Here is a 223,310-nt window from a genome sequence, read left to right as displayed (position 1 = left end):
GCCCAGCGCCGCCATCATCCGCCCGACATGCTTGCCGACCACGACGTCGCCGACGCCCTGCTGGCGAAGCTGCCCGTCCATATCGTCGACGAACAGCTCGGTCAGCCGGGCCGCCGGCTCGCGCCCGGCCTCGCCATCGGCCTCCATGCGGATCAACACCAGCGCCATCACCGCCGCGACCATGTCGAAGCGGCCGTCGAGCGTATCCGGTGCCCCGCCCTCGGCATACCAGAAGGGCCGCCGCGCCTCGGCCACCACCGCGGTATAGAGCGGGATATAGGGCTGGCGCGAGGTGCGGGCGTTGAACAGGCGGGACAGGATGGACAAGCGATGCTCCGGATATGCCGGCCGCCCTTGCCGCGACCGTTCACGCGGCATATTGAGCGACTGGGGCGCTGTTGCAATGGCGCTGGAGTGAGCGGAATGACGATGGTTGGACGTCGCCTGATCATGGCGACGGGTGTGGCGGCGCTGGCAGTGTCGCTCGGCGGATGCGGACAGTTCCGCGCGCATCAGGGCTTCGTGTTCGATCAGGTGCTGGCCGATTCGGTCAGCCCGGGTGTGGACAATAAGGATTCGGTGTCGAAGACGCTCGGCCGCCCAAGCTTTCAGGGCGAGTTCGACGATAATAGCTGGTATTATCTGTCCCGCGAGACGCGCCAGTTCGCGTTCCGCTCGCCGCGGCCGGTACAGCAGACGGTGCTCGCGGTGCGCTTCGACAAGGACGGCAACGTCTCGCGCGTCGACCGCACCGGGCTGGAGACGATCCGCAAGGTCTCGCCCTATGGCGACAAGACGCCCACGCTCGGCCGCAAGAGCAGCCTCCTGAACGACCTGTTCGGCAATATCGGCCGCGTCGGGGCCTCCGGCCAGGGCGCGCCGACAGCCGACAATCCCAACTCGAACTAGGAGCAGGCGCGGCCTCTCCCCTACCCCACCCCCGTCACCCTGAAACAAGTTCAGGGTGACGGGCGTCCCGCTCGTCGTCAGCTCGTCATGCCTGCCGCGCTCAGCACCGCCAGCGTCACCAGCTCGGACGCGGTCGAGGTCATCGACGCGATCTGCACCGGCTTCTCCATGTTGATCAGCATCGGCCCGATCACCGAATCGCCGCCCAGCTCCTTGAGCAGCTTGGCGGACAGGTTGGCCGATTGCAGGCCCGGCATCACCAGCACATTGGCCGGCCCCGACAGACGGCTGAACGGATAGAGCCCGGCCATCTTCGAGTTGAGCGCCACGTCCGGCGCCATCTCGCCCTCATATTCGAAGCTGACCCCGCGCGCGTCGAGGATCGCCACCGCGTCGCGGATATTGCCGAGCCAGTTGCCCGGCGGATTGCCGAAGGTGGAGTAGCTGAGGAAGGCGACGCGCGGCTCATGGCCCATGCGGCGCGCGACGTCGGCCGTCTGGATGGCGATATCGGCGAGCTGCTGGGCGTCCGGCCGCTCGATCACGGTGGTGTCGGCCATGAACACGGTATGGCTCTGGCCGACCAGCACATGGATGCCGAAGGGCGAGCGATCGGCGGCATGATCGATGACCAGCTCGACATCGTTCAGCGTCTGGCGGAAATGGCGGGTGACGCCGGTGATCATCACGTCCGCCTCGCCGAGCGCGAGCAGCAACGCGCCGAAGATGTGGCGATCCTGGTTGACCATCCGCTCGCAGTCGCGGCGCAGATATCCCTGGCGCTGAAGCCGCTCGTACAGATAATCGACCATGCGCGGCACCAGCGGCGAATGGCGGCTGTTGTGGACGGCGATCGTCTCGGGATTGTCGACGCCCAGCGCGCGCAGCTGCTCATGGACCTCGTCGCGGCCGACCAGCACCGGTATGCCATAGCCGCCGTCGCGGAACATCACCGCGGCGCGCTGCACCACCTCCTCCTCGCCCTCGGCGAAGATCACCCGCTTCGGGCTGGCGCGCGCGCCTTCATAGGCCAGCGTCAGCACCGAGGTGGTCGGGTTGAGCCGCGCCTTCAGCGCCTCGCGATAGGCGGCCATGTCGGGGATCGGGCGGCGGGCGACGCCGCTCTCCATCGCCGCCTGGGCGACGGCGGCGGGCACCACCTCCATCAGCCGCGGGTCGAACGGCGCCGGGATGATATAGTCGCGCCCGAAATGCGGCGCCGGGCCGCCATAGGCCACCGCCACCTCTTCCGGCACCGGCTCGCGCGCCAGCTCGGCGAGGGCGCGGGCGGCGGCGATCTTCATCTCGTCATTGATCGCGGTGGCACCGACATCGAGCGCACCGCGGAAGATGAACGGGAAGCCGAGCACATTGTTGACCTGGTTCGGATAATCCGAGCGGCCGGTGGCGATGATCGCGTCGGGTCGCACCGCCCTCGCGGCGGGCGGCGTGATCTCGGGATCGGGATTGGCCATGGCGAAGATGATCGGCTGGTCGGCCATGTGGCGGACATAGTCGGGCTTGAGCGCGTCCTTGGCGGACAGGCCGAGGAACACGTCCGCGCCCTCCAGCGCCTCGGCCAGCGTGCGGCGCTCGGTCCTGGCGGCATGGGCGGATTTCCACTGGTCCATGTCGTTGAGGCGGCCCTGGTAGATCACCCCGGCGCGATCGCACATGATCACCCGGTCGGAAGGCACGCCCATCGCCTTGATCAGGGCGGTGCAGGCGATGGCGGCGGCGCCGGCGCCGTTCACCACCACGTCGATGTCGCGCAGGTCGCGACCGGTGAGGTGGCAGGCGTTGATCAGGCCGGCGGCGGTGATGATCGCGGTGCCGTGCTGGTCGTCATGCATCACCGGAATGTTCATTCGCTCGCGCAGCGTCTGCTCGATGATGAAGCATTCCGGCGCCTTGATGTCCTCCAGGTTGATGCCGCCGAAGCTCGGCTCGAGCAGCGACACGGCGTCGATGAAGCGATCAACATCTTCGGTGTCGAGCTCGAGGTCGATGGCGTCGACATCGGCGAAGCGCTTGAACAGCACCGCCTTGCCTTCCATCACCGGCTTGGAGGCGAGGGCGCCGAGATTGCCGAGGCCGAGGATCGCCGTGCCGTTGGAGATGACGGCGACGAGATTGCCCTTGGCGGTATAATCATAGGCCGCGCCCGGATCCTCGGCGATGGCGCGCACCGGCACCGCGACCCCCGGCGAATAGGCGAGACTGAGGTCGCGCTGGGTAGCCATCGGCTTGGAGGCGACGATCTCGATCTTGCCCGGCCGCCCCGCGGAATGGAACAGCAGAGCCTCTCGATCGGAGAATTGCACCCTGCTCTGTCCGTCGCTCGTCATCGCCATTCCTTCACTGCCTGTTACCGCTCTCCTAAAGCGGCCGGCCGCCGAGGGAAAATGTATACAATAGGCCCGCTTTCCTTGGCCACGCGGCGCCCTTAGAAGCGCCTCATGACCGGAAGCGAGGACGGCGCGGCGACGCCGATGATGGCGCAATATCACGCGCTCAAGGCCGAGGCGCCGGATTGCCTGCTCTTCTACCGGATGGGCGATTTCTTCGAATTATTCTTTGAAGACGCCAGGATAGCCGCCGCCACCCTCGACATCGCGCTGACCGCGCGCGGCCATCACGGCGGCGAACTGGTGCCGATGTGCGGCGTGCCGGCCCACTCCGCCGAGGCCTATCTGGCGCGCCTGATCAAGGCCGGACACCGGGTGGCGATTGCAGACCAGGTGGAAACACCGGCCGAGGCGAAGAAGCGCGGCGGCTCGAAAGCGCTGGTCGGCCGTGCGATTATCCGCATCGTTACCGCCGGCACCCTCACCGAGGAAATGCTGCTGGAGGCGCGCGCCGCCAACTGGCTGGTGGCGATCGCCGAGGCCGGCGGCGAGCTGGGGCTGGCGGCCGCCGACATCTCAACCGGCCGTTTCGAGGTGCAGCCGGTGACGCGGCCGGCGCTGCCCGCCGAGCTTGCCCGCCTCAATCCTGCCGAGACGATCGTCGCCGAAGGCATGGACGGCCTCGTCGCGGATGCGATTCCGGCCGGCCGCTTCGACAGCGGACAGGCCGAACAGCGGCTGAAATCGCGCTTCGGGGTGGCGACGCTCGATGGCTTCGGCGCCTTCACGCGGGCCGAGCTTGCCGCGGCCGGCGGCCTGCTCGCCTATCTCGACCGCGCCGGCCGCGGCGCGCCGGTCCTCCTCCAGCCGCCGGTCAGGCGCGCAACCGCCGATCACATGATGATTGACGCCGCCACCCGCGAGAGCCTGGAAATGACCCAGGCGTCCGGCGGCGGGCGCAAGGGCAGCCTGCTCGATGCCGTCGACCGCACCGTCACCGGCGCCGGTGCGCGCCTGCTCGCCATGGATATCGGCGCGCCTCTCGTCGAACGGGCGGAGATCGAAGGGCGGCTCGACCTGGTCGGCTGGCTGGCCGAGGATGGCGGCCAGCGCGAGCGGCTGCGGGCGGCGCTCCGCGCCCTCCCCGATATCGGCCGCGCGCTCGGCCGGCTGGTCGCGAAGCGCGGCGGTCCGCGCGATCTCGGCCAGCTCCGCGACGGGCTCGACGCCGCCCGTACGCTGCACGAGGCGCTGACGCGCCTCGCCGAGGCGCCGGCCCTGCTCCGCCATCTCCTGCCCGCGCTCGCGGGCCATGGCGCGCTGGTCGAGGAATTGCGCCGCGCCCTCGTCCCCGCGCCGCCGATCGATGCCTCTCAAGGCGGCTATATCGCCGAGGGCTATGATGCCGCGCTGGACGAGCTGCGCGGCGTCGGCGGCGAGGGGCGCCGCGCCATTGCCGCGCTGGAAGCGCGCTATCGCGACACCACCGGCATCTCGGCACTCAAGATCCGCCACAACAATGTCCTCGGCTATCATGTCGAGGTGCCGGCGAGGTCCGCCGACAGGCTGATGACCGATCCCGGCTTCACCCATCGCCAGACCCTCGCCGGGGTCGTGCGCTTCAATGCGCCGGAGCTGCACGAGCAGGCCAGCCGGGTCACCTCGGCCGGCGCGCACGCGCTTGCCGCCGAGGCCGCCCATCTCGAGGAGCTGACCGCGCTCGCGCTCGCGCGTACCGCCGCGATCGTCGCCACCGCCGACGCGCTCGCCCGGCTGGATGTCGCCGCAGGCCTTGCCGAGCGCGCGTGCGAGGACGGCTGGTGTCGCCCGCATTTCGTCGATCACGCCTGTTTCGAGGTCGCCGGCGGCCGCCACCCGGTCGTCGAGCGCGCCGTGGCAGCGACGGGCGAGCGGTTCGTCGCCAATGATTGCGGCCTCTCAGAGGACCGGCGGCTGTGGCTCGTCACCGGCCCGAACATGGGCGGCAAATCCACCTTCCTCCGCCAGAACGCACTGATCGCGGTGCTTGCCCAGGCGGGCAGCTTCGTGCCGGCGTCGAGCTGCACGATGGGGCTGGTCGATCGCCTGTTCAGCCGGGTCGGCGCATCCGACAATCTCGCCCGCGGCCGCTCCACCTTCATGGTCGAGATGGTCGAGACCGCCGCCATCCTCGCCCAGGCAACCGAGCGGAGCTTCGTCATCCTCGACGAGGTCGGCCGCGGCACCTCGACCTATGACGGGCTGGCGATCGCCTGGGCCGTCGTCGAGGCGGTGCATGACCGCAATCGCTGCCGCTGCCTGTTCGCGACCCATTATCACGAGCTGACCCGGCTCGCCGAACGGCTCGACGCGCTGGCGCTCCACCATGTCCGCGCGCGTGAATGGAAGGGCGATCTCGTCCTGCTGCACGAACTGGCGCCCGGCCCTGCCGATCGCAGCTACGGCCTCGCCGTGGCGCGGCTGGCCGGCCTGCCGCCGGCTGTGCTCAGGCGCGCCGGCGCGGTGCTCGCCAAGCTGGAGGAGGGCAAGGCGAAGACCGGCGGCATCGCCGCGGGGCTCGACGAGCTGCCGCTGTTCGCCCACCTCGCCGCGGTCGAACCCGACAAGGCCGACCCGCTGCGCGCCGCGCTCGACGCTATCGACGTCGATGCCCTCTCCCCCCGCGAGGCGCTCGATGCGCTTTACCGGCTCAAGGCGGCGGCAGGGGACGGCTAGAAGCGCGCCTTGGCCGTTACCCCGTAGGTGCGCGGGTCGGCAGGCTGGCCGACGACGAGGCCGGTACTGCCCGACTGGGTCGCCAGCAGCTCGTAATAATTGCGATCGAAGGCGTTGCGCACCCAGCCGAAAATGTCCCACCCGCTCGCGGTGCGGAAGCCCGCCCGGACGTTGGCGAGCGCATAGCCGTCGATATCGGTGTAGATCGAGCGCGACGGATTGGACGAGAATTTCGAGCGATAGCTGCCGTCGAACGCGACATAGGCCTCGCCATCCTCGCCGAACAGCTTCGCCGGCAGATGATATTCCCCGCCATAGGAGAAGGACCATTTGGAGATGCCGGGCAGCCACTGGCCGGAAATGTCGCAATTGGCCGGGCTGAGCCCGCCGGGCACGCCCGGGGCGCCGGGCGTCTGGCCGGCGCCGGCGGTGGCGCCGCCGGCCAGCTCGGGCGGGCAGGGCGCGTCGGTGAACTTCACATATTCATGGTCGGTGAAGGCGCCGCTGGCATAGACGTTGAGGCGGCGCGTCGCCCGCGCCTGGAAATCCGCCTCGATGCCCCGCACCCTGACCTTGTTGGCATTGGCGAGATAGCCGCGCAGCACGCCCACCTGATTGTTGGTGACGTTCGCCTGATAGTCGCTGATCTCGGTCCAGAAGGCGGCGAGGTTCAGGGTCGCGCGGCGATCGAGGAACTGGGTCTTCAGGCCGATCTCGAAATGATTGACGTCCTCGGGCTTGACCGTCGCCGTGCTCAGGATGGGATTGTTGTTATTGTCCAGCGGCAGGCCGTTGAGGTTGATGCCACCCGATTTGAAGCTCTTCGCATAGGTCGCGTAGGCGTGGACGTCGTCGGATACGTCATAGGCGATGGTGAAGTCGCCCGACACGTTCCAGTCGCTGAACCGCGGATCATAGCATTGCGGGGCGAGCACGCCGCGCTGGTCGCTGTTGAGCCCGTTGTTGCTGGTGCAGCTCGCCACCACGCCGGAGCCGGTGATGACGGTGGCGACATAGGAGCCGCTCTTGCGATCGTAATTCACGCGCAGGCCCGGCTGGAGGCTGAGACGATCCGTCACCTTCCAGCTCAGCTGGCCGAAGGCGGCGAGGCTGGTGGTGCGCAGCCAGATGTCGTTTTCGGAGCGCAGCCCGTCCAGCACCGCGGGGTTGCCCGCGTTGGCGCTGGTCGGGTTGAGCAGCCAGCGGCTCGCCGCCGGGCCTTGTTGCTGGGTGCCGGTCGTGTGCTGGCGCTGGTGATAGGCGAACAGGCCGAACACATAGTCGAGCCGGTCGCCGGAAACCGCGTAGCGCAGCTCCTGCGAATATTGATTCTGCTTCGACGGGTTGGCCGAGATGGTGGTGATCGGCAGGCCGATAAAGTCGCGGTCGTTGGATGGGCCCCAGTTCCAGAAGCGCCACGCGCTGACCGAGGTCAGCGTGCCCGCCCCCAGCTGCCATTCGGCGCGCAGCGATACCCCGCCAATTTCCTGGAAGGCGTCGAGCGGGCTGTCGAGATCGGTCAGCCGGTCGAAGGCGTTGATGCTTGGCGGGGCATAGTTGAACGCCGCCGCCAGCGCCGCGAACTGCCGGTTGAGCGGCCTCTGGGTCGATCCGACGCGGGCGTAGATCTGGGCGCAGCACTCCGGATTCTGACGGTTGTAATCGGCCGACAGGGTGAGGTTGAGGGCGTCGGTCGCCTTCCACAGCAGCGAGCCGCGAAAGCCGCGGTTGTTCTGGGCGTTGACCCATTTGTCGCTGGTCACGTTGTAGATGGTGCCGCGCCGCTCGGTCGCCGAGGCAGCGAGGCGGATGGCGAGCTTGTCGTCGATCAGCGGGCCGGACACGGACGCCTTGGCCTGCACATAATCGAGGTTGCCGACGGTCAGCTCCGCGCGCCCTTCGAAGGTGAAGGTCGGCGCGCGGGTGGTGATGTTGATGGCGCCGGCGGTGGTGTTCTTGCCGTAGAGCGTGCCCTGCGGTCCGCGCAGCACCTCGACCTGCTCGACATCGAGGAAGTCGAACGTGGCAGCGGCGATGCGGCTGTTATAAACCTGATCGATATAGACGCCGACGCCCTGCTCGATGCCGTCATTGGTAAGGCCGAACGGCGCGCCAAGGCCGCGGATATTCGCGGCCGAGTTGCGCGGGTTGGTGGAATAGAAGGTCAGCGACGGCTGGATCTGCACCAGCTTGGCGACGTTGAACGTGCCGTTGGCATCAAGCGTGCGCGAATCGACCACGGAGACGGCGATCGGCACGTCCTGCACATTTTCGGCGCGGCGCCGCGCCGTCACCACCACTTCGCCATTGTCGGCGGCCCCGGCCGGGGCGGCGGCGCCATCCGCCTGCGCCAGGCCGGCCTGCGGGGCGACGATCGCCGCCAGCGCCACGCCGGCCGTGAAAAGCGTCCTGATGCCCATGCGAATCTCCCCCTTCGGCGTCTGAGCATCTCCTATTTCTCCAGTAGGGAAATCGTATAACTAGGAAATCTTGGGGCCGGGAAAGGCGCGCGTCGATCATGGTCGACAAGGCCCCCGTGACGAAGGGCGCCGCCTCGCCTATCTCTCGCTGCATGAGCGCTCGCTATGACATGCTGACCAACCGCCGCGCGATCATCGATCGCCGTCGCCTCGCCGACGCGCTGGAAGCGCTGGAGGGCGAGCGCGAGGTGCTGCGCCGCCAGGCGTGCGGCCTGCTCAAGGGCGCGCTGGACAGCGGCCGCGCGGAGATTGCCGCGCGACTGACGGAGCGGCCCGGCCGCGGCGCCGAGATCGCCGCCTCCTATGCCTTTCTCACCGATCAGCTGCTGCGTCTGGTCTTCGACTTCGCCACCACCCGCCTCTATCCGGCCAGCAACCCTACCGCCGCCGAGCGGCTCAGCCTCGTCGCCGTGGGCGGCTATGGCCGGGCGGAGATGGCGCTCCATTCCGACGTCGACATCGCCTTCCTGACCCCGTGGAAGCAGACGCCCTGGGCCGAGCAGGTCATCGAGAGCATGCTCTACCTGCTCTGGGATCTCGGCCTGAAGGTCGGCCATTCCAGTCGCTCAATGGACGACATGGTCCGCATGGCCAAGAGCGACCTCACCATCCGCACCGCCATGCTCGAAGGGCGCTATGTCTGGGGCGACACCGCCCTTTACGACGAGGCCTATGCCCGCTTCGAGCGCGAGGTGATGGCCGGCACCGCCCGCGCCTTCGTGGTCGAAAAGCTTGCCGAGCGCGACCAGCGGCACCAGCGCATGGGTGACAGCCGTTATGTCGTCGAGCCCAATCTGAAGGAGGGCAAGGGTGGCCTGCGTGACCTCCACACCCTGTTCTGGATCGGCAAATATGTGAACAAGGTGCGCGACGTGACGGAGCTGGTCGATGCCGGCCTGCTCACCCGCGCGGAGCTGCGCCAGTTCCAGAAGGCCGAGAATTTCCTGTGGGCGGTGCGCTGCCACCTGCACATCATCACCCGTCGCGCCGAGGAGCGGCTGACCTTCGACGTCCAGCCCGAGATCGCGGCGCGGATGCGCTATGCCGATCGCCCCGGCCGCGCCGCCGTCGAGCGTTTCATGCGCCATTATTTCCTGGTCGCGAAGCAGGTCGGCGATCTCACGGGGGTGTTCCTCGCGCATCTCGACGAGGAGTTCGGGGGCAAGGGCAAGCGCTTCGCACTGCCTATCCGCAGCCGCCGCAAGCCGAGCAATCTGAACGGGTTCATCGTCGATCGCGGGCGCCTGTCCGTACCGGACGAGGCGTTTTTCCATGGCGATCCGGTGCGGTTGGTCGAGCTGTTCGCGCTCGCCGATCGCCACGGCTATGAAATCCACCCGACCGCGATGCGCCTTGCCCAGCGCGACGCCAAGCTGATCGATCGCGCCCGCAACGACCCGCGCGCCAACGCGCTGTTCATGGACGTGCTCACCTCTCCGCGCGCGCCGGGCAAGATGCTGCGCCGGATGAACGAGGCCGACGTGTTCAGCCGCTTCGTGCCGGACTTCGGCCGCGTCGTCGCGCAGATGCAGTTCGACATGTACCACCATTACACGGTGGACGAGCATTCGATCCGGGCCATCGACCTGCTTTCGCGCATCGAGAAGGGGGAGATGGATTCAGATCATCCGCTCTCCGCGACATTGATGCGCCAGATCGTGTCGCGGCGGGCGCTCTATGTGGCGGTGCTGCTGCACGATATCGCCAAAGGCCGGGACGGCGATCATTCGGTGCTCGGCGGCGAGGTGGCGGAGCGGCTCTGCCCGCGCTTCGGCCTGACGCCGGCCGAGACCGAGACGGTGGCGTGGCTGGTGCGGCACCATCTGCTGATGTCGGCCACCGCCTTCAAGCGCGACCTCAGCGACTACAAGACGATCATCGACTTCACCGAGATCGTGCAGAGCCCGGAACGGCTGCGCCTGTTGCTGGTGCTGACGGTGGTCGATATCCGCGCCGTCGGCCCGGGCGTGTGGAACGGCTGGAAGCGCCAGCTGCTCACCGATCTCTACGAGCTGGCCGAGGAGGTGCTGCGCCTCGGCCACAAGCAGAATGGCCGGCGCGAGCGCGTCGCCGCCAAGCAGGCGGCGACCAGGGTGGCGCTCGGCTGGAGCGACGATCGCTTCGCCGCCCTCGTCAAGCGCCTGCCCGAATCCTACTGGGTGGCCGAGCCCGAGGAGGTGCTGATCGCCAATGCCCGGCAGATGGCGACCGCGGACGCCGAAGGCCGCCCGCTCGTCATCGAGACGCGGGTCGACACCGAACGCGCCGCGACCCTCGTCACCGTCTACGCCGCCGACCATCCCGGCATTTTCTACCGCATCGCCGGCGGCATCCATGTCGCCGGCGGCAACATCATCGACGCGCGCATCCACACCACCCGCGACGGCATGGCGCTCGACAATTTCCTCGTCCAGGATCCGCTCGGCGGCACCTTCACCGGGCCGGAACGGCTGAGCCGCCTCGCCCAGGCCATCGAGGACGCGCTCGCCAACCGCCACAAGCTTGCCGACCGGCTCGCCGCCCGGCCATTGCCGCGCACCCGCGCCGAGGCGTTCACCATCGAGCCCAATGTGTTGATCGATAACCGCGCGTCCAACCGCTACACGGTGATCGAGGTCAACGCGCGGGATCGGCCGGCGCTGCTCAACGCGCTGGCCCATGCCCTTTTCCAGTCGAAGGTGACGATCCACTCGGCCCATATCGCCACTTATGGCGAGCGCGCCGTCGACGTGTTCTACGTGACGGACCTGATCGGCGACAAGATCACCGCGCCCGCCCGCCTGCGCTCCCTTGAACGCCGCCTGCTCGACGTGGCCGGCGGCGTGCCGGCGGACAAGGCGGCGGCGTGATGTGAGGAGAGGGCCTTCCTCCTCGCCGCCTCAGAACAAGGTCCGCAGCGTCACCCCATAGGTCCGCGGCTCGCCGAGGAAGGCGCCGAACAGCTGCGTCGCCGTCGTCCCGAAGCGCTGGGTCTGTAAGGCGGAGCTGTTCGAGCCTTGCAGCGGCGCGTTGAACACCACCTGCCGCGTATCGGTGTCGAGCAGGTTCTGGCCCCAGAATTCGAGGCTCCAGCTGCGATCGTCCGGCCCGATCCCGAGCCGCGCATTGACGATCATCGCGCCCTGCTGCCTTTTCTCGTAGAACAGGTCGGAGCCGGTGTTGAATTCCGAGGTGTAGCGGAAATCCGCATAGACGAGGCCGCGCAGCCGCCCCCACAGCGGCGGCGTGAAGCTGCCCGAGCCGGTGACCACGTGCACCGGGGCATTGGACAAATGGCTCCCCGGCAGCAGGAAGGCCGGCGCCACCAGCGAATTGCCGTTGGCCGGCACGAAGAAGTCCGGCGTGCCGGCGAGGTCCTTGGCATAGCGGGTATCGGCATAGGTGTAGCCGAGGTTGAAGCGCAGGTCGCGCGCCGGCTGCAACATCGCCTCGATCTCGACGCCCTTCGAAACCACCCCGGCCTCGAGGTCCGAGCAGTTGGAATTGCCGGTGACGAGGTCCTGGTCGGTCAGCCCGAGGCCGGTCTTGCAGCCGCGAATGTCGGTGACGAGGAAGTTGGTGCCGTTGAAGGTGTTGAGCTGAAAGCTGCGAAACCGCTCATAAAAGGCGGCGACGTTGATGTCGAAGCGGCGCCCGTCATATTTCAGGCCGAGTTCGAAGGAATCGACCGTCTCCGGCTTGAACTTCAGCACGTCGAGATTGGTGGTCGAGGCCGCGGCGACATTGCCGCCATTGGCGCTGAGCGCGGCGGCGCTCAGCAAGGGGGCGCGATCGAGGTTGAAGCCGCCCGCCTTGTAGCCACGCGCGTAGCTCGCATAGCCGAGCAGCCGGTCGGTCGGCTTGTAGCTGAGCACCGCGGTGCCCGACCATTGCTTCTCGACATTGCGGGACGAGCCCGCGAACTGCGCGCCGCCGACCACGCAGGGAATGGCGGTCAATTGCGCGAGCTGGCCGGCAATGCCCGTCGCCAGCCCGGCGATCGCGGCATTGGCGCCGCCATTGCCGCCCGGATTGGCCCCCGCCGATGCCGCCAGGCCGCCCAGCCGGGTGATGTTGGCGAGATAGCCGGCGCAGGCACTGTTGCTGGCGAAATCGGCGTCCAGCCGCTTGCGGTCATGCGTGTAGCGCGCGCCCAGCGTCAGGGAGAGGCGGTCGGTGAGCTTGACGATATTATGGGTGAAGACGGCGATGTTGCGGTCGTCCTGCCGGTAACGATCGAGATAGCCGGTATCGGCGAACAGCAGGTTCTGCACCTGCCCGGCCACGGCATTGGCGACGATCGGACGCGCCGCCGCCGGCAGCCCGGCGAAGCGCGGGTCGCCAGCCAGCGTCTGCATCCCCGCCGCCTGAACGAAGCCCGACAGGTTGCGGAAGCCGAACGAGGGGAAGGCGGCGAGCTGCGGGCTCAACAGGCCGACGCGCCGCGAGGCGAAGCTGTCGAAATCCGCGCCGAAGCGGAGATTGTCGTTCAGCGCCAGCTTCTCCTCGGCGAAATAGCCGCCGACCAGCCAGTCCACCCGATCGCCGAATGCGGAGCCTTGCGCGCGCACTTCCTGGCTGAATGTGCGGAAGCGGGTGAAGCCCGATCCGTCGCCGGGGCGATAGAGGATGTCGAGATTGCCGAAATCGGCATCCTGGCCCTTCAGATAGTTGAAGTCGCGCCAGGCGCTGATCGAGGTGACCTTGACGTCGCCCAGCTCGACATTGGCCTCCGCGGACAGGCCCCAGTCGCGCACCCTGGCCGCGAAGCCGCGCCCCGGCGTCAGCGCCACGCGCCGCGCGAACGGATCACCCAATACCACGCCCTTGCCGTCGCCATTGCCCGGCACCGCGGAACTGGTGGCGCGAATCAGCGCGGCGATCGAGGAGGGCTGGCGGCTCAGCGTGCCGTCGGCATTGCGCACCACGTCGTTCGCCGGGAGATAGGGGCCGGCGCAGCATTCCTCCTTGCGGTTGGCGAAGTCACCGCTGAGGAGGATGGAGGCGCTGTCGGAAGGCTCCAGCAACAGCTTGCCGCGCACCAGATAGCGATCGCGATCATTGATGCGCCGGCCGGAAATGACGTCCTTCACGAAGCCGTCGCGCTTCACATAGACGCCGTCCAGCCGATAGGCGATCTTGCTCCCGATCGGGCCGGTGATTCCGCCGGCCAGCCGGTAGTAATCATAATTGCCGTAGCTCGCCTCGGCATAGCCCTGCTCGTCGAAGCTGGGGCGCGCGGTGACGATGTTGATCAGCCCCGCCGACGCATTGCGGCCGAACAGGGTGCCTTGCGGCCCGCGCAGCACCTCGATCCGCTCGATCGGCCCCAGTTCGGTGAGGCCCACCGCCGCGCGCGACCGATAGACGCCGTCGATGAAGGTCGCGACCGAGCTTTCCAGCCCGACATTGTCGCCGACCGTGCCGATGCCGCGGATGCGCGCGCCGCCGGCGCCCGCCTCGGACGCGCTCGACGAGACGAGCAGCGACGGCGTGATCTGGTTGAGTTGCCGGATATCGGTGGCGCCGCTGTTCTGCAGCGCCTCGCCGGTGACGGCGGAAACGGCCACCGGCACGTCGCTGAGCGGGCTCGCCCGGCGCGTCGCGGTGACGACGACGTCGCCATAGCCGTCCGGCCCGGCGGGCGGCGCCTGGGCCGGGAGCGGCGCTGCCGCCAGCGCCACGGACAGCACTCCCAACGACTTCCGCATCTTGTTTCCCCCTCGACGCCACAGGTCCACAGGCCCCTAGCTTACGTATACGTAAACGCAAATCCGGTTAACGCGGCGCCTTGGACACGGGAATCGGGCGCCACTTCGTCGCAAGGCGCGGCGGCCTCGTCGCGAAGGGGCGAACCTGTCGAGCGGGAGCCGAGGTTGGTCGCCGGGTGATTGTCGGCGGGGCAACGCCTCTTTAAGGGCGCCAATGCATTTTTGTGCAATTGCTCATTACGATTCGGGGGATTTTCGATGACCATCCGCACCGCCGCCAACGCCGGCCTGTTCGGCATGCTTTGCCTCGCCATGGCGACGCCGTCGCTGGCTGCCGACGAGTCCTCGGGCCGCAAGCTCCAGCAGAAGGGGCAGCAGGAAATTCCGATCTGCACCAAGAAGCTCGGCACGCTGATGATCGTCGAGCCCGAAACCAAATGGTGGACCCAGGTCGGGCTTGGCTCGCCGGAAGCGATCATCAAGCTGTTCGTCACCAAGTCCGGCTGCTTCGGCCTCGTCGATCGCGGCCGCGGCCTTGCCAGCCGCGCCGTCGAGCGCGCGCTCGCCGATTCCGGCGAGCTTCAGCAGAACAGCAATATCGGCAAGGGCCAGGTGAAGGCCGCCGATTACGCGATGGTGCCCGACATCATCACCGGCAACAACAATTCGGGCGGCACCAATATCGGCGCGGCGCTGGGCGGCTTCCTCGGCCGCGGCGTGCTCGGCGGCATCGCCGGCGGCCTCAACATCAAGAAGAAGGAAGCGAACGTCACCCTCGCCGTGGTCAACATGCGCACCACCGAGCAGGAGGCGCTGACCGAGGGCTATGCGCGCAAGACCGACATCGGCTTCGGTGGCGGCGCCGGCGGCTGGTTCGGCGGCGGGCTGGCGGCGGCCGGTGCCGGCAGCTACCAGAACACCGATCTCGGCCAGGTGGTCGTGCTCGCTTATCTCGACGCCTATACGAAGCTGGTCACCCAGCTCGGCGGCCTGCCGGCCAATGCCAGCGCGGCGGCGCCGGTGGCCAGCAAGTGACAGGATGGGGGGCGCGCGATCGCCCCCCCAACCGTCATGCGTGGGGCGGCGAGCCGGACAATCGGCCCGCCCCCCGCGCCTTATTTCGGCGCCAGCACCATCAGCATCTGGCGGCCTTCCATGCGTGGGAATTGCTCCACCTTGGCCACTTCCGCGGTGTCGGCCTGGACGCGCTGCAGCACCGCCATGCCCAGCTGGCCATGCGCCAGCTCGCGGCCGCGGAAGCGCAGCGTGCACTTGACCTTGTCGCCCTCCTCGATGAACTCGAAGATCTTCTTCATCTTCACGTCATAGTCGTGGTCGTCGATGTTGGGACGCATCTTGATCTCCTTGATCTCCTGCGTCTTCTGCGACTTCCGGGCGAGATTCGCCTTTTTCTGGTTCTCGTACTTGAACTTGCCGACATCCAGGAACTTGGCGACGGGCGGGTCGGCGTTGGGCGAAACCTCGACCAGATCCAGACCCACCTCGGCCGCCTGCTCCATCGCCTCGCGCGTGTACATCACACCCAGATTCTCGCCATTCTCGTCGATGACGCGAACCTTCGGCGACTGGATGAATTCGTTATAGCGCGGTCCATTCAGCGGCGTCGGTGTCGGGGCGAAACCGCGGCGGGGCATCATCGGGGGTATGGCAACGTCTCCTGAACAGTCAAAAACATCATCCCTTATTTAAGCGATCCGAGCCGCTTCGGAAAGGGATCAACCGAAAAGCTCGTCGAGGAAGTTCATCGCCGCCCTCCACGAGCGCGCCTCCGCCACCGGCGAGTACATGCCCTCGCGGTTCGGATTGGTGAAGGCATGGACGGTGTGGCCATAGGCGTGAAGCTGCCAGTCGACGCGCGCCGCGGTCATTTCCCGGGCAAAGGCCTCGACCTGATCGGGCGTCGCCAGCGGATCGTCCCAGCCGTGCAGCACCAGCAATCTGGCGGAAATCTCCCCATGGCCGGCCGGCGGCGGATCGAGCAGACCGTGGAAGGTGACGACGCCGGTCACCGGCTCGCCGGCCCGCGCCAGATCGAGGACGCACTTGCCGCCGAAGCAATAGCCGAACGCCGCCGTCCTCGCCGGATCGACATTGCCGCGCTGGCGCAGCGCGTCGAAGGCGGCGGCCATGCGCGCGGCGAGCAGCGGCCGGTCGGCGTTCAGCGCGTCCATCAGCGGCCGCGCCTCGTCCATCGTCGCGGGATGGCGGGCCTGCCCGTAGACGTCGGCGACCAGCGCGACATAGCCCCGCTCGGCGAGCCGCGCGGCAATGCCGCGTTCCAGATCGGTGACCCCCATGATCGTCGGCGCGATGAGAATACCCGGCCGCGGCTCGCGCCCGGCTGCGAAGGCGAGATGGCCCTCGAACGGGCCGCCAGGGCCCTCCCACACATGGGCACGCGCTTCGATCGTCATCCGCGATGCTCCTTACCCCGTGACGGCAGGCCCGGCCGCCGATAAGAGGCCGTTGCATTCCATCATTTTGACGGAGCCGTCTATGCCCCGCCTCGTCCTGATCCGCCACGGCCAGTCGGCCTGGAACCTCGAAAACCGCTTCACCGGCTGGTGGGACGTCAACCTCACCGATCTGGGCATCGAGGAAGCGATCGCGGCAGGCAGGCTGATGGCCGAGCGCGGCCTTGACTTCGACATCTGCTACACCAGCGTGCAGACCCGCGCGATCAAGACGCTGAACCTCGCCCTGGAGGCGATGGGCCGGCTGTGGCTGCCGGTGGTCAAGGACTGGCGGCTGAACGAGCGTCATTATGGCGGCCTCACCGGCCTCAACAAGGCCGAGACGGCGGCGAAGCATGGCGACGATCAGGTGAAGATCTGGCGCCGTTCCTTCGACACGCCGCCGCCGCCGCTCGAAGCCGGCAGCGACTGGGATCTGTCGCGCGATCGCCGCTATGCCGGCCTGCCGATCCCGGCGACGGAAAGCCTGAAGGACACCATCGCGCGCGTGCTGCCCTATTGGGAACAGGTGATCGCCCCCGATCTCCGGGCCGGCAAGCGCGTCGTCATCTCGGCCCACGGCAATTCGCTGCGCGCGCTGGTCAAGCATCTGTCCGGCATTTCCGACGAGGAAATCACCGGGCTGGAAATCCCCACCGGCCAGCCGATCGTCTACGAGCTGGACGATGATTTGCGCGCCACCGATCGCTATTATCTCTCCGAAAGGGCGCCCGCGTGACCGGGACGACGCCTCCAGTCGCGCCCCCGGTCGCGATCGTCATGGGCAGCCGATCCGACTGGGCGACGATGAGCCGCGCCGCCGAGACGCTGGAGGCGCTCGGCGTCGCCCATCTCGCCCAGGTCGTCTCGGCACATCGCACGCCGGAGCGGCTCTATGATTTCGCGCGCGGCGCGGCCGATCGCGGCTTCAAGGTGATCATCGCCGGGGCCGGCGGCGCTGCGCATCTGCCCGGCATGGTCGCGGCGATGACGCGGTTGCCGGTGCTCGGCGTGCCGGTCCAGTCGCGCACGCTTTCCGGGCTCGATAGCCTGCTGTCCATCGTCCAGATGCCGGCCGGCGTGCCGGTGGGCACGCTGGCGATCGGCGAGGCGGGCGCCGTCAACGCGGGGCTGATGGCCGCCTCGATCCTTGCCACCAACGACGCCGCGCTCGCCGGACGGCTCGATGCGTGGCGCAAGGCACAGACGGAGGCCGTCCCTGTCGACCCTGCCTGACGTGATCGCCCCCGGTGCCACGATCGGCATCGTCGGCGGCGGCCAGCTCGGCCGCATGCTGGCGGTGGCCGCCGCCCAGCTCGGCTATCGCTGCCACATCTATGCGCCCGAGGAGACCGGCCCGGCCTTCGATGTCGCCGCGCGGTGGACGCGGGGCGATTATGCGGATGCTGCGGCGCTGGCCGCGTTCGCCGCGACGGTCGACGTCGTCACCTATGAGTTCGAGAATCTGCCCGCCGATGCCCTCGCCGCGCTGGACGGCCTGCGCCCGTGCGCCGATGCGCTGGAAGTGGCGCAGGATCGGCTGGCGGAGAAGAGCTTCGTCAACGCGCTCGGCCTTGTCACCGCGCCGTGGCGCCCGGTCGACAGCCGCGCCGACCTCGACGCCGCCATCGCCGATCTCGGCGGCCCGGCGATCCTCAAGACGCGGCGCTTCGGCTATGACGGCAAGGGCCAGGCCCGGCTTGCCGGCGCCGGGGATGCGGCGGCGGCCTGGGCCGCGATCGGCGAGGCGCCCGCCATCCTCGAGGGCTTCGTCAGCTTCGAGGCGGAATATTCGATCATCCTGTGCCGCGGCCCAGGAGGCGAACTGGCATTCTGGGATGCCGTCACCAACGTCCATCAGGACGGCATTCTCGCCACCTCGACGGTGCCGCCCGCCGGCATCGTCGCGGCCCAGGCCCCCCATGCCCGCGCGATCGCCCGGGCGATCGCCGAGCGGCTCGATTATATCGGCGTGCTCGCCTGCGAATTCTTCGCCGGCGCCGATGGCCCGGTGTTCAACGAGATGGCGCCGCGCGTCCACAATAGCGGCCATTGGACGATCGAGGGCGCCATCACCTCGCAGTTCGAGAATCACATCCGCGCCATTTGCGGCCTGCCGCTGGGCGCGACCGGGCTGACGGCGCCGCGCGTGACGATGCGCAACCTGATCGGCGACGAGGCCGGCCAATGGCCAGCAATCCTCGCCGATCCGGAAGCCCGCCTCCACCTCTACGGCAAGGGCGAGGCGCGGCCCGGCCGCAAGATGGGGCACGTCACGAAGCGGGGCTGACCCCCCGTCTCCCCGACCCCGCCGGCGGCGCCCTTGGCTACGCCCGCGTTCCCGTGATGGGCCAGCTGCCGAACGCGCCCGCCGTCACCGTGCCGGTCAGCGTGTCTCCGGACACCGTCGCCTGGCCGTCGAGCGCCATCGGCATCGGCACTTTCAGCTGAAGCTTGAACGTGATCGAGTCGCCATCGACCGCGCCATCCTCCAGATCGAGCGAACCGAGCTGGCCGGAGGCCGTGCCGGTGAAGCTGTCGCCACTGGTCTGGATGGTGAGCGTTAGCTCTTGCGGGCCCATCGGGCTGGACACGGTGCAGTTCCACGCGCCGTCGATATTCGCCATGTCGATCTTCTCCTTTGACCGCGCCTATTTGGCGGGCATCGTCTCCACGGGCAAGCCGAGCCCGTCGAGCTGGGTGCGCACCTTGGCGGCGTCGCCGACGACGATCCACACCAGCTTCGCCGGATCGATCGTCGCCCGCGCCGCCGCGTCGAGGTGGGCCACGGTCTGCGCGCGATAGATGGCGGGCAGACGCGACTGGTAATCGTCCGGCCGGCCGTAGAGATCATTGGCGCGCATCGCCTCCAGCACCGCGCCGCCGGTCTCGAAGGTACCGGGCAGCTCGCGGATCTGGCCCTGGACGGTGCGATCGCGCTCCTCCGGCGTGACGCCGTTGGTGGTAAGGAAGCCGCGCGTATCGTCGAGGATCGCCTTGATCGAATCGCCGGTGCGGTCCGCCTGCACCGGCGCGGTGACGAGGAACGGCATCGCCTCGCCGAGCCGGCGGATGCGCGACGCGACACCATAGGCCCAGCCCTTGCTCTCCCGCAGGTCGCTGTTGAGCCGCGACAGGAAGCTGCCGCCGAGAATGTCGTTGGCGGATTGCAGGTCCTCCACCCCGGCGCCCCCCGCGGGCAGCGGCAACAGGCTGCCGGCGAGGATGTAGGATTGCGGCGAGCCCGGCCGGTCGATCAGGATGATGCGCGGGCGGGGCGGCGTCGGCGCCTTGAACGCCTTGGCCCCGGCAGCGCTGGCGGGCGGCCGCCAGTTGCCGAAGCTCTCCTCCAGCGCCGCCTTGATCTGCGCCAGCGGCAGGTCGCTGACCACGAAGAACCTGGCCTTGTCCGGCCGCAGCCACGCCTGATGGAAGGCGCGCAGCTCCGCCGGCGTCAGCCGCGCCACCACCGCCTTGTCGCCGGTGCCGGACAGCGGCACGCCATAGGGATGGTCAGGCCCGAACAGCACCGGGCCGATGGCGCGCGCCGCGATGCCGCCGGGATCGGACGCCTCGGCGTCGATGCGGGCGAGCTGGGCAGCGCGCAGCCGGTTGACCTCGGCCGGCGCGAACGCCGGGTTGCGCACGATGTCCGCGAACAGATCGAGCGATGGCTTGAGATTGGCCGACAGCGCCGAAAGGCCGATCGAGGTACGATCCATGCTCGGCGCCGCGCCGATATCCGCGCCCAGCCGCTCCTCCGCCTCGGCGATCTGCACCGAGTTGCGGGTCGTCGTGCCCTCGTCGAGGAGGGACAGCATCAGCGATTGCGTGCCGAGAGCGGCGTGCGGATCGGCGGCATTGCCGGCATCGAAGCCGAGCGAGATGCGCGTCAGCGGCACGGCATCGCGATGGGCGTAGACGATCTCGACCCCGTTGGAGAGCCGCGCGCGCTCGACCTTGGGGAAGACGAGGTCGGCGATCTCGCCCGGCACCGGCGCCTTGCGAGCCGGCTCGGCGGGATTTTGCGGGGCGGCGGGCCTCGCCTCGGACGCCGCCGCCGGCTTCGCGGCGGGTGCGGCCGCCCGCGCCTCGTCATAGGCGGAGCGGTCGCCGGGGCTTACCGTGATCGCCAGCACCGGGCGCGACAGCCATTTGCGCGTCGCCGCCGTCACGCTCGCCGGCGTCGCCGCGGCATAGAGGGCAAGCTGCTTCTTGTAGAAATCCGGATCGCCTGAATAGAGCTGCCCCTCGGCCAGCGTCACCGCCTTGCCGCCGAAGCCGCCGACCTGCTCCAGCCCGCCGAGCCGGGCGGCGACCATGCGGGTGGCAACGCGCTGCACCTCGTCGGCGGTCGGGCCTTTCGCGAGGAAGTCGGCGATGATCTGGTCGAGTCTTTTCGACACGATCTGCGGATCGACGCCGGGGCGCACGTCCACCACCACCGAATACAGGCCGACCCGCTCCAGCGGCGCCATGTCGGCAGAGACGGCGACGGCCAGCTTCTCGTCGCGCACCAGGATATTGTCGAGCCGCGAGCTCGCCAGCCCGCCGAGCACGGTGGCGCCGACATCCAGCGGCACGGCGTCGGCGTCGTTCAGCCCCGGCACCGCCCAGCTCCGGTAGAGTCGCGTGGTGGCGACGCGGTCCTGCATCGCCAGTTCCTTGCGCGCCGGCAGCGTCGGCACGCTGGCCGCGGCAGGCGCGACGTCCGGCCCCTTGGGAATGTCGCCGAAATAGCGCTCGACGAGCGGCCGGGCGGTGGCGACATCGATATCGCCGGCCAGCACCAGCACCGCGTTGTTCGGGCCGTAACGCTGCCGGAACCAGTTCTTCACCGTGTCGAGCGAGGCGGCGTCGAGGTCGGCCATCGAGCCGATCGTCGAATGATGATAGGGATGGCCGGCCGGGAACAACGCCTCGAGCTGGGCATAATCGACCAGCCCGAACGGCTCGTTATCCCCCTGCCGCTTCTCGTTCTGGACGACGCCGCGCTGGGCATCGAGCTTCTGCTGCGTCACCGCGCCGAGCAGATGGCCCATGCGGTCGCTTTCCAGGAACAGCGCCAGCGGCAGCACCGGCGTCGGCACCGTCTCGAAATAATTGGTGCGATCGAACGAGGTCGAGCCGTTGGGCTGGGTGGCGCCATAGGGCAGCAGCACATTGTCGAGGCCGCCGGCCGCGTTCTCGGATCCGCCGAACATCAGATGTTCGAACAGATGCGCGAATCCGGTCTCTCCCTTCGGCTCGTCCTTCGAGCCGACATGATACCAGACCGACACCGCGACGATCGGCGCCTTGCGGTCGGTGTGGACGATCACTTTCAGCCCGTTGGGCAGCGTGAAGCTGTCCCACGGGATGTCGACCTGCCTGAGCAAGGTCGCGACCGGGACGGGCGCGCCCGCGCCAATCGGGGCGGCGGGGACGACGACAGGCGCCGCGAGAAAGGCGAGCGCCAGCGCGGCGAAGGGCAAACGGACCATAAGCGGGCACGATAGACGCCTCGCCTGAACAGGCAATGGCCGGGTTGATCGGGCGGGCCGGGCGCGGCATGGGCGCCGACACCGTCTTTAACGGGAGGCTCGCATGAACGGCCCGTCGCACCTCAAGGATCTCGCCCGCCACTATCTCCACAAGGATACCCACGCCCTTGGCGAGGAGGAGCTGAACGTCCTCGAATCGATCGACGCACATACGCCGATCGCCCGCGACGCCACTGACATCGACGACGATCAGGCCTCGTTCGGCGATCGCATGTCGGATCGCGTGGCCGCGGTCGGCGGCAGCTGGGGCTTCATCATCATGTTCACCGTGGTGCTGATCGGCTGGATGCTGCTCAACACCGACGTGCTGGTGCATTGGGGGCTGGAATTCGATCCATATCCCTATGTGTTCCTGAACCTGATGCTGTCGACTTTGGCCGCGATCCAGGCTCCGATCATCATGATGAGCCAGAATCGCCAGGCGGCGAAGGATCGCCTCGCCGCCAGCCATGATTATGAGGTGAACCTGCGCGCCGAGCTGGAGATCATGCGCCTGCACGACAAGCTCGACGCACTGCGCGCCGAGAACAGCCTGCTGACCCGCATGGTATTGGAACGGGAGAGACCCTGACACACTTGTGTGGCATAACAGCAACACCATATCAGCCGGGACCTGAACGGGGAGAGATATGAACCTCGAGAAACTGACCGACCGCGCCCGGGGCTTCCTCCAGTCGGCGCAGACCGTCGCGATTCGCATGAACCATCAGCGGATCGGCCCGGAACATATGTTGAAAGCCCTGCTCGAGGACGAGCAGGGCATGGCCTCCGGCCTCATCGCGCGAGCGGGCGGCGACGCGCGACGCGCCGTCAGCGAGACTGATCTCGCGCTCGGCAAGATCCCCGCCGTATCCGGCTCCGGCGCGCAGGGCACGCCCGGCGTCGACGCCGATCTCGTCCGCGTCCTCGATCAGGCCGAGCAGATCGCGACCAGGGCCGGCGACAGCTTCGTCACCGTCGAGCGGCTGCTGGTGGCGCTGGCGCTGGCGCTCAACACCCCCGCCGGCAAGGCGCTGCAGGCCGCCGGGGTCCGCGCCGACGCGCTCAACACCGCGATCAACGAGCTGCGCGGCGGCCGCACCGCCGATACCGCCACCGCCGAGGATCGCTATGACGCGCTCAAGAAGTTCGCGCGCGACCTCACCGCGACGGCGCGCGAAGGCAAGCTCGATCCGGTGATCGGCCGCGACGAGGAGATCCGCCGCACCATCCAGATCCTCGCGCGCCGCACCAAGAACAACCCGGTGCTGATCGGCGAGCCCGGCGTCGGCAAGACCGCCATCGCCGAGGGCCTTGCGCTGCGGATCGCCAATGGCGACGTGCCCGATACGCTCAAGGATCGCACGCTGATGGCGCTCGACATGGGCTCGCTCATCGCCGGCGCCAAATATCGCGGCGAGTTCGAGGAGCGGCTGAAGGGTGTGCTCGACGAGGTGAAGGGCGCCGAGGGGCAGGTGATCCTGTTCATCGACGAGATGCACACGCTGATCGGCGCCGGCAAATCCGAGGGCGCGATGGACGCCGGCAACCTGCTGAAACCCGCGCTGGCCCGCGGCGAGCTGCATTGCATCGGCGCGACCACGCTCGATGAATATCGCAAATATGTCGAGAAGGACCCCGCGCTCCAGCGCCGCTTCCAGCCCGTCTTCGTCGGCGAGCCGACCGTGCCGGACACCATCTCGATCCTGCGCGGCCTCAAGGAGAAGTACGAGCTGCACCATGGCGTGCGGATCACCGACGGCGCGCTCGTCTCGGCGGCGACGCTGTCCAACCGCTACATCACCGACCGCTTCCTGCCCGACAAGGCGATCGACCTGATGGACGAGGCGGCCAGCCGGCTGCGCATGGAGGTCGAATCCAAGCCCGAGGAGATCGAGGCGCTGGATCGCCGCATCATCCAGCTCAAGATCGAGCGCGAGGCGCTGCGCAAGGAGACCGACGACGCCTCGCGTGATCGGCTGGAGACGCTGGAAGGCGATCTCGCCCAGCTGGAGGAGCAATCCGCCGCCCTCACCCAGCGCTGGCAGGCCGAGAAGGACAAGATCGCCGGCGAGGCGAAGATCAAGGCCCAGCTCGACGAGGCCCGCATCCAGCTCGATCAGGCCCAGCGCGCCGGCGATCTGGCGCGCGCGGGCGAGCTGTCCTACGGCGTCATCCCGGGTCTTGAGAAGCAGCTTGCCGAGGCCGCGGGTGCCGCCGCCGGCGCGATGCTGCGCGAGGAGGTGACGCCCGAGGACATCGCCTCGGTGGTCAGCCGCTGGACCGGCATCCCCGTCGACAAGATGCTGGAGGGCGAGCGGGACAAGCTGCTCAACATGGAAGCGCAGATCGGCCGCCGCGTCATCGGCCAGCAGGATGCGGTGGACGCGGTGTCGCGCGCCGTGCGCCGCTCACGCGCCGGGCTTCAGGACCCGAACCGGCCGCTCGGCTCCTTCCTGTTCCTGGGGCCGACCGGCGTCGGCAAGACCGAGCTGACCAAGGCGCTCGCCGGCTTCCTGTTCGACGACGACGCCGCGATGGTGCGCATCGACATGAGCGAGTTCATGGAAAAGCATTCCGTCGCCCGGCTGATCGGCGCGCCGCCGGGCTATGTCGGCTATGAGGAAGGCGGCGTGCTCACCGAGGCGGTCAGGCGGCGGCCCTATCAGGTGGTGCTGTTCGACGAGGTCGAGAAGGCGCACTCCGACGTCTTCAACATCCTGCTTCAGGTGCTGGACGACGGGCGCCTGACTGATGGGCAGGGCCGCACGGTCGATTTCTCCAACACGCTGATCATCCTGACGTCCAACCTCGGCAGCCAGTATCTGGCCAACCTTGGCGAAGGCGAGCCGGTGTCCAATGTCGAGCCGCAGGTGATGGAGGTGGTCCGTAGCCATTTCCGCCCGGAATTCCTCAACCGGCTGGACGAGATCATCCTGTTCCACCGCCTCGGCCAGGAGCATATGGGCCCGATCGTCGACATCCAGGTCGGCCGCGTCGGCAAGCTGCTCGCCGAGCGCAAGGTGCGGCTGGAGCTGTCGGACGCAGCGCGGGCGTGGCTCGGCCGGGTCGGCTATGACCCGGTCTATGGCGCGCGGCCGCTGAAGCGCGCGGTGCAGAAATATCTGCAGGATCCGCTCGCCGACATGATCCTGCGCGGCCAGGTGAAGGACGGCGCCACCGTCCATATCGACGAAGGCGACGGCGCGCTGAGGCTGGAAGCGGCCTGACACGAAAAAGGGGGCCGGCACGTCGGCGCCGGCCCCCGATTTTCGCGCCGTGAAGCGGCCTAGAGCTTCACCCTCACGCCGACATACATCATGCGGCCGATATTATCGTAGATGGCGTCGCCGTCGGTCAGGCTGCCGGTGCCGAGCACGCCCAGCGGCGGCATCTTGTTGGTGAGGTTGTCGACGCCGCCGTAGAACTGGAAGTGATCGTTCACGTCCAGCGTGGCGCGGATATTGTGGTAGGTGACGCTCGGATAATAGACCCGATCGGCATAATAGGGGTCGAGCGGCGCCACGCCATAGGTGGTGTGCTGGGCCTCCCAGTCGGTGATCGACTGCTTGCCGATATAACGCAGCTGATAGCCGAGCGTGAACTTGTCGTGGGTCCAGTCGATCGAGGCGTTGAACGCGTAGATCGGATCGCCCAGCTCACCCTTGATGCGCTCGGGCTGGTCGGGCGAATCGAGATAGGGATAGTCGGTCCGGGTGCGCACCCAGTTGCCGATAAAGCGCAGCTGCACGCGATCCTTGTCGCCCAGCCGGTGGTTGTAGGCGACGTCGACGTCGAGGCCACGGGTCCGCTGCGCGGCGTAGTTGACCGACGCCTTGAGCAGCGCCGGGGCGCCGAACGTGTGGTCGGCATCACGCGGGTAGATCAGCTTGCAGAAGGTGTTGTCCAGGCTCGGCGCGTCGTAGCAGCCGTCGAGGATCGTCTGCGGCTCGACCGGCTGGATGACGTTGCTGATCTTCACATCATAATAATCGAGGGTCACCGTCAGGCCGGGCACCCAGCGCGGCTGGATGATCGCGCCGAAGGTGATGCTGCGCGATTTCTCGACCGTGAGATTGGAATTGCCGCCGGACAGGATTTCCAGCGTGGCCGCACGCGCCTCGGTGTTCTGGAAGCCGACGGGCACGCCCGCCGCCGCGCAGTTGGCGGGGCGGCTGGCCTTGCCGGCGTTGATGAAGTTGGCGTCGCACGGATCGTTCAGCGAATCATAGTCCTGCGAGGGCGAGCTGTAGAGATCGCCCAGGGTCGGCGCTCGGACCGAGCGCGAGTAATTGGCGCGGAACTTGATGTCGCGGATCGGCGCGTACATCACGCCGTAATTATAGGCCCAGACGGTGCCGGCCGAGCCCTTGTAATCGGCGACGCGCGCCGCGCCGTTCAGCGACAGCTCCTCGACGAACGGCAGGTTGGAAAGGAGCGGCACCTCCAGCTCGCCATAGGCCTCCTTCACCGCGAAGGAGGGCGGGTTGAACGGCTGGATGGCGTTGAGGAAGGTCGCCCCGCTGGTGACGAGATCGTCGTAATGATAGGCCGCCGTCTCGCGGCGATATTCCGCGCCGATCGCGAAGCGCACCGGGCCGCCCGGCAGCTCGAACAGCTGCGAGCTGTCGCCGGCCAGATTGGCGCTGATGTCGAGCTCCGTCGCCTTGCCCCAATAGCGCGACGTGGTGTTGATATAGTCGAGCGCCGCCTGGCTCGCCCGGCCGTTGCCGAGGATGTCGAGCGGCTGGCAGCCCGGATCGGTCACCGTCACCTGGTTGACGCGGCAGACGATCTGGCCGGCACCGTTCCGCACTGCGTCGATGGCGTTGTAGAAATTCTGCTCGATGCGGTTGTTGTAGAACTTGGTGCGCGTCTTGAGGTGGCCGTAGTCGACCGACACGTCGTAATGCCAGTCGTCGTTGAACGTGCCCTCGGCCCCGACCACGACGCGCCAGGTGTCGCGCTGCGGCGCCTCGTCGCGGGTGCCGAGATCGACATTGTTGCGGTTGAGCGCGAAGAAGGTCGAGCCGGCCGGCAGCAGGGACTGGATCGTCGCCCGCGCCTGCGGGTTCAGATAGGCATTGTCCAGCATGATCGGCGTGTAGATCAGATAGTTGAACGGCTCGGCAACGGCGCCGCCGTCCAGACCTTGCGGGCCGCCCTGCGAGAAGGTCGGGCCGCCCTGCGAGTACGCCTTCACCCGCACGAACTTCGCCTCGACGAACGGGCGGAAGGCGTCGGAGAAATCATAATGGCCGACGAGGTTGGCGACGTAACGCTGCACGCGCGGATTGAGCGTGCCGGTGTCGTTCAGGGTCGCGCCGTCGCCGCCCTGATTGTTGCCGGAGCCGACCGGGCGGAAATCCGTGCCGTAATTGCCTTCCTTCAGCGTGCCGTCGGGCTGGAACAGATAGACGCGCGGGAAGCCGTTGGGCAGGCACGCCCCGGCGGCGTCCGAGCAGTTGAAGACGCTGCCCTCGCTGTATGAGATGAAGCTGCCGCCATTCGAATAGCCGTAGCTGTGCACCCCGGTCAGGAACTGGCGGTTGGGGATGGTGTTGTCGGCGGAGGGATCATCGACGAGCTGGAACTGGCGGCGGCCGGCGAAGGCCCCGGTCAGCTTCGGCCGGTCGGCGAAGGTCACCAGGTTCTGCTGGCTATATTCCAGCGACACGGCAATGTTGCCGCGGCCTTCCGAGAAATTGGTGCCGAAGGTGCCGGACAGGCGATAGGTGCCGCGATCGCCATAGCTGGTGATGCCGCCCTGGGCGTTCAGGTTGACGCCCTCGAAGTCCTTCTTGAGCACGAAGTTGACGACGCCGGCCATCGCGTCCGAGCCATAGACGGCCGAGCTGCCGCCGGTGACGATGTCGACCCGCTCCAGCAGGTCGGTCGGGATGGTGTTGGTGTCGATCTGGAACTCGCCCTCGACCGAGGTGATGTGGCGGCGGCCGTTGACCAGCACCAGCGTGCGCGGCACGCCAAGGCCGCGCAGGTCGAGGATATTGAGGCCGGTGGTGCCGATATACTGGGTCGAGTTGGAGCTGCTGTAGCTCGAGCGCAGCGACGGCAGGTTGTTGAGCTGGTCGCCGACGGACACGTCGCCGGTGCGGGTCAGGTCGCCCACCGACACGCTCGTCACCGGGACGGGGGAGGACAATGTCGGGCTGAAGATGCGCGTGCCGGTGACGACGATCGCTTCTTCGGAAGCCGTGTCGGCGGCGGCGACCTGGTCCTGCGCCATCAGTGGCGTAGCCGTGCAGAACGTGCCGACAAGCAGGGTGGACGCCAGCAGGCGCCCGCGCAAATTAGTGGCCATTGAACCTTCCCCTTGTTTCTACGCCCTCCGCGAGACGCGGTGAAAGGCGCATGGAGACCGGCAACTCCCCCCAAGGGCCGGTCGGAATGCCGCCTTTCTATTGGCTGAACGCAAGGGCAGGCAAGCTGGAGCCGCCGGGGCATCGGGTTCGCGGCCGGGTGTAGCCCGGATGCCACATCTTGTGACCGTAAAAAAAGGGCGGGCCCGCAGGCCCGCCCCATGTTTCGTCCGGCGTTCCGGATCAGAAACCGAAGTTCGCGCCGACGCGGAACGTGCGGCCGATGACGCCGGCATAGTGCCAGGTCGGCAGATAGTTGATGCCCGAATAGGAAGACGGGGCGATCGGCGCCTTCGCGTTCGTGAAGTTGCCGACGTTGATGTAGAAGGTGAACTTGTCGTTGACCTGCAGCGACGCATTCAGATCCGAGTAGATGAAGCGGCGGATGTGGCAGAAATCCTCACCCGTGCCATACAGGTTGCCGCCCTCGCACGACAGATCCTCGCCCTCGTCGGCGGCGACGTTCTTGATCTTGGAGACGTAGTAGGTCGTCGCCGTGAGCGAGAACTTGCCGAACTGGAGCGTGTTCTGCCAGTTGCCGCGCCACTTCGGCGTGCCAGCGCCCGACGAAAGCTCGTACGGGCCCATCGTGCCGACATACTTCTGGACGAGGCCGTTCTGGGTGACGTTGTACTTGAACACGTCGGTCACGTCGATGCGGCTGGTCCACTTGATGTTGTCGCCCAGCGGCACGTTCGCCGTCGCCGAGAAATCCAGACCCGTGGAGAGCTGGCTCGCGGCGTTGACATAGGGCGCGCTGATCACGAGCACGCGCGGCAGCGCGGTCGGGAACAGCGGGTCGACGCCGTCGATGGCGGCCACCGTGTAGCCCTCCGGCAGCGGCGTGCCGGCGAAGTAGGCGGCACGCGCCGCGCCGAGGTCCGGACCGGTGACGATGACGTCGGTCTTCTTGACGTTGTAATAGTCGACGGTGAAGCTCAGCCACGGCACCGGCTGGGCGACGATGCCCGCGGTGAAGCTGCGCGACTTCTCCGGCTTCAGGTTCGGGTTGCCGTTGACGCCCTGGCCGGTCGAATAGGCCTGGGCATAGGGGTTGGTGTTACCGGCAGAAAGCAGGCCGCCATGGGCGAGCTGGAAGCTCTCGGGCGGCGTGACCGTCACGAAGCCCGGGAAGTTGGACCGGGGATTGCTCTCCGCGAAGGTCGGCGCGCGGAAGCCCTTCGACCAGGTACCGCGGACGAGCAGCTCGCGCATCGGCTTGAAGGTCGCGCCGATCTTCGGCGAGAACCGGCTAAAGCCCTCCGAATAATGGTCGTAACGGCCCGAAGCGGTCAGCTCGAGCGGGTCGAGCACCGGAGCGGAGATTTCGAAATAGCCCGCCGACACGGTGTGCTTGCCGAACGATGCGGCGGTGTTGGCGAACTTCAGCTTGTCCGGGTTGATGCCGGGGTTGTTCTGCACCTCGTGGCGCACCTGGCCGCCGACGGCGATCTGGAGCGGGCCGCCCGGCAGGTCCATCAGCGACTTGCTGACCGATGCGTCGAGCGAGACCATCGAGGTGTAGGAATGGGTGGTGTAGGTCGGCGAGATCTGGTCGCGCACGGCCTGGGTGTTCAGGGCCGGATTGACGAAGTTGTACGCGCCGGTGTTGATCGCGCTCTTCAGGCCGGCAATGTCGACCACGCCACGGTTGGTGATGTCGAGATTGTCCTTGGCGGCGACGGCATCGACCTGCCAGTTCCAGTCGTCGCCGACCGACCCGCGCAGGCCCGCGGCCGCGCGCAGCACCTCGTTCTGGCGATGCGTGCCGACCGGGATGTCGCCGAAGCGATAGTAGATGCGCGCCGCACCCGCCGCCGGATCATTGGCGAATGCCGCCGCATAGGGGTTGTTCGGGTTCAGGCGGCGATCGGCCGCAGTGACGCAGTTGATGCCCGCCGAGCAGATATAGACCGGCAGCACCACGCCCGGCGCGGTCGACGACATGGCCGGCGACGCGCCATAGGGCTGCTGCTGGCGGATCGGCGCCGGCAGAGCCCGGATGTCGACGATGTTGCGGGAGAAGCTGCCGCTGACATAGCCCTCGATATTGTCGCTGATCCGCACGCTAAGGCGGCCGGTGACCGAGTAGCGCTCCTGGTCGGGCTGGATCTGCGAATAGGTGTTCTGCAGGTCATAGCGGCAGCCGGTGCCGCCGGCCGCGCCGGCGACGGTGAAGGTGCCGTTCGGGCAGTTGCCGAGGCCGAGCGTCGTGTAGGTGCCGGTCGGCACCGAGCCGCCCGAGAACGGATTGTTGAGGTCGCTCTGGCCGGCGAGACGCACCACCGCGCTCGGCGAGCCGTTGCTCGGCGCCAGCGAATTGTCAGTGGGATTGTTGTCGATGCCGCCGATCGAGGTCAGATCATTGGTGTTGTACGGGAAGGCGCGATCCTTGACGGCGACGCGGCCATCCTTCTGATACTCGCCGTTGACGTAGAAATTCCAACCCTTCTCGTCATAATCGCCGAAGCCGGCGGTCAGGTTGGCGCGGTAGCGCGGCGCATCGCCATGGGCGCTGACGCCGGCTTCCACGGTGCCGGCGACACCGTTGAACTGCTTCTTCATGATGATGTTGACGACGCCGCCGATGGCGTCCGCGCCATAGATGGAGGACGCGCCGTCCTTCAGCACCTCGACCCGCTCGACCGCGCTGAACGGAATCGAGTTGAGGTCGACATAGGCGTTGTGGCCGTCATCGTTGATCGGGAAGTTGGTCGAGCGCAGGCCGTCGATCAGGACCAGCGTCGAGGACACGCCGAGGCTGCGCAGCGACACCGCGGCGCCGCCGGCGGAGAAGCCGCTCTGGAAGCCGGTGGAGATCGAGCCGGCGCCGTCCGCGGAGATCGAGCGGATCGCGTCGTTGATGTTGGTGATGCCCGCCTTGGTGAGCGACTCGGTGGTCAGCTGGGTGACCGGCGACGCCGTCTCGGTGTCGATGCGGCGGAGCAGCGAGCCGGTGACGACGATTTCTTCGGCCGGAGCCGCGTTGTCGGAGGCAGGCGCGGTCTGCGCGAAGCTCGGCGAGGCAATGAGAGCGGTACCGAGAGCGAGCGGCGCCGCGCCCGATCGGAGCGCGATGCGCCCGTAATGTTTGAACGACTTGGTCATGAAAAGTCTTCCCCTTATCGCCTGCCTTGCGGGCATGGCGCCGGATTGGACCGCCTCGCGATGCCGGTTCCCCGGCGCGCGCCTTCTGCGGCATGGGGGCTTTGGTGCAACACTGTGATCTCAACTGTCTAGGATGACACCATGCGCGCCCCACTGTTCACGGCCGCGTGTCACCTTTTCGCAACATAATTCACAGGTTGTTGCGCAAAAACGCCGCCCGCTGTTCATTTCTTTCGATGGGTCTGGCCGGGCCCGCCGGCGATGTCGGGCGGCGACACGCGACACCCCCGGAACGACAGGAAGGGGCGAGCCGGTCCGGCCCGCCCCCGAGAATCTGTCGTCCCGATCAGAAGCCGAACTTGGCCCCGACGCGGAAGGTACGGCCGACGACACCCGGCAGATGCCAGGTGGCGATGAAGTTCGAGCCGCCGGCCGCGATCGGCGCCTTCTCGTTCGTGAAGTTTCCGACGTTGATGTAGAAGGTGTATTGATCGTTGACCTTAAACGAGGCGTTCAGGTCGGTGTAGATGAATTTGCCGATATAGCAGAACTTGTCGCCCGTTCCGTACAGATTGTGGGCGCAGGACAGGTCCGTCGATCCCGAATCCGCGGCGACGTTCTTGATCCGCCCGACAAAATAGGTGGTGGTGGACAGCGTCAGATTGTGGATCTGGAGGCTGTTTTGCCAGTTGGCGCGCCATTTCGGCGTGCCGGCGCCGGCGGAAAGGGCCGACGGCCCCTTGGTGCCTTCGAACTTCTGGACGATGCCCTCGGCGGTGGTCGTGCTATATTCCAGCACATAGGTGCCGTTGACGGTGCTGTTCAGCTTGATGCCGTCGGCGATGCCGATCCGCGCGGCCGCCGAAAAGTCGATGCCGGTGGAGATCTCGCTGGCGCTGTTGCCGAATGGCGACGCGATGAGCGTCGCACGCGGGAGCGCGTTGGGGAACAGCGGATCGGGTTCGCCCACCGCCAGCAGCACATAGTTGGGCGGCAGCGCCTGGCCGGTATAATAATTGTTGAACGCCTCGCCGATACGCGGCGCCATGACGATCACGTCGGTCTTCTTGATGTTGTAATAATCGACCGTGAGATCGAAATCGCGCGTCGGCGAGATGACGGTGCCGACCGTGAAGCTCCGCGATTTCTCGGGCTTCAGGTCCGGGTTGCCGGAAAAGCCGCCGCGAGCCGAGCGGCTGGCCGTGACATAGGCCGCGTTGGGGCCGCCATGGGCGGCAATGTACGCCTCGGGCAACGGCACGGTGAAGCTGCCGGAGAAGCCGGAGGTCGGATCACGCTCGGCGAAGCTCGGCGCACGGAAACCACGCGACCAGGTGCCGCGCAGCATCACCTGGCGGATCGGCTTGAACGTCGCGCCGACCTTGGGCGAGAAGGCGCTGAACCCCTCCGAGTAATTGTCGTAGCGGCCCGAACCGGTCAGTTCGAGCGTCGGCAGCACCGGCGCGGAAACCTCGAAGAAGCCCGCCGAGACGGTGTGCTTGCCGAACGCGCCGGCGGTGGTGGCGAACTTGGTCAGGTCCGGGTTCATGCCCGGGCTGTGCTGCACCTCGCGCCGCACCTGGCCGCCAACGGCCACCTGCAACGGGCCGCCGGGCAATTCCATCAGCGACTTCGCCAGCGAGGCGTCGAACGACACCATCGAGGTCCAGTTGCGGGAGGTATAGACCGGCGCGACGATGTCGCGCACCGCCTGGGTGTTCAGGCTCGGATTGACGAAATTGTAGGCGCCGGTGTTGATCACCTGACGCAGGCCGGCAATGTCGAGTGTGCCGTAATTGGTGTTGTTGAGGACATCCTTGGCGGCGACGATGTCCGCCTTCCAGTTCCAGTCCTCGCCGAACGAGCCCTCCAGCCCCGCGTTGGCGCGGTAGACCTCGTTGACGTTGCGGGTGCGCGCCTGGATGTCGCCGAACAGATAGTAGATGCGCGCCGCTCCGTTCGCCGGATCGTTGGCATAGGCCGCGGCATAGGGGTTGTTCGGGTTCAGCCGGCGATCGGCCGCGGTGACGCAGTTGACGCCCGCCGCGCAGACATAGACCGGCAGCGCGATCTGCTGCGAGCTGTCGGTGGTCGGCCCGCGATAGGGCTGCACCTGGGCGATGTTGGTCGGGTTGTTGATATAATCGCCGACGCTGCGCGAATAGGAGCCGACGAGGTGCGCCTCGATAGTGTCGCTCAGCCGCGCGGCGAGATGCGCCGTCACCGAGTAGCGCTCCTGCTTCGGCACGATCTGGCCATATTCGTCGGTGATGTTGTGCTTGCAGCCGGTTCCCCCGGCAGCGCCCGCGACGGTGAACGTGCCGTAGGAGCAATTGGCGAGGTTGGTGAGCGTCGTGTAGGTGCCGGTCGGGGACGGCGCCACCAGCCCGCTGCCGTTGAACGGATCGTTGAGGTTGATCTGGTTGACGCGGCGCACCTTGGCGTCGGGCGTCGCGGTGGACAGCGTGTCGTCGGCGCTGTTGCGGTCGAGGCCGCCGATCGAGCTGATGTCCGCGGTGTTGTAGGGGAAGCCGACGTCATGGTTGGAGACCCGGCCGGTCAGCTGGTATTCGCCGTTGACGTAGAGATTCCAGCCCTGCGATTCATAGTCGCCGAAGCCGACCGTGAGGTTGGCGCGGTAGCTCTGGCCGTCGCCGCGGGTCGTCGCCCCGCCCTCGAGCTGGCCGGCGACGCCGGTGAAACGCTTCTTGAGGATGATGTTGACGACGCCGCCGATCGCGTCGGCGCCGTAGAGCGAGGAGGCGCCATCCTTCAGCACCTGGATTTCCTGCACGGCGCTGAACGGCACCGAATTGAGGTCGACGAAGCTGATATGGCCGTCGTCGTTCATCGGGAAGCCGACCGAGCGCAGCCCGTCGATCAGGGTCAGCGTCGCGCCGGCACCGACGTTGCGCAGCGACACCGTCGAGGCGCCGCCCGAGAAGGAACTGCGCGTCGAGGCGATCGAGCCCGCGCCGTCCGCGGCGATCGAGCGCACCGCCTGGCTGACGTCGGTGACGCCCGCCTTGGCCAGCGTGTCGGTGGTCAGCATCGTCACCGGCGAGGCCGTCTCGGTATCGATCGCGCGGCGGAACAGCGAGCCGGTGACGATGATCTCCTCGGGCCGGCCGGCCGCGTCGGCGGCGGCGGCGGGGGTTTCCTGCGCAAAGCCCGGCGTGGCGATGAGCGCCGCGCCGAGCGCCACCGGAGCCGCGCCGGTGCGGAGCGCGAGGCGCGCATAATGCTTGAACGATCTGGTCATTGATTTCCCCCTGTTTGCCCGCCCGGGCCGCGTGATCGATGGCCCCGCGCTGCCCATGCGCAGGGTTTTTTGTGGCAACAACAGGCTGGGGGCCTTGGCTGTCCAGCAAGACAGTGTCGAAATGACAGTTTTTGCGATCACCTGTTACACTTGCGCAACATACATCGCAGCATACCGTAGAACATTGCCAGCTTATGGCATTTTATGCTGATATGCAGCAATTTTCTTGCTCGGCCGATCAGCCGGCCGGCATCGGCCCGGCGAGCAGCAGCGGATCGATGCGCGCATCCCGCCATTTCAGGCTCCAATGGAGATGCGGCCCAGTGGCGCGGCCCGTCATGCCAACCGCGCCGATGATCTGGCCCTGGCGGACATGGTCGCCGGGCTTCACGTCGATGCGCGACAAATGGAGGAAGCTGGAATTCAGCCCCATGCCATGATCGACCATCAGCAGATTGCCCTCCAGCGTGAAGGGATGATCGGCGGCAAGGATCACGACGCCGTCCGCCGGCGCCGCCACCGGCGTGCCCGCAGGCCGCGCGACATCGGTGCCCGAATGATAGGCGCCCTTCTCGCCGCGATAGACGCGTTGCGATCCGAACAGCCCGCTGATCCGCCCGGTGATCGGCCAATGGAAAGACTGGGTCCAGCCGGCGGCGTCGGTGCCGATGGCGCGGGCGGCGGCGATCTGGCGCAGCTCCTCGCCGCGGATGCGCAGGAACTCGGGGCTGGGCGAGGTGCCCTTGGGGATGGGCAGTTCCTCGATCTCCCAGGCGCGCGGCGCGACGGCGAGGGTCTCGGTCTGTCGCCGCCCGTCCGGCAGAATGGCGATGAGCGTGGCTTGCGGCCCGGCATCGCGGTCGAAGGCGATGATGAAGCGCCCGTCAGGCGCGGTCGGCACCGGCTTTCCGTCGAGGATGATCTGGGTGCCGGCGGGCGCCGTGCCGTGGATCAGCCCGCCCTGGATGCGCTCGCCGGTGAGGACAGGTCCGGGCAAGGGCGCCGGCGGCGGTGTCACCGGCGCGGCAGGCGGGGGCGCCGGCGCTGTCATCGCGGTACGCGGCGGCGCGGACGGCGCCACGCAGCCGGCCAGCGCCACCATCGCGAGGATAGCGGCGCCGCATGTCGTGCCCCCGGTCCGTTCGCTCCCGGCGAAGCCCGAGCCGGCAGTTCTCATGGTGCCGCCCGACCGGCGGGGAAGGTTCGGACGGAGCGGGGCCGTCACTGGCCGAGCGCGGCGCGGGTGGCGATCTCCGGCGTGGCATAGGCTTCCTGTCTGGCCACCGACCAGTAGCGCAGATGGTCGAGCGGAATCGGCGCTCCCGACACGGCGCAAACCACGTGATCGCCGGGCGACAGCAGGCGGAAGCCATTGTCGAGGAAGCGAAGGCGGGCGGGGCGGCCGGCCCCCTGGGACATCAGCATGTGTGTGGACTTTCTCTCTATCCGTCATGCCGAACCTGTTTCGGCATCCACGCCCCCACGAACTCCGGAGCCTGTGGCGGGGCGGACCCCGAAACGCGTTCAGGGTGACGGGTCTAGGTAATGACCCTATATCAGAAAAGCGATTCCTGTCCCGGCGGATGGTCCCCCTGGCGCGGCCGCTCAACCCGGGGGCCGGCCGGGCCGGCCTGTACATCCACCGTGCCGTCGGCGAAATGCAGCGTCAGCGCGCCGGCCGCCCGCGCCTCGCCGGCGCTGGCGACGACCCCGCCAGTGCGCTTCGACACCCACGCATAGCCCTTCTGCAACGGCCGCTCGGGATGGAGGCTCGCCGCCAGCCGCCACAGCGCGTCGAGCTGCGCCCGATCCCGCGCCAGCCGATCCTGCAACAGTCGCGGCCGGAGCGCGCCCGCCGCATGCGCCAGATCGCCGCGCGCCACCGCCAGCCGCCGCCCCAGCGCGCGCGGCAGCCGATCGCCGGCATCGTCGAGCCGCTGGCGCTGGGGGCTGAGGATCGCATCCGGCGCCGGCAGCCGCCGCGCGACATTTGCCAGCCGCTCGCCCGCCCGCTCGTGATAACGGCGCGCGCAGCGGTTCATGCGCCGGCCCTGATCCTCGATCATCGCGATGAGGTCGCCGCGCACCGGCACCGCCATCTCGGCGGCGGCGGTCGGCGTCGGCGCGCGCCGGTCGGCGGCGAAATCGCAGAGCGTGGTGTCCGTCTCATGCCCCACCGCCGAGATCACCGGGATTGGCGAGGCGGCGACGGCGCGCACCACCGCCTCCTCGTTGAACGCCCACAGATCCTCGATCGAGCCGCCCCCCCGTGCGACGATGACGAGGTCCGGCGGGCTCTCCATCGCGCCGAAGCCGCGCACGGCGGCCGCCACCTGTTCGGCCGCGCCCTCGCCCTGCACCGCCACCGGCCACACCAGCACGCGCGTCGGGCAGCGGTCGGCCAGCCGATGGAGGATGTCGCGGATCACCGCGCCGGTCGGCGAGGTGACGACGCCGATGGTCCGCGGCAGGAACGGCAGGGGCCGCTTGCGCGCCTCGTCGAACAATCCCTCGGCGGCGAGCGCGCGGCGGCGCTGGTCGAGCAGCGCCATCAGCGCGCCCTGGCCTGCCAGCTCCAGCCGATCGATGACGATCTGATATTTGGACCGGCCCGGATAGGTCGTCAGCCGGCCGGTGGCGATGACCTCGATGCCGTCCTCGGGACGGAAGCGCAGCAGCGCCGCCTGCCCCTTCCAGATCACCCCGTCGATGCAGGCGCGATCATCCTTCAGCGTCAGATAGCAGTGGCCGGACGAATGGCGCTTGAATCCGGACACTTCGGCGCGCACCCGGACATGGCCGAACGCATCCTCCACCGCCCGCTTGAGGGCGCCCGAAAGCTCGGACACGGTGAGCGCCGGCGCGTTGTCGCCCGGCAACTCCTCGGCTAGGAGGCCGCCGGCAGCGGAGAAAGAGGTGGCCATGAAAATCCTGTTGATCGGATCGGGTGGCCGGGAAGATGCGCTCGCCTGGAAGCTTTCGCAATCGCCCCTGCTGACGACGCTCTACGCCGCGCCCGGCAATGCCGGCATTTGCGGGCGCGCCGAATGCGTCGCGGTGGACGTCACGGATCATGCCGCCGTCCTCGCCTTCGCCCGCGACAAGGCCATCGACCTCGTCGTCATCGGGCCGGAACAGCCGCTGGTCGACGGGCTCGCCGATACGCTGCGCGGGGCCGGCGTGCGCGTGTTCGGTCCGTCGGCGGCGGCGGCCCAGCTGGAAGGCTCGAAGGGTTTCACCAAGGATCTCTGCACCCGCGCCGGCATTCCGACCGCCGCCTATGCGCGCTTCGACGGCGCGGCGGCCGCGCTCGCCGACATGGATCGCTTCGGCCTGCCGCTGGTGGTCAAGGCGGACGGGCTCGCCGCCGGCAAGGGCGTGGTCATCGCCGAGAACCGGGGCGAGGCCGAGGCGGCGATCCGCGCCGTCGACGGCCCGATGGTGCTGGAGGCGTTCCTCACCGGCGAGGAGGCGAGCTTCTTCGCCATCGCGGACGGGACGGACGTCATCGCCTTCGGATCCGCGCAGGATCACAAGCGCGTCGGCGAGGGTGATACCGGCCCGAACACCGGCGGCATGGGCGCCTATTCCCCGGCCCGGGTGCTGACCCCGGCGCTGGAAGCCCGCGTCATGGACGAGATCGTCCGCCCCACCGTGCGCGCCATGGCGGACGCCGGCACGCCGTTTCAGGGCGTGCTGTTCGCCGGGCTGATGCTGACGGCGGACGGCCCGCAGCTGATCGAATATAATGCCCGCTTCGGTGATCCCGAATGCCAGGTGCTGATGAGCCGGCTGGACAGCGATCTGCTGCCGCTGCTGATCGCCGCCGCCGATGGCCGCCTCGGCGAGGTGAGCCCGCGCTGGTCCGACGATGTCGCGCTGACCGTGGTGATGGCGGCAGAAGGCTATCCGGGCACCCCCCGCACCGGCACCGTCATTCGCGGCGTGCCGGCGGAGGGGGAGGCGACGCGCACGTTCATCGCCGGCGCGAAGCGGGATGCCCAGGGCAACCTCGTCGCCAGCGGCGGGCGGGTGCTGTGCGTCACCGCCCGCGCGAAGGACGTGACGGAGGCGCGCGCCCGCGCTTATGCTGTGGTCGACGCGATCGACTGGCCGGAAGGCTTCTGCCGCCGCGATATCGGCTGGCGGGAGGCCGCGCGCGAACACGCATCCGGCCGGTAAGACAGGCGCAAGGGAGAGAGACTCGTGGATACGCAAAGCCTCGTCATCATCCTCGTCGCGCTGGCGGCGATCCTCGCCGTGGTGCTGTTGCTGCGCGGCCGCCGCCAGCGGGTCGCGCTCAGCGAGCAGCCGGTCGCCGAGCCCGAGCGGCGCACCTTCGCGCCGACCCCCAGGGAGGCGAAGCCCGCCGGCCCTGTGATGCCGCGCCCTGAGCCCGAGGTTGCCGCCGCCAAGGCCGGCACGCCGCCCGTGGGCCTCGCCCCGTTGCCGGTGTCATTCTCGCCCGCCGCGCCGGGTACGCCGGTCCCCGGCGACGCGCTGACCATGCTCAAGGGCCTCGGCCCCAAGGCCGCCGCGCAGCTCAACGCGCTCGGCGTCACCCGCTTCACCGATCTCGCCGCGCTGGACGAGGCCGGCGTGGACGCGCTCGACGCGCAGATGGGCAGTTTCAGGGGCCGCATCCGTCGCGACCAGTGGGTGGAGCAGGCGCGCCTCCTCGCCGATGGCGACCGCGCCGCGTTCGAGGCGCGCTACGGCAAGATCAGCTGAAGGGGACGCGCCGCGGTCGGCCGCATGACCAGCCGGCCAGTTGAGTTCGGGCAAGCCGCCACGGATGCTGATGCCTCATGAGTGCATCGGCATAGGGAGCGCGCGTGGGCTGGCTGATTTTCCTCGCCATCGCCGTCTGGCTGTTCTTCGCCTACAACAGGCTCAGGGCGGCGGCGGAGAATGTGAAGCGGCGGCAGGCCAATATCGCCGCCACGGTGAAGAAGCGGCATGATGTCGCCCAGCGGCTGTCGGATATCGCCGCGAGCTATGGCGACCATGAAAAGCTCACCCATTTCACGGTCGTCGAAGGCGACAGCCTGGCGCGCGCCAACATGGCCGCGGCCGATGCGGCGCGGGTCATCGGCAATGTCCAGATGCTGGCGCAGCGCTTTCCGGACCTCAAGGCGAACGGCACCTATCAGCAGCTGATGGCCCAGCTCGAAGGCATAGAGACGACGATCCTCGAGCGGCGCGAAGCCTATAACGCCGCCGCCCAGGGCTATAACGCGCTGCGCGGCAGCCTCCCCCACCTGCTCTATGCGGAAAAGCTGGGCTTTGCCGAGGCGCCCTATTTCGCCGCCGACGAGGCCGCCGAGGAACGGCTGGCCTCATTCACCACCGACGACGGCAGGATCCTGCGCGAAGGCATGGGGCGGATGGCCGCACTGGCGACCAGCCACGCGCAGGGCGCGGCGGAGCGGCTCAAGGCTTCGAACGCGAAACGTGCCGCCGATCCGCAGGAAGCCGACGACGCCGGCGATCCCACCCCCCAATCCTGAACGCCGGGCAACTGAACGGACGGCAACGCATCGTCCAGCATTCTTTCAGCTGCGTAATGGAATTTTCGATGCCGTCGCCTCCCCGGAGGCCCCGAACAGGAAAGGCATCACGCCATGCAGAAGTCCCTCCTCGCCATCGCCGCCACCGCCACGCTGGCGCTCGGCATGCTGCCGTCGACCGCCTCGGCGGCGCCGTGGCAGAACATGAATGCACGCAAGAACCAGATCGAGCGCCAGATCGACCAGGGCGTCCGCACCGGCCGGCTGACCCGCCAGGAAGCGAGCGGTCTGCGCGGGCAGTTCGCCAGCCTCATGCGGCTGGAGCGGGACTATAGCCGCGGGGGCCTGTCGATCCGCGAGCGTAGCGACCTCGATCGCCGCTATGACGCGCTTTCGGCCCGTGTGCGCGCCGAAAGCCGCGACCGCCAGGTTGCCCGCCGCCGCTGAGCGGGTCGCGGCGGATCGGCATTGGCGGCCGCCGCCCCCGCCTAGGCCTCGCCCCTGATCCGGCGGGTGGCGAGCAGCTTGTCGATCTTGCGCCCGTCCATGTCGACCACCTCGAAGCGCCACCCGTCATAGGCGAACAGGTCGCCGGTGACGGGCAGGCGCTTCATCACCGCCAGCACGAAGCCGGCCGCGGTCGCATAATCGCGATCCTCGGGCAGGTCGAAGCCGAGACGCTCGGCCATCGCATCGGCGGCGAGCGATCCGGAAATCAGCCAGCTGCCGTCCGCCCGCTCGACCAGCGCCGGATCATGGCCGTCGCCGGCATCCGACACGAACGTGCCGGCAATGGCCGCGAGCAGGTTGGCGGGGGTCACGATGCCTTCGAAATGGCCATATTCGTCATGGACCAGCGCCATCGGCACGTCGGCGCCGCGCAGCACGACCAGCGCATCCATCGCATCCATCTGGTCCGGCACCACCGGCACCTCGCGCAGCATCGCGGCAAGATCGAGCGCCCGGCCATCGAGCACCGCGATCAGCAGGTCGCGCGCCAGCACCACGCCGCGGATCGATTCCACCGAGCCTTCCGCCACCGGCAGGCGGCTGAACGGCACGTCGCGGACCAGTCCGGCAATCTCCTCGCTGGTGGCGGCGATGTCGAGCCACTCGACCTGGTTGCGCGGCGTCATGATCTCGCGCACCGGCCGGTCGGCGAGCCGCACCACGCCGGAAATAATCTGCCGCTCGCTCTCCTCGATGACTCCCGCCGACGAGGCTTCGGCGACGATCAGGTGCAGCTCCTCGGCCGTCACCTGCGTCTCGCTCTCGCGATTGAGGCCGAGCAGCCGGAACACCAGCGCCGAGGATTGATCGAGCAGCCACACCACCGGCGCCGTGGCCCGTGACAGCCACAGCATCGGCACCGCCATCGTCGCCGCGATCGGCTCGGGCGAGCGCAGCGCGAACTGCTTGGGCACCAGCTCGCCGACGATCAGCGAGGCATAGGTGGTGATGGCGATGACGAGCGCGAAGCCCATCTCGTTGGCGACCGCCACCGGCACGCCGAGCAGCGCCAGCCGCTCGGCCACCGGCGCGCCGAGGCTGGCGCCCGAAAAGGCGCCGGCGACGATGCCGGTGAGGGTGATGCCGATCTGCACGGTGGACAGGAACTTGCCCGGATCCTCGCGCAGCCGCAGCGCGGTTGCGGCGCCGGATCGGCGCGCCCGCGCCATCGCTTCCAGCCGCGGCCCCCGTGCCGAGACGATGGCCAGCTCCGACATGGCGAAGACGCCGTTCATCACCACCAGAGCGAGGATGATCGCGAGATCGATCCACGGGAAGGGATGAAGGGGAGCGGTTGGGGCCATGGCCAGACCGCTCTCATGCCGGGAAAGCGCGCCGCCGACAACCCGTTTGAGGGCAAGCCTTCCTGTCGAAGGGTTCAGCGGGTCGGGGCCGGCCCCGGGGGCGCGATCACCGTCTGTCCCGGAAGAATCCCCGCAGCTGCCCGGCGGCTTCCGCCTCCCCGATCCCGGCATAGATGTCGGGCCGGTGGTGGCAGGTCGGCTGGGCGAACAGCCGCGGACCGTGGTCGACCGCGCCGCCTTTCGGATCGGGCGCCGCGTAATAAAGCCGCGAGAGGCGGGCCAGCGCGATCGCCCCCGCGCACATCGCACAGGGCTCCAGCGTCACCCACAAGGCGCAGCCATCCAGTCGGGGGGTCTCCAGCGCCTTCGCCGCCGCGCGGATCGCGACCATCTCGGCGTGGGCGGTGGGATCATGGCCACCACGCATCGCGTTGGCGGAGGTCGCGACGATGCGCTCGCCAAGCGTCACCACCGCGCCGACCGGTACCTCGCCCGACCGCGCCGCCTCGGCGGCGAGATCAAGGGCGAGCCGCATCGGCGGGGGCAGCGGGAAAGCCATGCCCTCCCATCGCCCCTGCGACGCGCCGCGGCAAGCGCGGCGCCGGTTTATTGCGGCTTGCGGACCTCGACCTTGGGCAGCTCGACGGTGCGGCGCTCGGTCTCGACCTTCGGCACTTCCACCGTCGTGTTGGTGGTGCCGACGTCGACCGAGCCGACATCCGCGTTGACGGCCGGCAGGCGCCCGCCTTCAACCGCGACTCGCGGCATCTCGCCGGCCCTGCCGCTGAGGTTCACGAAGCCCGTGAGGATGGCGACGATGGCGACCAGCACCACGATCGCGATTATGACGGCCAGGGTTCTCATCGACGTCCTCTCCCTCTAACCCAGCCGTCAACGCCGTCCCGGGCCGGCGGTTGCATCCGGATCGGCGGGGGCGCCGGCCGGCCAAAGGTTGACCTCCCGGGCGAATCCCGCTAGGCGGCCGGCCTTTCCGGGATTTAAGCTGCAGGAACGAGAACGATGTCGCGCATTTGCGAGCTGACGGGCAAAGGTCGCCAGGTGGGGCACAACGTCTCCCACGCCAATAACAAGACGAAGCGCACCTTCCTGCCGAATCTGCAGAATGTGACGCTGCTGTCCGATGTACTCGGCCAGTCGGTGCGTCTGCGCGTTTCGACGCACGGGCTGCGCTCGGTGGAGCATGTCGGCGGCCTCGACAACTGGCTGCTCAAGTCCAAGGACGCCGATCTTTCGCTGCGCGCGCGTCGCCTGAAGCGCGAGATCACGAAGAAGACGGCCGCCCAGGCCGCCTGATCCCGGCGATCACGATTTCGAAGGGGCCGGCTGGAGCGATCCAGCCGGCCCCTTCGCGTTTTCGCCGTCAATCTTCCAGTGCGAAACGCAGCAGCAGGGTGCGCTCGATCGGCAGGAAATTGTCGTCCGAGACGAGAGTGATGATCGTCCGTCCGCCGGTGCTGGTGGCGGCGATGCCTTCGAAATTGTCGGTGACCAGCGGCGGCGCGAGCCGCGCGATCTCGGTGCCGGCGACGGTCGCGCCCCGGCGGATGGCGCCGGGATCGACCACGGTCAGCACCGCCGTGAACCCCTCCATCAGCGACACCCGACGATTCAGCACCAGCAACCGCCCGTCCGGCAGCTGGGTGGCGTCGCTCGGATCATAGCCGTCGGGCGGGCGATAGACGAAGGCGAAGGGCGTCGCGCCCGGCAGCGTCGGATCGCCCGGGAACATCAGCGCCCGCCGCCCGCCCGGCCCCGACCGCATCTTCTCGGCGATGACCATGAAGCGCCCGTCGGCGAGCCGCAGCAGCGCCTCCGGCCCGCCGTTGATCTCCCAGTCGCGCATCGCGGCCGGGCGCGTCCGCGCTTCCTCGGCCAGCCCCGGTCCATAGCGGACGATGGCGTTGATCCCCTCATAGCCCGCCCAGAAGCGCCCGCTTGCCGGATCATGGGTAAGCGATTCGCTGTCCCGCTCCCGCTTCGGCGCCTCGGCTTGGCCGGGCGGGCCCAGCGTCGGCAGGATATGGGCGACGGGGCCGGCGGCGGTCATCGTGATGCGGGTCGGCGTCGCGGTGTCCGACAAGGCGAGGAACTGTCCGCCGCCGACATCGACCAGCGCCGAAAGCCCGCCGAACCGCCGGTCGCGCGAGGCAAGCGCCCACCCGCCCAGCCAGCGCAGCTTGCCCACCCTGACCCGCCCCGGATCGCCCGCGTCGAGCTGCACCGAAGTGGCGTGGATGGCGTCGCCGCGCGCGGCGGTGGCGGCGAGCCCCGCGGGCAGGACGGCGAGCAGGGCGGCGGCGAGGGCTGGCAGGCGCATGGCCCGCGCTTCTAGCGCCTGCGCCCTTTTGCGCCATCCCGATCCGCTGAACCTCGGCCGACCGGGTTGTTAAGGATAGGCTCAGGGCAGGCCGGGCATAGGCGCAGGCGAACTTGTCCGGTAGGCGGGGATTGCGGCACCCCGCGAATCGACATCGGACGACTCTGTTGGAGAAGTGAGAAGTTGATGATCCGCCAGGCCCTGACGATCGCCGCCCTGTCGGCCGTCATCCTGACGCCGGTTGCGGTGTCCGCCCAGCCGCGCGGCTATCCGCGCGGCGGCTATGATCGCCCCGATCGCGGCCGCGGGCCGCCGCCGCGCCGCGACTATGACGATCGCCGCTACGATCAGCGGCGCGGCGGCCCCGACGAGCGCGACGGTTATCGCGACCCCCGTCGCGGCCAGCCCCGCTGCGGCGGCGGCGGCTCGAGCGGCATCATCGGCGCGATCGCCGGCGGTCTGCTCGGCAACGGCCCGAACGGCCGCGTCATCGATCGCTCGGACGGGCGTCCCTGCTAAGCTTTTTCCCGCGTTGCGTATCGGGAAGAGAGGCCGGTGCCGCATGGCGCCGGCCTCGTCGGTTCTTTCCGGGTCCGCGCGCGGCCCGGATGCAATCCCCCCTCTAATGCTGCCGCCCGAAGTCGGGCGCCGCGTCGTCCTGCCCTTCCTCGATGATCGAGCGGCGGACGGCGCGGGTGCGGGTGAACAGCTCGAACAGCGTGTCGCCGTCGCCCCAGCGGATCGCGCGCTGGAGCGCGGTCAGATCCTCGGTGAAGCGCTGCAGCATCTCCAGCACCGCCTCCTTGTTGGCGAGGAACACGTCGCGCCACATCGTCGGGTCGGAGGCGGCGATCCGGGTGAAGTCGCGGAAGCCGCCGGCCGAATATTTGATCACCTCGGAACGGGTCACCGTCTCCAGGTCCGAAGCGGTGCCGACGATGGTGTAGGCGATGAGGTGCGGCAAATGGCTGGTCACGGCGAGCACCAGGTCGTGATGCGCCGCGTCCATGATGTCGACCCGCGCGCCCAGCCCTTCCCAGAAAGCGGAGACCCGCATCACCGCCGTGGGATCGGCATCGCCGGCCGGCGTCAGGATGCACCAGCGCCCGTCGAACAGGCTGGCGAAGCCCGCGTCCGGGCCGCTCTTCTCGGTGCCGGCGACGGGATGGGCCGGCACCACCGCCACGCCGGGCAGCGCCACCGCCAGCGCAGCAGCCACCCCCGCCTTGGACGAGCCGACATCGGAGACGATGGCGTCCGCCGGCAGATCGGCGGCAAAGCTCGCCGCCACCTCGCCGATCGCGCCGACCGGCACGCACAGCAGCACCAGATCCGCATCGGTGACGGCGGCCCCGGCCGTGTCGGCGATATCGTCAAGGAAATCGAGCTCGGCGACCCGCTTGCGCACCGCGGGGCTCGCGTCATAGCCGGTCAGCCGCACCGTCGGCATCGAGCGCCGGATGGCGCGCGCGACGGACGAGCCGATCAGCCCCAGGCCGATGATCGTGACGCGCGCAAACGGCAACATCAGGCAGCCCCCTCGGCCATTTCCGCGATCGCGGCGGCGATGGCGCGTGTCTCCTCCTCCGTGCCGATGGTGATGCGCAGGCCATGGGGCAGGCCCTGGCCCGGCAGCCAACGCACGATATAGCCGCGATCCATCAGCCCCCTATACGCCCTCTCGGCGTCCAGCGCCCCCTCGAACAGCACGAAGCTGAAATTCGCCTTGCTGGGCACCGCGCGGATACCGGCATTGCCGAGCCGCGCCATCTCGCCCTCGAACCAGCCGCGCCAGCGGGCGTTGTGCGCCCGGCTCCGCGCCACGAATTCGCTGTCGCCAAGCGCGGCGATCGCCGCCAGCTGGCCGGCGGTGGTGACGTTGAACGGCGCGCGGATACGATGCATGGCGTCGATCGCCTCCGCCGGCCCATAGGCCCAGCCGATGCGCTCGGCGGCGAGGCCGAAGATCTTCGAGAAGGTCCGCGTCACCACCACGTTCGGCAGCGTCCGCGCCATCTCCAGTGCGCCGTCATCATCTTCGGGCGCGAGATATTCGGCATAGGCCTGGTCGATCACCAGCAGGCAGTCGGCGGGCAGGCCGGCATGCAGCCGCGCGAGCTCGCCGCGCGGCGTGAAGGTGCCGGTCGGGTTGTTCGGGTTGGCGACGAACACCACGCGGGTCTTGTCGGTGACGGAAGCGAGCAGGGCGTCGACGTCGGTGGCATAATCGCGATCCGCCGCCTCGACCGGCTCCGCGCCGACGCGCCGCGCCGCGATCGGATAGACCGAGAAGCCGTAGCGCACATAGAGCACCTCGTCGCCCGCGCCGGCATAGGCGCCACAGGCGAGATGGAGCAGCTCGTCCGAGCCGGTGCCATGGATCACCCGCGCCGGATCCAGGCCGTGCGCAGCGGCCAGCGCCTCGCGCAGCGCGGTGGCGCCGGCATCCGGATAGCGATCCAGCGTCGCGGCGGCGGCGGCGAAGGCGGCGCGCGCCTGGGTCGACGTGCCGAGCGGGTTCTCATTGGATGACAGCTTGGCGACCTTGCGGCCGTCATCGGTGGTCGAGCGACCGGGCACATAGGGGCTGATCGCGGTGATCCACGGCTTGGGTAGGGGCCTGTTCATGACTTCGGCCTTAGCGGGGATGCGGGCAGGTGGAAACTGGGCAGCCAAGCGCCTAATTGGCGCCCGACACGCTTGATTCAGCATTTTCCATTATCCTGGAAATTGCTACAGCATAGCGTACACCGCAGCGCGCCTGCCCCGGCGCGAGGCACAAGGGCAGAACAGTGACCGCCGCGATCGTTTCCGCCTCCACTGCCATCGACGACAGCCGCTTCGGCCTCGCCCGCACCGCGCGCCTGTCCGGGCCGCTGGCGCTGGACGGGGGCGGCAGCCTCGCCGCGATCGATATCGCCTATGAGACCTATGGCACGCTCGCCCCCGACAAGAGCAACGCGATCCTCATCTGCCACGCGCTCACCGGCGACCAGCATGTCGCCTCCGCCCACCCGATCACTGGCAAGCCGGGCTGGTGGTCGCGCATGGTCGGGCCGGGCCTGCCGATCGACCCCGATCGCCACTTCATCATCAGCACCAATGTCCTGGGCTCGTGCATGGGCTCGTCGGGGCCGGCCTCGCTCGATCCGGTGACGGGCCTGCCTTATGCGATGCGCTTCCCGGTGATCACCATCCGCGACATGGTGCGCGCCCAGGCGCTTCTGCTGGACCATCTCGGCATCGCGCGGCTGGAGGCGGTGGTCGGCGGCTCGATGGGCGGCATGCAGGCGCTGGAATGGGCGGCGACCTTTCCCGATCGGGTGGAGGCGGTGGTCGGCATCGCCACCACCGCACGTCATTCCGCGCAGAACATCGCCTTCAACGAGGTCGGCCGGCAGGCGATCATGGCCGATCCAAACTGGCGTGGCGGCGATTACTACGCCACTGGCCAGGCGCCCACCGCCGGCCTCGCGGTGGCGCGCATGGCGGCGCACATCACCTATCTCTCGGAAGCGGGGCTGACCGGAAAGTTCGGCCGCCGCCTGCAGGCGCGCGAGGCGAAAAGCTTCGGCTTTGACGCCGATTTCCAGGTGGAGAGCTATCTGCGCCACCAGGGCCTCGCCTTCACCGACCGGTTCGACGCCAATTCCTATCTCTACATCACCCGCGCCATCGACTATTTCGATCTGGCCGAAGCGCATGGCGGGCGGCTGGCGGATGCCTTCCGCGATACGCGCACGCGCTTTTGCATCGTCTCCTTCGACACGGACTGGCTTTATCCCACGCCCGAATCGCGCATCATCGTCCATGCCCTGAATGCGGCCGGGGCCGAGGCGAGCTTCGTCGAAATCTCCTCGCCCTACGGTCACGACGCCTTCCTTCTCGACACGCCGGAGCTGTTCCGCGTCGTCGATGGCTTCCTGCGGGCGGGAGAAAGCCGGTGAGCGTGCGCCTGTCCGGCGATCCCGCCGACATCGACCTTGATGTCGTCCACGGCTACCTCACCCGGAGCTACTGGTCGCCCGGCATCTCGCGCGAGCTGGTGGCGCGCGCCGCCGCCAATTCGCTGTGCGTCAGCGCGCTCGACGAGACGGGCCAGATCGGCTTCGCCCGCGTCATCACCGATCGCGCCACCTTCGCCTGGCTCGCCGACGTGTTCGTGCTGGAGCGGGCGCGCGGCCTCGGCATCGGGCGGGCGATGGTGCGCTGGCTGATGGAGCATCCCGAGCTGCAGAATCTGCGCCGCTGGATGCTCGCCACCTGGGACGCGCACGGCGTCTACGAGGCGCTGGGCTGGAAGCCGGTGGACCGGCCGGATCGCCTGCTCCAGCGCCACGATCCCGAGGCGCACCGGCGGTGAGCGCGCTTCGTCCCGATCTCGCGATCATCGCCGATCATGTCGCGGCCGGCGCCAGCGTGCTCGATGTCGGCTGCGGCGATGGCGGCCTGATGGCGGCGCTGCGCGATACCAAGCAGGCGCGCCCGCGCGGCATCGAGATCGACGGCACCAATGTCGCCGCCGCCGTCGCGCGCGGCCTGTCGGTGGTGCAGGGCGACGCCGACACCGACCTTGCCGACTATCCCACCGACAGCTTCGACTATGCCATCCTTTCCCAGACGCTGCAGACCACGCGCGCGCCCGACCGGGTGCTGGACGAGCTGCTGCGCATCGGCCGCCGAGCGTTCGTCTCCTTCCCGAACTTCGCCCATTGGCGGGTGCGCGCGTCGCTGCTGTGGGGCGGGCGGATGCCGGTGACGAAGAACCTGCCCGAACAATGGTATGACACGCCCAACATCCACCATCTGACCGTGGACGATTTCCGCGCCTTCCTGCGCGCGCGCGGCATCACCACCGAAGGCGCCTGGTTCCTCAACCGCGGCCGCAGGACCAGCGCGGCGGCCGCGAATTTCCGCGCCGAGCACGCGGTGTTCCTGTTGAGGCGGTAAGTGGCTGGACCACCGCTCCTTGATATCGGAGACGTAACGATGCGATGCTCACCACGACGGGGCGGCGCTTCCTGACAGAGGCGCGGCAATCCTCCCGTCAAAAGGAGGTGAGAACAACGACGACGAGCAACGTGGAAGCCATCACCAGCATAGCCATGCTGGCGGTGGCATTTGCTGCCTTGGTGTTGAAAATCATCGAGGTAGCCCGCTCCAAGTAGCGGCGTTCGGGGGCGGAGCTGACATTCCGTCCCCGAATGTGTGAGGCCCCGGCCGCTGACACAGCCGAGGCCCCGGGAAGTTGGTGGTCACAACGACTCGCCAGCAACGTGCCACGAATATGCTCATTGAGCGCATCCAATTCAAGAGCGCCCTACCCCCTCAGGCTCGCCCCCGCCTTCTCCGCGGCGGCGACGATGCGGTCGGAGATGGCCTTCAGCTCGGCGTCGGTGAAGCTCGCCTGCGCCGGCTGGAGCGTGACGCGCAGCGCGAGCGAGCGCTCGCCCGAGGGCAGGCGGAACAGGTCGAAGAAGGTCACGTCCTCCACCAGCTTGTCCGCCTTGCGGATCGCCAGATCGAGCTGCGCGGCGGGCTTGTCCTCCGGCAGCACGAAGGCGAAGTCGCGCTTCACCGGCTGGAGCGGATTGGGCGCATAGGCGGGCTTCTTGCCCGCGCGGCGCAGCGTCAGCGCATCAAGGAAGAGTTCGCCGGCACACGCCGCATGGCGCAGGCCGGCGGCGCGCAGCAGTTCCGGATGCAGCTCGCCGAACTCGGCCACCGGCCTCGCCCCGAGCTTGAGCACGCCCGAGCGCCCTGGATGATACCAGGGGCTGGCCGGCGCCTCGACGCGCAGCCGCTGCGCAAGATCCCGGCCCGAGACCGCCGCGATCAGCGCCAGCGCGTCGGCCTTGGCCGCCGCCCAGCCGCCCGGCTCGCGCCCGCCGAGACCCACCTCGTCCACCGAGCGGACGAAGCCGAGCGTCGGATGCTCGGCGTCGGCGGCATAGCGCCGGCCGATCTCGAACAGCCGCACCGCGTCCTCGCCGCGCGCGCGATTGCGCTGGGCAGCGGCGACAAGGCCCGGCAGCAATGAGGGCCGCATCACCTTCAACGACTCGCTGATCGGATTGGCGAGGGTCCAGGCGCCGCCGCCGAACGGCCGCGCCTCCTCCTCGGAGATAAAGCTCCACGTCACCGCCTCGTGCAGGCCGCGCGCGGCGGCCGCCCGGCGGATGCGCCGCTCGACGAGCTGCGCGTCGGACGCGGTCGGCTTGGCCACCCCCTCGGCGCGGGCCAGCGGCGTAGAGGGCACGCTGTCGAGCCCGGCGATCCTCACCACTTCCTCGACGAGGTCGGCGGTGCCGTCGACGTCGCGGCGCCAGCTCGGCACCGTCACCGTCCAGTCGCCGCCGACGCCGAAGCCCAGCGATTCGAGGATCGCACGCTGCCGGTCGGCGGGCACGTCGATGCCGCCCAGCGCCGGCGTCCGCGCCGGATCGAAGGCGACCGTGCGCGGCGTCACCGGCGGCGCGCCGGCCCGGATCACTTCGGACGGCCGACCGCCGCACAGATCGAGCACCAGCCCGGTGGCGATGGCGAGGCCGTCGTCGAGGAAAGCAGGATCAACACCGCGCTCGAACCGCTGCCGCGCGTCCGAGGTGAGGCCCAGCGCCTGCCCGGTGCGCGCGATCGCCGCGGGATCGAAATAGGCGCACTCGATGACGATGTCGGTCGTCGCGTCGACCACGCCGGAATGCTCGCCGCCCATGATGCCGCCGATATCGTGGACGCCGACATCGTCGGCGATCACCGTCATCGCCGGGGTGAGCGCGTAGGTCTTGCCGTTGAGCGCCTCGACGCTCTCGCCGTCCCGCGCCCGCCGCGCCACCAGCGCGCCGGACAATTTCGCCATATCGTAGACGTGCAGCGGCCGGCCGAGATCGATCATCACATAATTGGTGATGTCGACCAGCGCCGAGATGCTGCGCTGGTCCACCGCTTCCAGCCGCCGCCGCAGCCAATCGGGCGACGGCCCGTTGGCGACGCCGGCCACGGTGCGGCCGTAGAAGGCCGGGCAGCCCTCCGGATCGTCAGTGCGGATCGCCACCGCCGCGGCGCCCTCGCCGGCGATCGACGGGACGGCGAGCGGCTTCAGCGTGCCCAGGCCGGCAGCGGCCAGGTCGCGGGCGATGCCGCGCACGCCCATGCAATCCTGCCGGTTGGGCGTGATCGACACGTCGAATACCGGATCGTCCAGCCCCGCCCATTGCGCATAGGCGACGCCGACCGGCGCATCGCCGGGCAGCTCGACGATGCCGTCATGCCCCTCGCCCAGTTGCAGTTCGCGGGCCGAACACATCATGCCGTTTGATTCGACGCCGCGGATCGCCGCCACCTTCAAGGTCACGTCGAGGCCCGGCACATAGGCTCCCGGCGGGCCGAAGATGCCGACCAGCCCGGCGCGGGCATTGGGCGCGCCGCACACCACCTGCATCGGCCCGTTGCCCGCATCCACCGACAGCACCTGCAGCTTGTCCGCCTGCGGATGGCGCTCGGCGGTGAGCACGCGCGCAATGGTGAACGGGGCGAGCGCATCGGCCGCATTGCTCACGCCTTCCACCTCGAGGCCGACGCGGGTCAGCGCCTCGGCGACGGTCGCGGCGTCGGCCTGCGTGTCGAGATGATCCTTGAGCCAGGAAAGAGAGAATTTCACGCCGAGATACCCCCGGAAAGCGTCGGCACGTCAAGGCTGGCGAACCCGTAGGTGCGCAGCCAGCGCAGGTCCCCGTCGAAGAAGGCACGCAGATCGTCCATGCCATATTTCAGCATGGCCAGCCGATCGATGCCGCAGCCGAAGGCGAAGCCGGACCATTCCTCCGGATCCAGCCCGCACGCGGCCAGCACCTTGGGATGGACCATGCCGGAGCCGAGAATCTCCATCCAGCCATCGGGCTCGCCGCCGCCGATGATCCGCTTGCCGTCCTTGCGGGTATAGCCGACATCGACCTCGGCGGAGGGCTCCGTGAACGGGAAATAGCTCGGCCGCATGCGCAGCACGATGTCGTCCCGCTCGAAGAAGGCGCGCACGAACGTCTCCAGCGTCCATTTGAGATGCCCCATATGGATGCCCCGATCGATGACCAGGCCCTCCACCTGATGGAACATGGGCGTGTGTGTGGCGTCCGAATCCGAACGATAGGTGCGCCCCGGCGCGATGATGCGGATCGGCGGCGGCTGGTTCAGCATGGTGCGGATCTGCACCGGCGAGGTGTGGGTGCGCAGCAGCATCTTCCGCCCTTCCCGCTCGTCCGGGAAATAGAAGGTGTCGTGCATCGCGCGCGCCGGATGCAGCTCCGGGATGTTGAGCGCGGTGAAATTGTGCCAGTCGTCCTCGATCTCCGGGCCGGTGGCGACGGCGAAGCCGAGATCGGCGAAAATCTCCGCCAGCTCGTCCATCACCTGGGAGACGGGGTGCACCGAGCCGGCCGCCGGCAGGCCGTAGGGGAGCGTGACATCCTCGCGCTCGGCGGCGAGCCGCGCGTCGAGCGCGGCGCGATCCAGCGCCGCCTTGCGCTCGGCGATGGCGGCGGTGACCGCCTCGCGCAGGCCGTGGATGCGCGGGCCCTCGGCCTGCCGCTCGTCGGCGGACATCGCTCCAAGCGTCTTCAGCAGGCCGGTGACGACCCCCTGCTTGCCGAGCGCATGGACGCGCTGCGCCTCCAGCGCGTCGGGAGCGGCGGCGGCGGCGATGGCGGCGAGCAGCTCGCCCTGCAATGTCGCGATATCGGTCATGCTTCGTCTTACCTGCGGGTCTGGCCGTGGCGGCACATGACCGGAGTGACGGGGAAAGAAAAGGGGCGCGGAAAGCCCGCTGGCCATCCGCGCCCCGAATGCTTCGGCTGGTGCCCGAAGGTTACGCGCTGACGCGCGCGCCCTCCGGAAGCGCTGCCTTCGCCTGGGCGATGATCGCGCTGAACGCCTCGCCCTCGTGCATGGCGATGTCGGCCAGAACCTTGCGGTCGAGTTCGACACCGGCCAGCTTGAGGCCGTGCATGAACACGCCATAGGTCAGGCCTTCGGCGCGGACCGCGGCGTTGATACGCTGGATCCAGAGCGCCCGGAACGACCGCTTCTTAACCTTGCGGTCGCGATAGGCGTACTGCCCGGCCTTCTCGACGGCCTGGCGGGCGATACGGATCGTGTTCTTGCGACGGCCATAATAGCCCTTCGCCTGTTCCAGGATCCGGTTATGCTTGGCGCGGGTGGTCGTGCCCCGCTTGACGCGTGCCATAGTCTAGCCTCCCTCAGTTCAGGCCGTAGGGAGCCCAGAGCTTCACGGTGCGGGTGTCCGCATCGGAGAGCACGCTGGTGCCGCGGTTCTGGCGGATATACTTCGCGTTGTGCGAGATCAGGCGGTGGCGCTTGCCGGCCACACCGTGCTTGATCTTGCCCGTCGCGGTGAGCTTGAAGCGCTTTTTCACGCCGCTCTTCGTCTTGAGCTTGGGCATTTTCGACTCCGTTGAATGACCAAAATCGGTCGTCGATTGCGAACGCGCCACGGCAGCCCACACTGGCCGGGCCATCCCTCGATCGAGCGCGGGCCTATAGGGGCTGGCCTCGCGAAAGGCAAGCCGGCAGGAACCTGTAGGCGGCGCGTTCCGTTCTGCCCTTTCATGACCAGCGAGCAGCCCATCGACCGCGACGGCGCGGCGGAGGTCCGCGCTCCGGAGCCACCGCACAAGCGGCGCGCCGGCCCGCTGGCCATCGGCTTGCGTATCCTGGGCGCGATCCTGGCGCTGATCGTGCTCGCCTGGGCGATCCTCTACATCACCAAGGGCCGCTTCCTGAAGCACGTGTTCGAGAAATACGCCAGCCGCATGGCCGATCGCCAGATCCGCGTGGCGGGCGACTTCCAGTTCTATTTCAACATCTTCGATACGCAGTTCCTGGCCGAAGGATTGACCATCGCCAATCCCGGCTGGGCGCCGCGCCCGAACTTCTTCTCGGCAAGGCTGATCGACACGCGGATCAAGACCTTCGCCTATCTGTTCCGGGGCGCGCGCCATGCCGAATATCTCGTGCTGGATGGCGCGGCCATCGACGCCGAATGGGATGCGAAGCGCCGCAACACCTGGACGTTCGGCGAAAGCACCGGCAAGCCATTCCAATGGCCGGTGATCGAGCGCGCCTTCGTCACCCGCACCACCGCGCGCTACGTCGATCCGCAGCTCCAGCTCGCCACCGACGTCAAGGTCGATACGGTGCGCTCCACCGATACCCGCATCGCCGACAATCGCGTCGGCTTCACCGGCGACGGCACGTTGCGCGGCCGCCGCTTCGTGATGAACGGCGCGATCCTCTCCCCCAACGAAACGGCGCGGATGGGCCGCACCCGGCTCGTCCTCCACGCCGCGTCCGGCCCGACGCTGATGGATGTGTCCGGCACCCTGCCGGCCGCCACCCAGATCGAGGGCGCCGCCCTCGACATGACGGTGCGCGGGCCGAATCTCAGGCTGCTGTTCGATTTCCTCGGCGTCGCCGTGCCGGATACCCGACGCTACCGCTTCCGCTCCGACCTCACCAAGGCCGGCGAGGAATGGCGTTTCACCCGGCTGCGCGGCGCCTTCGGCGATTCGGATCTGGCCGGGCGGATGACCATCAAGATGCCGGACGATCGCCTGCGCATCGATGCCGACCTCGCCTCGCGCAAGGTCGACATCATCGATATCGGCCCGTTCCTCGGCTATGATCCGCAGAAGCTGGCGACCACCGGCGTCCAGGCCGCCGTCGCCCAAACCGGCACGCCGCGGCTGCTGCCCGACGCGCCGCTGCGCATCGAATCGATCCGCAATTTCGACGCGCATGTGAACTACAAGGTCGCGGACATCCGCCAGCCCTTCGTGCCGCTGTCGAACCTCGCCCTCGTCTTCGATCTCGATCACAGCCTGATGAAGCTGTCGCCGATGACCGCCAAGGTTTCCGGTGGCGAGGTCGCGGCGGACATCGTCATCGATGCCCGCAAGCGCGCGGTGCTGACCGATTACGACATCCGCCTGTCGCCGACGCCGCTCGCCACGCTGTTCCGCCGTACCGGCTTCTTCAATGCCGGCACCACCGGCACGGTGAAGGCGCGGGTCAAGCTGCGCGGCACGGGCGACACGCTGCGCGAATCGCTGGCCAGCTCCGACGGGCGGATCGCCATCATCCTGCCGGCAGGCACCTTCTGGACCCAATATGTCCAGCTCGCCGAGTTCGACGTCGGCCTGTTCCTCCAGAAGCTGCTGCAGGATCAGCTGAAGAAGCCGATCGAGATCAATTGCGGCCTGATCGCCTTCACCGTCCGGAACGGCGTGGCGGCCGCGGACCCGATCCTCATCGATACCGACAAGAACGTGATGGCGGCAAAGGGCGGCTTCAGCTTCCGCGACGAATCGCTCGATCTCGCCTTCCGCGCCGACGGCAAGAAGTTCAGCCTGTTCTCGGGCCAGTCGCCGGTCGGCATCAACGGCTATTTCGCGAGGCCCGGCGTTCAGATCCTGTCGCCGCAGTTGCTCACCCGCGCCGGCGCCGGCGTCGCGCTGGGCGCGGTGGCGAGCCCGCTCGCCGCCGTCCTCGCCTTCATCGACGTCGGCGACGCCAAGGCCGCGTCCTGCGCGCCCGTCCTCGCCGGCGCCACCGCCGCCGCCCAGCGGACCACCAAGGGCGAGCCGCGCAAGGATGTCGGCAAGGTCAGCGAGAATCGGGAGAAGGCGCGCTAGGCGAGCGCCGCCACCGTCTGCTCGATCAGCACCGGATCACCGGCGGCGATCACCCGCCCATCGCTGTCCCGGCCGAGCGGCCGGCCCTGCCAGTCCCGCATCACCCCGCCGGCGCCCTCGACCACCGGCACCAGCGCCGCGAAATCATGCAGCTTCAGCATCGATTCGACGACAAGGTCGAGGTGCCCGCTCGCGACCAGCCCGTAATTGTGACAATCCCCGCCCCAGAGCGTGTCGCGGCATCGGCCGCGCAGTGCCTCGAAGCGCGGCTGGTCCTCGCCGGGGAAGAGATAGGGTCCGGTGGTGGCGAGATGCGCCTGGGCCAGCGCCGCGCAGGCCCGCGTTTTCGCCGGACGTTCGCCGAGCAGGGTCGGGCGGCCCCGCGCCCCGATCCACCGATCCCCGATGATCGGCTGGTCGATCACGCCGAGCACGGGGCTGTCTCCCTCAATCAACGCGATCAGCGTGCCGAACAACGGCCGCCCGGCGATGAAGGCGCGGGTGCCGTCAATCGGATCGAGCACCCAGATCCGCTCCGCCTCCGGGCGGTCGGCGCCATATTCCTCGCCGACGACGCCGTCGTCCGGGCGTTCGGCGGCGAGGATGGCGCGCATCGCGGCTTCCGAGGCGCGGTCGGCCAGCGTCACCGGCGAGGCGTCTCCCTTGGTCTCGAGGCCGAAGGCGCCGCGCCAGTAAGGGCGGATCGCCGCGCCGGCGGCTTCGGCGAGGCGATGGGCCAGGGCAATGTCGGACTCGTTCATGGGCGGTGGACTAGCGGAACTCCCGCCACGCGCAAAGCTTGCGCGCTGCGCCTCTGCTGTGACAGGCTGCGTCCACCGGGGAGGGTGCGGAACGAGGACAAAGGATGCGCAGGCACGAGACCAGCCGGATGAGCGAGAATGACGTGTTGATCGAGCTGCGCCGATTGCGCGGCGAGCTCAGCGACGTGCGCGGCGAAATGGCCCGGCGGCAGGAGGCGCGGCGCTCAAGCTCGTTCCGTTCCGGGTCGGTCTCCGCGCGCCAGATCCGCAACCGCGTCGGCATCGCGATGCTGGCCGGCCTTGCGCTGGTCGTCGGGCTGGTCAGCTGGCTGCTCTACTGGCTGCTCTCGCACACTGTCGGGGTGTTCCTGCAGGATCTGTTGCCCCACCCCGTCCGCATCACCGTGAATGCGTTCGCGGCGGTGCTGGCCCTCCTGCTCCAGCCCTAGGGCCTGAGCCCTAGTCGAACAGCGACGACACCGAGCTTTCGTCGGCGATCCGCTTGATCGCCTCGGCGAGCAAGGGGGCGATCGTCAACAGCCGGATCTTGGAGGCGCCGGAGACGGCAGCCGGCGGCTCGATCGAATCGGTGACGACCAGCTCGGTCAGCGCCGATCCCTCGACGCGCGCCACCGCGCCCCCCGACAGCACGCCGTGGCTGACATAGGCGACGACGTCCTCGGCCCCCGCCTCACGCAGCGCGGCGGCGGCGTTGCAGAGCGTGCCGGCGGAATCGACAATATCGTCGACGAGGATGCAGAAGCGTCCGCGCACGTCGCCGATGATGTTCATCACCTCGGATTCGCCCGGCCGCTCGCGCCGCTTGTCGACGATCGCGAGCGGCGCGTTGTTGAGCCGCTTGGAGAGCGCGCGGGCACGCACCACGCCGCCCACGTCCGGCGACACCACCATCAGGTTGCGCCCGGCGAAGCGCGCGTTGATGTCCGCCGACATCACCGGCGCGGCGTAGAGATTGTCGGTCGGGATATCGAAGAAGCCCTGAATCTGCCCGGCGTGCAGATCGACGGACAGCACGCGATCGGCGCCCGCCACCGTGACCAGGTTGGCGACCAGCTTGGCCGAGATCGGCGTGCGCGGGCCCGGTTTGCGATCCTGCCGGGCATAGCCGAAATAGGGCACCACCGCGGTGATCCGCCGCGCCGACGCGCGCTTGAGCGCATCGATGCAGATCAGCAATTCCATGAGATTGTCGTTGGCCGGATAGGCGGTCGACTGGAGGACGAAGACGTCCTCGCCGCGCACATTCTCATGAATCTCGACGAACACCTCCTCGTCGGCGAAGCGGCGCACCGAGGCGTCCGTCAGCTTCAGGTCGAGATATTCGGAGATGGCGCGTGCCAAAGGCAGGTTGGCGTTGCCCGACATCAGTTTCATGGGTTTCACAAACCTCCCGACAATGCCGGCCCCTTAGGGTCTCAACCCGATCATCGCAACGGTCGTGACGGACAGGCCGGCGCTGGCTATCAGCAGCGCCATGTCCGTCACCACCCGTTTCGCGCCGTCGCCCACCGGCCTGCTCCATGTCGGCAACCTGCGCACCGCCTTGCATAACTGGCTGTTCGCCCGCGCCGCCGGCGGCCGCTTCCTGCTCCGCCTCGACGATACCGACCGCGCCCGCTCCACCGTGGAATTCGCGGATGCGATCCGTGCCGACCTCGGCTGGATGGGCCTGGACTGGGACGGCGAGACCCGCCAGTCGGATCGCGGCGCGCTTTACGAGGCGCGGTTCGAGGAATTGCGCGCCGCCGGCCGCATCTATCCGGCCTATGAGGATGGGCGGGAACTGGACCTCAAGCGCAAGGTGCTGCTCGGGCGCGGCCTGCCGCCGGTCTATGATCGCGCGGCGCTGCGCCTCACCGATGCCGAGCGCGCCGATCTGGAAGCGCGCGGCGTCCGCCCGCACTGGCGCTTCAAGCTCGATCATGACGAGCCGATGGCGTGGGACGATCTCGTGCGCGGGCCCCAGTCCTTCGATCCGCGCACCCAGTCCGACCCCGTCGTCCGCCGCGCCGATGGCAGCTGGCTCTACATGCTGCCCAGCGTCATCGACGATATCGACATGGGCGTCAGCCATGTCGTGCGCGGCGAGGATCATGTCACCAACACCGCCATTCAGCTGCAAATGTTCTCGGCGCTCGGCGGCACGGCGCCGCGCTTCGCGCACGAGGCGCTGCTCACCGGCGCGGAGGGCAAGCTGTCCAAGCGGCTGGGCTCGCTCGGCGTCGCCCATTTCCGCGAGGCGGGCATCGAGCCGGAAGCGATCGCCAGCCTCCTCGCCCGCATCGGCACCAGCGATCCGGTGGTGCCGACGCTCGATCGCGCGGCGCTTGCCGCCGGGCTCGACTTCGCCCGTTTCGGCCGCGCCCCGGCCCGCTTCGACGAGGCGGAGCTGGCCGCCGTCAACGCCCGCATCGTCCACCAGCTGGCCTATGAGGCGGTGGCCCGCCGCCTCCCCCCCGGCATGGACCAGGCGGCGTGGGAGGCGATCCGCCCCAACCTCGCCACCGTCGCCGAGGCGGCCGACTGGTGGCAGGTCGTGCAAGGCCCGGTCCCGTCCGCGGTCGACGAGGCCGACCGTGCCTTCCTCGCCGAGGCGGCGGCGACGGCCGCGGCGATCAACTGGTCCGCCGATCCCTGGCACGCCCTCACGAATGCCCTGAAGGGGGCGACCGATCGAAAGGGCAAGGCGCTGTTCCTGCCGCTCCGTCTCGCCCTGACCGGCCGCGCCCACGGGCCGGACATGGCCGCCCTGCTGCCGCTGATCGGACGGGAGCGCGCCGTCGAGCGACTCGCAAAGGCCGGCGGCAGCCACTAGATTGCCGCTATGGCCGTTCTCCCCCCGATCTCGTCGCCCGCCAATGCCTGGCGCGACCTCAAGGAATTCTTCCGTACGCGCGAGCGCTCGCAGCTGCTCTTCGGCATGCTCGCGCTGGTCATGCCGGCGCTGATCGTGACCGGCTTCTACATCGATTCCGACCCCGGCCCGCAGGCGCCGGTCACTGTCTACGTGCAGAATTACAATGGCGACCGCCCCGATTCGGTGATCATCGCCCAGCAGAAGATCGACAAGGTCGTGAAGGACCGCGAACTCGCCGAGAAGCGCGCCGCCTATCAGCGACTGGCGAAGCAGCTCGGTATGGATTGAGCGGGCGCTCCGCCCCCTGACACCAACCCGCAACCCGGCCGCCCCGCCGGCCGGTCACCGCGGGGGTGGTGCGGGCGATCCGACCACGAACGCCGGAGCGCGGGCGCGAACAAACGCCTTCCCTAACCGGATCGCCTCTGCCACCCACCCCTGATGAGCACCCGTCCCGCCTTGCAGATGATCGCCCCGCCCGGTCAATCAGCGGGCATCGATCGGGTGAATATGGTCAACTTCATCGACTGCGCATGACCGCTTCCGCCGCTGCCGACGCCCGCTGGATGGCCGCTGCCCTCGCTTTGTCCGAGCGCGGACGAGGACGCACCGCGCCCAATCCCAATGTCGGCTGCATCATCGTCCGCGACGGCCGCGTCATCGGGCGCGGCTGGACCCAGCCCGGCGGCCGGCCTCATGCCGAGGCGGTGGCGCTGGCGGCGGCGACGGCGGCCGGTGTCGCCGGCAGCACCGTCTACGTCACTCTTGAGCCGTGCGCGCATTACAGCCCGCGTGGCCCCGCCTGCGCCGACCTGCTGGTCGCGGCGCGACCGGCACGGGTGGTGATCGGGGTGGGCGATCCCGATCCGCGCACCGCCGGCAAGGGCGTCGCCCGGCTCCGCGCCGCCGGCATCGCCGTCAGCGAGGGCATGGCGCCCGCCGCCGCCCGCGCCGCCATGGCCGGCTTCTTCACCCGGCAGGAGCATGGCCGGCCGCACGTCACGCTGAAGCTTGCCACCTCGCTCGACGGCCGCATCGCGCTCGCCTCGGGCGAAAGCCGCTGGATCAGCGGCGCGCAGGCCCGCGCCCACGCCCATCTCGAACGCGCGCGCGCCGACGCCATCCTTGTCGGGCGCGGCACCTTCGCCGCCGACGCGCCCAGCCTCGATGTGCGTCTGCCCGGCCTCGCCGACCGCTCTCCCCGCCGGCTGCTGTTGTCCCGCACCGCCAGGGTGGCCGGCTGGGAAACCCTCGCCGCGCCAGAGGAGATATCCGGCCTCGCCCATGTCGATCAGCTGCTCGTCGAGGGCGGCGCCGACACGGCTGCCGCCTTTCTGCGCGCGCGCCTCGTCGACCGGCTGCTCCTCTATCGCGCGCCGATCCTGATCGGCGCCGGCCGCGCCGCGCTTGGCGATATCGGGCTTGCCAGCCTCGCCGACGCGCACGGCCGCTGGCGGCTGGCCGATGCGCGGATGCTTGGCAGCGACCGGCTGGAGGTCTACGCGGCGGCCTGACATGTTCACCGGAATCATCACCGACATCGGCACCGTCGCGCGCGTCGAACCGCGCGGGGATCGCCGCATCACCATCGCCTGCGGCTATGATCTCGGCGACGTCGAGCTCGGCGCGTCGATCGCCTGCTCGGGCGTCTGCCTGACAGTGGTCGACAAATCCGCCGCCGGCGCCCCCGGCTGGTTCAGCGTCGACGTCTCCGCCGAGACGGTGTCGCGCACCGCCGACCAGTGGCAGGAAGGCCGCCGCCTCAACCTCGAGCGCGCGCTCAAGGTCGGCGACGAGCTGGGCGGCCACATCGTCACCGGCCATGTCGACGGCGTCGCGGAGGTGATCGCGATCGCGGATGTCGGCGATTCGCGGCGCATCGACGTCGCCGTCCCGGCCGCGCTCGGCCCCTATGTCGCCGCCAAGGGCTCGATCGCCGTCGACGGCGTTTCGTTGACCGTGAACCGCGTCGAGGATGTGGCGGCCGGCACCCTGTTTTCCGTCAACATCATCCCGCACACGGCGGGCATGACCACGCTCGGCGCGCTGGCGCCTGGCGATCGCGTCAATATCGAGATCGACGTGCTCGCCCGCTATCTCCGCCGCATGGAAGAGTATCGCAAATGACCGCAGAGCCCTTCTCGCTGGACCGGCTGCGCCACGGCTTCCTCTCCTCTCCGGAGGAGCTGATCGACGAGGCACGCAACGGCCGCATGTTCATCCTCGTCGACGATGAGGATCGGGAGAATGAGGGCGATCTCGTCATCCCCGCGCAGATGGCGACGCCGGACGCGATCAACTTCATGGCCCGCCATGGTCGCGGCCTGATCTGCCTCGCGCTCGCCCGGCCGCGCGTCGAGCAGCTCGGCCTGCAGCTGATGAGCCCGCGGAACGGTACCCGCCACGAGACGGCATTCACCGTCTCGATCGAGGCACGCGACGGCGTCACCACCGGCATCTCGGCCGCCGATCGGGCGCGCACCATCGCGGTGGCGATCGACGCATCCAAGGGCGCGGACGAGATCGTCACGCCGGGCCATGTCTTTCCGCTGATCGCGCGCGACGGCGGCGTGCTGGTCCGCGCCGGCCATACCGAGGCGGCGGTGGACATTGCCCGCCTTGCCGGCCTCAATCCCTCCGGCGTGATCTGCGAGATCATGAAGGATGACGGGACGATGGCGCGGCTCGACGATCTCGTCGCCTTCGCCCAGCTCCACAATCTCAAGATCGGCACGATCCGCGATCTCATCGCCTATCGCCGCCGCTACGATCACAATGTCGAGAAGGTCGCCGAATCGACCTTCGTCAGCCGCCATGGCGGCGAATGGCGGATCATCTCCTATCGCAACAAGGCCGTGGGCACCGAGACGCTGGCGCTGGTCAAGGGCCGCGTCGATCCGGCGGCGCCGACGCTGGTCCGCATGCACCAGCTCAGCCTGTTCGCCGATACCCTGGGTGAGATGGGCGACCGCGCCGGCCTGCTGCAGGGCGCCATGAAGGCGATCGACGCGGAGGGCGCGGGCGTCGTCGTGCTGATCGGGCGGCAGGTGCCCGGCGCTATCGCCCAGGTCATCGCCGCGCGCGGCGGCGGCGGGCAGCATCCGGACATGGAATTGCGCGACTATGGCATCGGCGCGCAGATTCTAGCCGAGCTTGGCATCCACGACATGATCCTGCTCACCAACACCCAGCATACGCCGGTGGCGCTGGCCGGCTATGGCCTCAACATCGTCGGCCAGCGGCCGGTCACGCCCGTGGAGGAGAATTGATGGCCCGCATCCTCATCGTCGAGGCGCGCTTCTACGATCATCTCAACGACCTGCTGCTCGAAGGTGCGCGCGGCGCCATCGACGCCGCCGGCGGCCATGCCCATGAGACGATCACCGTGCCCGGCGCGCTGGAGATCCCGGCGGCGATCGCGATGGCTGCCGAGACGGGCCGCTACGATGCGTTCGTGGCGATCGGCGTGGTGATCCGCGGCGAGACCTACCATTTCGAGATCGTATCCAAGGAAAGCGCGCGCGGCCTGATGGCGCTGACCCTGGACGGGCTCGCGATCGGCAACGGCATCCTGACGGTCGAGGACGAAGGCCAGGCGCTCGCCCGCGCCCGGCCGAGCGAAAAGGACAAGGGCGGCGAGGCGGCACGGGCGGCGCTCGCCATGCTGGCGCTGAAGGCGCGGCTCGGCTGAGCGGGCCGACGCTCCTGACGCCGCGGCTGCTGCTGCGGCTGCCGGAGGCGGGCGATTTCGAGCCCTGGGCGGCGTTCGCCGCGGACGCGGAGACGATGCGCTTCCTCGGCGGGGCGATGAGCCGGACCGAGGCGTGGCGCAACATCTGCACCGTCGCCGGCGCCTGGTCGATCCGTGGCTTCGGCATGTTCTCGGTGATCGAGCGCGCCTCCGGCCGCTGGATCGGCCGCATCGGCCCGTGGCAGCCCGTGGGCTGGCCCGGCACCGAGATCGGCTGGGGCCTGGCACGCGCCTTTTGCGGGCAGGGCTATGCGCTGGAGGCAGCGCGGGCGACGATGGACTATGCCGTCGACGTGCTCGGCTGGCGCCACATCATCCACACCATCGATCCCGACAACGCCGCCTCGATCCGCCTCGCCGAGCGGCTCGGCTCGCGCCACGAGGGGCCGACGCGGATGCCGGCCCCGTTCGCCGATCGCCGCATCGACCTGTGGGGGCAGAGCGCCGCGGCGTGGCGCTCCGCCCGCGCGGCTCAGGCGGCCACCGACTCCAGCGTCGGATAGTCGGTATAGCCTTCTGCGCCCTGGGTGTAGAAGGTCGCCTCGTCCGGCGCATTGAGCGGCGCCCGGTCGCGGATGCGCCGCGGCAGGTCGGGATTGGCGAGGAAGGTGCGGCCGAAGGCGATGGCGTCCGCCTCGCCGGCATCCAGCGCCGCCTGGGCGGTGTCGCCGCGATAGTCGGCGTTGAGCACCAGCGGCCCGCGGAACAGCTTGCGCATGCCGGGATGGACCGGCGGATGATCAGGCGCGCCGCGCGTGCCGTCCGGCCGCGGCTCGCGCAGCTCGAGGAAGGCGATGCCGATCTCGTCGAGCAGGGCGGCGGCCGCCTCGAACAGCGGGGCGGGGTTGCTGTCGTTGACGCCCTGCACCTCGCCATTGGGTGACAGGCGCACCGCCGTCCGCTCGCCGCCAACGGTGTCGACGACGCGCCGGGTCACCTCGCCGAGCAGGCGGATGCGGTTGGGGACGGAGCCGCCATAATCGTCGTCGCGGAAATTCGCGTTGTCGCGCAGGAAGGTATCGATCAGATAGCCGTTGGCGGCGTGGATCTGCACCCCGTCGAAGCCGGCGCGGATCGCGTTGCCGGCGGCGCGCGCATAATCGTCGAGCAGGCCCGGAATCTCGTCGACGCGCAGCGGCCGCGCCTCGGCATAGGGCTTGATGCCGTCATAGGTGCGCACGTGACCCGGCGCGGTGTTGGCCGAAGCCGCCACCGGCTGCTCGCCGCCGAGGAAATCGGGATGGACGAGCCGGCCCATATGCCAGAGCTGGGCGATGATCCGCCCGCCGGCGGCGTGCACCGCCTCCGTCACCGGCCGCCAGCCCTCGACCTGCTCTTCCGTCCACAGGCCCGGCGCATAGGCCCAGCCCAGGCCCTGGCGGCTGATGCCGGTCGCTTCCGAGATGATCAGGCCGGCGGACGCGCGCTGGGCATAATAATCGGCCATCAGCGCCGTCGGCACATGCTCGCGCGTGGCGCGGCCGCGCGTCAGCGGCGACATCAGGATGCGGTTGGGCGCGTGGATGGCGCCGAGCTGGATCGGATCGAACAGGCTGGGCATTTTTTGGGTTTTCCCTTGCAACGCGACTATGGCGCCGCGGCCGTATATGGGATGGCAGGCGACTCCGGCCAGAGAGAAACTCGAGAAGAAATCGTTGACCGACGCCAAGCCCCTGACCGCCCCGATGGAGGCGCCGCCGCGGCGGACGGACGGCGGCGGGCCGGTGCCGTTCGTCGCCATGCTGGCCGGCAATCTCTGCCTCGCCTTCGGACCCTGGATGGTGCGGCTCACCGATGTCGGGCCGGTCGCCGCAGGCTTCTGGCGGCTGGCCATCGCGGCGCCGATCCTCGTTTTCTTCGCGCTGCGCGCGGCGCCGGTGCCGCGGCTGCCGCGGTCGGTCTGGGGCCTGCTGATCGTCGCCGGGGTGCTGTTCGCCGCCGACCTCGCCACCTGGCATGCCGGCATTCACCGCACGCGGCTGGCCAACGCCACGCTGTTCGGCAACATCTCCGCGTTCCTCTTTCCGCTATATGGCTTCATCATCGCCCGGCGGCTGCCCAACCGCGTGCAGGGGCTGGCGCTGGGCCTCGCCTTTGCCGGCATGATGCTGCTGCTCGGCCGCTCCTATGAACTATCGTCCCGCACCCTGGCCGGCGACCTGTTCTGCATGCTCGCCGGGGTCTTCTATGCCGGCTACCTAATCGTCGTCGAACGCGGGAGGACGATGCTCGGCGCCTGGCAGACGCTGGCGGTGGCGACGCTGGCCGGCATCGCGCCGCTGCTGATCGTCGCGATGGCCACCGGAGAGCAGGTGTGGCCGAGCGACTTCACGCCGCTGGTGCTGCTCGCGCTGGGCAGCCAGGTGGCGGGCCAGGGGCTGACGATCTACGCCATCGGCAAGCTCTCGCCGCTGGTCATCGGGCTCGGCGCGCTGCTGCAGCCGGTGGTCGCCGCCGCCGTCGGCGCGGCGCTTTACGGCGAGCGGCTGACCACCGCCGACCTGTTCGGCGCGGCCGCCGTCGCCACGGCGCTGGTGCTCGTGCGGATCGGGCGCTAGTTCATGGCCATGACCTTGCCCGTGGACCCGACGCTGGACGAGATGCGCGATGCCCTCGCCGCGGTGATTCCCGCCCATGCTGCGTTCGACGGCTGGACCGAGGAGGCGCTCGGCCGCGCCGCCGAGGAACTGGGGCTTGCCCCGGCCCAGGCGCGGCTGGCCTTCCCCGGTGGCGCCATCGACATGATCGACGCCTGGTATGGCTGGATCGATGCCGAGATGGCACGCCGTCTGCCGCCGGAGCGGCTGGCCGCGATGCGCTTCCGCGATCGCATCGCCGCGCTGGTGATGACCCGGCTCGACCTGTCGCTGCCCTATCGGGAGGCGGCGCGGCGGGCGCTCAACCTGCTCGCCAATCCCCGCCATCTGCCCCGCGCCGCCCGGCTGGGCTGGCGCGCGGCGGATGCGATGTGGCGGCTTGCCGGCGACACCGCGACCGATTTCAACCACTATACCAAGCGGATGACGCTGTCCGCGGTGTACGCCCAGGCGATCCTCGTCTGGCTCGACGACGAGAGCGAGCATCAGGCCGAGACCCGCGCCTTCCTCGATCGCCGCATCGCTGGCGTGATGCGATTCGAGAAGCTGAAGGCGGGCCTCCGCCGCGATCCCGAACGCCGCTTCAAGGTCGCCCGCTTCCTCGGGCGCCTGCGCTATCCGCCGAAGTGAGGGATTTGCGCGCCGCGGCAGATATTGATAATGACTATCAACTTCTCCCCGATCGGACATTGGCCAAGTGCGTCTCCACCAGCTGCCCCGTAATCGCCTCGCCCGCATCGCCACCGTCGACTGGGCGGCGCTGACCACCAATGAGGCGCGGCGGCTGCGCGAGCTGGGCGTCGACGAGGGCGTCGAGGTGATGACGCTTCATCAGGCGCCGTTCGGCGCGGACCCGATCGCCGCCCGCATCGGCCGCATGACGATCGCCATCCGCCGCGCCACCGCGGCCGCGATCCACACCGAAGAGCACCACGTCTCCGCCGTAGCCGCGGAATGAACCCGATGCCGATGGTCGCGCTGGTCGGCAATCCCAATGCCGGCAAGAGCGCATTGTTCAATGCGCTGACCGGCGCCCGCCAGAAGGTCGGCAATTATCCGGGCGTGACGGTGGAGCGGAAATCCGGGCGGCTGGCGCTGCCCGACGGCCGCCCGATCGAGCTGATCGACCTTCCCGGCACCTACAGCCTCACCCCCTCCAGCCCCGACGAGGCGGTCACTCGCGACGTCGTGCTCGGTCGACAGGAGGGCGAGCGGCTGCCGTCGGCGATCGTGGTGGTGATGGATGCCACCAATCTCGACAATCACCTGCGCTTCGCGTTGCAGCTGCGCGCGCTCGGCCTGCCGATGATCATCGCGCTCAACATGATCGACATGGCCCGCCGGGACGGGCTGACCATCGATGTCGACGCCCTGTCGCGCGAGCTCGGCGTGCCGGTGATCCCGACCGTGGCGGTGCGCAAGCAGGGCGTCCCCGAGCTGGTCACGGCGCTGGCCGAGCTGGTCGGCGACGGATCGGCGATACGGGTGGCCGGCGCCGAGCGGGCGATGGACAGCGACCTGCGCACCCTGCAGCGCCGCGCGCGCCAGATCGCCCATGCCGCCATTTCCGAACATGCGCCAGCAAAGCGCTGGACGGAGCGGCTGGACCGCATCGCGCTGCATCCGGTGATCGGGCCGATCCTGCTCGCCTTGTTGATGTTCGTGATGTTCCAGGCGGTGTTCGCCTGGGCCGAGACGCCGGTCGGCTGGATCGAGGGCCTGTTCGCCGACATGCAGGCGGCGGTCACCACTGCCATGCCGGACAATGTGCTGCGCTCGCTGATCGTCGACGGGGTGATCGCCGGGGTCGGGGCGGTGGTGGTGTTCCTGCCGCAGATCCTGATCCTGTTCTTCTTCATCCTGTTGCTGGAAGCGACCGGCTATATGGTACGCGCGGCGTTCCTGATGGATCGGCTGATGGCGCGGGTCGGCCTGTCGGGGCGGGCGTTCATCCCGCTGCTTTCCTCCTTCGCCTGCGCGGTACCGGGCATCATGGCGACGCGGACGATCGACGATCCGAAGGACCGGCTGACGACGATCCTGATCGCGCCGTTGATGACCTGTTCGGCGCGCCTGCCGGTCTATGCCGTGATCATCGCCGCCTTCATCCCGGAGCGGACGGTGGGCCCGGGCATCGGCCTGCAGGGGCTGGTGCTGTTCTGCCTCTATATCTCGGGCATCCTCGGCGCGCTGGTCGCCGCCCTGGTGCTGCGGCGGACGGTGACCAAGGGGGCCAGCCACGGCTTTCTGATGGAGATGCCCAAATACCAGATGCCGCGCCTCGCCGACGTGGCGCTGGGCCTGTGGCAGCGCGCGCTGATCTTCCTCAAGCGCGCCGGCACGATTATCGCCTTCACCACCATCGTGCTGTGGGCGCTGTTGAGCTTCCCCAAGCCGCCGCCCGGCGATCCGACGCCGCCTGTCGATTATTCAATCGCCGGCCGCATCGCCGACGGCATCGCGCCGCTGGTCCGGCCGATCGGCTTCAACCGCGACATCGCGCTCGCTCTCATCCCGGCGATGGCGGCGCGCGAGGTCGCGGTGTCGGCGCTGGCCACCGTCTATTCGATCCAGGCCTCGGACGACGAGGCGGCGACCGAGCAATCCCTGGTCGAGCGGCTGCGCGGGCGCTGGCCGCTGCCGACCGCGCTTGCCTTCCTCGCCTGGTTCGTGTTCGCGCCGCAATGTCTGTCGACGCTGGCGGTGACGCGGCGCGAGACCAATGGCTGGAAATGGCCGGGCTTCATGCTGGCCTATCTGTTCGTGCTCGCCTACGCCGCGGCCGGTGCAACCTTCTGGACAGCGACCGCGCTGGGACTTTAGGGTGGCCTGAACATTTTCGCAGACACCCCAGGAGAGCCGATTTGGCCGGCAGCGTGAACAAGGTGATCCTCATCGGCAATCTCGGGCGCGATCCCGAGAGCCGCAGCTTCTCCAACGGCGGCAAGGTGGTGAACCTGCGCATCGCCACTTCGGAAACGTGGAAGGATCGCAACAGCGGCGAGCGCCGCGAGAAGACGGAATGGCATAGCGTGGCCATCTTCAACGAGGGCCTGTGCCGCATCGCCGAGCAATATCTGCGCAAGGGCAGCAAGGTCTATATCGAGGGCCAGTTGCAGACCCGGAAGTGGCAGGACCAGTCCGGCGCCGATCGCTATTCGACCGAGGTGGTGTTGCAGGGCTTCAACGCTAACCTGACCCTGCTCGACGGCCGCGAGGGCGGCGGCGGGGGCGGTGGCCGCGGCGGTGACGACTGGGGCGCGGGCGGCGACGACTTCGGCGGCGGTGGGGGCGGCGGCGGTGGCGGCGGCTTCAGCGGCGGCGGCCAGCGCTCGGGTGGCGGTGGCGGCCAGTCCCGCCCGTCGAGTGCCTTCGACAATGATCTCGACGACGACGTGCCCTTCTAAGCCTCGCTCTCCGCGAGGTCGCGGCGCACTTCGGCGAGGAGCCATTCGCGGAAGCGCTTGATCTTCGGCACGTTGCGCCGATGCTCGGGCGCGACCAGCCAATAGGCATAGCCGCGGGTCGAAAGCTGATCGAACGGCCGCACCAGCTTGCCTGCGGCGAGATTGTTGCGCCAGAAAAAGGGCGTCAGCATCGCGATGCCCTGTCCGGCCAGCGCGGCAGTGCCCTCATTGGCCTGCGAATCCATGCGGATGCCCGGCCGGATCGGTCCGTCCGGCACGGCCACGCCCGCCTCGCTCAGCCACCACGGCCACCACGGATCGTGCGGGCTGATCATCGGCAGGCGGAGCAGATCCGCCGGCTCAAGCCGCCCGCCATGGCGCGCAAGGAAATCCGGGCTGCACATCGGCGTGAAGTCGATCGGCACCAACAGGTCCGCGTCGAGGCCCGGCCACGGGCCGAGGCCGGCGCGGATCGCGACGTCGACGTCATCCGTCGCGAAATCGACGAGCGCGTCGTCGACGAGCAGCCTCACCGCCATTTCGGGATGCGCCATCTGGAAGCTGCCCAGCCGCCACACCAGCCAGGTGTTGGCGAAGGTCTGCGAGGTGGACAGGGCCAGCATCCCCTCATCCTCGGCGCGGAGCTGGGCGAAGGCGCCGTCGATGGCGTCGAAGGCGCGGCTGACCGGGCTGGCGGCGCGGCGACCGGCCTCGGTCAGCACCACGCGGCGCTTGTCGCGGCGGAACAGGGCGAGGCCGAGCCGCTCCTCAAGCAGACGGATCTGGTAGCTGACGGCGGCCTGCGTCATGCCGAGCTCGGCGGCCGCGGCAGTGAAATTCTCGTGGCGGGCAGCGGCCTCGAACACGCGGACGGCGGCGAGCGGGGGCAGGCGGCGCATGGCTGATCCATAAGCTGGATTGATAATTGGCGTCGATCGATTCGTTGGTCGCTGAGGGCCGAATCGCCCATCTTCGCAGGGTGGACCGGGACTGGTCCCCGATGCCGACGGAGGGAGAGATGATCGATCATCACGAGGCCCGCATCTGGGCCGATCACCACAAGGCCTATAGTTGCTGGGCGGGAGACGTCCTCCACGCCATGGGCGAGGCGTTTCGCGTGCTGGCGCGCATCCAGTATCAACGACCCTGGGCCTGCACGCCACCGCCGTGTGCGCGGCGATGAAAAAGGCCCGGCGGGTAAGGCTACCCGCCGGGCCCGATCACGCCGGAGCGACCCGGATCAGAACTTACCGCTGAGCGACACGCCGATGATGCGCGGCTCATTGTAGACGGCGGCCATATAATTCTCGATCACGCCCTTGAGATTCTTCTCGTTGGTGATGTTACGGGCGAACACGGCCAGCTCATAAGCGCCGTTGCCGCCGGAATAACCGAGCTTCACGCCGCCCTCGAAATTGCCGTCAGAGTAGAACTCCTTCGTCTTGTAGAGCACGAAGTTCGTATAGCCCTGGATGTTCCAGTCGGTCATCACGAACAGCTTGCCGTCCGGCCCGAGCGGCAGGTCGTAGCGGGCGGTGAAGCTGGCATTATATTTCGGCGCGTTGGGCAGCGGATTGCCGTCGATCTGCGCGAAATAGGTGGTGCCGGTGCCGGTGCCGCGGGTGAAGATCGGATTCTCGACGGTGCAGACCAGCACGCCGTTCAGGCTGCACGCCTGCGCATAGACATTCTTGTCCTTGATCTCGGTATGCAGCAGGCTGAGGCCGGCGGTCAGCGTCAGGTTCGGCACCGGGCGCAGCTCGGCATCCGCCTCCATGCCATAGGCCTTGGCCTTGTCGGCATTGAACAGCACGCCGTTGCCGTTCGAGTCATTGCCGTTCAGCTGGATGTCGTCGACGGTGTAGGCGAAACCGGTGATGTTCAGGCGCAGGCGATTATCCCACAGGCGGCTCTTGATGCCGGCTTCCCAGGAGAGAATCTTCTCGGAATTGGCGGTGGTGAAATCCGCGTTGAACACTGCCGAGCGGCCCTGGATGGTGGGGCCGCGGAAGCCGCGGGCGACGCGGGCATAGACGCTGACGTCGGGATTGATCTGGTACATCGCGCTGACGTCCCAGCTCGGCGTGGTGTCCGACAGGCGGACGGCGCGGCGCCCGGCATAGGTGACGGCGCCGGCCGCGGTGTCTGCGGTCTTGAGCAGGCGCGTCTTCTTGGTGTCCTCCGTCTCGCGCACGCCGCCGGTGACGGTCAGCTGATCGGTGACCTGGTAGCTGAGCTGGCCGAACACCGCCCAGGAGGTGTTGACGTTGCGCAGGCGCACCCAGTTGTTGGGGTTGCGGGCGGCGCCCTGCAGGAACCAGGCACGCTGGTAGAAATCGGTGGTGTCGCGGCCGTCGAAATAGAAGCCGCCAAACTGCCACTTCAGCCGGCTGTCCCCCTCGCTGGCGAGGCGCACTTCCTGGGTGAACTGATCGAGATCGCGAACCTGACCCATCGACTGGCCGAAGCCGTTCGGCGCGCCGTTGAACGGGAAGTTGGCGGCGGCGCCGCCATCCGTGTCGCCGCGGCTATAACCCGAGGTCGTCTCATAGGCGCTGATCGAGGTCAGCGCGGCGGCGCCGAAATCATAATTGATGCGCACCGAGCCGCCATAGGTCTTGTAGGCCTGCGGATTGTTGCCGGCCTCGTCATAGGCGACCTTGTCGCGCGGCACGTCGACATCGTGCGAGCCCTTGGTGATGGCGTTGCGCAGGAACAGCGTCGAGGTGCCGTCATAGTCGCGGGCATGGCCCGAGGCGAGGATCGACAGCTCCTCGGTCGGGGTGAACAGCAGCTGGAGACGGATGTTGCGGTCGTCATAACCGCCCATCGCATCCTTCTTCGGCGTCACCGTGCCGTCGGCGCTGGCGCCCGAGAAGGTGTTGTCCACCCAATTGTCGCGATGCTGGTAGAGGCCGGACAGGCGGAACGCGATCTTGTCCTGGACGAGCGCGCCGCCGACACCGCCGTCGAAGGTGATCGTGTTGTAGCTGCCATAGGATGCCGAGGCGCGGCCCTCGAACGCCTGGGTCGGCTTGATGCTGTCGAACTTGATGATGCCGGCGGTGGTGTTGCGGCCGAACAGCGAGCCCTGGGGCCCTCGCAGCACCTCGACCTGGGCCACGTCGAACACCGGGTTCGACTTCAGCACGACATGCTCCAGCACGACATCGTCCTGGATGATCGACACCGGCTGCGAGGCGCCGAGGTAGAAATCGACATTGCCGAGGCCGCGAATGTAGAAACGCGGGAAGATGCGGCCGGTGGTCGTCTCGGCATAAAGGCTGGGCACCTTGCCGGAGAGCGCGAGCAGCGTGTCGTCGCCGCCGCTGGTGAAGGCGCGCATGTCGGCGCCGTTGACCACGCCGACCGACACCGGCACGCGCTGCAGATCCTCCGAGCGGCGCTCGGCGGTGACGACGATCTCGCCCAGTTCGGCGGCCGGCGCATCCTGCGCCGAGGCGGCGCCGGCGCAAAGCACCGCGCCCAGTGAAACGCCGATCAGGAAAGCGGCTTTGCCGGCATGGAATTTGGACACAACTCACCCCTTGGTTCGAGAAATCGCTTAAATTTGATTGGATTACGTGAGAGCCGGCACAGCCTGCGCCGTTAGCTTTGCTTTATGTACGCCTCATGACAGGGCCGCCCTCGCCTCGGGCGGCCGAATGCTGGCGCGCCCCTGAACCGCGCTTTACTGCATTGCAACAGAGGATGTTTCGCATGCTGCGTCGAAAGCCGCGGATCAGGCGACGGGCAGGCATTGCGGGCGGCGGCTGTGTCCGGCCCGCAACAGTGATCAGGGCCGGCCGACCCGGTCGATCAGCGCCTGGGCAGCGGCGGGATTGCGCACCTTGGCGCCGGAAATGAAGAACAGGAAAGCGTCGCCGCGCTGCGCCATCTCCCGCGCGCGGCCCGCCCAATGATCGAGGCCGGCGGCGTCATAGCCGGTCTCGATCTGCTCCTCGGCGCGCATCAGGCGGGCGTAGGAGAAATCGGCGGTCGACTCGTCGATCACCGGAACTTCGTCGCTGTCGGCGAGCACGATCGCGGCGTTGGCCTTGCGGGCGAGCGCAAAGAAGGCCGGATCGCGGAAGCTTTCGTGGCGCACCTCCAGCACATGGCGGAGCGGAAGCCCTCCCTGCTCCTTGGGCAGCAGAGCCAGGAAGGCGGCGAAATCGTCCGGCTGGAACTGTTTGGTGGCCATGAACTGCCACAGGATCGGCCCGAGCCGGTCGCCCAGTTCGGTGATGCCCTGCGACAGGAATTTGGCGATCGACTCGCCGGCCTCGGCGAGCACGCGGCGATTGGTGCAGTAGCGCGACGCCTTCAGCGAGAAGATGAACCCGTCCGGCACCGCCCTGGCCCAGGCGGCGAAGGTCGCCGGCTTTTGCGAGCCATAATAGGTGCCGTTGATCTCGATCGCGGTCAGCCGGCCGGCGGCATAATCCAGCTCGCGTTTCTGGGGCAGGCCTTCCGGATAGAAAACCCCGCGCCACGGCTCGTAGGTCCAGCCGCCGACTCCGACCCGGATCGCCCCCGTCATCCGCATTCTCCTCACCGTGCCCCTTCCTAGCGGGATTGGCGAACGCGGCCAACAGTGCCACAGGGGCGCCGGACAACCGCGAAGCAGGGGATGGTTTCGGCTTGCCTTTCAGGCGATTTCGGCTAGGATCGGACTTGCTAATTGGATCTGCCGGAAGCCTCCAATCATCCGGTTCCTTCTGCAAACCGAAAAACCCGGCCTCGCGCCGGGTTTTTCATGTCCCGGCCATCTAGGCACGGTTCACGACACACCCTAGAGCCTGCCCATGGCTTTGTTCGCCCTCTGGCGCGAGGATCAGGCAACGGGGTCGGCCGCATCCCTGCGCACGCGGCTGCGCGATACGGCGCATATCGTCCCGCAATGTGAGCATTTCATGCCGGTCGCGACCGGCGGCGGACGCTGGCAAGTCGCCGCGCTGGCGACGGCGACGCGCTTCTATCCGGCGGCGGCCCAGTTCTGGTCGGACGGGCAAGAGGCATGCGTGATTCACGGCCTGATCTGGCGGATCGCCGGGGAGCGCGCGGCGCTGCTCGACGCGGCCGAGGTGGCGGCGCTGCTCGATCGGCCGGGCAAGGCGCTGCCGACCGATGTCGCCGGCGAATTTGCGGTGGCGCGGCTGCATGCGTGCGGCACGCTCACCGCCTTTTCCGACGCAGCCGGCCTGCACCAGCTATTCCGCCGCGCCGACCGTCCGGCGATGATCGCCAATCGCGCCCGCTGGCTCGCCGAACTCGGGCAGGACGGCGTCGCCGACCCCGGCCTGTGGACCTCGACGATCGGCTATCGCGTCGGCACGGCGACCGGATGGCGCGGCGTCAGCCAGCTTCCCCAGGCGCGCATGCTGGTCTCCGGACCGGGCGGGGCGGCGCTGCGTGCGATCGCCGATCCGGCGGCGGCGGTCGGCGGCGAGCGCGGCTTCGACGAAGCGCTGCTCGACGAGGGCATGGCCCAGGGCCGCGCCGCGATCCGGCTGGCGGCCGGCGACGGCCGGCTCGACCTGCCGATCACCGGCGGCAAGGACAGTCGCGCGGTGCTGGCACTCGCGCTGTCCGCCGGGCTCGGTGAGCGGCTGACCCTGTTCACGCGCGGCCATGACGGGCACCCCGATATCGCCGCCGGCCGGACGATCGCCGCCGCGCTCGGCTTGCCCCATCGGCGCGAGCCGCCGCTCGGCAGCGACATCGCCACCGACTGGACAGTCGATCATTTCGCCGCCGAGATGGCGGCACTGGCCTGGCAGAGCGACGGCGGCATCGGCGGCTGGGACCTGATCACCGGCGCGAAGCTGGGGCAGGACACGCTCGTCACCGGCCATATGGGCGAGGTGCTGAAGGCCTATGCCAAACGGGCGCCGACGGCCGACGGCGATCCGATCGCGCTGGTCAGGCTGCAGGCGCCGTTCGACCCGCTCGGCCTGCTGCTGCCGGGCGCGCGGGCGGCGCTTGCCGAAGAGCTGGCGGACGGCTTCGCGGTGATGCGCCGCGCGGGCGCCACCGACGCCGACCTGCCGGACCTGTTCTATTATCGCAACCGCGTGCCCAACTGGCTCGGCGGCATCCGCGCCATCAAATCGTTCGAGCGCCAGCCGGTGATGCCGCTCGGCGCGCCGGCGCTGCAGGCGCTCGCCTTCCGCATGACCGCGGCCGAGCGCAAGGCGGAGCGCGCCCATTACGAGATCGTCCGCCGCGCCGCGCCGGCGCTGCTCGCCCTGCCCTTTGCCCACCAGAGCTGGGACGCCTCGCTCGCTGCGCAGCAGACGGCGCCGCTGGTCGCCGCGGCGGGGACGAAGCTGTTCGGCACCTGGCAATATTCGATCAACCGCAATGCCGGCGTGCGGGCGTTCCTGAGCGACATCCTCGGACGCGCGGAGGGCCGATTGTGGGAGGGGCTGGACCGGGGGGCCCTGCTCACGGCCTTGCGCGAACGCCGCTTCGATTATTTCGACGGCATCCAGCTGCTCGGCCTGACGGTCGCCGCGATGCACGCCGCCGGGCTCGGCCGGCCGACGCGGATGAGCGAGCGCGGGCGGCAGGACGAGCCGCTGCCCGAAGCGCTCGCCCGGCTTGCCGCACGCCCGGCGCCGCGCCTCGCCGGCCATGTCGACACGGTCGAGCGCGACGCGGCAGGAGCGATGCGGCTCGGCGGCTGGCTGTGGGCGCCGGACTGGCCGGGTGCGGCGCCGGCGATCGAGGCGCACGGAGCAGACGGCCGCCTGCTGGCGCGCACCGGCAGCGAGCTGCCGCGACCCGATCTGCCGGACGGCGGCGCGCATGGTTTCGCGCTGGATATCGCGGCGGAGATGGCGCGGCCGGACGAGACGATCACGCTCACCGGCTTTGCCAGCGCCGACGGGCCGGCCGGCGGACGGGTGGAGGCAGTGGCGTGAACATCCTCGTCATCGGCCAGAGCCACGTCGCCGCGATCCGCGACGCCGCGCGCGCCCGGCGCGAGGCCGATCCGGATCGACCACGCACGCGCGTCATCCACACGCTGGAGCCGCGCTACGCCCCGGAGCTGGTCAGCGCCGGTGACGAGGCGCGCTTCACCGACGCGCTCGCCGCCGCCGTCCGCGACCAGATCGACCGCCACCATCCACGCCTCGCCTCGGTGATGGGCGGCAATTACCACAATGCGATCGGCCTGTTGCGCCATCCCCGCCCGTTCGATTTCCTGCTCTCCGACGAGGCCGGGCCGCCGCCCGATCCGGACGCCGAGCCGATCGCCGAGGCGCTGGTGCGGTCGGCGCTGGCGGCCGGCCTTGCCCGCGACTTCGCGCGCCTGACGCTGCTTCGCGCCCTTGGCGGGCCGTTTATCCATGTCGAAAGCCCGCCCCCGGTGCGCGACGGCGACTGGGTGGCGGCCCGCGCCGACGCCTGGTTCCGGGAGCGCGGCGGGCCGGCGATCGCCGTCGCGCCGGCGGCGCTGCGCTGGCGGCTGTGGCGGCTCAATTCCCGGCTGTTTCGGGAGGCGGTGGAAGGGCTGGGTGGCCGGTTCCTGCCGGTGCCGGCGGAAACGCAGGATGCCGACGGCTTCCTCCGCTCCGATTTCGCGGCCGACGCCACTCACGGCAACGCCGCCTATGGCGAGGCGGTGATCCGGGCGCTGGAGTCGCTCTGATCGTCAGGTGACGGCGGGCCGATAAGGGGGCATGATCGCCACCGGGTAGCGACAACCCGGAAAGCATCACGTGGCCAGCCATCCTTATGCTCATTTGCCGGACAGTGCGTTCTGGCGCCGTGCGGTGGCCGGCGCCGGCCCGGCCGTCGATCCGGTGGCGGGGCCGTTCCTGCGCCTGGCACGAGAGGACCGGGTGGCGACCGCGGGCTCCTGCTTCGCCCAGCATATCGCGCGCCACCTCGCCGCCTCCGGCTTCAACTATCTGGTGACGGAGACGGCCCATCCGATCGTCCCGCCCGAGGCGGCGCGCGCCGCCGGCTACGGTCTGTTCACGGCGCGCTACGGCAATATCTACACCACGCTCCAGCTGCTCCAGCTGTTCGACCGCGCCTATGGCCAGTTCGCGCCGGCGGAGGATGTGTGGGAGGGTGCCGACGGGTCGGTGATCGACCCGTTCCGTCCCAATATCCAGCCGGGCGGCTTTGCCTCGGAAGGCGAGATGCGCGCCGACCGCGCCTGGCATCTGGAAAAGGTGCGCGAGGCCTTCGAGACGCTCGACGTGTTCGTATTCACGCTCGGCCTTACCGAGGGCTGGGTGAGCCGGGCGGACGGGGCGGCCTTTCCGCTTTGCCCGGGGGTCGCCGGCGGGCGCTTCGACGAGCAGGCCCACGCCTTCCGCAACCTGCGCACCGGGGAGATTCGCGCGCAGCTCGGCGCCTTCGTCGCGCGGCTGCGCAGCGTCAATCCGAAGGCGCGGCTGGTGCTGACGGTGTCGCCGGTCCCGCTGGCGGCGACGGCGTCCGGCCGGCATGTGCTGCCGGCGACGATCTATTCAAAGGCGGCGCTGAGAGCGGCCGCGCAGGAAGCGGCGGAGGATATTCCCGATACCTGGTATTTCCCCTCCTACGAGATCGTCACCGGCCCGCAGGCGCGCGGGGCGTTCTTTGCGGACGATCTGCGCGAGGTGACCGAGGCCGGCGTTGCCCATGTGATGTCGGTATTCCTTCGCCACGCCGCCGGGATCGAGGCGCCGGCCGCTCCGCCCGCGCCGGCGCCGGCACCGCGCGAGGATGCCCACGTCGCCGCCGCACGGGCCTGGGTGGAAACGATGTGCGATGAGGCGATGCTGGACCAGTCCCGATAGCCGGGCTACCGCTCACAGCCGATGACCAAGGGGTTCGGCAGGATCGCGGCTGAGGAGGCTTACCGCGCCACGCTTTCCACCCGCGCCGCCAAATGGCCGGGGCGCGGCGAGGCGAGGGCCGAGCCGATCTGCCGGCCGGCCTTCACTCCCGGCTTCACGATCGGGCGTGATGCCTCGGTGTTCACCATCGGTTCCTGCTTCGCGCGGCATATCGAGCAGGCCCTGGCCGGCCATGGCCTGACCATCCCGACGCTCGACTTCCGCGTGCCCAAGGCCGAGCTGTGGGCGGGCACCGGCATGATCACCGGCATCCTCAACAAATACACCCCCTTGTCGATGCTCAACGAAGTGGCGGCGCTCGACTGGGCGGAGGGCGAGGAACGGCGCTTCCTCATCCAGGCGGGCGAGGATGCGTGGTGGGACGGGCAGCTCCATACCACCGAGATGGTGACGCTGGAGCGCGCCCTGAAAAGACGCGCGAAGATCCGCGATCTCTACGCCCGCGCCATCGACGGGAGCGCGGTGGTCATCGTCACCCTCGGGCTGGTCGAGGCGTGGTTCGACCGGGAAGCCGGCCTTTACCTGAACGATACCGCGCCGCGCGCGCTGGTGGAGCGCTATCCGGGCCGCTTCCAGTTCGAGACGCTGGCGCCGGACGCGGTGATCGCCGCGGTCGACCGGCTGGTGGCGCGGCTCCACGCACGCAACCCGGCTGCCCATCTGCTGATGACGGTATCGCCCGTGCCGTTCGCGCGGTCCTTTTCCGGCGGCGATGCGATGACCGCCAACGCCTATAGCAAGGCGGTGCTGCGGGTCGCCGCGGAATGCGCGGTGCGCGCCTGGCCGCACGTCGATTATTTCCCCTCCTATGAGAGCGTCACCATGTCGGACCGGGCGCTGGCCTGGGAGGACGACCTCGTCCATGTCCGGGACGAGCTGGTCGCAGCGAACGTGGCGCGGATGGTCGCGGCCTATGTCGAAGGCGAAGCGGAAGGGGCCCGGTGATGGGTCGCGCCGCCATCCTCATCCTCGGCATGCACCGCTCCGGCACCTCGGCGCTGACCTGGGCGGTCGGGCGGCTGGGGGCGGCGCTGCCCGCCGACGGCATTGATCCGCACGCCGACAATGCGCGCGGCTATTTCGAGAGCGCCGGGCTGGTCAAGGCCGACGACCAGCTGCTCCGGGTGTGCCGATCGAGCTGGTTCGATCCGCGGCCGCTCGACTGGTCCCGCCTGCCGCCGGGCGGGCTCAACTCGCGCAAGGAGCGGATCGCCGAGGCGATCGCCGCGGCGTGGGGCGACGCGCCGCTGATCGCCATCAAGGACCCGCGTCAATGCCGGTTCGTGCCGGTCGTCGCCGAGGTGCTGGCCGGTATGGGCATCGCCGCGCGCGCGGTGCTGATGCTGCGCAAGCCCGATGAGATCGCCGGGTCGATCGCGCGGCGTGACGGCACCACCAGCGCCTATGCCCACCTGCTGTGGCTGCGCCACATGATCGACGCCGAACGGGCGACGCGTGGCATGATGCGCGCGGTGGTCGATTATGACGCGCTGCTCGTCGACTGGCGGGGCACGCTCGGCCGGGTGGCGCCGCTCGCCGGAAGGCCGGGCTGGGTCCCGGACGCGGCGGATGCGGAGGCGATCTCTGCTTTCCTCGATCCGGGCCTGCGCCATCATCGCGGCGAACAGACGACCGCGCTGGAGGAGCCGCTGGCGGGCATCGTCGCGGCAGTGAGCGCCGGGCTGGACCGTCTGCAGCTGGCCGACGACAGCGCCGCGCGGGCGACCCTGGATGCGGCTTATGCCCGGCTTGACGCGGTGCCGTGGCTGGAGGGCGATATCGTCCATGACGAACTGCGTCACCGCCGCATGCCGACGCCCGTCCCGGTCGCGCCGCCGGCGTCCGCGCCGGTCGCCGAGCCGGCGCCACCGCCCCCGCCACCCGCTCCCGATCCGGAGCCGGACGAGGCGGCGGAGCTGATTCGCAATTCCGGCCTGTTCGATGCGGACTGGTATCGCGCCGCGTATCCGGACGTCGCCGCCTCGGGGCTCGATCCGGCGACCCATTATCTGCGCATCGGCGCTGCCGAAGGACGCAATCCGAGCCCGCTGTTCGATACCGGCTTCTATGCCCGCCAGATGGCCCGGCGCGACGCCGGCCGGGGAGAGGCGGCATGAAGGCGGCAATCCACCTCCATCTCTTCTACCCGGACGTCGCCATCGAGCTGATAGGGCGCGTCGCCCGGCTGGGACGGCCGGACATTGCCGTGCTGGCCACCCATTGCGGCCCGCTCGATCCGGCGGTCGCGCGCGCGCTGGAAACGCTGCCCGCGGTCCGGACGATCGAGACGCCCAATCTCGGCTGGGATATCGGGCCGCTGCTCCACGTCCTGCCGCAGCTGCGCGATCTCGGCGTCGAGGCGGTGGCGCATCTCCATACCAAGAAGGGGGATTCCGGCTATGCGCCCGAATGGCGGGCGATGGCCTATGAGGGGACGATCGCCGACGCCGCGCTGGTCGAGCGCATCATCGCCGCCTTCGCGGACGATGCGGACCTCGCGCTGGTCGGCGCGCGGGCGCTCTACAAGTCGGCGGCGAGCCACCAGTTCCGCAACGCCGAGCTGCTCGCCGAGCTCGCCCCCCGCCTGCTCGCGCCTTATTACCCGCCGGCGGACTGGGGCTTCTTCGCAGGCACCTTCTTCTGGGCGCGGCTCGGCCTGCTCGAACGGCTGATCCCGTTCGGCGATTTCGGCGAGGGCGGGGAGCGCGACGGCACCCTCGCCCACGCGCTTGAGCGGCTGATCGGCCTGGCGCCGGTGGCCCATGGCGGTCGCATCGGGCTGGTCGGCGAAGATGGCGAGATCGAGACCGTCGCCGCGCCCGGCGCGCCGGATCACGAGCCGATCATCCGCAGCCTCGTAGCGCGCGCCGAGCGCAATGTCGGGCCGCTCGACCCCGAGCTCGCCGCGCTGATCGGCCGGCGCAACCCTCTGATCGACTATATCCGCCACGGCCGCGACCTCGACGCGCTGGATCCCAACCCCTATTTCTCCTCCGCCTGGTACAACCGCATCCACGAGGACGTCTTCCGGGCGGGGATGCATCCGCTCTACCACTATACCCATCATGGCGCGCCGGAAGGGCGATCGACCGGGCCGCTGTTCGACGGCCTCTATTATCGCCGCGCCTATGACGATGTGACCGGCGATCCGTTGCGCCATTTCCTGGAGACGGGCGCGGCGGAAGGGCGGGTGGCGATTCCGATCAGCCAGCCCGATTACCAGGACGCCGAAAGGCCGCGCCGTTTTTACCGGCATTTCGACGTCGCTGCCGAGGCCGCCTTCCTGCGCGAAATGGCACAGCTGCCCGATCGGGTGGCGGCAAAGGCGGGCGCCACGCTCGTCTCGGTGATCATGCCGGCGTGGAATCGCGAGGCGTCGATCGGGGCGGCGATCCGCTCGGTGCTGGCGCAGAGCCACGGCCGTTTCGAGCTGATCGTCGTCGATGACGGCTCGACGGACGCGACGCGCGACATCGTCGCGGGCTTCCTCGGCGACGGGCGCGTGCGGCTGATCGAAGGCGGGCATGGCGGGGTGTCGGCGGCGCGCAATCTCGGGCTGGAACATGCCCGCGGCGACATCATCGCCTATCTCGACAGCGACAATCGCTGGGCGGCGTGGTTCCTTGAGGTGATGGTCCGGTTCATGACCGCGCGCGGGCTCGACGCGGCCTATAGCGGCATCGCGCTGCGCGACGATCTTGGCCAGCTTACCGGCTATCGCGGCGACGATTTCGACTGGGAGGCGTGCCTCGCCCAGAATTATGTCGACCTCAACGCCTTCTGCCACCGCCGTGAGCTGCTCGCCGAGACCGGCGGTTTCGACGCCAACCTGCGCCGCATGGTCGATTGGGATCTGATCCTGCGCATCGGGCGCGCGCGGCCGGTCGGCTACGCCCCGTTCGTCGGCTGCGATTATTTCGACGGCAAGGCGGATATGGCCCGCATCACCGTCGGCGAATCCTCGGCGTTCCAGAAGCTGGTGTGGACGAAGAATCGCTTCGCCCTCGCCACCGGCACGCCGGCGTTCGCCGCGAAGATCGTGCTCAATTTCGCGATCAAGATCGCCGCCCCGGAGGCCGACAAGGCGGCGTGGGGCGACTGGCACTTCGCCGAGGCGCTCGGCGCCGCGATCGAACGGCTCGGCCACAAGGCGCGCGTCGACGTGCGCGAGCGCTGGACCGGCCACGCGCTTGCCGACGAGGATGTCGCCATCGTGCTGCGCGGCCTCATCCCCTACACCCCCCGCCCCGGCCAGATGGCGTTCCTGTGGAATATCAGCCACCCCGATCAGGTGCCGCTGGAGGAATATGATCGCTTCACGCGGGTCTATGTGGCGAGCGAGAGCCATGCGGCCTTGCTCCGCCACATGATCCGTCCGCCTGTCGCCGCGCTGCTGCAGGCGACCGACCCGGCGCGCTTCCACCCTGTCGATGCGCCCGAAAGCGAGCCGCTGGTGTTCGTCGGCAATTCGCGCGGGGTCGACCGCGACATCGTCAATTGGGCGATCGCGGCGGGGCGACCGCCGGTCATCTATGGCGATGGCTGGGAGGGCCGGGTGCCGGCGGAGCTGGTCCGGGCGGCCAACATCGACAATCGCCGGCTTGGTGCGCTCTACGCGACGGCGGGGGCAGTGCTCAACGATCATTGGCCGTCGATGCGTGCGTTCGGCTACCTTTCCAATCGGCTGTTCGACATCGCGGCGAGCGCCGGCCGGGCGATTTCCGATCCGGTGCCGTCAATGGGCCACGTGTTCGGCGACGCGGTGGCGCAGGTGGACGGTCCGGCGGCGTTGCGCGCGGCGCTCGACGCCGCCGCCGGCCGCCCGCGCGACCTCGCCCTGGCGAGGCGGGTGGCGGACGAACACAGCTTTGACGCGCGGGCACGGCGGCTCGTCGGCGATGCCTGCGCCGCCCTCGGCCTCGCCGGGCCACCAGTCGCGCCGGCGATCATCGGCAAGGCGCCGGTCCGCGTCCACATCGTCGCGCCCTTCGGGCCGCACGGGCCGCAAAGCTCGGCCTATATCCGCCTGATCTGCCCGCTCACCGACGAGAGCGTCAGCGGGCGGGCGGTGGTGAGCCTGGGCGCCGAGGGCGATCCCCTGCCCGACGGCACCGACATCTGTGTCGTCCAGCGCACGGCATTGTCCTCGGTGGCGGCGGTTGACAGGCTGGTCGGGCGGCTCGGGGCGATGGGCGCGGCACTCGTCACCGATGTCGACGACGCCTTCATCGCCATCGGGCCGGATCATCCCGAGGCGGCGCGCTACGCTCCGCTCAACGCCGCGCTGGAACGGGCGATCGCCGCCTCGGCCGAGACCTGGTTCTCGACCGCGCCGCTCGCCGCGCTCTACGCCAAGGTGGCCGGGCGGCGGCACGTGCAGCCCAACGCGCTCGATCCCCGGCTATGGCGGGACTGGCGCCATGCCCGTCCCGCGCCCTTCGGCGGTGACCGGCTGCATCTGCTCTACATGGGCACGCACACCCACGACGCCGACCTCGCCATGCTGCGCCCGGCGCTCGACCGGCTGTGGGAAGAGCGGCCCGACCGTTTCGATCTCACCCTGATCGGCGTCGCCGCCGAGGCGGACGGCGCGCCGTGGCTGCGGCGCATCGGCCTGCCGGCGGAGGTGATCGCCTATCCCCGCTTCGTGCGCTGGCTGCGCGCGCAGGGGCCGTTCGACCTGGGGCTGGCACCGCTCGCCGACAACGCCTTCAATCGCGCCAAGTCCGACATCAAGCTGCTCGACTATGCGGCGCTGGGCCTGCTGCCCGTCGTCGCCAGCGGGCCGGCCTACGGCGCCGACCCGTCGCTGGCGGCGCTGGCGCTTGCCACCGACGACTGGCACGGCGCGCTCAGCTGGGCGCTCGACCGGCCGGACGAGGCGCGCGCCCGCGCCGCGGCGGCCCAGGACCGGCTATGGGCGACTCGCACCGTCGGCGCCGTCGCCCCGATGATGCTCGAACGGCTGGAGGCTCTCGTCCGATGATCGCGCTGATGCTCGCCGCCGCCCCGGTGTTGCAACTCCCCATCGCCTGCACGCCGGGGATGGACTGCGCCGTGCAATCGCTGCCCGATCACGATCCCGGCCCCGGCGCCAGGGATTATGCGTGCGGCGATCACACCTATGACAAGCATGACGGCACGGATTTCCGCATCCCCTCGATGGCGCGCCAGCGGGCGGGCGTGAACGTGCTGGCCGCCGCCGCCGGCACGGTGCTGCGGGTGCGCGACGGCATGGCCGACATATCCATGCGCGACGCTGCCTTCGCTGCCGGCCAGGATTGCGGCAACGGCCTGGTCATCGATCATGGCGGCGGCTGGGAAAGCCAATATTGCCACATGGCCAAGGGCAGCGTGGTGGCGAAGCCGGGCCAGCAGGTCGCTGCCGGGGCGGTGCTCGGCAAGGTCGGGCTTTCTGGCAACACCGAGTTTCCGCACGTCCATCTGACCGTGCGCGAGAATGGCAAGGCGGTGGATCCGTTCGCCTATGGCGCGGCGGCGGGCCAGTGCCGCGGCGGGCGCAGCCTGTGGGCGGCGACCCCGGCCTATCGGCGCGGCGAGGTGCTGGTCGCGGGCTTCGCCGCCGGCCCGGTGACGATGGCCCAGGCGCAGGAGCTGGGCGCCGCGCAGCAGCCGGCGCCGGGGCGGACCAGCCCGCTTGTCGCCTTCGTGCAGGCGATCGGGCTGGAGGGCGGCGACGTGCAACGGCTGGTGGTGACCGGGCCGGACGGACAGACGCTGGCCGACAATCGCGCCCAGCCGCTCGACCGCGCCAAGGCCCAGACCATCCTCTTCGCCGGCAAGCGCGCGCCCGCGGCCGGCTGGCCGGGGGGCCGCTATCGCGCCCGCTACAGCGTCATCCGGCAGGGAAAGGAAGCCATCATGCGCGAATTCGAGGTCCGTCTGTGAACATCCTTGTCGTCCATCAGAATTTCCCCGGCCAGTTTCCGCATATCGTCACCGCCCTGCTGGCACGGGGCGACAAGGTCGCCGCGATCGGCGGCGTCACGGCGACGGCCCGGCCGGGCGTCGACCTTCGCCGCTGGACCAACAAGCGCGGCACCACGCCGAACATCGTGCCCGCCGCGATCCGCGCCGAGGCGGACCTGATCCGCGCCGAGGCGGCGGCCGGCGCCGCGCTCCAGCTGAAGCGCGACGGCTTTCATCCCGACGTGATCATCGGCCATCCCGGCTGGGGCGAGACCCTGCATCTCAAGCTGGTCTGGCCGGAGGCGAGGCTGATCCTGTTCGGCGAATATTTCTACCGGCCGTTCGGGGGCGATTCGGATTTCGATCCGGAGTTCGGCATGCCCGACTTTGCCGAGCGGATGCGCATCAACGGCAAGGCCGCCGCCCAGTCCATGGCCTATGTGCTGGCCGATCGCATCATCTGCCCGACCCCGCATCAGGCGGCGACCTTCCCGGATGTGCTGCAGAGCCGGATCAGCGTCATTCACGAGGGCGTCGACCTGTCGCGCGCCCGCCGCGAGCCGGACGCGCAGCTGGTGCTGCCCGGCAATGTCCGTCTGGACGCATCGACGCCGGTGATCACCTTCATCAATCGCACGATGGAGCCATTGCGCGGCTTCCATATCTTCATGCGCGCGCTGCCGGCGTTCCTCGATGCGGTGCCCGACGGCCGCGCGCTGATCATCGGCGAGGATCGGCCGTCTGGCTATGGCAAGGCCTCGCCCGACGGGAAGGGCTGGAAGGCGGCGATGCTCGCCGAGCTGGGCGACCGGCTGGACCTGTCCCGGGTCCATTTCCTCGGCCGCGTGCAGCATGACGCGATGATCGGCGCGCTGTCGATCGGCGCCGCGCATGTCTACTACACCTATCCGTTCGTGCTGAGCTGGTCGCTGGTCGAGGCGATGGCGTGCGAATGCCTGGTGCTGGCGTCCGACACCGCACCGGTGCGCGACGCGATCACCGACGGCGTGGACGGGCGGCTGCTGCCCTTCTTCGACGTGGACGCGCTGTCGCAGGCGATGATCGACGCCGCCCGGGAGCCTGTGCGGTTCGAAGGCTTGCGCAAGGCGGCGCGGAAGAAAGCGCTAGAAGGATTTGATCGTGCGGCAGGGACGGCGGGGTGGCTACGGGCGATCGACACGGTCTGAATGCCTGAGCGACACGCGAGGAAAGTAGCTTCATTCCGCTGTACGAAAAAAGGCCCGGTCTAAGACCGGGCCTTCGTTCGCTTTCCCTAAGCGGGAAAACTCAGTGCACGAAGTCCGAGGCGCCGAAGACGTTCGGAGCAACGCCAACCACCTTCACGGCGTTGTCAGCCGCCGTCGAGACGGTGTCAGCCGACGAGAAGAACAGGTAGGTGTCGGAGCCAACTGCCAGCGCCACAACCTCGCTGCTGTTAGCGTTGGGCGTCGCGTTCAGGAGCTGCGCCGCATAGGTCGCAGCAGCCTGCAATGTCGGAAGCACCGCGTTCTGCGTGTCGACCAGGATGTGGTCGGCGGCAAAAGTCATGCCCAGGTCGATCTTGTCGGTGCCGTCAGCATAATCGGCAATGATGTCGGTGACGTTGACGTTCGTCCCCGTCGTCCCGGCCAGGTACGTCGAGTCGCCAGCGGCAAACACGAACGTGTCCTTGCCGTCGCCGCCGAACAGCACGTCGAGGCCGGTGCCACCGGTCAAACGGTCATCACCGAGGTCGCCGTAAACGATGTCGTTGCCAGCGCCGCCGAGGACGGTGTCAGCACCCTGGCCACCGCGGAGGACGTCATTGCCAAGGTCGCCGTCGATGCGGTCATCACCCTGGTTACCGTTGATGTTGTCGTTGCCGGCCTCACCGTTGATGGAGTCGCCACCCGAACCACCGACCAGACGGTCGTCACCGGTGCCACCCATGATGGTGTCGGCACCAGCGTTACCCTGGATGTAGTCCTTGCCCGCGCCACCCGAAAGGTGATCAGCGCCGTCATCCGCACCCTGGGTCGAGGTCAGAGCATTGCCGTAAATGTGGTCATTGCCGTCGCCGCCAACCACCGAGTCGGCACCGAGACCACCATAGATGTAGTCGCCGTTGTCGCTGCCGGTGATCGTGTCATCGCCAGCGAGGCCATAAATCACGTTCTTCACTTCCGAGCCGGACAGGTCGAGCGTGTCGGCGGCCGTGCTGTTCACACCGATAACGAGCGAGGAACCGTCGTCAAACTGCACCTGACCAAGCTGGCTGGCACCAGCGATCTCGGCGGCGTTGAACGTCAGCGACGTGCCCGCGGCAGTGAGCGTGATGCCCGCGCCGACGCCGGAACCGGCGGTGACGCCGATGTTGGTGGCGGTGACGCTGCTGTTCGCGAACGCGAGGAAGTCATCGGCCGTGAAGGCCGCAGCCTCGCCCGCATCCGTGTTCTCGAAAACGTATACTTTGGAAGAAGTAACAGCCATTTGGAGCCTCCAATTGAACCTTCTTGGGCCTCTAGAACCTTGAACCCCTCCCCCTACACGAGCTGGAGGCGCCTATCGTTCGTTATGTCCCCGGCCCCATAATAGGACGGGAGCACGTCCGAACGAGCCCAGTCGGTTGCTTAGCCAAGCTTTTCGGCCCGTGCAACAGCCAAACCGCATCCCCGACAGTCACAAATCGCATAGGTTACTGCCGGTTACGCGGTTCAGTGACGACTGGCGGCAAAGTTCGCGGTTCGCCGCACCGATGTTTACCCGAAACGTTCCAGACGCTTAGCAGCCGGAGCCATCCCGGTTGCGCGATCCAACGCCTATGGATCAATTAGTTTCCGAAAAGGTCCGGCCCGCCGAGCGAGGCGAAACGATCCATCTCATCTAGATAGATACGTTGCAGGTAGGCCACGTCCTCGGGCTCCAGCCGGGAGGGGTAGGCGATATCGGGCGCCACGCGGACGAGACGCGGCGCAATCCGTCCCGCAGGCCGGGCGATTCCGAGGAAATCCGCGATTCTGGCGAGCACCGCATCGGGATCAGACTTGAGGTCGGCCGAGCGCAGCAACAGCAACTGCCCGCGCGGGAACAGGGACAGCGCGCGGGCCAGCTGGCTGCCATAGAAGCCGCGCTCGACATAGGAGAAGACGCGGTGGTGGCCGGGGAAGGGCAGTGCATCGGCCATGCGTCGCCGCCCGTCGCGGATGCACCAGGCGAAGGGCTCGGTCTCCTTGCGCTTGGCATATTCCATCTGCCACTGCGACCATGCCCGCGCCACCGGGTCGCGGAACAGCAGGATCAGCTTCATCTCCGGATTGTAGCGGGCGATCCGCTCCAGCGCTGGCGGCCAGTAGAGATAGATCGGCGTCGCCTCGCCACGTAGCCGGCCGTCATCCGGGAAGAGCGCGTGATAGGGCGCGTAATCCGGGCTCGCCCAGTCTACGCGCGTCTCATCGTCGAAGAAATGCGCTTCCTTGACGTCGGGCAGCACCAGATCGGGCAGGCCGCGCAGATATTCGAACAGCGCGCTCGTGCCGCCTTTCTGCACCCCGGCGACGAGGAAGGCGACCTTCCCCGCGGTCACCGTTCGCGCATCGCCGTCCGCATCGCCTCGGTCATCGGCCCGAGCAGCCAGTCGAGGATGGTGCGGCTGCCGGTGACGATGTTGACGACCGCCGGCATGCCCGGCGTCATGCGCACGTCCGGCCCGGCCCGGGCAAGCTCGCCCGGATCGACGCTGACGCGGACATTGTAATAGGATTCGTGCGTCGCCTCGTCGCTCGTCGCATCGGGCGCGACGAGGGTGACATGGCCGCGCACCGGCGGCGTGGTGCGCGGATTATAGGCGGTCAGCGTCACGTCCGCCGGCAGGCCGACGCGCACCGAGGCGATGTCGTTCGGGCGGACGCGGGTGTTGATCGTCACCTTGGTGCCCTCGGGCACGATCTGCAGCAGCGTCTCGGTGGGGCCGGCGACGCCGCCCTCGGTGAACTGGGTGAGATTGAAGACGTGGCCGGAGACGGGCGCGCGCACCTCGGTCTGGGCGAGCGATTCCACGGCGGCGCGCACCTTCGGTCCGGCGTCGGTCAGCCGCTCCTGCGCCTGGCGGATGCCGTCGGCGGCGTCGGTCTGGCGCTTGTCGTCGAGCTGGGCGATCTGCAGGCGAATCTCGCCGATCGCCTGCCGCGTACGGCCGATGTCGGAGGTGATCTGGCCGCGCTGGCCCTTGATGCCGGCCGCCGACCGCTCCAGCGCGAGCAGGCGCGTCTTCGGGGCGTAGCCGTCGCGGGCGAGCTCGCGCACGCCCTGCAGCTCGTCGATGATCGTCTCGCCCTGGCTGTCGACCGCGGCGGCCTGCGCCTGCAGGCCCTGGATCTGCGTTTCGAGCTGCTGGGCCTGGCCCGACAGCACCGCCGCCTGGCTGCGATAGAGCGTCATCCGCGACGCGAACAGGGTGCGCTGGCCGGCAAGCAGCATGCCGACATTGGGGTCGGACTGGCGGGCAAGAAGGTCGGCCGGGAAATCGACCTGCGCGGCATTGGCAGCCTCGGCCTGGAAACGGGCGAGGTTGGCCTCGGCGGAATCATAGGCCGACTGGTAGATGTCGCGCGCCGCCTGCGCCTGGACGCGGTCGAACTGGATGAGCAGCTGGCCGGCCTTCACCGCCTGCCCCTCGCGCACCAGGATGCGGCGGATGGTGCCGCCTTCGCGATGCTTGAGCGTCTTGGCGCTGCCCTCGACGCGGACGATGCCGGGCGCCACCACCGCGCCCGAGATCGACGCAATCGCCGCCCACAGCAGCAGCCCGAAGACCAGCACCAGCACGACCAGCGAGCCGGCAACGATCGGGCGGCGCAGCTGCAGCCGCGCGATCTCGCCGTCGGTAATGTCCACTTCGGTGAAGCCGGGGACATGCTGCATTTCGTCAGCCGGCTGGCGGCGGCGGAGCAGGCGGTCGATATCGTGCAGCATATTCATGGCCGGGCCTCCGCCGGAACATTGGGTGCCTCGTCGGCGCCAGGGGGCGCGGCGGGCGGCCTGACGGCCCTGGTCCTGGCGGCCTGCAGCGCTGCCTGACGCCGCTCGGTAAGGGCCTTCACGATCTCCTCGCGGGGGCCGTAGCCGGCCATCTGGCCGTTGTTGAGCAGCAGGATCTTGTCGGCATGCTCGAACGCCGAGGTCTTGTGGGAGATGACGATGACGGTGGCGCCACGCTCCTTCATCCGCGCCATCGCCTGATTGAGCGCGGCCTCGCCGTCATTGTCGAGATTGGCGTTGGGCTCGTCCAGCACCACCACCTTGGGATCGCCGAACACGGTGCGCGCCAGCCCGACGCGCTGGCGCTGGCCGGCGGACAGCGCCTGGCCGCCCTCGCCAAGCTCCGTCTCATAGCCCTTGGGCAGGCGCAGGATCATCTCATGGGCATTGGCGGTCTGCGCGGCCTTGACGACCTCCTCGTCCGTCGCCTCCGGGCGGAAGCGGCAGATATTGTCGCGCACCGTGCCGGTGAACAGTTCGGTATCCTGAGGCAGGTAGGCGACGTGGTGGCCGAAATCCTCGCGATCCCAGGTGTAGACGTCGGCGCCGTCGAGCCGCACCGTGCCCGAATTGGGCTTCCAGATGCCGCACAACAAACGCGCCAGCGTCGACTTGCCGGCGCCCGACGGCCCCGCAATGCCGACGAAATCGCCCGGATTGACGCGGAAATTCAGGTTGATGAGGGTCAGCGCCGCGGCGCCCTGCGGGGCGAAGCTGACATTCTCCACCGTCAGCCCGCCCTGCGGCACCGGCAACTGGGTCACCGGCACCGGCGGCTCATAGCCTTCCAGCGTCGCCTCCAGCCGGCGATAGGACTGCATCGCCTCGAACAGGATCCGCCACGATCCGACGATGCGCTCGATCGGCGCCAGCGCGCGCGAAGCGAGGATCATGTTGGCGAACAACATCCCGGACGGGATCGAGCGCTCCATCACCAGATAGGCGCCGGCGGCCACCGTCAGGATCTGGATCAGCATCCGCACGAAGCGGATCGAGCCGGAATAGAAGCTGGTCCGTTCGCCGGACCTGACCCCCGCCGCCACCGAGATGTGGCGCAGCCGCGCCCATTGCCGGCCGAGCGTCGGCAGCATGCCGAGCGCGCGCACCACCTCGCCATTGCGTAGTGCCGCGTCGGTGAAGACGTAGCTTTGCAAGGCGGCGTTCGTCGCCTCCTTCATCGGCTCCTTGGTGGCGCGCTCCTGCAGGATCGTGAAAACGACGAGGAATATGCCGCCGAAGAAAGTGATCGCGCCGATCAGCGGGTCGATGATGAACAGGATCAGCAGGAAGATCGGGATCCACGGCACGTCGAACAGCGCCCCGATCGCCGGCCCGGACACCGCCTGACGCACGGTGTCGAGATCGCGCAGCGACTGGGAGCGCGTGCCCTGGCGGCGCACCGCGGCGTCGAACAGCGCCGCGAAGGTGCGGCTGGCGAGTTGCGCATCGAACACCACGCCGAAGCCGGTCAGCACCTGCGCGCGATAATGGTCGATCACCGAGGAAACGAGGAACACGAACGCCGCGCCCAGCGTCAGCACCATCAGCGTCGGCAGTGAATGGCTGGTCAGCACCCGGCTGTACACCTGATTGGTGTAGAGCGGCAGCGCCAGGTAGAGCAGGTTCGAGACCAGGCCGAACAGCGCCGCGAAGGCGAACGGCCCATAACCCAGGCGCAGTGCGCGCAGCAGCGGCCCCGGCTCGTTCGGGTTCTTGGCCTTCGGGAGCGGGTTCAGCGCCATGGATGATCTCGGTTCATGATATATGGGCCTAGCGGACCGCGTCCGGCGGCGTAGCGGGTCGATCGGGCAGCGCGCCGGTGCGCGGCAGGCCGCCGGGCAGCTCGGACGCCGGCACGACGCGGCTCTGGTTGATCGGCACCAGGGGCTGTTCCGTCAAGGCGGCGCCGGGCTTTTCGGGCAGCGCCGGCGCCTGATCCGGACGCGGCGCGCCCTCGCCGGTGAGGTTGGCGGACAGCGGGCGGCGCACCGCCGCCGAGCCGATGCGGTCCAGCCCCATCGCGATCGGCTCGAGCGGGGTCATGCCGGCGTGGCGGACCCGGCGGAAATTCTCCTCCGGATCATAGACCTCGACATCACTCGCGATCGTCTTTGCCCGCAGCGTGCCGACCGCCGCGAGCAGCGACCCGCGGGCGACATATTCGCTGTAGCGGCTCTGCAGGAAATTGAGCTGCGCGGCCTGCAATTCCTGCTCGGCGTTGAGCGTGTCGATGGTCGAGCGCAGGCCGTTGCGCTGCTCGCGCTGCATGCCGGCGAAGGCGAGCTGGGCCGATTCCACCTGCCGCTGGCCGGCGACGAGCGCCACGCGGGCGGCCGAAAGCTGGCTCCAGGCCAGCGTCACCGCCTGCATCGCGGCGCGGCGCGCCTGATCGATACCCACCTGATCGGCGGAGTTGCGCGCATCCGCCTCGCGCACCCGGGATTGGATGGCACCGCTGTTGAACAGCGGCTGGGACAGCGTCACCTGCCCGGTGAGCGTCTTGCGCGCGCTGCGCCCGTCGATGTGGAGCAGATCATTGCTATAGGATGCCTGGCCCGCGACGCTGATCGAGAAGCCGCGCTCGCCGCGCACCGATGCGGCCTCCGCGCTCGACACCTGCTCGACGAGCCGGGCAACGGACAGATCGGGGTTGTTGTCCTCGGCCCGGACGAAAGCGTCGTCGATCGAGGTCGGCATCGGCCCGATGTCAGGCAGCGGCGCGAGCGTCCCCGGATTGTGGCCGACCACCTGGAGATACTGGCCGCGGCTGACGGCTAGGCTCGCCTCCAGCGACGCCAGCTGGAGCTCGGCGGCCGCGAGGCGTGAATCCGCCTGCCCGACGTCGGTAAGGGTGACGTCGCCGACCCGGCGGCGGGCGATATTCTCGCGCAGCTGATCCTGCAGCACAGTGACGTTCTCGCGTCCGACCGCCAGCCGCGCCTCGTCGCGCAGCACGGCGGCGTAGACGGAGATGACGTTCTGGACGAGCTGCTGCTCGGTGGCGCGGAGTTGCTCCTGACCGGCGAGCACATTTGCCCGCGCCGCCGCCAGCGAGCCGCGCAGCCGGCCCGAGCTATAGAGCGGCTGATTGAGCGACAGGGTGGCGGTATTGGTCTCCTGATCCTGCACGGCGAGCCCGCCGACGGTGATGCGGCTCTTGCCAGCGCTGATCTGGCCGTTGAGCTGCGGCCCATAGGCGGCGCGGGCCTGCACATAGCCCTCGTCGTTCGCCTTCTGGCGGAAGCGCTGCTCGTTGAGCGCGGGATTGCGGGCATAGGCAGCCGCTACCGCATCGGCCAGCGTCTCGGCCGAGACCGGATGGGCGATGAACGCCAGCCCCGCCGCGAGGACCAGTTTCGACCATGAACGTGCGGATAGGGAGATGGGCTTCACCGTGCCGTCATTTCTGGCCCGCAGGTCCGGTTTATTGGCGGGCGGCGCTGCCATAGCCGGGTTCCTTGGCGAGTCAATGTGTCTGGGGGGTTACAGCCACGACTTCAGACTCTAGAGGGGGCCATGGGGAGAATGGCAATAAGGGCGGACGGGTGATCGGCTGGTTCAGGAAACGCGGGACGCCAAGCGCCCGCGACCGGGGTGACGCCTTTCGGGATGCGCGAGCCTGGGCCGAGGCGGCAGACGAATATCGGCGATGGCTGGCGTCCCGCCCGAACGACGCAGCGATCTGGATCCAGCTCGGCCACATGCTCGGCGAACTCGGCGATCTGGAGGGTGCCGACACTGCCTATCGCCAGGCGGCGGCGCTCACCCCGGACGATGCCGATCTCGCCTTGTGCCGCGGCCGGCTGGCCCAGCGCGCCGGCGATCTCGACGCCGCGCGCCTGCTCTACGAACGCAGCCAGGCGCTGGACGGCAATCCGCACGCCGCCAATGCGCTGGCGCAGCTCGCCCCGCCGGAGAGCGCCCCCATCCCGGAGCCGCGCTACGCCGGCCGGGTCGACGGCTGGCTGCATTATTACCTGTCGGGCCTCGCCTATCCGGGCGATGATGAAGCCGACGCCCATATCGAGCTCAGCCGCGACGGCGCGGTGATCAGCCGGGCGCCGCTCCAGGCGCCGGGCGAGGATGGCGGCCGACGTTTCGAGGCGAAAGCCGATTATCCGGGCGAGTCGGCCGAGATCACCGTGCGATTGATGCCGGCCGGCCTGGAGCTCGATCATTCACCGGTGCTGCTCATCGCGCCGCCGCTCCCGCGCCCGGATTCGCCGCCGGCCTGGGCGGTCGACATCCTCACCCTGAAGCCGCTGCCCGAGGAGGCGCGCGCCGGCGAGGTGGCGCTGTTCGTCACCCATTCGCCAGCCGGGACGATCAAGCCGCACGTGCTGCCTTATGTCGCGGCGCTCGGCGAGGCCGGCATCGCCGTGTTGCTGATCGTCGTCACCGATCGCCCGGTCGAGCTGCCGCAGCCGCTCGTCGATCAGGCGGCGGGCGTCATCGTCCGCGCCAATGCCGGCTGGGATTTCGGCGCCTGGGCGCATGTGCTGCACCTCGATCCGGGCCTGTACGGCGCGCACCGTCTCTATCTCCTCAACGACAGTCTCTACGGCCCCTCCAGCCCGGCCAGCCTCGCTGCGATAATCGCCCGGGTGCGGGATAATCCGGCCGATCTCGTCGGCCTTACCGCCAGCCATGAATGGCATTGGCATATCCAGAGCTATTTCCTGGCGCTCGGCCCGCGCCTCATGTCCTCCTATGCTCTGCACGATTTCATGCGCGACGTGCGCCTGCTCGACGAGAAGGACGCGGTGATCCACGCCTATGAGGCGCGGCTGACCAGCCGGCTCGAGGAGGCCGGCCACTCGGTGGCCGTGCTGTTCGACAGCCCGGCGGCGATCAATCCCACTCTGTTCGACTGGCGCGGCCTGATCGAGCGCGGCTTTCCGTTCGTGAAGCTGCTGCTGCTGCGCGGCGCCTTTGCCGAGGCGGATATCGACGGCTGGCGCGAGACGCTCGCCGAGGCCGGCTTCGACCTCGACCTGCTGAGCTCGGTGCTGCTGCCAGCGCCATCGGGCATTCCCGACAGCGGCGAGCGCCACCTGCTCGCCCGCTGGCCGGCGCTGCCGCCGCTACCGGAACGGCCGTTGCGCGTCGCTTTTTTCGGGCCGTGGAACCACGATAACGGCCTCGGCGCGGCCAGCCGCAACCTGATCGTGGCGCTGCGCCGCACCGGCGCGCGCATCAACCTGTCGCCGGTGCGCAAGCCCTTCCACGTCCACCGCCCGCTCGGCCCCTCGGCCGATATCAGGGAGTTCGAAGGGCCGGCCGACATCGCGCTGGTCCATCTCAATCCGGACAGCTGGCACCTGCTCGACGATACCCAGCGCCACGCCATCCTCCGCGCCGGGCGCCGTATCGGCTATTGGGTCTGGGAGATGGAGACGCTGCCGCCGGCGTGGAATGCCGATCTGTGGAACGTCGACCGCATCTGGGCGCCCAGCCAGTGGTGCGCGGAGGTGTTCGCGCGCGAAACCGACGCCACCGTCGACGTCATCCCCCATCCGCTGCCGCCGGAAGACCGCTCGGGCGATCGCTCCCTCATCGAGCGACTCGGCGTCCGCGATGGCGAGCGCACCATCCTTTATGTGTTCGATGGTTCGAGCTATCTGGTCCGCAAGAACCCGGCGGCGCTGGTCCGCGCCTTCGCCGCCTCCGGCCTGGGCGGGCGCGGCTGGCGGTTGCTGCTCAAGACCAAGCATCTCATGGACCGGCCCGAGGATGGCGCCGCGCTCCGCGAGCTTGCCGAGGGCACACAGGGCGTGCTGCTGATCGACCGGGCGATGGCGGCAGACGAGCTGGCCGGGCTGATGGCGGCCTGCGACATCTATGCCTCGCCCCATTGCGCCGAAGGCTTCGGCCTGACCGTCGCCGAAGCGATGGCGGCGGGGCGCGCGGTCGTCGCCACCGATTATTCGGGCACGCGCGACATGCTCGACCCGGCCACCGGCTGGCCGGTGCGGGCGCGACAATGGGTACTGGACGAGGATCACGGCCATTATCTCGCCGGCTATGGCTGGGCGCGGGTCGACGAGCCGGCGCTGGCCTTCGCGCTGACCGAGGCCGCGGCGGCCGTCGAGGCCGGCGAGCGGACCCGGCAGGAGGCCGCCGCCGCGAGGATCGCCGCGATGCTCGCCCCCGATGCGGTGGCGGCGCGGATGGCGGAGAGCTTTCGCGACACGCTGGCCGCGCCGCCGCGGCGCGCACCGGTGCCGCGTGTCGCCGGCGACATCGCGCGCGGCCTGCCGCTCGACAGCGATCTGTTCGGGCCGCTGGTGGCGGCCTCGATCTTCCCGGGGCCGGTCGCGGACGGCGACAGCCCGTGGGTGGCGCTGCTGCCGCGAGGCACGCTTGCCGCGCCGACGCTGGAGACGGTGATCGCGCGCTGGGCGGCGGCGCGGCCGGATGCGGCGCTGTTCATCGGCGACGATTTCGCCCGCGATGACCCCGACCAGCTCCGCCTGTTCCCGGAGTTCGACCCCGCCCTGCTCGCCGCGCGCGGCTATGACGAGGCGGCGCTGGTCATCCGGCGCGACGCGCTGGCGCGGCTCGGCGAGGCGGAGGGCGCGGACGATCTGCTGCTCCGTGCGGCGGCTGCCGGCCTCTCGATCGTGCGGCTGCCGGAGGTGCTGATGGCGCGACATGCGGCCCGGCCAGCCGCCGATGCCGCCGCCCGGCAGGCGCTGCTCGCGCGGCACCTGCCCGAGCTTGAGGTCACGCCCGGCCAGGCACCCGGCCTGCTCGAGGTGGCGCGGCGCTTCGCGCCCGGGGAGGCGCCGGCGGTGACGCTGATCGTGCCGACGCGGCGCAGCGCGATCCCCGGCACGGATCGGCCCTATGTCGCCCGCCTGCTCGACGCGCTGGGGCAGACGGACTGGCCGATGGAGCGGCTGTCGGTGATCGTCGGCGACGATATCGCCGGCCGGCCGGACTGGGCGGAAGCGCCGCGCCCCTATCGCCTGCGCCATATCGAGACCCCGCGCGCCGAGGGCAGCGCGTTCAACTATGCCGCCAAGATGAACGGCCTGTGGCGGGCGGCAGAGACAGAACAGCTCGTCTTCCTCAACGACGATCTGATCCCGGAGGATGGCGGCTGGCTCAAGGCCCTGCTCACCTTCGCGGTCGAGCGTGATGTCGGCGGCGTCGGCGCCCGGCTCAGCTACGAGGACGGCCGGGTGCAGCATGCCGGGATCATGCCCTACGCCGGCCGCGTCGGACATGCCTGGGCCGGCCGCGCCGATTTCGCTGGGACCTATCAGGATTGGGCGCTGGCCCAGCGGCAATGGTCGATGGTGACGGGGGCGGTGTTCGCGACGCGGGCCTCGGCGATGGCGGCGGTGAACGGCTTCGACGAGGCCTTCACCCTCGAATATAACGACATCGACCTGTGCCTCCGGCTGCGCGCGGCGGGCTATCGCATCGTCTACACGCCGGCGGCGCGGCTGGTGCACGCCGAGAAGGCGTCACGCGGCGAGGTACTGCCGCGCGGAGACGAGATCGCCGCCTTTCTCGCGCGCTGGCAGGAATGGCTCGCCGACGACCCGGCGTGGCACCCGCTGCTCGACGCGCCGGCGCTCGAAGTGACGCCCCGCCACGCGAACCAGCCCTGGTATGGCTGACGTTCAGACGAAGTCGCTGGCCTCGATCATCCCCGGCTGGGTGTTGGCGATGCGGATGGCACTGTCGATCTGGCCGGCGCCGTTATTGCCCCAGAACAGCCAGGTCTCGCCGCCGATGCCGACGATGGCGAGATCGCCTGTCCCCGGCTGGCCGTCGAGCAGCGACTGGGCATAGGCATAGCCCGCGGCAAGGTCGGCCTGGTTGCCGCCGTGCAGCAGGACGTGGCTGCCGAGGCTGAGATGATCGACGCCGTCCTGCCAGTCGGCAATGGCATCGGCGGCGCCGCCGGTCGGCCCGGACATGGTGAAGGCCGCGTCGGTGCCGGTGAACAGGAACAGGTCCGCCCCCGCGCCGCCGAACAGCACGTCGATGCCGCCGCCGCCGCTCAGGCGATCGTCGCCGACATCGCCCATCAGCGTGTCCTGCCCGGCATCGCCGAACAACTCGTCATTGTCCTGGCCGCCGCGCGCCAGATCATTGCCCTCGCCGCCATAGAGGCGATCCTGGCCGCGATTGCCGTTCATCACGTCATTGCCGTCGTCGCCACGCAGGACGTCATTGTCGGCGCCGCCCTGGATGCGATCCGATCCGGCGCCGCCGGACAGCTGGTCATTGCCGGCATTGCCCTGCAGATAGTCGCTGCCATTGCCGCCGGCGAGCACGTCGTCGCCATCGGCGCCAGTCGAGGCGGCGCGGCCGTAGAGATGGTCATTGCCGTCCCCGCCGGACAGCTGGTCATTGCCGGCGCCGCCGAACAGCACGTCGTGGCCGCCCCCGCCCACCACCGTGTCGTTGCCGCTGCCGCCGGTCACCGTGCGGCTGATCGCGTCGGCAAGGGTGATCATGCCGCCGAGCGCGCCGGCGATCTCGACCGTCGGCACCGCGCCGGCGACGCTGACCGGCCCGGCGCCGGTCCACACGCGCAGCGTGTCGCCGTTGACGACATCGAGCTTCATGTTGAGGGTGCCGGACTGGAAGCCGATCGAAACCGTGCCGGCCAGCCCGCCGCCCGACAGCATCGCCGTGCCGCTGCCCGAGACATGATCGATCTGCCAGCCGCCGCTGGCGTAGCTGACGCCGGCGCGGCCGCTGATCGTCACCGCGAGATCGCCGCGACCCTCGCCTGCCGAATAAAAGCCGTCATGGTCCCTGTCGGTATAGGCGACACCGAGCAGATAGCGCCCGGCGCCGGACCGCACCCCGAAATCCTGGGTGACGACGTTGGGCCCGACCGGCGTCGCCGGGTTGCTCTCGATGAGCACGCCGATGCCGACCTCGTTGAAGCGCGCGTTCATGATGTTGTCGCGGTGGCCGGCCGGATTCTGCATGCCGTTGGCGCCGTCGCCCCAGTCGACCATGAAGCCGGCATGGGCGTAGAGCATGTCATCGGCATAGGCGTAGACATTCTCGCCGATCGAGCTCCAGCCGGTATAGCCGGTCGCATAGACCCGGCTGGCGAAATCGGCCTCGCCGCTCGCCTGATGGGTCTGCACCTGCTGGTCGATCATCACCTGATCATGGGTTCGCGCGCCGGCGGCGAGATTGTCGTTCCACGCCACCGCCGCGACCGGCGTCAGCGCCGCATAGGCCGCCTGCAGGGCCTGGCCGTTGACGTGGAAGTAATTGAGCGCGGCACGGATGTCCGCGTCGCCCGAGGTGAGCGGCGCATAGGAGCTGATGTAGCGCGCCGCGCTGCCGAGCGGATCGAGCCGCGTCTCGTTCAGATATTCGAGCAGCAGCTGCTCCTGGTCCGTAGGTCCGGCCATCCTCGTCCTTTCACGGACAGCGGCAGCGCCACCAACGGCGCAACCGGCTGTCCTTCCTTAAAAAACCGATGGCCCTGTTCGCCGATTCACGGTTAACGCCGGCTTCCCCGACATGGTTAACGCGCATCGGACGCGCTGGCTCCGGCCCCGCCCGGCCGATTGGCGTCCCGGGCTGGCGGCGGCGCGCAAGCGGCTCTAGACAGGCGCCGTGCGTGATCCTTCCGATTTCGAGCCGGCGACGAACGACAGCTTCGATGCCGAGCGTTATCTCGCCGCCAATCCCGACGTCGCGCGGCACGTCGCGGCCGGCGGCGATGCCTGGCGCCATTTCGACCGGCATGGCCGTGGCGAAGGGCGCCGCCAGCTCACCGCCGCGGCGATGGGCCTCGCCGGCACGGACAAGGCGCGCAAATATGCCCGCTTCGCCCACCTCCTCGCCGCGGAGAAGGGCGCTGGCGGCCGCTTTGACTTCATCGGCGTCGAGGGCGAATTTCCCGTCGCCTATGGCGGCATGCCCCATGACCTCCACGCCTATGACGCGGAGTCGGCCAATCCCGGCCTCGGCGCCTTTGTCGACACGGTGATCGCCCATCCGGACCGGCTCTATCTCGACGTCGGCTGCGGGAGGCGCAGCCGGCATCTCGCCAATTGCCTCTATCTGGAGGTCTATCCGTCGCTGAGCGCGGACGTGGTGATGGCGCCGGCCTGCCGCTATCCGATCGCCGATGCCAGCCTCGACGGCATCGGCTGCTTCGCGGTGATGGAGCATATGGAGGAGCCCTGGGCGGCGGCGGCGGAATTCCGTCGCATGCTCAAGCCCGGCGGCATGGTGTTCATCGACTACCCGTTCCTGGTGCCGGTGCATGGCTACCCATCGCATTATTACAACGCCACGCGCGAAGGGCTGGCGCGGCTGTTCGCGGACGGATTCGAGACGCTGTCGCTGACCACCGAGCCGAACCAGACGCCCGATCAGGCGATAGGCTGGCAGCTGCGCGGCATCGCCGAGGCGATCGCCGACCCCGCCATCCGCGCCGAGATGGAGGCGATGACGGTCGCCGAGCTGATCGCGGCGCCACCCGGCGGCCCGTTCTGGTCGCGCGCGCTGGCCGCCATGCCGGACGCGGCGCGCGCAACCTATGCGGCCGGCAACACGCTGGTCGCGCGGCGGCTTTAGCCGCTACAAGGCCGCCGCATGAGGACGCCGCCGCCCGCATTCGATCCCGCCACCTATCGCGCCCGCAATCCCGCGCTCGCCGCCCTGTCGGACGAGGCGGCGCGGGCGCATTACGAGGCGGAGGGGCGGGCGGCCGGCCTCGTCGCTTCGCCGTTCGCGGTGCGTGAGGGGTTGCTGGGATGGATCGCGGCGGCGCCCTCGGTACTTGAGATCGGCCCGTTCTGCCGGCCGCTGCTGACCGGCGCGCATGTCGACTATCTCGACGTGCTCGATGCCGACGCGCTGCGCGCCCGGGCACGGAAGCTGGGCATGGACCCGGCCGGATGCCCGGAGGTGATCCAGCATGTCGGCGAACTCGCCCAGGTCGACCGCCGCTATGCCGCGGTGGTGAGCAGCCACGCCATCGAGCATCAGCCCGACCTCGTCGCTCATCTGCGCGAGGTGGAGCGGGTGCTGGAGCCCGATGGCGTCTTCTGCCTGCTGATCCCCGACAAGCGTTATTGCTTCGATCATTTCCTGCCCGAAAGCAGCATCGCCGGGGTGTTGCAGGCCTATCGCGAGGGCCGCCGGCGCCACATATTGGCCAGCGTCATCGAGCATGCCGCGCTCACCGCTCATAATGATCCGGAACGGCATTGGGCCGGCGACCATGGCGCTCCGGCGGAGATGCCCGCCAGGCGTGTCGCCGACGCGATCCGGCGGCATGACGAGGCGGGTGGCGGCTATCTCGATGTCCACGCCTGGCAGTTCACGCCGCAGAGCTTCCGCGCGATCATCGATACGCTGCAGGCGCTCGGCCTGATCGGGCTGGAGGTGGCGGGCGTCTACGACACGGCGCGTGGCCGCAACGAGTTCGTCGCCATCCTCCGCCCCGACCGCCAGGCCGCGCAGCGGCTGCGCGCGGCGGCGGAGCACATCCGGGTGATCGCGCTGCAGACTGCCGACGCCGACCGCTATGCCGCGATGCTGGCCATCACCCAGCCCAATGTCGCCGAATATTGCCGTCGCCATGGCTATGGCTACGAGGCCTATATCGGCATCAAGCGCGGCTTCCATCCGTGGCAGGCCTCCTACAATCGCATCGCCATGCTGAGCGAGCTGGTGGCGCGGGGCTATGACGGCTGGGTGCTGTACATGGATGCCGACGCCTGGGTCGCCGATCTCGATTTCGATCTCGCCGCCTATCTCGCCCGCCATCGCGATCGCGCAGCGATCATCGCCACCGCCGGGGTGACGCCGGCGCGCTGGGACGTCAATGACGGCGTGATGCTGATCAATCTCGGCCACCCGACGGGCCGCGCGCTGGTCGCGCGGTGGCAGGCGCTGTTCGATGAACGCCTGCCCGACGCGCGGCTGCGCGAGGCGGTGGAATGGGTCGGCGAGGATAACGACCAGGACCTGCTGCAGCGGCTGCTGCGCGAGGACTCGACGCTCGCCGACGCCGTGCTGGTGGAGAGCATGGCGGTGCTCAACGGGCCGGCGGCGCGCTTCGTGCGCCAGCATCTGCGTGCCCATACCGCGGATTTCCGGGAGCGGATGCGTGCGCTCGCCGAGGCGGTGGCGGATTCGTTCCGGCTTGGCGAAGCAGCGCCGCCGATCCCGACGACTGCGGCCGACCAGCGCTGGCGCTGGCGCCTCGCGCGCCCGATCGGGCACGAGCCGGCGCTGGCCGAGGCGCCGTTGCCGGCGCCGCGCCCGGCGCTTGCGGAGCGGGCGATCGAGGCGTGGCGGGCCGGCGGCGGCAAGCCCAGAAACAGCCGCCCGCACGAGGCGGCCCTCGCCGAGGCGCTCGATCGCGGCGATGCGGAGGCGGTGGCGGCAATGCTCGCCGGGCTGGGGCGCGACGCGGCCGGGCAAGGCCTGCTCGGTGGCGCGCAGCAGCATGGACGCGCCCGCGATCCGGTGTTCGCGTACCGGCTGGCGCTGATCGCGCAGGACCGGATGGTCTCGCTCGCCGAGGCGGTGGGGGCGCTCCCCCTCGAGGATCCGGAAGACGGGCCGTGGGGCGTCAACGCCGCGCTCGCGCCGCCCGCCTTGTGGGCGATGATCGCCGGGGCAATCGGCGCCGACATCACCCCGCCGGACCAGATCGGCGGCCATCTCGGCCTCGCCACCGGCGGCGCGATCGTCCATCTCCGCATGATCGAAGGGCTCCACGCCGCATGGCGGCTGCGCCAGCTGGGCAGCTCCCGGGTGATCGAGATCGGCGGTGCCGCCGGCCTCGCCGCCGCATATGCCGCCCGGCTCGGCCTCGGCCATGTCACCGTCGATGGGCCGCTGCGCCGCGCGATCCAGGCCTATGTCGCCGGCGGACGCACCGCCGGAACGCTCACCGAGGCGGGGCCCGCCGATACGCTGCTGGTGAACGAGGCAACCGGCGCCCTCACCCAGGCGTTGCTGGCCGACGCGCGCGAGGCCGGCATCGTGCGCGCCCTGATCATCGACGGGGACGCCGGGCTCGCCGGCATCGCCGGCCGGATGACGGACGCGGGCTGGCGCCTGATTTCGCGCAACCGTCATTGGTTGAGGCCAGGCGCGATCGAGTCTGTCTGGGAACCCGGACGCAGGTTATGACGCAGCGCGGCGAACGCTGGACGGCACATTAGGTTCGGGGCACAGATAAGAGATGCAATTCAAGTACAAGAAGTCAGCCGGGATTCCCGTGACCGCGGCGACACACCGGCGCATCGCGCTCGGCAATGCCGCGCGCGCCCGCCGGGAGCATGCGGAGGCCGCCGAGCATTACCGGCAGGCGCTCGCGCTCGACCCCAATCTCGGCCACATCTGGATCCAGCTCGGCCATATGCTCAAGGATGCCGGCGACCGGCACGGCGCCGAAGTCGCCTATCGCCGCGCGGTGGAGATCGGCAGCGGCAGCGGAGAAGGCTGGCTGCATCTCGGCCATCTCGCCAAGCGGAGCGGGTCGATGCATCTCGCCATCCGCAACTACTACCAGGCGCTCCAGGTGGAGCCGACCAACGCCGACGCCATGACCGAGCTGCACCGCGCGCTCGGCCGCGCCGCGGGCCATGAAAGGCACATGATCACCGAATTCCTGTCCAACGCGCTGCAGGCGCCACGCCCGGCACCGATCGCCGCCAATGATTCGACGCCATCGACGCAGGTGCTGGCCAGCAAGGCGCGACGCGCACTGGAAACGCTCGCCGCCGATCTCGGCAGCGGCGAGGGCGCGGCCATCCGCGACGCCGTTTCGGTCGTCGCCACGCTGGAGGAGCGCATCGCCACCCGTGACAAGGGTCCGGCCGAGGGCAAGGCGGCGCTGGTCTTCGACGCCTCCGACCTGATCGGCTATTACGGCCACGCCCGCCTGCCCACCGGCATCCAGCGCGTGCAGATCGAGGCGATCACCTCCGCGATTCGCGAGGAAGCGCGCGCGGTGCATATCTGCTGCTTCATCGACGGGCGGGACGACTGGCTGGAATGGCCGATCGACCAGTTCCTCTCGATCACCGAACTCGCCGTGAAGAGCGGCGAGCGCAACGATCGCGAATGGATCGCCGCGCTCAACAATTTGCAGCTCACCCTGGCTTTGGCCGAGCCGTTCGAATTTCCGGACGGCGCCTATCTGATCAATCTCGGCACCAGCTGGTGGCTGCACAATTATTTCCTGTTCGTGCGCCAGGCCAAGGCCAGGCATGGCATCCGCTACATCCCCTTCGTCCATGATTTCATCCCGATCATCACGCCCGAGCATTGCGTGCGCGGGCTGACCCAGGATTTCATCACCTGGGCGCTGGGCGTGTTCGAACACGCCGATTGCTTCCTGGTGAATTCGGAGGCGACCAAGCGCGACCTGCTCTCCGTAGCGCGCACGCTGGAGAAGAATGTCGATCCCGACGATGTCGCGGTGATCCGGCTCGACGCGGATTTCCGCAAGCCGGGGGTGGCGACGCTCGATCGCTCGTCGCTGGCCCGCTGGGGGCTGGGCGACGAGCCGTTCGTGCTGTTCGTCTCGACCATCGAGAGCCGCAAGGGCCATGTCGTCGCGCTCGACGCCTGGCTGGAGCTGATCCGCCGCCACGGCCGCAAGGCGCCGAAGCTGGTCTGCGTCGGCAAGAATGGCTGGCTGAACGATGCCGTGTTCCAGCGGCTGGAAAGCTCGGACGAGCTGAAGCGGCGGGTGACGATCCTGTCCTATCTGTCCGACGAGGAGCTGTCGCTGCTCTACCGGACCTGTCAGTTCACCATCTATCCCAGCCTTTATGAGGGCTGGGGCCTGCCTGTCACCGAGGCGCTCTGCTACGGCAAGGCGGTGGTCGCGGCCGACAGCTCGTCATTGCCGGAGGCCGGCGGCGAGTTCGCCGTCTATGTCGAGGCCGGCGCCGTCCGCCAGCTCGCCGACGCCGCCGAGCGCATGGCGTTCGACGCCGAGTGGCGCCACGGCTGGGAGGCGAAGATCGCCGCCGGCTTCGCCCCGCGCAACTGGCGCGACATCGCCGCCCAGATCGACCATGAGGCGATCCGCCTGGCCGAGCGCAAGGCGGCGGCCGACGGCAATCGCGGCTTCCGCCCGCCGGAGGCGGTGCTCGGCAGGTGGCACCCGATCAGCACCAATCTCGAGACCCGCATCTGGACCGGCGCCGGCACCGGCGAGATATTCCGCGCCGGGCTGGGCTGGCTGTGGCCGACCGGCGACGGCTGCTGGACACGGCCGCAGGGGGCCGAGCTCGCCATCGGGCTGCCCCGCGGCCACGGCCCGCTGCGCGTCTACATGCTGCTGTGGGGCCTGCCGGAGCAGGAATGCCCGTGGAAGCTTCGCATCAAGGGCCGCCCGCCGCTGTCGGGGACGCTCGCCCCGGAGGAGAAGAAGTGGATCAGCTTCGACTATCCGGCCGCTGACGATGACGGCGTGCTGCGCATGCGGCTGAACGGCCAGACCGCCGAGGCGATCACGATGAACACCAGCGGCTCCGAGAAGGAATATTTTGCGTCACTCGGCGTCGCCGGCTTCTTCATCTGCGACGCCGATGACGGCGCGGCGCGCGCGGCGCTGCTGGAGGCGGCGGCGCTCGGCAATCTGGCGGACATCTCCGCCTATGCAGAGCGACTGCCGGCTCCGGACGCCGAGGCTGGCGACGGCTGGGACGAGGCCTGAAGCCCGCCCGGTCGCCGACAGATGCGGCTGGACCACCATGGCTCCGTCATGCACAGCGGAAACGGGCCTGCGGGGGGAAGACAGAGTGAGCATCATCCTGTTCCAGACTGCGGACCCGGTCCGCTATCGCGAGATGCTGGAGGCGACGTCACGCACGGCGATCGAATTCTGCCGGCGCCACGGCCATGGGTATGAAAGCTATGTCGGCATCAAGCGCGGCGTCCATCCCTGGCAGGCGACGTTCAATCGCATGTTCCAGTATCAGGAGCTGGTGGCGCGCGGCTTTCGAGGCTGGGGCCTCTATCTGGACGCTGACGCCTATGTCCACGACCTCGACTTCAACCTCGCGGGCTATCTCGCCGACAAGCTCGATCGCGCCGCCGTGCTGGTGCCCTCGGGCGACACGCCGGACATGCCGTGGAACATCAATGCCGGCGTGACTCTCGTCAATCTCGGCCATCCACTCGGCCGCGACCTCGTCGCACGCTGGCTGGCGCTTTATCAGGCCAAGTCGGACGGATGGATCGCCGGAACGGCGCAGTGGCCGGAAGACGATAATGATCAGTATATGCTGTTCAGCCTGCTGCGCGACCATGTCGAGCTGCGCGAGGCGGTGCACTATGAATCGCGGGACCTGATCAATTCCGATCATGCCCGCTTCATCCGCCAGAAGCTGCGCGCCTATCTGCCCGATCAGGCGGAGCGGACGCGTGCGCTGAAGCTGATCACCGACGAGGTGCTGGGAGGAAGCACGAGCGAGGGGCCGGCAGCTCAGCTCGGCCCGCTGGTCGCCACCGCCACCTATCGCGCCCTGCTCCACCGCGATCCGGATTCAGAGGGTCTCGCCGGGTTCAGCGCCCATGTCCGCGCGCGGGGGCTGGAGCGCGGCATCGAGGAGATGATCGCCGCTATCGCCGACAGTCCGGAATATCGCGCGCTCCGCGAGCGCAGGGCCTGATCGGGACGGGGGGCAGCGGCCCCCCGGGAGTGATGGTGCGGTCGAGAAGACTCGAACTTCCACGGCCTTTCGGCCACAACGACCTCAACGTTGCGCGTCTACCAGTTCCGCCACGACCGCACATCGAACGTCCGCCGAGGCAACCCGGCATCCGGTAGGCGCGTGCCTCTAGCAGCGGTCCGCCCCCCACGCAACCGCCTCGATGGACAAGATCGCAACATCGCGATCGACCAAGGATTTCAGACCTGCGGCGCCGGCCCGGGCTTCAGATGAATGGTGCGCGCGGCCTGCGGCACGTCGACCTCGGCGGAGTTGAAATCGGCGCTGGCCCCGGGCGCGAGGCGGGTGACGGGCGCGCCGATCGTCCAGTTATAGACGGCGCGGCCCTGAGCATCGCGCAGCTCGGCGCGGATATCCGGGACGCGCACCGGCTTGCTGGTCGGATTGGTGACGCGGCCGGCCACCGACAGCAGCTCGTTGCCGCTGTCCATCGGTCGGCGCTCGGGCGTGCTGGTGAAGCTGATGACCAGCGGCGAGCCGGTCGCGGCCTCGGCCCTGCTCAGCCGGTCGCCGACGCCGCCGACATTGGCGCGCACGGCGAAGAAGGCGGCGGCCCCGAGCACGAGCACCGCGACGAGCAGCCACAGCAGCCATTTCAGCGCCGAACGCGGGCGCGGCTCGAACGGCGGCTGGTAATCGAACGGGCTGGGGCCGGCGTCCGCCGCCTCGGCCTCGGCGACAAGGCCGGCGGGCGGCGGCGGGGGCGGCACGGCGGGCGCCACCGGCAGCGGCGGCGCGGAGGGATGGGCCGGCGGCGGCACCTCGCGGGAGGCGACGGGCGAATGCGGCCGCTCGGCGACAACCGACGGGGCGGCGCCGGCCGGCTCCGGCGGCGCACCGGCCTGATCGGCCGCGGTGATGCCGTCAATGTGCCAGCGATTCCCGCAGGCGGCGCATTTCAGCTTCCGTCCGCTTGCCCCGATGGCCGCCTCGGGCACATCGTAGCGCGTCCCGCACTCCGGACAGGAAATGATCATCGCTGCCGCTCCTTCATCATCCCGTCTTCGACGCATTTACCTTGACGAACGATTCTTAGGCCCACGCGACTCCGGCTGGCAAGCGTTGCCGCGTCGCTCAGGTTGAAAGGCCGGGTGGCGGCATGCGATGGCGGAAGGGATGGCAGCGATCGTCCAGTTCGAAAATGTCGGCCTGCGCTATGGCACGACCGCGGAAACGCTGCGCGACCTGTCGTTCACGCTGGCGCGGGGCGGCTTTTATTTCCTGACCGGCCCCTCCGGCGCGGGCAAGACATCGCTGCTGCGCCTGCTCTATCTCGATCAGCGGCCGAGCCGCGGCACGGTGCGCCTGTTCGACCAGGATGTCGCCGCGATCCCGCGCGATCGGCTGCCGGCGATGCGGCGGCGGATCGGGGTGGTGTTCCAGGATTTCCGTCTCGTCCCGCACCTCAGCACCTATGACAATGTCGCATTGCCGCTGCGCGTGGCGGGGCTGGACGAGGCGGAACTGGCGCGGCCGGTGAACGAGATGCTCGATTGGGTGGGGCTGAGTGATCGCGCCCGCGCACGGCCGGCGACCTTGTCCGGCGGCGAGCAGCAGCGCGTTGCCATTGCCCGCGCGGTGATCACCCGGCCCGAGCTGGTCATCGCCGACGAGCCGACCGGCAATGTCGATCCTGAGATGGCCGGCCGGCTGCTCTACCTGCTCGAGGCGCTGAACGGGCTCGGCACCACCGTCGTCGTCGCCACCCATGACCTCCACCTGCTCGGCCGCGTCGCGCGCGCCCGCACATTGCGCCTGGACCGGGGACGGCTGTCCCAGCCGGCCGGCGCCGGTCGCCATTCTGCGGTGCCGGCATGAGCCGCGATCCGCTGTCGCGCCTGCTTCCCGAAGGCTGGCTGGCCGGGCCGATGCCCTGGGTGATCGCGGCGATGGCCTTCCTCGCCGGCCTGTCGCTGGCGAGCGGCTTCGCGCTCAACACCGCGGCGCGCGGGCTCGGCGAGGATCTCGCCCGCCGCGCGACGGTGCAGATCGTCACCGCCGATGCGCCGGCGCGCGACCGTCAGGCGGCGGCAGCCCTCGTCCGGCTGAAGACGATGCCCAGCGTCGCCGCGGCCCGCGCGCTCGGCAGCGACGAGCTTGACACGCTGCTCGCGCCATGGCTCGGCCCCGGGGCGAGCCGCGAGCTGCCAATGCCGGCGATGATCGACGTGACGCTGCGGGCGGATGCCGCCGCCGACATGGATGCGCTCGCCCGCGCGCTGGCCGCCGTCGCCCCCGACGCGCGGATCGACCGGCATGACGCCGCGCTCGCCCCGCTCGCCGGGCTGGTCAAGGCACTGCGGCTGGTGGCCGGCGTGCTGGCGGCGATCGTCGTCGCGACGATGGGCGGCGTAATCGGACTGGCTACGCGCAGCGCGCTCGACAGTCATCGCGAAACCGTGGCCATCCTCCACCTGCTCGGCGCCACCGACGCGCAGGTGGCGCGGCTGTTCGCCCGACGGCTGGCGATCGACGCGGCGGTCGGCGCGGCAGTCGGCGTGGTGGCGGCGGCGACCGTGCTGTTGTTGCTGGGCCGGGCGCTGGCGGCGCTCGATTCAGGGCTGGCGGCGATGGCGGCGCCGGGCTGGCCGGTGCGCATCGCGCTGATCATGCTGGCCCCGGCCGTGGCGCTGCTCGCCGCCGCGGCGGCGCGCACCACCGTCGTCCGCGCGCTGAGGCGAGTGCCGTGATCGGGCGGCTGCTGTCCATCCTGCTGCTCGGCTGGGTCGCCGGCTTCGTGCTGTTCGTCGTCACGCTACAGCAGCCGCCCGACAAGCTGAACACCGACGCCATCGTCGTGCTCACCGGCGGCAGCGGGCGGATCGAGCGCGGCCTCGCCCTGCTCTCCGCCGGCCGGGCGCGGCGCATGCTGATCTCCGGCGTCGACCGCACCGTCCGCACCCACGAGCTGGCGATGCGCTACCCGGGGCATGCGACCAGCTTCGCCTGCTGCGTCGATCTCGGCCGCGAGGCGGTGGACACGCGCTCCAACGCCGAGGAGACGGCGGCGTGGATGATGGCGCGCCATTATCGCTCCGTCCGGCTCGTCACCACCGACTGGCACATGCCGCGCGGACGCTTTGAGCTGGCGCACGCGCTGCATCAGGCCGGTGCCGTCGTCGAGATCGTACCCGAGCCGGTGCGCAGCGAGCCGGGGCTGAGCGCGCTGGTGCGCGAATATAACAAATATCTGCTGCGACGTGCGGCGGTGCTTGCGGGGAAATGATGGATCGTCTGCGCAGCCTGGTGTTCTCCATCGTCTTCCTGACCGGAACGGCGATGGCCATCGCCATCGGATTCGGCTTCGCCCTGGCGGGGCAGCGGGCGCTATCCCGCTATGTGACGGCGTGGACCCGCTTCCACGCGCTCTGCGCGCGGCTGATCCTCGGCATCCACACCCGCATCGAGGGCCGCTTGCCGGAGGGGCCGGCGCTGATCGCAGCCAAGCATGAGTCGATGTACGAAACGCTGGAGCTGGTCCGCATCCTTCCCTTCCCGGCGGTGGTGGTGAAGCGCGAGCTCACCGATTTTCCCGGCTGGCGGTGGGTGACGGCGCTGTACGGCCTGGTGCCCGTCGACCGCGAGGCTTCGGCCAAGGCGCTGCGGGCGATGCTGAAGGCGGCCGAACGGCTGAACACCGAGCATCGTTCGCTGGTCATCTTTCCCGAGGGCACGCGCGTCCGGCCGGGCGAAGAGCCGCCGCTGCAGGCCGGCTTCGCCGGCCTTTATCGGGCGATGGGCATGCCCGTGGTCCCGGTTGCCATCGACAGCGGCCGGCTGTGGCCGCGCAAGGGGCCGAAGCATCGCGGGATCGTCACCTTCCGGTTCGGCGCGCCTATTCCCCCCGGCCTGCCCCGCGCCGAGATCGAACGCCGGGTGCATGAGGCGATCAACGCCCTCCACCACTGACCGGCGATCACGCGGGGCGGGATCAGCTGTCGAGGTCGAACAGGCCGGCGAGCTGCTCCACCATCGTGCCGCCGAGCTGCTCGGCATCCATGATCGTCACCGCACGCGCATAATAGCGCGTCACGTCATGGCCGATGCCGATCGCCACCAGCTCGACCGGGGACTTGCCCTCGATCCAGCCGATCACCTGGCGGAGATGACGCTCCAGATAGGCGCCGGAATTGACCGACAGCGTCGAATCATCGACCGGCGCGCCATCCGAGATGACCATCAGGATGCGCCGTTCCTCGGGCCGCGCGATCAGCCGGCCATGCGCCCAGAGCAGCGCCTCGCCGTCGATATTCTCCTTGAGCAGACCTTCGCGCATCATCAGGCCGAGATTGCGGCGCGCCCGCCGCCACGGCTCGTCGGCCTGCTTGTAGACGATGTGGCGCAGATCGTTGAGGCGGCCCGGCGCCGGCGGACGGCCGGCCTGCAGCCACGCCTCGCGCGATTGCCCGCCCTTCCAGGCGCGGGTGGTAAAGCCGAGGATCTCGGTCTTCACCCCGCAGCGCTCCAGCGTGCGGGCGAGGATGTCCGCGCTGATCGCAGCGATCGAGATCGGCCGCCCGCGCATCGACCCGGAATTGTCGATGAGCAACGTCACCACCGTGTCGCGGAACTCGGTGTCGCGCTCGATCTTGTAGCTCAGCGAATGGCCGGGGCTGACGACGACGCGGGCGAGCCGGGCGGCATCGAGCAACCCCTCCTCCTGATCGAAATCCCATGAGCGGGACTGCTGCGCCATCAGCCGCCGCTGGAGCCGGTTGGCGAGCTTGGTGACGGCGCCCTGGAGATGGACGAGCTGCTGGTCGAGATAGGCCCGCAGCCGCGCCAGCTCCTCCTCGTCGCACAGGTCGGTGGCGCTGACCACCTCGTCGAAGCGGGTGGTGTAGGGGCGATAGTCGAAGCCGGGGATCATGTCGGCCGGCGGCCGGTTGGGCCGGGCCGGGACCATGCCCTCCTCGCCGTCATCGCCCATGTCGCCGACATCGTCCGACATCTCGTCGCCCGACTGTTCCCCCTCGGCGTCATTCTCCGCCGTCTCGGCACTTTCCGAGCGAACCTCGACCTCGCCGGTCTCGGCGCTGCCGCTATCGTCCTGTTCGGCGCCCTCCTCGCCGCCGCTCTGGTCGTCGCCCTCGCCTTCCTCGCCCTGATCGGTCTGCGCCTCGGGCTGGACCTCGCCCTCGACGAGCTGGAGATCTTCGAGCAGGCGGGTGGCGAGCTGGGCGAAAGCGCGCTGGTCGTCGATGACCAGCCCGAGGGCGTCGAGATCGGCGCCGGCCTTGTCCTCGATCCACTCGCGGACCATGGCGAGCCCCCCCTCCGCGGTCTCCGGCGTCTCCCGCCCGGTCAGCCGCTCACGCACCATCAGGCCCACCGCGCTCGCCAGCGGCACCTCCTCGCGGGTGCGCGCCCGCGCGATCGGGTCGGAACGCAGGCGCAGGCGCAGGGCATGATCGAGATTGTCGGCGACGCCGGCCATGGCCCGCGTGCCGATCGCCTCGACACGCGCCTGCTCGGCGGCATCGAACACGGCGCGGGCGATGGCGTCGCCCGGGCTGTTGCGGGCATGAAGGGCGGCGTCGTGATGGCGCAGGCGCAGCGCGAAACCATCGGCGAAGCCGCGCGCCTCGGCCACCTGATCGGCCGGCAGGCCGCGCCCCGGCAGCGGCACCTTCACCGCCTTGCCGGACGCGAACGGCGCGTCGGCGGTGAAGCTGAGCTCCACCTCCGGCTCGCGCGCCATGGCGCGCGCGGCGCCGCCCAGCACCTGGCGGAAAAGTTCGAGCGGGGTCTGCTCAGCCATAGGCGATCGCGCGCGTCACGCCGTCTTGGCCACGCTCTCCGGCAAGTCCTTGCCGAAGACGCGCTGATAATATTCGGCGACCAGCGGCCGCTCCGCCTCGTCGCACTTGTTGAGGAAGGAGAGGCGGAAGGCGAAGCCGACATCGCCGAAGATCAGCGCGTTCTGCGCCCAGCTGATCACCGTGCGCGGGCTCATCACGGTGGAGATGTCGCCGGCGACGAAGCCCTGGCGGGTGAGGTCGGCGACCTTGACCATGTTGGCGACCAGCTTCTGGCCGTCCGGCTTGTCATATTCGCCGGACTTGGCGAGCACGATGCGCGCCTCCACCTCGGCGGGCAGGTAATTCAGCGTGACGACGATGTTCCAGCGGTCCATCTGGCCCTGGTTGATCTGCTGCGTGCCGTGATAAAGCCCCGTGGTGTCGCCGAGGCCGACGGTGTTGGCGGTGGCGAACAGACGGAAATAGGGATTGGGCCGGATCACGCGGTTCTGGTCGAGCAGCGTCAGCTTGCCCTCGGTCTCCAGCACGCGCTGGATCACGAACATCACGTCGGGACGGCCGGCATCATATTCGTCGAACACGATCGCGGTCGGCGTCTGCAGCGCCCAGGGCAGCAGCCCCTCGCGGAACTCGGTGACCTGCTGGCCGTCGCGCAGCACGATGGCGTCGCGGCCGATCAGGTCGATACGGCTGATATGGGCGTCGAGGTTGATGCGGATGCAGGGCCAGTTGAGGCGCGCCGCGACCTGCTCGATATGGGTCGACTTGCCGGTGCCGTGATAGCCCTGGACCATCACCCGGCGATTATGCGCGAAGCCCGCGCAGATCGCCATCGTCACGTCCGGGTCGAACACATAAGCGGGATCGAGATCCGGTACCCGCTCGTCCGCCTCGGAGAAAGCGGGCACTTCCATGTCCGAGTCGATGCCGAACAGGTCGCGCACCTTCACCATCTTGTCGGGCGCATCCATCACCGTGGAGCCGCGGGCATCGGGCTGGACGTTGGGCAGGTCGACCATGATCTTCTTTCCGTGACTCAGGCGAAGGCGGGTGCGGATTTCAGCTGCGTATAAGCCGCAATCACGTCCTGCAAAGCCTTCTCATGTGAACGATCGCCGCCATTGCGATCGGGGTGATAGCGGCGCACCAGCTCGGCATAACGCTGGCGCAGCGCACGGCGGTCCGCGTCGTGCGGCAGCCCCAGCGTGCGCAGGTTGCGCATGTCGCCTTCGCTCAGCGGGCGGCCGTCGGCGCGCTGCGGCTGTTCGGGGCGGCGGAAGCGGGCGCCGATCGCGTCGAGCGGATCAATGAAGTCGGCCCAGCGCGGCGGCCGGTCGGCGCTGGCGCCGGCAGCGAAGGCGCGAGTCTCGCGCTCCCAGCCGGCATAGGGGCGCTGGGCGGCCTCAATCTCCTCGGTGGAGAGGCCTTCGAAGAAATTATAGCCGGCGTTGAAGGCGCGGACATGATCGAGGCACAGCCATTGCCACGCCCCAGGCCCGTCGAAATTCGAACCGGGGCCGTGGCTGGCCGGCGCGCGGAACTCGCCCGCCTCCGAGCAGCCGGGATAGGCGCAGCCCTGCTCGCCCCCGCCGACCCGCCCGTGAAAGCGCTGCTCCCGCCTGGTGCCGCCCGATCCCGTCAAACCCCGTCCCTTTACGCTCGAAAACGCCTTATATGGGGGCATGACCACAGCACCCCAAGGCCCCGTCGCGGCCGAAATCGAACGGCGGCTCGCCGCCGCCCTGTCTCCGCAACGGCTGGCCGTGATCGACGATTCGGAAAAGCATCGCGGCCATGCCGGCCATGATGCGCGCGGCGAGAGCCACTTCACCGTGGAGATAGTGTCGCAGGGCTTTGCCGGCCAGTCCCGCGTCAACCGGCAACGCGCCGTGAACGCGGCGCTGCGCGATCTGCTGGCGGAACGGGTTCACGCGCTGGCCATTGTCGCCCGGACACCGGAGGAAGACCAGGCGGCACGCACATGACCCCTTATGATCTGTGGTATTGGCCCGGCATTCCCGGCCGGGGCGAATTCGTGCGCCTGGCACTCGAGGCCGGCGGCATCCCCTATCGCGACCGCGCGCGCGAAGACGGCGTCGGCGAGGAGGGGCTGATGGCCGACATGGCCGCACGCCGCCCCAAGCCCTTCGCCCCGCCCTATCTGGTGGCGGGCGAGCTGGTCATCGCCCAGACCGCCAACATCCTGCTGTTCCTCGGGGATGAGCACGGCCTCGCGCCCGAGGACCGGGCGGGCCGCCTGCTCGCCCACCAATATCAGCTGACCGTCGCCGACATCGTCGCCGAGGCGCACGACACCCATCATCCCGTCGCCCTCGATGCCTATTACGAGGACCAGAAGCCCGAAGCGGCGCGGCGCGCGGCGAGCTTCCGCGAGGCGCGCATCCCGAAATTCCTGGGCTGGTTCGAACAGGCGCTGGACGGCCGCGAATGGCTGGTCGGCAACACCTGGAGCTATGCCGATCTCTCGCTGTTCCAGCTCGTCGAGGGGCTCGACTTCGCCTTTCCTAAGCGCATGGCGGCGGTGGCGGACGATATTGCCGGCGTGCGCGCGCTGCACGGCCGGGTGAAGGCGCTGCCGTCGCTTGCCGGGTATCTCGCCAGCGATCGCCGCATCCCGTTCGGCGACGGCATCTTCCGCCATTATCCGGCGCTCGACCGCGCATGAAGCGGCAGCGGCCGGCCGCGCGCATCCTGCTCGTCGATCCGGAGGATCGGGTGCTGATGTTCCGCTTCGTGGTCGAGGGGCGTGCGCCTTTCTGGTGCACGGTCGGCGGCGCCGTCGATCCGGGCGAGGATTTTCCAGCGGCTGCCCGGCGCGAGCTGCGCGAGGAGACCGGGCTCGACCGCGACTGCGGACCTGAGATCGCGCGGCGACAGGTGGCGTTCGTCACCGTCGAGGGCGAGCCCGTCGATGCCGACGAACGCTATTTCCTCGTCCGCACCGAAGCGGCGGCGATCGATACCGCCGGCCACACCGCGCTCGAGCAACGGGTGATGCGCGAATGGCGCTGGTTCGACGCCGCGACGCTCGCCGCCCACCCCGAGGCTTTCTATCCGCTGGACCTTGCCGGGATGCTGGCGGAACAGGGCATCTGGCCCGCGACTTCCTTGCCGCCCGCCGCCTGAAAGCCTAAGTGCCCGGCCGTCATGGCCGATCCGATCATCATCGCGGTGCCCAAGGGGCGCATCCTCGAAGAGGCGCTGCCCCTCCTCGAAAAGGCGGGCATCGTGCCCGAGGCCGCCTTTGCCGATCCCGACAGCCGGGCGCTGCGCTTCGCCACCAATCGGGCGGACATCTCGCTGATCCGCGTGCGCGCCTTCGACGTCGCCACCTTCGTCGCGCATGGCGCCGCCCAACTCGGCCTGGTCGGCTCCGACGTGCTGATGGAGTTCGACTATTCGGAGATTTACGCGCCGGTCGATCTCGACATCGGCCATTGCCGGGTGTCGGTGGCCGAGCCGGTGGCGATGGCCGCGGGCGACGATCCGCGCGAGTGGAGCCATGTCCGCGTCGCCACCAAATATCCCCACCTCACCAAGCGCCATTTCGAGGCGCGCGGCGTGCAGGCCGAATGCGTGAAGCTGAACGGCGCGATGGAGATCGCGCCGGTGCTGGGGCTGGCCGGCCGCATCGTCGACCTCGTCTCCTCCGGCCGCACGCTGAAGGAGAACGGCCTCGTCGAGGTGGAGGTGATCGCGCAGGTGTCGACGCGGCTGATCGTCAACCGCGCCGCGTTCAAGACGCGCGCCGCGATCATCGGCCCGCTGGTCGAGGCGTTCCGCCGGGCGGTGGAGGTGCGCGATGCAGCCTGACGGGCCGCTGCGCCTCGATGCCCGCGATGCCGGTTTCGACGCCGCGTTCGACGCGCTGGTCGATGCCCGACGCGAGGCGGACGGGGACGTCTCGCGCGACGTCGCCCGCATCGTCGCCGATGTGCGCGATCATGGCGAGGCCGCGCTTGCCGACTATACCCGCAAGTTCGATCGGCATGATCCCGTCGCCGCCGGCTGGGAGATCCCCAAGGCGGAGCGGGAGGCCGCGCTCGCTGGTCTCGACCCGGAGCTGCGCGCCGCGCTGGAGCTCGCCGCCGCCCGCATCCGGGCCTACCACGAGAAGCAGAGGCCGGCCGACAGCGACATGACCGACGATGCCGGGGTGCGCATGGGGGCGCGCTGGCGTGGCGTCGACGCTGCCGGTCTCTATGTGCCGGGCGGGCGGGCGGCCTATCCCTCCTCCGTGCTGATGAACGCCATTCCCGCCAAGGTGGCCGGCGTGGCGCGGCTCGCCATGGTCACGCCGACGCCGGGCGGGGTGGTCAACCCGACCGTGCTCGCGGCCGCGGAGATCGCGGGAGTGGACGAGGTGTGGCGGGTCGGCGGCGCGCAGGCGGTGGCGGCGCTGGCCTATGGCGCGGGCCCGATCGCGCCCGTCGACGTGGTGGTCGGCCCGGGCAATGCCTGGGTCGCCGAGGCCAAGCGCCAGCTTTACGGCGTGGTCGGCATCGACATGGTCGCCGGCCCGTCCGAAATCGTCGTGGTGGCGGACGGCGCCAACGACCCGGACTGGATCGCCGCCGACCTGCTCAGCCAGGCCGAGCATGATCCGACCAGCCAGTCGATCCTGTTCACCGATGATGCGGACTTCGCCGACGCCGTCGCCGCGGCGGTGGACCGGCGCCTCGCCACGCTTGCCACCGCCGAGACGGCGCGAACCAGCTGGACCGCGAATGGCGCGATCGTGCTGGTGGCCGCGCTCGACGATGCGCTGCCGCTGGTCGATCGGCTCGCGCCCGAGCACCTCGAGCTGGCGGTGGCCGATCCGGAGCCGTTGTTCGCCAGGGTGCGTCATGCCGGCTCCGTGTTCCTCGGGCGGCACACCCCGGAGGCGGTCGGCGATTATGTCGGCGGGCCGAACCATGTGTTGCCGACGGGGCGGCGGGCGCGTTTCGCCTCCGGCCTGTCGGTGCTCGATTTCATGAAGCGGACCAGCTTCCTCGCGCTCGATCCCGATGCCCTCGCCGCCATCGGCCCGGCGGCGGTGACGCTGGCGCGCGCGGAAGGGCTGCCCGCCCATGCGGCCTCGGTGGCCGTGCGACTGGGAGAATGAGTTTGGGACGTGTCAACGAGCGCGCGCGCAGCCGGTCGGCGGCCCGCCTTGCCGCGGTGCAGGCGCTCTACCAGCAGGAGATGGAGGGAACGCCCTTGCCCACCCTGCTCCATGAGTTCCACAGCCACCGCCTCGGCGCGACGATCGAGGATGTGGAATATGCCGACGCCGAGGTGAGCTTCTTCGACGATCTGGTGACCGGCGTCGACGCCCGCCGGGTCGAGATCGACGGCGCGATCAGCGCGCGGCTCGCCGAAGGCTGGACGCTGGAACGGCTGGACCGGCCGATGCGCCAGATCCTGCGTTGCGGCGCCTATGAGCTGATCGCCCGGGCGGATGTGCCCACCGGCACCGTGATCAACGAATATCTCGACATCGCCGACGCCTTCTACGCCAAGCGGGAAAAGGGCTTCGTCAACGGCCTGCTGGATGCGGTGGCCAAGGCGGCACGGGGGTGAGGGCCTGCGTTCCGGCTCCTTTGCCGTCGCCCTGAACTTGTTTCAGGGTCCACGCCTCCAGATGGCTCCGGCGCGCGCGGCTGGATGGATGCGGCAACAGGTTCAGCAACGCGGCGGAGGTTAGCCGATGGACGAACCCGCCTTCATCGCCGCCCTCCGCGCGCTCGCCAGCCACCCGGCCGCGCGCGGGCTTGCCGACGACGCCGCCGTGCTGGGCGATCTGGTGCTCACCCACGATATGCTGGTCGAAGGCGTCCATTATCTGCCCGGCGATCCGCCGGCCGATGTCGCATGGAAGCTGCTGGCGGTGAACCTCTCTGATCTCGCCGCCAAGGGTGCCGTGCCGCTCGGCGTGCTGGTCGGCTACATGCTTGGCGATGAGGCCTGGGACCGCGCCTTTCTCGACGGACTGGGCGAGGCGCTGGCGGCGTACGCCGTGCCGCTGCTCGGCGGCGACACAGTGAAGGGCCCGGGGGTCCGCGCTCTCGGCCTGACGGCGCTGGGCCGGGCGAGCATCGCCCCGGCCCGGGCCGGCGCCAGGGCCGGAGACGGCCTGTGGGTGGCGGGCACGATCGGCGACGCCGGGCTCGGCCTCGCCATCGCCCAAGCCGGCGAAGGCCCGCCCGAACTGCTCCGCGCCTATCGCCGCCCGCGCCCGCTGCTCGTCGAGGGCCGCGCGCTCGCCCCTCATGTCCACGCGATGATGGACGTATCGGACGGCCTGCTCATCGACGTCGCCCGCATGGCCGAGGCGAGCGGCCTCGCGGTGACGATCGACCTCGCCGCCATGCCCCGCTCGGCGGCCGCCCGCGCCTTCGCTGGAGACGATCGCGCTGCCCGCCTCGCCGCGGCGACGGCGGGTGACGATTATGCGCTGCTCTTCGCCGCGTCCGGCGAGGGCGTGGCGACGAGCGGGGTCGGGGCGATCCGGGTCGGAACCTTCGCCGAGGGACGCGGCGTCTCGCTGCGCGACGGCGCGGCGACGGTGCCGCTGCCCGCCCGGCTAGGTTATCAACACGGCTGACCGCCCCGACAAGGCGGCTTGCCAAGCGGATTTTCGGCCCTAGTCTCCCGTCTTCCAGGCGCGTAACAAAATTGCGCCGGACTAGGGGAAGGAGCCGACATGAACGTTGTGTTCGTGGCGATAGCCTGTGGCCTTATCGCCGTGCTCTACGGAATCCTGACAAGTCGCCAGGTGCTTGCCGCGCCCGCCGGGAACGACCGCATGGTCGAGATTTCCGGCGCGGTGCAGGAGGGCGCCAAGGCTTATCTTGGACGGCAATACCGTACCATCGCGCTGGTTGGCGTGGTGATGGTCGTACTCGTCGCGTATTTCCTCGGGCTCACCTCCGCGATCGGATTCCTGATCGGGGCGCTGCTGTCCGGGTTGACCGGTTTCATCGGCATGAACGTGTCCGTCAGGGCCAATGTCCGTACCGCCGAGGCGGCGCGCACCAGCCTGCAGGGCGGGCTGACCATCGCCTTCCGGTCGGGCGCGATCACCGGCATGCTGGTGGCCGGCCTCGGCCTGCTCGCGATCTCGCTGTTCTTCTGGTACCTGACCGGCCCTGCCGGCCATATCGCCGGAGACCGGACCGACCGCACCATCGTCAACGCGCTGGTCGCCCTCTCCTTCGGCGCGTCGCTCATTTCCATCTTCGCGCGGCTGGGCGGCGGCATCTTCACCAAGGCCGCCGATGTCGGCGCCGATCTGGTCGGCAAGGTCGAGGCCGGCATCCCCGAGGACGATCCTCGCAACCCGGCGACCATCGCCGACAATGTCGGCGACAATGTCGGCGACTGCGCCGGCATGGCCGCCGATCTGTTCGAGACCTATGTCGTGACGCTCGGCGTGACGATGGTCTCGATCGCGCTGACGCTCTCCGGCACGCCCGAGGAGATGATGCGGCTGATGGCGCTGCCGCTGATCGTCGGCGGCGTGTGCATCATCACGTCGATCGTCGGCACCTATATGGTGCGGCTGGGCAGCGGCCAGTCGATCATGGGCGCGCTCTACAAGGGCTTCTGGACGGCGGCGATCCTCGCCGTGCCGGCGATCTGGGTCGCATCGACCTGGACGCTCGGTGATCTCAACGCCGTGATCGGCGGCGGAGACGGCGGCGTCGGAGGCTTCACCGGCATGGACCTGTTCTGGTGCATGATGATCGGCCTGGCGCTGACCGGCGCGCTGGTCTGGATCACCGAATATTACACCGGCACCAATTACCGGCCGGTGCGCAGCATCGCCAAGGCATCGGAGACGGGCCACGGCACCAACGTCATCCAGGGCCTCGCCGTCAGCCTCGAATCGCCGGCGCTACCGACGCTCGTGATCTCGGTCGCGGTGATCGGGGCCTATCAGCTGGCCGGCGTCATCGGCATCGCCTTCGGCGCGACCTCGATGCTGGCGCTCGCGGGCATGGTCGTGGCGCTCGACGCCTATGGCCCGGTCACCGACAATGCCGGCGGCATCGCGGAGATGGCCGGCCTTCCCGACGAGGTGCGCGCGCGCACCGACGCGCTGGACGCGGTGGGCAACACCACCAAGGCGGTGACCAAGGGCTATGCGATCGGATCGGCGGCGCTGGCGGCGCTGGTGCTTTTCGGGGCCTATACGTCGGACCTGCGGGAATATTTCCCGGCGCTCACCGTCGATTTCTCGCTGTCCAACCCATATGTCATCGTCGGCCTGCTGCTGGGAGCGTTGCTGCCGTTCAGCTTCGGCGCGTTCGGCATGACCGCGGTCGGCCGGGCGGCGGGTTCGGTGGTCGAGGATGTCCGCGCCCAGTTCCGCGACAATCCGGGCATCATGGACGGCACCAGCCGCCCCAATTACGCCCGCACCGTTGACCTCGTCACCCGCGCCGCGATCAAGGAGATGATCGTGCCCAGCCTGTTGCCGGTGCTGGCGCCGATCGTCGTCTATTTCGTGATCACGGCGGTCGCCGGCCGCGAGAGCGGCTTCGCGGCACTCGGCGCGCTGCTGCTCGGCGTGATCGTGTCGGGGCTGTTCGTCGCCATCTCGATGACGAGCGGCGGCGGCGCCTGGGACAATGCCAAGAAATATATCGAGGACGGCAATTACGGCGGCAAGGGATCGGAGGCCCACAAGGCAGCCGTGACCGGCGACACCGTCGGCGATCCGTACAAGGACACGGCGGGCCCCGCCGTGAACCCGATGATCAAGATCACCAACATCGTCGCCCTGCTGCTGCTCGCCGCGCTGGCAGCACACGGCGGCTGAGGATAGAACTCCCTCCGTTCCCCCGTTCTCGGCGGGACGGAGGGAGGGCTCCAGCGTGCAGCACATCGATACCTCGCCGCTCCGCCTGCACGATTACTGGCGGTCCTCGGCATCCTTCCGCGTGCGCATCGCGCTCAACCTCAAGGGCGTGCCCTATCAGAGCGTGCCCGTCGACCTGCTGTCCGGCGCCCAGCGCAGACCCGCCTATCGCGGCATCAACCCGCAGGGGCTGGTGCCGGCGCTGGAAGTGGCCGGGGCGACCATCGGCCAGAGCCTCGCCATCATCGACTGGCTGGATCACGCCTATCCGCAGCCGCCCCTGCTGCCGGCCGATCCGCTGGAGCGCGCCCGGGCGATGTCCAGCGCGCTGCTCATCGCCTGCGACATCCATCCGATCAACAATCTGCGCGTGCTGCGCTGGCTGAAGGACGACCTGCGCGTCGGCGAGGCGGAGCGGCTGCGCTGGGTGGCGCACTGGATCGACGCCGGCCTCGCCGTGCTGGAAAGCCAGACGGGCGGCGGTCCCTTTCTGGCCGGCGACCTTCCCGGCCTGCCCGACATCTGCCTCGTCCCCCAGCTCTACAATGCGCGGCGCTGGGACGTATGCCTGGATTTCTACCCGGCGCTGCTCGCCATCGAGGCGCGGTGCCTCGCCATCCCCGCTTTTGCCGAGGCCCATCCCGATCGTCTGCCCGACGCGGCAATCCTCTGATACAGACGGCCCGCTTTATCCCGGCGCCGCCGCGCGATAGAGGGCGGGCGTCAGATAATAACATGAAGAGGGGTAGAGATGGCGGTTCCATTGCCGGCGGCCTTGCCGGCGCCGATCGAGATCGTGGTCACCGGCTATGGCCTCGACGCCGCGCGCGGCGATGCCGCCTATGACGTCGTCTCGATCGATCGCGAGCGGCTGAACGGCACGGCGAGCGGCCGGCTGGAGGACGTGCTGCGCGATGTCGCCGGCTTCGCCCAGTTCCGCCGCTCCGATGCCCGCTCCGCACATCCGACCAGCCAGGGCGCGACGCTGCGCGGCCTCGGCGGCAACGCCTCCAGCCGCGCGCTGCTGGTGCTGGACGGCGTGCCCCAGTCCGATCCGTTCGGCGGCTATGTCACCTATTCGGCCTATGATCCCGAACGGCTCGGCAATGTCCGGGTGACGCGCGGCGGCGGATCGGGCGCGTTCGGTCCGGGCGCGCTGGCCGGCACCATCGAGCTTTCGAGCGCGAACGCCAGCCAGCTCGCCCCGATCTGGGCGAACGCCGGCTATGGCAGCCGCGATTCGCAGGAGGCCAATCTCGGCGTCTCCGGCCGCATGGGCGGCGGCTACGCCTTTCTGTCCGGCAGTTTCGCGCGCGGCGACGGCTTCATCCCAATCGTCGAATCGCAGCGCGGCCCGGTCGACATGCCGGCGCGCTACCAGCAATACAGCGTCTCCGGACGGGTGGTGATCCCGGCGGGCCCGGATACCGAGATCCAGGCGAGCGGCCTGGGCTTCAACGATACGCGCACCCGCGGCGTGCCGTTCACCCCCAATCGCTCGACCGGTGCCGACGCCTCGCTGCGCGTTGTCGGCAAAGGCCGATTCGGCTGGGAAGCGCTCGCCTATGTGCAGACCCGCAGCTTCTCCAGCGGCTTCGCCTCGGTCAACGATACGCGCAGCACGGCGACGGCGACGCTCGACCAGTATGAGGTGCCCGCGACCGGCTTTGGCGGCCGCATCGAACTGCGTCCGCCGGTCAGCGACGCCATCCAGCTCCGCCTCGGCGCCGATACGCGCGTCACCAGCGGCCGTACCCAGGAGCTGTTCCAGTTCGTCACCGGCGCGCCGACCCGCATCCGCAAGGCCGGCGGCCGCAACGAGACGGTCGGCGCCTTCGCCGAAGCCAGCGTCGATCTTGCAGACGCGCTGAGGCTGACGGGCGGCGGCCGCATCGACCGCTGGTGGATCAAGGACGGCTTTCTGCGCGAGACGCAGAACAGCAGCGGCGCCGTGCTCACCAACACCCGTTACGCCGATCGCAGCGGCTGGCGGCCGACGGGGCGCGCCGGGCTCGCCTGGCATCCGGGCGACGCGGTGACGGTGCGCTCGGCCGCCTATCTCGGCTGGCGCCTGCCGACCCTCAACGAGCTCTATCGCCCGTTCCGCGCCGGCGCCGACGCCACCGCCGCGGAGGCCGGACTCAAGCCGGAGCGGCTGCGGGGCGTCGATGCCGGCGTCGATTTCCGGCCGCTGCCAGGCTTCCGGGCGTCCGCCACCGTGTTCCTCAACCGGCTGGAGGATGCGATCGGCAACATCACCGTCGCGCGCGGGCCGGGCACCTTCCCGCAAGTCGGCTTCGTCTCGGCGGCCGGCACTTTCCGCAAGCGGGGCAACATCGACGCGATCGACAGCAAGGGCGTCGAGCTGGACGGCAGCGCGCGGTTCGGCGCGTGGATGCTGTCGGCCTCCTATGCCTATACCGACGCCGAGGTGAAGACGGCCGGGGCCGCCATCGCGCTCGACGGGTTGCAGCCCGCCCAGACCGCCAGACACCAGGGCTCGGCGACGCTGGCCTGGGCGCCGGCGGGCGGCCCCTCGCTGGCGGCGACGATGCGCTATGTCGGCCCGCAATATGAGGATGACCAGAACAGCGTCAGGCTCAAGGACGCGACCACCCTCGATCTCGTCGGCCGCCTGCCGCTCGGCAAGAGCATCACCGTCGAGGCGCGGGCGGAGAATGTCACCAACGCCCTGGTAATGGCCGGCATCAGCGGCGGCTCGCTCGTCGAGCGGGCGACGCCGCGCACGCTGTGGATATCGTTCCGCTACGGCAATTGAGACCAAAAACGGCCCGGCGAAAAAAGGGGGAACGCCGGGCCGCAGTTTGGCAACGCCAGGGAGTCGACGCTTGGCGTTGGCCCGATCATATTTCCCAGCTGAATGCTAGGGAATAGGGCAAAATCTTGGCGGCCGCTAAGCGCCGCTTCGTCCGCTCACTTCGGCCGCTCGCCCGCCTCGGCGAGCAGCTCCATGCTCGCCGCATCGGCCAGGGAGACGCTTTCGAGCAGGCGCACGGCATCGTCGCGCACGCGGCTCATCACCCGCCGAATCGCGCAGGTCGCCTCGTCATGGCAATCGCCGCAGCGGGCGTAGAAGTTGAGGCTGGCGCATGGCACCATCGCGATCGGCCCGTCGGTGGTGCGGATCACCTCGACGAAGCTGATCTCGGTCGCCGGCCGTGCCAGCGCATAGCCGCCGCCCGGCCCGCGCCGGCTGGTGACGAGGCCGGCATGTTTGAGATCGAGCATGATCAGCTCGAGATATTTGCGCGGCACCTGCTGCGTTTCGGCGATTTCGGCGATCTGGACGGGGCGGGCATCGGCGCGTTCGGCGAGGAACAGCAGCGCGCGCAACGCGTAACGGGTCTTTTGCGACAGCATCGCCATCCCTATCTTGCATTCCCCGCCGGGAAGCTAGTGGCCTCAAGGACGCAGCGCCGCCTGCTTTCCTTTTTGCGCGCGTGGCGCTAAGGCGGCGCGATTTTTTTGCACAGAGTCCGCTATTAACGGGGTGCCGATTGGCCAAGGAAGAACTGCTCGAAATGCGCGGACAGGTGGTCGAACTCCTGCCCAACGCCATGTTTCGCGTCCGCCTCGAGAATAATCACGAGATTCTCGGACACACCGCCGGCAAGATGCGGAAGAACCGTATCCGCGTGCTCGTCGGCGACGAAGTGCTCGTCGAGCTGACGCCCTATGATCTGACCAAGGGCCGGATCACCTACCGCTTCAAATGACGGCGGCCTGATGGCCCGCCTGGTCCTCGCCTCCGCCAGCCCGCGACGGCTGGACCTGCTCGCGCGCCTGGGCGTGACGCCGGACGCGATCGATCCCGCCGATATCGACGAGACGCCCGCGCGTGCCGAGGCCCCGCCGGCCTATGCCCGACGCATGGCCGTGGAGAAGGCGGCGGCGGTGGCCGCCCGCCATCCGGGCTCGGTAGTGCTCGCCGCCGACACGGTGGTCGCCGCCGGGCGCCGCATCCTGCCCAAGGCCGAAACGGAGGCGCAGGCGCGCGCCTGCCTGGAGCTTCTGTCCGGACGGCGGCATCGCGTCCTCTCGGCGGTGACGGTGGTGGATGGGGCGGGCGTGGCGCGGCATCGGCTGTCGGCGACGGTCGTCACCTTCAAGCGCCTCTCGCCGGCCGAGATCGACCGCTATCTCGCTGGCGGGGAATGGCATGGCAAGGCGGGCGGCTATGCCGTGCAGGGTCATGCCGAGGCGTTCGTCCGCTTCCTCGCCGGCAGCCATTCCGGCGTCGTCGGCCTTCCCCTGTTCGAGACGCGCGCATTGCTCGCCGCGGCCGGCATCCCGATTGGCTGAGTGGCTCTACGAGGACGGCATTGGCGAGCAGCGCGCGGCGCTGGTCGTGGGCGGCGAGATCGTCGCGACGCGCATTGCCTGGGAGACTGACGGCCCGCGCGCCGGGGCGGTGATCCCCGGCCGGCTGGCGGAACGCCATGCCGGCGGACGGCGCGGCCTCATCCGGCTGGATGGCGGCGGCGAAGCACTGGTCGAGCCGATCCCCTCCGGCATCGCCGAGGGCGCCCGCGTCCACGCCGAGATCGTCCGCGAGGCCATTGCCGAAGCCGGCCGGCCCAAACCCGCCCGCGCCCGCCTGTCCGAGGAGCCCGCCCGCCCCGGCCCGACGCTGGTCGAGCAATTGACGGCGACAGGCATCGCCGTGCGCCCGCTCCTCGCCTACGAGCCCGATGCGCTGGAGGCGGCGGGCTGGTCCGAGTTGCTGGCCGAGGCGGCGACGGGCGAGATCGCCTTTCCCGGCGGCGCGCTGCGCCTCTCGCCGACGCCGGCGATGACCCTGTTCGATGTCGATGGCGGCCTGCCGCCGGTCGAGCTGGCGCGGGCGGGGGCGGCGGCGGCGGCGCGGGCGGTGCTGCGCCTGGACATCGGCGGCTCGATCGGCATCGACCTGCCGACCTTCACCGGCAAGGCGGAACGCCAGTCGGTCGCCGAGATCATCGATGCGATCCTCCCCCAGCCGTTCGAGCGCACCGCAGTCAACGGCTTCGGCTTTCTCCAGATCGTCAGGCGACGGGTGCGCGCTTCGCTGCCGGAGCGGCTGCGCGCCGATCCGGCGGGGGCGGCGGCGCGCGCGCTGTTGCGCCGTGCCGAGCGCACGCCGGGCGCCGGGCAGCGCCTGCTGGTCGCCGCCCCCGCCGTGATCGCGGCGATCGCACCCGGCTGGGTGAGCGCCCTCGCCGCCCGCATCGGCGCGCCGGTCGCCTTGCAGGCGGAGCCCGGCCGGCCCATATCGGCGGGCCATGTCCAGGCCGAACATCCGTGACAACAAGCCCTGTCCGCTCTGCGGCGCGCCGGTAGCGCCGGAGCACGCGCCCTTCTGCAGCCGCGGCTGCAAGGATCGCGACCTGCTGCAATGGCTTGGCGAGGGATATCGCATGCCCGGCCGCGCGCTTGAGGAAGAAGAGTTCGAGGGGCTGGACAGGGACGGCGCCCGGCCTCTATAGGCCCGGCCTCCAACCGTGGACGCACCGCTGAGGTGCTTCATGCGCGGCCTGTGCCCGGGTAGCTCAGTTGGTAGAGCACGTGACTGAAAATCACGGTGTCGGTGGTTCGATCCCGCCCCCGGGCACCATGGCCGCCAAGGCTGTCCCAATCATCACACTTGACACGCTCCCCGTAACAATCGGATCAGCGTGGCCGTTCGGCAAGGGACCCCATCCGTGAAGACCATCGCGATGCTTATGATTTGCGCCGCCGCGCTGACGACGGCGGCGTGCAACACCATCTCCGGCGTCGGCCGGGATGTCTCTTCGGCGGGCAACGCCGTGTCCAAAGCGGCTGATCGCTCGAAATAATCGCACGTCGACTCAGCCCGTCGCACTCCTAATGAATTGATAAGCCTCCGCGCTTAGAGCCGATGCCGGGTGAGGCCGTCGGGCCTGTTGGCTACGGATTGAGTGTGGCAAGTGCGATGATCTTCAGCGCGCCTCGCTGGGCGCCGACGGCATGGCTGTTGCGGACGGGCGACGATGTCCCGGCCGAGATCAGGCGCGCGCTGGTCGGCAGCCTCTACGGCACCTTGCCGATCTATGCCGGCGGCGTGATCAACACCATCGGCGTGGCGTTGCTTGCCACGCTGCGCCATCCGACCCCGGCTTTTCTCTGCTGGCTGATGACGGAGGTGCTGCTCTGCGCCACGCGGCTGTTCGTGCTGCTGCACGACCGGCGGGCGGCCCGCGATGGGCGCCGGACCTTCACCGATCTCTATATCGGGCTCGGCCTGAGCTGGGCGGCGAGCGTCGGCTACGGCGCCTACATCACCATGACCAGCGGGGACTGGGTGTCGGCGACGCTGGCCTGCCTGTCGGCGGCGGCGATGGTCGGCGGCATCTGCTTCCGCAATTTCGCCGCGCCCCGGCTGGTGGCGGCGATGATCCTCCTCAGCCTCGGCCCGTGCGTGGTGGGCGCGATCGTCTCGCGCGAGGCGATGCTGCTGATCGTCGTGGCGCAAATCCCCTTCTATCTGGTGAGCATGACGATCGCCGCGTTCAAGCTGAACCGCATGCTCGTCACCACCATGCAGGCAGAGCGCGACAATGAGCGCCGCGCCCGCCACGATCCGCTGACCGGCCTCGCCAATCGCACCGGCTTGCAGCACGCCTTCGATGCGCGCCGGGCGGATGGCGGGCAGGCGATCTTCTATCTCGACCTCAACGGGTTCAAGGCGGTGAACGATCGCCTCGGCCACGCCGCCGGCGACCAGCTGCTCGTCGCGGTGGCGGACCGGCTGCGCGCGCTGGACTGGCCGGACCTGTTCGTGTCCCGCGTCGGCGGCGACGAGTTCGTGCTCATCGCCCCGATGCTGGAGGAGGCGGTTGCGCGCCGGCTGAGCGAGGCGATCGTCGCCACCATCTCGGACGATCTCTATCCGATCGAAAATGTGCGCGTGCCGATCGGCGTAAGCGTGGGCGTCGCGTTTGCGCGCGCCGGTGATGAGCTGCGCACGATCATGAGCAGCGCCGACAAGGCGCTCTACGCCAGCAAATCGGCCAGCGCCCGGCCGACCCGCGCCGCCTGATCCGCCGTCGCCGCCCTGCTATTGCAGGGGCGGTGCGCCCGCCCCCGACAGCCGATAGAATTGCAGGAACTGGACGAGCAGCTCGGCCCGCTCCGGCAGCCCCGGCGCTTCCAGCAGCGCCTGGCGCGTCACCACGTCGAACGGGGCGATCTGGGCGACCCCGTTGATCAGCGACTCGTCGTCGATCCTGCCGACCTCGTCCCAGTCCACCGCATAGCCGCGCGCGTCGGCGAAGCGGCGCGCCTCGCGCTCCACCTCGGCGCGGACGGCGAACGGCAGCGGAGCCGGCTCATCCTCGCAGAACACCGCCAGCTCCGCCTCCACCTGGCGGAAGGCGGTGGCGGTATCCAGCTCGCGCAGGATGCGGAAGCGCGACAGGCCCTCGAGCACGATATTGTACCGCCCATCCTCCATCGCCTCGACATGGACGATGCGGCCGACGCAGCCGATATCGTAAAGCGCCGGCACGAGATGATCGTCGCGCGGCTGCACCATGCCGATCCGCCGGTCGCGAATCAGCGCGTCGGAGATCATCGCCCGGTAGCGCGGCTCGAAGATGTGGAGCGGCAGCGTGCCCCGCGGGAACAGGATCGCCCCGGCCAGCGGGAAGATCGAGAGGCGCGCGCCGGCCGCCATCAGGTGAACAGGATGGCGGACAGCCGCCGCCGCTGCGCCACCGTCCAGGGATCCTCAAGGCCGACCACCTCGAGGAGCTTGAGCAGCCGGGCCCGCGCCGCGCCCTCATTCCAGCCGCGGTCAAGGCGAATCGATTCGAGCAGCACGTCGGCGGCGCCCTCGCGATCACCGACCGCCATCAACCCGCCGGCAAGGCGATAGCGCGCCTCCTGATCCTCGGGCGTGGACTCGACCTGCGCGGCAAGCGCGGCGAGATCGTCGACCGGCTGCGCCTCGCGGGCGAGCGCGATGGCGGCGCGGGCACGGGCGACGGCGGGATCCTTTGCCGCCTGTTCGGGCAGCACCGCCAGCCGCGCCTCCGCGGCCTCAACCTCGCCGGCGGCGACCAGCGCGCGGGCATGGCCGGCGGCCGCGGGCACATTGTCCGGCACCATCTCGGCGAGCTGATCGAACAGGCCGAGCGCGCGGCCGACATCGCCGGCCGCCAGCACCTCGTCGGCGAGCGCGACATAATGGGCGACGTCCGCCGCCTGGTCGGCGCCGGGCCCGCGAATGGGAAGCTGGGCGAGGATCTGGTCGAGCGTGCGGGTCAGCTGCGCCTCGGTGCGGGCCGGGGTCAGATCGGCGACGAGCTGGCCCTGGAACAGCGCATAGACGGTGGGGATCGACTGGACGCGGAATTGCGCCGCGATCACCTTGTCCTTGTCGACGTCGATCTTGACGAGCTTCACGCCGCGATCGGCATAATCCTTGGCCACCTTGTCGAGAATCGGTCCGAGCTGCTTGCACGGCCCACACCATTCCGCCCAGAAATCGAGGATGACGAGGCTGTCCATAGACGGCTCGACCACATCGCGCCGAAACCCCTCGATCGCCTCGCGTTCGGCCGCCGTCATACCCAGGGTCGCCACCGTTTCCGTCCTCCAGTCTTGTCCGCGTCTTATGTGGGCTTGAAGGCCTTGCTGCCAACCCCGTAAGACTGGGCTTGCGGGCGGCGGATCACGATGCTAGTGGCCGCGCCTCGGCAGACGGCCCCGGCCATCTGCGGACGCCAGAGCGGGCGTAGCTCAGGGGTAGAGCACAACCTTGCCAAGGTTGGGGTCGAGGGTTCGAATCCCTTCGCCCGCTCCAGTTTTCCAGCGACATCGCCGGACCTGTTTGCGCGGCTCCCCTGTCCGGGGTGAGCCGTGATAGGGATGGGCGATGTCCGCATATACGATCCTCACCGATATCGGCGCGCTGATCGCGATGCTGGTCGGGTTCCATCTCGCCTTTCGCCAGCATCTGGTGCGGCGGTGGTGGCGGATCATCCGCTCGCGCCCACCCGAACCGGCCATTTCCGACGAGGATCCGGCACACTACGCCATGATCATCTTCGGCATGATGCTGCTCGCCTTCGGGCTGATCATCTTCTGCTTCATGACCCTGTTCAGCCTGTTCACCGCCGGAAACCCGCCCGGCTGACGATCAGACGAATTGCCCGCGCAGCAGGGTCGGGACAGCGCCGTTCTCGCCCCGCGCTTCGGCCATGAAACGCTCCTTGAGCGCGGGCAGGCGCTCGACCATCGACAGGCCGAAGCGCCGCGCCGCGCGTGGCAGCGCGCCCTTCAGGCCGAACAGCCGGGTGAGGCCGTCCGTCGCCATCGCCACCGCCAGCGTATCGAAGCCGCGCCACCGCTCGTAACGGGCGAGGAGCTGCGCATCGCCCGGGTCGAGGCCGAGCCGGGCGCCCTCGACCAGCACCTCGACCAGCGCCGCGACGTCGCGGAAGCCGACATTGACACCCTGGCCGGCGATCGGATGAATGCCGTGTGCCGCATCACCGACCAGAGCGAGGCGCTCGCCGGTGATGCGCGCGGCGTGATGGAAGCCGAGCGGATAGCTCGAGCGCGGCGCGCCGAGCTTCAGCGTGCCGAAGATGCCGGCCATGCGCTTGTCCGCCTCGGCAAGGAAGGCGCGCTCAGACAGGCCGAGCATCCCTTCCGCGTCGCGGCGGTGCACCGACCAGACAAGCGCCGAGCGGTTGCCCGGCAGCATCGGCAGCAGCGCGAACGGCCCGTCCTGGTAGAAGATCTCGTGGGCGACATTGCCGTGCGGGCGCTCATGCTCGAGCACGGTGACGAGGGCGGTGTGATCATATTGCCAGCGCGCGGCGTTGAGGCCGGCGGCGTCCCGCGTCGGCGAATTGCGCCCCTCCGCGCCGATCAGCAGGCGCCCGCGCAGCACCCGCCCATCGGCGAGCGTGACGCGGACGCCGGAGCCGTCGCGCGCCGACACCACGGGGCGCGACGGCATCAGCAGCGTCACGTTCGTCGCGGCGTTGGCCGTCGCGTGGAGAGCGATGCGCAGCGCCCGATTCTCGACCATGTGCCCGAGCGGCCCCTCGGTCGGATCGGCATCGAAATGAAGCAGGCCGGCGAGCGCGTCGCTGACCGCGATGTGGTCGATCGGACAGGCCTTGTCGGCGAGCGCCGCGCCGACGCCGATCGCTGACAGCAGTCGCCAGGGGGCGCTGGCGATGGCGGAGACGCGGCCGTCAAAGCCGGCCGCCTGCACCGCCTGCGGATCGGCCGGATCGACGACGATATTGGTCAGGCCATGGACGTCGAGCGCGATCGCCAGCGTCAGGCCGACCAGCCCGCCGCCGAGAATGATGACGTCGGCTTCCGCCGGAATCTGGGCGTTGTCATGCATGGGCCGGCTCTATCGCAGCCGGGCGCGGCTTGCCACCTCCTCGCGCCGCGGGCATGATCGAAACGGGAACAAGCGGGACGATTATCGAGATGGCCGACTATGTGACGGCGGGCCCGCCCGCATCCCCGCGCGGCGCGGTGCGGCAGGGCTTGCGGCGCAGCGCAGCGCGCGGCGGCCGGATGGCGGCCGGCGGCGCGCTGGTCGCCGGCACGCTGGCGGTGGTGCTGGCGCTCGGTTCCTATCATCCGAGCGATCCCTCGCTGAACACGGCGGCGGCAGGCCCCGTCGCCAACCTGCTCAACACGCCCGGCGCCTGGGTGGCCGACCTGATGCTGAGCCTGGGCGGCCCGGCAGCGGCGCTGCTGCTGGCGACGCCGATCGTCGCCGGCCTGCGCCTTGCGCGCGGCAACGAGGCGGGGCGCTGGGGGCGATCGCTGCTCGTGCTGCTGTTCGCCGCCGCCTTCGTGGCGACGGCGGCGACGCTGCTCCGCGGCGGCGCCGCGCTGACGCTGCCGGCCGGCTGGGGCGGCCTGATCGGCTTTGCCGCCACGCGCAGCATCGATGCCGGGCTGGCGCTGGTGCCGGATGCCCATGCCGCCGCCATCGCGCGGCTGGCGTTGGCGCCGGCGCTCGGCCTGATCGGGCTGGCGCTGTTCCTGTGGGGCCTCGGCCTCGATGCCGGCGAGCGTGCCTGGCTGCTGCGCCGCCAGCCGGCGGAGCCTGCCCGCCGCCGTACCCGGCGGGTGGTGCGAACCGCCGGCGCGCCGGCCGGGGTCGTCGAGGAGGATGGCGAGGATGAGGACGAGGGAGCGGGCGAGGCGGCGCCGACGCCCGTCCGCACGATCATCGCCGAGCCGCCGCAGCGACCCGGCAAGGTCGCGGCGCCGACCGGCCGGCAGGGCTCGCTCGACCTGCGCGACACCTATGTGCTGCCCGGCCTCGATCTGCTCGCGCCGGTGCCGGAATCGTCGGGCCCGACGATCGACAAGGCGGCGCTGGAGCGCAATGCCCGCCTGCTCGAAACGGTGCTCGAGGATTTCAACGTCAAGGGCCAGATCACCGAGGTTCGCCCCGGGCCGGTGGTGACGATGTACGAGCTGGAGCCGGCGCCCGGCATCAAGGCCAGCCGGGTGGTCGGCCTTGCCGACGATATCGCCCGCAACATGTCGGCGCTGTCCGCCCGCGTCGCGGTGATTCCGGGCCGCACCGTGATCGGCATCGAGCTGCCCAATGCCCGGCGCGAGCCGGTGCTGCTGTCCGAACTGATCGCGTCCAGCGAGTTCGACGGTCAGAGCGGCAATCTGGCGCTGATCCTCGGCAAGAATATCGGCGGAAGCCCGGTGGTCGCCGACCTCGCGCCGATGCCGCATCTGCTCGTCGCGGGCACCACCGGCTCAGGCAAGTCGGTCGGCCTCAACGCGATGATCCTGTCGCTGCTCTACCGGCTGACGCCGGACCAATGCCGCATGATCATGATCGACCCGAAGATGCTGGAGCTCAGCATCTATGACAATATCCCCCATCTGCTCTCGCCGGTGGTGACGGAGCCGGCCAAGGCGATCCGCGCGCTGAAATGGGCGGTGGAGCAGATGGAGGAGCGCTATCGCATGATGGCGTCGGTCGGCGTGCGCGGCCTCGCCTCGTTCAACGAGAAGGTGCGTGCCGCCAAGGCCAAGGGCCAGCCGCTCGGCCGCCGCGTGCAGACGGGCTATGACGCCGACACCGGCCAGCCCATCTACGAAGAAGAGCAGCTCGATTACGAGCCGCTGCCGCAGATCGTGGTGGTGGTCGACGAGCTGGCCGATCTGATGATGACGGCGGGCAAGGAGGTGGAATTCCTCATCCAGCGGCTGGCGCAAAAGGCGCGCGCCGCCGGCATCCACCTGATCATGGCGACGCAGCGCCCGTCGGTCGACGTCATCACCGGGGTCATCAAGGCGAACCTGCCGACGCGCATTTCCTTCGCCGTCACCAGCAAGATCGATTCGCGCACCATCCTGGGCGAGCAGGGTGCCGAGCAGCTGCTCGGCAAGGGCGACATGCTCTACATGGCCGGCGGCAAGCAGCTGATCCGCGTCCACGGCCCCTTCGTCTCGGACGAGGAGGTACGCGCCGTGGCCGATCATTGGCGCACGCAGGGCACGCCCGACTATATCTCCGCCGTCACCGAGGAGCCGGAGGATGGCGGCTATGCGCTCGACGGCGCGCCGCCGGTCGATGATTCGCCGGATGCGGCACTCTATCGCAAGGCCGTGCAGGTCGTCGCCGAGTCGCAGAAGGCCTCGACCAGTTATGTCCAGCGCCAGCTGCGCATCGGCTACAACTCGGCCGCCCGGCTGATCGACCGCATGGAGAAGGAGGGCGTGGTTGGCGCCGCGGACCATGTCGGCCGCCGGGAGGTGCTGGTCGATCGGGACGGCGTGCCGGCCTAAGCCCCACGGAACCCGGCCCCTTCACACCGCATTCAGCGCGTGATCGCCACAGGATAGTCCATGAAAGCCCTTCCCCTTGCCGCCCTCGCGCTCGCCGCGACGCCCGTCCTTGCCGCCCCCATGCCCGAACTGGCGCAGGTCCAGCAGCATCTGCGCGTCGTCGAGACGATGACCGCGGACTTCACCCAGACCGATCGCAACGGCAAATCGCTCAACGGCACGCTCACCCTCAAGCGGCCGGGCCGGATCCGCTTCCAATATCAGCCGGGGGTGCCCCTGCTTGTCGTCGGCGACGGCAAGGCGCTGACGATGATCGACTATCAGGTAAAGCAGGTGTCGCGCTGGCCGGTCGGCGATTCGCCGCTCGGCCTGCTGCTCGATCCCGGCAAGGATATTTCCCGCTTCGCCAAGGTCGTGCAGACTGGCGATGCCAACACGCTGATGATCGAAGGCCGCGACCCCAAGCACCCCGAGTTCGGCACGATCAGCGTCGCCTTTTCGCGCGATCAGGCAGCCCCGGCCGGGCTTTCGCTCCAGGGCTGGAGCGTGCTCGATGCGCAGGGCAACCGGTCCGTCGTCCGGCTATCAGGGCAGAAGTTCAATGTTGCTGTAGACGACAAGCAATTCCGCTGGCGTGATCCTCGCCAAGCCGGTCCGCGCGGCTGAATGACCTAAACAACGCCTGACAGACATGTTCATGCTGAAGACAGGTATCGGGGTCTAGATCGGTATTCGCGGTCACGGGGCGCTTCGAGATTTCCCCCTGTTGCTCGAGGCACTCCTTGACCCGCACGCGTGACGAACGCCGTGTCGGCCCTCGCTCCATTGCCCCCGGAGCGGGGGCCATTCGCTTTTCGGCCAAGCCCGGGCACCGCGCGGGACATCCTGGCCGTGGCGACCACCAGACGAGAAGCGACAGGCCACCGGCCATCCGGGCGAGGGGCCAGCCGCGCCGTCCGGGCGTCATTGCCGTAACAGGGCCGCAGGGACCAGACGCGGGCTGGCGCGGCTCAAGCCCACCTATTATGTCGGCGACCGACATGACCGAACGTCTCAAGATCGCCTCGTGGAACATCAATTCGGTGCGCTACCGGATCGACATCGTCGGACGCTTCCTCAAGGAGGAGGCGCCCGACATATTATGCCTGCAGGAGACCAAGGTCGTCGACGAGCTGTTCCCGCATGAGGCGTTCCACGCGCTCGGCTACAGCCACCGGCTTCTGCACGGCCAGCGCATGCATCACGGCGTGGCAATCGTGTCGCGCGTGCCCCTGATCGAGGATGACCGGCTGGACTGGCAAGCCAATCAGGAGGCGCGTCATATCGGCGTGCGCCTGCCCAACGGACTCAGGCTCGAAAACGTCTATGTCCCGGCCGGCGGCGACGTTCCCGACGCGGAGCTCAATCCCAAATTCGGCCAGAAGCTCGCCTTCGTGGAGCGGATGACGCGCTGGTCCGAGGGGCTCACGACGCCCACCATTCTCGTCGGCGATTTCAACATCGCGCCGCTGGAGTGCGACGTGTGGAGCCACAAGCAGCTGCTCGACGTGGTCAGCCACACGCCGGTCGAGGTGGCGGCCCTGGCGCGCTTGCAGGCAAGCCACCAATGGGTCGATCTCGGCCGCCATTTCGTGCCGCCGCCGGGGCGGCTCTACACCTGGTGGAGCTATCGCGCCAAGGACTGGGCCGCCTCCGATCGCGGGCGGCGGCTGGATCATATGTGGGCGAGCCCGCAGGTCGCGCGGCACGCCGTCGCCCACAAGGTACATGAGGATTGCCGCGCCTGGCTGAAGCCCTCCGATCATGTGCCCCTGGTCACCGAGTTCGCCTTTTGACGAAGCCCCGCCTCGTCGCCCGCGCCATCGACGCGCTCAGGCGCGGCTGGCCGGTGACGATCGACGGACTGGCGCTGCTCGCCATCGAAACGGCGGATGAAGGCCGGCTGGCGGCCTTCGATCCGGAGCGAGGCGCCGACATCCTGCTCTCGGCGCCGCGCGCGGCGACGTTGAAGCTGGGCAATCAGCGCGACGCCGCCGGCAATGATCCGGTGCGCGTCGCGCGGACCGGGTGGCTCGATCTCGATGTGGCGGCGGCGCTGGCCGATCCCGCGCGCGATCTGTCCACCCCCCTCAAGGGCCCGTTTCGCGCCGTTGCGCTGGCCATGCCCGAAGCGGCGCGGGCGGCGATGAAGCTTGCCCGCCTCGCCGGGCTGATGCCGGCCTTCTTCGTCGCCGAGGCGACGGCCGACGAGACGGTGGCGCTCGCCGCCGCTGACATCGCCGGTTATGACGATCCGGCGCGACTGGCGCTCGTCTCACGCGCACGCCTGCCCGTGGCGGTGGCGGAGGATGCCGAGATCGTCGCCTTCCGCTCGGCGGATGAAGCGGTGGAGCATGTCGCGTTGCTCATCGGCCAGCCCAATGGTGCCGCCCCGCTGGTCCGCATCCATAGCGAATGCCTGACGGGCGACGTGCTGGGCAGCCTGAAATGCGATTGCGGGCCGCAACTCGATGCCGCGCTGCGCGCCATTGCCGGGGCTGGCTGGGGGATCCTGCTCTATTTGCGGCAGGAAGGGCGCGGCATCGGCCTGATCAACAAGCTGCGCGCCTATGCGCTGCAGGATCAGGGCTTCGATACCGTTGACGCCAATCTCCGCCTCGGCTTCGCGATCGACGAGCGCGATTTCGGCGTGGCGGCGCGCATGCTGCGCCTGCTGGGGCAGGACCGGGTGCGGCTGCTCACCAACAACCCGGCCAAGGTCGCCGGGCTCGCCGCCGCCGGCATCGAGGTGGTCGAGCGCGTCGCCCACAAGGCCGGCGAAAACACGCATAATCACGGCTATCTCGCCACCAAGCGCGACAAGACCGGACACCTGCTGTGATCCGTGTCGATACGGCGCGGCGTATTCTCTCCGGCCATGGCATCGAGGCGCCGTGCGAGATCGGGCGGGCCGGCGCGCTGCCCGGCGCCGACAAGCGTGAGGGTGACGGCGCGACGCCGCTGGGGGACTGGCCGGTGATGACCGCGCTTCTCCGCGGCGACCGGGTGAGCGCACCCGTGGGCATGCGCATCCCGTGGCGATGGATCGGCCGCGAGGATGGCTGGTCCGACGATCCGGCCGATCCGGCCTATAACCGGCCGGTCTTCCACCCCCACCCTTTTTCCGCCGAACATCTGTGGCGGGCGGATGGGCTCTATGACGTCATCCTCGTCATCGGCCACAATATGCCGCCGGTACCCGGGCTGGGCAGCGCGGTATTCCTGCATTGCCTGGAAGGGCGGCCAACGGCGGGGTGCGTCGCCATCGAGCGGGCGCTTCTCCTCGCCCTGATCGGCCGGATCGACCCCGGAGAGATCGTCAGGATCGGCTGAGCAGCGCCGCCACCGCGTCGAAATCGCACGCAACATGTTGGACGCCGACCGCTCGCAGCCGCTCGGCATGGCCCGGGCCGCAATGACTGCCGGCGCACAGCCCGACCACCGTGGCCCCCGACGCCACCGCCCCCGTCACCCCGACCGGCGAATCCTCAAGGATCAGAGCCTGCGCGATATCCACACCGAGGGCGGCGGCGGCATGGAGATAAAGGTCCGGAGCCGGCTTGCCGCGGGCGACATGCTCCCGCCCGCTATAGACGTGGCGGCCGAATCGCCCGGCCAGGCCGAGGCGGGCAAGATGGGCGTGGAGCCAGCGCGTGCCGCTCGACGAGACGACGGCGACCGGCAGCTCCGGCGGCAGGCCGGAGACGAATTCGATCGCGCCGACGACCGCCTCCAGCCCGTCGGCGATCAGCCTCTCGTCCTCGGCATGGCGCGCCTCGGTGAAGCCCGGCGGCACCGGCCCGCCGATCCAGCGCGACACCGCGCCGAGGAAATCCGCGCCGGCCAGCCCCATGAACATCGCCATCGACTGTTCGGGCGTGGTCGGGTGGCCGATACCGGTGAGATAGGCGGCGATCTGGCGGTTGCTCGCTGCCTCGCTCTCGATCAGCACACCGTCGAAATCGAACAGGATCGCCTCGTAGCGCAGGCCCGTCAGCACGGCGGCGCTCACCTGCGGGCGCCGAACAGGGCGGTGCCGACGCGGACATGGGTCGCGCCCAGCATCACCGCCGTCTCGACATCGCCCGACATGCCCATGCTCAGACCAGCCACGCCATGCTCGCGCGCCAGCTTGGCGAGCAGCGCAAAATAGGGCGCCGGCTCGACCTCGGCCGGCGGCACACACATCAGCCCGGCAAGCGGCAGCCCCGCTGCCCGCACTCTTTCGAGCAGCGCCGGCAATTCGGCGATCGCCACCCCGCCCTTTTGCGGTTCGGCGCCGATATTCACCTGGACGAAGCAATCCGGCCGGCGATCAGACCTCGCCATGGCATTGCCGAGCGCATCGACCAGCGACGGCCGGTCGACCGAATGGATGGCGTCGAACAGCGCGATTGCCGCCGCCGCCTTGTTGGACTGGAGCTGGCCGACGAGATGAAGCGACAGGCCGCGATCAGCGTCGCGCAGCGCCGGCCATTTGTCCTCCGCCTCCTGCACGCGATTCTCGCCGAACACACGCTGCCCGGCGGCAATCAGCGGTGCGATCTCGTCCACCGTGCGCGTCTTGGAGACTGCGATCAGGGTGATTTCGGCGGGATCGCGGCGGGCGATGGCGGCGGCGCGCGCAATGGCGGCACGGACGATGGCAAGCTGTTCGGACATGGCGGCTGCTCTATAGGCAGGCTGATGCCCAAGCGCCACGCCCTCCCCACGCTCTGGCTGATCACCGACGAGCGGCTCGGGCCGGCGCTGTGGCCGGCGCTGGCGGCGCTGCCGCGCGGCAGCGGCGTGGTGTTCCGCCACCTGAGCCTCGACGGGGCGGCGCGGCGCGCGTTGTTCATGGCGGTGCGCGTGGTGGCGCGGCGGCGCCGGCTGGTGCTGCTGGTGGCGGGGCCGCATCCGCTGCGCGGCGCGGACGGGCGGCATGCCGCTGCGACGCGGCGCCTGCCCGGCGTGCGCTCCGCCCCGGTCCATGATGCAGCCGAACTGATCGCGGCACAGCGAGCAGGAGCGGATCTCGTCTTCCTGTCGCCGGTCTATCCGACGCGCTCGCATCCGGGCGCGCCTGCGCTCGGCCGGGTGCGATTCGGGATGCTGGCGCGCGCCGCCCGGGTGCCGGTCATCGCACTCGGCGGTATGACGGCAGGGCGTTTCGCAGGCGTGAAGCCGCTCGGCGCCTATGGGTGGGCGGCGATCGACGGGCTGACGCCGCCGGATCAGAAGCGGAAGGCGGTGCCCAGATAGACGGCCTGGCTGTCGCGGCGCAGATCGGCGAGCGGCGCCACTGTCGCCTGATCACGCTGCACGCGGTAACGCATGCCACCGGTGACGGCGAGGTTGCGGGTCAGCGAATAAGAGCCGCCGAGATCGACCGAATAGCCTTCGTCCGCGCCGACCAGCGAAGCACCGGTGCCGAAGCCGCGCTCGGCGCCCAGCACGACGCGCGTGCTCCAGTTCTTGCCACCATAGGACAAGGCCACATCGGCCGATTCGCGGCTGCCCGGCATCATGCCGGTGTCGACCCGCGCGACATCGCCGGTGATGGCGAAGCGCTTCCAGCCAACCGAGACGCCGAGATTGTAGGCGGTCGGCGTGATCGCCGTGACCACCGGCGTGGTGGCGACGACATCATGCTGGGCCTGGACCTGGGCCAGATCGGTGCGCCGTGCGCGTACCGCGACGGTGACGGCGCGCCGGCTGCCCGGCGCCGTGGCGGGCGTGAAGCGAAAGCCGGCCGCGTCGAGGCCGCCAATGCCCGCCCGCGCGAACGACGCCGCCGCCCGCGGATCGGCCGCAGCCGGCGTGAACGAGCCGAACGGCACGGTGAGCGCCACCGACGCCTTGGTGCTGACGCGCTTCTTTGAAGTCTGCGTCGCGGATTGACCGGCCGACGGCATCAGGGCGAGCGCGAGCATCGCGGCAATTGCCGCTGCGCCCCCCGCCCCTTTGCGTCCCCGGATCATGTACATCTTCTCCCTATCCGGTGCGCTAACACGCGACTCGCCCTCTCGCCACCCAAGTCAGAGCGGATATCGCGATGGAAGACGATAAATTTGAGTCTGTTGCGAACTGTACACAGCTGCAACGGCCTCCGGAGGGCTCGCTTGCCCGCGCCGGACGGGCTCTGTAGAGCGAAACGTCCGATATTTCCTTGAAGGTTCACGCCTATGCACGCCCGTTTCCGTTCCGCCGTCCTGTTGACGGCCGTCCTCGCGCTGGGCGTCACGCTGGAAGGGTGCGCGCGCAACAAGGGCGGCCGGCCCGTCGGGCAGCAGATCGCGCCATCCAGGGTCACCACCATCGGCGTGAACGCCTATCTCTGGCGGGCGACGCTCGACACCTTGTCCTTCATGCCGTTGTTGCAGGCGGATTCGAACGGCGGCGTCATCGTCACCGACTGGTATGCCAATCCCTCCCAGCCGAATGAACGCATGAAGCTGACGGTGTCGATCCTCGATCAGGATCTGCGCGCCGATGCGCTGCGCGTCGCGGCCGCGCGCCAGATCAACCAGGGCGGCAACTGGATCGACGCGCCCGTGCAGGCGGCCACCGTCCAGAAGCTGGAGGAGATCATCCTCGGCAAGGCGCGCGACCTGCGCCGCACCGCAGTCGCCGGCTGAGGGACAGACTGACGGTCATGGCCGAGCGCTTCAATCACGCCAAGGCGGATTCCCATTGGCAGCGCGTCTGGGAAGACGGCGGCACGTTCCACGCCCAGGACGCCAGCAACAAGCCGAAAAGCTATGTGCTGGAGATGTTCCCCTACCCGTCCGGGCGGATCCACATGGGCCATGTCCGCAACTACACGATGGGCGACGTGCTCGCCCGTTTCCGGCGGATGCGCGGCATGGAAGTGCTCCACCCGATGGGCTGGGACGCCTTCGGGATGCCCGCCGAGAATGCGGCGATGGAAAAGGGCGTGCACCCCGGCGACTGGACCCGGGCCAACATCGCCGCGATGCGCGCGCAGCTCAAGACGCTCGGCTTCGCACTCGACTGGAGCCGCGAGCTCGCCACCTGCGAGCCTGATTATTACGGGCAGGAACAGGCGATCTTCCTCGCCTTCCTGGAGGCGGGCCTCGTCTATCGCAAGGAAAGCTACGTCAACTGGGACCCCGTCGACATGACCGTGCTCGCCAATGAGCAGGTCATCGACGGCAAGGGCTGGCGCTCGGGTGCGCAGGTCGAGAAGCGCAAGCTCAACCAGTGGTTCCTCAAGATCACCGACTTCGCCGACGAACTGCTCGACGGGCTGGACGGCCTCGCCCACTGGCCCGACAAGGTGAAGCTGATGCAGGCCAACTGGATCGGCCGCAGCCGGGGCCTGCGCTTCCGGTTCGCGCTGGCCGAGCCGGTCGCCGGCCATGACGGGTTCGAGGTGTTCTCGACGCGGCCCGACACCATCTTCGGCGCCAGCTTCGCCGCGATCGCGCCCGATCACCCGATCAGCGCCGCGCTCGCCGCCAATGATCCGGCCCTCGCCACCTTCATCGAGGAATGCCGCGCCACCGGCACCGCCGCCGCCGAAGTCGAGACGGCGGAGAAGAAGGGCTATGATACCGGCCTGCGCGTCGTCCATCCGCTGCGGCCGGACGTGACGCTCCCGGTGTTCGTCGCCAATTTCGTGCTGATGGAATATGGCACCGGCGCGGTGATGGCGGTGCCGGCGCACGATCAGCGCGATCTCGAATTCGCCCGCAAATATATGCTTCCGGTGCCGCGCGTCGTCGCCGCCGCCGGCGACGAGACGCTGCCGATCGGCGACGAGGCCTATACCGGGCCCGGCCGCATCATCGCCTCGGATTTCCTCACCGGGATGAGCGTGGAGGAGGCCAAGGCCGCCGTCATCGCCCGCGCCGAGGCGGAAGGATGGGGCCAGGGCACCACCGTGTGGCGACTGCGCGACTGGGGCGTATCCCGACAGCGTTACTGGGGCACGCCGATCCCGGTGATCCATTGCGAGGCGTGCGGCGTCGTGCCGGTGCCGCGCGATCAGCTTCCGGTCGTGCTGCCCGACGACGTGACTTTCGACGTGCCCGGCAATCCGCTCGACCGGCATCCGACATGGAAGCATGTCACCTGCCCGTCCTGCGCCGGCCCCGCCGTCCGCGAGACCGACACCCTCGATACCTTCGCCGATTCCTCCTGGTATTTCATCCGCTTCGCCAGCGCGCCGCAGGACAGGCCGTTCGATCGCGCCACTGCCGAGCAGTGGTTGCCGGTGGGCCAGTATATTGGCGGCGTCGAGCACGCGATCCTCCATCTCCTCTATGCGCGGTTCTGGACGCGAGCGCTGGCGCGGGTCGGCATGATCGATCTCGCCGAGCCGTTCGCCGGCCTGTTTACGCAAGGCATGGTCACGCACGAGACCTACAAGGCACCGGACGGCCGCTGGCTGGCGCCCGACGAGGTGCGAGACGGCGTGGTCGTGGCCACCGGCGAGCCGGTGACGCTCGGCCGCGTCGAGAAGATGTCCAAGTCAAAGAAGAACACCGTCGATCCGGGGCCGATCGTCGAGCAATATGGCGCGGACGCGGTGCGCTGGTTCATGCTTTCCGACAGCCCGCCCGAGCGCGACTTGCCGTGGAGCGAATCCGGCATCGAGGGCGCGTGGCGGTTCGTGCAGCGGCTGTGGCGCCTGTCGCAGGGCGAACGCGCCGCAGAGGGCGCGCGCGACGTCGCCCTCGACCGCAAGCTCCACCGCACCGTCGCCGGTGTTGCCGAGGATATCGAGGCGCTGTCGTTCAACAAGGCGGTCGCCAAGGTCTATGAGCTGGCCAACGCGATCGAGAAAGCGCCTCCCGGCCCGTCGCGCACCGAGGCAACGGACACGCTGCTGCTGATCGTGGCGCCGATGGTGCCGCATCTGGCCGAGGAAGCGTGGACGGCATGCGGCGGCCAGGGCCTGATCGCCGATGCCGCCTGGCCCGAGATAGACCCGGCGCTGCTCGTCGATGACGAGGTGACGGTGGCGGTACAGGTGAACGGCAAGCTGCGCGACACGCTGACCACCGCCAAGGGCACGGACCGCGCCGCGCTCGAGGCACTGGCGCTCGCCTCCGACAATGTCGTGCGGGTGCTTGCCGGCGCCGCGCCGAAGAAGGTGATCGTGGTGCCGGACCGGCTGGTGAACATCGTCGCATGACCCGCCGCGCGCCCCTCATCGCGCTTGCGCTGCTGCTGCCGGCGCCGCTGCTTTCCGGCTGCGGGCTCCGGCCGCTCTATGCCGGCGGTGGCGACGGCAAGGTGGCGACGGCGCTGGCCGGCGTGGAGGTCGGGCCGATCGGGGGCCAGAATGGCTGGCTGATGCGCAATGCGCTCAACGACCGGCTGAATCATGGCGGCCCGGCACTCTACCGGCTCGAGGTCGAGCTGGACGATCACATCACCGGCTTCGGCGTGCGCGCCGACAATGCGGTGACCCGCGAGCGGCGGACGCTGCGCGCGCGCTACCGGCTGGTCGCTGCCGATCGCGGCACCGTGTTGCTCGATGCGACCGCCGGCTCTGACGCGGGCATCGACGTGGTCAGCTCGGAATATGCCACGGTCGCCGCCGAGCAGTCCGCGCTGGAGCGGCTGACCGAGGATGTGGCGGACCAGATCGTCGCCCGTCTGGCGCTCTACGCCTCACGGACGAAGTGAAGGCGAATCGCGGCCAGATCGGGCCGGCGTTGCGCCGGCCGGGCAATGTCCGGCTTTTCCTGCTGCACGGGCCCGATGAGGCCGGTTCGCGCGCATTGGCTGATGAACTGGCCGCAGCCATGGGGGCGGGCTCCGAACGCGTCGATCTTGCGCCCGGCCAGCTCAAAGCCGATCCGGCCCGGCTGGCCGACGAGGCGGCGTCGGTGTCGCTGTTCGGTGACGCGCGACACATCCGCGTCGAAGGTGCCGGCGACGAGGTAACCGACGCGGTCGCCGCGCTGCTGGAGGCGAACGCCGCCGGCAATCCCGCGGTGGTGATCGCCGGCACATTGCGCGCCACCTCCAAACTGCTCAAGCTCGCCCTCGCCTCCCCGCTAGCGATGGCCTTCGCCAGCTATCCGCTCAGCGCCCAGGACATGGAACGGCTGGCGGTCGACGAGGGCCGCGCCCAAGGGTTGCGCATCGACAATGACGTCGCCCGGCGACTGGCGACGGCGGCCGGCGGCGACCGCGCCATCCTTGCTTCCGAGATCGGCAAATATGCGCTCTTTCTCGATGCCACGCCGGAAGGCCCGGTCGAGCTGACCCACGAGGTCGTGGACGCGCTCTCCGCCGATGCCGGCGAGGCGGACTTGAACCGGCTGGTCGCTGCCGTGCTTTCCGGCGACCCGCGCGGCGCCGAGGCGGAGCTGGCCCGACTCGCCGCGATCGGAACGAGCGGCGTGCCGCTGGTCCGCGCCGTGCAGCGTCGGCTGCTGCTGCTCGCGGAGCTGAGCGGCCAGGTGGCAGCCGGCAACAGCATCGGCAGCGTGCTCGGCCGACCCGGCAGCGGCGTCTACCCGCGCGAGCAGGAGGCGGTGGCGCAACAGCTTCGCCGCTGGACGCCGGCGCGCGCCGCAACCGCGCTGGAGCGCATCGCCCAGGCCGGCCGCGCGGCGATGTCCGCGCGCGGGCCGGGCGAGCTGGCGATAGAAACGGAACTGGGCGTGATCGCGCGCAACGCCGCCCGCGCGCGCTAGATGCTTCCGCCGCTCAGCCGCTGGCAGATCATGTCGAGCTGATCGAGCGAGGAATAGGCGAGCGTCACATTGCCGCCGCCCTCGCCATGATGGATCGACACCTTGAGGCCGAGCATGTCGCCGAGCTGACGTTCCAGCGCCTCCGTATCGGCGTCGCGCAGGGCGGCGGGCTTGGCCGATCGCGCCGTCCGCCTCGCCGGCGCGCCGCCGCGGGCAAGCGCCTCGGTCTCGCGTACCGACAGGCCCCGCCCGATCACCTCAGCGGCCAGTGCCGCCGGATCGCCGGCGGTGACCAGCGCGCGCGCATGGCCCATCGAGAGCCGCCCATCAGCCACCGCCGTCCGCACGGACTCGGGCAAGGTCAGCAGGCGCAACAGATTGGCGATATGGCTGCGCGACTTGCCGACGAGCTTGCCGATATCCTCCTGGCCATGACCATAATCGTCGACGAGGCGCTGATAGGCCTCCGCCTCTTCGATGGCGTTGAGATCCTGACGCTGGATATTCTCGATCAGCGCCACTTCCAGCGTCTCGGCATCGCCGAACTCGCGGATCAACACTGGCACTTCATGGAGTTGCGCGCGCTGCGCAGCACGCCAGCGGCGTTCGCCGGCGACGATCTGGAACTCGCCGCTGCCATGCGGCCGCACCACGATCGGCTGGATCAGCCCGCGCTGGCCGATCGACTCGGCAAGCTCGGCCAGCGCTGCCTCGTCGAAGTGGCGGCGCGGCTGGCCGGGATGCGGGCGCATATGCGACACCGGCACCATCGTCACCCCGGGGCGCGAGCTCGCACCGGGGGCGATCGATTGCTCTTCGGCGACCTCGCCGAACAGGGCCGACAGGCCCCGCCCGAGCCCGCTCGGGCGGCGACGCGGTTCGGCGGCGCTCATGCCGCGACCTTTGCGGGGCTGCCGGACAGCCGACCGATCAGCTCGCGCGACAAGGCGATATAGGCCTCCGAGCCGGGGCAGCGATGATCATAGACCAATGCCGGCAGGCCATGGCTCGGCGCCTCGGACAGACGCACATTGCGCGGGATCGTCGTCTCGAACACGGTGTCGCCGAGCACGGCGCGCGCATCCTGCGCCACCTGGTCGGACAGGCGATTACGCCGGTCATACATGGTCAGCACCACGCCGATGATGTCCAGCACGGGATTGAGGCCGGCGCGGACACGCTCCACCGTCTTGAGCAGCTGGCTCAGCCCTTCCAACGCGAAGAACTCGCACTGAAGCGGCACCAGCACATGATCCGCCGCGGTCAGCGCGTTGACGGTCAGCAGGCCGAGCGACGGGGGGCAATCCATCAGGCACACGTCCCAGCGGCCGCCGGCCTGTTCCTCGCTCAGCGCCTCGCGCAGGCGGTAGGCGCGGCCCTCAGCGTCGGCGAGCTCAACCTCGGCGCCGGACAGGTCGACGGTGGATGGGATGATATCGACGCGCGGCACGTTGGTCGCCAAGGCTGCTTCGGCGAGCGTCGTCTCACCGCCGAGCAGCTCATAGCTGGTATGGGCACGCTGCCCGCGACGCAGGCCGAGCCCGGTCGAGGCGTTGCCTTGCGGATCAAGATCGAGCAGCAGCACGCGGCGCCCCGCCGCGGCGAGACCGGTGGCGAGATTGATCGCGGTCGTGGTCTTCCCCACCCCGCCTTTTTGATTGGCGATGGCAATACGGATCATCGGCCGGCCTTTCGCCGGACGTCGCGTACCATGATGATCGACGCCTCCGGGTCTGTCAGGCTAGGAATCAGCCTGAAGCTACCCTGCCATGTCCGGCGCGTTATCGCCAGTTCTTCCGCTGCGCTTCGTCCCTTCGGCAGCAGCCAGACCGTATCGGGGCCGGCGTGGCGTTGGCCGATAGCCAGCAATGCATCGAGCCGGGCGACGGCGCGCGCGCTGATTACCGCAGCGGGTGATGGATGCGCCGCCTCCGCCTTTGCCGCGACGACGGAGACATTGGTGAGACCTAAATTTTTCGCGGCCTCTTCCAGAAACGTCGCCCGGCGCGCGCGAGGCTCTATAAGAGTCATGGGCGCGTCAGGTCTCACTATAGCGACGACCAGGCCGGGCAAACCTGCGCCGCTGCCAATGTCGAGCCATGCTCCCGCGCGCGGAGCGAGCGGGGCAAGCTGGAGCCCGTCGACGATGTGACGGACCCAGATGCCGGGGATCGTCGACGCCGCGATGAGATTCTGGCGCTCATTTTCGGCGATCAGCAAGGCGACAAAGGCCTCGAGCCTGTCCCGTGTTTCACGTGAAACAATTGCGTCGAGGAAGGGCGGAGGCGGCGGGCTCATGCGGCGTGGCGACGGCAGGCGAGCAGCAGTGCCGTGACCGCAGCAGGACTAATGCCACGGATTCGTTGGGCGTCGGCGATCGTCGCCGGGCGGGCGGCGTCCAGGCGGGCCCGCATTTCAATCGAGAGGCCACCCACCGCGCCATAGTCGAGTTCGACGGGAATCGGCAGGTGTCCGCCCGCCTGCTCACGTGCAACCTGGGCATGAGCGCGCGCCACATAGGGTGCATAGTGATGCGTCTCAGCCATCTCCTCGTCGACCGCCCCCCCAACGTCGCCCGGCTGCCAGGCGGCGCGCGCCGCCATGCGTTCGCGCCCTTCGGCGAGCCGCCCGGCATCAAGGCATCCTGCTGCCTCTGCGGCGGCGAAGAGCCGCGCCTCGGCATTGTCGGAGCGGAGATGGAGCCGGTGCTCGGCGCGGGCAGTGAGCATTCGATAGGGTTCACTAACGCCCTGCAGGGTGAGGTCATCGATCATGACCCCTAAATAGCTATCCCGTCGATCCAGCAGCACGGGCGCGAGCCCGAGCGCGTGGGCGGCGGCGTTAAGGCCGGCGACCAGCCCTTGCCCAGCCGCCTCTTCATAACCCGTCGTGCCGTTGACCTGTCCAGCCAGAAACAATCCGCCGATCTCGCGACTCTCCAGCGTTGCCCCCAGATGACGCGGGTCGAGGAAATCATACTCCACCGCATAGCCCGGTTGGATGATCTCCGCCCGCTCCAGACCCTCGATCGTCCGCAGGAACGCGAGTTGTGTTACGGGCGGGAGCGATGTCGAAATACCATTGGGATAGACCAAAGGATCGCGCAGCCCTTCCGGTTCGAGGAAGATCTGGTGCCCGTCGCGGTCTCCGAAGCGGCGGACCTTGTCCTCGATCGACGGGCAATAACGCGGCCCTACCCCTTCGATATCACCGGAATATAACGGCGATTCGTCGGCATGATCCTCGATCAGCCGATGCGTCGCCTCGTTGGTGCGGGTAATGGCGCAAGCGACCTGAGGGTGGCGAACGGCCATCGTATAGGGCGCCATCGTCCACGGCTCCACGTCGCTCGGCTGGGTTTGAAGACGAGCCCAGTTGATCGTTCGCCCATCCAGGCGCGGCGGCGTTCCGGTCTTGAGCCGCCCGGTGGGCGCCAGCTCGCGCAACTGCTCGGCAAGGTGCAGGGAGGCGCGCTCACCGACACGGCCGCCGCCCACCTGCTCACGGCCGCAGAACAGCTTGCCGCCGAGAAACGTGCCCGACGCGATCACGACCGAGGGAGCGCGGAGGCAGGTCCCGTCAGCCAGTGCCGCACCTCGGATCTGGTGGCCCTCAAGCATCAGCCGAGCGGCCTCGCCCGCGACAACGGCGACGCCCGCGTTGGACGCGATCGCCTGCTGGATCGCGCTCTTGAACAGACGCCTGTCGGCCTGCACCCTTGGCCCCCACACGGCCCTTCCCCGGCTGCGATTGAGCATGCGATAATGGATTGCCGCCGCGTCGGCGGCGCGAGCGATGAGCCCCCCGAACACCTCGACTTCGCGCACCAGGTGGCCCTTGCCCACCCCGCCGATCGCGGGATTGCAGGACATGGCGCCGACCATCGACGGGTCGAAGGTGACCAGCGCGACACGCGCGCCTCTCCGTGCCGCCGCCGCCGCCGCTTCGCACCCGGCATGGCCCCCGCCGATGATGATGACATCATGTTCCACGTGAAACATTCACTTCCCGACGCAAAAACGACCGAACAATTCGTCCATTACCGCCGCAAGGTCGGCATGTCCCGTCAGACGATCGAGAACAAGCCGCCCTTGCCGCAGAGACTCCGCTATCACCAACAGATCATGCTGCGCCGCGGCATGCGCAAGGTGGCCGGACAGCTCGCGCACCGCCTCCCGCTGCCGCGCGTTCAACACCACGCCCGCCCCGCAATGCTGAACAGCTGCGGCGCGTTCGGCGACCCAGTCGAGCAGAGCGGTTATGCCGGTACCGGACGCGGCCACCGCCAGCCGCCCCGAAGGCTGCTCCCGTCCAGGTGCATCGCATCGTGCGTGGATATGCAGAAGATTGTCGGACATCTCGGGCGGTGGCCCGTCACCCGTCCAGATCACCAGATCGCCCACCGCCGCGGCCCGGCGAGCGCGCGCAATGCCGATCGCCTCGATTTCATCGGCAGTCTCGCGGACGCCGGCAGTGTCGATCAGGCGGATACGCTGGCCGGATACGACCATCGGCAATTCGATGACGTCACGCGTTGTTCCTGCTGTCGCCGTCACGATCGCCGCGTCGCGGCCAACCAGCGCATTGAACAGCGAGGACTTGCCGCTGTTGGGCGGGCCGGCGAGCACCACCGACACGCCCTCACGCAGTTCCTCACTGGTCGGCTGACCGAGCATCGCCGCCAGTTCCCCGCCGAGAGCAGCGAGCTGTGCGCGGAGATGCGCATCGCCCGCGCCCTCCGCGACATCGCCCTCGTCGCTATAATCGAGCAGGGCCTCGGCTTCTGCCGACAGGGCGACGAGCGCCCGCCGCCACCCCTCGATCCGGGAGCCGAGCGCGCCGTCGAACGCGCCGAGCGCCGCGCGCCGCTCCGTCTCGGTGTCGGCGAGCAACAGGTCCGACAGCGCTTCTGCCTGGACCAGTCCGATCCGCCCGTTCAGCAAGGCACGGCGGCTGAACTCCCCCGCCTCGGCAAGCCGCAGCCCAGGCTGCGCGCCGAGTACCGCCAGCAGACGAGCGACGACGGCGCGTCCGCCATGGACATGGAACTCGGCGAGATCCTCGCCGGTGATGCTCCCGGACTGCTCGGGAAACCACAGCAGCAGACCTTGGTCGATCAGCTCCTCCCCCAGGGTGATCCGCCGCAGCACGGCGCGGCGCGGCGCTGGCAGCGGCCCGGCCAGCGCCGTTGCCACCCGTGCCGCGGCGGGACCGCTCACGCGGATAACCGCGATACCCGCCGGCGGCGCGCCGCTCGACAGGGCGAAGATCGTGTCCGGGTTCGAGGCCACTCAGGTCTTCGGCGTATTGCCCATCTGATCGACGAGCTGGCGCCACATCGCCATGCCCGCCTCGCCCATCGGCGCCCAGTTCTTCAGCAGCGATTCGACGGTGCCGCTGCCGATGCCGCTATCGAGCGCGGATTTGAGCTTGTCGAGATAGATATCATGCACCGGCGCCATGTCGGGGAGGCCCATGAAGCGCCGGGCCTCCTCAGGCGTGCAATCAATGTCGACGCTGATCTTCATAAGTCCCCTTGCGTTCCGCTTGAGCCGGCCCGTGCTTGCCGTAGAAGAAGGCGCGCGTCACGGGTTCAGGAGCATAGCCTCATGTTCAATCTCTCGATTCCCACTCTCGATAGCAAGGACAGCTTTGGCGCCTACGCGGCCGGCCCGGAAGATGCCCCGACGATCATCGTCATTCAGGAGATATTCGGCACCAATGCCGGCATCCGCGCCAAATGCGATGCCTTGGCCGCCCAGGGCTGGCGGGCCATCGCCATCGACCTATTCTGGCGGCAAGTGCGCGGGCTTGAGCTTGATCCGGACGTACCCGAGCAATTCCAGCAAGCTATTGATTATATGAACCAATATAACCTGGATGACGGGGTGACCGATATCGAGGCGACGATCCGATTCGCCCGCGGCCAAGGGGCGCCGAAGGTGGGCGTCGTCGGCTATTGCATGGGTGGCGGCCTCGCCTTCCTCGCTGCGACGCGCACCGATACCGACGCCAGCGTCGGCTATTATGGCGGCCCGATCCCGTCCAAGCTCAATGAGGCGCATGCCATCGCCAAGCCGGTGCTGCTGCATTTCGGCGAGAACGACCATTTCATCGACGCCGACAAGCGACGCGCCATCCATGAGGCGCTCGATGCCAACCCGCACGTCACCATCCACGATTATCCGGGCGTCGACCATGGCTTCGCCACCCAGTTCGGCAAGCGCCGGGACGAGGCGGCCGCGACCCTCGCCGACAGCCGCACCGCGGCGTTTTTCTCGGAGCATCTGAAATGAACGACGGTCTGCGCATCATCGTCCGCACGATCGGCGGCCCGGAGGCCCTGGAGACGGAGCGCTTCGATCCCGCCAGTCTCGTGCCCGGCGCCGGAGAAGTGCTGGTGGCCCATCGCGCCATCGGAGTGAACTTCATCGACACCTATCAGCGCTCCGGCCTCTACCCGATGAGCCCGCCCTTCACGCCGGGCAGCGAGGCGGCGGGCGAGATCGTCGCCGTCGGTGCCGAGGTCAGTGGCTTCGCCGCCGGCGATCGGGTGGCGTGGTTCACAGGCGGCCCCGGCGGCTATGCCTCGCATCGGCTCGTCAAGGCGGACACGCTGGTGCCGCTGGCTGACGGCATCAGTTTCGAGACGGCGGCGGCGGCGATGCTCAAGGCCGCCACCGCGGAGATGCTGATCGAGCAGATCGCCCACACCAGGCCGGGTCAGTCGGTGCTCGTCCACGCCGCGGCGGGCGGCGTCGGCGGCATAGCCGTGCAGTGGCTGAAGGCGATCGGCGCGCGGGTCATCGCCCATGCCGGCTCGCCTGAGAAGGCGGCGATCGCGCGCGATCTCGGCGCGGATGAGGCGCTGTCCTGCCCGCTGGACCAGCTCGCCGAAGCGGTGCGCGGCCTGACCGGCGGGGCCGGCGTCGCCACCGTCTTCGACGGGGTCGGCGCGGCGAGCTTCACCGCCTCGCTCGACAGCCTCGCCAAGCGCGGATTGATGATCACCTATGGCAATGCTTCCGGCCCGGTGCCGCCGTTCAGCCCGCTCGAGCTGACCCGCCGCGGCTCACTGTTCCTGACCCGGCCGACGCTCGGCAATTATGTCGATACGCCGGAGTCCATGCGCGCCTCGGCGGCGCGGCTCTTCGAGATGATCGGTTCGGGCAAGGTCACGGTGCCGATCGGCCTCTCCATGCCGCTGGAGGAGGCCGCTGAGGTGCATCGGCGGCTCGAAAGCCGCAGCACCACCGGATCGATCGTCTTGCTGCCCTGAGCGGCCTCGCAGGCGTGGGATCAGGCGAACAGCCGGCCCACGCCCACCTGCGGATCGACAATGCCGTCATAGATCATGCGCCCGGCGACGTAGAGGATCACCACCAGACCGACATAGGCGATCCAGCGATAGCGGCCGATCACGCGCGCCAGCAGGTTCGCGGCGACGCCCATCATCGCCACCGACAGCAGCAAGCCGACGATGAGAATGCCCGGGTGTTCCCGTGCCGCGCCGGCAACGCCGAGCACGTTGTCGAGGCTCATCGACACATCGGCGAGGGCCACCGCCCATGCGGCCTGCGCGAAGCTCTTGGCCGGCCTGACGCCGGAATGCTCGTCTCCCTCGATTTCGGGGGAGCCCGCGCTTTCCGTCTGGTGACGCAGCTCGCGCCACATCTTCCACGCCACCCACAGCAGCAGGATGCCGCCCGCAAAGACGAGGCCGACCACCTGCAGCAGCTGGGTCACCCCCAGGGCGAAGACGATGCGCAGCACCAGAGCGGCGAGGATGCCGATCATGATGACCTTGCGCCGCTGGTCCGCAGGCAGGCCCGCCGCGAGCGCGCCGACGACCACGGCGTTATCGCCGGCGAGCATCACGTCGATCATCAGCACCTGGGTGAACGCCGCCAGCGCGGACGGCGAGCCCAGGTTCGAGAAGTCGGTGACGATCTGGTTCCAGAGCTCGAGCATCGTGTTTCCGTCAGAAGGAGAGCGCGTCACCGCTCATAGCGTTCCGAACGACGCGCGCCAGCAGAGGGTCCGGCGAGACCGCCCCGGCAATGAACCGAAACAGGGGCGGCCGGGGCCGCCGCCCGCTTACTGGTTCATGGATTCGAAGAAATCCTCGTTGGTCTTGGAATCGCGCATCTTGTCGAGCAGGAACTCCATCGCGTCGATGGTGCCCATCTGCATGAGGATACGGCGCAGCACCCACATCTTGGACAGCTTCGCCTTGTCGACGAGCAGCTCTTCCTTGCGCGTGCCGGACTTGCCGACGTCCATCGCCGGGAAGATGCGCTTGTCCGCCACCTTGCGGTCGAGCACGATCTCGGAATTGCCGGTGCCCTTGAATTCCTCGAAGATCACCTCGTCCATGCGGCTGCCGGTGTCGATCAGCGCGGTGGCGATGATCGATAGCGAGCCACCCTCCTCGATGTTGCGGGCGGCGCCGAAGAAGCGCTTCGGCCGCTGCAACGCATTGGCGTCGACGCCGCCGGTCAGCACCTTGCCGGAAGACGGCACCACGGTGTTGTAGGCGCGGCCAAGGCGAGTGATCGAATCCAGCAGGATCACCACGTCCTTCTTGTGCTCGACGAGGCGCTTGGCCTTTTCGATGACCATTTCGGCCACCTGCACGTGGCGCGAGGCCGGCTCGTCGAAGGTGGAGGAGATCACCTCCCCCTTCACCGAGCGCTGCATGTCGGTGACTTCCTCCGGCCGCTCGTCGATGAGCAGCACGATCAGGAACACTTCCGGGTGGTTGTCAGTGATCGCCTTGGCGATGTTCTGGAGCAGCACCGTCTTGCCGACGCGCGGCGGGGCGACGATCAGCGCGCGCTGGCCCTTGCCCTGCGGGGCGATGATGTCGATGACGCGCGCCGACTTGTCCTTGACGGTCGGATCCTGCGGATCGAGCGTGAGCTTCACCTCGGGGTAAAGCGGGGTCAGATTGTCGAAATTGACGCGGTGGCGGACCATCGACGGGTCGTCGAAATTGACTGCGGTGAGGCGCGTCAGCGCGAAATAGCGCTCGCCGTCCTTCGGCTCGCGAATCTCGCCTTCCACCGTGTCGCCGGTGCGCAGGCCGAATTTCCGCACCTGGTTCGGGCTGACATAGATGTCGTCCGGCCCGGCGAGATAGTTCGCCTCGGGACTGCGCAGGAAGCCGAAGCCATCGGGCAGCACCTCGATCGTGCCAAGCCCCATGATCTGCTCGCCATTCTCCGCCTGCACCTTGAGGATGGCGAACATCAGGTCCTGCTTGCGTAATGTCGACGCCCCTTCGACGCCCAGCTCCTCGGCCATGGCGACGAGTTCGGCGGGGGCTTTCGACTTGAGGTCCTTGAGGTGCATGAGACTATGGTCCGGCTGGAAAGGTGAGCACAGCGTTATCGTGAAGATCGCGGTGATGCTGAGGAGGGGCGCTCTGGCGCGAACGGCCGGCGCTTCTTTCCAACGGACCTAAGTGCGCCCGCAGGCCAAGTCAAGCCGGGTCAGAACGGCCGGACGATGACCAGGATGACGATCAGGATCGTGGCCAGGCTCGGTATCTCATTGGCGAGTCGCAGCCCGCGATCGCTGCCCGGGCGAAGGCCGGACGCCATCTTGCGGGCGGTGCCCGTCATCCAGCCATGATAACCCGAGAGCAGGAACACCAGCGCCAGCTTGGCATGGAGCCAGCCCAGCCCCGGCGCGCCGTCGAGGAGGCCGAGATTGACGGCCAGCGCCAGCCCGAGCAGCCACACCGCGACCATCGCCGGCGTGATGATGATGCGGCGGAGGCGGCGTTCGCGCTCGATCCACAGCGCGTCCTCGGCCGATCCCGGAACGGTGGCGCGATGATAGACGAGGAAGCGCGGCAACATGAACAGCCCCGCCATCCAGAAGATGACGAAGATGACGTGCAGCGCCTTCACCCAGGGGTAGGCGTTCCCGAGAAACCCGCTCATGGATCAGCCCCTTAGCAGGCTGATCAGCCGTTCGACATGGGGGATCGGGGCATCCGGCACGATGCCATGGCCGAGATTGAAGACATGGGGACGTTCCACGAAAGCGGCGCGGATGCGCGCTACGGCATCGTCCAGCGCGGCGCCACCGGTCACCAGCGCCAGCGGATCGAGATTGCCCTGCACCGGCAGGCCCTCGGGCAGCGACGCATCCGCCCATCGCGGATCCACCGTCTCGTCCAGCCCGATCGCATCGACGCCGGTCTCGCGGGCATAGGCCGGGAGCTTCCCGCCCGCGCCCTTGGGGAAGCCGATCACCGGCACGTCCGGATGTCGCGCCTTGACGCCGGCGACGATCGCCGCGGTCGGCGCGATCACCCAGCGCTCGAACTCGGTCGGGGCGAGGCTGCCCGACCAGCTGTCGAACAGCTGCACGGCATGGACGCCAGCGGCGATCTGACCGCAGAGATAATCGATCGTCGCCGTCACCAGCGCATCGATCAGCGCCTGCATCCTCGACGGGTCGCCATAGGCCAGCCGTCGCGCCTCGGCCTGCTCCCTGGAGCCGCGGCCGTTGATCATGTAGGTCGCGACCGTCCACGGGCTGCCCGCGAAGCCGAGCAGGGTCACCGCCGGCGGCAGCGCGGCGGCGACCTGGCGTACCGTCTCATAGACCGGGTCGAGCCGCTCCGGTGCCGGCCGAAGTGCCTCCAGCGGCGCGTCTGCAAGACGCGGGGCGAGGCGCGGCCCCTCGCCTTCTGCGAACCACAGGTCCTGGCCCATGGCGTGGGGGATGACGAGGATGTCGGAAAACAGGATCGCACCATCCATGCCGAAGCGGCGTACCGGTTGCAGCGTCACCTCGGCGGCGGCGGCGCTGTCATGGACGAGATCGAGGAATCCCCCCTTCTCGGCACGGAGCGCGCGATATTCGGGCAGGTATCGCCCGGCCTGGCGCATCAGCCAGACGGGCGGCGGATCGCGGCGTTCACCCCGCAGCACGGCGAGCAAGGGCCGGTCGGGCGCGACGCTCATAATCATTCCTTTAAGATTCTTAGAGAGGTTGAAGGAGATAGTAGGACCCCTGACCAGCGGGGTTTATTCACGCCGCCTGATTTTGCCAACAGCTTGACTCTCCGGATGCCCCGACCGTGCACGGAGTCGGCGGCGTCATCCCCGTCATCCACAGGCTGTGGAAACGATCATCCCCTTGTGGACAAGCGCTGGAAACGACTCCGGTTGGCGGGGATCGGTCGCTGCGGCTTGCTCCTCCCCATATCCGTCCGCTAGCTGCTCCCCATGGTTTTCCACAGGGTTGTCCGATGAGCCGGCTGCATCTGCATCTCCTCTCCGATTCCACTGGCGAGACGCTGGAGGTGATCGCCAAGGCCGGCCTCGCCCAGTTCGAGGATGTCGAGCCGATCAAGCATTTCTGGCCGATGGTCCGCTCGTCGGGCCATCTCGACCGGGTGCTGACGGAAATCGCCTCGCGTCCCGGGCTGGTCATCTACACCCTGGTCAACTCGGACGTGCGGCATCGCCTGGAGGCGCGCTGTGCGGCGCTCGGCCTGCCTTGCGTCGCGGCGCTCGATCCGGTGATCGATGCCTTGTCGGACATGCTCGGCGGCCAGAAGACGGTCACCCGGCCGGGCCGCCAGCACGCGCTGGATGCCGCCTATTTCGATCGCGTCGAGGCGATCCAGTACACCATTGCCCATGACGACGGCGTGCTGTCCGAGGATTGGGAGGAGGCGGACGTGGTGCTCGCCGGCGTGTCGCGCTCGTCGAAGACGCCGACCTCCATCTATCTCGCCAATCGCGGCTATCGGGTGGCGAACATCCCGCTGGTCATTGAAAGCCCGCCGCCGGCGCAGCTTTTCCACCTCGAAAAGCCCCTGGTCGTCGGCCTTACCACGTCCGCCGACCGGCTGGTCCAGGTGCGGCGCAACCGGCTGTTGTCGCTAAACCAGGCGCCGGAGACCTCTTATGTCGATCAGGAGCGGGTCGCTGCCGAGCTCGCCTTCGCGCGGCGCATGTTCGCCGACAATGGCTGGCCGGTGATCGACGTCACCCGGCGCTCGATCGAGGAGACGGCGGCCGCGATCATCAACCTCGTCTCGGCGCGCACCGCCGAGGGCAACGGCCAATGAGCCTGATCCTGGCTTCCACCTCTCCGACCCGCCGGCGGATGCTGGCGGACGCCGGCGTGCCGCATGAGGCGATGTCTCCGCAGGTTGACGAGGAATCGGCCAAGGCCGCGCTCGGCCATCTCACCGCGCGCGACCTCGCCGATGCCCTCGCCGAGCTGAAGGCGACCAAGCTTTCGACGCGCCATCCGCAGGCCCTGGTGCTCGGATGCGATTCGACGGTGGAGACGGCGGACGGGCGCCAGCTCGACAAGGCACCCGATCGCGCGAGCCTGCGTGACCAGCTCGCCGGCCTGCGTGGCACCACCCACAAGCTGTGGAGCGCGGCCGTGCTGTGCCGGGGCGGCCGGCCGGTCTGGCGACAGGTCGATGGTGCACGGCTGGCGATGCGCGATTTCTCGGACGCGTTCCTCGACGCCTATCTCGATGCGGAATGGCCGGCGGTGGGCGGCTGCGTCGGCGGCTATCGGCTGGAGGGGCGGGGCGCGCAGCTCTTCGCCCGCATCGACGGCAGCCATTTCACCATTCTCGGCCTGCCCTTGCTGCCGTTGCTGGAGCAGCTTCGCGCCCTCAAGGAAATGCCGGCATGACCATCCCCTATGCCGAGGTGATCGGCGATCCGATCGCCCATTCCAAGTCGCCGCTGATCCACGGATTCTGGCTGGATCGACTGGGCCTTGCCGGCAGCTACAGCAAGACTCACGTCCTTGCCGCCGACCTGCCGGATTTCCTCGCACGGCGCCGCGCCGATCCCGATTGGCGCGGATGCAACGTCACCCTGCCGCACAAGCAGGCGGTGATAGCGCTGCTCGACCGGCTCGACCCGCTCGCCGCCAGGATCGGCGCAGTCAACACCATCGTGCCGGAGGATGGCGCGCTGGTCGGCTACAACACCGACGCCGCCGGATTCCTGGAGCCCCTGGCCGGCCCGCTTGCCGAGCGCCATCTGCTGCGCACGGCGCGGATCTTCGGCACCGGCGGCGCGGCCAGGGCCATCGCCCACGGCCTTGCCGGGCAAGGATTCGCGATCATCCTCATCGGACGCGATACCGCGGCGGCGTCCGCTCTCGCCGCCGAGCTCGATACCGAGACCCACGTCGCGCCTCTCGATCATTTTGCGGAAGCGCTCGAGTTCGACTGGGGCGAGAGCGGCGACCGGCTCGATCTCGTCGTCAACGCCACCTCGCTCGGCATGACCGGCAAGCCGCCCTTGCCCGTCCACCTCTCCCATCTGCCGCCGGGAGCGATCGTCTATGACGCCGTTTATGCGCCGCTGGAAACGCCGCTTCTCGCCGAAGCGCGGGCGGCGGGGCATCCGGTGGTCGACGGCCTCGCCATGCTGATCGGTCAGGCGCGCCTCGCCTTCCGCCATTTCTTCGGCACCGAGGCCCCCGCCGATGCCGGAGCCGACGATGCGCTGCGCCTCATTCTGACGCGATGATCGTTCTCGGCCTTACCGGCTCGATCGGCATGGGCAAGTCGACGGTGGCGGCGATGTTCCGGCGTGCGGGCGTGCCGGTCTGGGATGCCGATGCCGCCGTGCACGCGCTTCAGGGGCCGGGCGGGCGACTGCTCCCGGCGATCGAGGCGCGTTTCCCGGGCACGACCGGCCCGGCCGGCGTCGATCGCGCCGCGCTCGGCGCGCGCGCGCTGGCCGACCGGGCCGAGCTGCGCGCGCTGGAGGCGATCGTCCACCCCGCCGTCGCCGCCGAGCGCCGCGCCTTTCTGCGTCGTTACCGCGCCCGCCGCCTGGTCGTGCTCGACGTGCCGTTGCTGCTCGAGCGCCGGCTGGACCGGCTCGTCGACGCGGTGGTCGTCGTCTCGGCGCCGGCGTGGCGGCAGCGCGCCCGGGTGCTGGCACGGCCGGGCATGAATAGCGCCCGCTTCGCCGCGACCCTGCGCCACCAGATGCCCGACCGCGCCAAGCGCGCCCGTGCGGATTTCGTGATCGATACCGGCCTCTCCCGGCTGGAGACCGCGACGCAGGTCCGTGCCCTCGTCGCTTGCATGGCGGCGCATGGAGTCCGATATTGCCGGGGATGCGCGAGATTGTCTTCGACACCGAAACGACCGGACTGAGTCCCGCCGATGGCCACCGTCTGGTCGAGATCGGTTGTGTCGAGCTGTTCAACCGGGTCGAGACCGGCCGCACCTTCCATGCCTGGTTCAATCCCGATCGCGACATGCCGACCGAGGCGTTCGAGGTGCATGGTCTTTCGGCCATATTCCTGTCCGACAAGCCGCGCTTCCATGAAATGGTGTCCGAGCTGATCGAGTTTCTCGGCGATGCCCCGCTCGTCGCGCACAATGCCGGCTTCGACATGGCCTTTCTCGACTGGGAGCTGAAGGCCTGCGCGCGCGATCCGATCTGCCGCACGCGGATGATCGACACGCTGGCGCTGGCGCGGGCCAAGCATCCCGGGGCCAAGCATTCGCTGGACGCGCTCTGCACCCGCTACGGCATCGATCGCAGCCAGCGTATCAAGCATGGCGCGCTGATCGACGCCCAGCTCCTCGCCCAGCTTTATGTCGAGCTGACCGGCGGCCGCCAGATCGGCCTGATGCTCGCCGCCGAACCTATCGTCGCGGCGGGGGAACCGGAGCTTGTGCCCGCGAATATTAACAGTGAGATCATCGTCGCGACGATGCCGCGCCCGCCGCGCCCGCACGGCCCCAGCGAGGCCGAGCTGGAGCGTCATGCGGCCTTTGTCGCGACGCTGACGAACCCGCTCTGGGCGGGGACGGCCGCATGAGATGGCTGCCTCGCGCCCGGGCCAAGTGAAGGAGAATAGGTGATGGAAATCCGCGTATCCGGTCATCAGGTCGATACGGGCGAGGCTCTGCGAACCCATGTGCGCGAGCGTCTCGAAGGCATCGCCGACAAATATTGCCAGCGCGCGCTGTCGGCGACCGTCACCTTCGGCCGCGGGCCGCACGACGCCGGCTTCGTGTGCGACATCGTCGCCCATGTCATGCAGGGCGTGATCCTCAAGGCATCCGCCCACGCCGTCGGCCAGGAGGCCAACCCCGCCTTCGACCAGGCCGCGGCCAAGATCGAGACGCAGCTGCGCCGCTACATGCGCCGGCTGAAGGCTCGCAATGCGCCTGTCGCCGCCGCCGACGTCCTTAACGGCTTTGAAGCGGATGCCGGTTATACGGTCTTCCAGGAGAACAGGGACGAAGAGGATGCCGCCGACAATCCGTTGATCATCGCCGAGACTCGTGTCGATATCCCGGACAGCAGCGTTTCCGACGCGGTGATGATGCTGGACCTCAGGAACACCAACGCGCTGCTGTTCCGGAATAGTGGGACGGGAGCGTTCAACATGGTCTACAGGCGCGGCGACGGGACGATCGGCTGGGTGGAGCCGCGACGCAGCGGCGAAGCGGTGCAATCCGCCTGAGGCCCGATCTCCGACACGGAATTTACGCCGTCAGTGGGTTATGGGCCCACTGGCGGCCAAGGGATTGCTCGTATTTTCATGGACGATTTCAGCGACATGCTTTCGCCGGACGGCACCGCCATGGGTCTCGTCGTCCAGAACAAGAAGGCGCTCTTCCAGTATCTGGCGGGCCGCGCGGCGGAGCTGACCGGCTGCGATGCGGACCATATCGCCGAGCGAATCAACGAGCGCGAACGGCTCGGATCGACCGGATTCGGCGGCGGCATCGCCATTCCCCATGGCAAGATCGACGGGCTGTCGCGCGTCACCGGCATATTCGTGCGGCTCGGCGCGCCGATCGACTTCCGGGCGATCGACGATCTGCCGGTTGACCTTGTCTTTTTGCTGCTGTCCCCGCCGGGCGGCGGCGTCGATCACCTCAAGGCGCTGGCGCGGGTTAGCCGGCGACTGCGTGACCGCGCCTTCGTCGCCAAGCTGCGCGGGGCTGGCTCTCACGATGCGCTTTACGCGCTGTTCGTCAGCGGGGAATCCCGTCACGCGGCATGAGCGCGCGGCTGCCCGCCAGGCTGATCGTCACCGCGCTGATGCGCCGTGCGCAGGCCGAGGGCGGCAGCGCGGCGGTGCTCGCGCGCGGTGACGACCAGGCCGGCGCCGTCCTGCTGATCGTCGCGCAACGCGGTGAAATCACGCGCATAATCGAGCGAGGCCATGATCTCGACGGTGCTGAGCTGTGGCGTGATGCTGCCCCCCAAGTACTTGAAGGAAAAGCCGATCTTAACGATTATTTAACCCGCCGCCGCCACGCTGACCCGGATCTTTGGGCCGTGGAACTGGATATCGCGGATAGCCAACGATTCATCGCTGAAACGATCGCGAGCAATTGACGCGCGCGTGTGGCCACGGCAACAGAGCCGCAACGTCCACACGTAGGGCGGTCCGCCTCGGCGGAACGCCACGTAGACGGGGGGCAAGTCCCGGCGAGATGGGGTGTTTTTCCTCGCCGGCTGATGCGCCAACCGCAGTCAAGATCAGATCATTGCAGAAATTCCTTCGCACCGTGCTTTCGGTGGTGGCATCGTTTGGCTTGCTCGGCACGCTTGCCATTTCGACCTCCGCTCCCGCCGCTGATACCGGCGCCGCCTCCAATGACGTGGCCAGCCTTCGCCTCGCCGCCGTCACCGCGCCCACGCTGGCGCTGGACGCCGCCGCCCTCGCCGATCGCGAGAATTTCGCCAACGACTCCGCCGATGGCATCCAGCAGGCGCCCGCCACGCTGGAAGCGCTGGTCGATGCGCAGGAGACTGCCGACACTGTCGACGCCGAGCAGAAGTGCCTCGCCGCGTCGGTTTACTTCGAGGCCAAGGGCGAGCCGCTGGGCGGCCAGCTCGCGGTCGCCGAGACTGTCCTCAACCGCGCCCATTCGGGCCGCTTCCCCACCTCGATCTGTGGTGTCGTCCGCCAGAAGGGCCAATTCTCCTTCGTGCGCCGCGGCGGCAAGATCCCCGCGCCGGTGACGACCAGCAAGTCCTGGCGTCAGGCGGTGGCGATCGCCCGCATCGCCCAGGGCGAGCTGTGGGAGGACATCGCTCCCAACGCGCTGTTCTTCCACGCCCGTCGCATCTCGATGAACATGGGCAGCGCGACCCGCGTCGCCCAGGTCGGCAACCACATCTTCTATCGCTGAGCCCCCGCTCGGCCGGTCGATCGCAGGACAGGATCATGGGTGCTTGCCCATGTTCCTGTCCTGTTCTAGTTTCAGGGCGTGGAAGATTCGCTTGAACAGGGGTGTCTGGCGGACATGCCGCTGGCCGCGCGGGATGTCGCGCGCGGCGTCGCCCGGCTGTTTTTCCGTCAGGATCTGATCGCGCTATGCGAGGTGCCGCTCGGCAATGGCCGGCGCGCCGACATCATGGCGTTGGACGGCGCTGGCCGCATCACCATCGTCGAGATCAAGGTGTCGCGCGCGGATCTGCGCGGCGACCTGAAATGGCCGGATTATCTGGATTATTGCGACCGCTTCTACTGGGCGGTGCCGGGTGGCTTCGATCTGTCGCCGTTCGAGGAAGAATGGTTTCGGCCGGGCTGCTGCGGCCTCATCGTCGCCGACCGCTACGACGCCGCGGTGCTGCGCGATCCTGAGCATCGCCCGATGCCGGGGGCGCGGCGCAAGGCGGAGACGCTGCGCTTCGCCCGTCGCGCTGCCCGGCGCCTGCTGGGCGGCCTCGATCCGGGGCTGGAAGGGCTCGACTAGAAGACCGGCCCGGCCACCGCGGGCTTGGGCGCCGCGGGCTTGTTGTCGTCGATCATCTTGAGGATGGGCGCGGCGCGGGGATCGCGCGCGGCATAGTCACGCGCGGTCATGCCGGTGGCGCGGTCGCCCTGTTTGGCATCGGCGCCATTGGCCAGCAACAGGCGCACCATTTCCGTATCGCGCGCCTGCACGGCCAGGATCAGGGGCGTCTCGCCGCGCGAATTGCCGATATTGACGCTGGCGCGGCGCGCGATCAGGGCCTGCGCGCCTTCCACCCAGCCGAGATGCACGGCGACGATCAGCGGTGTCTCGCCGGCGGTGTTGCGGGCATTGGTGTCGGCACCCTTGGCGAGGATATAGTTGGTCCACACCATGTCGCGTCCGCGCACGACGATGTGCAGCGCGGTGTCGCCGCTGTCCGAATCGCGCGCGTTGACGATGGTCGTGCCGGGTTTGTCGAGCAGCGGCTGCACCTTGCTGCCGTCGCGGTCCTTCACGCCTTTCAGAAAGGTGTAGCCGTCCGAATATTGGGCATGCGCGGCCGAGGCGAACATCACCAGCGCGGCGCTGGTCAGCGCGAATGCCGCGAGCGCGATCCACAGCTCGCGCAAGCGCCGCCATGTCAAAGCCATTTAACCCATTTCCCTTGCCAATTGCGGGCTGCGTCCGCACTTGGGGACGTCCCGTAGCAAAGCAAGGCTGGCGGTCAAATGAACAAGTACATCATCCCGCTTCTCGCCGGCCTCGGCGCGCTCTGCGCGTGCTCGCCGCAGGGCGCCGGCGGCAGCGAGGAAGCGCCGCTCGCCGGCGCGCGCATCGGTGGCCCGTTCACGCTGGTCGACCAGGACGGGCGCACCGTCACCGACAAGGATTTCACCGGCAAGTGGCGGGCGATCTATTTCGGCTACAGCTATTGCCCGGACGTCTGCCCCGTCGATCTGCAACGCCTGATGCAGGGCTATCGCCAGTTCGCCCGGGATCACCCCGCCGAGGCGGCGAAGCTGCAGCCGATCTTCATATCGGTCGATCCGGCGCGCGACACGCCGCCGGTGCTGAAGCAATATGTGACGGCGTTCGGCGCCCCGCTGATCGGGCTCACCGGCACGGAGCAGCAGATCGCCGCCATGGCCAAGGCATATGGCGTCTATTACGCCAAGCGGCAGGAGCCCGGATCGAGCGACTATCTGATGGATCACCTGCGCGCGACCATGCTCTTCGACGGTGACGGCAAGCCGATCGTGCTGCTCAAGACCGATGAGAGCGCCGATACCGTGGCAAAGGAGCTTGCCCATTGGGTGAAGTGACCGCCCGCCCCTTCTGGGAAGAAAAGCCGCTCGACAAGATGAGCCGCGCGGAGTGGGAATCGCTCTGCGACGGTTGCGGCAAATGCTGCCTGCACAAGCTGGAGGACGAGGTGACGGGGGAGGTGTTTCCGACCAACGTCGCCTGCCGCCTGCTCGATCGGCGCATGGGCCGCTGCAAGGATTATCGCCATCGCCACGCCTATGTGCCGGAATGCGTAAGACTGACCCCGGCCAAGCTCAAGACGCTAGACTGGCTGCCCTCGACCTGCGCCTATCGCCTGCTCGCCGAGGGGCGGCCGCTCTACGATTGGCACCCGCTCATCTCCGGCGATCCGGAATCGGTGCATCGCGCCGGCGTGTCGACGCGCGGCTGGACGGTATCCGAAGACGAAGCCGGCGACCTCGAGGATCATGTCGTCGAGCGTGAGCTTTGAAGGCGGCGGCCGCGTCCGGCCGCTGACTGTTCACCGCAGCGCCACTGCACGCCGCATGCGCCTTGCCGTCGATCCGCGTGACGGGGCGGTGCGGCTGACGCTGCCGCGCCGCGCCTCGCTCAGCGCGGCCACCGCCTGGGCCGAGACGCACCGTGACTGGATCGAATCGAGCCTCGCCCGGCTGCCCGCGCCGCGCCCCTTCCTGCCCGGCGCGACGCTCCCGCTGGAAGGACGGGAGGTGGCGATCGCCTGGGACGCCGCCCATCCCCGCAGCATACGCCGCGAGGACGACCGGCTGATCGTCGGCGGGCCGGCGGAGCTGATCGCCGCCCGGCTATTGCGCTGGCTGCGCGCCGAGGCACTGGCACGCCTCAGCGAGGACAGCCATTTCTATGCGGAGCGGGCGGGAGTGTCGCTCGGCCGCATCGCTGTCGGCGATCCGCGGACCCGCTGGGGGAGCTGCGCCGCCTCCGGTGACTTGCGCTACAGCTGGCGGCTGATCCTGGCGCCTGCCGAAGTGCGTCGTGCCACCGCTGCGCACGAGGTCGCGCATCGGCTCCACATGCATCATGGCCCGGCCTTTCACGCCGAGCTCGCCCGCCTGTTCGGTCGTGAGCCGGGCGCCGAACGCGCCTGGCTCAAACGCAACGGCGCGGCGCTTTACTGGGTCGGCCGCGCCGGCTGAACGCTGACCGCGGAGCGCGGCGCCGGCGGCGGGGCGCCGCCCGGCAGCGACGCCGGGTTGCGGCGCGGCTGGGGCTGCGGTTGCTGCCGGCCCAGAACGCCGTCCAGCCATTGCTGATCGAGCCGCGGCGGCGCCTCCTCTCCCTGCGCAGGCGCCGGCTGGACCAGCGGCGGTCCGCCCGGGGCCGGCGGCTCGCCGGGATTGATCAGCGGCGGCTCGTCCGGCTGATCGCCCTCGCGGGGCAGGGGCTGGCCATTCTCGTCGACCATCACGCCATTTTCGTCGGGGGCGCCGAAATAGGCTTCCTCGTCCGGTTCGAGCTGCCATTCGGGCAGCTTCACCTCGGTGGCGAATTTCTGCACCGGCCGCTTGGCGACCGCCTCTTTCATGAAATCGGCGAAGGCTTGGGCGGGCGCGCGGCCGCCGGACAGGCCGGGCATGGGCCTGGCGTCGTCACGCCCCATCCACACGCCGGTGGTCAGCCCGGAGGAGAAGCCGAGGAACCAGCCGTCCTTGTTGGACGAGGTGGTGCCGGTCTTGCCAGCCACCGGCCGGCCGATCTGGGCGGCGCGCGCGGTGCCGGTGTTGACCGCGGTCTGCAGCAAGTCCGTCGCCTGCGCTGCCACCCATGGCGCGACCAGCACGCGCGGCTCCGGCAGCTCGTGCTCGTAGAGCGTGCCGCCATTGACCACGGTCACCCTGGTGATGCCGTAGGGCGTCACCGCGACGCCGTTCGCCGCGACCTCGGCGAAAGCGCGGGTCATCTCGATCAGCCGCACTTCGGAGGTGCCGAGCACCATCGACGGGTGGGTGTTGATCGGGCTGGTGATGCCGAAGCGCTTGGCCATGTCGGCGACGGTCTGGAAGCCGACGATCTCGCCGAGCTTCGCCGCCACGGTGTTGATCGAGAAGGCGAAGGCGGTGCGGATGTCGATCTGGCCGGCGAAGTTGCGGTTCGAATTGCGCGGGCTCCAGCCGTCGATCGTCACCGGCTCGTCGACCACCGGCTCGTCCGGGGTATGCCCTGCCTCGAGCGCGGCGAGATAGACGAACAGCTTGAAGGCCGAGCCCGGCTGGCGCACCGCCTGCGTCGCCCGGTTGTAGATTGACGAGACATAGTCCCGGCCGCCGACCATGGCGCGCACTGCCCCGTCCGTCTCCATCGACACCAGGGCGCCCTGCGCACCCGCCGGCGCGTCGGCGCGGATGGCGCGATCGGCGGAACGTTGCATGGCGATGTCGAGCGTCGTCCATACGTCGATCGGCTGGGTCTTCTCGTCGATCAGCGTGTCGAGCTGTGGCAGCGCCCAGTCGGTGAAGTAGCGCACGCTGTTCTGCCGGGCTTCCGGCGCGAACCGCACGGCTGCGGGGTCGGCGGCGTCGGCCTCGGCCTGGGTTACGGCCCCGGTCTCGACCATGGTGTGGAGCACGACGTTGGCGCGTCCGACGGCGGCGGCCTGATCGGCGGTCGGCGCATAATTTGACGGCGCCTTGACGAGCCCGGCGATGATCGCCGCCTCGCCCAGCGAAAGGCTGCTCGCGCCATGGCCGAAGAATTTGCGGCTGGCCGCGTCGATGCCATAGGCGCCGCCGCCGAAATAGACCTTGTTCAGATAGAGTTCGAGGATCTCTGCCTTGGAGAATTTTCGCTCCATCGCCAGCGCCAGGATGATCTCGCGCGCCTTGCGGCCGAGATTATAGCTCTGGTTGAGGAAGATGTTGCGGGTGATCTGCTGGGTGATCGTCGAGGCGCCCTCGATACGCCGGCCCTGCCCGCGACGCTGGAACGCGCGCCACACGCCGCGGCCCATGCCGATCGGATCAACGCCGGGATGCATGTAGAACCGGCGATCCTCGACCGAGACGATCGCCTCCTGCATCACCTTCGGGATCGTCTCCAGCGGAAGCCATTCGCCGTAGGAGGGGCCGAGGGTGACGAGCACCGTGCCGTCGGCCGCGCGAACGCGGATCATCTGGCCGTTGGGCGATGATTTGAGGCCGGCATAATCGGGTAGCGAAGTCATCGCCAGGCCCACCGCGACGGCGATGCCGATCAGGCCGAGCACGGCCAGCCCGATGAGGATCTTCACGACACGTCCGATCACGCCCGATCGCTTGCGGCGTGGCGGCTGCGGGGGCGGCGGGGCAGAGCGGGCGCGGGGAGAAGCCATGGGCGGAATAGTCGCCGATTACCCGCTCCGCCGGCCCGCCACAAGCAAAGGCTGTCCCGTGCTTACCCCTTCCGGTCGAAATCGCCGCCAATCCGGGTCAGGCGCATCGCCGGGCCGAGCAGCCATGGCGCCGCGCCAAGCAGTGCCAGCGCCGGGCCGGCCAGCCCCGGCCGCTCGGCGATGTCGCGGATCATCCCGGCGATGCGCAGCGGCCGTGCCGCCGCCCGCGCGAAGGGCGGCTGGAAAGGCGCCCGCCGTACACAGGCGGCCACGGCATGGGCGGCGCTGGCGAGCGCGATGCCGATGCCTTCGCCGGCGAGCGAAGGGATGACGGCAGCCTGATCGCCGAGCCGGTACAGGCCCGGCGGAGCGGCCTCGGCGCGCCACCCATAAGGAATATTGGCGACGGCCTGCACCGGCCCCGACGCGCCGGCGCCCAGCCGCTCGCCCAGCCGGGGCGATTCCCGGCCGAGGGCATCGATCAGCGCCTCCGGCCGCCCGCCGGCCGCGTCCAGCCGGCTGCGATGGACGGCGAGGCAGAGATTGGCGCTGCCATCCTCCTGCAGGACGAGCCCGGCATAGCCGCGATCGAACAAATGGAGCTCGATCGTCTCCGCCAGCAGCCGCGCGAGCCCCGGCGCGGCGGCGAGGCGGAGGCGCAGGCCGAGCACCGGGTCGCCCCCGGCCCGCGGCCGGGCAAGGCCGCGCAGCTCATGCTTGCCCGTGGCGAGGAACAGCGCATCGCACGTCACCTCGCCGCCGTCGTCGAGCCGGACGCGCCCGGGCTCCGCCTCCCGCGCCGCGACGCCGCGCTCGACGGCATCGACACGGGCGAGGAGGGCGCCATCCAGCGCGCGGCGCGACAGCCCCGCCGCCCTGCCGGGTAGCGCCGCCGCCACCGTCCGCGCGCCGGCGAACAACCGCACCTGCGTCACCGCCCGAGCCCCCAGCGCAAAGGGATCGACGCCGAGCGCGCCGAGTGCCTCCAGGGTCCGCCAGGAAAGGAAGCCGCCGCACAGCGCGTCGGCGGTGGTGCGCTCCCGCTCGATCAGCAACGGGCGATGACCGGCGCGGGCCAGCCGGATCGCGGCGGCGGCGCCGGCCGGCCCGCCGCCGACGATCAGCGCCGTCTCTCGACGCACAGCCGGAAGGGGAAGGCGCGAAACACCCGTGCGCCCGCAATCCCGGCTTCGGCGAGGATCGGCGGCCATTCCGCGGGTCGATAGCTGCGGGCGATGGAAAGGGTGCCGTCCTCGCGGACGATGCGGTGCCAGCCCATCAGCCGGGCGAGCAGCGGATAGCCGAAATGGGCGAAGCCGTGGCGGTGCAGGTCGTTGACGAACCAGCCGAGGGTCGCGTGCCGCTCCATGTGGCGGAGGAACGCGACGAGCTGGGCGTGGCTCATATGATGGGCCACGAAGCTGGAGATGATCAGGTCGAAATCGCCGAGATCGGCATAGTCGCCGGTGCGATAGTCGATCGCCATGCCGGCGGGGGTCGCGGCGCGCGCCACGGCGGCGCTGCGCGGGTTGAGGTCGACGCCGACCAGCTCGGCGGCAATCCCCCGCCGCGCCGCCCAGCGGGCGATGACACGCAGCATGTCGCCGTCGCCAAAGCCCACATCGAGCAGGCGGATGCGATCGCGCCCGCGCGTGGCGCGCGTGAGGAAGGCGAGGGTCGGGCGGGCGCTCATCGTCAGCCGGTTGACGCGGGCGAGGTCGCCGAGCACCGCTGCATAGACGGCCGGATCGAGATCCGGCGCGTCCATCTGCTCCTCGGCAAGGCTGCGTGCGGCGAGGCTCATGCCGCGCTCCGGAAGCGGAAGCCTTCCGCGGCGAGGCCCGGTCCGAAGGCGACGGCAACGCCATCGCCGGCCTGTCCGAGCAGCCTCGCAAGGGTGAACATCAAGGTCGAGGAGGACATGTTGCCATGCTCGCGCAGCACCGCCCGCGAGGCGGCGAGCGCGTCGCCCGGCAGCGCCAGCGCATGTTCGACGGCGTCGAGGATCGAGCGCCCGCCGGCATGGACCGCGATGCGCTCACCCGCCAGCCGCGCGCGCAGGTCGGGCGTCGCCAGCGCCTCGCCGATCCGCTGCGGCACCGCGCCCGACAGGTGCATGGCAAAGCCGTGATCGCCGATCGTCCAGCGGATCAGCCCTTCGGAATCGGGCAGCGTCTCGGAAAAGGGTTGCTCGATGGACAGCCCGCCGGGCTCCGCCGTGACCAGCGCCGCCGCCGCCCCGTCGCCGAACTGGAGCATGGCGAGCAGCGGCTCCAGCCTTTCCTCCGGCTGAAGGTGCAGGGTGGACAGCTCCACCGTCACCACCAGCACCCGCGCGGCCGGCGTCGAGCGGACGATGTGATGCGCCGTGCGCAGCGCCGCGACCGCCGCATAACAGCCCATGAAGCCGATCAGCGTGCGCTCGACATCCCCGGGCAGGCCGAGCCGGGCGGCGAGCAACTGGTCCACCCCCGGCGCCACGAAGCCGGTGCAGCTCGCTACGACGAGGTGGCTGACCGGCCCCGTCTCGCCCAGCGCACGCACGGCACGTTCGGCGAGGGCGGGCGCGGCCTCGGCATAGCGGGCCATGCGCACTCCGGTCGAGGGCATGGCGCCGCCGTCGTAGAAGCCGCCCGGCGCCACCGGAGATCCGCCGTCCGGGGCATGGGGAAGCACCGACCAGCGGTGGACGATGCCCGATCGCTCGGCCATGCGCAGGAACAGGCGTCGCTCGCGCTCCTCCACGGGCTGGGCGACGGCCCAGTCCACGAAGGCGCGGTGGATGTCGTGACCGGGCACGGCGGTGCCGATGCGGTTGATCCAGGGGGTCGTCACTCGCGGAACCAGCGCAGCATCACGAAATAGCCGGTGACGCCGACCGCCACGGCCACGCAGAACCCGGTGACCCACCAGAAGGCGTGGGGATGATGGGCATAGGGGATGCCGTCCACATTCATCCCGAGCAGGCCGGTGATGAACGTCAGCGGCAGGAAGATCAGCGCGACCACCGACACCAGCAGCGCCCGTTGCTCGACCAGCTCGGCGCGCAGATCGGTGAGCTGCTCGTGCATCAGAGCGGCCCGCTCGCGGATCGCTTCCAGCTCTTCCGCCATGCGCGCGAAGCGATCGGCGGCGACGCGGACATGGGAACGGTCGTCATCCTCAAGCCAGTCCACCTCCAGCCCGGCGAGGCGCTCCAGCGCGGCGCGCTGCGGCGCCACGAACCGCCGGTAGAGGATAGCGCGCGAGCGGGCCTTTCCGATCCGTGCCCGCACGCCCAGCCCGCGGCGTGGGCGCAGCATGTCGGATTCGAACTCGTCCAGCGTGTCGCCGAGGGCGGCGACGTCCGGATCCAGCGCCTCGGTGATGGTGACGGCGATGGCGGTGATGAGGTCGCCGGGATCGCGGATCCGGCCCGCCTCCATCGCCGCGCGCACCGGCTGTACCGCCGCCAGCGGGAAGAAGCTGACGGAGATGACGCGCCCCTTTTCAGCCCAAAGCCGGATCGAGACGAGGGCGTCGGGCGCGACCACGCCCTGGGTGGCGAGGCCGCGCAGGTTGAGGATCGCGCCGGCATGGATGACGTCGGCGCGCGGTCGCGTTTCCTCGGCGGTGAGCGCTTCGAGGGCGGCGCGCGGCAGGTCGGTCTTCTCCAGCCATGCGCGCGATTCGGGATCGCGGCCGTCGAGATGCACCCAGACCAGCGCCTTGTCGTCGTTGGAATGCTGAGGCGCGCCGGCGACGCCGCATTCGGCCACCGTGCCATCGGCATGAACGACATAGCCGCAACCGATCATGCGCGCGCATCCTCCAGAGAAAGATCGAGGGAGAGGCCGGGGGGGGGCGTCTCCGGCGGGGTGGGACAGGGGATGAGTTCCGCATCGGCCCGGGCACGGTTCAATATCGCCTGCGGAATATTCGGCCGGTGATAGACGCGGTCGGCGTGCGACAGCAGCCGCGCGATGCGAAGCGTGAGCTCGTCCGGGTCGGCGGAGACGAGGCGGACGGAAATGAGCGCCGCCGGCGTGGGATCGGCAGCGCCGGCGATCCAGCCGGCGACATCGCCCGGCTCGCCGAGCGGATCGAGCGTGCCGCCCGCGCCGAGCGCGGCGTCGATCGCCCGGCGCCGGTCCGCCGCGTCCGGCCAGCGCGCGCGGATGGCGGGCCGCGCCGCGTGAAGAGCGGTGGCGAGGGCGCCCAGCCCGGCCGGCAGCAGCGCCTCGATGCGCTGGCGGAGCGCCTTGGCGAGCCCGGCAGACGCGCCGCCGGTGCCGATCGCCACCATCACCGGCGCGCGATCGACAATCGCCGGGAAACTGAAATCGCACAGGGCTGGGCGGTCGACGACATTGACGATGAGGCCGCGTGCGCGGAGCCGGGCGGCGGCGTCCGCTGCTTCGCCCTCGTCGGCAATGGCCACCACGGCGATGCGGGCGCCCGCGTCCTCCTCCCCGACCAGGCGGGCGCCGGCGCGCAGCAACAGGCGCCGTTTCGCGTCCGCCGCCCCGCCTTCGCCGAGGAGGATCACGGCCCTGCCGCGAAGGTTCAGGAAAACAGCCAGGCTTTCCACAGCGCGCTTTGTGGGGTGCCGGGGGCCGCTTTCCAAGCGCTGATGTCAGATCTCGGCGAGGAACGCCCGGATTTGCGGCGCGAGATCGGGGCGGGACAGGGACAGGGCGATATTGGCCTGGATGAAGCCCGCCTTGTCGCCGCAATCATAGCGCCGGCCGTCGAAGGTGAACCCGTGGAACGGCTGGTTGCCGATCAGCTGGGCCATGGCGTCGGTGAGCTGGATCTCGCCGCCGGCGCCCTTCTCCTGCTTTTCGAGGATGCGCATCACCTCGGGCTGGAGGATGTAGCGGCCGGGGATCATCAGGTTAGACGGCGCCGTGCCGAGCTTGGGCTTTTCGATCAGCGCCTTCACCTCGGTCAGCCGGCCATTGACCGCGCCGGGCGAGATGATGCCATATTTATCGGTCTGGTCCGGCGCCACTTCCAGCGCGCCGATGACGTTGCCGCCGACCGTCTCATAAGCGTCGACCATCTGCTTCATGAATCCGGGCGTGCCGACCATCAGCTCGTCCGGCAGGAATACCGCGAACGGCTCGTCGCCGACGATGTCGCGCGCGCACCACACGGCATGGCCGAGGCCGAGCGGCTCCTGCTGCCGGACATAGACGGGTGACCCCGGCTTCTGGCGGATCGAGGCGATGGCATCGAGGGATTTGCCCCGCGCCTTCATAGTCGCCTCGAGTTCGTAGGAAATATCGAAATGATCCTCGAGCGCGCCCTTGCCGCGCCCGGTGACGAAGATGATCTGTTCGATCCCCGCCTCGATCGCCTCTTCCACCGCATATTGGATCAGCGGCTTGTCGACGACGGTCAGCATCTCCTTCGGCATTGCCTTGGTGGCGGGAAGGAAACGGGTGCCGAGGCCGGCGACCGGGAAGACGGCCTTGCGAACAGCTTTCATGCGGACTCCTCAACAAGCCAGTGCGGCAGATTATCCGCAGCGATCAGCGCCTCGACCGGCTGCCTTTCGCGGACGACCGCCCAGTCGCCCCCGGAGACGAGCACTTCCGGCGTGAGCGCGCGGGAATTGTAGGTGCTGGCCATTGTCGCCCCATAGGCACCGGCCGTCATGAAGGCGACGAGATCGCTTGCCGCGACCCGATCCATCGGGCGTTCCATGGCAAACGTATCCCCCGTCTCACAGACCGGGCCAACGACATTGGCGTCGAAACGTTCCCCGCGCGGGACGACCGCGCGGATGTCGTGCCAGGCGTCGTAGAGCGCCGGGCGCATCAGGTCGTTCATCGCCGCATCGACGATGACGAAGGGGCTGGCGCTGCCGGGCTTGACCCGGATGACGCGGGTGAGGAGCACGCCGGCATTGCCGACGATCAGCCTTCCGGGCTCGAAAATCAGGCGCAGGCCCCAGTCGGCGGTGATCCGCGCCACCATCGCGCCATAATCGGCCGGCGACGGCGGGAGCGGCCGGGCGGGATCATAGGGGATGCCGAGCCCGCCGCCGAGATCGGCGGTGGCCAGCGCATGCCCGTCGCCGCGCAGCGCCGCGATCAGCGTGCCGATGCGGGTGAAGGCGCGCTCGAGCGGCGCGAGATCGGTGAGCTGGCTGCCGATGTGCACGGCCACGCCCTGCACGACGATGCCCGGCCGCGCGGCAGCCCTCGCATAGGCGGCGCGCGCTATGTCGTGCGGGATGCCGAACTTGTTCTCGGATCGGCCGGTGGAGATCTTCGCGTGGGTGCCTGCGTCGACGTCCGGATTGATGCGGAAGGCAACCCGCGCGGTCAGCCCGAGGCTGGCGGCGACCTCGCTCAGCGTCTCCGCCTCCTCCTCGGATTCGAGGTTGAACTGGCCGATGCCGGCGTTGAGCGCCAGCGCCATCTCGTCCGCGGTCTTGCCGACGCCGGAGAACACGATCTTCCCCGGCGCGATGCCCGCGGCGAGCGCGCGCTTCAGCTCGCCGCCGGAGACGACATCGGCGCCCGCCCCGGCGCGGGCCAGCGTCGCCAGCACCGCGGCGTTGGGATTGGCCTTCACCGCATAGGCGATCAGCGGATCGTCGAGCGCCGCCAGCGCCTCGCGGAACACGCGGAAATGCCGCTCGATCGTGGCGGTGGAATAGACATAGACGGGCGTGCCGACGGTTTCGGCGATCTCGGTCAGCGCCACGTCTTCGGCGTGCATCACGCCGTCGCGGTAGAGAAAATGGTCCATGAAATGGCCTTTAGAGGTGCGGCAGCTCGAAACGATCGTCGCGCCGGCGTTCGGATTGGCGCAGCAGCTCGTCCGATCGTTCGGGCCGCGCCTGGGTGGTCGGGGTCAGCAATTCGGCGACGGTCGGCTGGGCCGGCGCCGTGGCCGGTTTCTGCGGCATCGCCTTGCCGGCGACCGGCGCCAGCGTCTCCTGCTTGCCGCAGCCGACCAGCCCCAGCGCGGCGACGACGACGATGACGAGCGCTTGCGCCCTCATTCGCCCAGACCCAGCGTCGTGCGGGCCTCCGCGATGCGGGCGCGCACCTGCTCCGGCGCGGTACCGCCGAAGCTCGCCCGTGCCGCCACCGATGCCTCGACCGGCAGCACCTGATAGACGCGCTCGTCGATCCGCCCGTCGATCGCCTGCAGTGCTTCCAGCGGCAGCTGGGCAAGGCCGCAGCGCTCGCTCTCGGCCAGCCGCACCGCCTTGCCGGTGATCTCGTGCGCCTCGCGGAAGGGGATATCGGCAACGCGGACCAGCCAGTCGGCAAGGTCGGTGGCGGTGGCGAAGCCGGCCTCGGCGGCGGCGCGCATCCGCTCCTGGCGGAAGCTGATCGTCTCGATCATGCCGGTCATCGCCGCGAGGCTGAGGGCGAGCAGGTCGTGCGCCTCGAACACCGGCGGCTTATCGTCCTGCATGTCCTTGGAATAGGCGAGCGGCAGGCCCTTCATCGTCGTCATCAAGGCGACGAGGCAGCCCTGGATGCGGCCGGCATGGCCGCGCACCAGCTCGGCGGCGTCGGGGTTGCGCTTCTGCGGCATGATCGACGAGCCGGTCGAATAGGCATCCGGCAGCGCCACGAAGCCGAATGGTTGCGACGCCCACAGCACGATCTCCTCGGCGAGGCGGGAGAGATGCAGCGCGGCCTGCGCGGCGGCCATCAGATAATCGATGGCGAAGTCGCGATCCGACACGGCGTCGAGCGAATTGGCGGTCGGCCTGTCGAAGCCCAATGCAGCGGCCGTCGCCTGCCGGTCGATCGGAAAGCCGGTGCCGGCCAACGCCGCGGAGCCGAGCGGGCATTCGTTCATGCGCACGCGGGCATCGGCGAAGCGCGAGCGATCGCGCCTGGCCATCTCGTAATAGGCCATGAGGTGATGGCCGAGCGTCACCGGCTGGGCCGACTGGAGATGCGTGAAGCCCGGCATCACCGTGTCGGCATGCTCGGCGGCGCGCGCCACCAGCGCCTTCTGGAACGCCTCCAGCCCCGCTTCCACCGCGTCGATGGCGTCGCGCACCCACAGGCGGAAGTCGGTGGCGACCTGATCGTTGCGGCTGCGCGCGGTGTGCAGGCGGCCGGCCGCGTCGCCGATCACGTCCTTCAGCCGCGCCTCGGTGGCCATGTGGATATCCTCGAGCGCGAGGTCCTCCGGCACGCCGTCCGCCTCATATTCGGCGGCGATGCGATCCAGCCCGGCGCCGATCGCGTCGGCATCGGCGGCGGTGACGATGCCTTGCGCGGCGAGCATGGCGACATGCGCCTTGGACCCGGCTATGTCCTGCCGCCAGAGTCGCTTGTCGAACGGGATGGAGGCGTTGATCTCGCGCATCACCGCCGCCGGCCCTTCGGCGAAGCGGCCGCCCCACATGCTGTTGGAGCCGGAATTGCGCGCAACCATCCTGTTCACCCTGACGACAATGGGCCTGATGCTAGGCGCGTGCGATAGGCAGAAACAGCCCGAGCCGCAACCACAGTCCCAGCCCGAGGCGGCCGGCGTGATCGACACCTCCCATCGCGGGGAGAATGCGCCGGTCGTGCCATTCCTCGCGCCCGACGGCGGGCCGGCGACGCTTTCCGGCTTCCGCGGCAAGCCGCTGCTGGTCAATCTCTGGGCCACCTGGTGCGCACCCTGTGTCAGGGAAATGCCGACGCTGGACCGTCTCGCCCAGGCGCGGGCGAAGGATTTCCAGCTCGTCGTGGTCAGCCAGGACATCAACGGCAAGGCCGCCGTCGACCCCTATTTCGCCAAGAGCAGGTTCGTCGCGCTCAAGCCTTATCTCGACAAGCAGAACGTGCTGATGATGGGCCTCAACGTCGACACCTTGCCGGTGACGATCTTCTACGATGCCAAGGGCAAGGAACAGTGGCGTGTCACCGGCGGCATGGACTGGACCAGCGAGCGCGCCAGGAAGCTGATCGACGATGCGCTGAAGGACCCCGGCAAGGCCTGAGCTAGCGGTCGAGATAGGCGGCGAAGGCCGCGGCGTAATCCGGATGCCAGCGCGACAGCGCCGGCCGGCCGTGGATCACATCCTCCATCGCCCAGCGCATCCTCTTTTCGTCCATCTCGCGGGTGACGTCATTGTCCGGGCAGAGGATGTAGAAGTCGCCGCGATCGAGCGCCGGCATCATGAAATCGACGACCTGCTCGGCGGTCCACGCGCCGGCCGGCTTGTCGGCGATGCCGCGCGCGCGGGTGAAGCCGGTGAAGGTGAAGCCGGGAATCAGCAGATGCGCCGTCACCCGGCCCTCGCTGCGCAGCAGATCATGGGCGAGCGATTCGGTGAGCGCCTTCAGCGCCGCCTTGCTGACATTGTAGGCGGTGTCGCCGGGCGGCAGCGTGATGCCCTGCTTCGACCCGGTGTTGATGACGGCGCAGCGCAGGCCGCCCGCGATCATGTCCGGCACGAACAGCTGGATGCCGTGCAGCGGCCCGAGCAGGTTGACGTCGAGCGTCGCCTCCCAGGTCGCGGCGTCGGCGAAGATGCCGCCGCCGCCCTCACGCGCGGCGTTGTTCATGAGCAGGGTGACGGGGCCGAGATCGTCGGCGATCGCCTTCACCCGGGCCACGTCCTCGCGCCGCGCGACATCGGCGATCACCGGATGGACCGCCAGTCCCTCCCCGCGCAAAGCCTCGCCGGCGGCCGCCAGCGCATCACCGTCGCGGTCGGCGAGCACCAGGCGCATGCCGGCGGCGCCGAAACGGCGCGCGGCGGCAAGGCCGATGCCGCTGGCGGCACCGGTGACGACCGCGACGTGATCCGGGGCGATGGCGGGATGGCCGGGCATGGCGTGTCCTTGTGAAGCGATATCGTCGCCTCTCTAGGGCAGCCAGCCCGGCTTGTCGTCAGTGGCTGCCGTGGATGCGCGAATCGCCGCCCCGTTCCGGGGTCGGCTTGGCGACCGGCTTGGGCATGGCGGCGCCGCCGCCCTGCGGGTCGGAATCATAGTCCTCGGGCCCGCCGCCGCCGCCGGCGCCCGCACCGCTGCCGGCCACCGCGCCGTTCACATCGGTGGCACGGCGGCCGCGATTCTGCGTGCTGCTCCGGCTGTCCGGCGTGCCCGACGCCTTGCGTTCATAGCCGCCCTCGTCCGCCGCATAGAGCGCCGGGTTGCCGCGAACGGCCTTGTCATTGTCTTTGGCCATGTGTTGCTCCTTTCATGCGCGGAACAACGCATGGCCGGCCGATCAGTCGCGCAGCAGCTCGTTGATGCCGGTCTTGGCGCGGGTCTGGGCGTCGACGCGCTTGACGATCACCGCGCAATAGAGCGAGGGTCCGCCCTTCGGATCGGGCAGCGCGCCCGGCACCACCACCGCATAGGGCGGCACCTCGCCGCGGAACACCTCGCCGGTGGCGCGATCGACGATCTTGGTCGATGCGCCGAGATAGACGCCCATCGAGAGCACCGCGCCCTCGCGCACGATGACGCCCTCGGCCACCTCGGCGCGCGCGCCGATGAAGCAGCCGTCCTCGATCACCACCGGGCCCGCCTGCAGCGGCTCCAGCACGCCGCCGATGCCGGCGCCGCCCGACAGGTGGACGTTGCGGCCGATCTGCGCGCAGGAGCCGACCGTCGCCCAGGTGTCGACCATCGTGCCCTCGCCGACATGGGCGCCGATATTGACGAAGCTCGGCATGAGCACGCAAGACCGGCCGATGAAGCTGCCCCGCCGCGCGACGGCGCCGGGCACGGCGCGGAAGCCGGCGGCGCGGAAGCGCGCCTCATCCCAGCCGGCGAACTTGGACGGCACCTTGTCGAAGCCCGGAGCGCCGGCCGCGCCGCCCTCGATCAACGCATTGTCGTTGAGGCGGAACGACAGCAGCACCGCCTTCTTCAGCCACTGGTTGACGCGCCAGCCGCCGGTGCCGTCCGGCTCGGCGACGCGCGCCGCGCCCTGGTCGAGCAGGCCGATCGCCTGATCCACCGCATCCCGCACCGGCCCGATGGTCGTGAAGCCGAGCGTGTCGCGCTCTTCCCAGGCCTGTTCGATGGTCGCGGCGAGATTGGTGTTCATGCGTCAGTCCCCAGTTCGTGCAGCCAGTGGCCGAGATCGGCGATGCGATAATCGATGAAATCGGTCGCGACAGGCCCCTGCCCCTGCTCGGAGCCGTTGTCGAGCCATGCCGTGGTCATGCCGAGCGCCTTGGCCGGGGCGAGGTTGCGCGCCATGTCCTCGACGAACAGCGCGGTTTCCGGGCGCAGGCCGAGCGCGTCGCACATCGATCGATAGGCCTGCGGGTCGGGCTTGGGCCGATAGGCGCAGGCATGGATGTCGTGGATCGCCTCGAAGCTTTCCGACAGGCCGAGCCGGTCGAGCACGCGCCGGGCATAGGGGGCGTCGGCATTGGTGAAGATCAGCTTGCGGCCCGGCAGCCTGCCGATCGCCGCCACCAGCCGGCGGTCCTCGGCCACCACCTCCAGGTCGATGTCATGGACGTCGGCGAGATAATGGTGCGGATCGATGCCGTGGTGCCGCATCAGGCCGGCCAGCGTCGTGCCATGCTCGTGGAACCAGCTTTTCTGCAGCGTCCTCGCCGCCACCGCATCGAGCCCGGTGACCCGCGCGACATAGGCCGTCATGCGCCGGTCCATCTGCCCGAACAGGTCGCAGGCGGCCGGGTAAAGCGTGTTGTCGAGATCGAAGATCCACGTGTCGACATGGGCAAGGGCAGGCAGCATCGCCGGGCCTCCTGTTATCCTGGAACCGTTTCGTGGCCAGTTCATTCCGCAGGCGCGCCGACTGCCCGGCGCTGGGAGACCTGCCATGATCCTGAAGCACCTGATGATCGCCGTGACGCTGGTCAGCGGATTCGCCGCCCTGCCTGCCGCCGCCGATGCCCAGCCGCGCCATGGCTGGAACGGCCACCATCGTCAGGTCCGCGTCTGCAAGCGCGTGCGCGACCGTCATCATCGCTGGGTCCGCCGCTGCACCTGGCGCCGCCGCTAGGCCCCGGACGAACGGCCCTGCGGCTCAGACGGTGAAGCTCTCGCCGCAGCCGCAGGCGCCCTTCGCATTGGGATTGGCGAACACGAAGCCGGCCGAGAAATCATCCTCCACCCAATCCATCGTCGAGCCGATCAGATAGAGGATCGAGCCGGCATCGACGTAGAAATCGCCGCCGGGCGTGGCGATCTTCTCGTCCATCGGATCGGCCGCCGTCACATAATCCACCGAATAGGCGAGGCCCGAGCAGCCGCGCCGCGGCGTGGAGAGCTTCACGCCCACCGCCCCTTCCGGCGCCCGCGCCATCAGCGCTGCGATGCGCGCCTCGGCCGACGGCGTCAGCGTCAGCGCGGCCGGGCGTTCGCGGACCCGCGTCGCCATCACAGCATCCCCAGTTCGAGCTTGGCCTCGTCGGACATTTTCTGCGGATCCCATGGCGGATCCCAGACCAGGTTGACCTCGGCCGAGCCGATGCCCGGCACCGCCCCGACGCGCAGCTCGACCTCGCCCGGCATGCTCTCGGCGACCGGGCAATTGGGGGTGGTGAGCGTCATCGTGACGGTGGCGTGGCTGTCGACGATGTCGACGCCATAGACCAGGCCCAGCTCGTAGATGTTCACCGGGATTTCGGGATCGTAAATCTCCTTGAGCGCGGCGATCACCGCTTCATAGAGATCGCCGCCGGGCGCATCGGCCGGCTGGACCGTCGGCCTGGTCTCGAGGAAGCCGGTCAGATAATCCCGCTCGCGGCCGACCTGCGGCCGCTCCGGCGCCGGGGGAGCCGCGTCGAGTTCCTCGATCCTGATGCTGTTGCTGCCGTCGCTCATCCGAAAATTCTCGCTACCCGTTCGATACCGGCCGCCAGCGCGTCGACATCCGCGGCGCTGCTATAGACCCCGAAACTCGCCCGCGCCGTCGCCGGCACGCCGAGATGCTCCATCAGCGGCTGGGCACAATGATGCCCGGCGCGGATGGCCACCCGGCCTTCGTCCAATATGGTGCCGACGTCATGGGGATGCACCCCCTCGACCGCGAATGAGACGATGCCCGCCGATGTCGCCGGTCCGAACAGGGTGACGCTGTTCATCCGGCCGAGGATGTCGCGGGTGCGGGCGACCAGCGCCGATTCATGGGCATGGATCGCCTCCAGGCCGATCGCCTCGACATAGTCGATCGCCGTCGCCAGCCCGAGCGCGCCGACGATATGCGGCGTCCCCGCCTCGAAGCGCGACGGCGGCGGCGCGTAGGTGGTGCGCGCGAAGCTGACCCGGTCGATCATTGATCCGCCGCCCTGCCATGGCGGCATCGCATCGAGCAGCTCCGGGCGCGCCCACAGCACGCCGATGCCGGTCGGCCCATAGAGCTTGTGGCCGGAAAAGACGTAGAAGTCGCAGCCCAGCGCCGCGACGTCCACCGGCAGGCGCGGCACCGCCTGGCAGCCGTCGACGAGAAGCAGGGCGCCGACGTCATGGGCCAGCGCGGCCGCGCGGGGCACGTCGAGGATCGAGCCGAGCACGTTGGAGACATGGGCCAGCGCCACCAGCTTGTGCGCCGGCCGCAGCATCGCCGCCAGTGCGTCGAGGTCGATGCGGCCGTCGGCGGTCAGCGGGCAGACGTCGATCTCGACGCCGACGCGATCGCGCAGCAACTGCCACGGCACGATGTTGGAATGATGCTCCAGCGTCGACAGGATGATGCGGTCGCCGGCCTTGAGGTGGGCGAGGCCCCAGCTCTGCGCGACGAGATTGATCGCCTCGGTCGCGCCGCGGACATAGACGATCTCCTCGGCCGCGCCGGCGCCGATGAAGCGGGCGACGCGGGTCCGCGCCGCTTCATAGGCCAGGGTCATGTCGGCGGAGCGCTGATAGACGCCGCGATGCACGGTGGCATAGGTCTCGCCATAGGCCCTGGCGATGGCGTCGAGCACCGGCCACGGTTTTTGCGCGGTGGCGGCGGAATCGAGATAGGCCCACCCTTCCGGGATCGCCGGGAAATCGGCCAGCCGATCGAGCGGCGCGGTATCGAGGATCGCGGTCATGCGCCGAGCCACGCCTCGGCATCGGCGAGGAACGCCGCGCGCACCGCTTCGTCGCCGATCCGCGCCAGCGCGTCGGCGACGAAAGCACGGGTGAGCAGCGCCTTCGCCTCGACCGGCGGCACGCCGCGGCTGGCGAGGTAGAAAAGCGCGTTGCGGTCCAGCTCGCCCACCGTGGCGCCATGGGCGCATTTCACGTCGTCGGCGAAAATCTCCAGCTCCGGCTTGGCGTTGATCGTCGCGGTGCGGGCGAGCAGCAGGCCCTTGAGCGACTGTTCGGCGTCGGTCTTCTGCGCGTCGCGGGCCACCTCGACGCGGGCGGCCACCGCGCAGGTCGCGCGATCGTCGGCGACCGAGCGCCACAGCTGCCGGCTGGTGCCGCCGGCCGCCGCGTGGCGCAGCACCGCGTTGGCGTCGTGGCGCTGGGCGCCGCGGGCGAGCAGCGCGCCGCCCGCCTCGCCATAAGCGCCGCCACCCTCCAGCGTCAGCCGCGTGTCGAGCCGGCTGTCGCCGCTGCCGGCAGCGAGGGTGGCGATATCGAGGCTGGCGCCGGCCGCCAGCGAAGCGGTGTCGGTGAGGCTCGCGAAGCCGCCGCCGAGCACGCGCCGGGCGATGCCCAGCCGCGCCGCCCGGCCGAGCGTGATCTTGCGCGCGACATTGTGCCAGCCCTCGCCGGCGAAGGTCTCGACGAGGCTCGCCTGCGCGTCCTCGTCCATCACGATCTCGGCGGCGACATGCGCCGGCCCGCCCGTGGCGACATGGACGATCTCGATCGTCGCCGCCGGCCCGCGGTCCCTGGCCAGCTGCAGCCGCCAGCCCTGATGGCCGGCGAGCCGACCGAGCGGATGATCGCCCGCGCCCGCCTCGGCAGGGCCGACCGTTACCGGGCCGGGATCGCTTTCCTCGGGCCGGTAGGCGCCGTCGATGAACAGCAGGCGCGGGCCGCCACAGCCGATCCACAGCTCGCCGGTCGGGGCGCGGCCGCCGGGGCGCGCGCCGGCCAGCGCCGGGAGGCCCGAAAGGTCGCTCCAGCGCCACGCCTCGTCATGTGTCGAGGGAAGGTCCAGCACGCCGTTCACGCCGCCAGCGCCCCATAGCCTTCGCGCTCCAGCTCCAGCGCCAGTTCGGCGCCGCCGGAGCGGACGATGCGGCCGCCGGCCAGCACATGCACGAAGTCCGGCTTCACATAATCGAGCAGCCGCTGATAATGGGTGATCAGCAGCACCGCCCGGTCAGGCTTGCGCATGATCGTGTTGATGCCGTGGCCGACGACGCGCAGCGCGTCGATGTCGAGCCCCGAATCCGTCTCGTCGAGAATGGCGAGGCGCGGGTCGATGATGCCCATCTGCACCATCTCGTTGCGCTTCTTCTCGCCGCCCGAGAAGCCGACATTGACCGGCCGCTTGAGCATGTCCTGGGCGAGGCCGAGCGCATCCGCCTGGGCCCGCGCGAGGCGCAGGAAATCGCCGCCGGACAGTTCCGCCTGCCCCCGCGCCACGCGCTGGGCATTGAGCGCCGAGCGCAGGAACTGCACGTTCGACACGCCGGGGATCTCGACCGGATACTGGAAGCCGAGGAACAGCCCTGCCGCGGCGCGCTCATGCGGCTCCTTGGCGAGCAGATCCTCGCCCAGGAAGCGGACCGACCCGCCCGTCACCTCGTAACCGGGCCGGCCGCCGAGCGTATAGGCGAGCGTCGACTTGCCGGCGCCGTTCGGACCCATGATGGCGTGGATCTCGCCGGCGTTGATGGACAGCGAAAGCCCGTTGAGGATCGTCTTGCCGCCCACTTCGGCCGAAAGGTTTTCGATGTTGAGCATGGTCATATCTTATCCAACCGATCCTTCGAGGCTGATGCCGAGCAGCTTCTGGGCCTCGACGGCGAATTCCATCGGCAGCTGTTGCAGCACCTCGCGCGCGAAGCCATTGACGATGAGGGCGACGGCCGCTTCCTGGTCCAGCCCGCGCGACATGGCGTAGAACAGCTGGTCGTCCGAGATTTTCGAGGTGGTCGCCTCATGCTCGATCTGGGCGGAGGGATTGCGGACCTCGATATAGGGGACAGTGTGCGCGCCGCACTGGTCGCCGAGCAGCAGCGAATCGCACTGGGTGAAGTTGCGCACGCCCTCGGCCGTCGGGCCGACGCGGACCAGACCGCGATAGGTGTTGTTCGATTTGCCGGCGGAGATGCCCTTGGACACGATCGTCGACCGGGAGCCCTTGCCCAGATGGATCATCTTGGTGCCGGTATCGGCCTGCTGGTGGTTGTTGGTGACCGCCACCGAATAGAATTCGCCGACCGAATTCTCGCCCGCCAGCACGCAGCTCGGATATTTCCAGGTGACCGCCGACCCGGTCTCGACCTGGGTCCAGCTCACCTTCGAGTTCCGCCCCTGGCAGAGCGCGCGCTTGGTGACGAAATTATAGATGCCCCCCCGGCCCTCGGCGTCGCCGGGATACCAGTTCTGCACCGTCGAATATTTGATCTCCGCATCGTCGAGCGCGACCAGCTCGACCACGGCGGCGTGAAGCTGGTTCTCGTCGCGCTGCGGCGCCGTGCAGCCTTCCAGATAGGAGACGTATGCGCCTTTGTCGCAGACGATCAGGGTCCGCTCGAACTGGCCGGTATTGGCGGCGTTGATGCGGAAATAGGTGGAAAGCTCCATCGGGCAGCGCACGCCCTCCGGCACATAGACGAAGGTGCCGTCGGAAAAGACCGCGCTGTTGAGCGTGGCGAAATAATTGTCGTGGATGGGCACGACCTTGCCCAGCCATTTGCGGACCAGCTCGGGATATTCCCGGATCGCCTCGGAGATGGAGAGGAAGATGACGCCGGCCTTCTTCAGCTCCTCGCGGAAGGTGGTGGCGACCGAGACGGAATCGAACACCGCATCCACCGCCACCTTGCGCGCACCCTCGACGCCGGCGAGCACCTTCTGCTCCTCGATCGGGATGCCGAGCTTCTCATAGGTGCGGCGAATTTCCGGATCGAGCTCGTCCAGCGAGGACAGGCTCGGCTTCTGCTTGGGCGCCGCGTAATAATAGGCGTCCTGATAGTCGATCGGCGGCACGTTGAGCTTGGCCCAGTCGGGCGCCGTCATGCCCTGCCACATGCGGAAGGCCTTGAGCCGCCATTCCAGCATCCATGCCGGCTCGTTCTTCTTGGCCGAGATGAAGCGGACGATGTCCTCGTTGAGGCCCTTGGGCGCGAATTCCTGCTCCAGATCGGAGACGAAACCCCATTCGTAGGTCGCGGCCTTGTCCGCCGCGTCGCGCGCCGCCTGGTCGCGCAACTCGGGGGCGTCGTCCTTGCTGAGGGTGGTGCCGTCGCTCATTTCAGGCCGTCACCTTGCCGGCCAGCGTCGCGAGGGTGACGCCGCCCAGCGCGCCCTTCACGGCGGAATTGACGACGCTCCAATGCGGCTTCATCCGGCAATTTCCTTCCAGTTCGCAGTCCCGCCGCCCCTCCACGCAGGAAGTCATGGCAATCGGGCCCTCCACCGCCTCGACGATGTCGGCGATGGAAATCTCGTCCACGGTGCGCGCCAGCATGAAGCCGCCGCCCGCCCCGCGCGCGGAGGTGAGCAGCCCGGCGCCGGCCAGCTTGCCCATCACCTTCTGCGCGGTGGGCAGCGGCACGCCCGTCTCGCTGGCGAGCGACGTCGCCGAAAGGCGCGTGCCGGCACGATGCCGCGCGGCGGCGGACATCATCACCACGGCATAGTCGGCAAGGCTCGACAGGCGCATCGGGATTCCCGTTCAATCGGATCGATTCGATCCGGTTCGCCATCTGGTGTCCACGCCGCTTCTGGTCAACCCTTTATGTGCCGGGCATAGCAGCAGCCATGGACGCTTATCGCCTGCTCCGCCCGCTCCTCTTCCGTATGGATGCGGAGAATGCCCATCGCATGACGATCGGCGCGCTCAAGCTCTTCGGCGGCGAGGCGGCGCCGGACGGCGATCCCATCCTCGCGCGGCAGGTGGCGGGGCTGGATTTCCCCAACCCGGTCGGCCTCGCCGCCGGCTTCGACAAGGACGGCGAGGTGCCGGATGCGATGCTGGGGCTCGGCTTCGGCTTCGTCGAGATCGGCACGGTGACGCCGCTGCCGCAGGACGGCAATGAGCGTCCGCGGCTGTTCCGGCTGGTCGAGGATCGCGCCGTCATCAACCGCATGGGCTTCAACAATCGCGGCCAGGCAGACGCGCTGGCGCGCCTCTCCGCCCGGCCGCGGCGCGGCATCGTCGGCGTCAATATCGGCGCCAACAAGGATGCCGCCGACCGCATTGCGGATTATGCCGCGGGCGTGCGGGCGATGGCGCCGGTGGCGGATTATCTGACGATCAACATCTCGTCTCCGAACACGCCGGGCCTGCGTGCGCTGCAGGGCCGCGCCGCGCTCGACGAGCTGCTCGCCGGCGCGCTGGAGGCACGGCCGGAAGGCGGGCCGCCGATCTTCCTCAAGGTCGCGCCGGATCTGAAGCCCGAGGACATCGACGACATCGCCACCGTGGCGATGGATCGCCGGGTGGATGCGCTGATCATCGCCAACACCACCATCTCGCGCCCCAAGCTGAGATCGCCGCACCGCGCCGAAGGCGGCGGCCTTTCCGGCGAGCCGCTGCGCAACCTGGCGCTGGTCCGGCTGGTCGATTTCCGGCTGGCGACGGGCGGACGCCTGCCGCTGATCGCGGCTGGCGGGATCGCGTCGGCCGAGGATGCGTGGCGTCGGCTGAAGGGCGGCGCCAGCCTCGTCCAGCTCTACACCGCGCTGGCCTATGAAGGGCCGGGGCTGGTCCAGCGCATCACCGCCGGTCTCGCCGAGATGTTCGCGCGGGAGGGTGATCCGCGGGCCATGTAATCATTCTGGCCACCGCCTCGCGGCAAGCCCGATGCGAACGGCACGGGCCGGGGCGAACCGGACGGCCAGCGTTGGTCGCCGCCGTCCGCCGTTCGCTTCCCGCCTGTCGGGAGCCAGCCACCGTCAGGCGGGAGTTGGGGGCGGAAACACTCCGCGACAATCCCCTTGCCGTAGCGTCATCGGCGGCTATCGTCCCTCATCATGTTCCTTCGCCTGTTCACCGCGCTCGCCCTCCTCCTGTCCACTGTCTCCCCGGCGATCGCAGCCGGAGGCGGGATGGTCTCGGCCGCCGATCCGCGCGCGGCGGCGGCGGGGCAGGAAATCCTCCGCAAGGGCGGCAGCGCCGCCGATGCCGAGATGGCGATGATGCTGGCCCTCACCGTGGTCGAGCCGCAATCGTCCGGGATCGGCGGCGGCGGCTTCATGCTCTATCAGGACGCCCGCTCGAACAAGCTCACCAGCTATGACGGGCGCGAGGCGGCGCCGGCGGCGGCCGGCCCGCGCTATTTCTACGCAGACGGCCAGCCGCTCAGCCATTCCGCGGCCGTGCCGGGCGGCAAGAGCGTCGGCGTGCCGGGCAATTTGCGGCTGATGGCGATGGTCCATCGCCAGCATGGCAAGCTGCCCTGGGCAGCGCTGTTCCAGCCGGCCATCCGCCTCGCCCGCGACGGCTTTGCGATCACGCCGCGCATGGAGGATTTCCTCAGCCGCATCGGCAATATCGACAGCGAGTGGGGCAAGTCATACCTGATGGCCGACGGCCGCCCCCGGCCGGTCGGCGCCATCCTGCGCAATCCCGACCTCGCCGCGACCCTTGCCGACATCGCGGCACGCGGCGCGGACAGCTTTTATGTCGGCCCACGCGCGCAGCGCATCGTCCAGACCGTCAATGGCGCGCGCCGCAATCCCTCGCCGATGACGGCGGGCGATCTCGCCGCCTACGACGCCAAGGAGCGGCCGGCGCCGTGCGGCAGCTATCGCGGCTGGCGCATCTGCGGCATGGGCCCGCCCTCCTCAGGCGCGGTGGCGGTGTTCCAGATCCTCAAGCAGCTCGAGCGTTTCGACATGAAGGCGCTGGGCAAGGACAGCCCCACCGCCTGGCACCTCATCGCCGAATCGATGCGCCTCGCTTATGCCGATCGCGACGCCTATCTCGGCGATCCCGATTTTGTGAAGGTGCCGGTGGCCGGGCTGATGGACCCGGCCTATCTCGCCGGGCGCAGCCAGCTCATCGCCACCGACCGCTCGCTCGCCCATGCCGAGCCCGGCTTGCCGCCCGGCGCCGAGCCGCGCGCTGTCGTCGCCGGCAACGAGGTGCCCTCGACGACCCATTTCGTGGCCATCGACGCCGCCGGCAACGTCGCCACGATGACCTCGACGATCGAGGGGCCGTGGGGCTCCGGGCTGACGGTGGACGGTTTCTTCCTGAACAACGAGCTCACCGATTTCGATATCGTGCCCGAGAAGGACGGAAAGCTCGTCGCCAACCATGTCGAGGGGGGCAAAAGGCCGCGCTCGTCGATGGCGCCGACCATCGTCTATGCGCCGGACGGCTCGCTGCGGCTCGCCATCGGCGCGGCCGGCGGCTCGACGATCATCGCCCAGGTGGCCAAGGCGCTGATCGGCATTCTCGACTGGGGTCTCTCCGCGCAGGAAGCGATCGCGCTGCCGCAAATCTATGCGCCGGGCGACACCGTCGTCGTCGAGCAGGGTACCGCGCTGGCGGCGATGGCGCCCCAGCTCACCGCGCTCGGCAACCAGGTGCGGGCCGGCACGTTGCCGCTCAAGGCCAATGCCATCGAACGGGTGAACGGCGCGCTGCGTGGCGCCGCCGACCCGCGCAGCGAAGGGGTGGCGCTGGCCCAGTGATACCCGTCCGCGTGGCGAGGCGGGAAGAGGAGAAGCGCATGGCGCGCGCGCTGGAGGAATTCCCCAATCTGGTGACGATGTTCTTCGCGCGCGCCGCGCAGAAGGGCGACGCGCCCTTCCTGTGGGCGAAGCGCGACGGCGCCTGGGTCGCCATGAGCTGGGCGGAGACGGCGGCGCAGGTGGCGCGGCTCGCCGCCGGCCTTTCCGGACTGGGGCTGAAGGCGGGCGACCGGGTGATGCTCGTCTCGGAGAACCGGCCGGAATGGTGCATCGCCGATCTCGCCATCATGGCCGCGGGCTGCGTCACCGTGCCGGCCTATGTCACCAACACCGAGCGCGATCATCACCACATATTGGAGAATAGCGGCGCGCGGGCGGCGATCGTCTCCGGGCCGAGGCTGGCGCGCAACCTGGTGCCGGCGGTGATGCGCTCGTCGCAATGCCTGTCCGTGATCGGCATGGAGCCGTTGCGCATCGGCCAGTCCGGCGCGATCAGCTTCCATGACTGGGCGGCGCTGGTCGCCGGCCCGGCGACCGCGGCGGAGGTGGCGGCCCGCGCCGATTTCGGGCGGGCGGACCTCGCCTGCATCATCTACACCTCGGGCACCGGCGGAGCGCCGCGTGGCGTCATGCAGCATCACGGCGCGATCCTCGCCAATGTCGCGGCCTGCACCGAAGTCGTCGTCGAGGATTTCGGATGGGGGGACGAGGTGTTCCTCTCCTTCCTGCCGCTCAGCCATGCCTATGAGCATACCGGCGGCCAGCATCTGCCGATCGCGCTCGGCGCCCAGATCTATTATTCCGAGGGGCTGGAGAGGCTCGCCGCCAATATCGAGGAAGTGCAGCCGACCTTCATGATCGTCGTGCCGCGCCTGTTCGAGGTGCTGCGCCAGCGTACCGCCAGGCAGGTGGAGAAACAGGGCGCGGCGGCGGCCTGGCTGCTCGACCAGGCGCTGGCGGTGGGCCGGCGCACCGCCCAGGGGCGACGCCGCATCGTCGATGGCCCGCTGGACCTCCTGCTCAACGCCACCATTCGCCGCAAGGTGGCGGGCAGGTTCGGCGGGCGGCTCAAGGCGCTGGTCTCGGGGGGCGCGCCACTCAACCCCGAGGTCGGCGGCTTCTTCTCGTCGCTCGGCATCATCCTGCTGCAGGGCTATGGCCAGACCGAGGCCGGGCCGGTCATCTCCTGCAACCGGCCGGCGGCCGGGATCAGGCTGGACACGGTCGGTCCGCCGCTCCCCGGCGTCCAGCTGCGCATCGCCGAGGATGGCGAGATCCTCGTCGCGGGCGAGCTCGTCATGCATGGCTATTGGCGCAACCCCGAGGAGACGGCGCGGGTGCTGGTCGACGGCTGGTTGCACACCGGCGATATCGGCCATCTCGACGAAGCCGGCCGGCTGGTCATCACCGATCGCAAGAAGGATCTCATCGTCAACGACAAGGGCGACAATGTCTCGCCCCAGCGGGTCGAGGGCATGATGACGCTACAGCCGGAGATCGTGCAGGCGATGGTCGTCGGCGACCGGCGGCCCTATCTGGTCGGCCTCGTCGTGCCGGATGCGGAGTGGATGGCGGAATGGTCCACCGCCGCCGGCCTGCCGGGCGACCTCGTCCTGCTGCGCGAGCATGCCGCCTTCCAGCGCGCCGTGCAGGCGGCGGTGGACCGGGTGAACGCGGACCTGTCGACGATCGAGAAGGTGCGGCGCGTGCTGATCGCCGACGGGCCGTTCACCATCGAGAATGAACAGATGACGCCGTCGCTCAAGATCAGGCGCCATGTCCTCCGGCGCGTTTACGGCGCCCGGCTGGATGCGCTGTACAAGGCCGACAAGCCGCCGCGCTGAGTGCGGCTATTTCGCCTTGGTATAGGGGATGAAATCGCCGAGCGCGCAGGAGCCGTAGCTCATGCCGCTGACCTGATCGCGAATGGTGACGATATCGCCGCGGCAGGCGCTGCCGGTGGTCGAGCGGCTGATCAGCGCATAGCCGCGCCCGGCGCCGATGCAGCCGCCGGGCGGGTCGTTGCGCCAGATGGTGCGGCCGATATTGCTGTAGATCAGCGTGTTGGTGCCGATCTGGCGGACATTCATGTTGATCGAGTTGGGGATGCACGACTGCGGCTTGCCCGCGGTGCGGCCCTCCAGCGCCTTGGCGAGTTCCGCCTCGTCCTTGGCGCTGGGCGTCGGCGCCTTCAGCGGCGCGGCGCAGGCCGAGCCGGCGATCAGCAACAGGACAGTCGGGACGATCAACGCGCGCATGGCAAATCCTCCGTCATCTGAAACACTTGTCAGACGGAATCGATCCGCCTCAGCCTTGGAACAAATCCTTGGCGGCGCGGCGCGCGGCGAGCTCCGCCGCATCGCGGGCGCGCATGAACGGGTTGGTGGCGCGTTCGGCGGCGATGGTCGTCGGCACCGTCGCCTCGCCGGCCCGACGGAGCGCCGCGACCTCGGCGAGCCGGGCGGCGATGGCCGCGTTGTCCGGCTCGGCGACGGCGGCATAGCGGCCGTTCGATTCGGTATATTCGTGGGCGCAATAGACCCGCGTCTCGGGCGGCAGCGCGGCGAGGCGGGTCATGTTGGCGAACATCTCCGCCGCCGTGCCCTCGAACAGTCGGCCGCAGCCCATCGCGAACAGCGTGTCGCCGACGAAGATCACTGCGTCCTGCGCGAGATGATAGGCGATGTGGCCGGCGGTATGAGCCGGCACCGCCAGCACCTGGGCGACATGGTCTCCGAGGCGGACGCTGTCTCCCTCGCCGACCAGCCGGTCGAGCGTCGGGATGCGCGCGGCTTCGGTGGCCGGGCCGGTGATCAGGCAGCCGGTGGCGGCCTTGATCGCGGCGTTGCCGCCGGTGTGGTCGGAGTGCCAGTGCGTGTTCCACACCTGCCCGATCGACCAGCCTCGCGCGGCGGCGGCGGCGAGCACCGGCTGCGCCTCGGCCGGATCGACGACCACGGTCTCGCCGCTCGCCGGATCATGCACCAGCCACACATAATTGTCGCTGAGCGCGGGTATGCGGACGATGTCGAGCGCGCTCACCGCGCATCGCCGAGCAGGGCCAGCGCGCCGTCGGCGAGCCGGCGGGTCAGCGCCTCGGCGGGCAGCGCCTGGCCGAGCCGCGCCGCCTCGCCCGACCACCACGGGCTGAACCGGCCGTCTCCGGCCGCCTCGGCCGCCTTGCGCAGCTCGGCCAGGGCCGCGGCAGCGTGCGGGAAGGCCGGAGCGAGCGGGCTGACCGCGCCGAAATTGTCGAACAGCGGGCTCGGCAGGCGGCGCGCGATGCCGCCGGTGAAGAGGTTGGTGACCCGGCTATGCTCCGCTGCCTCGCCGGCCAGCAGGTCGCGATGGCCCTGCGCGATGAGGCTTTCCGGGCAGAACAGATAGGCGGTGCCGAGCTGGACGAGGGCCGCGCCCAGCACCAGCGCCGCGGCGACCCCGCGCTCGTCCCCGATGCCGCCGGCCGCGATCACCGGCAGGCCGGTGGCGTCGGCGACCTGCGGGACAAGGGCGATCGTGCCCATATGCTCGGCCGGATCGGCGCCGAGGAAGCGACCGGCATGGCCGCCCGCCTCATGCCCCTGGGCGATGATCGCATCGACGCCGCGCGCCGCCAGCCAGCGCGCCTCGGCCGGGGTGGTGGCGTTGCCGACGATCAGCGCGCCCGTCGCCTTGACACGGGCGAGCAGCGTGTCGTCCGGCAGGCCGAAATGGAAGCTGACGACCTCGGGGAAGACCTGCTCCACCGCCTCGGCCTGACGCGGGCCGAACGGCGCGCGGGCGGGGGGCGGCACCGCCGGGTAGCCGACTCCATAGGCGGCATAGAAGGGGGCCAGCGCATCCCGCCACGCCGCGTCCTCGGCCGGCTCCAGCTGATGGCAGAAGAAGTTGAGATTCACCGCCGCGCCGGTTGCGGCGCGGAAGGTGGAGATCTGCTGGATGATCGCCTCCGGCGCGATGAGGGCCGCGGGCAGCGAGGCAAGCGCCCCGCCCGTGGCCGCGCCAATGGCAAGATCGACGCCGCCCGCGCCGGCCATCGGCGCCTGCACGATCGGCGTGGACAGGCCGAGCCGCTCGGCGAGCCTGCGATCGCGCCAGCCGCTCATCGCGGCCCGGTCACCAGCTGCCGGTGTTGGGCATCGACGCCCACGGTTCGGCCGGCTCGAGATGCCCGTCCTGCAACAGCTCGACCGAAATCCCGTCCGGCGAGCGGACGAAGGCCATATGGCCATCGCGCGGCGGACGGTTGATCGGGATGCCGGCGTCCATCAGCCGCTGGCAGGTGGCGTAAATATCGTCCACCCGGTAGGCGAGATGGCCGAAATTGCGGCCACCGGTATAGCCGGACTCGTCCCAATTATGGGTCAGCTCCACCTCGGCCTGCTCGTCGCCGGGAGCGGCGAGGAAGATCAGCGTGTAGCGGCCCTTCTCATTCTCCATGCGGCGCGTCTCCCTCAGCCCGAGCAGCGCGAAGAAGCGGATGGTAGCGTCCGGATCGGACACGCGGATCATGGTGTGGAGATATCGCATGTCCGATAGTCTAGGCCGGACGCGGCCGCCGTTCAACGCGCCGGATTGGCCTCCAGCGCAGCGGCGGCGCGTTCGGCCGCGGGATCGCCTTTGCTGGCGGCGGCGCGGGCCCAGGCGGCGCGCGCGGCGTCCGGCTTGCCGCTGGCCATGGCGATATTGCCGTCCTCATAGGCGATCGCGGCATTGCCGGGGGCCAGCCGGTCCGCCTCGAGGATATCCTTGGCGGCACGCTCATACTGGCCCTGGCGGCGGGCGAGGGTAGCGGAGAGCAACCAGGCCATCGGATCGGCGGCGACGAGCTTCAGCGCCGCGTCGATGTCGGCGCGGGCCGCGGCGGGATCATTGGCGGCGACGGCGGCGCGGGCGCGGTCCAGATAGGCCTCCCCCGCCTGCGCCGGGATCAGCATGTCGAGCGCCAGCGCCCGGCTCAGCGCGGTGCGCGCGACGGTGGCGTCGCCGCCGGCGAGGCTGGCATTGCCGGCCAGCACCCACAGGATGGCGGCGCGCCCGTCATGCTGGATCTCGGCATCCTTGGCGGCCTGGGTGAAGGCAGCGGCGGCCGGGCCGTAGCGCTCCAGGCCGACATAGGCGAGGCCAAGGCATTGCCGTGCCGGGATGCCGCCATTTGCCAGCCGCCAGGCGTCGGCCTGCTTCTCGGCGGCGGCCGGGTCCGTCCCGGCGAGCTTCGCACAGGCCTCGAAACGGGCGGCGTTGTCGGACGGCGGCACGGCGGCCGGCGCCGGCTGGGCGGCGAGCATGGCGGCGAGGATCAGGGTGGTCACGGCGTCTCCGGCAGCGCCTCGATCGTCGCGATCAGCAGGGCGATGTCCTGCGGGCGCGAGAGGCGGTGATCGCCATGCTTTACCAGCACGGTCTGCACGTCCGCTGAACGAAGCGCCCCGGCGAGGTCGAGGGCGAGGCGCCACGGTACCTCCGGATCATTCTGACCCTGCAACAGGCGCACCGGGCAATCGATAGGGATGCCGCTCCCCATCAGGCGCTGACGCTGGCCGCTCTCCCAGAAGGCGCGGGTGGTGAGGGTCGGCTCGTCGGTATAGAGGGAGGGCTGGAGCAGCCGGCCTTCGGCGGCGATCGTCGCCTTCTCGGCATCGCCATAGCCCCAGTCGGTGAAGTCCGGCGCGGCGGCGATGCCGACCACCGCCGTCACCTGTCCGGCCAAGGCCTTGGCGACGAGGAGCGCGATCCAGCCGCCCATCGACGAGCCGACCAGCACCAGCGGACCCGGCGCCAGCGCCTCGATCACCGCCAGCGCATCGTCGCGCCAGCTCTCCAGCGTGCCGTCCGCGAACCGACCCTCGCTGGCGCCGCAGCCGGCATAATCGAAGCGAACCATCGCCCGACCGCTGCGCGCCGCCCATTCGTCGAGCGCCAGCGCCTTCGACCCCTCCATGTCCGAGCCATAGCCGGGCAGGAAGACGATCGCCGGGCCGCGCCCGGTCCGACGGCGGCAGGCCAGCCGCAGGCCGGCGCGGGTGACGGAAACCCCCTCAGCCATGATGATCGCGATGCGACGATGGCGCGGGCAGCGGCGCTATCTCCATCGGCTCGGGCTCGTCCAGCTTGCCCTCCCATTTGGCGACGGCGGCGGCGGCGATGGCGTTGCCGACGACGTTGGTGCCCGATCGGCCCATGTCGAGGAACTGGTCGACGGCGAGGATCAGCAGCAGTCCCGCCTCGGGAATGCCGAAATGGCCCATCACCGCGGCGATCACCACAAGGCTGGCGCGCGGCACGCCGGCGATCCCCTTGGAGGTGATCATCAGCATCAGCACCATCAGGATCTGCTGCCCGGCGGAGATTTCGATGCCATAGGCCTGCGCGATGAACAGGGTCGCGAAGGTCATGTAGATCATCGAGCCGTCGAGGTTGAACGAGTAGCCGAGCGGCAGCACGAAGCTGGCGATGCGCCGCGGCACGCCGAACCGGTCGAGCGCCTCGAGCAGCCGGGGGTAGGCTGCTTCCGAAGAGGCGGTGGAGAAAGCGAGCAGGATCGGATCGCGAATATAGCGGGCAAGCATCCCTGCCCGCCGGCCGAGCACCGCCCAGGCAGCCGCGAACAGCACTGCCCACAGCAGGAACAGGGCGAGGTAGAAGCTGCCGATGAAGCGCGCATAGGTGGCGAGGATGCCGAGGCCGTTGACGGCGACGGCATGGGCGACGGCGGCGAACACCGCCACCGGCGCGACGCGCATCACATAATCCGTCATCTGCAGCATCACGCCGACCAGCGATTCGGTAGCAGCCACGATCGGCGCCGCCTTCTCCCCGATCGCGGTGAGCGCCACGCCGAAGAACACCGAGAACACGACGATCGGCAGGATGTCGTTCTTGGCCATCGCCTCGGCGATCGAGGCGGGGACGAGATGGACGAAGAAATCATGCAGGTTGAAAGCCGAGGAATCGAGCCCGGCGCTCGCCGCCGCCGGCGGCAGCGGCAGGCCGAGCCCGGCGCCTGGCTGGAGCAGATTGACCAGCACCAGGCCGAGCGTCAGCGAGACGAGGCTGGCCGAGAGGAACCAGAAAATGGTGCGCGCGCCGATTCGCCCGAGCGCCGCCGTGTCGCCCATATGCGCGATGCCGACGACCAGCGTCGACAGCACCAGCGGCGCGATGATCATCTTGATCAGGCGCAGGAACAGGTCCGTCGCGATGGTCAGATAATCGGCCACCGTCTTGAGCTCGGCCGGATCGGTGAGCGCCTGGTTCAGGGCGAAGCCGACGACGATGCCGAGCACCATGCCGATCAGGATGTAGAGGGTGAGGCGCCTGGCCAAGTGCGTGCTCCGGGAAAAGGTCGTCGGATGTGGACGGGATTAGCGGCGCCGGGTCAAGGCGCGAGGCGTCCATGAGCATAGACGCGATCCGTGCCGTTTACCGCATCGGCAGTGAATCGCATGGGCGCGCTTGCCGTGGGGCGTGGCCCCGCATAAATCCGCGCACGTCATGACCCAGATGTTCAAGATCAGCCTTCCCGATGGTTCCGTGCGCGAGGTGGCGCCGGGCACGACGCCGGCGGACGTCGCCGCCGCAATCGGCCCGGGCCTCGCCAAGGCGGCGCTGGCGGCGCGCGTCGACGGCGAGCTGCGCGATATCAACCGCCCGTTCGAAGGCGATGCGACGCTGGCGCTCGTCACCGCCAGGGACGAGGCCGACGCCCTGGAGCTGGCGCGCCACGACTTCGCGCACGTGCTGGCCGAGGCGGTGCAGAACCTCTTTCCCGGTACCCAGATCACCTTCGGTCCGGCCACCGAGGATGGCTTCTATTATGATTTCGCGGCCAGGGACCGGCCCTTCACCGACGAGGACCTGCCGGCAATCGAGGAGGAGATGCGCCGCATCATCGCCCGCGACGAGCCATTGATCCGCGAAGTGTGGAGCCGCGCCGACCTCATCGCGCGCTGGCAGGCGCAGGGCGAGACCTTCAAGGCGGAATGGGCCGCCGAGCTGCCCGAGGGCGAGACGCTGACCGTCTATCGCGCCGGCAACGGCGAGGGCGCATGGCTCGACATGTGCCGCGGGCCTCATCTCGCCTCGACCGGCAAGCTCGATCCGCAGGCGTTCAAGCTCACCCGCGTGTCCGGCGCCTATTGGCGCGGCGACCAGAAGAACGCGATGCTGAGCCGCATCTACGGCACCGGCTGGCTCAACAAGAAGCAGCTCGACGCCCACCTCGTGCGACTGGAGGAGGCGGCAAAGCGCGATCACCGCAAGATCGGCCAGGAGATGGACCTGTTCCACCTCCAGTCCGAGGCGCAGGGCAGCGTCTTTTGGCACCCCAAGGGCTTCGTGCTGTGGCGCCAGCTGGAGGCCTATATGCGCCGCCGGCTGGACGCCGCCGGCTATCAGGAGGTCAGGACGCCGCAGCTGATGGACGCGCGCCAATGGGAGCAGTCCGGCCACTGGGGCAAATATCGCGAGAACATGTTCGTCGTGCCGGACGAGATTCCGTCTACCGAGGATGACGGGCCGATCGTCTCCGCCGCGGCCGACCTGATGGCGCTCAAGCCGATGAACTGCCCGGCGCACGTCCTCATCTTCCGTCAGGGCATCAAGAGCTACCGCGACCTGCCCATGAAGCTCGCCGAGTTCGGCTGCTGCCACCGCAACGAGCCGCACGGCGCGCTGCACGGCATCATGCGCGTCCGCCAGTTCACCCAGGACGACGCCCATATCTTCGTCCGCGAGGACCAGCTCGTCGGCGAGGTGACGGCGTTCTGCGAGCTGCTCGACAGCGTCTATCGCGATCTCGGCTTTGCCGATTACGCGGTGAAGCTGGCGCTTCGCCCCGACAATCGCTTCGGCTCTGATGAGATGTGGGACAAGGCCGAAGAGGAACTGCGCCAGGCCGTGCTCCAGTCCGGCCTCGCCCAGTCGATCAAGGACCAGTTCGAGGAATTGCCGGGCGAGGGCGCCTTCTATGCGCCGAAGCTCGAATTCCACCTGACCGACGCGATCGGCCGCACCTGGCAGGTCGGCACCATCCAGTCGGATCGCGTGCTGCCCGAGCGGCTCGATGCCTCCTATGTCGGCGAGGACGGCGCGCGCCACCGGCCGATCATGCTCCACCGCGCCATTCTCGGCACGTTCGAGCGCTTCATCGGTATCCTGATCGAGCATCATGCCGGCCGCTTCCCGCTATGGCTCGCACCGGTGCAGGCGGTGGTGGCGACAATCGTGTCGGACGCCGACGAAGCGGCCAGGGCGGCGGTGGCGAAGCTGGAGGCGGCGGGCCTGCGCGTCGAGGCGGACCTGCGCAACGAGAAGATCAACTACAAGGTACGCGAGCACAGCCTTGCCAAGGTTCCCTACATCCTGGTGCTCGGCAAGCGCGAGGCGGAGGAAGGCACCGTCGCCGTCCGCCGCTTGGGCGAACAGGCGCAGCAGGTGATGCCGCTCGACGACCTCATCGCCCGGCTGGCGCAGGAGGCGAAGGCGCCGGATCTGCGGGGGTAGGGCCTGACAGGCTCGGCACGTGCACATGCAGGCGGCGTCCCGGCGCTGTAACGCCGCGACGCCGCGCTCGGCCCGCGTGGCGCGCCAGCAGGCCGACGACCGCGACCATCAAGGGACGCGGTGTCATGGAAAGGCGCGCTTCTACCGCGCCGGCAGCTCGCCGATGATCTCCGCCAGCGCCGCCAGGCAATCTCGCGCGAGCAGCATCGAGCGCTCCGGCGACCAGCCATGCACGGGGTCGGGGAGGTCGTCATTGTCCTTGAACGGCATTTCCAGCGTCATCGACACCGCGCCGAATCGCTCGGCGAGCTGGTTGGTCGACATGGCGAGGTTGGCGGTGCCGGGCCTGGCCTTGGCATAGCCGGCGCGGGTCTGGAAATCCGGCGAGCGTCGGGCGAGCGCCGTTTCGAAGGCGGTGAACAGCCCGCCCTGTTTCTCGGTCAGGGAGGGCACGCCCTCGAAGCCGGCGAGGAAGACATGCGGGATGGCCTCGTCGCCATGGACGTCCATCGCGAAATGGACCCCGGTCTCGTCCATGCGGTTGCGCACGCACAGCACCTCGGGGCTCTTCTCCGCCGATGGGCCGTTCCACTCGCGGTTGAGATTGACGCCGGCGGCGTTGGTGCGCAGGTGGCCGCGGCGCGAGCCGTCGGGGTTCATGTTCGGCACGATGTGGAAGGTCGCTTGCCTGCGCAGCAGCCGCGCCACCGGGTCGTGCGGATCGGTGAGCGTCTCGAGCGCGCCTTCCATCCACCATTCGGCCATGCTCTCGCCGGGATGCTGGCGGGCATAGAGCCAGACCTGCACCGGCCCCTCGCCCATGCGCAGATAATCCATCTCCTGGCCGTCCAGCGTCTGGCCAAGCGAAGCGAGCGTCACCCCGGGCATGGCGGCGGTGGCGGCGACGAGATCGTGATGCCGCTCCATCGAATAGGGCGCGAAATAGGCGAACCACACGCTGTCGCCCTCGGCGGCATGGCGCCAGCTCAGCGCGCCGTCGGCATAGCTGGTATCGGCGACCCGGCCCCATTGCTCGCGATCCTCAGACCAGCAGACGCGATAGCCCGGCCAGCCATCCGGATAGGCCGACCCGGCGGCGTTGCGGATGGTGTAGCGGATCGCCCGTCCCCGTCCCCCGATCACACGGAAGTGGAACCACTGATAGAAGTCCGAGTCATTGTCGCGGACGATTTCGAGCGACACATCGTCGCCGGAAATGTCGAGGACGCGGATATTGCCGCTGTCGAAGGCGGTGGAGATGCGGATCATGTCGGTCATTTGACGGTGATAGTGCGCCCTGATTCCCCGGGGAACCCCTGGAAGAGCACTGCGGCGAGATGGCGCACGGCGGCATCGGGATCGGCCGCCGGCGTGCCGGCCCGCGCCTCGCCCTGTGCGCGGCCTTCCCAGATGACGGTGCCGTCCGAGCGTCGCTTGATCTGCACCGACAGCATGGTCAGCGTGACGTCGTTGGATCGGGCCTTGCCGACCGGGAAGCTGACGCTGCCGCCAAGGCCGACGCCGCCACCACGATAGCCGCCCGTACCGCCGCCCAGCCCCAGCGACACGCCGCTGCGCTGGCGCGGCAAGGCGCTCTCGCGGGTGCCGCGCGCCACGTCGAGCACGGCGACCTGCTCGGCCTTGGTGAGATCCTCGCTCTGGCGGAAGCCGAGGCGGGTCAGCTCACCGGCGACGATCGACGCATAGACGTTGAACTCCGGCCCTGCCTGCAGCCCGCCGGGGCGGGTCTCGATCGAGATGTCGCCCGGCGCGATCGGCTGACCGAGATGGAAACGGGTGACCTGGGTGGGGCCGAGGCTGCCGCCCCCGCCGCCGGTGGTGGCGCAGGCGGAAAGCGCCAGGGCGGCGAGGAGGATGGCAGGCTTGGGACGAAAGACGGACGCGGTCATCGCTACATGGCTCCCGGCAAACATGAATCGAGTCGATCGATTCAGGGGCGAAACGCTGTGTAGGAGGATTTTGCTGCAAGGGCGCGGGAAACTTGACTCTGTCGGCCTGCCCGCATAAGCGCGGCGCTCCGATTTTCCGAAGACCTAGAACAAGGCACGAGGCGGCCCAGGCCCATGAAGATTCGCAATTCGCTCAAGTCCCTCAAGGGCCGTCACCGCGACAACCGCGTGATCCGTCGTCGCGGCCGCACCTACGTCATCAACAAGACCAACCGCCGCTTCAAGGCCCGCCAGGGCTGAAGCCGGCCCGGGCCCGCGGGTCCGGCGTCCGAACACGAATAGGGGGCGGCGCCCGGTTGGCGCCGCCCCCTTTCGCGTGGCCCGGCCCGCTCAGCCCTGATAGTTCTTCAGCTCGTTGCCGGTGAGGCGGACGACGTGAAGGACGTTGGTCGCACCCGGGGTGCCGAAGGGCACGCCCGCGGTGATGATGATCGGATCGCCGCCCTTGGCGATGCCGGTCCGCAGCGCCATGCGCCGCGCCTTGGCGACCATCTCTTCGAAATTGCCGACATCGCGGGTGTGGACGGCATGGACGCCCCATAGCAGGCCCAGCCGCCGCGCCGTCTCCAGCTTGGGCGTCAGCACCAGCGACGGCACCGAGGTGCGCTCGCGGGCGATGCGCCGCGCCGTCGAGCCGGAGGTGGTGAAGCAGACGATGGCAGCCGCGGAGACCGTGCCGGCGATACCGTTGGCGGCCTCGGCGAGCGCGTCGGCGGTGGTCGGATCGGGGCGGGTCTCGGTGAAATGGACGCGGGCAAGATGGCCGGGGTCCGATTCGACGGCGACGGCGATGCGGTCCATCATCGCCACCGATTCCTCCGGCCAGGCGCCGGCGGCGCTTTCCGCCGACAGCATGATCGCATCCGCGCCATCATAGATGGCGGTGGCGACGTCGGAGACTTCGGCGCGGGTCGGCGTCGGCGCGACGATCATCGATTCGAGCATCTGCGTCGCGACCACCACCGGCCGGCCCTGCCGGCGCGCCGATTCGACGATCCGCTTCTGCATCGGCGGCACCGTCTCCGGCGGCAGCTCGACGCCGAGATCGCCGCGCGCCACCATCACCGCGTCGGACAGCTCGACGATCTCGTCCAGCCGGTCGAGCGCGGCCGGTTTCTCGATCTTGGCGAGCAAGGACGCCTTGCCGCCGATCAGCCGTCGCGCCTCGGCGACATCGTCCGGCCGCTGCACGAAGCTCAGCGCCACCCAGTCGCAGCCCTGCTCGAGCGCGAAGGCGAGGTCGCGGCGATCCTTGTCGGTGAGCGCCGCCATCGGCACCACCACGTCCGGCACGTTGACGCCCTTGTGATTGGACAGCCGCCCGCCGACCTCGACGCGGGTGGCGACATGATCCTGCCCCGCCTCGGTAACGCGCAGCACCAGCTTGCCGTCGTCGAGCAGCAGCCGCGCGTCGGGGCGCAGCGCGCGGATGATCTCGGGGTGCGGCAGGAACACGCGGCTGGTGTCGCCGGGCGTCGAATCGCGATCGAGGGTGAAGGTGGCGCCGGTTTCCAGCATCACGGCCCCCTCGGCGAAGGTGCCGACGCGCAGCTTCGGCCCCTGCAGGTCGGCGAGGATGGTGGTCGGCCGGCCGAGCTCCTTCTCCAGCCCGCGGATCGCCGCGATCACCTTCTGGTGCCCGTCATGATCGCCATGGCTCATGTTGACGCGGAAGGCGTCCGCGCCGGCAAGATAGAGCTTGCGGATCATTTCGGGGGAGGCGCTGGCCGGCCCGAGGGTAGCGAGGACGCGGACCTTGCGGCGGCGGGGGGCGATGGGATTGGCCACCGGGGGGAGCTCCTTCTGCGACGCGAGTGAGGGGGGATAGACTCCTATGGCTCCAGTTCAACCACCGAATGGCAAAGAGCCCTGGTTAAAACGCCCCCGTTTCCATTCCGCGCGCCCACAGGCTAGACGCGGGCGACCCATGACGAATCAGGAGACAGGCATGAGTGACGGCCAGACCGTCGCGGCGGACCAGCTTCGCCTCTTCATCGAGCGTATCGAGCGGCTCGAGGAAGAGAAGAAGGGCATGTCCGACGATATCAAGGACGTGTATCTCGAGGCGAAGAGCCAGGGTTTCGACGCGAAGACGATGCGCAAGATCGTGTCGCTGCGAAAGAAGGAGAAGCATGTCCGCGACGAAGAGGACGCGCTGCTCGAAACCTATCGCAACGCGCTGGGCCTGGTGTGAGCGTCAAGCGGGCGGAGGACCGGGCGATCCCGCCCTTCGCCCACCAGCCGATGCCGCTGCCCGATGGCGCGCCGCGCAAGGCCGAGGGGCAGCAACGACAGCAACAACAGCAATAGCGTCGCGCTGGACTGGGCGGGGCCGCCTCGCCTAGAGGCTTTGCGACGATCTTCCTGAAGAAAGAGACCGGGCCATGGCCGGCCATAGCAAATTCAAGAACATCATGCACCGCAAGGGCGCGCAGGACAAAAAGCGCTCGGCGCTCTTCTCCAAGCTGTCCCGAGAGATCACGGTCGCAGCCAAGATGGGCCTGCCCGATCCGGCGATGAACGCCCGCCTGCGCGCGGCGATCATCGCGGCGCGCGCCGGTGGCATGCCGAAGGACAATATCGAGCGGTCGATCAAGAAGGCCGAAGGCGGCGACAGCGAGACCTATGAGGAGGTGCGCTACGAGGGCTTCGGCCCGGGCGGCGTGTCGCTGATCATCGAGACGCTCACCGACAATCGCAACCGCACCGCCACCAACGTCCGCACCGCCGTTTCCAAGAATGGCGGCAATCTCGGCGCCGGCGGCTCGGTCAGCCATGCCTTCGATCGCATGGGCCTGATCAATTATCCGGCCTCGGCGGGGGATGCGGAGAAGGTGTTCGAGGCGGCGCTGGAGGCGGGGGCCGAGGACGTCTCCTCTTCCGAGGACGGCCATGAGATCTGGACGGCGGTAGACTCGCTCCACGAAGTCGCCAAGGCGCTGGAAAAGGCACTCGGGGAGCCGGAAGGCGTGAAGCTCGCCTGGCGCCCGCAGACGATGGTGACGGTGGACAGCGAGGGCGACGCCGCCACGCTGATGAAGCTGATCGACGCCCTCGACGATGATGACGACGTCCAGCAGGTGTGGGGCAATTACGACGTGCCGGACGCGGTGATGGAGAAGCTCGGCTGATTATCCTCGGCCTCGATCCTGGCCTCGCCTGCACGGGCTGGGGGGTGATCGCCCGGGCCGGCAACCGGCTGTCCCATATCGCCAACGGGCAGGTGCGCACTGATGCGAAGGCGGCGCTGTCCGACCGTCTGGTCACCCTGTTCGATGCGCTGACCGACATCATGCTCCGCCACCAGCCCGACGCGGTGGCGGCGGAGGAGGTGTTCGCCAACACCAATCCCCAATCGACGCTGAAGCTCGGCCAGGCGCGCGGCGTGGTGCTGCTCGCGGCGGCGCGCAGCGGCGTGACGGTGGGCGAATATGCGCCCCGACTGGTCAAGAAGGCGCTGGTCGGCACCGGCAGCGCCGAGAAGGGGCAGGTCGAGGCGATGGTCGCCCGCTTGCTGCCGGGCGCGGCGATCGCCGGGGCCGACGCCGCCGATGCCCTCGCCGTCGCGATCACCCATGCCCATCATCTCGGGCTGGCCCACGCCATCCGGCGGAGCGTGGCATGATCGCGCGGCTTTCCGGCAGGCTGGCCGAAGTCGGCGCGGACCATCTCGTCATCGACGTGAACGGCGTCGGCTATCTGGCGCAGGCGTCGGGACGCACGCTCGCCGCGATCGGTGCGGTCGGCGGAGAGGTGACCCTGCTTACCGAAATGCAGGTGCGCGAAGACGCCATCACCCTCTTCGCCTTCGGCTCGGCGGCGGAGCGGGACTGGTTCCGGCTGCTCGGCTCGGTACAGGGGGTGGGCGGCCGCGTGGCGCTGGCCATCCTGTCCGTGCTCGATCCCGGCGAGCTGGTGCGCGCGGTGGCGAGCGGCGACAAGGCGATGGTGGCACGCGCCAACGGTGTCGGCCCGAAGCTCGCCCTGCGCATCGTCACCGAGCTGAAGGACAAGGCGGGCGGCGTCGCGCTCGGGCCAGGCGGCGGCGGGGCAGCCGCGCCCCGCGCCGGCGCGGCGGCGGATGCGCTCTCGGCGCTCGCCAATCTCGGCTTCAAGCCGGGTGACGCCTCGGCGGCGGTGGCGGCGGCCGAAGAGGAGCTGGGCCCGGGCGCCGGCCTCGACGCGCTGGTCCGCCTCGCGCTGCGCAAGGCGGCGCGATAGGAGGATGCCCTATCTCGCCTATGTCGGCGCGGCGGTGGCGGAGATCGCCGGCTGCTTCGCCTTCTGGGCGTGGCTGAGGCTGGGCAAATCGATCTGGTGGATCGCCCCCGGCGCCGCCTCGCTCTGCCTGTTCGCATGGTTGCTGACCCTGGTGCCGGTGGATCAGGCCGGGCGGACCTATGCGGCCTATGGCGGCATCTACATCGTCACCGCGATCGGCTGGCTGTGGCTGGCGGAAGGCGTGCGGCCGGACCGCTGGGATTTGATCGGCGCGCTCGTCTGCCTGATCGGCGCAGCGATCATCCTGTGGGGACCGCGCGGACGCTAGCCGGCCAGCCCGGAATGAGGGGGATGAGCGGCTCGGCAGCTGCTGAAACGGGTTCGGGATGACGGGGAATATCGACCCCTAATTGCCGCGCGGCACCGGCGTCAGCAGCGGCCTGCCGGCGAAGAACGCGTCGACATTGTCGATGACGAGCTGGGCCATGGCGGCGCGTGTCTGGCGGGTGGCGCTGCCCATGTGCGGCATGAGCACGACATTCTCCATCGCCAGCAGCGCTTGCGGCACATTGGGCTCGTCCGCGAACACGTCGAGGCCGGCGCTGCCCAGCCGGCCCTCGGCCAGCGCCGCGACCAGCGCCGCCTCATCGACCACCGAGCCGCGCGCGATGTTGATCAGCATGCCGTCAGGCCCCAGCGCGTCGAGCACGGCGCGGTCGACCAGCCCGGCGGTGCCGGCGCCCCCCGCCGTCGCCACCACCAGCACATCGACGGAGGCGGCCAGCGCCACCGGGTCGGCCTCATAGCGCCACGGCACGTCCCGCCGCTCGGAACGGGCGTGATAGGCGATCTCGAGGGCGAAGGGCACGGCGCGCCAGGCGATGGCGCGCCCGATGCGCCCGAGGCCGAGAATGCCGATGCGCCGGCCGCTGAAGCGGGTGGCGAGCGGCGCCGCGCCGTCGCGCACCCAGCGGCCGCCGCGGACATAGCGGTCCATCGCCGGAATGCGCCGCGCGGTGGCGATCATCAGACCGATGGCGAGGTCGGCGACGTCGTCGGTGAGCACGTCCGGCGTATTGGTCACCTCGGCGCCACGGGCATGGGCGTGGGCGACGTCGGTCTGGTCATAGCCGACGGCGCAGACCGCGATCAGCTTGAGGTCGGGCAGCCGGTCGATGGTGGCCGCGTCGATGCCCTCGGTGCCGCCGGTGATCACCACCTCGATGCCGGGCGCCGGCTCGCTGAGCAGGGTGTAGCGCGTGGCGAGATCGTCCAGCGCCCAGGGCGACGGGTTGCGCATGAGCATGAGGACGGGCGGCTTGGCGGATGGAGTCTCGGTCATGAGGCGGGAATAGCGATCCCCGGCATCGACTGTCCATCGCATGGGCGCTATCCCGGCCGCGTGACCAGCCCCGACCGCCTTATCAGCCCCGCCCGCGCGCCCGAGGATGTCGACGCCGCGCTGCGCCCGCGCACCCTCGACGACTTCGTCGGGCAGAAGGCGGCGCGGGAGAATCTGCGCGTGTTCCTTCACGCTGCCAAGGCGCGGGGCGAGGCGCTCGACCATGTGCTGTTCTTCGGCCCTCCCGGCCTCGGCAAGACGACGCTCGCCCAGATCGTCGCGCGGGAGATGGGCGTCGGCTTCCGCGCCACCTCCGGCCCGGTGATCGCCAAGTCGGGCGATCTCGCGGCGCTCCTCACCAATCTCGAGGATGGCGACGTGCTGTTCATCGACGAGATCCACCGGCTCAGTCCGCAGGTCGAGGAGGTGCTTTATCCGGCGATGGAGGATCGCGCGCTCGATCTGATGATCGGCGAGGGGCCGTCGGCGCGCTCGGTGCGCATCGATCTGCCGCGCTTCACGCTGGTCGGCGCGACGACCCGGCAGGGCCTGCTGACGACGCCGCTGCGCGATCGCTTCGGCATCCCGATCCGTCTGCAATTCTATACCGTGGACGAGCTGGAGCGGGTGGTGACGCGCGCCGCCGGGCTGCTCGGCCTCGGCATCGCGCCCGACGGCGCTTCCGAGATCGCGCGGCGCGCGCGGGGCACGCCGCGCATCGCCGGCCGGCTGCTCCGGCGGGTCCGCGACTTTGCCGATGTCGCCGGCGCCGGGACGGTCGACGCCCGGGTGGCGGACGCCGCGCTCAACCGGCTGGAGGTGGACGCGCTCGGTCTCGACGCGATGGACCGGCGCTATCTCCATATGATCGCCGACATCTATGCCGGCGGGCCGGTGGGGGTGGAGACGCTCGCCGCCGGCCTGTCCGAGCCGCGCGACACGATCGAGGAAGTGATCGAGCCCTATCTCATCCAGCTCGGCCTGGTGGCGCGGACCGCGCGCGGGCGAGTGCTGAACGGGCGGGGGTGGACCCATCTCGGCCTCGTCCCGCCGCGGGGCGGTCAGGACGGCCTGTTCGATTGATCATATCCGGGGTTCCACCCTGCGAATCGGACCAGTAAAGCGGGGCCATGGCCGGGCATCCTCTCGACCGCCCCTATGAAGGTGGCTTCCTCGGAGGCGTGCATCATTTCGCGGTGCGCGTCTATTTCGAGGACACCGATGTCGGCGGCGTCGTCTATCACGCCAATTACCTGCGCTTCATGGAACGGGCGCGGTCGGACATGCTCGCCTGCGTGGGGATCGACCAGCGCGCGGCGCATGAGGCCGGCGAAGGCGTCTATGCCGTCACCCATGTCGATCTGCGTTTCGTCCGCCCGGCGCGGCTCGGCGATGCGCTGGTCATCGAAAGCCGCGTGCTGCGTTCGCGCGGCGCGTCATGCGCCATTCATCAAAGAGTCAGGCGCGATGGGGAGGAGATTGCCGTCGCGGACGTAACGGTCGCCTTCCTGTCGCCGGACGGCCGCCCGCGCAGGCAACCAAAACCATGGGTCGGGATTTTCGATGATTTGGCCCGGGCGTCTAACCATCAGGAGGAATCGAGCCCCGCATGAGTGTCCTGCCCGCCGCCGCCGCAGCCGGTGCCAGCATATCGCCGGTCGCCCTCTTCCTTCAAGCCGACATCGTGGTGAAGACGGTGATGATCGGCCTGCTCGCCGCCAGCATCTGGACGTGGTCGATCATCATCGGCCACGTTCTGCGCATGCGCCGCCTCGGCGGCGCCAATGAGCGCTTCGAGCAGGATTTCTGGAAGGCCGAGGATATCGACACCTATTATACCGCGCATCGCGCCTCCGAGCTGCCGAGCGCGCGGGTGTTCCTGGCCGGCGTGCAGGAATGGCGCCGCTCGACCAAGGGGCCGGCGGTGGACCGCACCGGCACGCGCGCGCGGCTCGCCAGCATCATGGGCTCGGCCGCGGACGCGGAGATGGATCGCCTGTCGGACAAGCTCAACATCCTCGCCACCACCGGCGCGGTGGCGCCGTTCGTCGGCCTGTTCGGCACCGTATGGGGCATCATGCGCGCCTTCACCGATATCGCCGCGCAGGAGAATTCGAGCCTCGCCGTGGTTGCACCGGGCATCGCCGAGGCGCTGTTCGCGACCGCCCTCGGCCTGTTCGCGGCGATTCCCGCGGTCATCGCCTATAACCGCCTGACCCACGGCCTCAATCGGCTCGAGGCGCGGCTGCATCGCTTCGCCGATGCCTTCCACGCCACGCTGAGCCGCGAGCTGGAGGCCGAATAATGGCGATGAGCCCGATCCAGTCCGGCGGGCGCGGACGGCGGGGACGCGCGCCGATGGCCGAGATCAACGTCACGCCGCTGGTCGACGTGATGCTGGTGCTGCTGATCATCTTCATGGTCACCGCGCCGCTGCTGGTCACCGGCGTGCCGGTGAACCTGCCGGACAGCCGCGCCGGCGCGCTCGATCAGAAGCAGCAGCCGGTGCAAATCTCGATCGACGCCCAGGGCCAGACCTTCGTCGACGATCAGCAGGTGGCGACGGGGGTATTGCCGGAGCGGCTCGCCGCCATCGCCACCGGGCCAGAGGGCAGGGAGCGACAGGTCTATCTGCGCGCCGACGCCAGCCTCGATTACGGCCGGGTGATGGCGGTGATGGGCGAGCTAAACCGCGCCGGACTGAACAAGGTGGCGCTGGTGTCATCGGCCGCGAACAACGGCGCCGCGGCAGACCAGCCGGGCGAAGCGGGCGAGGCGGCGCAATGAGCATGGACCGCGCGGAACGGACCGGGCTGGGCCTGTCGGTGGCGGGGCATGTCGCCCTGTTCGCCGCGCTCTCGCTCGGGCTGTTCGCCGCGCGCAACAAGATGCCGTCGCAGAATCAGCCGCTCGACGTGATGTTCGTCGACGAGGTCGGCCTGACCGCGGCCGCGCCGAAGGCGTCGAACGAGGCCGCCGCGCCCTCGGTCGCGCCGGAGCAGGGCAAGCCGGAAGAGGCCGCCGCCCCGCCCGAGGCGGCCGCCCCCGCGCCGAGCCCGCCCGAGCCGCAGGCCGCGCCGCCCAAGCCGGCGCCGAAGCCGGAGCCCAAACCCGAGGCGGAAAAGCCGGCGCCGGCCAAGCCGACGCCCGCCGCGAAGCCGGTGCCGAAGCCGTCACCCAAGCCGCTTGGCGCCGATTTCCTGAAGAGCATCAAGACCCAGGCGGCGAGCGAGGGCAAGAGTGCCTCGGCCGACACGAACAAGGCCAAGGGCGCGCGCCTCGGCCCGGATTTCCTGAAAGGGCTGGGGGCCGCGCAGGGCAAGGCCAACACCCCACCCGCGCCGATGAGCGGCGTGGCGCAAGCTTCGCTCGCGGCCGCGATCCGCGAGCAGCTGGCGCGCTACTGGGTGCCGCCGTCCGGGCCGATCGGGGCGCTGCGCACGTCGCTGCGCGTGCATCTCAACCCGGATGGCTCTATCGCCGGCCGGCCCGAGGTGATCGGCCAGGACGGCATCAACGACAGCAACCGTTCTTACGCCCGCCAGCATGCCGACGCCGCGATCCGCACCGTCTACAAGGCGGCGCCGCTCAAGCTGCCGCCCGACCTTTATGATTACTGGAAGCTGCTCGAGCCGCTCAACTTCGACGCTACGCTCGAACGATGAACCCGGAGACGCCGATGCCGCGCCTTAAATCCCTCCTCCTGCTCGTGCTCGCCACGCTCGCCGCGCCGGCCGCGGCGCAGCTTCGGGTGGACGTGAGCGGGGGCATTTCCCAGCCGATGCCGATCGCGATCCCGGACATGCCGCCCCGCGTCGCCATGCAGACCCCGGCCGGCGAGACGACGGCGCTCGGCCGGCAGATCGCCAAGATCGTTTCGGACGATCTCAAGGGCTCCGGCCTGTTCCGGCCGGTGGCGAGCCCGCCGCCGGTGTCGCTGACGCAGATGGATGCGCCGGATTACCCGACCTGGGCCAACACCGGCGCGCAGGCGCTGGTGCAAGGGTTCGTCCAGGCCAATGGCGACGGCACGATCTTCGTCGGCTGCTATCTCTACGATGTGTTCGCCCAGACCGAGCTCGCCCGGCAGGGCTTCACGCTGCGGCCGGAGCAATGGCGCCGCGGCGCGCATAAATGCGCCGACGAGGTTTATGCGCGGCTGACCGGCGAAGGCCCCTATTTCGACAGCCGCGTCGTCTACGTCTCGGAAACGGGCCCGAAGAACAACCGCATCAAGCGGCTCGCCATCATGGACCAGGACGGCGCCAACCACCGCTTCCTGACCAACGGCCAGAGCCTCGTCCTGACGCCGCGCTTTGCGCCCAACCAGCAGACGATCGTCTATATGTCGTTCCAGAACGACCGGCCGCGCGTCTATGTCTATGATGTCGGCTCCGGCCGGCAGCGGCTCGTCGTCGACCAGCCGAACATGACGTTCGCGCCCCGCTTCTCGCCGGACGGGCACTGGATCGTCTTTTCCATGTCGGTGGCCAACAATACCGACATTTATCGCGTCGCGGCGAGCGGCGGCCGGCCGGAACGGCTGACTACCTCGCCCTCGATCGACACCGCGCCGAGCTATTCGCCGGACGGCAGCAAGATCGTCTTCGAGAGCGACCGGTCCGGCGGGCAGCAGATCTACGTCATGAACGCCGACGGATCGAACCAGCAGCGCATCAGTTTCGGCAGTGGCCGCTACGCCACGCCGGTGTGGAGCCCCAAGGGGGACCTGATCGCATTCACCAAGATGGACGGCAATTTCCGCATCGGCACGATGTCGCCGGGCGGCGGCAACGAGAAGGTGCTGACCAACAGCTGGCAGGACGAGGGGCCGAGCTGGTCCCCGAACGGCCGCGTCATCATGTTCTTCCGTTCCGCGCAAGGGTCGGGCAAGGCTGATCTCTGGTCGGTCGATCTGACCGGCGTGAATGAGCGCCGGATCCCGACCCCGCTCGACGGATCGGACCCCGCATGGGGCCCGATCCTGCCATGAACCAAGGCCGGGTTGACGCAGCCGCGTCAAACGGCGACCCTCCCGCGTGTCGCGTCTGGCGGGGGGTGGTAAAATCCCGACTAACCACGAAGAGGATCGACTATGCCCAGCACCCCGGCCAGACTACTGGCTATAGCCGCGCTCATCGCCGTTGCCGGTTGCGCGAAGAAGGCGCCGCCGGAGCTGCCGCCGCCGCCGCCGAGCCCGGCCGCCGAGCCCGCTCCGACGCCGCCGCCGCCGCCGCCGCCCACCGCGCAGAACGGCCCGCGCCCCGGCAGCCGCGCGGAGTTCATTGCGCAGGCCGGCAGCGACCGCGTCTACTTCGCGCTCGACTCGCAGGATCTCGATTCGGACGCGCGCGCGACGCTCGACGCGCAGGCGCAGTGGCTCGCCAAATATCCGAACGTCCGCGCAACGATCGAGGGCCATTGCGACGAGCGCGGCACGCGCGAGTATAACCTCGCCCTCGGCGATCGCCGCGCCAATGCCGCCAAGAATTACCTGGTCGGCAAGGGCATCGACGCCGGTCGCCTGTCGACGATCAGCTACGGCAAGGAGCGCCCGACCGCGCTCGGCTCCGACGAGGCGGCCTGGCAGCAGAACCGTCGCGCCGTGACGGTGGTGCCGGAATAAGCCGGAGCCCCAGGGCATCGGACTGGAAACGGGTCGCAATTCGGATAGAATTGCGGCCCGTTCTTTTTGGGAGCGCGCCGTGGATGACGCGCGCCGCTACTGGTTCGCCCCGAAGCGCTATCGCTACGGAACCGGAATGCCGATCACATGCGAGGTGGCGCACGCGTGGCGGCTGGCGGTGGCGGTCGGGTGAGGGCGACCGGCCCTAGCCTCGCGGCTTGGGGAGCAATGGCGAGCCCGGGGCGGGTGCGGTGCCGCCGAGCGCCTCGTCGAGCAGGCGCGCCAGCCTGAGACCGCCTTTCTCCACCTGCCTGCGCACCGCCGGAACGAGCGCCGCGATCTGCTCCTGGCTGAGGCGCGGCCGCATGCCTTGCGGCACGAGCGCGCAGGCATCGCCGGAAAGCAGCGGCGCGTAGGCGAGATCATGGGCGACCTGCCAGCCGTCGCGCGCCCAATCCTCGACACTGCCGGCCTGGAGCCGGGCCCTCTCCTCCGCGCCGAGGCCGGCCAGCAGACCGTCCGGCGCGGCCGGCGGGGTGGACAGCGCCCGTTCGGGCAGCAGCCCGTCCCAGATGGAATGGAGATTGGTGCGCCCGCCGATCAGGCCGTAATCGGCGGCCAGGTCGTTGCCGCCACGATCACCGCGATCGCCGGCGTGCATCGGTTGGGAAATGTCGCCCATGAAATGGGTGAGCAGCAGCAGCGCCTCGACCCGGTCGCGCAGCGGCAGGCGCGGATCATGGAGCATGCGCGCCGCCCGCTCGATCTGCGACGACACGCAATTGCCGTCGGCGCATGGCGTCGTGAGGTCGAACGGTTTGCACACGTCGACATTCTCATAATGCCAGGAATAGATGTAGCTGAAGCGGTCGCCCAACGGCTTGATGCAGTCGGCCCACACGCTCGCCTCCTCCAGCGTCCGCGCCGGGCAGGTCGGCGTGCGCATCAGCCCCTGGTGGCGCAGCAAATCGCGGATCGCGGCGCGGGTGCGCGGCGTGACCGAGCGCATCGCCACCGCGGCCACCATCTCGTGCCCATATTCCCACCAGGCGAGGGCCGGCGCGGGCATCACCGCCACCAGCGCGGCGACAAGGGCGGCGGCCAGGCGGCGCATCAGGCTTCGTCTCCGTAGATCGCGACCAGTGTCGGAAGGTCGGCACCGGCGACGCCGCGGTACATGGCGGGCGTGGTGAAGCGCCAGGCGTGGCGGCCGTCCGGGGCGGCGACGATGACCCCGCCGGTGCCGCCCATCGCCCTGATCTCGGCCAGCACGGTCTCGGCCGCCGCCTCGGGCGCAAGGCCGGCGAGGCGCATCCGCGCCGCGATTTCATGGGCGGCGCAGGCGCGGATGAAATACTCCCCGGCGCCGGTGCAGGAGATGGCGCCGGCGCGATCGTCCGCCCAGGTGCCGGCGCCGATCAGCGGCGAATCACCGATCCGGCCCCAGCGCTTGGCGGTGAGCCCGCCGGTCGAGGTGGCGGCCGCGACATGGCCGGCGGCATCGCAAGCGACAGCGCCGACCGTGCCATATTTCATGCCGCTGTCGAAGCCGGCGCCGGCCTTCAGCTCGTCGAGCTGGCGGCGCCGCTCGGCAATCGCGAACCACTCCGCGCCTGCCTGCTCCAGTCCCTGGGCGAGGGAGAACTCGTCGGCACCCGCGCCCGACAGCAGCACATGCTCGCTATTGTCGAGCACGGCGCGGGCGAGGCTGACGGGATTGCGCGTGGCGGTGACGCCGGTGACGGCACCGGCGGCGCGATCGGCGCCGGCCATCACCGCCGCATCCATCTCGTTTCCCCCGTCCCAGGTGAAGACCGAGCCGCGCCCGGCGTTGAAATGGGGATCGTCCTCCAGCACGCGCACCGCCGCCTCGACCGCGTCGAGCGCGCCGCCGCCGCCGGCCAGCACGGCCTTGCCCGCCGCCAGCGCCGTCGACAGGCCAGCCCTCGCGCCGGCATCCTCGGCGGGCGTCAGGCGATCGCGGCGCATCGCGCCCGCGCCGCCATGGATGAGGAGCCTCCAGGTCACCGGCGCGCCTTTAACGGTGATGGGAGGAATTGCCACCTCCTGTGTTTGGCCTCGGCCGGCGATCGGCTATAGGGCATGACGCAGTTACCGGAGCGTTTCATGTCGATCCGTCCCTGGCGCGATATCATGCGCCGCCAATCCCGCCAGATCATGGTCGGCAATGTCCCCGTCGGCGGCGATGCCCCGGTGACGGTGCAGACCATGACCAACACGCCCACCCCCGACGTGACGGCGACGATCGACCAGATTCGCCGCTGCGAGGATGCGGGCGTCGACATCATCCGCGTCTCCTGCCCGGACGAGGAATCGACGGCGGCGCTCAGGCAGATCGTGCGTGCCTCGCGCGTGCCGATCGTGGCCGACATCCATTTTCATTACAAGCGCGCGCTGGAGGCGGCTGACGCGGGCGCGGCCTGCCTGCGCATCAACCCCGGCAATATCGGCTCGGAAGCGCGCGTGCGCGAGGTGGTCAACGCCGCCAAGGCCAATGGCTGTTCGATCCGCATCGGCGTCAACGCCGGCAGTCTCGAAAAGGACCTGCTGGAGAAATATGGCGAGCCCTGCCCCGAGGCGCTGGTGGAAAGCGCGCTCGACCATATCAAGCTGCTCGAGGACGCCGATTTCCGCGAATACAAGGTCGCCGTGAAGGCGTCGGACGTGTTCCTTGCCGTCGCCGCCTACCAGCAGCTGGCCGAGGCGGTCGATTGCCCGCTGCATCTCGGCATCACCGAGGCGGGCGGGTTGATCGGCGGCACGGTGAAGTCCTCGATCGGGCTCGGCTCGCTGCTCTGGTACGGCATCGGCGACACCATCCGCGTGTCGCTGTCCGCCGAGCCGGAGGAGGAGGTGCGCGTCGGCTTCGAGATCCTCAAGGCGCTCGGCATCCGCAATCGCGGCGTGCGCGTCGTATCCTGCCCGTCCTGCGCGCGGCAGGGCTTCGACGTGATCCGCACCGTCGAGACGCTGGAGGCGCGGCTGCAGCATATCCGCACGCCGCTGTCGCTTTCCGTGCTGGGCTGCGTGGTCAACGGGCCGGGCGAGGCGCGCGAGACCGATATCGGGCTGACCGGCGGCGGCAACGGCAAGCACATGGTCTATCTCAAGGGCGTCACCGATCATACCGTGCAGGACGCCGACATGCTCGACCACATCGTCAGGCTGGTCGAGGCGCGCGCCGCCGAGATTGAGGCGGAGAACGATGCCGCGGCCCAGGCCGCGGAGTGAGCATCACCCCGGCTGAGGCAATCGCCGTCCGGGCCTTTGCCGCGGCCGGGCTCGGCATCGCCCTGTTCGCGGCGATGGATGCGGTGATGAAGGGGCTGAGCCTCGCCATCGGCGCCTATTCGGCGATGGTGTGGCGGTGCGCGGCGGGCTGCGTCATCGCCGGGCTGCCGTGGCTCGCCACGCGCCCGTCCGTGCCGGCAGCCGGCGCGATGCGGCTGCACCTGCTGCGTGGGGCCGTCACGGCGCTGATGACGGTGAGCTTCTTCTGGGGGCTGGCGCGGGTGCCGATGGCGCAGGCGATCGCGCTGACCTTCGTCGCGCCTTTGCTCGCGCTTTACCTGGCTGCCGTGCTGCTCGGCGAGAAGGTCGGACGGGGCGCGATCCACGGCAGCCTCGTCGCCTTTGCCGGCGTGCTGGTGATCCTGGCCGGCGCGACGCGGGGGGAGGGGGATCCGTCGCGGCTGCCGGGTATCGCGGCGATCATCTTCTCGGCCTTGTGCTACGCCTATAATCTCGTCCTCCAGCGCCAGCAGGCGCAGGCGGCGGGGCCGCTGGAGATCGCCTTCTTCCAGAGCGCCACGATCGGGCTGTTCCTCGTGCTGGCGGCGCCTGTCGTCCCGATCGCTTCCCCGGCTGGTCATTGGTGGGAGATCGCGCTGGCGGCGCTGCTCGCCAGCGTGTCGTTGCTGTTGCTGTCATGGGGTTATGCGCGCGCGCCGGCCAGCTATCTGGTGCCGGTGGAATATAGCGCGTTCATCTGGGCCTGCCTGTTCGGCTGGGCGGTGTTCGGCGAGGCTGTCGGGCTCGCGACGCTCGCCGGCGCGGCGCTGATCGTGTGCGGATGCGTGGTGGCGATGCGCAGCCGGCCGGTGGCGGTGGCGGGCCCCGGCAATGTGGAGATAGGGCTTTGAGTGTGATGGTGCGCGTGGCACGTCCGGGGGACGAGGCGGAAATCCTGCGCATGATCCGTGCGCTGGCTGCCTATGAGCGCGAGCCCGATGCGGTGAAGGCGACGGAGGCGTCGCTGCAGGCGGCGATGTTCGGGCCGGATGCCGGCGTCCATGCCTTCATCGCCGAGCTTGACGGGCGCAGCGTCGGCCTCGCCCTGTGGTTCCGCAACTTCTCGACCTGGACGGGCACGCAAGGCCTGTATCTGGAGGATCTGTTCGTCGACGAGGCGGCGCGCGGGCGCGGCGTCGGGCGAGCGCTGTTCCGCGCATTGGCCGGAGAGGCGGCACGGCGCGGCTATCAGCGGATCGACTGGGCGGTGCTCGACTGGAATATCGAGGCGATGGACTTCTACACCCGCATCGGCGCGCGTGCGACGCGCGGCTGGCAGCCCTGGCGGCTGGACGCGGCCGGTATCGCCCGGCTGGCGGCGGAAGGCTGAACCATGGCCTGGATGCTGCTCATCATCGGCGGGTTGTTCGAGGTGGGCTTCACCACCTGCCTGCGTTTCGTCGACGGCTTTCGCAACATCCCGTGGACGCTGGGCTTTCTCGGCTCGGTAAGCCTGTCGATGGGGCTGCTGGAACTCGCCTCGCGAACGATCCCGATGGGCACCGCCTATGCGGTGTGGGGCGGGATCGGCGCGGTCGGCACGGTGATCGTCGGCATCGCCGCGTTCGGCGAACCGGCGAGCGCGCTGCGCGTCGCGCTGATCCTCGTCGTCGTGCTGGCGATCGGCGGCCTGAAGCTGCTCGCCTAGGATCGTGCCCTAGCCGCCCAGCACGTTGATCGAGAAGGCCAGCACGCCGATATTGAAGATGAAGGCGGCGAGGCTGTGGAACAGCGCCGTCGTGCGCAGCGCGCGGGAGCGGATCGACACGTCGGAGGTCTGGAACGTCATGCCCAGCGTGAAGGCGAAATAGGCGAAGTCCCAGTAATCGGGCTCGTCGCAGTCCGGGAAATCGAGGCCGCCTTTGTCCTCGCCCTCCTGCTGCAGGTAGAAGACGTGCGCATAATGGAGTGCATAGACGGCGTTGGAGAACACCCAGGCGATCAGCAGGGTGGCCACGATCAGGCCCGCCACGGCCGGGCTGGGGCCGCCCTTGCTGGAAAGCTCGGCCGCGATCGCGGTCATGATCGCGACCATCACCGCGCCGGTGATGGCCAGCAGCAGCACGCGGTTGGCATCGTTCGCCCGGGAGCGCGCCCGCATCGCGTCGGCGCCGCGATCACGGAACAGCGGAACGAGCGAGAGGAGAAACCCGACGGCGGCGACGTCGAAGCCGATCAGGAAGCCGCGCCGCCAGCCCATCGAGCCGACGGCCACGGCGACGCCTGCGGCGAGCAGCCCGAGGAACAGCACGAAACGTGCCGGTGCGATCCGGCTGCCGATGCCCGTCATCGGCTGAGGATAGCGTGGAGGGCGATCAAGGTCACCGCCCCGCCCCGATCAGAGATGCGACTTGGTCTGGCCCTTGGCCGTCTTGTTGGCGTCGATCGCCTCGACGATGATGCGCTTGGCCTCCTCGGCGTCGCCCCAATTGCCGATGCGCACCCACTTCTTGGACTCCAGGTCCTTGTAATGGGTGAAGAAATGCTCGATCTGCTGCATCACGATCTCGGGCAGGTCATGGCCCTCGACGACGTTGGTGTAGTAAGGGAAGGTGCCGTCGATCGGCACGGTGAGCAGCTTCTCGTCGCCGCCGGCCTCGTCCTCAAGCTTGAGGACAGCGATCGGGCGCACGCGGACCACCGAGCCGGGGATGAACGGCGAGCGCGCCACCACGAGCGCGTCGAGCGGGTCGCCATCCGGCGACAGCGTATGCGGCACGAAGCCATAATTGGCCGGATAGCGCATCGGCGTATGCAGGATGCGATCGACGAACAGCGCGCCGGACGCCTTGTCGAACTCATATTTCACCGGCTCGCCGCCGACGGGCACCTCGATGATCACGTTGAGCTCGTGCGGCGGATTCGGCCCGATGGGGATGAGATCGATGTTCATGCTGCGGGCGCATAAGCAGTGATACGTCCGGCCTCAAGCCAGAATCGGCGAATGATATTGCGAATGCGAAGGATGTTCCGCGTGCCGCCAATTTGCTCTACTGGCCGCACCCCATGACAAGCATGACGACGCCGCGCCCGATACGCGGCACGCAGGACATGATCGGCGACATGGCGAGGCGCTTCGGCCGGGTGGTCGAGGCCTTCGAGACGGTGCGCCGGCTTTACGGCTTCGGGCGCGTCGAGATGCCGGTGTTCGAGGCGACCGCGGTGTTCGCGCGCTCGCTCGGCGAGACCACCGATGTCGTTTCCAAGGAAATGTACAGCTTCGAGGACCGCGGCGGCGAATCGCTGACGCTTCGGCCCGAATTCACGGCCGGCCTGTGCCGCGCCTTCCTGACGGAGGGCTGGCAGCAATATGCGCCGCTGAAGATCGCCACCCACGGCCCCGTCTTCCGCTATGAGCGGCCGCAAAAAGGGCGCTATCGCCAGTTCCACCAGATCGACGCCGAGGTGATCGGCGCGGCCGAGCCGATGGCCGATGTGGAGCTGCTCGCGCTCGCCGACCAGCTTCTCCACGAGCTCGGCATCGCCGATGGTGTCACGCTGCAGCTCAACACGCTCGGCGACCGCGAGACGCGCGACGCCTGGCGCGCGGCGCTGGTCGCCCATTTCGAGCGGCATCGCGGCGAATTATCCGAGGACAGCCTGACGCGGCTGGAGAAGAATCCGCTGCGCATCCTCGATTCCAAGGACCCGCGCGATCGTCCGGTGGCCGATGCAGCACCGGGGATCGACGCCTTCCTGACCAGCGAGGCCGGCATTTTCTTCGAGAGCGTGACCAAGGGGCTGGACGCTGCCGGCGTCGCCTGGGTGCGCAACGATCGGCTGGTGCGCGGCCTCGATTATTATCGGCATACCGCCTTCGAGTTCGTCACCGATCGGCTTGGCGCGCAGGGCACCGTTCTCGCCGGCGGCCGGTATGACGGGCTGATCCAGTCATTGGGCGGGCCGGAGACGCCGGCGGTGGGCTGGGCGGCCGGGATCGAGCGGCTGGCCATGCTGCTGGATGAGCCGGCGGCGGAGCGGATCGACGTCGCTCTGGTGCCGATGGGGGCCGCCGCCGAGGCGGTGTGCGCCGGCCTCCTCGCGCGGCTTCGGCGAGCGGGCATCGCTGCCGACATGGGCTGGCGCGGCAATATGAAGAAGCGGATGCAGCGCGCCGACGCGGCCGGCGCGCGCTATGCCGTGATCATCGGGGACGACGAGATCGCGCAGGGGCAAGCGTCGGTGAAGCATCTCGCCACCGGCGAGCAGCGCACCGTGCCGATTGAGGGCGTGGCAGACGCGGTGGCGTCTTGACCCCGACGATCAGCGACCAGCGCATCGCGGCGATCGAGGCGCGGCGCGACGAACTCGGTAACGCGATGGCCGCGCCCGGTCTCGCCCCCGAGCGCTTCGTCAGCCTGTCGCGCGAATATGCCGAGCTGGAGCCGGTGGCGGCGGCGGCGGCCGATGTGCGGCGGCTGCGCGCCGAGGCCGCCTCGCTGACCCAGATGACGCGCGACGCCGACGACGAGCTGCGCGCGCTCGCCGCCGAGGAACTCACCGAGAATCAGGGCCGTCTGGCCGAGGCGGAGCGGCATCTCGCCATCAGCCTGCTGCCGCGCGACGCCGCCGACGAACGATCGGCCATTCTCGAGATTCGGGCCGGAACCGGGGGCGACGAGGCGGCGCTGTTCGCCGGCGACCTGTTCCGCATGTACCAGCGCTATGCCGACAGCCGGGGCTGGCGGGTCGAGCTGATCTCGGCAAGCCAGGCGGAACTCGGCGGCTATAAGGAAGTGGTGGCGAGCGTCACCGGCCAGGGGGTGTTCGCGCGCCTCAAGTTCGAAAGCGGCGTCCATCGCGTGCAGCGCGTTCCCGCCACCGAGAGCGGCGGCCGCATCCATACCTCGGCGGCGACGGTGGCGGTATTGCCCGAGGCCGAGGAGGTGGACGTGCAGATCGACGACAAGGATCTGCGCATCGACGTGTTCCGTTCGTCCGGACCGGGGGGGCAATCCGTCAACACCACGGATTCCGCGGTGCGCATCACCCACCTGCCGACCGGCCTCGTCGTCAGCCAGCAGGACGAGAAGAGCCAGCACAAGAACAAGGCCAAGGCGATGAAGGTGCTGCGCGCCCGGCTCTACGAGCTGGAGCGCGAGCGGCTGGCCAGCGCGCGGGCGGGCGCGCGCAAATCCATGGTCGGATCGGGCGATCGATCGGAGCGCATCCGCACCTATAATTTCCCGCAAGGCCGCGTCACCGATCATCGCATCAACCTGACGCTGCATCGCCTGCCCGAGATCATCGAGGGGCAGATGGATGAGCTGCTCGGCGCGTTGATCGCCGAGGATGAGGCGGCGCGGCTCGCCAATCTCGACCAGGATGGCTGAAACCCTCCGCGCCGCGATCGCGCGGGCGGCGGCGGCATTCGCGGAGTTCAGCGATACCGGCCGGCTCGATGCGGAATTGCTCGCCGCCCATGCGCTCGGCGTGAGCCGCGACGCGCTGCTGCTCGGACGGCTGGACGATGCCGTGCCCGCCGGATTTGCGGCGCTGGTGGCGCGGCGGCTGGCGCACGAGCCGGTCGCCTATATCGTCGGCCGGCGGGATTTCTGGACGGTGAGCCTCGCCGTCGGCCCGGGCGTGCTGGTGCCGCGCGCCGACAGCGAGACGCTGATCGAGGCGGCGGTGGAGCATTTCGCCGGCACCGCGGGCCCTCGCTCCGTGCTCGACCTCGGCACCGGATCCGGCGCGCTGCTGCTCGCCGCGCTGGACCAATGGCCCCGCGCGCGGGGCGTGGGCGTCGATGCCTCGCCCGCCGCGGTGGCCATCGCCGCCGGCAATGCCGCCATTCTCGGCATGGCGGCCCGCGCCGAGATCCGCCCGGGCGGCTGGGAAGGCGATGGCCGGGCGCATGATCTGGTGCTGTGCAACCCGCCCTATGTCGAGGCTGGTGCGGCGTTGCCGCGCGAGGTGGCCGGGCATGAGCCCGCCTCGGCGCTGTTCGCCGGCGCGGATGGGCTCGACGATTATCGCCGGCTGGCGCCATTGATCGGCGCCCAGATCGCGCCGGGCGGCGTCGCGTGCATCGAAATCGGCAGCGCCCAGGCCGAATCCGCGGGCGCCCTGTTCCGCGCCGCCGGCCTCCGCGTGGCGCTCAGGCCCGATCTCGCCGGGCGGCCCCGTTGTCTGGTTGTAACGACAGCTTAACTGAAATCTGTGCATAACCCCCTTGGATTTACCGGCGCGAACTCCTAAGTGGGAAGCACGAGACGGGGGCCTCGGACAGGCCGGGTTTGATCATATGGCACGATGCCATGGCAGCCCGCATGCGAGGCCGACCCGTTTGCTGACCCCATATGTCCACGCCGCGCCCGGCCGTTGAGCCCGAGCGGCGCCGGCATGATGCGGTGGCGGATGGCGTGATGCGCCTCTGTCGCGGCCACGGGTCTGCGCATGGATTTGCCCGGGAATGGCCTGGGCGTGGAGTGGTTGAAGCTACCACCAGTGACGAGGACGTTCGGACCTTGATCAACAATCGGCAGAACGGCCGCCGTGGGCGCGGCCGGGGTAACGGCATGCGTCCCATGAACGGTGGCGGCGGCGGCGGAGGCGGCGGCCAGGATCGCGGCAATCGCATCGACAATCGTGCCCGCGGCAACGCCAACCAGCTTCACGAAAAATACAAGACGCTCGCCCGCGACTCCCAGATGCAGGGCGATCGGGTGATGACCGAATATTATCTCCAGTTCGCCGACCATTATTTCCGCGTGCTGAGCGAGACCCGCGGCCGCTTCGAGGAGCAGAAGCGCCAGCGCGGTGATTTCCAGGACGATTATGACGGCGAGGAAGGCGACGGCGACCTGAACGCCACGGATGCCGGCGATCGCTATGACGATCAGCCCCAGCCGCAGCAGGCCCGCCGCAATGGCGAGGCGAATGGCCACGTCAATGGCGAGCGTCAGCCGCGGCCGGAGCGCCGCGAACGCGCCCAGCGCGACGATCGCCGCGATCGCAACGCCCAGCCCGAGCGCGAGGAGCGCCAGCAGCTGTCCTTCGCCGATGACGAGCCCGCGGAGGAGGCGCCGGTCGTCGCCGCCGCGATGCTCGAGGACGAGGCGCCGGTGGCGCGCCGCCCGCGCGGCCGTCCGCGCCGCGAGCGCCCGGCCGAGACGGAGGCCGCCTCGCGCATCGATGGCGAGCGTCCGCTGCCCGCGTTCCTGGCCGAGCCCGCCGCCGCCGAACCGGTGGCTGCCAGCGATGTCGCCGAAAAGCCGCGCCGCCGCACCACGCGCCGCCGCGTCGATTCCGGCGACACCTTGCCGGTCGAGGCCTGACGCCTCCCGGTAACGATCCAACAGGACGGGGCGGCGCCGGATGCGGTGGCCGCCCTTTCCTTATGCTGCGTCGCGCGGGATCGGGCGCGGGCGGTGATCCTCGTCGAGCGCGACGAAAGTGAACAGCGCCTGCGTCACCTTCACCTCCGTGGCGCCGCGATCGCGACTGGCGACGACCTCGATGCGCACCGCGACCGAGCTGCGCCCGATCCGCTCGACCTTGCCATAAACGGAGATCAGATCCTGCAGCAGGATCGGCTCGATGAACTGCATGGCATCGATGGCGACGGTCGCCACCGGCCCCTGGGCGACGCGCGCGGCGACGATGCCGCCGGCAATGTCCATCTGCGCCAGCACCCAGCCACCGAAGATATGGCCGTTGGTGTTGATATCCCCCGGCCGCGGCACGACCCGCAAGACCGGCTCCGGCACGTCGTTCATCGCCGCGGCGCCTTCCTGTCCCAATCCTCTTCCTCTTCCGGCGCGATCTCGCCGACAATGTCGTCATGGCCGCTGCCCGCGCTGAGGAAGACGAGCCCCATCAGCGCCGTGCCGAGCAGCATCGACAGGCCGACGCCGGCAATGGTGGCGATGACCATCGGCAGCGGCATCGGCGTGCCGCTCGCCTTCAGCCAGACGAGCACGGCCGCCACCACCAGGGCGGCGACCAGCGCCATCCACCGCATCAGCCGGCGATAGCGGGCCCAGGCGTGGGCCCTTTCCTCGGGAGTCGCGCGCATGGCTTTCCTTTGGAACGGCGAAGTGTGATCATCAACCCAGCAAAAACCCGACAAAGAGGAGAGAGGCCATGACCATCGCCACGATACTCGAAGGCAAGGGCAATGCGGTGGTGAGCGTCGCCGCCGAGACCAGTGTGGCAGGGGTGGTGCGGATACTGGCCGAGAAGCGGATCGGCGCCGTGCCCGTGGTCGAGCAGGGAAATGTGGTCGGCATCTTTTCCGAGCGTGATGTCGTCTACGGCCTGGCACAAGACGGCGCCGCGATGCTCGAGCGGCCGGTGCGCGAGGTGATGACCAGCCCGGCGGTGACGGTGGATCGCAAGGTCCGGATCATCACCGCGCTGGCGATGATGACCCGGCGACGCATCCGTCATTTGCCGGTGGTCGAGGACGGCGCGCTGATCGGGTTCGTTTCGATCGGCGACCTGGTCAAGCGCCGCATCGATTCGATCGAGGGCGAGGCCGAAGCGATGCTCACCTATATCCAGCAGGTCTGAGCCAGGGTCCATCGGCCGGGGCGCCGCGCAATGGCCGGCGATCGTGAGTTTTCCGCCATCCGAAGCGCCCGAGTCTCCATTTTTTCGAATCACCGGGGGCCGATTCGGACTGGTGTCTGGCCGAATGGGACGGCGGAAAACCCCGAAAACCGGGCGGTTTGAAAGGGTGCGCAACAAAATTGCAAAATTGGAGTTGACCGGCCGCGGCCGCGGACATAGATAGCCCCTCGTCAACGGCGCTTTGCCACGGCGAAGTGCGGTTCACCGCCATCGGCACCCACGAGGGCCCGACCTGGAAGGGGAGGGATCAAGGGGGTGTCGGCTTGGCGGTTGGCTCTTTCTCATTGTTGGATTGATGAAGGGACATGTGGGCGGCGGCCCCGGTTACCCAGGGTCTTTGGGCCTGGGTGGATCGGACAAATCAGGCCGTTCCTATATGT

At 69.3% G+C, this 223,310-nt stretch carries 216 protein-coding genes, 3 tRNA genes and 1 pseudogene (1 of these 220 running past the window's edge); 123 read left to right on the top strand and 97 right to left on the bottom strand.

Annotated features, from left to right (window positions below; genetic code table 11):
- Positions 1-327, bottom strand: the 5' portion of a protein-coding gene (locus tag KOF26_RS04215) for a ubiquinol-cytochrome C chaperone family protein (protein ID WP_253201087.1). It extends 186 nt beyond the left edge of the window; only the first 327 of its 513 coding nucleotides appear in the window; its start codon is at positions 325-327; the stop codon falls past the left edge of the window.
- Between the two features lie 96 nt (positions 328-423).
- On the opposite strand from KOF26_RS04215, the gene KOF26_RS04210 reads away from it, so the two are divergent.
- Complete coding sequence (locus KOF26_RS04210) at positions 424-909, top strand: outer membrane protein assembly factor BamE (protein WP_216320600.1); 486 nt, start codon at positions 424-426, stop codon at positions 907-909.
- A 77-nt stretch (positions 910-986) separates the two neighbouring features.
- Here the strand turns inward: KOF26_RS04210 and KOF26_RS04205 are convergent, their stop codons facing one another.
- Positions 987-3,263 carry an NADP-dependent malic enzyme gene (locus KOF26_RS04205; protein WP_216320598.1) on the bottom strand — a complete coding sequence of 759 codons (2,277 nt, stop codon included), beginning with the start codon at positions 3,261-3,263 and terminating at the stop codon, positions 987-989.
- 138 nt (positions 3,264-3,401) lie between these two features.
- Here KOF26_RS04205 and mutS point away from each other — a divergent pair, with 138 nt between their 5' ends.
- Complete coding sequence (gene mutS / locus KOF26_RS04200; RefSeq protein WP_216321686.1) at positions 3,402-5,972, top strand: DNA mismatch repair protein MutS; 2,571 nt, start codon at positions 3,402-3,404, stop codon at positions 5,970-5,972.
- On the opposite strand, the gene KOF26_RS04195 is transcribed toward mutS, so the two are convergent.
- Positions 5,969-8,392, bottom strand: coding sequence for a TonB-dependent receptor (locus tag KOF26_RS04195; protein WP_216320595.1), 2,424 nt, complete (start codon positions 8,390-8,392; stop codon positions 5,969-5,971). The two genes, mutS and KOF26_RS04195, sit on opposite strands and share 4 nt — an antisense overlap.
- A gap of 152 nt (positions 8,393-8,544) precedes the next feature.
- On the opposite strand from KOF26_RS04195, the gene KOF26_RS04190 reads away from it, so the two are divergent.
- A complete protein-coding gene (locus KOF26_RS04190) occupies positions 8,545-11,301 on the top strand; it encodes a [protein-PII] uridylyltransferase (protein ID WP_216320592.1) in 2,757 nt (918 codons plus the stop codon).
- Between the two features lie 30 nt (positions 11,302-11,331).
- Here the strand turns inward: KOF26_RS04190 and KOF26_RS04185 are convergent, their stop codons facing one another.
- On the bottom strand, positions 11,332-14,142 hold the full coding sequence (locus KOF26_RS04185; RefSeq protein ID WP_216320589.1) for a TonB-dependent receptor: 2,811 nt from the start codon (positions 14,140-14,142) through the stop codon (positions 11,332-11,334).
- A gap of 258 nt (positions 14,143-14,400) precedes the next feature.
- Between KOF26_RS04185 and KOF26_RS04180 the strand changes: the two genes are divergently transcribed.
- Entirely contained in the window at positions 14,401-15,177 is a 777-nt protein-coding gene (locus KOF26_RS04180; RefSeq protein ID WP_253201085.1) for a CsgG/HfaB family protein, read from the top strand.
- A gap of 80 nt (positions 15,178-15,257) precedes the next feature.
- On the opposite strand, the gene infC is transcribed toward KOF26_RS04180, so the two are convergent.
- Both infC and KOF26_RS04170 read right to left on the bottom strand, forming a co-directional pair.
- Positions 15,258-15,800: a translation initiation factor IF-3 gene (infC, locus tag KOF26_RS04175; protein WP_435876837.1), complete on the bottom strand. Its 543-nt coding sequence runs from the start codon at positions 15,798-15,800 to the stop codon at positions 15,258-15,260.
- A 78-nt stretch (positions 15,801-15,878) separates the two neighbouring features.
- Entirely contained in the window at positions 15,879-16,577 is a 699-nt protein-coding gene (locus KOF26_RS04170) for a dienelactone hydrolase family protein (protein ID WP_216320586.1), read from the bottom strand.
- Between the two features lie 82 nt (positions 16,578-16,659).
- Between KOF26_RS04170 and gpmA the strand changes: the two genes are divergently transcribed.
- Genes gpmA through KOF26_RS04155 form a run of 3 tightly spaced genes read left to right on the top strand, consistent with a single transcriptional unit; the run spans position 16,660 to position 18,906 of the window.
- The gene (gene gpmA, locus KOF26_RS04165) at positions 16,660-17,355 is read left to right on the top strand and encodes a 2,3-diphosphoglycerate-dependent phosphoglycerate mutase (RefSeq protein WP_216320583.1); all 696 of its coding nucleotides are present in this window, start codon (positions 16,660-16,662) and stop codon (positions 17,353-17,355) included.
- Positions 17,356-17,396: 41 nt separating this feature from the next.
- Positions 17,397-17,852: a 5-(carboxyamino)imidazole ribonucleotide mutase gene (gene purE / locus KOF26_RS04160; protein ID WP_216321677.1), complete on the top strand. Its 456-nt coding sequence runs from the start codon at positions 17,397-17,399 to the stop codon at positions 17,850-17,852.
- Complete coding sequence (locus KOF26_RS04155; RefSeq protein WP_216320580.1) at positions 17,803-18,906, top strand: 5-(carboxyamino)imidazole ribonucleotide synthase; 1,104 nt, start codon at positions 17,803-17,805, stop codon at positions 18,904-18,906. The genes purE and KOF26_RS04155 overlap by 50 nt, the downstream gene beginning before the upstream one ends.
- A 37-nt stretch (positions 18,907-18,943) precedes the next feature.
- Here the strand turns inward: KOF26_RS04155 and KOF26_RS04150 are convergent, their stop codons facing one another.
- Together KOF26_RS04150 and KOF26_RS04145 are read right to left on the bottom strand one after the other, a co-directional pair.
- Positions 18,944-19,243 (bottom strand): hypothetical protein, encoded by a 300-nt coding sequence (locus KOF26_RS04150; RefSeq protein WP_216320577.1) that lies wholly within the window; start codon positions 19,241-19,243, stop codon positions 18,944-18,946.
- A 24-nt stretch (positions 19,244-19,267) separates the two neighbouring features.
- A complete protein-coding gene (locus KOF26_RS04145; RefSeq protein ID WP_216320574.1) occupies positions 19,268-22,099 on the bottom strand; it encodes a M16 family metallopeptidase in 2,832 nt (943 codons plus the stop codon).
- A gap of 103 nt (positions 22,100-22,202) precedes the next feature.
- Between KOF26_RS04145 and KOF26_RS04140 the strand changes: the two genes are divergently transcribed.
- Positions 22,203-22,730, top strand: coding sequence for a DUF1003 domain-containing protein (locus KOF26_RS04140; RefSeq protein WP_216320572.1), 528 nt, complete (start codon positions 22,203-22,205; stop codon positions 22,728-22,730).
- Positions 22,731-22,788: 58 nt separating this feature from the next.
- Entirely contained in the window at positions 22,789-25,368 is a 2,580-nt protein-coding gene (gene clpB / locus KOF26_RS04135; protein ID WP_216320569.1) for an ATP-dependent chaperone ClpB, read from the top strand.
- A 59-nt stretch (positions 25,369-25,427) separates the two neighbouring features.
- Here the strand turns inward: clpB and KOF26_RS04130 are convergent, their stop codons facing one another.
- The 6 genes from KOF26_RS04130 to xseA form a co-directional block, all read right to left on the bottom strand.
- Positions 25,428-28,460 carry a TonB-dependent receptor domain-containing protein gene (locus KOF26_RS04130; RefSeq protein WP_216320566.1) on the bottom strand — a complete coding sequence of 1,011 codons (3,033 nt, stop codon included), beginning with the start codon at positions 28,458-28,460 and terminating at the stop codon, positions 25,428-25,430.
- A gap of 241 nt (positions 28,461-28,701) precedes the next feature.
- A complete protein-coding gene (locus KOF26_RS04125; RefSeq protein ID WP_216320563.1) occupies positions 28,702-31,626 on the bottom strand; it encodes a TonB-dependent receptor plug domain-containing protein in 2,925 nt (974 codons plus the stop codon).
- 346 nt (positions 31,627-31,972) lie between these two features.
- Complete coding sequence (locus KOF26_RS04120) at positions 31,973-34,888, bottom strand: TonB-dependent receptor domain-containing protein (RefSeq protein WP_216320560.1); 2,916 nt, start codon at positions 34,886-34,888, stop codon at positions 31,973-31,975.
- A 238-nt stretch (positions 34,889-35,126) separates the two neighbouring features.
- Positions 35,127-35,981: a M23 family metallopeptidase gene (locus KOF26_RS04115; RefSeq protein WP_253201149.1), complete on the bottom strand. Its 855-nt coding sequence runs from the start codon at positions 35,979-35,981 to the stop codon at positions 35,127-35,129.
- A gap of 128 nt (positions 35,982-36,109) precedes the next feature.
- On the bottom strand, positions 36,110-36,313 hold the full coding sequence (locus tag KOF26_RS04110; RefSeq protein WP_216320558.1) for a DUF2093 domain-containing protein: 204 nt from the start codon (positions 36,311-36,313) through the stop codon (positions 36,110-36,112).
- A gap of 131 nt (positions 36,314-36,444) precedes the next feature.
- Entirely contained in the window at positions 36,445-37,812 is a 1,368-nt protein-coding gene (gene xseA, locus KOF26_RS04105; protein WP_216320553.1) for an exodeoxyribonuclease VII large subunit, read from the bottom strand.
- Between xseA and purD the strand changes: the two genes are divergently transcribed.
- From purD to KOF26_RS04085, 4 genes are all read left to right on the top strand, one after another.
- Positions 37,811-39,070 carry a phosphoribosylamine--glycine ligase gene (gene purD, locus KOF26_RS04100; protein WP_216320549.1) on the top strand — a complete coding sequence of 420 codons (1,260 nt, stop codon included), beginning with the start codon at positions 37,811-37,813 and terminating at the stop codon, positions 39,068-39,070. The genes xseA and purD overlap by 2 nt on opposite strands.
- Positions 39,071-39,094: 24 nt before the next feature.
- Positions 39,095-39,619: a helix-hairpin-helix domain-containing protein gene (locus KOF26_RS04095; RefSeq protein ID WP_216320546.1), complete on the top strand. Its 525-nt coding sequence runs from the start codon at positions 39,095-39,097 to the stop codon at positions 39,617-39,619.
- Positions 39,620-39,723: 104 nt separating this feature from the next.
- Positions 39,724-40,398 (top strand): LemA family protein, encoded by a 675-nt coding sequence (locus KOF26_RS04090; protein ID WP_216320543.1) that lies wholly within the window; start codon positions 39,724-39,726, stop codon positions 40,396-40,398.
- Positions 40,399-40,512: 114 nt separating this feature from the next.
- The gene (locus KOF26_RS04085) at positions 40,513-40,845 is read left to right on the top strand and encodes a hypothetical protein (protein ID WP_253201084.1); all 333 of its coding nucleotides are present in this window, start codon (positions 40,513-40,515) and stop codon (positions 40,843-40,845) included.
- Between the two features lie 41 nt (positions 40,846-40,886).
- Here KOF26_RS04085 and KOF26_RS04080 read toward each other — a convergent pair whose 3' ends face one another.
- The 3 genes from KOF26_RS04080 to KOF26_RS04070 form a co-directional block, all read right to left on the bottom strand.
- Complete coding sequence (locus KOF26_RS04080; protein ID WP_216320525.1) at positions 40,887-42,212, bottom strand: hemolysin family protein; 1,326 nt, start codon at positions 42,210-42,212, stop codon at positions 40,887-40,889.
- Between the two features lie 106 nt (positions 42,213-42,318).
- A complete protein-coding gene (locus KOF26_RS04075) occupies positions 42,319-42,771 on the bottom strand; it encodes a nucleoside deaminase (RefSeq protein ID WP_253201083.1) in 453 nt (150 codons plus the stop codon).
- 47 nt (positions 42,772-42,818) lie between these two features.
- Entirely contained in the window at positions 42,819-43,076 is a 258-nt protein-coding gene (locus KOF26_RS04070) for a hypothetical protein (RefSeq protein ID WP_253201082.1), read from the bottom strand.
- Between the two features lie 156 nt (positions 43,077-43,232).
- Here KOF26_RS04070 and rpmB point away from each other — a divergent pair, with 156 nt between their 5' ends.
- Entirely contained in the window at positions 43,233-43,526 is a 294-nt protein-coding gene (gene rpmB / locus KOF26_RS04065; protein ID WP_216320514.1) for a 50S ribosomal protein L28, read from the top strand.
- A 67-nt stretch (positions 43,527-43,593) separates the two neighbouring features.
- On the opposite strand, the gene KOF26_RS04060 is transcribed toward rpmB, so the two are convergent.
- Complete coding sequence (locus tag KOF26_RS04060; RefSeq protein ID WP_216320512.1) at positions 43,594-44,550, bottom strand: esterase-like activity of phytase family protein; 957 nt, start codon at positions 44,548-44,550, stop codon at positions 43,594-43,596.
- A 186-nt stretch (positions 44,551-44,736) separates the two neighbouring features.
- On the opposite strand from KOF26_RS04060, the gene KOF26_RS04055 reads away from it, so the two are divergent.
- Positions 44,737-45,069 carry a hypothetical protein gene (locus KOF26_RS04055; protein ID WP_216320510.1) on the top strand — a complete coding sequence of 111 codons (333 nt, stop codon included), beginning with the start codon at positions 44,737-44,739 and terminating at the stop codon, positions 45,067-45,069.
- A gap of 103 nt (positions 45,070-45,172) precedes the next feature.
- Here KOF26_RS04055 and KOF26_RS04050 read toward each other — a convergent pair whose 3' ends face one another.
- Positions 45,173-46,078 carry a prephenate/arogenate dehydrogenase family protein gene (locus tag KOF26_RS04050; protein ID WP_216320508.1) on the bottom strand — a complete coding sequence of 302 codons (906 nt, stop codon included), beginning with the start codon at positions 46,076-46,078 and terminating at the stop codon, positions 45,173-45,175.
- The gene (gene hisC, locus KOF26_RS04045; protein ID WP_216320507.1) at positions 46,078-47,178 is read right to left on the bottom strand and encodes a histidinol-phosphate transaminase; all 1,101 of its coding nucleotides are present in this window, start codon (positions 47,176-47,178) and stop codon (positions 46,078-46,080) included. The genes KOF26_RS04050 and hisC overlap by 1 nt, the downstream gene beginning before the upstream one ends.
- Positions 47,179-47,375: 197 nt before the next feature.
- Between hisC and metX the strand changes: the two genes are divergently transcribed.
- From metX to KOF26_RS04025, 4 genes are read left to right on the top strand one after another with little or no spacing between them, the layout of a single operon-like run.
- Positions 47,376-48,497, top strand: a complete 1,122-nt coding sequence (gene metX / locus KOF26_RS04040) for a homoserine O-acetyltransferase MetX (RefSeq protein ID WP_216321663.1) — start codon at positions 47,376-47,378, stop codon at positions 48,495-48,497.
- Positions 48,494-48,913 carry a GNAT family N-acetyltransferase gene (locus tag KOF26_RS04035; protein ID WP_216320506.1) on the top strand — a complete coding sequence of 140 codons (420 nt, stop codon included), beginning with the start codon at positions 48,494-48,496 and terminating at the stop codon, positions 48,911-48,913. The genes metX and KOF26_RS04035 overlap by 4 nt, the downstream gene beginning before the upstream one ends.
- The gene (gene metW / locus KOF26_RS04030) at positions 48,910-49,500 is read left to right on the top strand and encodes a methionine biosynthesis protein MetW (RefSeq protein ID WP_216320505.1); all 591 of its coding nucleotides are present in this window, start codon (positions 48,910-48,912) and stop codon (positions 49,498-49,500) included. The genes KOF26_RS04035 and metW overlap by 4 nt, the downstream gene beginning before the upstream one ends.
- Positions 49,501-49,544: 44 nt before the next feature.
- Entirely contained in the window at positions 49,545-49,718 is a 174-nt protein-coding gene (locus KOF26_RS04025; RefSeq protein WP_216320504.1) for a hypothetical protein, read from the top strand.
- Positions 49,719-49,870: 152 nt separating this feature from the next.
- Here KOF26_RS04025 and pheT read toward each other — a convergent pair whose 3' ends face one another.
- The 4 genes from pheT to rpmI all read right to left on the bottom strand — a co-directional run bounded on the left by pheT (position 49,871) and on the right by rpmI (position 54,005).
- Complete coding sequence (gene pheT, locus KOF26_RS04020) at positions 49,871-52,210, bottom strand: phenylalanine--tRNA ligase subunit beta (RefSeq protein WP_216320503.1); 2,340 nt, start codon at positions 52,208-52,210, stop codon at positions 49,871-49,873.
- The gene (pheS, locus tag KOF26_RS04015) at positions 52,207-53,289 is read right to left on the bottom strand and encodes a phenylalanine--tRNA ligase subunit alpha (protein WP_216320502.1); all 1,083 of its coding nucleotides are present in this window, start codon (positions 53,287-53,289) and stop codon (positions 52,207-52,209) included. The genes pheT and pheS overlap by 4 nt, the downstream gene beginning before the upstream one ends.
- A gap of 121 nt (positions 53,290-53,410) precedes the next feature.
- Entirely contained in the window at positions 53,411-53,788 is a 378-nt protein-coding gene (gene rplT / locus KOF26_RS04010; RefSeq protein ID WP_216320501.1) for a 50S ribosomal protein L20, read from the bottom strand.
- Positions 53,789-53,801: 13 nt separating this feature from the next.
- Entirely contained in the window at positions 53,802-54,005 is a 204-nt protein-coding gene (gene rpmI, locus KOF26_RS04005; RefSeq protein ID WP_216320499.1) for a 50S ribosomal protein L35, read from the bottom strand.
- Between the two features lie 165 nt (positions 54,006-54,170).
- On the opposite strand from rpmI, the gene KOF26_RS04000 reads away from it, so the two are divergent.
- Positions 54,171-56,255, top strand: coding sequence for an AsmA family protein (locus KOF26_RS04000; RefSeq protein ID WP_216320497.1), 2,085 nt, complete (start codon positions 54,171-54,173; stop codon positions 56,253-56,255).
- Here the strand turns inward: KOF26_RS04000 and hisN are convergent.
- Positions 56,252-57,016, bottom strand: coding sequence for a histidinol-phosphatase (gene hisN / locus KOF26_RS03995; protein WP_216320495.1), 765 nt, complete (start codon positions 57,014-57,016; stop codon positions 56,252-56,254). The genes KOF26_RS04000 and hisN overlap by 4 nt on opposite strands.
- A 104-nt stretch (positions 57,017-57,120) precedes the next feature.
- Between hisN and KOF26_RS03990 the strand changes: the two genes are divergently transcribed.
- Entirely contained in the window at positions 57,121-57,465 is a 345-nt protein-coding gene (locus KOF26_RS03990; protein ID WP_216320493.1) for a hypothetical protein, read from the top strand.
- 10 nt (positions 57,466-57,475) lie between these two features.
- On the opposite strand, the gene KOF26_RS03985 is transcribed toward KOF26_RS03990, so the two are convergent.
- On the bottom strand, positions 57,476-58,411 hold the full coding sequence (locus KOF26_RS03985) for a ribose-phosphate pyrophosphokinase (RefSeq protein WP_216320492.1): 936 nt from the start codon (positions 58,409-58,411) through the stop codon (positions 57,476-57,478).
- A 100-nt stretch (positions 58,412-58,511) separates the two neighbouring features.
- Between KOF26_RS03985 and KOF26_RS03980 the strand changes: the two genes are divergently transcribed.
- The 7 genes from KOF26_RS03980 to KOF26_RS03950 all read left to right on the top strand — a co-directional run bounded on the left by KOF26_RS03980 (position 58,512) and on the right by KOF26_RS03950 (position 64,148).
- Entirely contained in the window at positions 58,512-59,852 is a 1,341-nt protein-coding gene (locus tag KOF26_RS03980; RefSeq protein WP_216321661.1) for a glutamate--tRNA ligase, read from the top strand.
- Positions 59,853-59,861: 9 nt separating this feature from the next.
- A complete protein-coding gene (locus KOF26_RS03975) occupies positions 59,862-60,182 on the top strand; it encodes a hypothetical protein (RefSeq protein ID WP_216320490.1) in 321 nt (106 codons plus the stop codon).
- A gap of 278 nt (positions 60,183-60,460) precedes the next feature.
- Positions 60,461-61,408 carry a bifunctional diaminohydroxyphosphoribosylaminopyrimidine deaminase/5-amino-6-(5-phosphoribosylamino)uracil reductase RibD gene (ribD, locus tag KOF26_RS03970; RefSeq protein WP_216321659.1) on the top strand — a complete coding sequence of 316 codons (948 nt, stop codon included), beginning with the start codon at positions 60,461-60,463 and terminating at the stop codon, positions 61,406-61,408.
- Between the two features lies 1 nt (position 61,409).
- Positions 61,410-62,021 carry a riboflavin synthase gene (locus KOF26_RS03965; protein WP_216320488.1) on the top strand — a complete coding sequence of 204 codons (612 nt, stop codon included), beginning with the start codon at positions 61,410-61,412 and terminating at the stop codon, positions 62,019-62,021.
- A complete protein-coding gene (gene ribB, locus KOF26_RS03960; protein ID WP_216320474.1) occupies positions 62,018-63,163 on the top strand; it encodes a 3,4-dihydroxy-2-butanone-4-phosphate synthase in 1,146 nt (381 codons plus the stop codon). Before KOF26_RS03965 ends, ribB begins: the two co-directional genes overlap by 4 nt.
- Positions 63,163-63,585 (top strand): 6,7-dimethyl-8-ribityllumazine synthase, encoded by a 423-nt coding sequence (gene ribH / locus KOF26_RS03955; protein ID WP_216320471.1) that lies wholly within the window; start codon positions 63,163-63,165, stop codon positions 63,583-63,585. The genes ribB and ribH overlap by 1 nt, the downstream gene beginning before the upstream one ends.
- On the top strand, positions 63,582-64,148 hold the full coding sequence (locus KOF26_RS03950) for a GNAT family N-acetyltransferase (RefSeq protein WP_216321657.1): 567 nt from the start codon (positions 63,582-63,584) through the stop codon (positions 64,146-64,148). The genes ribH and KOF26_RS03950 overlap by 4 nt, the downstream gene beginning before the upstream one ends.
- On the opposite strand, the gene KOF26_RS03945 is transcribed toward KOF26_RS03950, so the two are convergent.
- Positions 64,118-65,206: an alkene reductase gene (locus KOF26_RS03945; protein WP_216320469.1), complete on the bottom strand. Its 1,089-nt coding sequence runs from the start codon at positions 65,204-65,206 to the stop codon at positions 64,118-64,120. The two genes, KOF26_RS03950 and KOF26_RS03945, sit on opposite strands and share 31 nt — an antisense overlap.
- A 94-nt stretch (positions 65,207-65,300) precedes the next feature.
- Between KOF26_RS03945 and KOF26_RS03940 the strand changes: the two genes are divergently transcribed.
- The 5 genes from KOF26_RS03940 to KOF26_RS03920 all read left to right on the top strand — a co-directional run bounded on the left by KOF26_RS03940 (position 65,301) and on the right by KOF26_RS03920 (position 69,649).
- Complete coding sequence (locus tag KOF26_RS03940) at positions 65,301-66,203, top strand: DMT family transporter (protein WP_253201081.1); 903 nt, start codon at positions 65,301-65,303, stop codon at positions 66,201-66,203.
- 3 nt (positions 66,204-66,206) lie between these two features.
- Positions 66,207-66,872, top strand: a complete 666-nt coding sequence (locus KOF26_RS03935) for a COQ9 family protein (RefSeq protein ID WP_435876836.1) — start codon at positions 66,207-66,209, stop codon at positions 66,870-66,872.
- A gap of 67 nt (positions 66,873-66,939) precedes the next feature.
- On the top strand, positions 66,940-67,200 hold the full coding sequence (locus KOF26_RS03930) for a FeoA family protein (RefSeq protein WP_216320463.1): 261 nt from the start codon (positions 66,940-66,942) through the stop codon (positions 67,198-67,200).
- Positions 67,197-69,065, top strand: coding sequence for a ferrous iron transport protein B (feoB, locus tag KOF26_RS03925; RefSeq protein WP_216320460.1), 1,869 nt, complete (start codon positions 67,197-67,199; stop codon positions 69,063-69,065). Before KOF26_RS03930 ends, feoB begins: the two co-directional genes overlap by 4 nt.
- Before the next feature lie 41 nt (positions 69,066-69,106).
- Positions 69,107-69,649: a single-stranded DNA-binding protein gene (locus tag KOF26_RS03920; RefSeq protein WP_216320457.1), complete on the top strand. Its 543-nt coding sequence runs from the start codon at positions 69,107-69,109 to the stop codon at positions 69,647-69,649.
- On the opposite strand, the gene gcvA is transcribed toward KOF26_RS03920, so the two are convergent.
- Complete coding sequence (gene gcvA / locus KOF26_RS03915; protein WP_216320455.1) at positions 69,646-70,548, bottom strand: transcriptional regulator GcvA; 903 nt, start codon at positions 70,546-70,548, stop codon at positions 69,646-69,648. The genes KOF26_RS03920 and gcvA overlap by 4 nt on opposite strands.
- A gap of 119 nt (positions 70,549-70,667) precedes the next feature.
- Here gcvA and KOF26_RS03910 point away from each other — a divergent pair, with 119 nt between their 5' ends.
- Complete coding sequence (locus tag KOF26_RS03910; RefSeq protein ID WP_216320453.1) at positions 70,668-70,832, top strand: hypothetical protein; 165 nt, start codon at positions 70,668-70,670, stop codon at positions 70,830-70,832.
- A gap of 57 nt (positions 70,833-70,889) precedes the next feature.
- Here KOF26_RS03910 and KOF26_RS03905 read toward each other — a convergent pair whose 3' ends face one another.
- The gene (locus KOF26_RS03905; protein WP_216320451.1) at positions 70,890-73,187 is read right to left on the bottom strand and encodes a TonB-dependent receptor; all 2,298 of its coding nucleotides are present in this window, start codon (positions 73,185-73,187) and stop codon (positions 70,890-70,892) included.
- Between the two features lie 258 nt (positions 73,188-73,445).
- Complete coding sequence (locus KOF26_RS03900) at positions 73,446-74,192, bottom strand: DUF72 domain-containing protein (protein WP_216320449.1); 747 nt, start codon at positions 74,190-74,192, stop codon at positions 73,446-73,448.
- 265 nt (positions 74,193-74,457) lie between these two features.
- Between KOF26_RS03900 and KOF26_RS03895 the strand changes: the two genes are divergently transcribed.
- The 8 genes from KOF26_RS03895 (at position 74,458) to KOF26_RS03860 (ending at position 86,630) form a co-directional block, all read left to right on the top strand.
- The gene (locus KOF26_RS03895) at positions 74,458-76,578 is read left to right on the top strand and encodes a hypothetical protein (protein WP_216320447.1); all 2,121 of its coding nucleotides are present in this window, start codon (positions 74,458-74,460) and stop codon (positions 76,576-76,578) included.
- Positions 76,575-77,309 carry a hypothetical protein gene (locus tag KOF26_RS03890; protein WP_216320445.1) on the top strand — a complete coding sequence of 245 codons (735 nt, stop codon included), beginning with the start codon at positions 76,575-76,577 and terminating at the stop codon, positions 77,307-77,309. Before KOF26_RS03895 ends, KOF26_RS03890 begins: the two co-directional genes overlap by 4 nt.
- A 70-nt stretch (positions 77,310-77,379) precedes the next feature.
- Entirely contained in the window at positions 77,380-78,453 is a 1,074-nt protein-coding gene (locus KOF26_RS03885; protein WP_216320444.1) for a GSCFA domain-containing protein, read from the top strand.
- 21 nt (positions 78,454-78,474) lie between these two features.
- Positions 78,475-79,458, top strand: coding sequence for a GSCFA domain-containing protein (locus KOF26_RS03880; protein ID WP_216320441.1), 984 nt, complete (start codon positions 78,475-78,477; stop codon positions 79,456-79,458).
- Positions 79,458-80,630 (top strand): sulfotransferase family protein, encoded by a 1,173-nt coding sequence (locus KOF26_RS03875; protein ID WP_216320438.1) that lies wholly within the window; start codon positions 79,458-79,460, stop codon positions 80,628-80,630. Before KOF26_RS03880 ends, KOF26_RS03875 begins: the two co-directional genes overlap by 1 nt.
- Positions 80,627-84,499, top strand: a complete 3,873-nt coding sequence (locus tag KOF26_RS03870) for a glycosyltransferase (protein WP_216320435.1) — start codon at positions 80,627-80,629, stop codon at positions 84,497-84,499. The genes KOF26_RS03875 and KOF26_RS03870 overlap by 4 nt, the downstream gene beginning before the upstream one ends.
- A complete protein-coding gene (locus KOF26_RS03865) occupies positions 84,496-85,422 on the top strand; it encodes a M23 family metallopeptidase (RefSeq protein ID WP_253201080.1) in 927 nt (308 codons plus the stop codon). Before KOF26_RS03870 ends, KOF26_RS03865 begins: the two co-directional genes overlap by 4 nt.
- Complete coding sequence (locus KOF26_RS03860) at positions 85,419-86,630, top strand: glycosyltransferase (RefSeq protein ID WP_216320430.1); 1,212 nt, start codon at positions 85,419-85,421, stop codon at positions 86,628-86,630. Before KOF26_RS03865 ends, KOF26_RS03860 begins: the two co-directional genes overlap by 4 nt.
- 100 nt (positions 86,631-86,730) lie before the next feature.
- Here the strand turns inward: KOF26_RS03860 and KOF26_RS03855 are convergent, their stop codons facing one another.
- The 5 genes from KOF26_RS03855 to KOF26_RS03835 form a co-directional block, all read right to left on the bottom strand.
- On the bottom strand, positions 86,731-87,912 hold the full coding sequence (locus tag KOF26_RS03855) for a calcium-binding protein (RefSeq protein WP_216320427.1): 1,182 nt from the start codon (positions 87,910-87,912) through the stop codon (positions 86,731-86,733).
- Between the two features lie 340 nt (positions 87,913-88,252).
- Positions 88,253-89,005 (bottom strand): sulfotransferase domain-containing protein, encoded by a 753-nt coding sequence (locus KOF26_RS03850; protein WP_216320425.1) that lies wholly within the window; start codon positions 89,003-89,005, stop codon positions 88,253-88,255.
- Positions 89,002-90,399 (bottom strand): HlyD family type I secretion periplasmic adaptor subunit, encoded by a 1,398-nt coding sequence (locus KOF26_RS03845; protein ID WP_216320422.1) that lies wholly within the window; start codon positions 90,397-90,399, stop codon positions 89,002-89,004. The genes KOF26_RS03850 and KOF26_RS03845 overlap by 4 nt, the downstream gene beginning before the upstream one ends.
- The gene (locus tag KOF26_RS03840) at positions 90,396-92,201 is read right to left on the bottom strand and encodes a type I secretion system permease/ATPase (protein ID WP_216320419.1); all 1,806 of its coding nucleotides are present in this window, start codon (positions 92,199-92,201) and stop codon (positions 90,396-90,398) included. Before KOF26_RS03840 ends, KOF26_RS03845 begins: the two co-directional genes overlap by 4 nt.
- A gap of 28 nt (positions 92,202-92,229) precedes the next feature.
- Positions 92,230-93,906, bottom strand: a complete 1,677-nt coding sequence (locus tag KOF26_RS03835) for a TolC family outer membrane protein (RefSeq protein WP_216320415.1) — start codon at positions 93,904-93,906, stop codon at positions 92,230-92,232.
- Positions 93,907-94,004: 98 nt separating this feature from the next.
- Between KOF26_RS03835 and KOF26_RS03830 the strand changes: the two genes are divergently transcribed.
- Positions 94,005-98,090, top strand: coding sequence for a rhamnan synthesis F family protein (locus KOF26_RS03830; RefSeq protein ID WP_216320413.1), 4,086 nt, complete (start codon positions 94,005-94,007; stop codon positions 98,088-98,090).
- Between the two features lie 3 nt (positions 98,091-98,093).
- Here the strand turns inward: KOF26_RS03830 and KOF26_RS03825 are convergent, their stop codons facing one another.
- Positions 98,094-99,857 (bottom strand): CAP domain-containing protein, encoded by a 1,764-nt coding sequence (locus KOF26_RS03825; RefSeq protein WP_216320410.1) that lies wholly within the window; start codon positions 99,855-99,857, stop codon positions 98,094-98,096.
- A gap of 208 nt (positions 99,858-100,065) precedes the next feature.
- On the opposite strand from KOF26_RS03825, the gene KOF26_RS16980 reads away from it, so the two are divergent.
- The 4 genes from KOF26_RS16980 (at position 100,066) to KOF26_RS03805 (ending at position 107,108) form a co-directional block, all read left to right on the top strand.
- Positions 100,066-101,034, top strand: coding sequence for a class I SAM-dependent methyltransferase (locus tag KOF26_RS16980; protein ID WP_216320407.1), 969 nt, complete (start codon positions 100,066-100,068; stop codon positions 101,032-101,034).
- A gap of 18 nt (positions 101,035-101,052) precedes the next feature.
- Entirely contained in the window at positions 101,053-103,608 is a 2,556-nt protein-coding gene (locus KOF26_RS03815; RefSeq protein WP_216320404.1) for a methyltransferase domain-containing protein, read from the top strand.
- A gap of 88 nt (positions 103,609-103,696) precedes the next feature.
- Entirely contained in the window at positions 103,697-106,150 is a 2,454-nt protein-coding gene (locus KOF26_RS03810; protein WP_216320401.1) for a glycosyltransferase, read from the top strand.
- 85 nt (positions 106,151-106,235) lie between these two features.
- Positions 106,236-107,108 carry a glycosyltransferase family protein gene (locus KOF26_RS03805; RefSeq protein WP_216320398.1) on the top strand — a complete coding sequence of 291 codons (873 nt, stop codon included), beginning with the start codon at positions 106,236-106,238 and terminating at the stop codon, positions 107,106-107,108.
- A gap of 33 nt (positions 107,109-107,141) precedes the next feature.
- Here KOF26_RS03805 and KOF26_RS03800 read toward each other — a convergent pair.
- Positions 107,142-107,228: transfer RNA gene (locus KOF26_RS03800), tRNA-Leu, on the bottom strand.
- Between the two features lie 119 nt (positions 107,229-107,347).
- Positions 107,348-108,145 (bottom strand): zinc-ribbon domain-containing protein, encoded by a 798-nt coding sequence (locus KOF26_RS03795; protein WP_216320395.1) that lies wholly within the window; start codon positions 108,143-108,145, stop codon positions 107,348-107,350.
- Positions 108,146-108,284: 139 nt separating this feature from the next.
- Between KOF26_RS03795 and ftsE the strand changes: the two genes are divergently transcribed.
- Genes ftsE through KOF26_RS03775 form a run of 4 tightly spaced genes read left to right on the top strand, consistent with a single transcriptional unit; the run spans position 108,285 to position 111,077 of the window.
- Positions 108,285-108,986 (top strand): cell division ATP-binding protein FtsE, encoded by a 702-nt coding sequence (gene ftsE, locus KOF26_RS03790; RefSeq protein WP_216320392.1) that lies wholly within the window; start codon positions 108,285-108,287, stop codon positions 108,984-108,986.
- A complete protein-coding gene (locus KOF26_RS03785) occupies positions 108,983-109,858 on the top strand; it encodes a cell division protein FtsX (RefSeq protein WP_216320389.1) in 876 nt (291 codons plus the stop codon). Before ftsE ends, KOF26_RS03785 begins: the two co-directional genes overlap by 4 nt.
- Positions 109,855-110,394 carry a YdcF family protein gene (locus tag KOF26_RS03780; protein ID WP_216320386.1) on the top strand — a complete coding sequence of 180 codons (540 nt, stop codon included), beginning with the start codon at positions 109,855-109,857 and terminating at the stop codon, positions 110,392-110,394. The genes KOF26_RS03785 and KOF26_RS03780 overlap by 4 nt, the downstream gene beginning before the upstream one ends.
- Positions 110,391-111,077, top strand: a complete 687-nt coding sequence (locus KOF26_RS03775; RefSeq protein ID WP_363181755.1) for a lysophospholipid acyltransferase family protein — start codon at positions 110,391-110,393, stop codon at positions 111,075-111,077. The genes KOF26_RS03780 and KOF26_RS03775 overlap by 4 nt, the downstream gene beginning before the upstream one ends.
- A 22-nt stretch (positions 111,078-111,099) precedes the next feature.
- Here the strand turns inward: KOF26_RS03775 and cobT are convergent, their stop codons facing one another.
- Genes cobT through KOF26_RS03760 form a run of 3 tightly spaced genes read right to left on the bottom strand, consistent with a single transcriptional unit; the run spans position 111,100 to position 114,614 of the window.
- A complete protein-coding gene (cobT, locus tag KOF26_RS03770) occupies positions 111,100-112,929 on the bottom strand; it encodes a cobaltochelatase subunit CobT (RefSeq protein WP_216320383.1) in 1,830 nt (609 codons plus the stop codon).
- Between the two features lie 15 nt (positions 112,930-112,944).
- Positions 112,945-113,949 (bottom strand): cobaltochelatase subunit CobS, encoded by a 1,005-nt coding sequence (cobS, locus tag KOF26_RS03765; RefSeq protein WP_216320380.1) that lies wholly within the window; start codon positions 113,947-113,949, stop codon positions 112,945-112,947.
- 17 nt (positions 113,950-113,966) lie between these two features.
- On the bottom strand, positions 113,967-114,614 hold the full coding sequence (locus KOF26_RS03760; RefSeq protein WP_216320377.1) for a J domain-containing protein: 648 nt from the start codon (positions 114,612-114,614) through the stop codon (positions 113,967-113,969).
- Here KOF26_RS03760 and KOF26_RS03755 point away from each other — a divergent pair.
- From KOF26_RS03755 to KOF26_RS03710, 10 genes are all read left to right on the top strand, one after another.
- Complete coding sequence (locus KOF26_RS03755; protein ID WP_216320375.1) at positions 114,613-114,915, top strand: BolA family protein; 303 nt, start codon at positions 114,613-114,615, stop codon at positions 114,913-114,915. The two genes, KOF26_RS03760 and KOF26_RS03755, sit on opposite strands and share 2 nt — an antisense overlap.
- Positions 114,912-115,616 carry a glutathione S-transferase gene (locus KOF26_RS03750; protein ID WP_216320374.1) on the top strand — a complete coding sequence of 235 codons (705 nt, stop codon included), beginning with the start codon at positions 114,912-114,914 and terminating at the stop codon, positions 115,614-115,616. The genes KOF26_RS03755 and KOF26_RS03750 overlap by 4 nt, the downstream gene beginning before the upstream one ends.
- Entirely contained in the window at positions 115,613-116,077 is a 465-nt protein-coding gene (locus KOF26_RS03745) for an NUDIX hydrolase (protein WP_216320372.1), read from the top strand. The genes KOF26_RS03750 and KOF26_RS03745 overlap by 4 nt, the downstream gene beginning before the upstream one ends.
- A 21-nt stretch (positions 116,078-116,098) precedes the next feature.
- A complete protein-coding gene (gene hisG, locus KOF26_RS03740) occupies positions 116,099-116,764 on the top strand; it encodes an ATP phosphoribosyltransferase (RefSeq protein WP_216320369.1) in 666 nt (221 codons plus the stop codon).
- Positions 116,754-118,058, top strand: coding sequence for a histidinol dehydrogenase (gene hisD / locus KOF26_RS03735; RefSeq protein ID WP_216320366.1), 1,305 nt, complete (start codon positions 116,754-116,756; stop codon positions 118,056-118,058). Before hisG ends, hisD begins: the two co-directional genes overlap by 11 nt.
- Positions 118,055-118,516, top strand: a complete 462-nt coding sequence (nusB, locus tag KOF26_RS03730; protein WP_216320363.1) for a transcription antitermination factor NusB — start codon at positions 118,055-118,057, stop codon at positions 118,514-118,516. Before hisD ends, nusB begins: the two co-directional genes overlap by 4 nt.
- 127 nt (positions 118,517-118,643) lie before the next feature.
- Entirely contained in the window at positions 118,644-119,540 is an 897-nt protein-coding gene (gene thiL, locus KOF26_RS03725) for a thiamine-phosphate kinase (protein WP_216320359.1), read from the top strand.
- Between the two features lie 99 nt (positions 119,541-119,639).
- Positions 119,640-121,760, top strand: coding sequence for a sodium-translocating pyrophosphatase (locus KOF26_RS03720; RefSeq protein WP_216320357.1), 2,121 nt, complete (start codon positions 119,640-119,642; stop codon positions 121,758-121,760).
- Positions 121,761-121,815: 55 nt separating this feature from the next.
- A complete protein-coding gene (gene maiA / locus KOF26_RS03715; RefSeq protein WP_363181750.1) occupies positions 121,816-122,472 on the top strand; it encodes a maleylacetoacetate isomerase in 657 nt (218 codons plus the stop codon).
- 78 nt (positions 122,473-122,550) lie between these two features.
- Entirely contained in the window at positions 122,551-124,578 is a 2,028-nt protein-coding gene (locus KOF26_RS03710; RefSeq protein ID WP_216320353.1) for a TonB-dependent receptor, read from the top strand.
- A 155-nt stretch (positions 124,579-124,733) separates the two neighbouring features.
- On the opposite strand, the gene KOF26_RS03705 is transcribed toward KOF26_RS03710, so the two are convergent.
- Complete coding sequence (locus KOF26_RS03705) at positions 124,734-125,180, bottom strand: RrF2 family transcriptional regulator (protein WP_216320350.1); 447 nt, start codon at positions 125,178-125,180, stop codon at positions 124,734-124,736.
- Positions 125,181-125,317: 137 nt separating this feature from the next.
- On the opposite strand from KOF26_RS03705, the gene infA reads away from it, so the two are divergent.
- From infA to KOF26_RS17375, 7 genes are all read left to right on the top strand, one after another.
- Positions 125,318-125,536, top strand: a complete 219-nt coding sequence (infA, locus tag KOF26_RS03700) for a translation initiation factor IF-1 (protein WP_106511916.1) — start codon at positions 125,318-125,320, stop codon at positions 125,534-125,536.
- 10 nt (positions 125,537-125,546) lie between these two features.
- Complete coding sequence (locus KOF26_RS03695; protein ID WP_216320349.1) at positions 125,547-126,122, top strand: Maf family protein; 576 nt, start codon at positions 125,547-125,549, stop codon at positions 126,120-126,122.
- Positions 126,115-127,104 (top strand): beta-ketoacyl-[acyl-carrier-protein] synthase family protein, encoded by a 990-nt coding sequence (locus tag KOF26_RS03690; protein WP_216320346.1) that lies wholly within the window; start codon positions 126,115-126,117, stop codon positions 127,102-127,104. Before KOF26_RS03695 ends, KOF26_RS03690 begins: the two co-directional genes overlap by 8 nt.
- Positions 127,082-127,285: a DNA gyrase inhibitor YacG gene (locus KOF26_RS03685; protein ID WP_216320345.1), complete on the top strand. Its 204-nt coding sequence runs from the start codon at positions 127,082-127,084 to the stop codon at positions 127,283-127,285. Before KOF26_RS03690 ends, KOF26_RS03685 begins: the two co-directional genes overlap by 23 nt.
- Positions 127,286-127,337: 52 nt before the next feature.
- Positions 127,338-127,413, top strand: a tRNA-Phe gene (locus tag KOF26_RS03680).
- A gap of 88 nt (positions 127,414-127,501) precedes the next feature.
- Positions 127,502-127,636, top strand: a complete 135-nt coding sequence (locus KOF26_RS03675) for an entericidin A/B family lipoprotein (protein ID WP_435876835.1) — start codon at positions 127,502-127,504, stop codon at positions 127,634-127,636.
- Positions 127,637-127,740: 104 nt separating this feature from the next.
- Complete coding sequence (locus tag KOF26_RS17375; RefSeq protein WP_216320343.1) at positions 127,741-128,859, top strand: GGDEF domain-containing protein; 1,119 nt, start codon at positions 127,741-127,743, stop codon at positions 128,857-128,859.
- 18 nt (positions 128,860-128,877) lie between these two features.
- Here the strand turns inward: KOF26_RS17375 and KOF26_RS03665 are convergent, their stop codons facing one another.
- Both KOF26_RS03665 and KOF26_RS03660 read right to left on the bottom strand, forming a co-directional pair.
- Positions 128,878-129,495, bottom strand: a complete 618-nt coding sequence (locus KOF26_RS03665; RefSeq protein WP_216320341.1) for an LON peptidase substrate-binding domain-containing protein — start codon at positions 129,493-129,495, stop codon at positions 128,878-128,880.
- Complete coding sequence (locus KOF26_RS03660; protein ID WP_216321644.1) at positions 129,495-130,391, bottom strand: tetratricopeptide repeat protein; 897 nt, start codon at positions 130,389-130,391, stop codon at positions 129,495-129,497. The genes KOF26_RS03665 and KOF26_RS03660 overlap by 1 nt, the downstream gene beginning before the upstream one ends.
- A gap of 160 nt (positions 130,392-130,551) precedes the next feature.
- Between KOF26_RS03660 and KOF26_RS03655 the strand changes: the two genes are divergently transcribed.
- A tRNA-Gly gene (locus KOF26_RS03655) sits at positions 130,552-130,626 on the top strand.
- Between the two features lie 72 nt (positions 130,627-130,698).
- Positions 130,699-130,959, top strand: coding sequence for a hypothetical protein (locus KOF26_RS03650; RefSeq protein WP_216320339.1), 261 nt, complete (start codon positions 130,699-130,701; stop codon positions 130,957-130,959).
- A gap of 3 nt (positions 130,960-130,962) precedes the next feature.
- On the opposite strand, the gene KOF26_RS03645 is transcribed toward KOF26_RS03650, so the two are convergent.
- Positions 130,963-132,189: a UbiH/UbiF/VisC/COQ6 family ubiquinone biosynthesis hydroxylase gene (locus KOF26_RS03645; protein WP_216320336.1), complete on the bottom strand. Its 1,227-nt coding sequence runs from the start codon at positions 132,187-132,189 to the stop codon at positions 130,963-130,965.
- Between the two features lie 89 nt (positions 132,190-132,278).
- On the opposite strand from KOF26_RS03645, the gene KOF26_RS03640 reads away from it, so the two are divergent.
- The 5 genes from KOF26_RS03640 to KOF26_RS03620 all read left to right on the top strand — a co-directional run bounded on the left by KOF26_RS03640 (position 132,279) and on the right by KOF26_RS03620 (position 137,993).
- Positions 132,279-134,621: an FtsK/SpoIIIE family DNA translocase gene (locus KOF26_RS03640; protein ID WP_216321642.1), complete on the top strand. Its 2,343-nt coding sequence runs from the start codon at positions 132,279-132,281 to the stop codon at positions 134,619-134,621.
- Positions 134,622-134,681: 60 nt separating this feature from the next.
- On the top strand, positions 134,682-135,287 hold the full coding sequence (locus KOF26_RS03635; RefSeq protein WP_216320333.1) for a LolA family protein: 606 nt from the start codon (positions 134,682-134,684) through the stop codon (positions 135,285-135,287).
- Positions 135,288-135,661: 374 nt separating this feature from the next.
- Positions 135,662-136,456, top strand: a complete 795-nt coding sequence (locus KOF26_RS03630; RefSeq protein WP_216320332.1) for an exodeoxyribonuclease III — start codon at positions 135,662-135,664, stop codon at positions 136,454-136,456.
- Positions 136,453-137,502: a GTP cyclohydrolase II gene (gene ribA / locus KOF26_RS03625; protein ID WP_216320329.1), complete on the top strand. Its 1,050-nt coding sequence runs from the start codon at positions 136,453-136,455 to the stop codon at positions 137,500-137,502. The genes KOF26_RS03630 and ribA overlap by 4 nt, the downstream gene beginning before the upstream one ends.
- Positions 137,499-137,993, top strand: a complete 495-nt coding sequence (locus KOF26_RS03620) for a L,D-transpeptidase family protein (protein WP_216320326.1) — start codon at positions 137,499-137,501, stop codon at positions 137,991-137,993. The genes ribA and KOF26_RS03620 overlap by 4 nt, the downstream gene beginning before the upstream one ends.
- On the opposite strand, the gene KOF26_RS03615 is transcribed toward KOF26_RS03620, so the two are convergent.
- On the bottom strand, positions 137,980-138,672 hold the full coding sequence (locus KOF26_RS03615) for an HAD family hydrolase (RefSeq protein ID WP_435876834.1): 693 nt from the start codon (positions 138,670-138,672) through the stop codon (positions 137,980-137,982). The two genes, KOF26_RS03620 and KOF26_RS03615, sit on opposite strands and share 14 nt — an antisense overlap.
- Positions 138,669-139,322, bottom strand: coding sequence for a YggS family pyridoxal phosphate-dependent enzyme (locus KOF26_RS03610; RefSeq protein WP_216320322.1), 654 nt, complete (start codon positions 139,320-139,322; stop codon positions 138,669-138,671). The genes KOF26_RS03615 and KOF26_RS03610 overlap by 4 nt, the downstream gene beginning before the upstream one ends.
- Before the next feature lie 24 nt (positions 139,323-139,346).
- Between KOF26_RS03610 and KOF26_RS03605 the strand changes: the two genes are divergently transcribed.
- Positions 139,347-139,904 carry a thiamine phosphate synthase gene (locus KOF26_RS03605; protein ID WP_216320318.1) on the top strand — a complete coding sequence of 186 codons (558 nt, stop codon included), beginning with the start codon at positions 139,347-139,349 and terminating at the stop codon, positions 139,902-139,904.
- On the opposite strand, the gene KOF26_RS03600 is transcribed toward KOF26_RS03605, so the two are convergent.
- Complete coding sequence (locus tag KOF26_RS03600; protein ID WP_216320315.1) at positions 139,877-140,623, bottom strand: hypothetical protein; 747 nt, start codon at positions 140,621-140,623, stop codon at positions 139,877-139,879. The two genes, KOF26_RS03605 and KOF26_RS03600, sit on opposite strands and share 28 nt — an antisense overlap.
- 204 nt (positions 140,624-140,827) lie before the next feature.
- On the opposite strand from KOF26_RS03600, the gene KOF26_RS03595 reads away from it, so the two are divergent.
- The 4 genes from KOF26_RS03595 to holA are packed head-to-tail and all read left to right on the top strand — an operon-like array spanning position 140,828 to position 145,321.
- The gene (locus KOF26_RS03595) at positions 140,828-141,280 is read left to right on the top strand and encodes a DUF3576 domain-containing protein (protein WP_216320313.1); all 453 of its coding nucleotides are present in this window, start codon (positions 140,828-140,830) and stop codon (positions 141,278-141,280) included.
- A 17-nt stretch (positions 141,281-141,297) separates the two neighbouring features.
- Positions 141,298-143,805 carry a leucine--tRNA ligase gene (leuS, locus tag KOF26_RS03590; protein ID WP_216320309.1) on the top strand — a complete coding sequence of 836 codons (2,508 nt, stop codon included), beginning with the start codon at positions 141,298-141,300 and terminating at the stop codon, positions 143,803-143,805.
- Complete coding sequence (gene lptE, locus KOF26_RS03585) at positions 143,802-144,302, top strand: LPS assembly lipoprotein LptE (RefSeq protein ID WP_216320306.1); 501 nt, start codon at positions 143,802-143,804, stop codon at positions 144,300-144,302. The genes leuS and lptE overlap by 4 nt, the downstream gene beginning before the upstream one ends.
- Positions 144,299-145,321, top strand: a complete 1,023-nt coding sequence (gene holA, locus KOF26_RS03580) for a DNA polymerase III subunit delta (protein WP_216320303.1) — start codon at positions 144,299-144,301, stop codon at positions 145,319-145,321. Before lptE ends, holA begins: the two co-directional genes overlap by 4 nt.
- Here holA and KOF26_RS03575 read toward each other — a convergent pair.
- Genes KOF26_RS03575 through KOF26_RS03550 form a run of 6 tightly spaced genes read right to left on the bottom strand, consistent with a single transcriptional unit; the run spans position 145,318 to position 150,849 of the window.
- A complete protein-coding gene (locus KOF26_RS03575) occupies positions 145,318-146,214 on the bottom strand; it encodes a ParB/RepB/Spo0J family partition protein (RefSeq protein WP_216320300.1) in 897 nt (298 codons plus the stop codon). The genes holA and KOF26_RS03575 overlap by 4 nt on opposite strands.
- Positions 146,211-147,002 carry a ParA family protein gene (locus tag KOF26_RS03570; RefSeq protein ID WP_216320297.1) on the bottom strand — a complete coding sequence of 264 codons (792 nt, stop codon included), beginning with the start codon at positions 147,000-147,002 and terminating at the stop codon, positions 146,211-146,213. Before KOF26_RS03570 ends, KOF26_RS03575 begins: the two co-directional genes overlap by 4 nt.
- Positions 146,999-147,619: a 16S rRNA (guanine(527)-N(7))-methyltransferase RsmG gene (gene rsmG, locus KOF26_RS03565; protein WP_216320294.1), complete on the bottom strand. Its 621-nt coding sequence runs from the start codon at positions 147,617-147,619 to the stop codon at positions 146,999-147,001. The genes KOF26_RS03570 and rsmG overlap by 4 nt, the downstream gene beginning before the upstream one ends.
- Entirely contained in the window at positions 147,616-149,322 is a 1,707-nt protein-coding gene (gene mnmG / locus KOF26_RS03560) for a tRNA uridine-5-carboxymethylaminomethyl(34) synthesis enzyme MnmG (RefSeq protein ID WP_216320276.1), read from the bottom strand. Before mnmG ends, rsmG begins: the two co-directional genes overlap by 4 nt.
- Entirely contained in the window at positions 149,323-150,612 is a 1,290-nt protein-coding gene (gene mnmE / locus KOF26_RS03555; protein ID WP_216320261.1) for a tRNA uridine-5-carboxymethylaminomethyl(34) synthesis GTPase MnmE, read from the bottom strand.
- Complete coding sequence (locus KOF26_RS03550; protein WP_216320258.1) at positions 150,613-150,849, bottom strand: DUF6489 family protein; 237 nt, start codon at positions 150,847-150,849, stop codon at positions 150,613-150,615. It abuts the gene before it with no gap.
- An 81-nt stretch (positions 150,850-150,930) separates the two neighbouring features.
- Between KOF26_RS03550 and KOF26_RS03545 the strand changes: the two genes are divergently transcribed.
- Both KOF26_RS03545 and KOF26_RS03540 read left to right on the top strand, forming a co-directional pair.
- Positions 150,931-151,617, top strand: coding sequence for a dienelactone hydrolase family protein (locus KOF26_RS03545; RefSeq protein WP_216320255.1), 687 nt, complete (start codon positions 150,931-150,933; stop codon positions 151,615-151,617).
- Complete coding sequence (locus tag KOF26_RS03540) at positions 151,614-152,600, top strand: quinone oxidoreductase family protein (RefSeq protein WP_216320252.1); 987 nt, start codon at positions 151,614-151,616, stop codon at positions 152,598-152,600. Before KOF26_RS03545 ends, KOF26_RS03540 begins: the two co-directional genes overlap by 4 nt.
- Before the next feature lie 20 nt (positions 152,601-152,620).
- Here the strand turns inward: KOF26_RS03540 and KOF26_RS03535 are convergent, their stop codons facing one another.
- The 4 genes from KOF26_RS03535 to hemE all read right to left on the bottom strand — a co-directional run bounded on the left by KOF26_RS03535 (position 152,621) and on the right by hemE (position 156,303).
- Complete coding sequence (locus tag KOF26_RS03535) at positions 152,621-153,292, bottom strand: TerC family protein (RefSeq protein ID WP_216320248.1); 672 nt, start codon at positions 153,290-153,292, stop codon at positions 152,621-152,623.
- A gap of 126 nt (positions 153,293-153,418) precedes the next feature.
- Complete coding sequence (rho, locus tag KOF26_RS03530) at positions 153,419-154,675, bottom strand: transcription termination factor Rho (RefSeq protein WP_216320245.1); 1,257 nt, start codon at positions 154,673-154,675, stop codon at positions 153,419-153,421.
- A gap of 140 nt (positions 154,676-154,815) precedes the next feature.
- Complete coding sequence (locus KOF26_RS03525) at positions 154,816-155,271, bottom strand: CopD family protein (RefSeq protein WP_216320242.1); 456 nt, start codon at positions 155,269-155,271, stop codon at positions 154,816-154,818.
- Between the two features lie 3 nt (positions 155,272-155,274).
- Positions 155,275-156,303 (bottom strand): uroporphyrinogen decarboxylase, encoded by a 1,029-nt coding sequence (gene hemE / locus KOF26_RS03520; RefSeq protein ID WP_216320239.1) that lies wholly within the window; start codon positions 156,301-156,303, stop codon positions 155,275-155,277.
- A 287-nt stretch (positions 156,304-156,590) separates the two neighbouring features.
- On the opposite strand from hemE, the gene KOF26_RS03515 reads away from it, so the two are divergent.
- The 10 genes from KOF26_RS03515 (at position 156,591) to KOF26_RS03470 (ending at position 163,070) form a co-directional block, all read left to right on the top strand.
- Complete coding sequence (locus KOF26_RS03515; protein ID WP_216320237.1) at positions 156,591-157,418, top strand: pyruvate, water dikinase regulatory protein; 828 nt, start codon at positions 156,591-156,593, stop codon at positions 157,416-157,418.
- Complete coding sequence (locus KOF26_RS03510) at positions 157,415-158,005, top strand: Maf family protein (protein ID WP_216320233.1); 591 nt, start codon at positions 157,415-157,417, stop codon at positions 158,003-158,005. The genes KOF26_RS03515 and KOF26_RS03510 overlap by 4 nt, the downstream gene beginning before the upstream one ends.
- Positions 158,002-158,856 (top strand): shikimate dehydrogenase, encoded by an 855-nt coding sequence (aroE, locus tag KOF26_RS03505; protein ID WP_216320230.1) that lies wholly within the window; start codon positions 158,002-158,004, stop codon positions 158,854-158,856. Before KOF26_RS03510 ends, aroE begins: the two co-directional genes overlap by 4 nt.
- A complete protein-coding gene (gene coaE, locus KOF26_RS03500; RefSeq protein ID WP_216320228.1) occupies positions 158,853-159,494 on the top strand; it encodes a dephospho-CoA kinase in 642 nt (213 codons plus the stop codon). Before aroE ends, coaE begins: the two co-directional genes overlap by 4 nt.
- The gene (gene dnaQ / locus KOF26_RS03495) at positions 159,455-160,168 is read left to right on the top strand and encodes a DNA polymerase III subunit epsilon (RefSeq protein WP_216320225.1); all 714 of its coding nucleotides are present in this window, start codon (positions 159,455-159,457) and stop codon (positions 160,166-160,168) included. Before coaE ends, dnaQ begins: the two co-directional genes overlap by 40 nt.
- A 42-nt stretch (positions 160,169-160,210) precedes the next feature.
- Positions 160,211-160,819, top strand: a complete 609-nt coding sequence (gene hpf / locus KOF26_RS03490) for a ribosome hibernation-promoting factor, HPF/YfiA family (protein WP_216320222.1) — start codon at positions 160,211-160,213, stop codon at positions 160,817-160,819.
- 78 nt (positions 160,820-160,897) lie between these two features.
- Positions 160,898-161,365 carry a PTS sugar transporter subunit IIA gene (locus tag KOF26_RS03485; RefSeq protein ID WP_216320202.1) on the top strand — a complete coding sequence of 156 codons (468 nt, stop codon included), beginning with the start codon at positions 160,898-160,900 and terminating at the stop codon, positions 161,363-161,365.
- Entirely contained in the window at positions 161,362-161,703 is a 342-nt protein-coding gene (locus KOF26_RS03480) for a DUF1491 family protein (protein ID WP_216320199.1), read from the top strand. The genes KOF26_RS03485 and KOF26_RS03480 overlap by 4 nt, the downstream gene beginning before the upstream one ends.
- Before the next feature lie 152 nt (positions 161,704-161,855).
- On the top strand, positions 161,856-162,503 hold the full coding sequence (locus tag KOF26_RS03475; RefSeq protein ID WP_253201077.1) for a cell wall hydrolase: 648 nt from the start codon (positions 161,856-161,858) through the stop codon (positions 162,501-162,503).
- Between the two features lie 114 nt (positions 162,504-162,617).
- Positions 162,618-163,070 carry an MmcB family DNA repair protein gene (locus KOF26_RS03470; RefSeq protein WP_216321638.1) on the top strand — a complete coding sequence of 151 codons (453 nt, stop codon included), beginning with the start codon at positions 162,618-162,620 and terminating at the stop codon, positions 163,068-163,070.
- Here KOF26_RS03470 and KOF26_RS03465 read toward each other — a convergent pair.
- Positions 163,067-163,702 carry an ankyrin repeat domain-containing protein gene (locus tag KOF26_RS03465; RefSeq protein ID WP_216320195.1) on the bottom strand — a complete coding sequence of 212 codons (636 nt, stop codon included), beginning with the start codon at positions 163,700-163,702 and terminating at the stop codon, positions 163,067-163,069. The two genes, KOF26_RS03470 and KOF26_RS03465, sit on opposite strands and share 4 nt — an antisense overlap.
- 78 nt (positions 163,703-163,780) lie before the next feature.
- Between KOF26_RS03465 and KOF26_RS03460 the strand changes: the two genes are divergently transcribed.
- Genes KOF26_RS03460 through KOF26_RS03450 form a run of 3 tightly spaced genes read left to right on the top strand, consistent with a single transcriptional unit; the run spans position 163,781 to position 165,493 of the window.
- Entirely contained in the window at positions 163,781-164,374 is a 594-nt protein-coding gene (locus tag KOF26_RS03460; RefSeq protein ID WP_216320191.1) for an SCO family protein, read from the top strand.
- Between the two features lie 38 nt (positions 164,375-164,412).
- Positions 164,413-164,808, top strand: coding sequence for a YcgN family cysteine cluster protein (locus tag KOF26_RS03455; RefSeq protein ID WP_253201130.1), 396 nt, complete (start codon positions 164,413-164,415; stop codon positions 164,806-164,808).
- Positions 164,798-165,493 (top strand): M48 family metallopeptidase, encoded by a 696-nt coding sequence (locus KOF26_RS03450; protein WP_363181733.1) that lies wholly within the window; start codon positions 164,798-164,800, stop codon positions 165,491-165,493. Before KOF26_RS03455 ends, KOF26_RS03450 begins: the two co-directional genes overlap by 11 nt.
- Here the strand turns inward: KOF26_RS03450 and KOF26_RS03445 are convergent.
- The 10 genes from KOF26_RS03445 to argH all read right to left on the bottom strand — a co-directional run bounded on the left by KOF26_RS03445 (position 165,469) and on the right by argH (position 176,037).
- On the bottom strand, positions 165,469-167,664 hold the full coding sequence (locus KOF26_RS03445) for a transglycosylase domain-containing protein (RefSeq protein ID WP_216320187.1): 2,196 nt from the start codon (positions 167,662-167,664) through the stop codon (positions 165,469-165,471). The genes KOF26_RS03450 and KOF26_RS03445 overlap by 25 nt on opposite strands.
- 62 nt (positions 167,665-167,726) lie before the next feature.
- The gene (locus KOF26_RS03440) at positions 167,727-168,806 is read right to left on the bottom strand and encodes an NAD(P)/FAD-dependent oxidoreductase (RefSeq protein WP_216320185.1); all 1,080 of its coding nucleotides are present in this window, start codon (positions 168,804-168,806) and stop codon (positions 167,727-167,729) included.
- Complete coding sequence (locus KOF26_RS03435) at positions 168,785-169,468, bottom strand: methyltransferase domain-containing protein (protein ID WP_216320184.1); 684 nt, start codon at positions 169,466-169,468, stop codon at positions 168,785-168,787. Before KOF26_RS03435 ends, KOF26_RS03440 begins: the two co-directional genes overlap by 22 nt.
- Positions 169,465-170,499, bottom strand: coding sequence for a type III polyketide synthase (locus KOF26_RS03430; protein WP_216320182.1), 1,035 nt, complete (start codon positions 170,497-170,499; stop codon positions 169,465-169,467). The genes KOF26_RS03435 and KOF26_RS03430 overlap by 4 nt, the downstream gene beginning before the upstream one ends.
- Positions 170,496-171,461: a zinc transporter ZntB gene (locus KOF26_RS03425; protein ID WP_216320180.1), complete on the bottom strand. Its 966-nt coding sequence runs from the start codon at positions 171,459-171,461 to the stop codon at positions 170,496-170,498. The genes KOF26_RS03430 and KOF26_RS03425 overlap by 4 nt, the downstream gene beginning before the upstream one ends.
- Positions 171,458-172,234 carry a precorrin-2 dehydrogenase/sirohydrochlorin ferrochelatase family protein gene (locus tag KOF26_RS03420; RefSeq protein WP_216320178.1) on the bottom strand — a complete coding sequence of 259 codons (777 nt, stop codon included), beginning with the start codon at positions 172,232-172,234 and terminating at the stop codon, positions 171,458-171,460. The genes KOF26_RS03425 and KOF26_RS03420 overlap by 4 nt, the downstream gene beginning before the upstream one ends.
- Positions 172,235-172,279: 45 nt before the next feature.
- Entirely contained in the window at positions 172,280-173,137 is an 858-nt protein-coding gene (galU, locus tag KOF26_RS03415) for a UTP--glucose-1-phosphate uridylyltransferase GalU (RefSeq protein ID WP_216320175.1), read from the bottom strand.
- Entirely contained in the window at positions 173,134-174,408 is a 1,275-nt protein-coding gene (gene lysA, locus KOF26_RS03410; protein ID WP_216320172.1) for a diaminopimelate decarboxylase, read from the bottom strand. Before lysA ends, galU begins: the two co-directional genes overlap by 4 nt.
- Before the next feature lie 10 nt (positions 174,409-174,418).
- Positions 174,419-174,664: a hypothetical protein gene (locus KOF26_RS03405; protein ID WP_216320169.1), complete on the bottom strand. Its 246-nt coding sequence runs from the start codon at positions 174,662-174,664 to the stop codon at positions 174,419-174,421.
- Positions 174,661-176,037: an argininosuccinate lyase gene (argH, locus tag KOF26_RS03400; RefSeq protein ID WP_216321634.1), complete on the bottom strand. Its 1,377-nt coding sequence runs from the start codon at positions 176,035-176,037 to the stop codon at positions 174,661-174,663. Before argH ends, KOF26_RS03405 begins: the two co-directional genes overlap by 4 nt.
- Positions 176,038-176,053: 16 nt before the next feature.
- On the opposite strand from argH, the gene KOF26_RS03395 reads away from it, so the two are divergent.
- Positions 176,054-176,620, top strand: a complete 567-nt coding sequence (locus tag KOF26_RS03395) for a TlpA family protein disulfide reductase (RefSeq protein WP_253201075.1) — start codon at positions 176,054-176,056, stop codon at positions 176,618-176,620.
- A gap of 1 nt (position 176,621) precedes the next feature.
- On the opposite strand, the gene KOF26_RS03390 is transcribed toward KOF26_RS03395, so the two are convergent.
- From KOF26_RS03390 to KOF26_RS03375, 4 genes are read right to left on the bottom strand one after another with little or no spacing between them, the layout of a single operon-like run.
- Complete coding sequence (locus tag KOF26_RS03390; RefSeq protein ID WP_216320166.1) at positions 176,622-177,458, bottom strand: SDR family NAD(P)-dependent oxidoreductase; 837 nt, start codon at positions 177,456-177,458, stop codon at positions 176,622-176,624.
- 58 nt (positions 177,459-177,516) lie between these two features.
- A complete protein-coding gene (locus KOF26_RS03385) occupies positions 177,517-177,816 on the bottom strand; it encodes a hypothetical protein (protein ID WP_216320147.1) in 300 nt (99 codons plus the stop codon).
- 42 nt (positions 177,817-177,858) lie between these two features.
- Positions 177,859-178,686 (bottom strand): 2,3,4,5-tetrahydropyridine-2,6-dicarboxylate N-succinyltransferase, encoded by an 828-nt coding sequence (gene dapD / locus KOF26_RS03380; RefSeq protein WP_216320144.1) that lies wholly within the window; start codon positions 178,684-178,686, stop codon positions 177,859-177,861.
- Positions 178,683-179,351 (bottom strand): pyrimidine 5'-nucleotidase, encoded by a 669-nt coding sequence (locus KOF26_RS03375; RefSeq protein WP_216320142.1) that lies wholly within the window; start codon positions 179,349-179,351, stop codon positions 178,683-178,685. The genes dapD and KOF26_RS03375 overlap by 4 nt, the downstream gene beginning before the upstream one ends.
- Positions 179,352-179,436: 85 nt before the next feature.
- Here KOF26_RS03375 and KOF26_RS03370 point away from each other — a divergent pair, with 85 nt between their 5' ends.
- Positions 179,437-179,619, top strand: coding sequence for a hypothetical protein (locus KOF26_RS03370; RefSeq protein WP_216320140.1), 183 nt, complete (start codon positions 179,437-179,439; stop codon positions 179,617-179,619).
- Between the two features lie 24 nt (positions 179,620-179,643).
- Here KOF26_RS03370 and KOF26_RS03365 read toward each other — a convergent pair whose 3' ends face one another.
- The 7 genes from KOF26_RS03365 to KOF26_RS03335 are packed head-to-tail and all read right to left on the bottom strand — an operon-like array spanning position 179,644 to position 185,397.
- Positions 179,644-179,997: a HesB/IscA family protein gene (locus KOF26_RS03365; protein WP_216320138.1), complete on the bottom strand. Its 354-nt coding sequence runs from the start codon at positions 179,995-179,997 to the stop codon at positions 179,644-179,646.
- Complete coding sequence (locus KOF26_RS03360) at positions 179,997-180,443, bottom strand: SUF system Fe-S cluster assembly protein (RefSeq protein ID WP_216320136.1); 447 nt, start codon at positions 180,441-180,443, stop codon at positions 179,997-179,999. Before KOF26_RS03360 ends, KOF26_RS03365 begins: the two co-directional genes overlap by 1 nt.
- Complete coding sequence (locus KOF26_RS03355) at positions 180,440-181,654, bottom strand: cysteine desulfurase (protein WP_216320134.1); 1,215 nt, start codon at positions 181,652-181,654, stop codon at positions 180,440-180,442. The genes KOF26_RS03360 and KOF26_RS03355 overlap by 4 nt, the downstream gene beginning before the upstream one ends.
- On the bottom strand, positions 181,651-182,730 hold the full coding sequence (locus KOF26_RS03350) for a SufD family Fe-S cluster assembly protein (protein WP_216320132.1): 1,080 nt from the start codon (positions 182,728-182,730) through the stop codon (positions 181,651-181,653). The genes KOF26_RS03355 and KOF26_RS03350 overlap by 4 nt, the downstream gene beginning before the upstream one ends.
- The gene (sufC, locus tag KOF26_RS03345; RefSeq protein ID WP_216321630.1) at positions 182,727-183,470 is read right to left on the bottom strand and encodes a Fe-S cluster assembly ATPase SufC; all 744 of its coding nucleotides are present in this window, start codon (positions 183,468-183,470) and stop codon (positions 182,727-182,729) included. The genes KOF26_RS03350 and sufC overlap by 4 nt, the downstream gene beginning before the upstream one ends.
- A gap of 9 nt (positions 183,471-183,479) precedes the next feature.
- Positions 183,480-184,985: a Fe-S cluster assembly protein SufB gene (sufB, locus tag KOF26_RS03340; protein WP_216320130.1), complete on the bottom strand. Its 1,506-nt coding sequence runs from the start codon at positions 184,983-184,985 to the stop codon at positions 183,480-183,482.
- A gap of 1 nt (position 184,986) precedes the next feature.
- A complete protein-coding gene (locus KOF26_RS03335; RefSeq protein ID WP_216320127.1) occupies positions 184,987-185,397 on the bottom strand; it encodes an SUF system Fe-S cluster assembly regulator in 411 nt (136 codons plus the stop codon).
- Between the two features lie 98 nt (positions 185,398-185,495).
- On the opposite strand from KOF26_RS03335, the gene KOF26_RS03330 reads away from it, so the two are divergent.
- The 3 genes from KOF26_RS03330 (at position 185,496) to KOF26_RS03320 (ending at position 190,222) form a co-directional block, all read left to right on the top strand.
- Positions 185,496-186,509, top strand: coding sequence for a quinone-dependent dihydroorotate dehydrogenase (locus KOF26_RS03330; RefSeq protein ID WP_216320124.1), 1,014 nt, complete (start codon positions 185,496-185,498; stop codon positions 186,507-186,509).
- A gap of 201 nt (positions 186,510-186,710) precedes the next feature.
- Positions 186,711-188,378: a gamma-glutamyltransferase gene (gene ggt / locus KOF26_RS03325; RefSeq protein ID WP_216320121.1), complete on the top strand. Its 1,668-nt coding sequence runs from the start codon at positions 186,711-186,713 to the stop codon at positions 188,376-188,378.
- Between the two features lie 38 nt (positions 188,379-188,416).
- Positions 188,417-190,222, top strand: coding sequence for an AMP-dependent synthetase/ligase (locus tag KOF26_RS03320; protein WP_216320119.1), 1,806 nt, complete (start codon positions 188,417-188,419; stop codon positions 190,220-190,222).
- A 6-nt stretch (positions 190,223-190,228) separates the two neighbouring features.
- Here KOF26_RS03320 and KOF26_RS03315 read toward each other — a convergent pair whose 3' ends face one another.
- The 7 genes from KOF26_RS03315 to KOF26_RS03285 are packed head-to-tail and all read right to left on the bottom strand — an operon-like array spanning position 190,229 to position 195,703.
- Complete coding sequence (locus KOF26_RS03315; protein WP_216320100.1) at positions 190,229-190,636, bottom strand: hypothetical protein; 408 nt, start codon at positions 190,634-190,636, stop codon at positions 190,229-190,231.
- A 49-nt stretch (positions 190,637-190,685) separates the two neighbouring features.
- On the bottom strand, positions 190,686-191,420 hold the full coding sequence (gloB, locus tag KOF26_RS03310; protein ID WP_216320098.1) for a hydroxyacylglutathione hydrolase: 735 nt from the start codon (positions 191,418-191,420) through the stop codon (positions 190,686-190,688).
- Positions 191,417-192,484, bottom strand: a complete 1,068-nt coding sequence (locus KOF26_RS03305; protein ID WP_216320086.1) for an NAD(P)H-dependent flavin oxidoreductase — start codon at positions 192,482-192,484, stop codon at positions 191,417-191,419. The genes gloB and KOF26_RS03305 overlap by 4 nt, the downstream gene beginning before the upstream one ends.
- 10 nt (positions 192,485-192,494) lie before the next feature.
- On the bottom strand, positions 192,495-192,908 hold the full coding sequence (locus KOF26_RS03300) for a VOC family protein (protein ID WP_216320082.1): 414 nt from the start codon (positions 192,906-192,908) through the stop codon (positions 192,495-192,497).
- A gap of 32 nt (positions 192,909-192,940) precedes the next feature.
- On the bottom strand, positions 192,941-193,690 hold the full coding sequence (locus tag KOF26_RS03295; protein ID WP_216320079.1) for a tetratricopeptide repeat protein: 750 nt from the start codon (positions 193,688-193,690) through the stop codon (positions 192,941-192,943).
- The gene (locus tag KOF26_RS03290; protein WP_216320076.1) at positions 193,687-194,424 is read right to left on the bottom strand and encodes an alpha/beta fold hydrolase; all 738 of its coding nucleotides are present in this window, start codon (positions 194,422-194,424) and stop codon (positions 193,687-193,689) included. The genes KOF26_RS03295 and KOF26_RS03290 overlap by 4 nt, the downstream gene beginning before the upstream one ends.
- Positions 194,417-195,703 carry a dicarboxylate/amino acid:cation symporter gene (locus KOF26_RS03285; RefSeq protein ID WP_216320073.1) on the bottom strand — a complete coding sequence of 429 codons (1,287 nt, stop codon included), beginning with the start codon at positions 195,701-195,703 and terminating at the stop codon, positions 194,417-194,419. The genes KOF26_RS03290 and KOF26_RS03285 overlap by 8 nt, the downstream gene beginning before the upstream one ends.
- A gap of 169 nt (positions 195,704-195,872) precedes the next feature.
- Here KOF26_RS03285 and thrS point away from each other — a divergent pair, with 169 nt between their 5' ends.
- Positions 195,873-197,882 carry a threonine--tRNA ligase gene (thrS, locus tag KOF26_RS03280; RefSeq protein WP_216320070.1) on the top strand — a complete coding sequence of 670 codons (2,010 nt, stop codon included), beginning with the start codon at positions 195,873-195,875 and terminating at the stop codon, positions 197,880-197,882.
- Between the two features lie 141 nt (positions 197,883-198,023).
- Here the strand turns inward: thrS and KOF26_RS03275 are convergent, their stop codons facing one another.
- Together KOF26_RS03275 and KOF26_RS03270 are read right to left on the bottom strand one after the other, a co-directional pair.
- Positions 198,024-199,160 carry a M14 family metallopeptidase gene (locus tag KOF26_RS03275; RefSeq protein WP_216320067.1) on the bottom strand — a complete coding sequence of 379 codons (1,137 nt, stop codon included), beginning with the start codon at positions 199,158-199,160 and terminating at the stop codon, positions 198,024-198,026.
- Positions 199,157-199,792 carry a DUF4136 domain-containing protein gene (locus tag KOF26_RS03270; RefSeq protein ID WP_216320064.1) on the bottom strand — a complete coding sequence of 212 codons (636 nt, stop codon included), beginning with the start codon at positions 199,790-199,792 and terminating at the stop codon, positions 199,157-199,159. Before KOF26_RS03270 ends, KOF26_RS03275 begins: the two co-directional genes overlap by 4 nt.
- Before the next feature lie 174 nt (positions 199,793-199,966).
- Here KOF26_RS03270 and ykgO point away from each other — a divergent pair, with 174 nt between their 5' ends.
- Positions 199,967-200,092, top strand: coding sequence for a type B 50S ribosomal protein L36 (gene ykgO, locus KOF26_RS03265; protein ID WP_004210176.1), 126 nt, complete (start codon positions 199,967-199,969; stop codon positions 200,090-200,092).
- A gap of 90 nt (positions 200,093-200,182) precedes the next feature.
- Here the strand turns inward: ykgO and pyk are convergent, their stop codons facing one another.
- Positions 200,183-201,640, bottom strand: coding sequence for a pyruvate kinase (pyk, locus tag KOF26_RS03260; protein ID WP_216320060.1), 1,458 nt, complete (start codon positions 201,638-201,640; stop codon positions 200,183-200,185).
- A gap of 160 nt (positions 201,641-201,800) precedes the next feature.
- On the opposite strand from pyk, the gene KOF26_RS03255 reads away from it, so the two are divergent.
- From KOF26_RS03255 to KOF26_RS03235, 5 genes are all read left to right on the top strand, one after another.
- On the top strand, positions 201,801-202,046 hold the full coding sequence (locus KOF26_RS03255) for a DUF2312 domain-containing protein (RefSeq protein ID WP_216320058.1): 246 nt from the start codon (positions 201,801-201,803) through the stop codon (positions 202,044-202,046).
- 190 nt (positions 202,047-202,236) lie between these two features.
- Positions 202,237-202,983, top strand: a complete 747-nt coding sequence (locus tag KOF26_RS03250) for a YebC/PmpR family DNA-binding transcriptional regulator (RefSeq protein WP_216320055.1) — start codon at positions 202,237-202,239, stop codon at positions 202,981-202,983.
- Entirely contained in the window at positions 202,980-203,477 is a 498-nt protein-coding gene (ruvC, locus tag KOF26_RS03245; protein WP_216321627.1) for a crossover junction endodeoxyribonuclease RuvC, read from the top strand. Before KOF26_RS03250 ends, ruvC begins: the two co-directional genes overlap by 4 nt.
- The gene (gene ruvA, locus KOF26_RS03240; RefSeq protein ID WP_216320052.1) at positions 203,474-204,073 is read left to right on the top strand and encodes a Holliday junction branch migration protein RuvA; all 600 of its coding nucleotides are present in this window, start codon (positions 203,474-203,476) and stop codon (positions 204,071-204,073) included. The genes ruvC and ruvA overlap by 4 nt, the downstream gene beginning before the upstream one ends.
- 4 nt (positions 204,074-204,077) lie before the next feature.
- Positions 204,078-204,401: a YnfA family protein gene (locus tag KOF26_RS03235; RefSeq protein WP_216320050.1), complete on the top strand. Its 324-nt coding sequence runs from the start codon at positions 204,078-204,080 to the stop codon at positions 204,399-204,401.
- 78 nt (positions 204,402-204,479) lie between these two features.
- Here KOF26_RS03235 and KOF26_RS03230 read toward each other — a convergent pair whose 3' ends face one another.
- Complete coding sequence (locus tag KOF26_RS03230) at positions 204,480-205,415, bottom strand: 2-hydroxyacid dehydrogenase (RefSeq protein ID WP_216320047.1); 936 nt, start codon at positions 205,413-205,415, stop codon at positions 204,480-204,482.
- Between the two features lie 60 nt (positions 205,416-205,475).
- Here KOF26_RS03230 and ruvB point away from each other — a divergent pair, with 60 nt between their 5' ends.
- The 7 genes and pseudogenes from ruvB to pal all read left to right on the top strand — a co-directional run bounded on the left by ruvB (position 205,476) and on the right by pal (position 211,041).
- Positions 205,476-206,498 (top strand): Holliday junction branch migration DNA helicase RuvB, encoded by a 1,023-nt coding sequence (gene ruvB / locus KOF26_RS03225; RefSeq protein ID WP_216320044.1) that lies wholly within the window; start codon positions 205,476-205,478, stop codon positions 206,496-206,498.
- Between the two features lie 47 nt (positions 206,499-206,545).
- Positions 206,546-207,028 carry a YbgC/FadM family acyl-CoA thioesterase gene (locus KOF26_RS03220; protein ID WP_216320040.1) on the top strand — a complete coding sequence of 161 codons (483 nt, stop codon included), beginning with the start codon at positions 206,546-206,548 and terminating at the stop codon, positions 207,026-207,028.
- Positions 207,025-207,720 (top strand): protein TolQ, encoded by a 696-nt coding sequence (gene tolQ / locus KOF26_RS03215; protein WP_216320037.1) that lies wholly within the window; start codon positions 207,025-207,027, stop codon positions 207,718-207,720. The genes KOF26_RS03220 and tolQ overlap by 4 nt, the downstream gene beginning before the upstream one ends.
- Entirely contained in the window at positions 207,720-208,202 is a 483-nt protein-coding gene (gene tolR / locus KOF26_RS03210; RefSeq protein WP_216320034.1) for a protein TolR, read from the top strand. The genes tolQ and tolR overlap by 1 nt, the downstream gene beginning before the upstream one ends.
- Positions 208,199-209,080: a cell envelope integrity protein TolA gene (locus KOF26_RS03205; RefSeq protein ID WP_253201074.1), complete on the top strand. Its 882-nt coding sequence runs from the start codon at positions 208,199-208,201 to the stop codon at positions 209,078-209,080. The genes tolR and KOF26_RS03205 overlap by 4 nt, the downstream gene beginning before the upstream one ends.
- Positions 209,081-209,142: 62 nt before the next feature.
- Positions 209,143-210,408 (top strand): annotated as a pseudogene (gene tolB, locus KOF26_RS03200) (Tol-Pal system beta propeller repeat protein TolB); the annotation flags it as partial.
- 102 nt (positions 210,409-210,510) lie between these two features.
- Positions 210,511-211,041, top strand: a complete 531-nt coding sequence (gene pal / locus KOF26_RS03195) for a peptidoglycan-associated lipoprotein Pal (protein ID WP_216320028.1) — start codon at positions 210,511-210,513, stop codon at positions 211,039-211,041.
- A 205-nt stretch (positions 211,042-211,246) separates the two neighbouring features.
- On the opposite strand, the gene KOF26_RS03190 is transcribed toward pal, so the two are convergent.
- Positions 211,247-212,155 (bottom strand): S1/P1 nuclease, encoded by a 909-nt coding sequence (locus KOF26_RS03190; protein WP_216320025.1) that lies wholly within the window; start codon positions 212,153-212,155, stop codon positions 211,247-211,249.
- Entirely contained in the window at positions 212,155-213,069 is a 915-nt protein-coding gene (locus KOF26_RS03185; RefSeq protein ID WP_216320022.1) for an isoaspartyl peptidase/L-asparaginase family protein, read from the bottom strand. The genes KOF26_RS03190 and KOF26_RS03185 overlap by 1 nt, the downstream gene beginning before the upstream one ends.
- A 99-nt stretch (positions 213,070-213,168) precedes the next feature.
- On the opposite strand from KOF26_RS03185, the gene ispG reads away from it, so the two are divergent.
- From ispG to KOF26_RS03165, 4 genes are read left to right on the top strand one after another with little or no spacing between them, the layout of a single operon-like run.
- On the top strand, positions 213,169-214,293 hold the full coding sequence (gene ispG / locus KOF26_RS03180) for a flavodoxin-dependent (E)-4-hydroxy-3-methylbut-2-enyl-diphosphate synthase (protein ID WP_216320019.1): 1,125 nt from the start codon (positions 213,169-213,171) through the stop codon (positions 214,291-214,293).
- Between the two features lie 2 nt (positions 214,294-214,295).
- Entirely contained in the window at positions 214,296-215,204 is a 909-nt protein-coding gene (locus KOF26_RS03175) for a DMT family transporter (protein WP_216321620.1), read from the top strand.
- Between the two features lie 5 nt (positions 215,205-215,209).
- Positions 215,210-215,683, top strand: a complete 474-nt coding sequence (locus tag KOF26_RS03170; RefSeq protein WP_216321617.1) for a GNAT family N-acetyltransferase — start codon at positions 215,210-215,212, stop codon at positions 215,681-215,683.
- 3 nt (positions 215,684-215,686) lie between these two features.
- Entirely contained in the window at positions 215,687-216,001 is a 315-nt protein-coding gene (locus KOF26_RS03165) for a DMT family transporter (protein ID WP_216320017.1), read from the top strand.
- Between the two features lie 9 nt (positions 216,002-216,010).
- Here KOF26_RS03165 and KOF26_RS03160 read toward each other — a convergent pair whose 3' ends face one another.
- Complete coding sequence (locus KOF26_RS03160) at positions 216,011-216,643, bottom strand: DUF1345 domain-containing protein (protein ID WP_216320015.1); 633 nt, start codon at positions 216,641-216,643, stop codon at positions 216,011-216,013.
- 48 nt (positions 216,644-216,691) lie between these two features.
- Complete coding sequence (ppa, locus tag KOF26_RS03155; protein WP_216320013.1) at positions 216,692-217,246, bottom strand: inorganic diphosphatase; 555 nt, start codon at positions 217,244-217,246, stop codon at positions 216,692-216,694.
- A 113-nt stretch (positions 217,247-217,359) separates the two neighbouring features.
- Between ppa and hisS the strand changes: the two genes are divergently transcribed.
- From hisS to KOF26_RS03135, 4 genes are all read left to right on the top strand, one after another.
- Entirely contained in the window at positions 217,360-218,607 is a 1,248-nt protein-coding gene (gene hisS, locus KOF26_RS03150) for a histidine--tRNA ligase (RefSeq protein ID WP_216320010.1), read from the top strand.
- Positions 218,604-219,686, top strand: a complete 1,083-nt coding sequence (gene prfA, locus KOF26_RS03145; RefSeq protein ID WP_253201073.1) for a peptide chain release factor 1 — start codon at positions 218,604-218,606, stop codon at positions 219,684-219,686. Before hisS ends, prfA begins: the two co-directional genes overlap by 4 nt.
- Positions 219,679-220,506: a peptide chain release factor N(5)-glutamine methyltransferase gene (gene prmC / locus KOF26_RS03140; protein ID WP_216320008.1), complete on the top strand. Its 828-nt coding sequence runs from the start codon at positions 219,679-219,681 to the stop codon at positions 220,504-220,506. The genes prfA and prmC overlap by 8 nt, the downstream gene beginning before the upstream one ends.
- 278 nt (positions 220,507-220,784) lie before the next feature.
- Positions 220,785-221,633, top strand: coding sequence for a DUF4167 domain-containing protein (locus KOF26_RS03135; RefSeq protein ID WP_363181707.1), 849 nt, complete (start codon positions 220,785-220,787; stop codon positions 221,631-221,633).
- Between the two features lie 60 nt (positions 221,634-221,693).
- Here KOF26_RS03135 and KOF26_RS03130 read toward each other — a convergent pair whose 3' ends face one another.
- Together KOF26_RS03130 and KOF26_RS03125 are read right to left on the bottom strand one after the other, a co-directional pair.
- Positions 221,694-222,074, bottom strand: a complete 381-nt coding sequence (locus tag KOF26_RS03130; RefSeq protein WP_216320002.1) for an acyl-CoA thioesterase — start codon at positions 222,072-222,074, stop codon at positions 221,694-221,696.
- Entirely contained in the window at positions 222,071-222,373 is a 303-nt protein-coding gene (locus tag KOF26_RS03125; protein WP_216319999.1) for a hypothetical protein, read from the bottom strand. Before KOF26_RS03125 ends, KOF26_RS03130 begins: the two co-directional genes overlap by 4 nt.
- 68 nt (positions 222,374-222,441) lie before the next feature.
- Here KOF26_RS03125 and KOF26_RS03120 point away from each other — a divergent pair, with 68 nt between their 5' ends.
- Positions 222,442-222,870 carry a CBS domain-containing protein gene (locus tag KOF26_RS03120; protein ID WP_216319996.1) on the top strand — a complete coding sequence of 143 codons (429 nt, stop codon included), beginning with the start codon at positions 222,442-222,444 and terminating at the stop codon, positions 222,868-222,870.
- Positions 222,871-223,310 lie beyond the last annotated feature (440 nt).

The sequence above is a fragment of the Sphingomonas quercus genome (assembly GCF_018863195.1).
GTDB classification, from domain to species: domain Bacteria; phylum Pseudomonadota; class Alphaproteobacteria; order Sphingomonadales; family Sphingomonadaceae; genus Solisphingomonas; species Solisphingomonas quercus.
The sequence above is the reverse complement of the archived record's forward strand: the minus strand, read 5'-3'. Positions and strand labels throughout refer to the sequence as shown.

Excerpts from the sequence above, each read along its gene's own strand:
- KOF26_RS04210 (WP_216320600.1), top strand. The coding sequence starts at position 424 with ATGACGATGGTTGGACGTCGCCTGATCATGGCGACGGGTGTGGCGGCG.
- KOF26_RS04205 (WP_216320598.1), bottom strand. The coding sequence starts at position 3,263 with ATGGCGATGACGAGCGACGGACAGAGCAGGGTGCAATTCTCCGATCGA.
- mutS (WP_216321686.1), top strand. The coding sequence starts at position 3,402 with ATGATGGCGCAATATCACGCGCTCAAGGCCGAGGCGCCGGATTGCCTG.
- KOF26_RS04195 (WP_216320595.1), bottom strand. The coding sequence starts at position 8,392 with ATGGGCATCAGGACGCTTTTCACGGCCGGCGTGGCGCTGGCGGCGATC.
- KOF26_RS04190 (WP_216320592.1), top strand. The coding sequence starts at position 8,545 with ATGAGCGCTCGCTATGACATGCTGACCAACCGCCGCGCGATCATCGAT.
- KOF26_RS04185 (WP_216320589.1), bottom strand. The coding sequence starts at position 14,142 with ATGCGGAAGTCGTTGGGAGTGCTGTCCGTGGCGCTGGCGGCAGCGCCG.
- KOF26_RS04180 (WP_253201085.1), top strand. The coding sequence starts at position 14,401 with ATGACCATCCGCACCGCCGCCAACGCCGGCCTGTTCGGCATGCTTTGC.
- infC (WP_435876837.1), bottom strand. The coding sequence starts at position 15,800 with ATGATGCCCCGCCGCGGTTTCGCCCCGACACCGACGCCGCTGAATGGA.
- KOF26_RS04170 (WP_216320586.1), bottom strand. The coding sequence starts at position 16,577 with ATGACGATCGAAGCGCGTGCCCATGTGTGGGAGGGCCCTGGCGGCCCG.
- gpmA (WP_216320583.1), top strand. The coding sequence starts at position 16,660 with ATGCCCCGCCTCGTCCTGATCCGCCACGGCCAGTCGGCCTGGAACCTC.
- purE (WP_216321677.1), top strand. The coding sequence starts at position 17,397 with ATGGGCAGCCGATCCGACTGGGCGACGATGAGCCGCGCCGCCGAGACG.
- KOF26_RS04155 (WP_216320580.1), top strand. The coding sequence starts at position 17,803 with ATGCGTGGCGCAAGGCACAGACGGAGGCCGTCCCTGTCGACCCTGCCT.
- KOF26_RS04150 (WP_216320577.1), bottom strand. The coding sequence starts at position 19,243 with ATGGCGAATATCGACGGCGCGTGGAACTGCACCGTGTCCAGCCCGATG.
- KOF26_RS04145 (WP_216320574.1), bottom strand. The coding sequence starts at position 22,099 with ATGGTCCGTTTGCCCTTCGCCGCGCTGGCGCTCGCCTTTCTCGCGGCG.
- KOF26_RS04140 (WP_216320572.1), top strand. The coding sequence starts at position 22,203 with ATGAACGGCCCGTCGCACCTCAAGGATCTCGCCCGCCACTATCTCCAC.
- clpB (WP_216320569.1), top strand. The coding sequence starts at position 22,789 with ATGAACCTCGAGAAACTGACCGACCGCGCCCGGGGCTTCCTCCAGTCG.
- KOF26_RS04130 (WP_216320566.1), bottom strand. The coding sequence starts at position 28,460 with ATGGCCACTAATTTGCGCGGGCGCCTGCTGGCGTCCACCCTGCTTGTC.
- KOF26_RS04125 (WP_216320563.1), bottom strand. The coding sequence starts at position 31,626 with ATGACCAAGTCGTTCAAACATTACGGGCGCATCGCGCTCCGATCGGGC.
- KOF26_RS04120 (WP_216320560.1), bottom strand. The coding sequence starts at position 34,888 with ATGACCAGATCGTTCAAGCATTATGCGCGCCTCGCGCTCCGCACCGGC.
- KOF26_RS04110 (WP_216320558.1), bottom strand. The coding sequence starts at position 36,313 with ATGCTGATGTCCCAGGGGGCCGGCCGCCCCGCCCGCCTTCGCTTCCTC.
- purD (WP_216320549.1), top strand. The coding sequence starts at position 37,811 with ATGAAAATCCTGTTGATCGGATCGGGTGGCCGGGAAGATGCGCTCGCC.
- xseA (WP_216320553.1), bottom strand. The coding sequence starts at position 37,812 with ATGGCCACCTCTTTCTCCGCTGCCGGCGGCCTCCTAGCCGAGGAGTTG.
- KOF26_RS04085 (WP_253201084.1), top strand. The coding sequence starts at position 40,513 with ATGCAGAAGTCCCTCCTCGCCATCGCCGCCACCGCCACGCTGGCGCTC.
- KOF26_RS04080 (WP_216320525.1), bottom strand. The coding sequence starts at position 42,212 with ATGGCCCCAACCGCTCCCCTTCATCCCTTCCCGTGGATCGATCTCGCG.
- KOF26_RS04075 (WP_253201083.1), bottom strand. The coding sequence starts at position 42,771 with ATGGCTTTCCCGCTGCCCCCGCCGATGCGGCTCGCCCTTGATCTCGCC.
- KOF26_RS04070 (WP_253201082.1), bottom strand. The coding sequence starts at position 43,076 with ATGAGAACCCTGGCCGTCATAATCGCGATCGTGGTGCTGGTCGCCATC.
- rpmB (WP_216320514.1), top strand. The coding sequence starts at position 43,233 with ATGTCGCGCATTTGCGAGCTGACGGGCAAAGGTCGCCAGGTGGGGCAC.
- KOF26_RS04060 (WP_216320512.1), bottom strand. The coding sequence starts at position 44,550 with ATGCGCCTGCCAGCCCTCGCCGCCGCCCTGCTCGCCGTCCTGCCCGCG.
- KOF26_RS04055 (WP_216320510.1), top strand. The coding sequence starts at position 44,737 with ATGATCCGCCAGGCCCTGACGATCGCCGCCCTGTCGGCCGTCATCCTG.
- KOF26_RS04050 (WP_216320508.1), bottom strand. The coding sequence starts at position 46,078 with ATGTTGCCGTTTGCGCGCGTCACGATCATCGGCCTGGGGCTGATCGGC.
- hisC (WP_216320507.1), bottom strand. The coding sequence starts at position 47,178 with ATGAACAGGCCCCTACCCAAGCCGTGGATCACCGCGATCAGCCCCTAT.
- KOF26_RS04025 (WP_216320504.1), top strand. The coding sequence starts at position 49,545 with ATGCTCACCACGACGGGGCGGCGCTTCCTGACAGAGGCGCGGCAATCC.
- pheS (WP_216320502.1), bottom strand. The coding sequence starts at position 53,289 with ATGACCGATATCGCGACATTGCAGGGCGAGCTGCTCGCCGCCATCGCC.
- rplT (WP_216320501.1), bottom strand. The coding sequence starts at position 53,788 with ATGGCACGCGTCAAGCGGGGCACGACCACCCGCGCCAAGCATAACCGG.
- rpmI (WP_216320499.1), bottom strand. The coding sequence starts at position 54,005 with ATGCCCAAGCTCAAGACGAAGAGCGGCGTGAAAAAGCGCTTCAAGCTC.
- KOF26_RS04000 (WP_216320497.1), top strand. The coding sequence starts at position 54,171 with ATGACCAGCGAGCAGCCCATCGACCGCGACGGCGCGGCGGAGGTCCGC.
- hisN (WP_216320495.1), bottom strand. The coding sequence starts at position 57,016 with ATGAACGAGTCCGACATTGCCCTGGCCCATCGCCTCGCCGAAGCCGCC.
- KOF26_RS03990 (WP_216320493.1), top strand. The coding sequence starts at position 57,121 with ATGCGCAGGCACGAGACCAGCCGGATGAGCGAGAATGACGTGTTGATC.
- KOF26_RS03985 (WP_216320492.1), bottom strand. The coding sequence starts at position 58,411 with ATGAAACTGATGTCGGGCAACGCCAACCTGCCTTTGGCACGCGCCATC.
- KOF26_RS03980 (WP_216321661.1), top strand. The coding sequence starts at position 58,512 with ATGTCCGTCACCACCCGTTTCGCGCCGTCGCCCACCGGCCTGCTCCAT.
- KOF26_RS03975 (WP_216320490.1), top strand. The coding sequence starts at position 59,862 with ATGGCCGTTCTCCCCCCGATCTCGTCGCCCGCCAATGCCTGGCGCGAC.
- ribD (WP_216321659.1), top strand. The coding sequence starts at position 60,461 with ATGGCCGCTGCCCTCGCTTTGTCCGAGCGCGGACGAGGACGCACCGCG.
- KOF26_RS03965 (WP_216320488.1), top strand. The coding sequence starts at position 61,410 with ATGTTCACCGGAATCATCACCGACATCGGCACCGTCGCGCGCGTCGAA.
- ribB (WP_216320474.1), top strand. The coding sequence starts at position 62,018 with ATGACCGCAGAGCCCTTCTCGCTGGACCGGCTGCGCCACGGCTTCCTC.
- ribH (WP_216320471.1), top strand. The coding sequence starts at position 63,163 with ATGGCCCGCATCCTCATCGTCGAGGCGCGCTTCTACGATCATCTCAAC.
- KOF26_RS03945 (WP_216320469.1), bottom strand. The coding sequence starts at position 65,206 with ATGCCCAGCCTGTTCGATCCGATCCAGCTCGGCGCCATCCACGCGCCC.
- KOF26_RS03935 (WP_435876836.1), top strand. The coding sequence starts at position 66,207 with ATGGCCATGACCTTGCCCGTGGACCCGACGCTGGACGAGATGCGCGAT.
- feoB (WP_216320460.1), top strand. The coding sequence starts at position 67,197 with ATGAACCCGATGCCGATGGTCGCGCTGGTCGGCAATCCCAATGCCGGC.
- gcvA (WP_216320455.1), bottom strand. The coding sequence starts at position 70,548 with ATGCGCCGCCTGCCCCCGCTCGCCGCCGTCCGCGTGTTCGAGGCCGCT.
- KOF26_RS03910 (WP_216320453.1), top strand. The coding sequence starts at position 70,668 with ATGATCGATCATCACGAGGCCCGCATCTGGGCCGATCACCACAAGGCC.
- KOF26_RS03900 (WP_216320449.1), bottom strand. The coding sequence starts at position 74,192 with ATGACGGGGGCGATCCGGGTCGGAGTCGGCGGCTGGACCTACGAGCCG.
- KOF26_RS03895 (WP_216320447.1), top strand. The coding sequence starts at position 74,458 with ATGGCTTTGTTCGCCCTCTGGCGCGAGGATCAGGCAACGGGGTCGGCC.
- KOF26_RS03880 (WP_216320441.1), top strand. The coding sequence starts at position 78,475 with ATGACCAAGGGGTTCGGCAGGATCGCGGCTGAGGAGGCTTACCGCGCC.
- KOF26_RS03875 (WP_216320438.1), top strand. The coding sequence starts at position 79,458 with ATGGGTCGCGCCGCCATCCTCATCCTCGGCATGCACCGCTCCGGCACC.
- KOF26_RS03870 (WP_216320435.1), top strand. The coding sequence starts at position 80,627 with ATGAAGGCGGCAATCCACCTCCATCTCTTCTACCCGGACGTCGCCATC.
- KOF26_RS03865 (WP_253201080.1), top strand. The coding sequence starts at position 84,496 with ATGATCGCGCTGATGCTCGCCGCCGCCCCGGTGTTGCAACTCCCCATC.
- KOF26_RS03855 (WP_216320427.1), bottom strand. The coding sequence starts at position 87,912 with ATGGCTGTTACTTCTTCCAAAGTATACGTTTTCGAGAACACGGATGCG.
- KOF26_RS03845 (WP_216320422.1), bottom strand. The coding sequence starts at position 90,399 with ATGAATATGCTGCACGATATCGACCGCCTGCTCCGCCGCCGCCAGCCG.
- KOF26_RS03840 (WP_216320419.1), bottom strand. The coding sequence starts at position 92,201 with ATGGCGCTGAACCCGCTCCCGAAGGCCAAGAACCCGAACGAGCCGGGG.
- KOF26_RS03835 (WP_216320415.1), bottom strand. The coding sequence starts at position 93,906 with ATGGCAGCGCCGCCCGCCAATAAACCGGACCTGCGGGCCAGAAATGAC.
- KOF26_RS03825 (WP_216320410.1), bottom strand. The coding sequence starts at position 99,857 with ATGGCCGGACCTACGGACCAGGAGCAGCTGCTGCTCGAATATCTGAAC.
- KOF26_RS03815 (WP_216320404.1), top strand. The coding sequence starts at position 101,053 with ATGAGGACGCCGCCGCCCGCATTCGATCCCGCCACCTATCGCGCCCGC.
- KOF26_RS03795 (WP_216320395.1), bottom strand. The coding sequence starts at position 108,145 with ATGATCATTTCCTGTCCGGAGTGCGGGACGCGCTACGATGTGCCCGAG.
- ftsE (WP_216320392.1), top strand. The coding sequence starts at position 108,285 with ATGGCAGCGATCGTCCAGTTCGAAAATGTCGGCCTGCGCTATGGCACG.
- KOF26_RS03785 (WP_216320389.1), top strand. The coding sequence starts at position 108,983 with ATGAGCCGCGATCCGCTGTCGCGCCTGCTTCCCGAAGGCTGGCTGGCC.
- KOF26_RS03775 (WP_363181755.1), top strand. The coding sequence starts at position 110,391 with ATGATGGATCGTCTGCGCAGCCTGGTGTTCTCCATCGTCTTCCTGACC.
- cobT (WP_216320383.1), bottom strand. The coding sequence starts at position 112,929 with ATGGCTGAGCAGACCCCGCTCGAACTTTTCCGCCAGGTGCTGGGCGGC.
- cobS (WP_216320380.1), bottom strand. The coding sequence starts at position 113,949 with ATGGTCGACCTGCCCAACGTCCAGCCCGATGCCCGCGGCTCCACGGTG.
- KOF26_RS03755 (WP_216320375.1), top strand. The coding sequence starts at position 114,613 with ATGACCACAGCACCCCAAGGCCCCGTCGCGGCCGAAATCGAACGGCGG.
- KOF26_RS03760 (WP_216320377.1), bottom strand. The coding sequence starts at position 114,614 with ATGCCCCCATATAAGGCGTTTTCGAGCGTAAAGGGACGGGGTTTGACG.
- KOF26_RS03750 (WP_216320374.1), top strand. The coding sequence starts at position 114,912 with ATGACCCCTTATGATCTGTGGTATTGGCCCGGCATTCCCGGCCGGGGC.
- KOF26_RS03745 (WP_216320372.1), top strand. The coding sequence starts at position 115,613 with ATGAAGCGGCAGCGGCCGGCCGCGCGCATCCTGCTCGTCGATCCGGAG.
- hisG (WP_216320369.1), top strand. The coding sequence starts at position 116,099 with ATGGCCGATCCGATCATCATCGCGGTGCCCAAGGGGCGCATCCTCGAA.
- hisD (WP_216320366.1), top strand. The coding sequence starts at position 116,754 with ATGCAGCCTGACGGGCCGCTGCGCCTCGATGCCCGCGATGCCGGTTTC.
- nusB (WP_216320363.1), top strand. The coding sequence starts at position 118,055 with ATGAGTTTGGGACGTGTCAACGAGCGCGCGCGCAGCCGGTCGGCGGCC.
- thiL (WP_216320359.1), top strand. The coding sequence starts at position 118,644 with ATGGACGAACCCGCCTTCATCGCCGCCCTCCGCGCGCTCGCCAGCCAC.
- KOF26_RS03720 (WP_216320357.1), top strand. The coding sequence starts at position 119,640 with ATGAACGTTGTGTTCGTGGCGATAGCCTGTGGCCTTATCGCCGTGCTC.
- KOF26_RS03710 (WP_216320353.1), top strand. The coding sequence starts at position 122,551 with ATGGCGGTTCCATTGCCGGCGGCCTTGCCGGCGCCGATCGAGATCGTG.
- KOF26_RS03705 (WP_216320350.1), bottom strand. The coding sequence starts at position 125,180 with ATGCTGTCGCAAAAGACCCGTTACGCGTTGCGCGCGCTGCTGTTCCTC.
- KOF26_RS03695 (WP_216320349.1), top strand. The coding sequence starts at position 125,547 with ATGGCCCGCCTGGTCCTCGCCTCCGCCAGCCCGCGACGGCTGGACCTG.
- KOF26_RS03685 (WP_216320345.1), top strand. The coding sequence starts at position 127,082 with ATGTCCAGGCCGAACATCCGTGACAACAAGCCCTGTCCGCTCTGCGGC.
- KOF26_RS03665 (WP_216320341.1), bottom strand. The coding sequence starts at position 129,495 with ATGGCGGCCGGCGCGCGCCTCTCGATCTTCCCGCTGGCCGGGGCGATC.
- KOF26_RS03660 (WP_216321644.1), bottom strand. The coding sequence starts at position 130,391 with ATGACGGCGGCCGAACGCGAGGCGATCGAGGGGTTTCGGCGCGATGTG.
- KOF26_RS03650 (WP_216320339.1), top strand. The coding sequence starts at position 130,699 with ATGTCCGCATATACGATCCTCACCGATATCGGCGCGCTGATCGCGATG.
- KOF26_RS03645 (WP_216320336.1), bottom strand. The coding sequence starts at position 132,189 with ATGCATGACAACGCCCAGATTCCGGCGGAAGCCGACGTCATCATTCTC.
- KOF26_RS03640 (WP_216321642.1), top strand. The coding sequence starts at position 132,279 with ATGGCCGACTATGTGACGGCGGGCCCGCCCGCATCCCCGCGCGGCGCG.
- KOF26_RS03635 (WP_216320333.1), top strand. The coding sequence starts at position 134,682 with ATGAAAGCCCTTCCCCTTGCCGCCCTCGCGCTCGCCGCGACGCCCGTC.
- KOF26_RS03630 (WP_216320332.1), top strand. The coding sequence starts at position 135,662 with ATGACCGAACGTCTCAAGATCGCCTCGTGGAACATCAATTCGGTGCGC.
- KOF26_RS03610 (WP_216320322.1), bottom strand. The coding sequence starts at position 139,322 with ATGTCCGAACAGCTTGCCATCGTCCGTGCCGCCATTGCGCGCGCCGCC.
- KOF26_RS03605 (WP_216320318.1), top strand. The coding sequence starts at position 139,347 with ATGCCCAAGCGCCACGCCCTCCCCACGCTCTGGCTGATCACCGACGAG.
- KOF26_RS03600 (WP_216320315.1), bottom strand. The coding sequence starts at position 140,623 with ATGATCCGGGGACGCAAAGGGGCGGGGGGCGCAGCGGCAATTGCCGCG.
- KOF26_RS03595 (WP_216320313.1), top strand. The coding sequence starts at position 140,828 with ATGCACGCCCGTTTCCGTTCCGCCGTCCTGTTGACGGCCGTCCTCGCG.
- leuS (WP_216320309.1), top strand. The coding sequence starts at position 141,298 with ATGGCCGAGCGCTTCAATCACGCCAAGGCGGATTCCCATTGGCAGCGC.
- lptE (WP_216320306.1), top strand. The coding sequence starts at position 143,802 with ATGACCCGCCGCGCGCCCCTCATCGCGCTTGCGCTGCTGCTGCCGGCG.
- KOF26_RS03575 (WP_216320300.1), bottom strand. The coding sequence starts at position 146,214 with ATGAGCGCCGCCGAACCGCGTCGCCGCCCGAGCGGGCTCGGGCGGGGC.
- KOF26_RS03570 (WP_216320297.1), bottom strand. The coding sequence starts at position 147,002 with ATGATCCGTATTGCCATCGCCAATCAAAAAGGCGGGGTGGGGAAGACC.
- rsmG (WP_216320294.1), bottom strand. The coding sequence starts at position 147,619 with ATGAGCCCGCCGCCTCCGCCCTTCCTCGACGCAATTGTTTCACGTGAA.
- mnmG (WP_216320276.1), bottom strand. The coding sequence starts at position 149,322 with ATGTTTCACGTGGAACATGATGTCATCATCATCGGCGGGGGCCATGCC.
- KOF26_RS03550 (WP_216320258.1), bottom strand. The coding sequence starts at position 150,849 with ATGAAGATCAGCGTCGACATTGATTGCACGCCTGAGGAGGCCCGGCGC.
- KOF26_RS03545 (WP_216320255.1), top strand. The coding sequence starts at position 150,931 with ATGTTCAATCTCTCGATTCCCACTCTCGATAGCAAGGACAGCTTTGGC.
- KOF26_RS03540 (WP_216320252.1), top strand. The coding sequence starts at position 151,614 with ATGAACGACGGTCTGCGCATCATCGTCCGCACGATCGGCGGCCCGGAG.
- KOF26_RS03535 (WP_216320248.1), bottom strand. The coding sequence starts at position 153,292 with ATGCTCGAGCTCTGGAACCAGATCGTCACCGACTTCTCGAACCTGGGC.
- rho (WP_216320245.1), bottom strand. The coding sequence starts at position 154,675 with ATGCACCTCAAGGACCTCAAGTCGAAAGCCCCCGCCGAACTCGTCGCC.
- KOF26_RS03525 (WP_216320242.1), bottom strand. The coding sequence starts at position 155,271 with ATGAGCGGGTTTCTCGGGAACGCCTACCCCTGGGTGAAGGCGCTGCAC.
- hemE (WP_216320239.1), bottom strand. The coding sequence starts at position 156,303 with ATGAGCGTCGCGCCCGACCGGCCCTTGCTCGCCGTGCTGCGGGGTGAA.
- KOF26_RS03515 (WP_216320237.1), top strand. The coding sequence starts at position 156,591 with ATGAGCCGGCTGCATCTGCATCTCCTCTCCGATTCCACTGGCGAGACG.
- KOF26_RS03510 (WP_216320233.1), top strand. The coding sequence starts at position 157,415 with ATGAGCCTGATCCTGGCTTCCACCTCTCCGACCCGCCGGCGGATGCTG.
- aroE (WP_216320230.1), top strand. The coding sequence starts at position 158,002 with ATGACCATCCCCTATGCCGAGGTGATCGGCGATCCGATCGCCCATTCC.
- coaE (WP_216320228.1), top strand. The coding sequence starts at position 158,853 with ATGATCGTTCTCGGCCTTACCGGCTCGATCGGCATGGGCAAGTCGACG.
- dnaQ (WP_216320225.1), top strand. The coding sequence starts at position 159,455 with ATGCGCGAGATTGTCTTCGACACCGAAACGACCGGACTGAGTCCCGCC.
- hpf (WP_216320222.1), top strand. The coding sequence starts at position 160,211 with ATGGAAATCCGCGTATCCGGTCATCAGGTCGATACGGGCGAGGCTCTG.
- KOF26_RS03485 (WP_216320202.1), top strand. The coding sequence starts at position 160,898 with ATGGACGATTTCAGCGACATGCTTTCGCCGGACGGCACCGCCATGGGT.
- KOF26_RS03480 (WP_216320199.1), top strand. The coding sequence starts at position 161,362 with ATGAGCGCGCGGCTGCCCGCCAGGCTGATCGTCACCGCGCTGATGCGC.
- KOF26_RS03470 (WP_216321638.1), top strand. The coding sequence starts at position 162,618 with ATGCCGCTGGCCGCGCGGGATGTCGCGCGCGGCGTCGCCCGGCTGTTT.
- KOF26_RS03465 (WP_216320195.1), bottom strand. The coding sequence starts at position 163,702 with ATGGCTTTGACATGGCGGCGCTTGCGCGAGCTGTGGATCGCGCTCGCG.
- KOF26_RS03460 (WP_216320191.1), top strand. The coding sequence starts at position 163,781 with ATGAACAAGTACATCATCCCGCTTCTCGCCGGCCTCGGCGCGCTCTGC.
- KOF26_RS03455 (WP_253201130.1), top strand. The coding sequence starts at position 164,413 with ATGAGCCGCGCGGAGTGGGAATCGCTCTGCGACGGTTGCGGCAAATGC.
- KOF26_RS03445 (WP_216320187.1), bottom strand. The coding sequence starts at position 167,664 with ATGGCTTCTCCCCGCGCCCGCTCTGCCCCGCCGCCCCCGCAGCCGCCA.
- KOF26_RS03435 (WP_216320184.1), bottom strand. The coding sequence starts at position 169,468 with ATGAGCCTCGCCGCACGCAGCCTTGCCGAGGAGCAGATGGACGCGCCG.
- KOF26_RS03425 (WP_216320180.1), bottom strand. The coding sequence starts at position 171,461 with ATGATCGGTTGCGGCTATGTCGTTCATGCCGATGGCACGGTGGCCGAA.
- galU (WP_216320175.1), bottom strand. The coding sequence starts at position 173,137 with ATGAAAGCTGTTCGCAAGGCCGTCTTCCCGGTCGCCGGCCTCGGCACC.
- lysA (WP_216320172.1), bottom strand. The coding sequence starts at position 174,408 with ATGGACCATTTTCTCTACCGCGACGGCGTGATGCACGCCGAAGACGTG.
- KOF26_RS03405 (WP_216320169.1), bottom strand. The coding sequence starts at position 174,664 with ATGAGGGCGCAAGCGCTCGTCATCGTCGTCGTCGCCGCGCTGGGGCTG.
- argH (WP_216321634.1), bottom strand. The coding sequence starts at position 176,037 with ATGTGGGGCGGCCGCTTCGCCGAAGGGCCGGCGGCGGTGATGCGCGAG.
- KOF26_RS03390 (WP_216320166.1), bottom strand. The coding sequence starts at position 177,458 with ATGCCCGGCCATCCCGCCATCGCCCCGGATCACGTCGCGGTCGTCACC.
- KOF26_RS03385 (WP_216320147.1), bottom strand. The coding sequence starts at position 177,816 with ATGGCCAAAGACAATGACAAGGCCGTTCGCGGCAACCCGGCGCTCTAT.
- dapD (WP_216320144.1), bottom strand. The coding sequence starts at position 178,686 with ATGAACACCAATCTCGCCGCGACCATCGAACAGGCCTGGGAAGAGCGC.
- KOF26_RS03375 (WP_216320142.1), bottom strand. The coding sequence starts at position 179,351 with ATGCTGCCTGCCCTTGCCCATGTCGACACGTGGATCTTCGATCTCGAC.
- KOF26_RS03370 (WP_216320140.1), top strand. The coding sequence starts at position 179,437 with ATGATCCTGAAGCACCTGATGATCGCCGTGACGCTGGTCAGCGGATTC.
- KOF26_RS03365 (WP_216320138.1), bottom strand. The coding sequence starts at position 179,997 with ATGGCGACGCGGGTCCGCGAACGCCCGGCCGCGCTGACGCTGACGCCG.
- KOF26_RS03360 (WP_216320136.1), bottom strand. The coding sequence starts at position 180,443 with ATGAGCGACGGCAGCAACAGCATCAGGATCGAGGAACTCGACGCGGCT.
- KOF26_RS03355 (WP_216320134.1), bottom strand. The coding sequence starts at position 181,654 with ATGACCGCGATCCTCGATACCGCGCCGCTCGATCGGCTGGCCGATTTC.
- sufC (WP_216321630.1), bottom strand. The coding sequence starts at position 183,470 with ATGCTCAACATCGAAAACCTTTCGGCCGAAGTGGGCGGCAAGACGATC.
- sufB (WP_216320130.1), bottom strand. The coding sequence starts at position 184,985 with ATGAGCGACGGCACCACCCTCAGCAAGGACGACGCCCCCGAGTTGCGC.
- KOF26_RS03335 (WP_216320127.1), bottom strand. The coding sequence starts at position 185,397 with ATGCGCCTGTCGAGCCTTGCCGACTATGCCGTGGTGATGATGTCCGCC.
- KOF26_RS03330 (WP_216320124.1), top strand. The coding sequence starts at position 185,496 with ATGGACGCTTATCGCCTGCTCCGCCCGCTCCTCTTCCGTATGGATGCG.
- ggt (WP_216320121.1), top strand. The coding sequence starts at position 186,711 with ATGTTCCTTCGCCTGTTCACCGCGCTCGCCCTCCTCCTGTCCACTGTC.
- KOF26_RS03320 (WP_216320119.1), top strand. The coding sequence starts at position 188,417 with ATGGCGCGCGCGCTGGAGGAATTCCCCAATCTGGTGACGATGTTCTTC.
- KOF26_RS03315 (WP_216320100.1), bottom strand. The coding sequence starts at position 190,636 with ATGCGCGCGTTGATCGTCCCGACTGTCCTGTTGCTGATCGCCGGCTCG.
- KOF26_RS03305 (WP_216320086.1), bottom strand. The coding sequence starts at position 192,484 with ATGAGCGGCTGGCGCGATCGCAGGCTCGCCGAGCGGCTCGGCCTGTCC.
- KOF26_RS03300 (WP_216320082.1), bottom strand. The coding sequence starts at position 192,908 with ATGCGATATCTCCACACCATGATCCGCGTGTCCGATCCGGACGCTACC.
- KOF26_RS03290 (WP_216320076.1), bottom strand. The coding sequence starts at position 194,424 with ATGGCTGAGGGGGTTTCCGTCACCCGCGCCGGCCTGCGGCTGGCCTGC.
- thrS (WP_216320070.1), top strand. The coding sequence starts at position 195,873 with ATGACCCAGATGTTCAAGATCAGCCTTCCCGATGGTTCCGTGCGCGAG.
- KOF26_RS03275 (WP_216320067.1), bottom strand. The coding sequence starts at position 199,160 with ATGACCGACATGATCCGCATCTCCACCGCCTTCGACAGCGGCAATATC.
- KOF26_RS03270 (WP_216320064.1), bottom strand. The coding sequence starts at position 199,792 with ATGACCGCGTCCGTCTTTCGTCCCAAGCCTGCCATCCTCCTCGCCGCC.
- ykgO (WP_004210176.1), top strand. The coding sequence starts at position 199,967 with ATGAAGATTCGCAATTCGCTCAAGTCCCTCAAGGGCCGTCACCGCGAC.
- KOF26_RS03255 (WP_216320058.1), top strand. The coding sequence starts at position 201,801 with ATGAGTGACGGCCAGACCGTCGCGGCGGACCAGCTTCGCCTCTTCATC.
- KOF26_RS03250 (WP_216320055.1), top strand. The coding sequence starts at position 202,237 with ATGGCCGGCCATAGCAAATTCAAGAACATCATGCACCGCAAGGGCGCG.
- ruvA (WP_216320052.1), top strand. The coding sequence starts at position 203,474 with ATGATCGCGCGGCTTTCCGGCAGGCTGGCCGAAGTCGGCGCGGACCAT.
- KOF26_RS03235 (WP_216320050.1), top strand. The coding sequence starts at position 204,078 with ATGCCCTATCTCGCCTATGTCGGCGCGGCGGTGGCGGAGATCGCCGGC.
- KOF26_RS03230 (WP_216320047.1), bottom strand. The coding sequence starts at position 205,415 with ATGACCGAGACTCCATCCGCCAAGCCGCCCGTCCTCATGCTCATGCGC.
- KOF26_RS03220 (WP_216320040.1), top strand. The coding sequence starts at position 206,546 with ATGGCCGGGCATCCTCTCGACCGCCCCTATGAAGGTGGCTTCCTCGGA.
- tolQ (WP_216320037.1), top strand. The coding sequence starts at position 207,025 with ATGAGTGTCCTGCCCGCCGCCGCCGCAGCCGGTGCCAGCATATCGCCG.
- tolR (WP_216320034.1), top strand. The coding sequence starts at position 207,720 with ATGGCGATGAGCCCGATCCAGTCCGGCGGGCGCGGACGGCGGGGACGC.
- KOF26_RS03205 (WP_253201074.1), top strand. The coding sequence starts at position 208,199 with ATGAGCATGGACCGCGCGGAACGGACCGGGCTGGGCCTGTCGGTGGCG.
- pal (WP_216320028.1), top strand. The coding sequence starts at position 210,511 with ATGCCCAGCACCCCGGCCAGACTACTGGCTATAGCCGCGCTCATCGCC.
- KOF26_RS03190 (WP_216320025.1), bottom strand. The coding sequence starts at position 212,155 with ATGCGCCGCCTGGCCGCCGCCCTTGTCGCCGCGCTGGTGGCGGTGATG.
- ispG (WP_216320019.1), top strand. The coding sequence starts at position 213,169 with ATGTCGATCCGTCCCTGGCGCGATATCATGCGCCGCCAATCCCGCCAG.
- KOF26_RS03170 (WP_216321617.1), top strand. The coding sequence starts at position 215,210 with ATGGTGCGCGTGGCACGTCCGGGGGACGAGGCGGAAATCCTGCGCATG.
- KOF26_RS03165 (WP_216320017.1), top strand. The coding sequence starts at position 215,687 with ATGGCCTGGATGCTGCTCATCATCGGCGGGTTGTTCGAGGTGGGCTTC.
- KOF26_RS03160 (WP_216320015.1), bottom strand. The coding sequence starts at position 216,643 with ATGACGGGCATCGGCAGCCGGATCGCACCGGCACGTTTCGTGCTGTTC.
- ppa (WP_216320013.1), bottom strand. The coding sequence starts at position 217,246 with ATGAACATCGATCTCATCCCCATCGGGCCGAATCCGCCGCACGAGCTC.
- hisS (WP_216320010.1), top strand. The coding sequence starts at position 217,360 with ATGACAAGCATGACGACGCCGCGCCCGATACGCGGCACGCAGGACATG.
- prmC (WP_216320008.1), top strand. The coding sequence starts at position 219,679 with ATGGCTGAAACCCTCCGCGCCGCGATCGCGCGGGCGGCGGCGGCATTC.
- KOF26_RS03130 (WP_216320002.1), bottom strand. The coding sequence starts at position 222,074 with ATGAACGACGTGCCGGAGCCGGTCTTGCGGGTCGTGCCGCGGCCGGGG.
- KOF26_RS03125 (WP_216319999.1), bottom strand. The coding sequence starts at position 222,373 with ATGCGCGCGACTCCCGAGGAAAGGGCCCACGCCTGGGCCCGCTATCGC.
- KOF26_RS03120 (WP_216319996.1), top strand. The coding sequence starts at position 222,442 with ATGACCATCGCCACGATACTCGAAGGCAAGGGCAATGCGGTGGTGAGC.